The organism is Nocardia sp. NPDC052316, assembly GCF_044547795.1.
Taxonomy (GTDB): Bacteria; Actinomycetota; Actinomycetes; order Mycobacteriales; family Mycobacteriaceae; genus Nocardia.
Genome location: NZ_JBIUBB010000005.1, coordinates 1 through 226,516, shown reverse-complemented (window position 1 = coordinate 226,516; position 226,516 = coordinate 1). Strand labels below are relative to the sequence as shown.

The window sequence follows — 226,516 nt, the reverse complement described above, 5'->3', positions numbered from 1 at the left end:
GTACATCAAGTCCGGGCAGTACCGCTCGGCGACGGTGGAGAAGGTGGTCACCGAGAAGCGCTGGGGGCGCAAGGTGCAACGCACGGTGCAGGCGCCGGTCGCGGGGGTGACGGCGCGGCTGAATTTCCAGATGGCGTTCGCCGCGCGGATCGGGCAGCGGCTGGCCGCGGTGAAGGCGGAGGTCGAGGCCGAGGCGGTGCCCGCGGACGCCACGGCGGCGGGCACGGCGCTGGCGTTGCGCAACAAGGAGATCGAGCTCACCGATTTCTATGCCAGCACCTCCGAGGCGCGGGGCACCTGGCGTGGCCCGCAGGCCTCGACCGGGCATTCGGCGGCGGCACGGCGGGCGGGTGACCGCGCGGGTAAGGCGGCTCGGCTCGGTACCGCGCCGGAACTCGGGGCGGCGCGCGGGCAGTTGACGACGCGCCGGTCGCGCGGCTCGACCAATGGATCGGCGTGAGTTTCGCGCCCGGGCGCCCCGCGTGGCCGCGCGGGGGATCGGCGTGCGCTACGCGAACTTCGGGCCCGGCACGCGCCTTCGCGACTGGGGCGGCGTGAGCTTCGCGTACTGGTTGATCGGTGCGGGTCTCCGGGCGGACATGCGGTGGATCGACGACTGGGGTCGCGTCGGCGCGTGCGGGGGACGATGCTGGTGAGCGTGCGAGATACCCAGCGCGCCAAGGTGTACGACGCCGAGCAGTTGGTGCGCGGCATGTTCGATCGGGCCGACGAGCACGGCAGCCGGACCGTCGAGTTGTACGGGTCGCATCTCACGCTGCCGATCGAGCGGCGCTTCGCTTCGGTGGCCTCCGTGCAGAGTTACGCCGACAAGGTGCTCGCCCTCAATTGGGTTCGGGCGCAGTGGGACCGGGCGGGCACGGCGGTGCGGGTCCGGTCCCGTGCCGGTACGGCCGCCGCACACTACGAGGCCGCCGACGCCGTGCTCGCCGTGCCGTTGCACACCGGCGGGCGGGCGTGGGCGTTGCGCGAATTGGTGGTCCTGCACGAATTGGCGCACCATCTCGAATCCGCGCCCGGCTCGGTGGCTCCGCACGGCCCCGAATTCTGCGCCCGCTACCTCGAATTGGTCGACGGCGTCATCGGGCCGGAGGCGGCACTGGTGCTGCGCGCGACCATGCTGGGGTGCGGTGTGCGGCTCGGCTAGCCCCGGCTTGCGCGGACATTTTCGGGAAGTCAGGGCACATTTCGGTGCGGCAGACGCGAAAACTGTCCGCTCAGAACGGCTCCGGCGGTGACTCGACCAGTCGCAGCACTCGCTCGAGCCGCTGCTGCCACCACGCGGTGCGGTCCGGGTCCTGCTGCCGGTACTGCTCGACGAGGGCGGGGTCGGGCTGGGGTGGGGTTGTCGGCACCGGCAGATACCCGTCGACCTGACGCAGCGAATCGCGCACGACATCGCCGGTGAGCAGCGACAATGTCCCCAGCCCGCAGGCGAATCGGAGTTCGGGGAGCGCACCGGCGAGGGCGAGTTGGGCGGCGAGGCCGACGCTGGTCTCCAGTGCGGAAGAGACCACGCAGGGCAGGCCGGCCGCCTCGGCCACCCGCAGCGCGCGGCGAACCCCGCCAAGCGGAGTACATTTCAGGACCGCGATATCGGCGGCGCCCGCGACGGCGACCTGCAGCGGATCCTCGGCGCGACGGATGGACTCGTCGGCGGCGATGCGCACGTCCACCCGGCGGCGGACCGCGGCCAGTTCCTCGATGGTCCGGCAGGGCTGTTCGACATACTCCAGACCGCCTGCGGCCTTGTCGATCCGGGTGATGTGCGCGATCGCGGTGTCGACGTCCCAGACGGCGTTCGCGTCCACCCGTACGGCACCGTCCGGACCGAGCGCGTCGCGCACCGCCTCGACCCTGGCCAGGTCTTCGGCCAGCGAATCGGGGTGATCGGCGACCTTCACCTTCGCGGTGCCGCAGCCCGACCCCGCGACGATCGCGTGCGCGCGTTCCGGATCGACCGCGGGCACCGTGCAGTTGATCGGGATCCGGTCGCGCACCGGCTCCGGCCAGCCGACCGTCACCTGTTCGAGCGCGGTGGCCAGCCAGCCGGCCGCTTCCCGGTCGTCGTACTCGGGGAACGGGCAGAAGTCGCCCCACCCGAGCGGTCCCCGGATCAGCATGCCCTCGCGCACGGTGATGCCGCGGAAACGGGTGCGCATCGGGATCGCGTAGACGATGCTGTCGGCGGCGTAGTCGGTCATCGTTGCCAGCTTAACGGGCACCGTAGCGGCACGTCCGGGCTCGCCTGCCGGGCTGTTTCCGCTGTTCGTCGCGGATTTCCCTCATGCGGACTGAGTAGTTTTGCGGTGCCGAACGCGCCGGTCGGCGACGAGGCTGAATGCATGACCTACTACGGCACCACTCCCTACGGGCCTGCTCAGCCGGAAACCCGGCCGCAGACCCGGGCCTGGGATCTGGCGCTGGCGCTCACCCTGTACGCCGGTGCGGCGGCACTGGGTCTCGTCGCCGCCTACTTCACCGTCTTCTTCGCGTTCGCTACCGACTCGTGCGGCCCGAACAATTGCCGCGAGGGCTACCTGGGCGCCGCCTTCCTCGTCTCCTGGGGCGGGACCGCGCTCGCGCTGCTCATCGCGCTGATCATGATCATCGTGGCCGCGGTCAAGCGCTGGTACATGTGGTACTGGCCGGTGCTCGCCGCGCTGATGATCGTCGCCTCGTTTCTGGGCGGGGTCGCGCTGGCCTCGCAGGTGACCGCAGGCCGCTGAGCGTCCATTCGGGCGGCGGGAGACAGTGCGCGCGTCATGATGCGGCGCTGTTCCACGCGGGTCATCCTGGGAACATGGCGTGGGAACCACGGAACGGGGTGGCGGACCTTGCGCGCGCGGTGGCCGGTTCGCTGGTCACCGTCGGATGTGCCTGGGTGGTGGCGTCTTTCGTGCCGCTGTACGAGGTGGTTGCCCGCGACGACGAGGACGGGCTGGCGTGGCGGCATCTCGCGGTGGCACAGGTGATCGGGTGGGGCGGCATCGTGGCGTCGGTGCTCTGGGTGATCGTGCTGATGGCGCGGAAAGCGCGTGACCGCAGGCCGATCGGCTGGACGCCACTGATCGCGGTGCCGTTGATCATCGAATCCTGGGTGGCCGGATTCCTGACCGCACTGGTGCTCGTCTCGATCTGAGCCGGTGCCCGTTCGATCCGACGCGGCGCCCACCGCACGATGGGCGCCGAGTCGGCTCGGATCAGAGGCGTTCGAGAATCATCGCGTTCGACAAACCGCCTGCCTCGCACATGGTTTGCAGGCCGTAGCGGGCGCCGCGGTCCTGCATGGCGTGCACCAGCGTGGTGGCCAAGCGCGAGCCGGAGGCGCCGAGCGGGTGGCCGATGGCGATGGCGCCGCCGTTGACGTTCACCTTGCCGAGATCGGCGCCGGTCTCCTCGGCCCAGGCGAGCACCACCGGCGAGAAGGCCTCGTTGACCTCGAACAGATCGATGTCGGAGAGCTGGAGTCCGGCGCGCTGCAACACTTTTCGGGTCGCCGGGATCACCGCGGTGAGCATCAGCAGCGGGTCGTCGCCGACCACGGCGAAGCTGTGCAGCCGGGCCAGCGGCTTCAGCCCGAGCTCCTCGGCGCGCTCCCCGGTCATGATCAGCACCGCGGCACTGCCGTCGCTGACCTGGCTCGCGCTTGCCGCGGTGATCTCCCACCCGATCTGCGGAAAGCGGGCGGCCATCGCCTCGTCGTAGTAGGCGGGGCGCAGCTTGGCGAGAGTGTCGAGGGTGCTGCCGACCCGGATGCCCTCGTCGGCGCTCAGCCCGTTGATCGGTGCGAGCTCGCGGGCGAACAGGCCGTTCTTCGTTGCCAGCGCGGCCTTTTCGTGGCTGCCGAGCGCGAACTCGTCGAGCTGGCCGCGGGTCAAGCCCCACTTGGCGGCGATCAGTTCCGCGCTGATCCCTTGCGGCACCAAGCCCTCCGGGTAACGCTCGGCGAAGCCGACGCCGGAGAAGTCCGCGGAGCCGATCAGGTTGGCGCCCATGGGGATCCGCCCCATCGATTCGACACCGGCGGCCACGACGATGCCGTAGGCCCCCGAGATCACGCCCTGCGCGGCGAAGTGGATCGCCTGCTGGCTGCTGCCGCATTGCCGGTCCACCGTGGTCGCGGGGACGGATTCGGGATACCCGGCGGCCAGCGCCGCGCGCCGGGTCATGTTCGCGCCCTGCTCGCCGACCTGGGTGACGATGCCACCGATCACGTCGTCGATGAGCGCCGGATCGATGCCGCTGCGCGTCACCACCTCGCGCAGGCTGTGCGCGAGCAGGTCCACCGCGTTGACGTCGTGCAGTGCGCCATTCGGCTTGCCCTTGCCGATCGGGGTGCGGACCGCTTCGACAATTACCGCGTCTCTCATCGTGCTTCCTCTCGGACCGAGAGCCCGGCGGCCTTGCCTGGCTCTATCAACACATAGTCAGGTTACACCTGGCAATAGTTGAGGCAAGTCAGCTGGGCTATGATGTCCGTCATGGCAGCAGTGATGGAAGGACCCCTCGCCGATCTGAGCTCGTGGCAGCCCACGGACTGCTCGATCGCCAAGGCGATCGAGCTGGTCGGCACCCGCTCGGCCATCCTGATCCTGCGCGAGGCCTACTACGGCACCACCCGCTTCGACGGCTTCGCCCAGCGCATCGGCATCACCGACGCCGCGGCCGCAACCCAGCTCCGCAGACTCACCGAAGCGGGCCTGCTCGCCAAACAGCCCTACCGAGAAGAGGGCAAGCGCACCCGCCACGAATACGTGCTGACCCCCAAAGGCCGCGACCTACTCCCGGTTGTCCTCGCCCTCATGCAGTGGGGCGACACCTACCTCCAACCCGGGCCGCCCCCACTTCTGCTGGTCGAAGAATCCACCGGCGCCCCCGTCCGCGTCCAAGTCCGCAGCGACGACGGCAACGAAATCACCCTCGACCAATTGGGCGTCCGCCTCAACCCCGACTACCTCGCCACCATCCGCCCCCGCAAACGCGCCAAGCGCTGACCGCGCACTTCCGCGGCGGCGCTGTTCACTCGCGGCTCGCCGCAGGTCGGTGAGCCGTGACCAGCCCGAACGCCGTATCAGGCGGTATGTCAGGTCGGCGTCAGAGCGGTGTCAGCCGGGTTGGCGACAGTAGTCCCCATGAACAGCACAGCAGCTACCACCACCTCGACCGATTCGACCTGGACCGGCATGGTTCCGATCGACGACACCGCTTTGGCCGTCACCGACACCGGCGGGGCCGGCCAGCCGATCGTCTACCTGAACGGCGCCTACGCCGACCAGAAGCACTGGCGGCGGGTGATCGCCGAACTTGGCCCCGGCTTCCGGCACATCACCTTCGATGAGCGCGCCCGCGGTAAATCGAAGCAGTCGGCCGACTACACCTTCGAGGCCTCTCTGCGCGATGTCGACGCCGTCCTCGCGGCACGGGGCGTGGACCGGGCGATCCTGGTCGGCTGGTCCTACGGCGGGATCCTCGCCTGGAACTGGACCGACCGAAACCCCGATCGTGTCGTCGGCGCGGTGATAGTCGACTCCGCGCCGTACGGCTTGACCGGCGAGGCGGGCCGGGAGCGAATCCGAAAGTTGTTTCACCGGATGCGTTTTCTGCTTCCGCTGGCCCGCCCCTTCGGCATGGCCGCCCGGATGACCGCGGCCCAGCACGCCGAGGTCGGCATCGACGCCAACGAGTACGCCGCGGCAGGCGTCCCGGTCCTCAGCCGCCTGACCCGCCCCGTGCGGTTCGTCCTGGCGACCGGTGACAGCCTCGGCAGCGAGAAAGGGGAGATGGAGAAGGTGCGGGCCGCGCTGGACCCGGTGCTCGACGCCAACCCGAACGTCACGGTGAGCGCGAAGGTCGCCAGCAACCATTCGCACATCCTGCGCAAGGACTTCCGCGCCGTCGCCGCAGCGGTACGCGAGACGGCGGCCGACTAGGTCGGCGGTGCGGGGCGGAGCTCGCCGGGGTGGCTCTGGACGTGCAGTTCGTGCCAGTGGCCGGGGGCGTAGTAGCGGACGCCGTGCGGCCTCGAACCCGGTGGGCCGAAGCGGTTTTCGCTGGGCGCGCGCTCTGCCGGATGCCTGCCGTGCCGGAAGCGGCTCCACTGCGGGAGCCGCTTCCGGCAGCACTGTCGTTGCCGGCAGGCTCAGTTGAGGCGACGTCCGTCCGCGGCGGAGAAGAAGTAGGTGTGCTGCGGGTCGGTGGACAGGCGGACGCGGGTGCCCTTGGCGGGCGGGTTGCGCCAATCCGCCCGCGCCACAATGGTTTCGCCGACGGCGTTGCCCTCGGAGGTGGTGCGGCCGTAGATGTAGGCGTCGGAGCCGAGCTCCTCGACCACGTCGACCTCCATCTCGATGCCGGAGCCGGCGCCGTTGCCGAGCTCGAAGTGCTCGGGGCGGATGCCGACCGACACCGAACCCTCGGCCGCGTCGATCACCGAGCGCGGCAGCGGCACCATGTGGCCGCCGAGCGACACGCTTCCGTCGGACACCGGCAGCGTGAACAGATTCATCGCGGGCGAGCCCATGAAGCCTGCCACGAACACGTTGACCGGGTCCTGGTACAGGTCGCGCGGCGTCGCACACTGTTGCAGCAGACCGTCTTTGAGCACCGCGACGCGATCGCCCATGGTCATCGCCTCGACCTGGTCGTGCGTGACGTACACCGTGGTGGTGCCGAGCCTGCGCTGCAACTGCGCGATCTGGGTGCGGGTCTGCACCCGCAGCTTCGCATCCAGGTTGGACAGCGGCTCGTCCATCAGGAACACCTGCGGCTGGCGCACGATCGCGCGGCCCATCGCGACGCGCTGGCGCTGACCGCCCGACAGCGCCTTCGGCTTACGGTCCAGGTACGGCTCCAGGTCGAGCAGCTTGGCCGCCTCGAGCACCCGCTTCTGCGTCTCCGCCTTGGCGACCTTGGCCAATTTCAGTGCGAAGCCCATGTTCTCGGCGACGGTCATGTGCGGGTAGAGCGCGTAGTTCTGGAACACCATCGCGATGTCGCGTTCCTTGGGCTCGGCGTGCGTGACGTCGTTGGCGCCGATGAGGATGCGCCCGTCGCTGACGTCTTCCAGGCCGGCGAGCATGCGCAGCGAGGTCGACTTGCCGCAGCCCGACGGGCCGACCAGGACAAGGAATTCGCCGTCTTCGATCTCCAGATTCAACTGGTCGACAGCGGGTTTGGTGGATCCCGGGTAGAGCCGGGTAGCGCGGTCGAAGGTCACCGTGGCCATGACAAATCACATCCCATTCACCGGCAGGAACGTGCCGGACGATCCGAGTAAGGGTTGACCGGCGACATTACTATGTCTGCTCGATTTCCGCTCGAAATGCTCGAGTTCGCGCGCGACATGCGTAGTGCGCACCAGTTCCGGCCTGGCGCCGGATTGCCAAGTGTCCAGGCCGGTTACCGTCGACGCCGGTAGCCTCGACAGGGACCGACCCCGAAGCGACGAGGAGGCTTTCATGAGCGAGCGTAGCGAGGTGGCGCCATGACCCGCGCGGTGCGTATCGGCGTCCAGATCCAGCCCCAGCACGCACCCGACTACGGGCTGATCCGCGACGCGGTCCTGCGCGCCGAGGACGCGGGCGTCGACATCGTCTTCAACTGGGATCACTTCTACCCGCTCAGCGGCGACCCCGACGGCGCGCATTTCGAGTGCTGGACCATGCTCGGCGCGTGGGCCGAGCAGACCGAGCGGGTGGAGCTCGGCGCCCTGGTCACCGGTGGCGGCTACCGCAACCCGGACCTGCTCGCCGACATGGCGCGCACGGTGGACCACATCAGCGACGGCCGCCTCATCCTCGGCATCGGCGCGGGCTGGTTCGAGAAGGACTACGCCGAATACGGCTACGAGTTCGGCACCGCGGGCACCAGGCTCGCCCTGCTCAAAGAGAACATGGCCAGGATCAGTGCCCGCCTGAAGAAGTTGAACCCGCAGCCGACCCGCGAGATCCCGATCCTGATCGGCGGCGGTGGTGAGAAGAAGACCCTGCGCCTGGTCGCCGAGTACGCCGACGTGTGGCACAGCTTCGCCGACCTCGACTCGCTCGCGCACAAGAACAAGGTGCTCGCCGACCACTGCGCGGCGGTCGGCACCGACCAGTCGAAGATCGAACGGTCGGTGCAGTGGCCCGGTGCCGAGCAGGCGCGGTCCTTCGTCGACGCGGGCGTTTCGCTGTTCACCATCGGCGTCAGCGGTCCGAAGTACGACCTCAGCGAGGTAGAGCTGGCGATCCGCTGGCGCGACGAGGTGAATCCCGAGCAGGTGAGCGGACTCGCCTGAAAGTTCGACGCGCGGTTGACCGCGCCGAGTGGTCGGTGCTCGGCGCGATCATCATCACCGAGCTCATGGTGCTCGGCACCGACGGGTGTACCGAGCCGGGGGTGTGACGAGTGCACGACTATCTGATGCGCGTGCTGGAACCGGATTGCCCGGCGGCCGACGCCCTGCGAACGCCGAATTCGGATCACCGTGATCCGAACTCTGTCGCTCCTGGTCCGACTTGTCCGACTCCCGCAAGCGCCTCGTCCACGATGGGGTAGCTGCGGGTTAGCACTCGGACGCCGCTAGGGTTCTTCATCATGGCTGGTCTGCCCGCTGTGCGGTCTCGTGCGTTGATCGCCGTGATATTGCTTTCCGTCGGTCTCGCGGCCACGGCGTGCGGTTCCGGCTCCGATGACGCGCCCACCGCACGCAATCTGTGTTCACCGCCGGGGCTGAGTGCGGCCGCGGCCGCGCCGACGAACCTGGCGTCCGCGCAGGCCGCGGGCGCGGACAAATACACCACCGCGACCACCGCGCCGCTGACCTCGATCGACACCTCGAAGCTCGGTTTGATCGCACCGGGCAAGCTCAGCGTCGGCACGCTCTCGGACGCGCCGCCGAGCATCTGCGTGAACGGCCAGGGCTCGTTCACCGGCTTCGACAATGAACTGCTGAAGGCGATCGGCGCGAAACTCGGTCTGCAGGTGGAGTTCTCGGGTACCGACTTCTCCGGCCTGCTCGCCCAGGTCGCGGGCGGACGCTTCGACGCCGCGTCGTCGAACATCACCACCACCGACGCCCGCCGTCAGCTGGTCGGCTTCACCAACGGCTACGACTTCGGCTACTTCTCCCTCGTCACCCCGGTCGGCAGTGCCGTCAAAGGCTTCTCGGACCTCAACCGCGGCACCCGGATCGCGGTGGTGCAGGGCACGGTGCAGGACGAGTTCGTGGTGAACCAGCTGGGCCTGGACCCGGTGAAGTTCCCGGACTACAACACCGCCTACGCCAACCTGAAGTCCGGCCAGGTCGACGCCTGGGTGGCGCCGTCGGCGCAGGCCGAGGGCGCGATCCGGCCTGGCGACGGAACGACGGTGTCGCAGAACACCTTCAGCCTCGACAACTTCGTCGGCTACGCGGTCGCCAAGACCAACCAGCCGCTCATCGACGCGCTCAACAGCGGCCTCGACGCCGTCATCGCGGACGGTACCTACGCCAAGCTCTACCAGGACTGGGTGCCGCGACAGCTGCCGCCGGGCTGGAAGCCGGGCTCCAAGGCGGCGCCGCTGCCGCAACTGCCGGACTTCGCCGCCCTCGCCGCGGAACGCACCCCGGATGCGGCCGCGCAGAACGCGCCGAAATCCACGCTGCAGCAATTGAAGGACACCTTCTTCGATTGGTCGCTGTACCGCCAGGCCTTCCCCGATCTGTTCAAGACCGGCCTGCCGAACACCCTGATCCTCGCCGTGGTCTCGGGTGTACTCGGCACCGTGCTCGGCATGCTGCTCGCGGTGGCGGGCATCGCAAGGACCCGTTGGCTGCGCTGGCCTGCCCGGATCTACACCGACATCTTCCGCGGCCTGCCCGCGGTGGTGATCATCCTGCTGATCGGCCTCGGCATCGGCCCCGTGGCGCGCAATCTGACCGGCAACAATCCCTACTGGCTCGGCGCGGTTGCGCTGGCATTGCTGGCCTCGGCGTACATCGGCGAGATCTTCCGGTCGGGCATCCAGTCGGTCGAAGCCGGTCAGCTGGAAGCGGCCCGTGCCATCGGCTTCGGCTACCGGCAGGCAATGACGCTGGTGGTGATCCCGCAGGGTGTCCGGCGCGTGCTGCCCGCGCTGATGAACCAGTTCATCGCGTTGGTCAAGGACTCGTCGCTGATCTACTTCCTCGGCCTGCTCGCCACCCAGCGCGAACTGTTCGCGGTCGGGCGTGACCTCAACGCGCAGACCGGCAACCTCTCCCCGCTGGTCGCCGCCGGTCTGGTCTATCTGCTGCTGACCATCCCGCTCACCCACCTGGTGAACTACATCGACCGCCGCATGCGCACCGGCCGGCCGGACCGGCCGATCGATCCGGTGCAGGCCGCCACGATCACGGAAGGGCGGGGATAACGATGAGTGCTTCCCTCACCGGCACCGGACTGCACCTGACCCTCGGGCACAATCACGTGCTGCGCGGCATCGACATCCACGTCGACGCGGGCAAGACCACCACCGTCATCGGCCCGTCCGGCTCCGGCAAGTCGACGCTGCTTCGCGTGCTGAACCGGCTGTACGAGCCGGACCGGGGCGACGTGCTGCTCGACGGTAAGTCCGTGCTCACCGAGGACCCGGACAAGCTGCGCCAGCGCATCGGCATGGTGTTCCAGCATTTCAATCTGTTTCCGCACAAGAGCGTGGCCGACAATGTCGCGCTCGGCCCGCGCAAGCTGCGCGGACTGTCCAAGGACGAGGCGCGCGCGGTCGCGGTGGAGCAGCTGGAGATCGTCGGGCTGTCCGACAAGCTCGACACCCGGCCCGCGAATTTGTCCGGCGGCCAGCAGCAGCGGGTCGCCATCGCCCGCGCGCTGGCCATGAAGCCGGAGGTCATGTTCTTCGACGAGGCCACCTCGGCGCTGGACCCCGAGCTGGTCAAGGGCGTGCTCGCGCTCATGGCCGATCTCGCCTCGGGCGGCATGTCGATGATCGTGGTCACCCACGAGATGGGCTTCGCCAGGACGGTGTCCGACAGTGTCGTCTTCATGGACGAAGGGCAGGTCGTGGAGACCGGCACGCCGGACGCGCTGTTCGACAACGCCGAGACGCCGCGTCTGCAGCGGTTCCTTTCTCAGGTGCTGTAGCGCACCCCTGGCTAACTGCACTGATGCGCATCTGCTAATGTGTCTTCGCTCACATATCCATCTGTCCATGTTCGGAAAGAGGGAGATCTGATGACGACGGCACATATGCAGCACACCGAGCACGACCACGCGCACGGCCCCGATTGCGGGCACGCCGTGATCGAGCACGGCGACCACGTCGACTACGCGCACGACGGCCACCTGCACCGCGAACACGACGGCCACTACGACGAGTGCGAACCGCAGGGCCACACCGAGCACGCCGACCACACGCATCAGCACGGCGACGGTTGCGGCCACGACACCGTGCAGCACGGCGACCATGTCGACTACATCCACGACGGCCACCGCCACGCCGCACACGACGGGCACTACGACGAACACTGATCTCACCCCGCCCCTCCGCGTATTCAGGCCAGGCCTATGCGCGGTGGGCGGAGTGTTGGCGGCCGGGGGAGTGGGTGGACTGGTCAGCCCGTGCCCAGTGAGTTACCCATGTGCTCGCGAGATCAGTTGGCCCGCCCTGTGGGCGGATAGCCGATCACGGAAAAATCCAAGGGCTCTAGAGTCGACGCGTGATCGAGGCCATAGAGATCGCCACTGCTGCGGGAACGTTCGACGCGCTGTCGAGCGGGGCAGCCGGTGGGCGGGAAGTCATGCTGCTGCACGGTTTTCCGGAGGCGGCCATCGAGTGGGAATTCCAGCTCCATGCGCTCGGTGGCGGTGGGTGCCATGTGGTGGCGCCTGATCAGCGGGGATACTCGCCGGGTGTGCGGCCGGACACGGTGGCCGACTATCGACTCGAGGAATTGGTCGGCGATGTCATCGCGATCGCCGACCAATTGGGTTGGCGGCGCTTCGATCTGGTCGGGCACGACTGGGGGGCTTATGTCGGGTGGGCGGCAGCGGCGGATATCCCGGAACGGATCCGTAGTTTCACCGCGGTGTCGCTGCCGCATCCCGCCGCCTTCCTGCGGGCAATGACCGAGGACGAGGATCAAGCGCAACGGTCGCAATACTTTTCGCTGCTCCGGAAACCGCGGGTGGCCGAGCGGGCGCTCCTCATGGACGACGGGGCGGGTCTGCGCAAGATCTTCGAATGGAAGATTCCCGAGGAACGGATCGACGACTATGTACACCGGCTCGCGCAGCCGGAAGCGCTGACGGCGGCGCTGAATTGGTATCGCGCAATGCATCTGTCCGGCCCGACCGGCCCGGTAGCGGTGCCCACGCTCTACGTCTGGAGCACCGACGACAGCACCGTCGGCTCCACCGCGGCCCTGGCCACCGAGAAGTACGTGACCGGCCCGTATCGCTTCGAAATGCTCGAGGAAGTGTCGCACTGGATCCCTGAGCAGGCTCCCGAGGAATTGACCCGCCTGATCATGCAGCACCTCCTCGCGCACCGCACCTGACGCCAGGGTGTCGCATTTTCCGGACACGCCATTCGTTCGGGTGATCTGTGTACTACAAACCACCGGAGGCGAACCCATGGACTTCAAGGAAATCAACCGAGCAACCATCGCCCAATTCCGGGCGGGTGGCGAGATCGAGGGTATGCAGCGCGACAAACTCTTGCTGCTCACCACCACCGGCCGGGCCACCGGCCGGGCCCACACCACCCCGATGATGTTTCATGACGTCGGCGACCGCCTGCTCGTCATCGCCTCGAACCTGGGCGCCCCCGAACACCCGGACTGGTACCGGAATTTGGTGGCCGAACCGGCGGTGACGGTCGAAATCGGCGACGAAACCTACCCTGCTATCGCCGCCCCGTTCGAGGGCGAGGAATACGACCGCGTCTGGACCATGCTGAAGCAGGCCTACCCGTTTTTCGCCGAGCACGAAACCAAGACCGACCGCACAATTCCGGTCATCGCGCTAACAAGACGGTGACCCGCCGATCCAAAAGGGCGCGCGGCTCCGAATGCGGAGCATGCCCAACACGAACACACGCAATCTGCACGAGCTGTCCGCCGACATCGCCGCCGTCGTCCGCGACGTGGTGGCCACCGGGGAGGACGCGGTAATCACCGACAACGGAACCGAAGTCGCGGTCATCATGTCGATGGCCGACTACGATCGCCTGCACCTGTACGCCGAGCTGGCGGACGCGGCCCGGCCCGGCTACGCGGGCGCGACCGAGTTCCGGGCCATGTCCATCTCGGAGATGCTCGACGTCCTCGGTGTGCATCCGACGGTCGACCGCGGGCTCCGTGGCTGACTCAGGCGCCCAGCGTCATTCGCGTGCCCCGCGCCGTTCATGTGTCCTGCGCCGTTCATGTGCACAGCGTCGCGAACGCCGACCACAGCAGCGGCGAGTGCTCGATGGTGCGCTCGGTGCGCCAGGCCTGCAGTCGCTCGCGCTGCCAGTGCGCGAGCGCGGTCACCGGGTCCGGTTGTTCGTGCGCCGCGTCGATGGCGCAGATCGCGTCCTGCAGCGGGTGGGCGTGCGCGGGCGCGCCCGCGATGCGGTGGAAGGCGAGATCGGTGGGCAGCGGCCAGCGACTGGCCGTCACCAGCTCGGCGCCGTTGTTGATCATGGCCGCGGTCAGCCCGAGCGCCTCGGTGAAGCGCATGTCCCCGCCGCTCTCGCAGGCGATCAGCGCCACCCGGCTTGGAATGGGCCAAAGCTCGCGGCCGTCAGTGGGTTCCGCGAGGAGGGTGTGGGTGCCGAGCAGGAAGTCCTTGGCGGACAACGGTCGGTGAGTGCGGTTCGGCACGGCGAAGCCGAGAGTGTCGGCGGTGCACGGCAGATGGAGTTCGGCGTCCTCGCTCTGCCCGGACTCCGGCGGCGCGGCGGTGACGTGGCCGACGTAGATCAGTCGGCTCGCGCCGCCGCGTAGGGCCTTGCTCAGCCAGCTGCGGTCGATATCGGTCCGGCGGAAGACCTCCGTCGGGTCGACTACCGCGGGCAGTAAGCGGTCCTGTACGGCGTACTCGGCGAACCGCTCGGCCAGTGGGGCTTGCGCCGCCATGCGACCGAGCACCGAGCCGAGCGTCGAGTCGGCCCGGAAGCCGGGAATGCGCGGGTCCAGCAGCGCGACGACGGGTGCGTGCTGGGTCTCGGTCCACCTGCGGGCCGTGCGTTGCGGCGCGTGCACGAGGCCAGCCGGCGCCAGCAGGCTCACATCGGCGATGTCGATCAACCGGACCTCCGGGCCGGGGGCGATCAGCTCCCACGGCACCTGCGCCACCCGCGGCGACGGTTGCAGGCGAATGTGCGGACGGATCCCGCGCTGATACAGCTCGTACAGCTGGGCGGCCAGCCCCTGCGGCAGCAATGCTCGGGAAAGTGCCTGGGCGACAAGGTACTCGGTGTCGTGGGCGGCGAACGCTCCGGTGGTCATCGAGCGTTCGAGACCGCCCGGCTCGGCGGGGTGCGGCAGGGCATCGGCCAGTCGTCGCACGGCGTGCAGCACCGGCTCGCCCGGCAGCATGGCGGCCCCACGCGGCGCGCTGTCCCCGGCCCAGCGCCAGGACATGTACACATCGCCCGCGTCCGCCATGCGCACGATGACGGTCGGCTGGTCCGGCGTCATACCGTCAGCACCCGGCTGTCGCGGATCACCCGGCCGTAGCGTTGCTCGGCGGCGGCGATGTAGGGGGCCAATGCGATCCGGCCCTCCGCGGCCAGCGCGAGTCGGGGCGGCGGTGACACCGGCAGGCCCGCGCTCGCCGCGACTTCGGCCAGCGCGGCACCCAGTTGCAGCGCGGTCGTACCGGCTGGTCCGGCGGGATCGACCGGGGGATCGAGCGGTTCGAGCGGCAGCCGGGCGGCGCGACCGCCCTCGGATCTATCGATATTCAGCGTGGTACCCGCGCATTGTGTCTCGATCAGGTCGGCAAGGAGCAGCCCGTTGCCCGAGAGATAGGCGAAGCGGAAGGCCAAGCGCATGGCCGGGTCCGCGATCTGGCGGTGCCACTGGTCGCGCTGGTTGCCGTTGGGGAGGGTGTAGCGCACCGCATCGATGGCCAGCGCGGCGGGAACGGCGAGGTCGACCGCCTGGGCGAGCAGCTCTGGTGCGGGCGCATCCGCAGCGGCGACGGCCCCTTCGAGCAGCGTTGCATGCCAGAAATCCAGCTGGGCGCAGTGCAGGCCGAGGCCGCGCTCGGCATAAGCGTCGAACGCCTCGGCCAGCAACGCCTCGCACTCGGCGAACCTGCCGGTTTTGAATGCCACGGTGGACAGCCGCATGCGCAGGTCGGCGGCGTCGAGCACCGCGCCGGACTCGACGAAGTAGGCCAGGCTGCGGCGGTACAGCTGCTGCGCCTGGTCGAGGTCGTCGCGGCCCTCGGCGAGGAAAGCCAAGGTCTTGAGCCCGATTCCGGCGCGGTAGCCGAGACCGGCCTGCTCGAAATATCGCTGGCTGGCGCGCAGCGGCGCGTCCGCCTCATCGAAGCGTTCGACGCGGACGAGCATGGTGGCGAGGTTCTGCTGGGTCTCGGCGACGGCATTGCGGTCACCGGCCGCCTCGAACGCGGCGAGGGCCTGCTGGGCGAAGTCGACGGCCAGGTCACGGCGGCCGGTCTCGAAATACGTTGCGGCCAGGTTCATCAGCGGATGCCCCGCCAGGTGCGGCGCGAAACGCCATGCCGCGTCCAGGGATTCGGTGGCCAGTTCGGCGGCGGCGGCCCAGTGCTGGCGGTGCAGGGCGACGGCGGTCAAGGACAGCAGGCAGGAGACGCGCAGTACGCCCTGGTCAGTGGTGTCGGCGAGCAATTCGCGCGCCTGCTCCAACGCCGCCTGGGCTTCGTCGAGTTCGCCGAGGTGCTGCAACGCCTGCGACATGTTGACCAAGGCGGTCGGTCGCAACCGTGGCGCGTCCGCGGGCATCGCGGCGAGCGCTTCGCGGTACAGGCGCAGCGATCTGGCGTGGTCACCGAGCTCGTCCGCCATGCTCGCCGCGTTGACGATGGCGCCGAGGCGGACGTCGCCGGTGGTGGTCCGCGCGGCGCCCTCGAAGATGCGCAGGGCCGCGGCGGTGTCACCGCGGGTGTAGGCGTCAGCGCCCGCGACGAGGAGTTCGCGGCCGTCGTCAGGTGTTTCTTCGGTCATGTCAGAAATCCGAATCCGATTCGGCGGCAGCGATCTCCGCCAGGAGGGGCGGATCGGCGGAATTGCCGGCGGGGTCGGTCGCTCGACTCAGTCGCGACAGGGCGAGCTCACGCACGCGGCGGCGCATTTCTGGGCTGCCCGGCTCCGGGCCGCCGACACCTGGCACGTAGACCTGCACGGTCACCGTGGATTCCGCGCCTTCCGGTGCGGGCACCTCGGCAACCCACACGTCGCCGGCGAGTGACAGTGTCGCCACCGCCGTGCCCGAGGACGTGCGCACCAGCGCGTGCGGATGCAGATGCGACGGCACCTCGCCGCGCGCCGCGGCGACCACCCGCACCAGGACCGTCGTGCTGCCCGCCGCCCGCACCACCTCCCACGACACGGCTCGCTCCGAAGCGTCGAGCAGTCCGGGGGGACAGCGGTGCCAGTCCCATCCGCCGCTGCCTCTGGCCAGTACCAACGCACCGTTCGGCACAGCGGTCGCCGGACCTGCCGCGAGCGCGTAGTCCGCGGCCCGGCCGCGGGTATCGGCCACTTCGGCGGTGTGCTGTTCGGCCGCTTCGATGAACTCGTCCGCGCCGTCGACGATCAGCTCGCAGGCCTGCGACAGCGTCGCTATGTCATCGCGCAGTAGTCGCTCGTCCAGCGGTGCGATGCCGTCGATGATCGAGGCGGGCCACCACCGCGCCGCCCAGTGCGCGTACCCGAGGCGCCACGCATCGGTCACCAACTGCGGTATCTCCGGCGCGGCAGCCATCTCGCCGGATTCCCCGGCGTCGACCGCCAGCGCGACCCGCGCACCGAAGACCGCCCAGAGCCACTCTTGCGCGAGCCGCACATCATCGAGCACCGCGGCCGGAAGTGTCTGCCCGGCAAGCAGACTCCAGCTCAGGTGCCCGCCCGCGGCCTCGAGCACCAGCACGTCGATGCCCGCCGCCTCGTCGAGGACGGTCGGCGCGCCCGCAGGCCCGATGATCCACAGGCCGTCGGCGGCTTGCCGAACCCGCACCGTGCCGGTCATCAGCTCGCCCTCGCTTCCGTCGAATCCGCTTCGGCCGCAACGGCGCTCAAGGCCTGCTTGACCCGAGTCCGATGGTCGAGGACGACCGAACGAGCCACGCCGTCGAGCAGATCCCACAGCTCGTCCGGGTCGTACACCGCGAACTCGCGCACATCGCGCCCGTGCAGGCGAACCCACAGTCGCCGCAGATACGGACGCCACGGTGTGCACAACTCGGCGGCGATCGCCGCGAGCGGACCGGTCGGCGGCGACTCGGTGCCGACCCGCACCACCAGCCGTCGCGCCTGCAGCACGTAGGCCTCACGCTGCCAGCGGCCGTTGACGACCCGGTGCGCCGTGGTCTCCGTCGCATCCGGCCCTGCCACCTGGACACTGCCGACGTCCGAACGCCGACCACGAGCGGTGGGCCCGATCGGCGCGAGCCCGTTCGCCAGCGCGACCCCGGTCGTCGCGGCCACCCGCAGCGTCTCGTCCAACAGCGCCCACGGCGCGCAACTCCTGGCGATCTCGGCGGCCACCAACTCCGGAACGGTCGGCAGTTCAGCGCGTTCGGTGGAAGCTTGCAGTGCCGTGAATACCCGCTCGTAGACAGTGCGATCGAACGGCAGTCCGAGCGTGGCGGTCGAGGCGGACGCACCGACCGCGGGGGCCTGCGGCACGACATGCACGGTCAGGCCCAACTCGGCCGCCGAGTAGCCGGATTCGTTGCGCCACAGCCGTATTCCGGAATGCGTTCCCGCATGCCCGGCGATCAGCCGATCCCATGCCGCCTGCCCGTTGTCTCGCTGCTGCCCGAGCCGCGCCGCGGCACACGCGTCGAGTAGCGCCGTGCACGCCGCGGTGTGGTCACCGCCGGCCGGGCCCGCAACCGGCCGTCGGCGCCAAGCGACCTCGATCAGCCCCGCCAGCTCCGGAGTCCGTTCGGCGACATACTCTTTCAACGCCTGGGTGGTGCGGCCCGCCGCGTACTCGTGCACGTCGCGCAGGGCCGCTTCGGCTACCGCCCTGTCCCGCACCGCATCCGGCAGGCCGCGGGTCGTCGCCAGCTCGAAACAGCGCTGAAAGTACAGATCCTGCGGGTTGCCCTCGGTGATCCGCAATGCCCGCCGCACCTGCTTGAGCACCGTGAACCAGGCTGCCGTCGCGTGCAGCACGTCCGAGGCGGCGTGCACCCTGGCGGCGAGCAGCACCGCGCCGTCGGCCGTCACGATGGGTCCGGCGCACGCGGGATGCTGCACCGGCCGGATCACCAGCGGATCGAGGATCAGTTTCACCGTGCGGCGCAACGGCCCGCCGTGCGGACCGCTGAGCGGTTCGACGCCGTCGAGCTTGCGCCACACCTCATCGAGCACCATGGCGCGCGGTCGTCGCATTCGACCAGGTTAACGGACTTATGTCCGATTCGACCCCGGCAAACCTGGGATCGGTAGGCCGCGAACCGTTCCTACCTTTCTCGTATCGGCCCAGACGCCAAGGGCCGAACGAACTCAGGAGAAACCATGAACACCAAGTCCGTCACCGCAGCCCTCGTCGCCGCCGCCGCCGCTGCCGCCCTCTTCGTCACCGGTTGCAGCGACAACGCGAGCAGCACCCCGGCCAAGTCCTCGGCCGCCCCCGCCCCGCAGGCGACCTCCGCCCCGCAGGCCGCCCCCGCGCCGTCGGGCAAGTCCGCCGCCTCGGTCGACGGCAAGGCGTTCGACGCGACGTTCACCACCACCTGCGCCAAGCAGGGCGGCACCCTGGCCCTCGCGTTGACCGACGCCGCCAACGCCGCCTACGGCAACCTCTCGGTCAGCGCCACCATCACCGGCACCGACACCGTGCAGGCGGTGGGTATCGCGGGCAGCAAGGGCGGCGACGCGGGCCAGCCGTACGCGATCGGCTACGGCAACGGAATGCCGGGCGGCTCGGCCAAGCTCAGCAAGGACGGCAACACCTACAAGGTGACCGGTGAGGGCGTCAGCGCCGACCTGGCCAACCCGCTGGCCGGCCCGAAGACGTCGAAGTTCGACATCACCTTCGCCTGCTCGACCGTCGTCGGCGGCTGATTCACCGCGCTTGTGAGCGCGAAGGTCCCAGTTCGCAACCGTCCCCGGCCCGCTCGAGTTCTGCTCGAGCGGGCCGACATCGGCACCATCTTTTCGAATCATCGAGGAACATCATGAAAAACATCCGCTGGATCACCGTCGCACTGGCCGCACTGGCCGTCGGCTACTACCTCCTGCACGGCCTCACCTACACCAGTTCGTCGGCCTACGAGCCGGCCGGCCTCGGCTGGCTCGGCTGGCAGCTGGTGCTGCCGATCCTCGCGCTGACCCTGGTCCCCATGGTCTTCGCGTTCACCGGTGACGGCATCATGGCGGCCTTCACCGGTCGCAACAGCGCCGAGTTCCGCGACGGCCTGGTCGGGCTCGGCACCATCACCTCCTTCGCGCAGACCGGAGTGAGCGTCAACGACCAACCGCAGGTGCGTATCCAGTTCAGCGTCGAGGGCATCGACGGAAAGACCTTCCCCGCCACGGCGAAAATGATTGTGCCGCTGACGGAATTGGCGCTGCTGCAACCCGGCGTGGTGCTGCCGATACGCTACCTGCCCGGCCGGACCGACAAGGTCGAGGTGGATATGTCCGGCGACGCGTCCATGGCGCAGCAGGCGATGAACGAGTCGATGATCCGCAAGGGCATCACCACCCGGCACAAGCTCGACATCGCCGAGCGTGGCATCGCCACCCAGGCGGTGGTGCAGTCGCTGGCGGTCACCGGCGAGATCCGGGACGGGCACTCGAAGATCGCGCTCGGACTGGTCGTCACCCGGCCGGACGGGTCGAGCTTCGCCACCAGGGTGGAGAAGTTCCTGGCACCGAGCAGTGTCGGGCAGGTGCAGGTGGGCCGCATCCTGCGGGTGCACTACCTGCCGGAGAACGAGCAAGAGGTTGTCATCGCCCTTGCGGTGAATGCTTAGCCTCGACCGAATGCCGCGCTGCTTCGAGATTCTCGAACAGCGCGGCATTCGTGTGTGCGGAGTGGTTGCCAGCACAACTGAGGGTTCCCTAATTGGTCAGCTGTTCACCTTTACGTCGTTTCCGGATTGTCCGGGTCGTTTACGGTTCGGCCGTGAGCCTGATCCCCCTCGCCCTCTTCGTGAAGCACGACGGGCAATCCGCACGAGCAGCGGTGACCTGCGAATACAAATGCGCGAACGCCTGTTTCCACGAGGTGCCCAACACCTCGGGTGGTGCGTACTTCGGCGATATCGTCAGTTCGCTGAATCGGCGCGGACTGATCAAGGGTGGCGCGGCGGCCGTGCTCGCGGTCGGCGCGGGCAGTGTGCTCGCTGCTTGCGGGGATGATGTCGATAAGGCGGGCTCCGCGTCGCCGTCACCGAGTGGTCCGCCAGGCACGGGTACCGAGTTCGCCGCCGTCGCGCCGAACAAAGAGGACGCCATCGTGATCCCGGACGGCTACGACCAGTCCGTCGTGATCCGCTGGGGCGACCCGATCTTCGCCGACGCGCCCGCCTTCGACTTCGACAAGCAGTCGGCCGCCGCGCAGGCCAAGCAGTTCGGTTACAACAACGACTTCGCCGCGCTGCTGCCGATCGAGGGGCAGCCCCATGCCTTCCTGCTCGTGGTCAACCACGAATACACCACGGGCCCGCACATGTTCCGCGGCTACGACAAGGAAGCGCCGACCGACGAGCAGATCGCGATCACCCAGGCGGCGCACGGCCTGAGCGTCGTCGAGGTGCGCGGCGAGCCGGGCACAGGCAAGCTGGTCCCCGCCTTCGGCAAGTACAACCGCAGGATCACCGCGACCACCGAGTTCCAGCTCACCGGTCCTGCCGCGGGCAGCGACCTGGTCAAGACCGCCGCGGATCCGACCGGCACCAAGGTGCTCGGCACCATCGCCAACTGCGCGGGCGGCGTAACCCCCTGGGGCACCGTGCTTTCCGGTGAGGAGAACTTCAACGGCTACTTCGCCAACGGCGACAAGGCCAGCGAAGCCACCGCAGCGGCCCGGCTCAAGCGATACGGCTTCACCGCGGGCAAGACGCCCAACGGCTGGGAGCGCACCGACAAGCGCTTCGATCTCGCGCAGGAACCCAACGAGGCCAACCGATTCGGCTATGTCGTCGAGATCGACCCGTGGGACCCCACCTCGACGCCGATCAAGCACACCGCGATGGGCAGGCTCAAGCACGAGGGCGCCAGCATCTACGTCACCAAGAGCGGTGAGGTCGTCTCCTACACCGGTGACGACGAAAAGTTCGACTACATGTACAAATTCGTGTCCACGCGCAAGGTGCAGTCGGGCGGCGGTGCGTCGAGCATGCGGCACAACCTGACCATCCTGGACGCGGGCACGCTGTACGTGGCCAAGCTGACCGGCGACCACGCCGACAAGATCGACGGCACCGGCGCCAAGCCATCGGACCAGGGCTTCACCGGTACCGGCCAGTGGATTCCGCTGCTGGAGACCGGCGCGGACGGCAAGGGTAAGTCGCTGGTCGACGGCATGAGCGCGGCGGAGGTCGCGGTGTTCACCCGGCTGGCCGCGGACAAGGTCGGCGCCACCAAGATGGACCGCCCGGAGGACTTCGAGGCCAACCCGTACACCGGCAAGGTGTATGTGGCGCTGACCAACAATGACAACCGCGGCAAGGACGGCAAGCAGGGCCCGGACGAGGCGAACCCGCGCAACCTGAACAAGAACGGCCAGGTCCTCGAGCTCGACGACGACCACACGGGCACGACGTTCACCTGGTCGCTGCTGCTGGTCTGCGGCGATCCGAACGCCGCCGACACCTACTTCGCCGGCTTCGACAAGTCCAAGGTGAGCCCGATCTCCTGCCCCGACAATCTGGCCTTCGATCCCTACGGCAACCTGTGGATCTCCACCGACGGCAATGCCCTCAAGTCCAACGACGGCCTGTTCTCGGTGGTGCTCGACGGCCCGAATCGTGGTGCGACCAAACAGTTCCTGACCGTGCCGCGCGGCGCCGAGACGTGTGGCCCGGTGGTCACCGAGTCGCGCGTCCTGGTGTGTGTGCAGCACCCCGGTGAGGCCGACGACGCGACGCCGGAGAACCCGTTGTCGCACTGGCCCGATGGTGGCACCGCGCAGCCGCGCGCCTCGGTCGCGGTCGTCTGGAAGAAGAACGGCGGCCGGATCGGCGCGTAACGTCGCGCCCTTCCCCACGAAGCCGCCACTGAACCTACCTGCGGGAGTGGCGGTTTCGTGGTCTCGGCGGTCGCTACATGTTGGCGAAGCGCGCGAAATCGCCTTGCGCGCCGCTGTATACGTTCAAGTCGGTGCGGCCGGTGATGCCGTCGATGCCGCCGCTGTCGGTGGTCTGCCAGAACGTCCAGGTCGGCCAGCCACCCGGCACCTCGGGTGCTTCGTTGCCGCGATAGTCGGCGATCCACAGCGGGTACCGGGTGAACTCGTCGGTGTCGGCCATCGCCGTGCGCCAGAAGTTCGGATACGTGTAGACGATCGGGGTCCGTCCGGTCAGCGCCTGCACCGTGTTCAGGTAGCGGCGGGTCCAGTCGATCAGCGCGGCGGGTGCCAGCCCACCGGTGGTCTCCAGATCGAGGACCGGCGGCAGATCCAGTGCGCCGTTCTGGCCGAGCACCACCGTGGCGTAGAGCGCGGCCTGCGGTTCCGGCGGCAGGTTCGGCCTGGCGTAGTGGTAGGTCCCGCGCGCGACGCCCGCGGCCCGCATCAGCAGGCTGTCCGGCACGAAGTAGGGATTGATATAGCTCATACCCTCGGTGGCCTTGACCATGGCGAAGTCGTGCCCGGCGCGTTTCACCGCGAACCAGTCGATCAGCCTGCCGTCGATGTGCTGCCAGGACGAGACGTCCGGACCGGTCGGCGCGGCCGCCGCGGTCCCGGACAAGGTAGCCGTGAGGATGCCGGATAGCGCGATGAGGGACAGGGCCGTGCCGCGACGACGGATGGCCGAGCTCCAACGAGGGGTGTCCATGGCGTTCGACGATAGCTATTTGATCTACTTGTGACCAGTGTTACGGAAGGGGTAGTTGCGCAACGTTTACTTGAACAGCTCGCCGACCGCCCGCAAACTCCCGGTTTCCCGTACTCAGCCGAGCCAGTCGAGCACCGAAGCCGCCGTCCACGACTGCTGCATGCTGCCGAGCGGCTCCCCGGTGAACGGCTCGTAGTACTCGGCGAAGCTGCCGTCGCTGGCTTGGCGCAGACCCTCGGCGCGCAGCATGAACGAGCGCTCGGCCCAGCCGCGCCGGGCGAACACCCAGGAGAACAGCCAGCTCATCACCGGCCACACCGGGCCACGCCAGTACTCACGCGAACGGAAGTCGCGCGACACCGGCGAGGTCGACGGCGGCAGCGCGTAGCGCAGATCCGGATGCCCGCAGAACCGCGGCCCCTCGAACGTGCGCAGCAGGGCGCGTTCGGTGTCGCGCGGCAGCCCGCCGCACAGCAGCGGAGCGAACATCGACAGCGTCTCGGTGCCGATCCAGCGCTGCAACCGCACGTCGAAGTCCCTTGCCGCGCCGGTGCGGGCATCGGTGGTCGCGACAACGCCAGCCCGGAAGCGGTCGGCCCACGCGGACAACTCGCGCACGTCGGCGTGCGGCTGCTTGTACTCCTCGCCGATATCGGCGAGCACCTCGCAGGCCAGCGCGAAGATGCCGGTGACGAACACATCCTCGACCGCGAAGCTCATCGTCGAGGACAGCTGGTAATCGTCGTACCCCGCCCGGCGCATCTGCTCGACCAGCCACAGGTAGCGGTCGTATTCGCGGTCGCTCGGGCGCTGCGTCGGATCGGCGACCACCAGCACGTCCTCACGGTGGTACGGCGGCAGATCGCCGGGGACCACGTTGTCGTAGGCCCGGTCCCAGCGCGGCGAGTTGTCCATGCCGGATTCCCAGCCGTGATACAGCGTGATCCGGCCGGTGTCCTTGGGGTCACGGGCATGGGCCAGCCAGCGGTGCCAGCGCACCAGGTCCGGCCAGCGGCGGTTCAGGAACTCCTCGGCGACCGCACGGGTGCTGCGGCCGTGCCTGCGGGAATGGTCGAGGATGCGCTGCACCGCGATCGCGTGCACCGGCGGCTGGGTGATGCCCGAGGTGTCCGGGCCGTCGGGTGCGTTCGCGGCCAGCTTGCGGCACTCCCACCGGGACGGACCGGGGAAATAGCCGTCGACACCGTTGGCGAAGACGATGTGCGGGATCATGCCGTTGTGCCACTGCGCCGAGAGCAGCGTGTCCAGCTCGATGACCGCGCGTTCCACGCTCAGCGGCGCGAGCCCGACCGCGACGAAGGCGGCATCCCAGCTCCACATGTGCGGATACAGCCGCGGCGCCGCGCTGGTCATGGTGCCCAGGTCGTTACCGCGCAGCAGGTAGGCGGCGCGGGCCGCGAGCTGTGTCGGGGTGAAACCCGGGTGTGACATCCCCCTATTCTGCGGTGCCACCCGTAAGTACGCCCGTTCGGCGGTGTCCGACTCGGCCTGGTCCCACCCGTCGGCGGGCGGTTCGTGCTCGGCGGTTATCACCCTCGATTGCCCCGTCCGTAATTCGCTGCTCGAGATTCGGCTCTCGATGTATGCGTGCATCGCTCGGTTTTGCCGAGCCATTACGGTGGGGCGCATGACCTACGCCGTGACCAGCTCTCCGAAGCCGACCGCGCTGATCACCGGCGCCAGCCGTGGGCTCGGCGCCGCGATCGCCCGCGAGCTCGCGCCGTCGCACGAACTGCTGCTCGGCGCCAGGTCCGCCGACGCGCTGCGCGACATCCTGAAGGAGATCCCCGAGGCGACCGGCTGGCCGGTCGAGCTGACCGACTATGCGGCGGTGGCGTCGGCGGCCGCGCCGATCCGGCGGCTGGACGTGCTCGTGCACAACGCGGGCGTCCAGGATCTCGGCACGATCGCCGAGTCGACCGTGGATCAGTGGCGAAACACGTTGGAGGCCAACCTGATCGCGGTGGTCGAGCTGACCAGGGTGCTGCTGCCCGCGCTGCGGGCGGCGGACGGCCATGTGCTGCTGATCAATTCGGGCGCCGGGCTGCGCGCGAACGCGGGTTGGGCGTCCTATGCCGCGAGCAAGTTCGGGCTGCGCGCCTTCGCCGACGCGCTGCGGCTGGAGGAGCCGTCGCTGCGGGTGACCTCGATTCACCCCGGCCGCATCGACACCGACATGCAGCGCGAGATCATCGCGCACGAGGGCCGCGAGTACCGGCCGGAGCAGTTCCTGCGCGCCGAGACGGTCGCGGGTGCGGTGCGCAACGCGGTCGAGACATCGCGGGACGGGCACCCGACCGAGATCGTGCTGCGACCCGTGTCGAGCTAACGGAGTGCGCTGGGTGTCGAACGCTGGGTGTCGAAGACGGAACCTCGCCGGATGACGAGGTTCCGTCCGCTGCTTACGCGACGATGTTGATCAAGCGGCCGGGGACGACGATCAGCTTGCGCGGCGCCGCACCGTTCAACAGCGCGGCGATCTTCTCGTCGGCCAGCGCGGCCGCCTCGATGGCCGCGTTGTCCGCGTCCGCGGGCACTTGAATCCGGCTGCGCACCTTGCCGTTCACCTGAATCGGGTACTCGACCGACTCCTCGACGAGCAGCGCCGGATCGGCCACCGGGAACGGCCCGTGGGCCAGGGAGGTGGTGTGGCCCAGGCGATCCCACAGTTCCTCGGCGATGTGCGGTGACAGCGGCGCGAGCATCAGCACCAGCGACTCCACCACCGAGCGCGGTGCGCCATCGGGGTAGGTCTTGGTGAGGTGGTTGGTCAGCTCGATCAGCTTGGCGCCCGCGGTGTTGTCGCGCAGCGCGGCATAGTCCTCGTCGACCCCGGCGATCGTCTTGTGCAGCAGCCGCAAAGTCTCCGCCGACGGGGCGGTGTCGGCGACGCGCACCGCGCCGGTCTCCTCGTCCACCACCAGTCGCCACACCCGCTGCAGGAACCGGTGCGCGCCGACGACGTCCTTGGTCGCCCACGGTCGCGAGCTGTCCAGCGGACCCATCGACATCTCGTAGAAGCGGAAGGTGTCCGCGCCGTACAGGTCGTACATCTCGTCCGGCGAGACCGCGTTCTTCAGCGACTTGCCGATCTTGCCGTACTCCTGGAACACCTCGATCTCGGTGCCGGTGGCATCGGTCCAGTAGAACTTGCCGTCCCGCTCGACGATCTCGGCGGCGGGCACGTACGCGCCGCGCTCGTCGGTGTAAGCGTAGGCCTGGATGTAGCCCTGGTTGAACAGCTTCCGGTACGGCTCGCTGCCGCTGACGTCACCCAGATCGAACAGCACCTTCTGCCAGAACCGCGCGTACAGCAGATGCAGCACCGCGTGCTCCATGCCGCCGATGTAGAGGTCGACGCCGCCAGGGTCGTCCTGGCCGTGCTCGGCCGGGCGCGGGCCGAGCCAGTACTGCTCGTTCTCCTTGGCACAGAACGCCTCGGCGTTGGTCGGATCGGCGTAGCGCAGCTGATACCAGGAGCTGCCCGCCCAGTTCGGCATGACGTTGGTGTCGCGGCGGTACTTCTTGAGCCCGTCGCCGAGGTCCAGCTCGACGTTGACCCAGTCGGTGGCCTTGGCCAGCGGCGGGGACGGCTGGGAGTCGGCGTCGTTCGGGTCGAAGGTGACCGGCGCGAAATCGTCGAGCTCCGGAAGCTGCACCGGCAGCATCGATTCCGGCAACGCGTGCGGCCGGTCGTCCTCGTCGAAGACGATCGGGAACGGCTCGCCCCAGTAGCGCTGCCGCGCGAACAGCCAGTCGCGCAGCTTGTACTGGATGGTGCCGTTGCCGTGACCCTCGGTCTCCAGCCTGGCGATGATGGTCGCCTTGGCGTCCTCGACGGACAGGCCGTCGAGGTAGCCGGAGTTCACCAGCTCGCCGTCGCCGGAGTAGGCGGCCTCGGTGACATCGCCGCCGGTGATCACCTGCACGATCGGCAGGCCGAGCGCGGTGGCGAACTCCCAGTCGCGCTGGTCGTGACCGGGCACGGCCATGATCGCGCCGGTGCCGTAGCCGCTCAGCACGTAGTCGGCGACGAAGACGGGAACGGCCGCGCCGTTGGCCGGGTTGGTGGCGTGGACGCCGAGGAAGACGCCGGTCTTCTCCTTGTTCTCCTGCCGTTCCAGATCCGACTTGGCGGCGATCGACTTGCGGTAGGCCGCAACGGCTTCCGCGGGACTTGCGGCGTTGCCGTTGGTCCACCGCGGATCGGTGCCCGCGGGCCAGTCCGCCGCGGTCAGCTTGTCGACCAGCTCGTGTTCGGGCGCCAGCACGACGTAGGTCGCGCCGAACAGGGTGTCGGGGCGGGTGGTGAAGACCTCGATCTGCTCGCCCGCCACGTCGAACTTCACCTGCGCGCCGCGCGAACGCCCGATCCAGTTGCGCTGCATGGCTTTCACCTGATCCGACCAGTCCAGGTGGTCCAGGTCGTCGATCAGCCGGTCGGCGTAGGCGGTGATCCGCATCATCCACTGCCACAAACGCTTACGGAACACCGGGAAGTTGCCGCGCTCGCTGCGCCCGTCGGCGGTGACCTCCTCGTTGGACAGCACCGTGCCCAGGCCGGGGCACCAGTTGACCATCGAATCGGTCAGGTACACCAGGCGATAGGAGTCGAGCAGCGCGCCGCGCTCGGCGGTGCTCAGCTCGGCCCAGGACTTCCCGTCCGGGACCGGCCGTGCGCCGCTGGCGAACTGGTCGGCCAGCTCGGCGATCGGGCACGCCCGGTTCAGCTCCTGGTCGTACCAGGAGTTGTAGATGCGCAGGAAGATCCACTGGGTCCAGCGGTAGTACTCCGGATCGGTCGTCGCGAACGAGCGCCTGCTGTCGTGGCCGAGACCGAGCCTGCCGAGCTGGCGCTGCATGTTGGCGATATTCGACTCGGTGGTCACCCGCGGGTGCGCGCCGGTCTGCACCGCGTACTGCTCGGCGGGCAGGCCGAAGGCGTCGAAGCCGAGGGCGTGCAGCACATTGCGCCCGTGCATCCGGTGGTAGCGCGCGAAGACGTCGGTGGCGATGTAGCCGAGTGGATGCCCGACGTGCAGGCCCGCACCCGAGGGGTACGGGAACATGTCCTGGATGAACAGCTTGTCGGCCGGGGTGTCACCCGCGAGTGGGCCGACCGGGTTCGGCGCGTGGAAGGTGCCACGCTCCGCCCAAGTCCGCTGCCACCGCTGTTCGATGCGGCCGGCAAGCTCGGCGTTGTACCGATGCTCGGGTACATCGCTATCGGTTGCACGAGTGTCCTGCACGGTCCTGCCTTCTTGTGATCGCCGATCCCCGACAAACTTCGTCTATCAGGGTAGAACGTGCGGACCGCAGTACTGAAAATCGGGCTGTGCGGACTCCTTCGGCGCGTCCGCTTCCGCGCCGGGAACGAAGTTACCCGCCCGTCGGTATGCGACTGCGCCGCACCGCCTTCGCGTTACTCGCGAGTTGTCGTTCCCATCCGAGCGGACCCAACAATGCGTTTGGTTGCTACGTCGGCAACCTGCTGCGACGCAGTGTGGAAAGCGCTCGTCCGGGGTGGTGGACTATCGAGTGCTAGTCGGTTGCGGGGGAGCGCCCGGCGGGCCGATGGCACCGATGCGCTAGCCTGCATGGGTGTTCGTCGTCGCTCTCGTCTTGTTCGTGCTTGCCCTCGTGGCAGGCGCAACCGGCGCACTCGGGCTGATCGGCAAGCTGCCGCGCAACCGCTTCGTCGGAGTGCACACCGAGGCCGCGTTGTCCGACGACGAGACCTTCCGCATCGCGAATCGGGTCGCCGCCCCCACCTCGCTGGCGGCCGGGGCGCTGCTGTTCGCCGGTGGTCTCGTCGCGCTCGCCGCGAGCGGCCTGGTCGCGCTGCTCGTCGGCGTGGGCGCGGCCATCGTCGCCCTGTTCACCCTCGGCGCGGGCGCCAACGCCGCGGCCGCGACGGCCGCCGCCATCGCTCCGCCCGCCGAGGTCGGCGGCTGCGGCAGTGCCTGCGGCGCTTGTTCGCTGCGCGACGCCTGCCAGCCCGCGACCTGACCCGCTGGTCGGTACTCGCTAGTCGGCACAGTCCGGTGCGGGCACGCTGCGGGACAGCGGACTGCCGACCGGGTTGAGGTAGAGCACGCAGAGTTCGACGGCGACCGTTCCGCGATTGCGTGCGACGTGGGGATAGCGTGGGCCGCTCGGTTCGCGGAAGACCCGGCCGCGGCGATATGTCACCGGCGCGCAGTCCGCGCCGGGGTGATCGAGAACGCCCTTGGTGACCAGCACGAACAAGGTGCCGTCGTGATAGTGCCAGCCGCTGCTGCCGCCCGGCTCGATGATCGTCTGGCGCAGCACGAGCTCGCGCCTGCCGAGGGTGCGGCGGAACAACACGCGGCTCGCGGTGCCCCGTGCGGGTGCGGCGTTCACCTGATACTCGCGTCGCGTCACCACACCATCGAATCATCCCCAGCGATCCATCGGGCTTGCCGGAGCGCCGTCATGGCGACGGATGGACGAGTTACGTTTCGGGTCCAACCCTGTCGGCATCGTTACCGGCGGTCCATACTTGGGACGTTGCAGTACCGGCGTGATTTTCGGGGTAGAGATGACTGTGTTGGACCTGATGGCCGCGGGCGATACCTGGGGGATCTCCGGACCGGATTTCATGGCGTTGTACTGGCCGTGCGTGGCCATCGCGGTGCTGCTCGGAGTGTGGATGCGGCTGCGGGTGACCCACGGCGCCGTCGACACCCGCGGCATCGAGCGGCCGGGCACGGAGCTGTCGCTACCCGAGGTCGCCATGCTGTTCGATGACCGCAGGGCGGTGCTGACCGCGCTGGCCCGGCTGCGCAGCCACGACCTCATCGACTCCGCCGCGGCGCCCGCGCGGCCGTTGACCGCCGAGGACCGCAGGCACCTGGATCCGTTCACGCGGTCGATCTACGAGCGGATCGCCGCCGGGGCGAAGCCGACGGTGGCCGCGCTGACCGCGGGCTCGGCGGCGGCGCTCGGTCCGTTGCGCGACTCGATGATCAAGCGCGGTTACTTTCCCGACGCGGCGTTCCGGCGCAGCCTGTGGGACGCGGGGCTGCCGGTATTGATCGTCGGCGCGGTCGGCGTGGTGCGGTTGGTCGCAGGGGTGCTGAACGACAACCCGGTCGGGTACCTCGTGCTCGCCCTGGTGGTGCAGGCGTTCTGCTACTTCTTCTTGGTTGCCAAGCCACGGCTGACCCCGTTCGGCAGGCTGGCCCGCAAGAACGCCACCGGCAGCAACGCGCATCTGCGGCCGTCCAATTCGCCTGCCTACGCCACCTACGGCGCCGAGAGCGCCGCGCTTGCCGCGGCGATCTTCGGTGGCGCCGCGCTGATGTCGCTGGACCCCGGCCTCGCGAGCGCCGTCGAGCCACCGAGCTCGTCGAGCGGTGACGGCGGTAGCAGCGGCGGTGACGGCGGTGGCGGAGGCGGCGGCTGCGGGGGTGGTGGCGGCGGCTGTGGCGGCTGATCACGGCACGGGCCGGAGCCGCGGATGAGCGGACCCCTGCCCGACGGCGCCTTCGGGATCGGCTGGCGGCCGGAGATCTGTGGCGTGATGGGTGAGCTGGATGGACTCGGGTTCGCCGAGGTGATCGCGGAGTCGCTGCCGGTCCGTCGGCGGCTGCTCGGCAGCCAGGAGCTCACCATCCCCGCCGAACTGATGGAATTGCGCCTGGCCGGGACCGCGATTGTGCCGCACGGCATTTCGTTGTCGCTCGGTGGCGCCGAGCCGGTGCACGAGCGCCGCATCGAGCATCTCGCCGCGTGCGCCGAAGCGCTCGATGCGCCGCTGGTGAGTGAGCATATTGCCTTTGTGCGGGCGGGTGGTGTCGAAGCAGGCCATCTACTTCCGGTGCCCCGTTCCAGGGCGGCACTGGAAGTGTTGGCGCGCAACATTTCCCGCACCCAGGCGGTGCTCGACGTGCCGCTGGCGGTGGAGAACATCGCGGCACTGTTCGACTGGCCCGACGACGAGTACACCGAGTCGGAGTTCCTCGCCGAGCTGGTCGACCGGACCGGGGTATACCTGCTGCTCGACATCGCCAACGTTTACGCGAACGCCCGCAACCGTGCCCGCGATCCCGGCGCCGAATTACTGCGGCTGCCGACGGATCGCGTCGCCTACTGTCACGTGGCCGGCGGGCACGAATCCGACGGCCGCTACCACGACACGCACACCGATCCGATTCCTGCCGAAGTCCTCGCTCTGGTGGGTGCTTTCACCGACATTCATCCGGTGCCGTTGATGCTGGAACGCGACGGCAACTATCCGCCCGCCGCCGAGCTGCTCGACGAACTCGATGCGATCGCCGCGGCCGCGCACCGACCGGTGGTCACCGGACGCGCACGGATGGCGCGCACATGAATCGGCAGGCCGACACGGATCTCCTCGCCGAGCGGCAGGCGGCGCTGGTTCGGGCACTGGTGGCCGGGAGTCCGGTACCGGATGGTTTCGATTCCGCAGCCGTCGCCGCGGCGGCACGGGCGTTGCTGCGCAAGCGCGCAGGTGAGGTCGCGCGCCGTTTCCCGTTGCTGGCGCACGCCTGCGGTGCGGACTTCACCGCCCGCTTCGTCGCGTGGGCCGCGGACAAGCCCAAGACGTCGACCGCCTCGGACGCAACGGCTTTCGCCGCGTACGCGGGCATCGCGGTCAATGGCGTCCCCGCCGCTCGCGGCCGAAAGTTGTTGCGCCGCCGACGCCGATAGCCGGGGATCCACCGCGGCCAGGCATGCTCGCCGCCCCTTCGTCGCGCCGGCCTATCAGCTCCGGTTCGTCACCATCGCGCAGAGCTCGCGCGTTTCCCCCGGTGCCAGCACGGTGGTGTGCACGCCGAGATCGGCTGCGGCGGACTGAAACTCGGTCAGCGAGTCGTCGACCTCCACGTAGTACGGCGGACGGTCGAGGCCGAAGTGGATCGGGACAATGGTGCGCGCGCCGAGCAGATGTCCCGCCAGCACCGCCTGTTGCGGCGTGAGCACCGCGGGCAACGGACTGGCCGGCTGCAGGTGTGGAAAGTTCACCGCCGCGCCGTTTATCGGTAGGAACGCGACGTCGAACGGACCGCAGCGGCGGGCGATGAGCCACCACATGCCGTGGAAGAGCGTGTCGCCGCCGTGGAAGATCCGGTGCCCGCCCGCGCCGACGACCCAGTTCACCTGTGGATCGCCGAGTCCGTCGACGGCGGGTACCGCGGTCACCTCGAACGGGCCGATGGTGGTGGTCGTCCACTCTGCCATCACCCGGGTCGGCAGATCGTATGCGGCGAAGCCCTTTTCGGCCGCCGCGGTCCACGTGAGATCGTCGCCGGAGCCCACCATCGGCTCGGGACGCAGCACGATCGCGTCGGCCGCCAGGATGCGCCGCAGCCCGGATGGGTCGGCGTGGTCGAGGTGCAGGTGAGTCACCAGCGCGGCGTTCGCAGGTCGCGGAGTGGTCAATGTGCCGTCCGGCAGTGCGTCACGCAGCAGCTCGCTGTCTTGCACGGCGTCGATCACCAGTGTGCAGCCATCGAATTCGAGTTCCACACCTGCCCAGCCCAGTCGGCGGATCTTCATCGTCGTTCCTTCGTTCGTACCGCTTTCGGCAAGTGTACGGACGAACGTTCGTATTTTTCTAGTATGCGCAAACATCCCATGTTGTGACGAAATACGTACTTCTCGGTTCGATGCGAGCCCGGTCTCGGCGTTAGCGTGTGTTGTGCGATTCCTCAGCAAGTTCTATATCGACGGTTTCATCCTGTCGATCCTCGCTACGGTTGCCCTGGCCAGCGTTTTTCCCGCCCGGGGGACCGCTGCCGACGTAGTCGGCGTGCTGACGAAGATTGCCATCGCATTGCTCTTCCTGCTCTACGGCACTCGCCTCTCGCCGAAGGAGGCGTTGGCGGGGCTCACCCATTGGCGGCTGCACGTGGTCGTGCTGGCCAGCACCTTCGTCCTCTTCCCGCTGCTCGGGCTGGCGGCGCACCTGCTGGTGCCCGGCGTGCTGACCGACGATCTGTACACCGGGCTGCTGTTCCTGTGCCTGGTGCCGTCCACCGTGCAGTCCTCGATCGCGTTCACCTCGATCGCGAAGGGCAATGTGCCCGGCGCGATCGTGAGCGCGACGGCGTCGAACCTGTTGGGTGTCTTCGTCACCCCGCTGCTGGTCATCCTGTTGATGAACACCACGGGCCAGGCCAGCGTCGACTTCTCCTCGATCGGCGACATCGTGCTGCAGCTGCTGGTGCCCTTCTTCATCGGCCAGCTGATCCGGCCCAAGGTGCACCGCTGGCTCAGCCGGTACGCCGAGCCGACGAAGCTGGTGGACCGCGGCTCGATCCTGCTCGTCGTCTACAGCGCGTTCAGCGCGGGCATGGTGGAGGGCATCTGGCACATGCTCTCGCCGTGGCGGATCCTCGCGCTGGCGGGGGTGTGCTGCGTGCTGCTCGCGCTCGTCATCGCCGTCACAATGCTGATCGGCAAGGTCTTCGGCTTCGCGCGCGCGGACCGGATCGTGATCGTGTTCTGTGGCTCCAAAAAGAGCCTCGCCACCGGATTACCCATGGCTACGGTGCTTTTCGCGAGCCAGCCGGTCGGGCTGATCGTGCTGCCGCTGATGATGTTCCACCAGATCCAGCTGATCACCTGCGCCGCCTTGGCCCAACGCTGGGCCAAGCAGGCGGAGGAGCCCGACGCGGCAGTGGCCCACTGACGCGCGGGCTACTTGCGTAGCGTCTCGAGCGCCCGCAGCACGGCTTGTGCCGCTACCGGATCGCCGGTCGCGATGCGCGCGCTGCCATCCGGATACGCCTTGGCGGCGATGCCTGCCCGCCGCAGCGCGGTGGCCACGCCGGGCCCGGGCAGGTACAGGAAGTTCGCGTGACTGCGGGGCACCGCGATCCCGCAGCGCCGTAGCGCGTCACGCAGTGCGTCCCGCTCGGCGGTGATCCGCATGGTCCGCGCCGCGAGCTCGGGCTCGGCCGCGTAGGACGCGGAGACCGCCGCCACCGCCGCCGCGCTCATCCCGAACGGCAACTGCAGCTTGCGCACCCGGGCCACCAACTCGCGCCTGCCGAAGGCGTAGCCGATGCGCAGCCCGGCCAGGCCGTACGCTTTCGAGAAGGTGCGCAGCACAAGCAGATTGGGATGGCGGCGCAAGAGCATGAGCGGGTCGATGTACTCGGCCGCACCGAGGAACTCGACGTAGGCCTCGTCCAGGATCACCGGCACCCGCGCGGGCACCTCGCCCAAGAACGCCGTCAACTCGCGCGCCGAGGCCACCGTGCCCGTGGGATTGTGTGGCCGGCATACCGCCACCAGTCCGGTGCGTTTATCGATCGCCCTGGCCATCGCGGGTAGATCCTGATCGCCCGCCGAATCCAACGGCACCGCGATCGTCGCCAGTCCTGCCATCTCGGCCATGATCGGGTAGCCGTCGAATGTCGGTGTCGCATAGATCATCCCGGCACCGGGCGTGGTCAACGACTGCATGATCTGCAGCGCCACCCCGGTCGCACCAGAGCCGACCACAACCTGATCCGAATGCACACCCAGGTGTCGCGCGATCAACGTCGGTAGCTGTTGCGGTAGGAACTCCGGATACCGATTGGCCTGGGCCAGCGCACTGTTCACCGCACGCAGCACCGAGGGCAACGGCGGGAACGGGTTCTCGCTCAACGTCAGGTCGAACTCGGTCGCCGCCGAAGAGCTGCCGGGCCGCCGCGACGGCGTGGTCTCCGCGACGAGGTGCGGGCTCATCGCGCCGCGCCCCACCGGATGGCGGCGGCGCCCGCGAAGTCGCCCGCGTGCGCGAACGCCGACATCAGCACCACCGACCCGTTGCGCAGCCTGCCCGCCCGGTTCTCCATGTCCAGGGTCACCGGAATGCCCGCCGCGAACAGGTTTCCGCACTGGTCGAAAGTGTCCGGATGCCGTTCGGCGGGCAGCTCGAGCGCGTCGTGCCAGTTCCGCAGGAAGAGCCGGTTCGGTTGATTGGTGACGAACGTGTCGATGTCGCGACCCTTCACCCCGATCCGATCGCACACCGCCAGCGCCACTTCCGGCACCAGCCGGTTGCCGCGCGCGAACACCTTGGTGATCTTGGATTCGCTGAAGCTGACGCAGCCCTGGCCCTCGCCCGGCTCCCAGTACTTGCGGTCGCCGTTGGTGGAAAACTCCATGTCCCCGGCGAATTCGGGGTAGGTGCGGCACTCGATGTCGAGGATCGGCGCGCTGTCGTCCTTGACCAGCAGGCCCACCCCGCAGCCGTCGCCGGGCACGGGTGCCTGGGCGAGCTTGCGGATATCGGGTTGGGTGAACACCGGTCCCGCGCAGTTCTGTGTCGCCGCGATCAGCGCGGTACGGGCGCTGGTGGTCTGCAACACCATTCGGGCGATCGACATCATGTGCACGAAGGCGGCACAGCCGCCGTTGTGCACGTCGTAGACGAAGTAGGGGCGGGCGCCGAGCCGCCTGGCGACCTCGGGCCCGCACCCCATCACCGGGTTGGTCGGCAGCTGGGTGTGCGTGATCAGCACGTCGATCTCCGAGATGAACTGTGCGCCATGGCGTTCGATCAACGGCGCGACGGCGCGCTCGACCATGTCGACCGCCGTCTCGTCCCGGTCCACGTGGTGGCGGGCCTTGGGCGAGCGGAACATCACGTTCTTGGCCATCCGGTCCGAGCGGGAGAACTGCGTGAAGTACTCGGTGCCGACCGGTTCTCCCGGCAGGTAGCTGGCGACGTCGACCAGGCTGACCGCGGGCAGTCCCGGGGCATCCGGGTTGGTGGGGATCATGCGAATCTCACTTCATCCAGTCGGGTTTGATGGGCAGGCCGCGCGCTGCCCGGTACTCGCAGATCGCCTTGAGGTTGTCCATCTCCAGCTGATGGCCCGCGGAGAACATGTCCCAGAAGTCGCCGACCCAGACCGGCCGCTTCGGCGGCGCGGTCTCCGGATAGGGGTTCTCGTCGTAGAACGGGTGCTTGCAATTGACCCACAGCACCACCGAACCCGGCTTGTTGAAGACCGCCTGCGCGTCGACGACCCGCAGCAGGTAGATCATCCACAGGTGTTGTGACTGGTCCCAGGCACAGTGGTAGTCGACGGTCATCGCCTCGGGATGCGCTACGGTCCTGGTGAAGATCTCGGTCTCGTCGCCGAGCCGGTCGTAGGCCAGCCACAGGCCCGGCTCCCCGGTCGGGACGAACCCCCGCAGGCTGTAGGTCCACTCCTCCAGGGAACGGGTGTCGGCCAGGTACTCGTACACCTCGCGCGGCGGTGCGGCGATATAGGCCTGCACCGGGCAGTATTCGCCGAAGACCTGGTCGTGCGGGTACACCGACCGCAGCATGTCCATGATGATCGGCGTGGTCGCGTCCTTGTCGGAGTTCTCGATACGCAGGACACCGGGCGGTGCGTCGTCGTCGGGAATATCGCTGAGTGCTGGCAGGGCACTGGTGGTCATTGCTTACTCCTGGATGTGTTCGATGGCGGTCAAGAACGGCAGGAACGGCGGAATCTCGTCCGGGTCCACGTCGATCGAGAGAAACGACGGCCCGGGGGTGTACAGGCACTGCGGCAGAGCCGCGGCCAACTCGGCGGAGCTGCGCACCGAGCGGGTGGTCAGGCCGGGGAACATGGCGTCGACGCCCGCGCCGAGGTGTGCGGCCCGGAATCTGTTGAAGGAGTAGCGGTCTCGGTAGTACAGCCGCTCCCTGGCCACGCACATGGCGTGGGCGTTGTTGTTGAGCACGATGAAGGTGATCGGCAACTCGTGCTCGATCGCGGTGTGAATCTCCATGCCGTGCATGAAGAACGCGCCGTCGCCGGCCACGACCACGGTGCGGTGTCCGGCGCCGCGGGCGAACGCGGAGCCGATACCCGCGCCGAACGCGTAACCCATGCCGCCCATCCCGAGCGCGACGACGAACCGGCCGCCACGCGGCACCCGCAGGTGATGCACCACGGCCGCACCGGTATTGCCTGCGTCGGCGAAGACATCGGTGCCCTCGGGGAGCGCCGCCTCGATGGTCTCCACCAGCTGCCGATAGCGCAGTCCGGGGCCGGTCGATTCCGGGACGCGCAGGGGCGTCAGCGGAGTAGTCCGGCGTCGCTCGAATGTCGTTGGTGTAGCGGTGAATTCGGCGGCTAGTTCGCTCAAGGTGCGGGCCAGGTCGGTGCTGGTGGCGTGGACGGCGGGCAGGTGCGGCGGTGTCACGCCGATGCTGGCCACGGTGCTGCCGGTGAGTAGTTCGTCCAGTCCGGTGCGGGTCGTCATCGGCATCGGAGTGCCGACGAGCAGGCACAATGCCGCGGACCGGATCGCCGCGCCGAGTTCAGGATGCCCCATGCTGCCCGCGACGCCGCAGAAGCCGGGGTCGTGGTTGTCGTAGGTGTCCTTGGCGTCCGGGGCGACGCCCACCGAGGCGTCCAAGACGGTGGCCAAGCGAGCTAGTTCGTCTCGCGCGTCGTCGCGGGCGACCTGGTCACCGGCGATGATCACGACCTTTCCGGTCCGCCGCGCCGTCCGCAGCGCGGCACGCAACCGAACCAGGCCGGCCTCGTCGCGCCGATACACCTTGGCGGGCAGACGAATCGGCGAGACCTCAGCCATGCGCGCCTGTTGCACGTCCTTGGGCAGCAACAACACGGCAGGGCCGCCGCGCCGGGCGGCGCCGACCGCCCTGGTCAGTTGATCCGGCAGCTCGGCGACGGTCTCGACGCGGGCGCAGTACCGGCTGATCTCGCTGAACATCCGCGCGGCGTCGATGGTGCCCGCCTGGCCACTGGTGTCCTGAAAGGCACCGCTGCCCGCGTGCGCCGTCGGCGGCTGGCCGACCAGCGCGAGCACCGGCACCCGGGAGGCGAATGATTCGGCAAGTCCGGCAACGAGATTCATCGCACCGCCGCCGGAGGTCGCGGCGACGACACCGAGTCCGCCGGTGGCGCGGGCATAACCGTCGGCCATGGTCGCCGCGGCGAACTCGTGTTTGGCGATCACTCCGGTGAGGTCGTACGGCGCGTCGAAGACGGCGTCGTACAGGTCCTCGATATTCGCACCGTCCACCCCGAAGAGGTGCCGGACGCCGAGGGCCGACACCGCCTGCACCAGATAATCGACGACCCTGGTCGGCATCGGCACTCCTTCCCGCGGTGTCCACCTGTGCACCGGGCACACGCGAGATCACTTTCTGCGTACAGGAGTGATACGAGCCGGGGCGCCGGGCGGTTCAACGCTGAATTACCGGGGAGCGGCGAGGGCGTGTCGAACCGACGTGACTCGCTCCGGCGAAGGGGCCCGGAACGGGCAAATCCGCAGCACTACCGGGAACACTTGCGTGTACGTATACATCTACGTATAGTTGGCTCATGCCCAACAAGACGATCTATGTTGCCGATGACGATCTGCCGCTGTTCCAGCGGGCCCAAGAGCTGGTTGGCGGCAATCTCTCCGGGGCGGTGACCACGGCGCTGCGCCGGTTCATCGAATTGGAGGAGGGTCGACAAGAAGGGTACGACGAGGTCATCGTCCGGGTCGGCCACAACGGCGTCCGGCAGGTTCGGTTCTCCGGCGCGCTGCTCTTCGAGACCAACGAGGTCACCGATGAGCGGATGGAACACATCCGGGTGTTCCGCAGCCGCAAAGGCAAATTCGTACTGCACGCGCACTACTCCAACTGGGCCGACTACCCGCAGTCCGAGAACTGGATCAAGGATCTGACGAACTGGCGGCGCATGCTCGGCGTCGGTGAGCAGGACTGGGGCGACTTCATTTTGGAGATCGTCGACTCGGTCGAGGAGCTGCGGGACAAGCTGCCGGAGAAGTTGTACGAGCGGGTGGTCGATATCGCGAAACGCCCGCAGATCGAGGATCTCGACATCTAGTCGATCACCTACCCACAACTGAACAGCAACCACTGACGGCTCGAGCCGCACCGGGACACCGGGTGCGGTGTAACTCAGTCATGCATTCATGCGCATCAACTAATTCATAGTCTCGAAAGGACCGCCATGGTCAACGGCCATCGCGCACCCGCCATCTCGGCACTGGGCCTGCGCAAATCATTCGGCGAGCACGTGGTGCTCGACGGCATCGATATCACCGTCCCCGAGGGCACGGTCTACTCGCTGCTCGGTCCGAACGGTGCGGGCAAGACCACCACCGTGCAAATTCTGAGCACCCTTATCCACGCAGACGGGGGCGAGACCCGGGTCGGCGGCCACGATGTCGAGTCCGAACGCGACGCGGTGCGTAACGCCATCGGGGTCACCGGCCAGTTCGCCGCGGTCGACGAACTGCTCACCGGCCGGGAGAACCTGATCCTGATGGGCGACCTGCAGCATCTGCCGCGGCGCGAAAGCAGAAGGCTGGCAGCGGATCTGCTGGCCCGCTTCGACCTCGTCGAGGCGGGCGACAAGCCCGCGTCCACCTACTCCGGCGGCATGACCCGGCGGCTGGACCTGGCGATGACCCTGGTCGGCGATCCGCGCATCATCTTCCTCGACGAGCCGACCACCGGCCTCGACCCGCGCAGTCGCCGGGTCATCTGGGACCTCATCCGCGGGTTGGTCGACGACTACAACGTCACGGTCTTCCTCACCACGCAGTACCTGGAGGAGGCCGATCAGCTGGCCGACCGCATCGCCGTGCTCGACCACGGCCGGATCGTCGCGGAAGGCACTGCGGCGGAACTGAAGCGGCTGGTGCCGGGTGGGCATATCCGGTTGCAGTTCGCCGACCGCACCGCCTTGTTCGCCGCGTCCGCCGCGCTGGGTGTCGCCGCGCGGTTGGTCGATGACGGCGACGCCGACGACGCCGATCTGACCCTCGCGGTGCCGAGCGACGGCAGCGTCAAATCCCTACGGGCCCTGCTGGATCGGCTCGACTACGAACAGATCGAGGTCGAGGGCCTCGCCGTGCACACGCCCAACCTCGACGATGTCTTCCTCACCCTCACCGGCCAGCCGACCTCCGAAAAGGAAACCGTCGCATGAGCACCATGTCCTACGCCCTCGCCGACTCCGCAACGATGCTGCGGCGCAACCTGACCCACGCGAAGCGATATCCGAGCATGAGCATCGGGGTCGTCGTGATGCCGACGGTCCTGCTACTGGTCTTCAAGTTCGTTTTCGGCGGTGCGCTCGAAAAGTCCTCCGGCGGTAACTACATCGACTACCTCGCGCCCGGCATGCTGCTGATGGTCCCGGCCTACATCACGGCGTCGGTCGCGGTGTCCATCGCCTCCGATACCTCCAAGGGCATCGTCAATCGGTTCCGCACCATGGGCATCACGCAGTCGTCGATGCTGACCGGTCACGTGCTCGGTGCGCTGCTGCAGGCACTGGGCGGCATCGTGTTGATGGCCGCGGTCTCCCTGCTCATCGGGTGGCGCCCCGACGCCAACGTGGCCGAATGGATCGCCGCGTTCGCTCTGCTCAGCTCCACCATCTTCGGATTGAACTGGCTCGCAGTAGCCTTGGGTCTGCTGTCGTCGAACCCGGAGGGCGCGAGCAACGTCGTCTTCCCGATCATCATGCTGCCGTTCCTCGGCAGTGGCCTGGTCGGCACCGACACCATGCCCGTCGGGCTGCGCCAGTTCGCCGAGTATCAGCCGTTCACGCCGATCACCGAGACCGTGCGCGGCCTGCTGATGGGCAGCGAGATCGGAAACAACGGCATCCTCGCCCTCGCCTGGTGCGCAGGCCTGACCGCCGTCGGATTCTTTTGGGCCAACTCGATTTTCCGCCGTCAGACCCAGTGAGTACGACGACACGATGAGGGGTACCGAGCCCCCGCCAGACGGCGGGGGGCTCGGTCTGTCGTCAGACCGTGCCGGACAGCAGCGTTTTGCCAGTAGAGGCCAGCCGGATCTCCACGGCTCGGATCTGGTCCGGCGCCTTATCGATGGTTCGATCGATGGTCAGCTCGGTGCCTGGGCCGGCAGGCCACTGATCGAGTTCGGTCTGGCTGCCGTCGGTGCCGAGCACGAACAGCTTCAAGGTCCAGTTGTACTGCTGGTTACTCGGTCCGTAACTGCAGCTCATCACGATCCGCGTCCGGTTCTCGGCCCGCACGACCTTGAAACTCGCCGTCACCGGGCTCGGCTCGAGCGCCTGCATACTGCGTTCGGCGACAACCTGTTCGGTGCTCGGAGTGTCCGATGACGTGACGGTGGCGACCACGGGCACCGCGATGGCGACTGCGGCGGCGGCCGCCGCGACGGCGGCACCGACGGACACCCACCGGCTGCGTCGCCTGCGCTGTTCTGCTGCGGCGGCGAGCCTCGGCAGCAACTGCGGCACCGGGGGGCTCGGCTCGGGCGCAGGCGAGCCCGCGTCCGCCGCAACGGCTTCGGGCGGCTCGAGCAGCGCCAGCGCGGTCGCCGGATCGACCATGGCGAGCATGCCAGGCATCCCGGCCAGCTCGGCGACGGCGGCCCGGCAGGCGGGGCAGCCGGCCAAATGCTCCTCGTACTCCCGGCGTTCGGTCCGGGTCAGGGAGCCGAGTACGTACGGCGCGTCCCACGTGGCGTAGTCATCCGCGAGTTCGTTCATTGGTTCGTCACCCCCATCTCCTGTAATGCCAGCCGTAGTGCCCGCATGCCATAGTGCATTCGTGATTTCACCGTGCCCGGCGGAATGTCGAGCTCCGCGGCGATCTGATGGGTGGAAAGGCCCCGATAGTAGGCCCGCACGATCACCTCGCGGTGGTCGGGGCTGAGCCTGCCCAACGCGTCGGCGACCACCCAGCCGTCCAGCGCGCGGTCGGCTTGATCGGGTGTGGCCTGCTCGGGCGGTGCGTCGGTGCGGAACTCGCGCCGGTTGCGGGCGCTGCGATGTTCATCCACGGCGAGATTGCGGGCCACGGTGAACAACCACGCGCGCGCCGAGGTGTCGGACTGATCCAACACGTTCGGACGTTGCCACGCGCGCAGCAGCGTCTCCTGCACGATGTCCTCGGCACGTCCTGGGTCGCGCACCAAACCGAGCGTGTACCGCCACAGCGCGGCCGCGTGTTCGTCGTACAGGACCCGCAACAACTCGGTTCGGTTGTCGGGCATTGCTCACCTCCCGCTCATCCCACGAATCAGCAGGGGTGAACGGTTCAATCGGAGCGCACATCTCAATTTCGTTCGAGTTCGATCGGGTGTGTTGCCAGCAGCGAAAGGGGCAGGGGCTGGCGGCGCAGGACGTGCGCCCAGAGGTCGGCGCGGCCGGTGCTGATCGGGTCGGAGGGCAACGCGGACAGCACTATCCAGTCGTCGTTCTCCAGCTCGCCCTCGAGCTGCCCGAAGGTCCAGCCCGCGTATCCGGCGAACACCCGGACGCCCTCGACCAGCCTGCCGATCTCCTCCGGATCCGCGTCCAGGTCGACGAGCACCACCCGGCCGTCGATCCGGCGCAGGCCGGGAACGCCGTCGATGGTCGCGCCGACGCGCATCGTGCCGAGGCACAGTGCCGCGTCCCGCTTGACCGGGCCGCCGATGAACAGGGTGCGCGGCGCGGCCGCCACCTCTGTCCAGCGGGGGAGCACGTCGTGCACGGCCGTATCGCTCGGCCGGTTCAGCACGACGCCGAGGCTGCCCGCCTCGTTGTGCTCGATGATGTAGACAACAGTGCGCCGAAAGGTGGGTTCGGCCAGCTCGGTCGCCGACACCAGCAGCGTGCCGGCGCGCACCACCTGCTCGCCGTGCCGGAAATCGCGCCGCTTACGGTCGCCGTGCCCGCCGCGAGTTTTCCGATCATCCGGGTCGTCTGCGCGTGCCACTCGGACATCATCGCAGTTGTTGCGGGGATATGCGCTTCCGCAGACGAGTTAGGTGCCCGGAATTTTGCGTCGGGGGCCGGTGTCGGGCGAGTTCGGGCGTCGTAGAGTCCGTGTCATGGAACCGCCCGAGGTGCGCCTCGAGAACAGCGACACCGTGTACGACTTCTATCTCGACCATCGCCAGAATCGGCTGAAAGCCTGGGGTGCGTACGCCATTCTGGCCCGCCGCTACTATCCGCGCGTCGCTTATGCGGAGGGCGCGCGCGCCGGTTTGCGGGCCGCGATTCGGCAGGGCAGGCCGTTGTTGATCTCGATCAATCATCTTTCCGAGAACGATCCGTATACGGTCGCGGCGGCGGCGTGGCGCAGTGCCTTGCGACCGGTGATCGGGCGGGTGCGGGTGCTGGCCAAAGACGAGCTGTTCGAGGAGCCCGAGCAGCGGCGCAAGATCGACATGATGGGCGGGATACCGGTGTTCCGCGGCAAGGACCACGGGATCCGGGCGGTCAACGCGGCCGGTCAGCGGATGATGGATATCTGCGCGCAGCGGATCGCGCGCGGCGACGGGGTGGCGGTGTTCCCGGAGGGCACCTGCAACGAGGTCGACCCCACCCAGGTGCAGCCGGTCGGTAGCGGCATCGGGCACATCGCGTTTCGCGCGATGAAGCTCGGTGTGCAGCCGGTGCTGGTGTCCATGGGCCTGAGTTACGGGCCGCGCCTGGACCCTTCGGTGCAGCCGAACAAGGAGGAGGCCAAGGCGGCCAGCTTCTACTTTGGGGTGCCGATCACCGAATTGCCGAACAAGCCCGGCGATATCGCGCGGCTGGTGCGCGCCGATCTGCAACGGGCTCTCGACGGCGCGGTCGCCGCTTACTGAGGCAGATTCAGGCTGTCGCGCGCCCAGTGCGGCACCATCACCAGGTATTCGGGCCTGGTCTCGATGAAGTGGTGCACCATCGGGCACATGGGCAGTGCGCCCAGTTTGTCCTGGGCGGTGCTGTTCAACGCCGCCTCGACCAGTACCCGGCCGTAGCCCTGTCCCTCGTAACGGGGGTAGATCTCGGTGTGCACGAACGCGCGTTCGGCTTGGGTGTCTTGATACTCGACGTACCCGGCGTTCGCGTCGTCGACATAGAGCTCGAAGCGTTCCAGCGCGGTGTTGATACGGACCTCCGTCGACATGGCTCGACGCTACTCCCGTGCGACGTCATCCGCGCATTCCGCAACACCTACCGTGCGGTCGCTCGGTTCCCGACCGTTCGTGGCTGCCCGGCCGCCTGACCGGCGGAATCGGACGCTCGACTTGTCTGCCGCTGCCGACCTGCGCAGAATGCTCATGATCGGGGTCGCGCACGGGTGCGTGGTGGCGGCCCGTGGAGGTACGAAACATGATGAAGGTTCGGCTGTTCTCCGGTGCCGCGGCTGCCATGGCCGCGTGCCTGCTCGGTGGATCGATCATGTCCGGCCCGGCCGCGGCCGCGCCGGTGCCGTCCTTCGGCGACTGCCCGGCCGGCTCCGTGGCCGAGGGTCACGGCGTGCGGTGCGCCGTCGTCGAGGTGCCGATGAATTACGCGGAACCGGACGGGCCGAAGATTCAGGTGACCGTCAGCCGGATCGCGGCGACCGGCGATCGGCGCGGCGTCCTCTTCGCCAATCCGGGTGGGCCCGGCGCGGACGGGCTGGACTTCTGGGGCCAGCGGACCGACGTGTTTCCCGCCGAGCTGACCGCTCACTACGACCGGATCGCGGTGCAGCCGCGCGGATTGCGCTGGGCCACCCCGCTGGACTGTGCGACCGGGGACGGCGGGCAGGTGTCGCTCGGCGGCGGCGACCGCAACGCCATCAAGAAGGCCTGCGATGCCGCGTTGCCCGGTTACCTCGACACCATTACCACCGAGAACACCGCCCGCGATATGGACGCGGTGCGCGCGGCACTGGGTCTCGAGCGGATCAGTTATCTGGGTACCTCCTACGGCACCTACCTCGGCGCGGTGTATGCCTCGCTGTTCCCCGGCCGGGTCGAGCGAATGGTGTTGGACTCCAACGTCAATCCCGACTGGGTGTGGACCGAGGAGTTCGCGCAGCAGCAGATCGCGGGCAAGCAGCGGCTCGACGATCTGTTCGCCTGGATCGCCGAGCACAGTTCCGAGTATCACCTCGGCGACACCGCTTTGCAGGTCTATCAGAACTGGGTACGCCTCGCCGTCGACCAGGGCGGCGGCTGGTACGCCAACCTCACCCCGCCCCCGGCCAGCCTCGCCGACCTGCCCGGCTCGTTGCCCGAACCGCTGGCCGAGATCGCCCGCGACGGCTACACCGGCGGTCTGGAACAGACCGGCAAACTGCAGAACCTGTTGCGCACCTTGATCTCCCGCGGTGCCACCACGCAGGGGCCGCTGCTCGGCGCCACCTCGGTCGCCACCTACACCCGCACCTACTGGCCCACCTTCGCCCGCGCGATGGCCGACGCGCTCGCCAACCCGGCGAACGTGCAACGCCTGCGCACCATCGAGGGCGCCACCGCCACCGACACCACCGGGCGTTCCGTCTTCGCCGCGATCACCTGCAATGAGAACGCCATTCCCGGACGGCTGGACGTCATCGGCTCGGCGATAGCCACCATCGCCTCCGGCGGCAACGCGATGGACGCAAGGGCCGACCTGGTCCGCTCCGGAATGGCATGCGGGACATGGAAACCCGTAGTCACACCGGTCAAGATCAGCGGTGCCGGACTCGCCACCCCGCCCCTGGTTCTACAGAGCAAGCACGACGCCCTGACCAAATACGAAGGCGGACCGGCCATGTCGCGTGCGCTGAACGGATCACTCATCACCGTCGACGGTGGGGATCACGGGAACTTCGGTCGAGGCAACCCCGTCGTCGACGACGCCGTGCTGACCTATCTGCGCACCGGACAGGTGACGATCACGCACGCCGCACAGGCTCCTTTGCCCGTGCGCTGACGGGCGCGGCTCGGCCGTGCGTCAGACGATCTCACCGGTCTGCAGCGCGGCGAGGATGTTGAGCACCAGCGAGAGCGGACCGTACAGCGCGGTCGCCAACGGATCACCGCCGTTCTGGCCGGCCAGCACCCAATCGAAACTGAACGAACTCATAGCATTCCTCCATGTGTCGGCGTCGGGTCGCAAACGGCAAGCACCATATATTCGTGGCCGACCACGGCACGGATGGGCCGCGGTCTCGGCAGGGGTACGCGGGATGAGTGTCTGGCCGAGTGGACGATAAGTTCGTGGGAACGTTGCCTGTCCGGTGCGGGCGGATCACACTGCGGAACATGACCACGTGGACACCGCTGCACGGGCATCCGTATCAGCCGATTCCCTACCACCCCAACCGGATTCCCGTCGAGGAAGCACTGGCCACGTCGGCCGGGTTCCGTCGGCGGATGGACGAGCGTCGCACCGTGCGGATGTTCTCGACCGATCCGGTGCCGGAGCAATTGGTGCTCGACGCCATCGCCGTGGCGAACACCGCGCCGTCGGGAGCCCATCAACAACCGTGGACCTTCGTCCTGGTCGAAGATCCCGAGGTGCGCGCCAGGATTCGGGAGGCGGCCGAGGCGGAGGAGCGCATCTCCTACAACGGCCGCCTCGGCGAGGAATGGCTCTCGGCCCTGCGCCCCCTCGGCACCGACGAGCACAAGCCGCACCTCACCGAGGCCCCGTACCTGCTCGTCGTCTTCCAGCAGCGTTTCGGCCTGCGCCCCGACGGCACCACCTACAAGCACTACTACGGCGACGAATCGGTAGGCATCGCGGTGGGCATGCTCCTCACCGCCCTGCACCTCTCCGGCCTGGCCGCCCTCACCCACACCCCCAGCCCCATGAAGTTCCTTTCCGAGGTCCTCAACCGCCCCCGCAATGAAAAGGCCTTCGCGGTAATCCCCATCGGCTACCCCGCCGACCACGCCGTAGTCCCCGACCTGACCCGCAAAACCATGGATCAGGTCCTGGTCCGAATCTGAACGCCGTCAACCGTTACTCGGCGCCACTCTGCCCGGCAATCGGTGGGCCGCGAGCCGCAGCATGCGGTCCGAAAGATCTATGCCGACCACACGGTGCCCGAACGCCGCGAGTTCGGTGGCGACGATCCCGGTGCCGATCGCAAGGTCGAGTACCAGGCTGCGCGGGGGCAGCATGCTACTGAGTGCGGCGGCCGCGGCCACCGCTCGGGGCACGCCGCCCCGGGTCCGGTCGTAGTGGGTCGCTTCGTCGTCGTAGTCGAGCACCTCTCCATCATGCGTAATACGGTGCGCGATTGGTGGATCCGGTATGACGGTGCGCGTACGAATGACTATTCGTACGCCCATCACGGGAGTGTCAGGCAGCTCGACAGGGTGACTCGCCGGTAATAGCAATTTGATACATGTAGTCGGCGTTCGCGTGGATAGCCTGCTCCGCATGTCATCGAACGGGTCGCCCCCGCATGCCATCAGAGCGGTTGTCTTCGACTGGCGAGGCACGCTTGTTTCGGAACTCACGCCGCAAGGTTGGGCGCGCGAGGCGCTGCAGCGGGCAGGTCGTGAATCCAACGCCGATGCCGTGGGCAAGTTGTTGCTCGACATCGAACTGGCTGCGGGCCAACCGAATCGACTGCAATCGCCGCTCGGCAATATCAGCTACGAAGCTCACCGGGACACCTACTATGCGGTGTTCACGGATGCGAAGCTTCCCGGCAAGGTCGCTGAGGCGCTATTCGAGGTGGATTCCGACGCGAGCGTCAATAAGTTCGCCGTCGACGCCGCCGCCACGCTCATCGCACTCAAGCAGAGCGGCTATAAAATCTGCGTCCTCAGCAATATCCACTTCGACATTCGCCCCGTCTTCAAAGACGCGAACATGCTCGACTTGATCGACACCTTCGTCCTGTCCAGTGAGGAAGGTGTGCAGAAGCCCGACCCCGCCATTTTCGTGCGGGCGCTCGAAAAACTCGGCACCTGCGCCGCGGAAACGTTGATGGTCGGGGACCGCCCCTCCCGAGACGGCGTCGCCGTCGAGGTCGGCATGCCGACCCTGCTCGTCCCGGCCTTGACCGACCCGCAGCAACGCAGGCTGCACCTCGTCACGAGTGCGGTCGGTGTCGACCTCGGGATGCTCCCGCCGGTGCGGAACGACGCAACATCCAACACTTGCCAGGGAACAACCGATACCCGCAGGCAGGGCGCATTGACGTAAACGTCGCAACCGCAAAGGTTGAGTCCGTTTCCGTGCAGGGCCGGACTCGGCCAGTCAGGCGAGCCGCATCGCACGTTCGATCGCACCGAGCCCGGCGTCGACCGCGCTCGGCTGCGCCCGCCTGCTCAATTCATCGACCAGATCCCGCACGGTTGGATGGTTGTAGACATACTGCGGTGCCAGGCATATCGCGCGCTCGAGCTGCTCGACGGCGGCAGCATCGTGTTTGAGTCTGCCCTGGGCGCGGGCGACTTCGATGCGGTGCCGCGTGTGGCGTTCCTTGGACATCAGCCCCGCCAGATTGATGCTGGTGTGGTGCTTCAGGGCAATATCGGGCCGGTCGAGCGCGACGGCGATCTCGGTCGCGTGTATCCCGCAGTTGGTTGGTCCGAAGACTGTTTGAAAGTCGTTGCGGTCCTTACCGAGTCGAGCGGCGGCCGCCTCGGCCTCGGCCAGGTATGCCCATGCTGTGCTGCCGTCGTGCAGGCGGGCTGACGCGACCGCGCACCGCAGGTGCAGCGCTCCCCAGAGCGAAAGTACCTGCGGTGTAGGCGATGTCATGAGATCTTGCAGCTCTGTCAACGCGGCTTCGGCTACCGTAAGTGCTTCGTCCAGTGTGTCCGTGTGCAGCAGCACGCCGCAGCGATCCCACGCCGAGCAGGCACTCATCAGCGGGTCGCCGAGCCTGGCCGCGGCGGTGGCGGCGTTCTCGACGGCGGTCCAGGCCAGATCGTGGTACCCGAGCTGGTTGAGGACGGTGCGGGCGACATGTGAGTTCTCGATGATGAGGCCGTCGATCACGTCCCGCTCGGTGCCCGAGGCCAGTAAGGCGCCGGTGTTCAGCGCCTCGGTGAGGTCCGGCAATTGCCGCATTACTTCGAGCAGATTCGCGGCCTGCCTGCGCCTGGTGATCCGGTCGACATCGTCGCGCAGGTCGGCGAGCAGCGGCTGTGGTGTCACGGCCCGCAGGCCGGCGCGCCCGGACAGGCTGAGACTGGTGCGCCGCAACGCGGCGCGCAGTGCGGGTACCGCGTGGTGCCCGGTGTCCTGAGTGAGCTCGCACGGCTGACCCAGCAGCCACGCCACATCGACCTCGAGGACGTCGGCCAGCCGGTCGATCACCGAGTGCTTGTCCAGCTTGATCCGGCCTGCCTCGATGCCGCGCATCCACGACTCGGACCGATCGACGTGCGCGGCGAGCGTGGCCTGGCTCATCTTCTTGGTCCGCCGGGAGCGCCGGATGCGTGAGCCGATAGTTGATGCGGCGGTGTTACTTGTTGCCACTTACCGAGTGTATTGCAGATTCTTCCTGCGAAACCGTCAACTATTTGACGGTCTTCCGGTCGACGAGTTGTCAGGCTATAAGCAACTGACGTAACGACTTCGGCGACGAGGTATCGAAATGATCATGGCCGCCACAGCCGCACGCGGACCGCCATCGATCACCGGGCAATTATCCGAATCAACCTTGCATATGTAAACAACGGACTGCACATGACTATAGGTAAACCACCTGCCGAAGACGGCGATTCCCGCTTACCACCGAACAATCTCGGCCCGAGAACCGCTCCGATGACCGCGCTGATTCTGAGCACGGCGCTGACCGTGATCGCCGGGTTCCTTACCGACTGGCACACGGCCTCGTTGGTCTTTCTCTCCGCCACAGCGCTTTTCAGCAGCGCTGAGCGGGAGCCGTGATCGAACAGCGAAGTATCGGTGGTCCCGAATCCCCAGTGCGTTCGATGCCGACCAGCCCGGCGTCGAACGCACTGAGAGAGCCGGCGGGAGCGGGTCTAGCGGGGCACCGGGGGCAGGTCGGGTGTCTCGGCGACGAGTTCCTCGGGTGCGGACAGCCGCCACGCCTCGAAGACGAGTTCGGCCAGCTCGTCGGCGTCGATACCGGACAGGTGCACGACCACCCACCCGAAACCCCCGGCCGTGAACTGCTCCTCGAACACCTCGGGCCGCTCGGATACCAACGCCTTCTGCTCGGAGAGCGTTTGCTTCAAGCCGACCGTCTGGGTGCGTGGCCAGTAATAGCCGAACAGCTTGCCGCGCACCTTGTACGAGGTGTACTTCTCGCCTTTCGTGGGTCGCACATCGGCGAGGGTGCCCACAATCCGAAAGAACTCGTCACTCTGCACAGCCACCGTGGACTCCTCGAAAGTCAGAATCCGAAATATACCTGTGCCAATTCATTCCGCCGCATCGGTGGCGCGGGGAGCCCGGGTCAGCGGGTGACGGTGGCCGAGGTGAGCACGACCTGCTGGACGGGGACGTCCTGCGCGCCCGTCTTGACCTTCCCGATCTGGTCGACGACGTCCTGGCCGCGGCTGACCTTGCCGAATACCGCGTAACCCCAGCCGTCCTGGCCCGGGTAGTCGAGGAACGCGTTGTCGTTGGTGTTGATGAAGAATTGGGCCGACGCCGACTGTGGATCGGACGTGCGGGCCATCGCCACGCTGTAAGTGACATTCTTCAGCCCGTTCTTCGCCTCGTTCTCAACCTTGTTGGGCGCGGGCTTCTCGCGCATGGTGGTGTCGATGCCACCGCCCTGGATCATGAAACCGTCGATCACCCGGTGGAAAATCGTGCCGTCGTAGTGGCCGCTGTTGACGTAGGTCAGGAAATTCCGCACGGTCTTGGGTGCCTTCGCTTCATCGAGTTCGAGCTCGATGTCACCCATGGAGGTTTGCAGCAGGACCTTGATCATGATTTCCCCAATTTGTGCGACAGGCTCAGTCCCGCAGTCGCCCTGACGGACTCGTGCTCCAACCGAGCTGGACACGGACCAGTGCATCGTACCGGTGCGTGGTCAGGAGGAATCCGGTTCAGCGGGACTGCCAGCGCGCGAAGCGGATTCGTGGGTCGGCAGGGTCGATCCACTGACCGCGCGCGCCCTGCCGTTGCCGACGACGCGAGCTACCGAGTCGGTTCGGGCAGCTCCGCACCGGTCTCCAGCAAGGACTTCAGTCCGGACAAGATACTGGGCCAACCACCGCTGATCGTTTCCAGTAGCGCACTTCCCGGCTGGAAGCCGTCGTGCACCACGGTCAGCTTCACCACCTCGTCCCCGGCGGGCTCGAGTTCGAAAGTCACCTTCGAGCGCGGCTCGTCGGCCAAAGCGGCCACCTCACTCGCCTTCATGCCGAAAGCTTCCGCGAACGCGGGATCGAAGGTGTGCCAGGTGTAGGCGAGCTTGTGGTACGGGTCGGCTTCCAGCACAACCTGTTCCGGATCCTTGCTGGTCCAATTCTTCTGGTGCCACACCATTTCCGAGCCGGGCTGCCAATCGGTGTTGAAGCTCGCGCCCCAGTAGCGGTCGGTGAAGGCCGGGTCGGTGAGGGCTTGCCACAGCTTCTCCGGGGTGGTCTTGATGTAGGTCGTGTAGACGAATGCGTTGTCGCTCATGAGATTTGCCTCCAGTGCCTTCTTGAGATCGGCCAGCGCGTGCACGCGGGCACGGTGGTAATTGGTGATCCAGCGCTCGGTGATGGCGTTGATGGGTTCGGCGTTGAGGTAGTGCAGTTTTTCGCGTCCGCTGCGACGGGTGGTGATCAAGTTGGCCGCCTCCAGTACGGCCAGATGTTTGCTGACCGACTGCCGCGCCATCGCTAGCCCGGAGCACAACTCGCGCAGGGTTTGCCCGTTGCGCGCGTTGAGGCTGTCGAGCAGTCGCCGCCGATGGGGGTCGGCCAGCGCCTTGAATACCTCGTCCATGCCGCCTTCCAGATTTATGCAGCCGTCCGGCTGCGTGTTCAGAGATTAGGCAGCCGAAAGGCTGCATGTCAAGGGGGCCCGAGAAGTAAAGCATTGTCGCGGCGAAATGTAGTAGATATGCTACGAGTCGACGGTAACCCGCAACGGGGAGAGAACCATGACAGTGGGTCAGGGCGTCGCCATCGACGTCGAGAAACTGCGGATGCGATACGGCACCACCGACGTCTTGCACGACGTGACATTCCAAGCGCGGCACGGCGAGGTGCTGGTGCTGCTCGGCCCGAACGGTGCGGGCAAGACGACCACCATCGAGATCCTGGAGGGCTTCCGCATGCGGTCGGCCGGCCGCGCCGAAGTGCTCGGCACCGATCCGGCGCACGGCGGCGAGGCGTGGCGGGCGCGCATCGGCGTCGTCCTGCAGTCATGGCGCGATCACGGCAAGTGGCGGGTGCGTGAACTGCTCGACTACCTGGGTGCCTTCTACGCGCCCTACGGCACCGAGGGCATCCAACGCCCCTGGGACACAGACGAACTCATCAAAGCCGTGGGACTCACCGATCAGGCGTCGAGCAGAATCAAGGACCTGTCCGGCGGCCAGCGGCGCAGAATCGACGTGGCGATCGGCATCGTGGGCCGCCCCGAGGTGCTGTTCCTGGACGAGCCGACCGCGGGCTTCGACCCGGAGGCCCGGCGCGAGTTCCACGATCTGGTCCATCGCCTCGCCGACGACCAGCAGACCACCATCCTGCTCACCACCCATGATCTCGACGAGGCCGAGAAACTCGCCGACCGGATCCTGATCCTGGCCGGCGGGCGCATCATCGCCGACGGCTCGGCCGACGAACTCTCCCGCCGGATATCCGGTGCGGCCGAGGTGAGTTGGACCAATGGTGGGCAGCGATTCGTGCACTCGACCGCCGAGTCGACCGAGTTCGTGCACGAACTGTTCAAGCAACACGGCGAGGCCATCGGTGACCTGGAGGTCCGCCGCGCCTCACTGGAGGACACCTATATGACGCTGGTGCGCCGGTTCGAATCCGGGCAGGTCGAGTCCGAGGTGCACACGATCGAGGAGGTAAAGCGATGAATCCGATGGCGATCGCGGTTCGGCAGGGCTGGTCGCGCGGCATGATCGAGCTGAAACAGGGACTGACCAACGGCCAAGACCTGTTCGGGCTCCTGTTCTGGCCGGTCGCCATGCTGGTGGTGCTGTTCTTCATGCGCAACGCGTCGTTCCAGGGCAGCGGCCTGTTGCTCGGCGCGCTCGCGTTGCCGAGCACGATCGGCATGCTGGTCGCGGTCAACGGCATGATCGGCATGGGGCAGCAGCTCACCCTCGACCGGGAAGACGGCACGCTGTTGCGGGCCAAGGCGACCCCGAACGGCATGGTCGGCTACCTGATCGGCAAAATCATCCAGGTGTCCGGCTGGGTGCTCATTCCGTCTGCTCTGCTGCTGGTCGGCGGCGTGTTCATCGTCGACGGACTCGCGCTCGGCCACGTCGGGTCGTGGGCGACGTTGACCTGGGTGATGGTGCTGGGTCTGCTCGCCACGCTGCCGATCGGTGCCGTCTTCGGCTCGGTGTTCGCCGACCCGCGCAACTTCGCGCTGATGACCTTCCCGATCATGGCGCTCGTCGCGGTCTCCGGCATCTTCTACCCGATCACCTCGATGCCCGGTTGGGTGCAGGGTGCGGCCCAGGTGTTTCCGGTGTACTGGCTCGGGCTCGGCATGCGCTCGGCGTTGCTGCCGGACGAGGCGGCCGCCATCGAACTGGAGCAGTCGTGGCGGCACCTGGAAACCGTTGGTGTGCTGGGTATCTGGGCGGTAGCGGGCTTGCTCGTCGCGCCGGTGGTGCTGCGCAGGATGGCCCGCCGCGAGTCCGGCTCCAGCGTGGCCGTCCGCCGGGAGAAAGCGATGCAGCGTGCCTACTGAAGTCATCTACAACCGCATCGCGATGTTGCGCGCGGAACGCGGCATCTCGCGCCGCGAGTTGGCGGAGGCGCTCGGCGTGCACTATCAAACGATCGGCTACCTGGAGCGCGGCGAGTACAGCCCGAGCTTGCATCTGGCCCTGCGGATCGCGGCCTACTTCGAGGTGACCGTGGAGGTCGTCTTCTCCACCAGCCCCTTCCCGCGCCTCGGGTCCCGCGTCGAGACGGCTTGACCAGCAAGCCGACTCGACGCACGAACCGGCCGCACTACGCGTGGTCGCCGCGGAGCAACGCGTAGGTGGGCACGAGCTCGCCTCGCCGCTCGCTCTCGGCGATCGCCCTGTGCCAGTACGCCTGAACGGTCCGGGCCAGGGCGGTGTCGACCCCGACGGCTTCACTGGTCTCGATCACGTGCCGAGCCCCCGCCGCCATCATCTGGAGATTCGCGACGTCGCCGAGCCCGCCGGCCTGCGCCGACGCGGCCAGACCCGCGTACACCTCGTCGACCCGACCCAGCGAACGTTGTGCGTAAGGCAAGAAGTGATCGATCGGCTCGCCGGAACGATCGATCATCGCCAACGCCTGTTCGACGCCGAGCAGCAGCGGATTGAAGATGGCAAGTGCCGCTTGGTAATAGAGCTGGGCCAGGCCCTCGTCGGCACCGAGGTACTCCGGTGTGTTGAGCACGCTCAACAGGTCACGATGCGCTTCGAACACCGCGCGGCGACCGGCGTAGAACACGTAGGACTCAGGGTTGGTGAGACCGTCGCTCTGCGCCATGACGCCGCCGGCGAGGAAGTCCCCGCCGCGTGCGCGCACCCACGCTGCGGCCTCGCGAGTGTTGGCCGGCGAATCCGAGGACAGATTGGCAATCACCTTGCCCGCCAGGTGATCCGACGCCTGGCCGAGTACGTCGTACATCGCCGAGTAATGCGTGAGGCTCACCACGATCAGGTCGTTGGCGTCTAGTGCCTCGTGGACGTTCGCGGCACGCCGGGCACCGAGTTCGACCATGGCATCGGCCTTTTCGGTGCTGCGGTTCCACACCGTCACCGTGACACCGGCGTCCAGGAAGGCCCGGACCACAGCCTGCCCCATCGGCCCCAAGCCGACGACCGAGACCGAGCCGGCGGGCAGGTGCTCGGCCATGTCGCTACCCCTCGTCGCCGCGGAGCAGCGCGTAGGTCGAGACGGCCTCGCCCTTCTCCTCGCTGGCGGCGACGGCCTTGCGCCAGAAGGCCTGTGCGGTGTGCGAGAACGTCGCGTCGACGCCGACCTCCTCGCTGGCGTCGATGATGTGCTGTGCGCCTGCGTCCATCATCTTCAGGCTGGCCAGGGTGGCCCAGCCGCCGTTCTGGTTGGCCACCGAGAACTCCTCCATGAAATAGGGGAACGCGGCGGCGGAGCGCACGGCGAACGGGACGAACTGGGCGATGCTGTGGCCGGAGCGGTCGATCATCGCCGTCGCCTGGTCGAAGGCGAGGAGCCACGGATGGAAGATAGTCAGCAGCGCCTGGTAGAAGATCTGCGCGAGACCGTCGTCCGTGCCGAGGTATTCCTGCGGGCTCAGCGGGCGCAGCAGCTCGGCGTGCGCGTCGAAGACCTCGCGCGGGCCGCTGTAGAAGATGTACGACGCGGGATGGGCGATGTTGTCACCCGCCGACATGACGCCGCCGGACAGGAACTGCGCGCCGTGCCCGCGGACCCATTCCGCACCCTTGCGGGCCTTCTCCGGGGAATCGGAGGACAGGTTGGCGATCACCTTGCCCGCCAGATGGTCGGTGGCCTGGCCGAGCACGTCGTACATGGCGGCGTAGTGGGTGAGGCTCAGCACCGTCACCTCGTTGGCGTCCAACGCGTCGGCGACGGTCGCGGCGGGCTTGGCGCCGAGTTCGACCATCGCGTCGACCTTGTCGGTGCTGCGGTTCCACACGGTCACCTCGACGCCGGCGTCCAGGAAGGCCCGGACCATCGCCTGGCCCATCGGCCCGAGGCCGACGACGGAGACGGAACGGGGGCTGGTCTGTTCGGACATTGTGTGTCCCTTCGCTTCTGGTTCGGATGGTGTCGGCGCCGGGATCAATACTCGTTGCCGCAGGTAGAGTCGGGAAGACCGAACGTTCAGGTGGGGTTGCTTACCTAGAGGTTCGAAATATGGTCAGAAGGAGTGCGGTGGACATGAGCAGTGACGCGGATCACGACGTGTGTGGCATGTCCGTGGCGATCGATGTCGTCGGCGGCAAATGGAAGCTGCACCTGATGTGGGCGCTGAGTGAGCGCCCACAACGATTCGGCGAGATCCGCCGCCTGCTGACCGGCGTCAGCGAGAAGGTGCTCGCGGAGAACCTGCGCCACCTCGAGTCGAGCGGCGTCGTGCACCGCGAGGTATACCCCGAGGTTCCGCCCCGCGTCGAGTACTCCCTCACGACGCTCGGCGCGGAACTGGCCGTCGCCCTGCGCCCACTGGAAGAGTGGGGCGACAAGCACCGCCACGAGCTCCTCGGCAACCTGCTGGCTTCGGCGAGCTAGTCCGGCTCGTGGCGCAGCGACTGGGCTAGCGGGACGCTGTGATCGCTTGCGGTGCCGCCCTTATCGAGACAGGTGCTGCTCTGCTACCTGCGCGCCGACTTGCTGCAAGAGGTGGCTCGCTTGCGCGATCGAGCGGGCCGGGTCCGGCTCCAGATCGGTGAGGGCGTAGCAGGCATCGAAGCCCGCCGCGTGGATCTCTTGTGCGGCAAGAAGGTTGCGCCCTGCGACGGCGATGGCGGGAATCCCGGCCTTGCGCGCTGCTTCGCAGACACCGATGGGGGCTTTGCCGTGCAGGCTCTGCGCATCGAGCGAACCCTCGCCGGTGATGACGAGTTCGGCACCGTCGAGTAGGACGGGAAAGTCCAGCAGCTCGAGGATCACCTCGATGCCGCTACGCAGCCGCGCGCCGAGGACGGCGAGTGCGCCGAAACCCGTTCCGCCGGCGGCGCCGGCACCGGGCTGATCCGCGAAGGTGGGCCCGGCGAGGCGTGCCCAGTTCGTGAGTGCCGCTTCGAGCAGGCCGAAATCGGCGGTAGCAGCGCCTTTTTGGGGCGCGTATACCGCGACGGCACCTGTGCGGCCGAGTAGCGGGTTGTCCACATCGCAGGCCAGTGTGACGGTGCCCGCGGCGATTCCAGGATGGAGGCCGGACAGGTCCAACTGTGCGGCGCGGGTCAAAGCCGCACCGCCCTGGGGCAATTCGTGGCCTTCGGCATCCAGGATGCGGGCCCCGAGCGCCTGCAGCATGCCCGCACCGCCATCGGTGGAGGCGCTGCCGCCCAGACCGAGCACGATATCGGTAGCGCCGTGGTCGAGCGCGTGGGCGATGGCCACCCCCAGCCCGAAGGTGCTCGCACCGAGCGGATCCGGCCGTCCCGCAGGAAGTTTCGCGAGCCCGACCACCGCGGCCAACTCGAGGACGGCCGTTGCCGCCCGCACCGCGTACGACGTGCTGCCCGGCACGCCCGTAGGGCCGGGGGCGGACAACTCGACCCGCGTCCATCCGCTTGCCACGAACGCGTCGACGGTTCCGTCCCCGCCGTCGGCGACCGGCACCTGCCGGACCGCCACCGCGGGCGCGACTGCCGCGATGCCCTTCGCGAGCGCGGCCGCCACCTGCGGTGCGGTCAGCGAACCCTTGAATTTGTCCGGGGCGAGCACCACCCGGCGACCGGTCTCGCGCGTCATCCCCACATTGTCGGGTGCGCGCCGGAAAACCGCGCGCCACCCTGCTCAAGCAGAGCGGACCAGGAATTCGATCGCCGCCGCGTATCCCTGAATCCCCATTCCCGCGACCACCGCGGTCGCGATCGGGGAGATGTACGAGTGATGCCGGAACTCCTCGCGGGCGTGCACATTGCTGATATGCACCTCCACGATGGGGAGTTCCGGGATCACCAGCGCGTCCCGCAGCGCCACCGAGGTGTGGGTGAGCCCGCCGGGATTGATCACGATGCCCGACTCGACACCGCGCGCCCGGTGGATCCGGTCGATCAGCGCGCCTTCGGAGTTGGATTGGAAGGCGGCGATCTCGCGGCCGTAGCGTTGCGCGGTCTGCCTGCAGAGTTCGACGACATCGTCGAGCGTCGCCGACCCGTAGACCTCCGGCTGACGAGTGCCGAGCATGTTCAGGTTCGGGCCGTTGAGAACCAGGATCGGACCGGGTGCGGACATGCGAGCAACAGTAGTCGTAGGCCCTGGTCGAAGTCCCCGCCCGGTGCGTGGGCCTTAGAGTCCCTGCGGCCCTTCCGAGCGCAGGTCGTCTACTTTGCGCATGGCGTCGCGCAGTTCCGCCAGCCAGGATTCCGCATGCTGGCCGGCCAGTTTCACCGTCCAGGCCAGCGCGTCCGCCCGCGAGCGCGCCACGCCCGAGTCGACGAGCGTGTCGAGCACCTTGCGTTCGGGTTGACGCAGTCGGGTCATGACGGGGACCGCCAAGTGGGTGAACATGATCCGTTCCCCGTCCACCGACACGCCCCACGCCACGCTGCGGCCGTAGCGGCGCTGCGCCTCGTCGGCGATCTGCATGCGGGCCGGTCGGGTGGACTCGCGGAAGCGCGAGACGGCGCCCTCCTTGGTCGCCCGCGGGACTTCCTCGGTCGCCGCGCCCGCGGTGGCTGCCGCGTCGACGGGCTTCTTCTCGGGCTGGGAGAACGGCAGTTCGCCGATGACAACGATCTCGTCCCGGTCGATCTCGATCACGGGCGGACCGGCGAACCAGTCGTCGGGCAACCTGCCCGCGAACCAGTCCGGCGCGTCCGCGGGATCCGGTAGGTCGGCCTGCTGCCAGCCGCCCGGTCGTCCGAAACCCCGTCCCCGGTGTTGATGCCTCATGAGGGGATCACCTACTTACTCTTCAGTGTTTCTTACAGTGATTACAAGATTACGTCGCAATCCGCGCCAATGGTTCCGCTCTGTGCGAACAGAGTTCGCCGGTGGTTAACGGGGGTGATTCGCGGTTCGTAGACGCTCGCTCTGGGTACTCATTGATCCGAAACGCCGAGTAGGGCAGTAAGTGCACAACTTTGCGCGGGGCCCCGGTACGGTAGCGGCGCCGGTTGTCGCCGTAGCACTGGACAACGATCAGGATCGGTCCCCCGAGATGGGAGATTTCGGGCACAATTGAGATGCTGAGCATGGGTAACGTCCTTGTGGCGGAGGCACCGCAGACAGGTCTTTTTCAGGTACGGTGGTCTTGTTACTGGAGTGACAAGAGTGAAGAGTGGGCGACATGGATGTCTGGGGATCCCGCCGCTTTCGCGTCCGGGGCGCTATGGCACTCGCGGGGGTGGCGGCGCTCGCGATCGCGATGGGATCGTGCGGTGTAAGTGAGGGTAAGAACGAGGCGGAGGCCGTCGTCGAGCGCTTCACCGAACTGCTCGACAAGCAGGACTACACCAGGGCTTCCGAGCTCACCTCCTACCCGTCGGCGGCTTCGGCAACGCTGAAGCAAATGTTTGCTGGGCTGCAGCCGGGCAAGGTGGATTACAAGAAGACACAATTCATCGGCCTCGACTCCGAAGCGGCGATCTTCAGCATGGACGCCGCCTGGACCTTCGGCGACCGCAAAAACTGGAACTACAGCCTGCAGGGCAATGTCCGCAAGCTCGCCATCGGCTGGCGCATCTCCTGGGATCCGGCCGTCGTGATGCCCCAGCTCGACCACAATCGCACCGTGCGCCTGGTGCGCACCGAGCCGTCCCCGGCGCCGAAAGTCAACGACATCGCGGGACAGCCGTTGATGACCGAGCAGATCATCAACGTGATCAAGCTCGACCCCGCGAAGATGCCCGACCCGGTCGGCTCGACCAACGCACTGGCCAAGGCCATCGAGCCGGTCGCGCCGCTCATCACCGGACCGTCGCTGATGCAGCAGGTGGCCACCTCGCAGGGCAAGCCGGTGGTCGCGGTGAACCTGCGCGAGCCCGACTTCGCCATTCTGGAGAAGGACATGGCGCCGATCCCCGGTGTGGTGATGGAGAAGCAGCCGCGGCTCATCTCCGCCGACCGCCGGGTCTGGTCGCCCATGCTCGATGCCTTGCGCAAGGTGCAGCAGGAAAGCCAGGAGCAGCACTCCGGCTGGGGTGTCCAGGTTTTCGAGCAGGACGGTCGCTTCGTCGGCCAGCTCGCCGGTGTGCAGGGCCCGCCGGGGCCGGACATCGCGGGCACCATGGACCAGCGGCTGCAGCGCGCCGCCGAGGACGCGGTGGTCAGCTCCGCGACTCCGGCCGCGATCGTGGCGATCCAGCCCTCCAGCGGCGCGGTGGTCGCCGTCGCGCAGAACTCTCAGGCCAGCGAGCACGGGCCGGTGGCCTTCACTGGGCTCTATCCGGTCGGCGGCAATATCGAGCTGTTCCGCAATATCGCGGCCGTCACCAAAGGCAAGGCCCCGCACGAGATTCCGGTGCAGGAGGCGGCCGAGGCCGCGACGGCGCTCGGGGTCGGTATCGACTTCAAGGTGCCCGGACTCGACGAGGTGACCGGGCGGCTGGCCGTCGCGGGCCGCAGCGCCGAGCAGGTCCGCCAGGGCGGCGGCTCGGACGCGGTGCTGGCCAGCCCGTTCGGCATGGCGATCGCCGCCGCCGCGATCGCGCGCGGCGAGGTGCCGCGGCCGATGATCGAGGTCGCCCGGCCGAGCACCACCGACGCGCAGCTCGCGCCGCTGTCCAGGGAGGTCACCGACCGACTGCACACCATGCTGCGCGACTCGACCAACGCCCCTGAGTTCGCGAGCCTGCGAATGTACCGCGACGTCAACGGGTTCAGCGCGACCGCGGGACGGGACGGCTGGCTGATCGCGATCATGGGCGACCTGGCCTTCGCCATCCACATCAACGACGTGGACAGCGGGGACGCCACCGCGCGGATGGCGGTGCGGATGTTGCAGTCGCTGGCCGCGCCGGAGACTTAATTCAACGCCTTGATGGCCGCGCGCCAGCCGAGCAGGAACAGGGCGAGTACCACGGCCGCCACCAGGATGAAGCTGAACGCGGTGCCCTGACCGCCGACCACGCGCAGCAGCATGCCGCCGCCGAGGGTGCCGAGCCAGACCAGAATTCCGGTGGGCCACAAGGCGGTTCCGTCGAACCGCGCGTCGCGGCCCGCGGCACCGAACATCCGGCTCGCCGCGGCGACCGCCACGGTCCAGCCGATCGCCAGGCCGATTGCGAACGGCCACAGCGTGCGAAGTAGTCCGGTGAGCACGGCCTCGTCGTGACTACGCCTGCCGATCGCACAGAACAGGATCACCAGCAGCGCATCTACTACCAACGGCACCAGTTTCTTCACGCGGGCAAGCGTAGTTGGCCGGTCCTGGCCAAATGTGAAGCGCCTGCGGGGCTGCGTGTTATCGGGCTGGTGCCAAGTGTTTCCGGCTCAGAACCGGCGCTGGGAGAATTCCTTCTCGTACTCGGCGTCGTCGTCCTGCGGGGTGCGGAACAGGAACAGGAACACAATCCAGCCGACGATCGCGACCAGGATGAAGCTCACCAGCCGGTACACGAACGCCGCCGCGACCGCCTGCGCGGCGGGCAGTCCCGCGGCCGCGGTGAGGCCGTAGATGAGCGTCGCGTCGACGTAGACGATCCCGCCGGGCGCGAACGGAATCGAGCCGACCGCCTTGCCGACGGCGAACGCCAGCAGCAGCCCGGCCAGCCTGGGGTCCGCGCCGACGGCATAGCAGGCGGCGCCGAGACAGGCCACATCGGCGAACCGGTGCACCAGCGCCCACAGCCCCACCAGGGCACCGTCGCGCTTGCCGAGATCCACCGACTCCAACTGCGCCAGAACCTCGCCGACCTTGCCTGCGCCCTGCTCGGCAGGCCGCTTGCGTAGCCGATTGACCAGCGCGAGCGCCTTACGCAGCAGCGACTCCAGCGACCCTGGATTGCGCGAGACATAGTTGCCGACCCACACCACCGCGACCACCGCGGCCAGCGACAGGATCAGTTTGAACGGCCCGATGCTGCCACCGGACAGGAACGTGCCGCCCACCCCGAGCAACGCGAGCCCCGCCGCGGCGACCACCCCGGAGAACACCAACTGCCAGGACGCGACGATCGGGCTCGCGCCGAACCGCCTGGTCTGCCGGTAGGTGAAGGCGGTGGAGAACACCTGGCCCGCGGGCAATGTGACGGACATGGCGGTGGCGCCGTAGACCACCGCGACGGATTTACGCTGACTTACCTCGACACCCCCGGCGTGCAGCAGCTGTTTCTGTACCCGCCCGAATCCGCTCATCGACAACGCCTGCAACCAAATACAGGCGGCGACCCACCCCCAGTGAATGTCGCTGAGTTTGCGCCACGATTCATGTAATCGCGGCCATAGGTAGACGCCCTCGGCGATCAGTAATGCCAATAGTGCGACGCCGAGCACCCATTTGACCCACCAGAATTTGCCACGGCGGCCATCGGTCGTGGGAGGCGGCGCAGGATCTCCTGCCGGTTCCCCGTTGGCCGTCACCAGGTCAGCCTAACGAACGTACTGTTTCGGCGTCGGGAGGGTTCGGCGCGTCGAGCTCTGCTTTGGGGTAGGCGAGCAGCGTTTTTCGGCGCCGCCCGCGCAGCTGTACCTCGTCGCCGGTTTCCCACTTGTCCTGCTCGCTTTCCTCGGCGAAATACAGCGCGCTGCCGGAGGCCAAGGTGCGGCCGGGCTGGTCTTTGGCGAGCTCGGTCAGCCGGGATGCCTCGTTGACCGGATCACCGATCACCGTGTATTCGAAGCGATTCGCGGCCCCGATATTTCCGGCGACGGCCAGCCCGGCCGAGACGCCGATACCGATGTCGAGTCCGGGTACTTCGCGCAGCACCGCACGCAGCTCGCGGGCGGCGGCCAGCGCGGCGGTCGGCGCGTCCGGCCGGTCCAGCGGAGCGCCGAAGATGGCCAGCGCCGCGTCGCCGACGAACTTGTTCACAAAACCGTTGTGCCGGTCGATGACGTCGACCACGATTCGGAAGAACTCGTTGAGCAGGCTCACCACCTCGGTCGGCGGGCGTTCGGCGGCGGTCGCGGTGGAGCCGACCATGTCGACGAACAGCACGGCAACGAACCGGGTCTCACCGCCGAGCTCGGTGCCGTAGTCGAGCGCGCGCTGGGCGACCTCCTCGCCGACGTGCTGACCGAACAGTTCCTGCAGCTGGCGCCGCTTGGCCGCCTCTTCCATCATCCGGTTGAAGCCGACCTGCAGCAGCCCGATCTCGCTACCGTCGAACACCTCGACCTGGACGTCGCGCGCGCCCTCCTGCACCCGGTCGATGGCCTGGCTGAGCTGGCGCACCGGGTCGGAGATGCTGGAGCCGGTGAGCATGGACAGCGCCAGCGCCTGCAGGATCACCACGCCGCAGAGCAGCAGAATGGAGATGGCCAGCGACTGGGCGGAGAATTTCACGTCCGAGGAGATCTGCGTGATACACAGCAGCACGATGGCGATGGTGGGGGCGAAAGTGCCCATCCCCCAGGTCATCGCCATCCGGGTGCCGACGCCCGGGGTGAGGGTGTGGTCGAAGGTGCCTGCGGTCAGTGCCGCGGCGGCGACCGGGCGAAGGATGCGTTCGCCGAGCATGTAGGTGAAGCCGAACACGATGGTCGCGGCCATACACAGGGTGACGATGACGGCGCCCGCCAGCTTGGGCTCTTCGGAGATGATCAGCAGGGCGAGGATCGCGCCGCCGATCAGCCACAGCGCCAGGTGCAGAATGGCCTGCCGCAGCGGAGCGTGCAGCGCGGCCATCTGCTCTTGGCGGCTCGGTGGCCCACCGCGCATCTGCCAGCGCATCACCGGGCGCAGCATCAGCGCGGACGCGACCATGCTCAACAGGCCGCCTGCGACGAACACCAGGGCGGGCACGAGCAGGCCGGTGCTCCTGGCACCGTCGGGCGCGCCCTCGGGGACCGGCAGCCCGTATTGGATGAAGGCCCACACCAGCACCGCACCGAAGGCGTTGGCCAGCAGCATCGATGTCAGGTACAGCGGCCAGCGCGTTCGCATGGTCTGTTTGACCGCTTCCAAGGGCGCTGACACAACCAACAATCTAGCGTTTCGATCATGTGAGGTTCCCCGCGGCGCTGCTCGGCGGCCTGGCATTCGTCCGGCTCGGCACGCGCTGAGGACGGACAGCGGCCCGCTGCGCTGGTTATGCTCGGCCAGGTGACGGACCCCAAGGCAAGCCCGAAGCGGAAAGCCGCCATGACCCGGCCTGCCGCGGACTCGGTACACCCGATCGTGCGGGTGTCGGCGGAGTGGGGCTGGCGGCTGCTCGTCCTGTTCGCGGTGGTGCTCGCGTTCGCCGCGATCGTGCAGAAGCTGGCGACCGTGGTCATTCCGCTCGCCATCGCGCTGCTCGCGGCCGCGCTGCTCGCGCCGCTGGTGGACTGGCTGCAGCGGCTCGGGGTGCCGCGTTCGGTGGGTGTGTTCGTCGCCTTGGTCGGGTCGCTCGGCCTGGTGGCGGGCGTGATGACCTTCGTCGTCGAGCAGTTCGTGGCCGGCGTGCCGCAGCTGTCGGACGAGTTCACCAACAGCATTCACAAGATCCAGGATTGGCTGATCACCGGGCCGCCGCATCTGAGCAACGATCAGATCCGCAACGTCGGTGACCAGATCATCAAGACGATCCAGTCCAATCAGGACCGGCTCACCAGCGGGGCGCTGACCACCGCGACGGTGATCGCCGAGTTGCTCACCGGCCTGTTCCTGACCCTGTTCATTCTCATCTTCTTTCTCTACGGCGGCGATCAGATCTGGCGGTTCGTCACCAGGATCGTGCCGACCCCGCAGCGTGAGCGGGTGCGCACCGCCGGGCAGCTCGGGTTCGGCACGCTGGTCGGGTTCGTGCGCGCCACCGTGGCCGTCGCGGCGGTGGACGCCATCGGCATCGGCACCGGGCTCGGCATTCTCGGTGTGCCGCTGGCACTTCCGCTGGCCTCGCTGGTGTTCATCGGCGCGTTCATCCCGATCATCGGCGCGTTCGTGGCCGGGTTCGTCGCGGTGTTCATCGCGCTGGTGACCAAGGGACTGATCACCTCGCTGATCGTGCTCGGCATCATCATCGCGGTGATGCAGCTGGAAGGGCATGTGCTGCAACCACTGCTGCTCGGGCGGGCGGTGAGTATCCATCCGCTGGCGGTGGTGCTCGCCATCACGGCGGGCGTGGTGCTCGGCGGGATAGCGGGTGGTCTGCTCGCGGTGCCGCTGGTCGCGGTGATGAATACGGCTATCCGATCGCTGCTCTCGGACAGTCCGGAGGAGATGTTCGGGGAATTACAGACCGGCGAGGACCTCTACGACGCCGAGCCGGACGAGCCGGAGCCGGGACGATTCGATGTGGCGACGACCCTGGCGAAGGAAGAAGCCAAAGAATCCGGGATCGTGTATCCGGAACCCGATGAGCGCGCGCCGAAGGACTGAGTTCGATGGTGCGCCGAGGGGCTGAGCCGCACTCGTCCGACGTCGCGACGACCCCGCTGTGGCGGGCCGCGCAGGCGTTGCGGCTGGTGACGCTGCTCTACGCGGTGTTGCAGCAGATCGCGTCGGCGCCCTACTACCAGAATCAGCGGTTGAGCTGGGTGCTCATCGCCTTGATGGCGGTCTGGTCCGGTGCGTCGGCGATCATGTTGTCGCAGTGGCGGTTTCCCGAGGTGCGGCGGGTGCGCGCCTGGGTGGTGTTCGGTGACCACGTCGTGGTCATCGCGCTGATGGCGGCGACCCGGCTGGTCGCCGACTACGACTGGTACCACGGACATCAGACGCTGCCGACCACGTTGTGGGCCACCAACGCGGTGATCGGCGCGGCGATCCTGCGCGGACCGCTCGCGGGTGTGCTGTCCGGCGCGTTGATCGCCGCGGTCGCGCTGACCGTGCGCGACCAGTGGGGACAGGACGTGTGGACCGATGCGACGGTGCCGGTGCTCGTCTCTGTCGGCCTCGCGCTCGGTTTGGCGGCCAACACCGCGCGCCGCGCCCAGGCCCAGCTCGAACGCGCGGTCCGGCTGACCGCGGCCACCGAAGAGCGAGAACGGCTCTCCCGTGAGGTGCACGACGGGGTGCTGCAGGTGCTCAGCTACATCAAGCGGCGCGGCACCGAGATCGGCGGGCCCACCGAGGAATTGGCCCAGCGCGCCGCGGAACAGGAAGTGGCGCTGCGGGTTCTGATCACCGAAACGGCCGATCGGGGGGATTCCGGCGGTGCCGAGGTCGATCTGCGTCCGCTGCTGACCGTGCACGCGACGCCGTCGGTGTTCGTCTCGACGCCCGGCGATCCGGTGCTGGTCGGGCGGTGGGCCGGGACCGAGATCGCGGCGGCCGTCGCGACGGCGCTGTCCAACGTCGCGCTGCACGCCGGGCCCGACGCGAAAGCCTATGTGCTGCTGGAGGACACGGGCGACGAGCTGGTGATCAGCGTGCGCGACGACGGCGTCGGCATCCCGCCGGGCCGGCTGGCGGAGGCCGAAGCCGAAGGGCGGCTCGGAGTTTCGCGGTCCATCGTCGGCCGGATCGGCGCACTCGGCGGGACCGCGGATCTGCTCACCGAGATCGACGGCGGGGTCGGCTTCGGCACCGAGTGGGAGTTCCGGGTGCCGCGGACATGAGCTTCGACGAAACAGGAGGTGCGGCGTGACCGACGATGCTGCGGCCGAGGCGATCTCGGTGATGGTGGTGGACGACCACCCGATGTGGCGCGACGGCGTCTCGCGCGACCTCGCCGAGGCGGGCTTCGAGGTGGCCGCCACCGCGGACGGGGTCGGCAGCGCGACCAGACGGGCGGCGGCGGTGCGGCCCGCGGTGGTGCTGATGGACATGCAGTTGCCCGACGGGAACGGTGCGCAGGCGACCGCCGAGGTGCTGCGTGTCTCGCCGGACAGCCGGGTGCTCGTCCTCTCGGCCTCGGCCGAGCGCGACGACGTGCTCGACGCGATCAAGGCCGGAGCCTCGGGATACCTGGTGAAGAGCGCGTCGGTGGCGGAGCTGATCGAGGCGGTGCGCGCGACAGCGGCGGGCCAGCCGGTGTTCACGCCCGGACTCGCTGGTTTGGTCCTCGGCGAATACCGGCGCATGGCCACCACCCCGGCCGAGCCCGACGAGCCGCACCGCCCGGCCCTGACCGAGCGGGAGACCGAGGTGCTGCGGATGGTCGCGAAGGGCTTGTCCGCCAAGCAGATCGCGTCGCGGCTCGGGCTGAGCCATCGCACCGTGGAGAACCACGTCCAGGCGACGCTGCGCAAACTCCAGCTGGCCAACCGGGTCGAGCTCACCCGCTACGCGATCGAACAGGGGCTCGACGAGTAAAACGTGCTCGAAGTAGTACTCGGGCATCCGGGATCGCCCTGATACATCTCGGGGCCCGAATCGGTAATCTTGAAACATGGGCGGACCCGAATCGGTATCCAATGGCGTCGGCTCCGGAGACGCGATCGGCGACCGGGATCTACGCGTGTCCGACGCCGAGCGCGAGCACGTCGGTCAGCTGCTGCAGCGCGCCGTCGGACTCGGCATGCTCTCGCTCGGCGAGTTCACCGAACGGATGGATACGGCGCTGGCCGCGAAGACCCGCGGCGAACTGAACTCCGTGCTGATCGATCTGCCCGGCGTCCGGCTGGTCGGCCGGCCGAGCGCGCCGCCGTCGACCTTCGTGAACACCGCTCCCTCATTCGTCAAGCAGCACCGGCCGGTACCGCCACCGCTGAGTCCGGACGCCGTGCCGGGCGGCGTGATTCGCTCCCGCCTGTCCGGGGTGAGCAGGCGCGGGCCGTGGCATGTCGCGCCGTCGCTGCATCTGAACAGCTGGCTCTCCGGCGTGACCCTGGACTTCACCGAGGCGATCATGTCCACCCAGGTGGTCGAGCTGAACGTCGACGACTACTGCAGCTCGCTCACGCTGATCGTGCCCACCGAGGCCACCGTCGACCTCAACGAGGTCGACCTGATCGGGTCCAGCGTGACCAACAAGGTGCGCACCGGCCCGCCGCTCGGCCCGCTGCACCTGGTGGTGCGCGGCCGCGTCCGGTTCGGCTCGGTCACCGCCAAACACCCCTTCATGGCGCACTGGCGCCGCATGATGGGGCACTGACCGGATGCGCATCGGGGAACTGGCCAAGCGCACCGGCGTCAGCGAACGGTCGCTGCGCTACTACGAGGAGCAACTGCTGCTGGCGTCCGAGCGCACGCCCGGCGGGCACCGGGAGTACTCCGAGCGGGCGGTGGACCGGGTCATTCACATCCAGGAACTGTTCGCGGCCGGGCTGAACAGCAAGACCATCGGGCAGCTCCTGCCGTGCATGCGCGATGCGGACGGTGGACCGAACGAATCCGCGACGCCGGAGCTGGTCGCTCAGTTGACGATCCAGCGGCAGCGGATCGACCGCACCATCGACGAGCTGGTCCGCTCGCGCGAGATCCTGGACGAGGTGATCGACCGCGCCGCAGCGCCCTTCGCCGCAGGCTAGACCCCAAAGCCTAGGTGTTGACGCCGATCCGGCGGGCGAAGGCGCGCAACGGGACTCGGCGGTCGTGGTCGAGCAGCTCGGAAACGATGTGGCGGGGCAGGGACTGATATTTGAGCCAGTCGGGACCGCCGACCCGTTCGGCGGTGAGCAGCGTGTCGAGTGCGCGCCGGTGCTGGCCGGTGCGGGTCAGGGCGACGGCGGTGTCGGTGAGATGGCGGGCGCGGCAGGCCTGCGGAAGCCCGCTGTTGGCGGGCATGGCCTTCGCGGCGGCCAGCGCCTCCGAGTACCGCTCGGCGGAGACATTGACGTCGACCGTCTGCATGACGACTTGGGAAGGGCCGAAATAGGTTTCGTAGTCGCGCCGGTCCGTGCCGATCCGCAGTGCGACCTCGTTCGCCGCCTCGACCAGTGACAACGCCTCTGGTACCGCCTGCGCCCGGCCCGCGGCGGTCGCGCCGAGCAGAACCAGCGAGCCGTACGCGGACAGGTGCGCCGGGGTGACCTCGCCGGTCGGCTCCAGCCCGGTCGCCGCGCGCAACGCCACCCGGCGCGATTCGTCGTAGCGGCCCTGCACGAGCAGCTGCCAGGCGACCGAGCCACGGATGGTGCCGAGCAGCAGCGGGTCGTTGCCCGCCTCCGCCGCCGCGAGCGCGTGCCGGATCGCCAGGAACGCCGGATCGGTCTGGCCGAGGTGCACCAGGGTGCAACCGGTGACCCAATACATCCGGGCCAGCAACTCGTTGGCGACCGCGACCGAGCCGTTGCGCGCGGCGTGCACGGTGGCGCGCAATTGGGTCAGCCCCGACGGGAGGATCGAGGTGAGCAGCTCGTAACGGCCCACCCAGTAGGCGCCCCAGGCGTAATCGACCGCGCGGCGGCCGTCGTCGAGGCTGATCGCCGCCTCGTCGTTCGTCTCACCGAGCAGGTCGTCGACCGGGGTCAGTGCGCGCCGGATGGCGACGATGCCCGCATCGGGGTCGCTGGACGGCACGCCCGCGCGTTTACCGATGAGGTCGGCGATGTCCACATCCAGTGCGCGAGCCAGTTTCTGCAGGCTGGCGATCGAGGCGGTCTGGCGGCCACCCTGCTCGAGTTTGCGCACCAGGTCGACGCTGACCCCGGCCGTATCCGCGAGTTGGCGCTGGGTGAGCGCCTTGCCGCGAAACATTCGGATGCGCACGCCGATCGACGAATCGTCCATGTACCCAATTCCCTTTGTTACATCTGGGTTTCAGGGTACGACGCTAAGTCATCACAATCGACCGAAGTGGGACATTGCGTACGACTCGTCGGCCGCCGGATGGAATATCGTTGCCTTTCTGCAACTTTGATAGCAAAGGGCGGCGACCATGAATATGTTCGAGCGCTGTCGGACTCCCCTCGAAATCGCACACGAACTTCGGCATCTGTACGGCCTCCCGGTACAACTGCTGGCCGGCCGCCCGATGGTCACCACCGGCTCCGTCTTAGGCGCCATCGTGATGCCACCCGAGCTGGGCCGCAACGTCCTGGCCACCCTCGACCGCACCCACCCCGCCCCCGTGGTCGCCGACCCCGGCGCCCGCACCTGGACCTTCCTCGTCGCCCCACCGACCCCGGCGCGCCCCGTCGAGATCCCGGTCCGCCGCCGCCTGGCCGCCCATCAGGTCACCATCGTCCCCGGCGGCCACCACATCCCCCTCCCCACCACCGACTCCCCCCGCGGCTGGCACTGGGCCGCCGAACCACCCCCCGGCCCCCTCCACCTCCCCCCACGCACCACCGTCCTCACCACCATCCACCACATAACCACCCTCCAACCCACCACCCCCTGACCCGCGACTATTTCCGGGCTGCACGTGAATTCGATCCGGCCCCCTATGTAGCAACTGGCGGAGTCCGTTCTGGTACCGCGACCGGTGGGTAGGGCTGCCGCAGCGCGAGCGGAAACAGTTGATGGGCGAAGTCGGGTAGATATCTGGTGGGTATCGGGGGTTTCTACTCATGTTCGTTGGCGGTGGGGGGATCAGCATTGGGTTATGACCACATCTATCGATCCGGCGCTGATTTCGCGCATCTCGGGTGAGTTTTCTGCGCTGGGGGCGCAGATGGGTGTGCTCGGGCGGGACCTGGAGTTGTTGCGGACTCAGGTTGTCGGGGGTCCCGCTGGGGCGCAGGAGGTTTCGGGAGCGGGGGTGCCCGCGGCCGGGGCGGAGGAGCAAGGTCCCGCTGCGCCGAAGTCGGCTGCGGGGGATCAGGCTGCCGCTGCGCCGGGGTCGGATGCTTCGGCGGGAACAGGCGATCGGGCTCCCGATGCTCCGGCATCGGGTGTGCCTGGGTCGCCCGCACCGACGGAGTCGACATGGCCGCTGCATCCGATTCCCTCCGGTGTGGTTCCGCCGGGCTCGATGGTGCCGCCGGCTTATGTGCCGCGGTTCGCTCCGGCTCCGGCCGGGGCGGTATCCGGTTGGGTGGCGGGGCCGCAGGGCGCCGGGATGCCGAATGCGGCGGCTCAGCCGGCGGCGCGGGGGCCGATGCCGCCGCACGGGCCGGTACCGCCGATGGGCGCGCCGATGCCGCCGGGCATGCGGCCGCCGCCGCGTAGCGGTCCGCGGGTTCCACAGACACCGTGGTGGCAGCGGGATGGGGTGATCAGCAGGCTGCTTGCGGTGGCGGGCGTCGGTGTCACGTTGATCGGCGTGGTGATGCTGCTGGTGCTGGCCGCGCAGGCGGGGTTCTTCGGGCCGGTGCCGAGGGTTGTCGCGGGCGCGGCGTTCTCGGTGGGGCTGGTGGCTGCCGGGATGCGGGTGTTCGGGCGGGTCGGTGGCCAGGTCGGCGGGATCGCGTTGGCGGCCACCGGTTTCGCGGGCGCGTACCTGGATGTGGTGGCGGTGACGGCGATCTATCACTGGCTGCATCCGGTGATCGGGTTCGCGGTGGCGTTCGGTGTCGCTGCCGTCGGTGTGGCGCTGGCGATGCGGTGGCAGTCGCAGCCGCTTGCGGTGCTGGTGGTGGTCGGCGCGGCGGTGCTGTCGCCGATCCTGACGACGGAGCTGGCGTTGCTGGCGTTCCTGATCGTGTTGCAGTTCGCTTGTGTGCCGGTGCAATTGGTGCGGGACTGGCCGTATCTGCATGTGGTGCGCACCTTGCCCGCGGCGCTGGCTACCTTTTTGTTCGTCGCGGGTGCGATCTTCAGCGGGCCGGCGCCGGGCGAGCGACCGTTGTTGCTCCTCGCCGCTGTGGCGGTAGCGCTGGTCGGCTTGGTCGGGACCATCGTGGTGGTGCGGCGCAAGCCCACCGACCTCACCGCCTCGCTGATGTTCGCGCTGGCGACGGTGCCGATGCTGGTGGTGCCGGGGATGTACGAGGCCGAACGACCCATCGCGGCAGTGATCGCGGGCGTCTTCGCGGCGGTACTGCTCGCCGTGGCGGCAACCACGCTGATTCCGAAAGTGGCTGCGGTGGCGAAGGTTCCGGGTCACACCGCACTGGTGGCCGCGGTGGCCGGATCGATCGCGCTGCTCGAGACGTGCGTCTCGGTGACCGATCCGCGCACGCTGCCGACCGCGTGGTTCCTGGTGGCGTTGGCCTTCCTCGGCGTGGCCGGGCAACGCCGTTCCGGTGTCACCGCCGGTATCGGCGCGGCCTTCGCGACCCTCGGCGCGTTCGCCTTCCTGAACATCGCCGGACCGGAAGTCCTTGCCTCCCAGCATCGTTCGGAAGCGAACCTGAGCATTTCGACAGTGGTCGGCGCGGTACTCGCTCTCGCGGTGGTCGCCGTGGCGGTCTGGGGTGCACGCAAACTGCCGGGCTTGCAGGGCACCGCCGAACTGCAGTGGATCGCCGCGAGCATCGCCGGGCTGTATTCGGTGACGACCGCGACCGTCTCGATCGGCGTCGCCACCGGCGCGGAGGACGGTTTCCTCATTGGCCACAGCGCCGCAACCATCCTGTGGATGGCGGGCGCCACGGCCGCGCTGTTCTACGGTCTGCGCAATATCGGTAAGGCCACCGCGGTCGCCAAGCTCGCGCTCGGCTCCGGCTTGCTGGTCACCGCGGCGGCTCTGGCCAAACTGTTCCTGTTCGATCTGGCCACGCTGGGCGGTCTGCTTCGCGTCGCGGCCTTCCTGGCGGTCGGCGTCCTGCTCCTCGTCGTGGGCACCAGATATGCGCGCGCGTTCGCCGAGGCAGGTGCGAACTCACGCGAAACCGGCGAGGCGCCGACGCGCTGACCCGTGCCGGATCCCTGTCCGCCGCTGCGACCGATTACTCCCGGTCGCGGCGGCGGAGCAGTTCGTTGACGCTGACGGTGCGCCCGTCGCCACCGTGGTGACGGCCTTCTTCCGGCTTGCCGGAGCGACGCGACGAGCGAAGTTCGGCCATCCAGTTCTCGATGCTGTTGCGGTTCGGGTCGCCGACATCGGTGATCTCGGCCGGTCCCTCCGGCGGGACGGCGGGGGCGGCGTGGTGGGTCGGCCGCTCCGCAGGCGGATCCTGGGGTGGCGCAACGAACTCCGAGTACGCCGCCGGTGCCGGGCCCGCGGGCGAAACGGACGGGGTCGGCTGCGTCGGCTCGAACTTGGCCTCGGGACGCCGGGTGCTGTCGAAGGAGACCGCAGGCGTCGCAGGCGGCTCGAACGAGTTCGCCGCAGGAGACTCGAAGGCCGAGAACGACGTACCCGATGCTCCGTCGGGCCGAGCGTCACCATCGCGACCGCCGGCCTCGAAGGGCGGACCAGGCCGGGGCCCGGTGGGATCGTGCGGAATCGAGGGGAAAGGAATGTGGCGCTGCCCATTCGGATCCGCCGGGCCGGTCTGGCGCGGCATGCTCGGGTCCGATGCGAAGCCCGTCGGCGCTGCGGGTCGCTGACGCGTCGGGTCGAGCGGCGCGGGCGCGGGCGTCCCCGGCGGCTTGGGCGCGGCGGGCGGAACCTTGTCGAGCCTGCGCGTCGGCGCCTCGGCCTCGATCTCCTCCACCGTGCGCGGGCGGCGCGGCTTGCGCGGCCGATTGCCCTCGTTGATGGCGGGGATCTGCATGGTGACGGGGTCGGTGATGGGGGTGGTCTTGACCAGGTCGACGACCTCGCCGCCGCCGGGCCGCTCGTCGTCGAGGATGGGCTCGCCGAGGCCGATCTTCTGCTGGATCTTCTTCATCCAGGCCGGCGCCCACCAGCAGTCGTCACCGAGCAGCTTCATGGTCGCGGGCACCAGCAGCATGCGCAGAATGGTGGCGTCGATGAACAGCGCGGCGATCATGCCGTACGCGAGGTACTGCATCATCACCAGATCGGAGAACGCGAACGCGCCGGTGACCACGAGCAGGATGAGCGCGGCCGCGGTGATGATGCGCCCGGTCTGCGCGGTACCGATCCGCACCGCCTCGGTGGTGGACGCACCTTGCGTGCGCGCCTCGACCATCCGGGAGAGCAGGAAGACCTCGTAGTCGGTCGACAGACCGTAGATCACCGCGATGATCAGCACCAGCACCGGCGACATGATCGGCTGCGGGGTGAAGTTCAGCAGCCCGGCACCGTGCCCGTCGACGAAGATCCAGGTCAAAATGCCGAGCGTGGAACCCAATCCGAGCGCGCTCATCAGCGCGGCCTTGATCGGCAGCACCAGCGAGCCGAAGGTCAGGAACATCAGCAGCGTGGTGACCAGCAGCACGAGCCCGATCATCAACGGCATCCGGTCCAGCAGCGCGTCGATGCTGTCCTTCTGGATCACCGGTTGCCCGCCGACGTACATCTCCACGCCGTCGGGCACGTCGATCGAGCGCAGATAGTCGATCGTCGGGTCGGCGTCCTCGGAGTCGGCGAGGGTCGCGCTGGTGCGATAGACCTGATTGTCGGTGTTCGAGCGCGACGGGACGTCGAAGGTGCCTGCGAGCCCGGGCGCCTGCTTGGCCTGCGCCCACACCTTGCCGACGTCGTTGCTGTTTTGCGACACGAACACCAGTTGGATCGGGTCGGATTTGCGCAGCGGGAAGATCGAGTCGAACTTCGCCTGCGCGAGCCGCGTCGAATTGTCCGGCGGCAGGTACCGCTCGTTGATGCCGCCGAAGGCCAGATTCTTGACCGGAATGATCAACAGCAGCAACAGGATGCAGATCGGAATCGCGATCTTGAGTGGATGCTGCATCACCCAGCGGGTGGACTTGCCCCAGAAACCGTTCTCCACCTCGTCGGCGGTCTTGGTCTTGCGGAACTTCTTGAGCCCGAACATGTCCACCCGCGGGCCGAGCACGCCGAGCATCGCGGGCAGGATGGTGATCGAGGTCAGCGCCGCCAGCGAGACCGTGGCGATGGATCCGTAGGCAATCGACTTCAGGAAGCCCTGCGGAAACAGCAGCATGCCGCCGAGGCTGGCGATGATCATCGTGGCGGAGAACACGACGGTGCGGCCCGCGGTCATCACCGATCGGCGCACCGCGGCGGGGGTGCTGTAGCCCTCGGCGAGTTCCTCACGGAATCTGCTGACGATGAACAGGCCGTAGTCGATCGCCAAACCCAGGCCGATCATCGAGACGACCGGTGCGACGAACGAGTTGACCTCGGTGAATCGGGTAATGAACAGCACGATGCCCTGCGCGCCGATCACCGTGAGACCACCGACGATCAGCGGCAAGCCTGCCGCGACCAGGCCACCGAAGATGAAGAACAGCAACACCGCGACGGCGGGGATGGCCAGGATCTCCATCCGGTGCTGGTCCTCGGCCATGGTGTCGTTCAGCGTGCCCGCCACCGCTTGCAAGCCTGCCACCTGCACGTCCACTCCCGGAATGGTGAAGACGTTCTTCACCTTCCGGAAGTTGTTCAACATGTCGGTGTCGTTGTCGCCCTTGATGGCGATCGAGGCGAAGGTGTACTTCTTGTCCTTCGAACCGAAGGTCAGCGGCGAGGCCTGGCCGGTCTCGGTCGGCCAGTAGGCACCGTTGATCTTGCTGATCTCCGGGTACTCACGCGGCAGCCGGTTCAGGCTGTCGACGACCTTCTGCTTGAACTCCGGATCATCGATCGTCTTACCCTCGGGCGCGGTGTACAGCACGATGACGTCGCTGTTGTGGTCGCGTCCGAAGGCCGCGTCGGCGATCTGCGCGCCCCGCGAGGATTCCGAGGTCGGGTCGTCCCACCCGCTGGAGCTGAGGTGGTCTCCCAAACCGAGGCCGTATCCGCCCAGCGCCAACAGCGCGGCCGCGACGATACCGATGACGCCGAAGCGCAGCTTGTAGACCAGATCGCCCCAGCGTGTGAACACTTAAGCGACTCCTTGCGCTGGGCGAGAGGTGAGCAGCGCCGACAGCGGCCGGAACGGCTGCAGCCAAGCGCCCTCGTCGGGCAGCGAGTCGAGGCTGACCCTGGGCAGCGGTTCACGGAACACGCCCGGGATGTCCTCGAGATCGATGAATTCGAGGGTATCCGAAGTGACGGCCCAACTCGCGTGCTCGCGAAAGCCTAATACCTGACAAGGGATTCCGCTGGCGGCGAGCTCCTCGAGCGGCTCCCGGAACGCCTGGCCGTCGGCCGAGGCGACCATGATGCCCGCCAGCCCGGCGCCGCGGCTGCGCAGTTCGATGTGCGCGAGCATGTCGGCGTCGACGTCGGAGTCCTCGTCGATCTTGGGCTTGGCGAAGACCGCGTAACCGACATTGCGCAGTGCCTCGACCCACGGTCGCACCACATCGGCCGTGCCCGGCGCGATATTGGTGAAAACGGTGGCTTCCGGCTCGACCCGGTGCACGTTGCCGACCGACAATTCGGCCGTGCGCGCCAGCAGCCACCGGCCGAGCGCGTCGAATCTGGGGCGGTAGGCCGCCGTCGGCCGCCCGCCCAGGATGGCGCCGAGACCCATGTCGAGGTTCGGGGCGTCCCACACCAGCAGGACCCGGCGCACGTCCGGGGTGACCCCACCCAGACCTTCCGAACCGGTGCCCTGCACCTCCCCGGCAACATCGACCACCTCGTGGGCCATCTCAGAGACGCTCATGACTCCACCTCGCTGCGCTCGGTTCCGTCATGCGCGAACGCGCACTGTGCCTGTGATTCGCTCGCTGGCGCTCACTCATGACTCCACCTCGCTGCGCTCGGTTCCGTCATGACCGTCAGGACGGCTGAGCTAATCGTTCGCTCGCTACGCTCGCTCATTAATCAATCTTCCCCCATATGAGCTCCGTAATGGCGCTACCGGCACGATGCGCCTTGCCCTCGAATTTCGTGACGGGCCTTTCGAAACCGATGGGGGCGGTGTCCCGATGCTCCGCGCTGATACCGCCTGCGGCTTCGTTCATGCCTTTGAGCAGCGGCTCTTCCGCGCCGACCGCCGCAATATGTTCGGCATAGTCGGCGTGATCGGTAGCGACATGCAACACACCGCCGGGTTTTAGTCGATCGGCGATCAATGCGAATGTCGCGGGCTGCAGCAGGCGCCGTTTGTGGTGACGCGCCTTGGGCCACGGGTCGGGAAAGAAGACTCGGACGCCGGTCAGCGATCCGGCAGCAATCATATTTTCCAGCACGTCGACGGCGTCGCCGCGCAGCAATCGGATGTTGTCGATCTTTTCCCGCTCGATGCGCTGCACCAGTTGGGCGAGGCCGGGCCGGTACACCTCGATGCCGATCAGATTCAAGTGCGGCTCGGCCTGTGCCATCGCCGCGGTGGCGGTGCCGGTGCCGCAGCCGATCTCGATGACCAGCGGTGCTTCGCGGCCGAACCAGGCGGTGGCGTCCAGCGGTTCGTCGGCGACCTCGCGGCCGATCGTCGGCCACATCCTGGCCCACGATTGCTGCTGTGTCGCGGTCAGCGCGCCTCGGCGCGACCGGAAGCTGGTGACGCGGGGGTACAGGCGTGAGCCCGGGTTCTTCCTCAGCGCACGGTCGGTCGGGGCCGGGCCTGTGGACGGCGGGCCCGGAACTGACTCGGCAGTATGGTTCGCGGCGTCGTTCACGGCGTCCATTGTCCAGCATCGAAGGAGTGGGGCGGCAATCGACTGTGCGCTTGCCGTCCAGCGGGAGGTCAGGCGGCGCGTGCGCGGGCGATCGTGGCCACCGGCGCGCTCTCCTGTCGCAGCGGGCGGCCGAGCGCGACCTTGGCCGCGGTCACCATCATCTCGTACAGGCCGCGGGCGCCGGTCAACGACGCGGCGACCGACCACACGGTGCTGTCGCCCTCGTCGCTCACCGGTTGCCCGGCCAGCCGGTCGGCCAGCCATTCCAGGCTCAGCGGTGTGGACAGCGGCAGCAGCGAGAAATGCTCGCTGAGCCGGTCGCGCACGTAGCTCACCGCCGCGCCGCCGCGCCGGTAGCGCTCGACCTGGCCGTCGATGCCGTCCATGTGGATCACCTGGTCGTGCACCGGCTGCACCACGAGCAGCGGACAGGTCGGCGTCGAATTGCCAAGGCGCAGATCGTCGAACATGGCCTGGAACTCCGGCGTCGCGATCAGCTCGTCGAGCGGACGGCTCAGATAGTCGTTTATGCGCTTGTTGGCGAGGCCGAAGATGGCGCCGAACGGAGTTGCGGACTCCGCGCGGGCCACGAAACGGCGGCCGTCCAGGGTGAGTTCGTTCTGCAACATCGCGCCGAGCACCGGATACAGCCTGCGCAGCGCCGCGATCACGATCGCGGGCAGCCCGGCGTAGCTCGAGCCGTTCAGCCGGGCGAAGACCTGCCCCGGATCGCCGACGGGGGCACCGAGCACCGCGCCGACGATGTCGAGTTCGGGCGCGTAGGTCGGCGCCATCTCCACCATCCAGGCACTGGCCATGCCGCCACCGGAGTAACCCCACACCGCGACCGGCGTGTGCGCGCCGAGGCCGAGCGGGGCGAACCGCTGCGCCGCGCGCACACCGTCGAGCGAGCGATAGCCGGGTTCGCGTGGCGCGCCGAAGTTTCCGCGCGGGCCCTCGTGATCGGCGATGCTGACGGCCCAGCCGCGGCGCAGCGCGTTCGCGACGAGCAGCCACTCGAACTGGGTGACCGAGCCGAGCGCGCGGGCGCCGTAGCGCAAGGCGTAAGAAGGGGAGCACTTCTCGGTGACCGCGTCCATGGCGGTCTGAAAGGCCAACAGCGGCCGGTCTTCTTGTGGGTCCGCGTCCAGCGGCAGCAGCACCGTGGTGATCGCCGCCTCCGGCGTGCCGTGCATATCGCAGCTGCGGTAGAGCAGTTGCCAGGCCGAGACCCGCTGCGGCACAACACCGAACAGGGCCAGCTCGATCTTGCGGCTGCGCAGGATGGTGCCGGGCGGCTTGGCCGCGAAACCCTTGGGCGGGCGGTGGAACGGATCGTTACTCGGCAGCAGCGGTTTCCCGTCCGCTAGGGCGGGCTCCGTATCGGCAGTGCCGATGACATCTGCTGTCATCGCGACCTCCTCGTCGGTGAGGTCGGTTGCCGCTTGTCGAAAAGCGAAGTTGTGCACCAACACTGGCGCCGACCACGTCCAAGCAGGGTAAATGACCGACGGTGGGTCTGGGAAGCCCGGTCCGGTCTGCCCCGCCGCACTAGACTGCGCGGTATGGGCAGACCGTCAGTGTTCATCACCGGAGCAGCGGCCGGAATCGGACGCGCGACGGCTCTGCTTTTCGCTGCGCAGGGGTATCGGGTCGGCGCCTACGACATCGATGAGGTCGGGCTCGGCAGGCTCGCGGCCGACATCGCGAGCACCGGTGCCAGCGTGCACACTGGCGTTCTCGATGTGATGAACGCCACGCACTGGTCGGAACGGCTGGCCGAGTTCCACGCCGCCGCCGGGCAGCTGGACATTCTGATCAACAATGCGGGCATTCTGCGCGCCGGCCCGTTCGAAGACCTCGAGCTGGCCACCCATCAGGCGATCATCGACGTCAACCTCGGCGGCGTGCTCACCGGCACGCACACGGCGTTCGGCTACCTGCGGGATACACCGGGCGCGCAGGTGGTGAACCTGTGCTCGGCCTCGGCGATCTACGGCCAGCCCGAACTGGCCAGCTACGGCGCGAGCAAAGCGGCGGTCAAGAGCCTCACCGAGGCCCTCGATCTGGAATGGGAGCGTCACGATATCCGGGTGATCGCGATCTGGCCGCTGTTCGTGGACACCGCGATGGTCGACGGGGTGGAAACCGGGACCACGAAGTCGCTCGGCGTGCGGCTGACCGCCGAGGACGTCGCGGCGGGCATCTGGGAGGCCACCCGTAAGCGCAGCCGGCTGCCCCGGGTGCACTACGAGATCGGCGCGCAGGCAAAGGTACTGGCCGCCGCCGCGAAATACGCGCCGAACTGGGCGGTGCGCACCGTGAACAAATACTTCAGCGGCGCCTGAGGCGGTCGTCCCCGCCAACGGCTGCGTCTTCTGCAAGAATTGCGCACCGTAGAGGGGGTACGACATGCCGACAGCCACCGAGTCCGACGGGCCGTTGCGGGAACGCGGGGTACCCGAGCACGATCAGCTCGATCGGCTGCTCGCCGAACTGCGGTTCGGGACGGGGCGGGACAAGCAGATCGGTTATGCCGCGAGCGCCGCGGTCAGCGCCTGGCGCACACCACCGCGCATTCAGGTGCTCGGTCGTTCGCACGCGGGTCGCACCACGGTGTCGCACGCGCTCGCGCTGATGTCCGCCGTCGAGTCCGGCCCGGTCGACGAGCCGGACATGCCCGATCCGGTGCTCGACGCCGATATCGCCGTCTACGTGCTGTCGGCCGCACCATCGCCCGCGGATCGTCGCGTGCTCGCCACGCTGCCGCCCGAGCGCACCATCGTGGTGTTGAACAAGGCCGACGCGATCGGCGCGCGCTGGGCGGACGCGGTCGCCGCCGCCGAGCAGTACGGCAGGGAGCTCGGCCTCGCGGTGCTGCCGGTGGTCGCCTCGCTGGCCATGCGCACCAGGGCGGGCGCACTGACCGAGGCCGACCTGACCGCGTTTCGCAGGCTGGCCGCGAATGCCGATGCCGCACTGACGCTTTCCCCGGACCTGTTCGTCGCGCCCGGCCCGGACCTGGCCGAACGCGAGCAGCTGCTGCAACGCTGGGACCTGTACGGCGTGACCTGCGCACTCGCCGCGCTCGGCCACGACCCGCAGCTCGCGCCGCAGACGTTGCTGCAAATCCTGCACGCGGCAAGCGGAATCGACGCGGTGCACCAGTTGCTGCACCGCCGGTACGAGCAGGTCTCCGCGTTGCGCGGCGGAGAGCTCCTCGACGAACTGTCCCGGCTGGCTGCCCGGGCGGTGCCCGCGGAAGGTAGCACCGCCCGAGACATCTTGGAGGCGTACCTCTTCGGTGACGACGCCCGGTGGCTCGGTCTGTGCGCCGGCCTCGCCCATCCCTCGGTCGCGCACCTCGCCGCGGGTTATCGCGCCCCGGCGCCCGCGGACGCCGACGACGCGATGGCCCGTGCCGCCCGCTGGCGCGCCGTCGTCGCCAGCGATATGCCGCCCGCCGCTCGCCGCGCCGCCCTGCGTGTGCACAACGGCTACATCCGACTATGGGAACGGATGAGCAGTGCCGGACTCTGAACCGCCCGGTCCGCGCGGCGGTGACCGACCGCTCGAGTTGCCTGCCGACACGGCACCCTCGGCTGTCGCAGCCGCGCGGCCTGCCGCGGTCGAGCGACCGGCAGGCCCGCCCGCGGAGGTGGAAGCCGTTGTGGCGCGGTGGAATCCGCAGGGCGTAGCGCTACTGCGCGCGGTGCGCGGAACCGGTGCGGCGGGTGCCGTGACCTTGATCGGGCCCGCCGACGCCAACACCACGCTGCTGCGCACCGAACTGGCTCGGTTCGAGCCGCGCATCGAGCTGACCGACCCGGTGACCGACGCGAGCACGGCGGTGGAGACCACCTCGCCGTCGGGGACCGCGCCATCGCCGGTCGCGCTGATCCTGCTGGACGCCGGGACCACCCTCGGCGCCGACCTCCTGCGCATCGTGCATCGCCTCCGCTCGGACGGCACCCGAATTCTGCTCGCCATGAACGCCATTCACGCCTATCAGGATTGGCGCTCGGTCCGGGCGCGCGACCTGGAACTGCTGGCCGCACAGGGGGTCGCCGATCTGGACATCGTGCCGGTCTCGGCGCGGCTCGCCGCGGCGGCGCGCACCGCGGGCGACGCGGGGCTGCTCGACCGGTCCGGCCTCGGCGCCCTGCACGCGGCGCTGGCCGCGGCCGCGACCGGCGCGGAAGCCGAGGGCGGTGACCGGCTCGCGGCGGTGACCGCACGCGTGCTCGCCGATACCAGGCAGCGGGTTTTCGAGCAGGTCACGGCGCTACAGTCCGGCGCGGAGACGGCCAGGCTGCGTGAGGAGCGCGCGATCATGCTCGCAGGCCGCGACGGCGGCCGGGCTACCGCCATGTCCACGCTGCGCGGCCAGCTGCACCTGGCGCGGGTCGACCTGATGACGGAGGTGGGTGCCCGGATCCGGGCGCTGCACACCGCGACCCGCGCCGACCTGGACCGCATGCGCCGCAGCGAGCTCGGCGGCTACCCGGAGCGGTTGCAGCACGCCACCACCGAACTGACCGGCGCGCTCGACCTCGCCATCGACCAGCGCCTCGCCGAACTCACCGCGCACATCGACAGCAGCGTCGGGCCGGGACTGCTCGGCACCGGGCCGGGACTCCTCGGTGCCGCGCCGACGCAGTCCATGCCGTCGCGCCGCCGCGACCCCGCGCCGCGCGTCGGCCCCGACCCCGACCCGCGGCACCGTGGTGTCGAAGATCACCTAGTGATCGCGCTCGGCGCGTCGGCGGGTGTCGGCCTCGGCCGATTGTTGGTTTCGCCACTTTCGCTGGTCCCGGCGCTGGATTTCGCGAGCGTGCCGGTGACCCTGCTGCTCGGCGCGGGCGTGGCGGGCTGGGTGGTGCGCGCACGCGGGCAGCTGGCCGATCGCGCGCACGTCCGGCAGTGGGTCTCCGACGCGCTCATCAATGTAAAAGCCCAGCTCGAGCAGCGGATAGCGACCGCGCTGGTGGAAACCGAGACGGTGCTGGCCGATCGGGTGGTGCAGCTGAGCGCCGCCCGAATGGTGGAGACCGATCGGCGCGTCGCCGAAGTAGAGGCGCGTTTACGGCGCATGGTTGCCGAACAACCCGGCCAACTCGCGGCGTGTGAACGCGATATCACGATCCTCGACCGCTGGATCGCGGCGGGTTGATTAACTCTTAAGAATGGGTACATAGTGACGAACCCGATTCCGTTCCCGTCGTCACATCGCGTTAACCTCTAATCAGGAACTTGGGCGTCCGCTAAGTCCTCGTCCGCCGTCCAGCCGGGGCGTGCTTTCGACTGGTCGTAGCGGGTGCCTTCCCGCCAATGGTGGCGCTCGGTGTATTCGCGCTGGTCAAAAGGGCCTTGGGGCCAGGCGGCGATGCATTGTAGGGACCGCCCATCTCAGGAGAGTTTTCATGACCTCAGCGACCATTCCTGGTCTTCGTGGATCCGACGGCAAGCCGCCGACCGAGCACAGCGAACTACTCGCCTGGGTACAGGAAGTCGCAGAACTCACTCAGCCAGAGCGAGTGGTCTGGGCCGACGGTTCCGACGAAGAATGGGACCGCCTGACCACTCAGCTCGTCGAGGCGGGCACCTTCAAGCAGCTCGATCCGAAGAAGAAGCCGAATTCCTTCCTCGCGCTCTCCGATCCGTCGGACGTGGCCAGGGTCGAGTCGCGCACCTACATCTGTTCCAAGAGCGAAGCCGACGCCGGACCGACCAACAACTGGGTCGACCCCGCCGAGATGCGCGCCACCATGACCGAGCTGTACCGCGGCTCGATGAAGGGCCGCACCCTATATGTGGTGCCGTTCTGCATGGGCCCGCTCGGTGCCGAGGACCCCAAGCTCGGCGTGGAGATCACCGACTCCGAGTACGTCGTCGTCTCGATGCGGGTGATGACCAGGATGGGCAAGGCCGCGCTGGAGAAGCTCGGCACCGACCGTCCGTTCGTGAAGGCGCTGCACTCGGTCGGCGCCCCGCTCGCCGAGGGCCAGGCCGACGTGCCGTGGCCGTGCAACGACACCAAGTACATCACCCACTTCCCGGAGGACCGCGAGATCTGGAGCTACGGCTCCGGCTACGGCGGCAACGCGCTGCTCGGCAAGAAGTGCTACTCGCTGCGCATCGCCTCGGCGATGGCCCACGACGAGGGCTGGCTGGCCGAGCACATGCTGATCCTCAAGCTGATCTCCCCGGAGAACAAGGCCTACTACATCGCGGCGGCCTTCCCGAGCGCCTGCGGCAAGACCAACCTCGCGATGATCCAGCCCACCGTGCCAGGCTGGCGCGCCGAAACCCTCGGCGACGATATCGCCTGGATGCGCTTCGGCAAGGACGGCCGCCTCTACGCGGTGAACCCGGAGTACGGCTTCTTCGGCGTCGCGCCGGGCACCAACCGCAGCTCCAACCCGAATGCCATGGCCACCATGGAGGCGGGCAACACCGTCTACACCAACGTCGCGTTGACCGACAACAACGACGTGTGGTGGGAAGGTCTGGAGGGCGAGCCCGATCACCTGATCGACTGGAAGGGCAACGACTGGTACCTCCGGGAGACCGAAACCCTTGCCGCCCACCCGAATTCGCGCTACTGCACGCCGATGTCGCAGTGCCCGATCCTGGCGCCCGAGTGGGACGACCCGCAGGGCGTGCCGATCTCGGCGATCCTGTTCGGCGGCCGGCGCAAGACCACGGTCCCGCTGGTCACCGAGTCTTTCGACTGGCAGCACGGTGTTTTCATGGGCGCCACCCTGTCCTCGGAGCAGACCGCCGCGGCCGAGGGCAAGGTCGGCACCGTGCGCCGCGACCCGATGGCGATGATCCCGTTCATGGGCTACCACGTCGGTGACTACCTGAACCACTGGATCACCCTCGGCAAGAACGCCGACGCGAACAAGCTGCCGAAGATCTTCTACGTCAACTGGTTCCGTCGCGGCGCCGACGGCCGCTTCCTGTGGCCCGGTTTCGGCGAGAACTCCCGCGTGCTGGAGTGGATCGTCGGCCGCGTCGACGGCACGGCCGAGGCCGAAGCCACCGCCATCGGTCACGTCCCCGTCGCCGCCCACCTCGACCTCGACGGCCTGAAGGTCGACCCGGACGACGTCGACGAGGCGCTGAAGGTCGACGCCGACGAGTGGCGCAAAGAAATCCCGCTCATCGAGGAATGGTTCGAATTCGTCGGCGACAAGCTCCCCTCCGGAGTTCGCGACGAGTTCGAGGCATTGAAGGAACGCCTCGGCTGACCCCGCCCTGACGCCGACCGCCCGCACCATTTCCAATGGTGCGGGCGGTTTCGTTTGAGGGCGTTGCCGCTGAGCGGTGACCCTCTATCGCAAGTACTTAAAGTACTTGACGTACTCACGTGCTTCGGCGACCATGGTGGTATCGATCGGAAGGTGCCCCATGTCTGCAATCCACTACGACAGCTACACCGAGGCCCGCGCCCATTTGAAAGATCTGTTGGACGCCGCAGGCCAGGGGCGGGTGGCGACCGTCCGTCGTGATACGGAGTACGCCGCTGTCGTAGATGCGGAGCGGCTGCGCTATGCACTCGCCAAGCTGTGCCCGGCCACGGCCGAGGTGGTGGCCGAAGACGGTGGCTGGTCGGCGTTTCTGCCTGGCTTGCCCATCGCCGCTGACGGTGCCACGTTCGACGAGGCTGTCGACGAGATGATCGTTGCCCTGCGGGAATACGCTGACGACTGGCAGAGTCGGCTCAGGAACGCGCCCAACCATCGCGAAAACTGGGGCTTGGTTCAGCTGATTGCCCTCAGTAACGATGCCCAGCTTCGTGATTGGCTGGTCGGAGTGGCCAGGTGACGTGGCCGCAGCCGACCCGCGAGCGGCACGAGCAGTTCTGCAAGGTCGAGGGCTGGGCGAGGGTTCGAGACGCACGCGGCCGGACCGGAACCCACCATGTCACCTATGAACTCGGGCTACTGGACGGTCGGATTCTGCGCACTCGAATCTCGCATCCGGTGAATCGAACCACCTACGGTGCCACTTTGTGGGCACACATCCTGCGTGACCAGTTGGCGGTCGGCGAGGAGGCATTCTGGCATTGCGTGCTCGACGGCACGCTGCCCGAACGAGGCATTCCCCAGCCGCCGAGGGAATCGCTGCCCGCTGATCTGGTTCATCTGCTCATCAGCCGTGCAGGTCTTAAGGATAGTGAGATTGCGGCGATGACCAAAACTGAAGCTGTCGCCCGCCTCGAACGGTTCTGGACCGAAGGCACCTGATCTTCGGCCGACCCCGAATTGCCGAAACATATTCGCGTGGTGCGACTTCGGGTCCATTGATAATCGACCGCACCGAACAAGGAACCCGGCAACGGTGTGCTTGCGACAAACTTGGGTACTGAATAGGTGTCGAGTGGCACATGGTGATAGGGCTCCTCGGCGTTTGCCGACACCATGTGCCACTCGTCGTTCGGCGATGGGTGGGGATTGTTTTGTGGGGGAGGGTTATTCGGGGAATGGGGAGTAGTCGATGAGTTGGCGTAACGCCGTGCGGGTGTTGAGCCAGCGGGTGCGGCCGTGTGGCATTGCTGCTGCCTCGTTGGTGAGGGCCGTGATCATGTGCTTGCTGAAGTTGTGGCGGGGGTGGCGGTGCAGGAGTTCGTCGACCCAGGCGGGGTCGAGTTCGGCCAGGCGGCTGCCGATGACGTCCACGGAGGCGCCTGCGTAGATGAATCGGCCTGGGTCGCTGAGGTTTTTGCCGTCCCCCGGGGTGATGTGGGTGGCGATGGCGGCGCCGATTTCCTGGAGTTGGGCGGGGGTGGCGCCTGCCTCGGCGGCGAAGGCGACGGCGCGCTCGGCGCCGGTGACGGCGAAACAGCGGTTGGGCGTGGGGTGTTCGAGTTGGAGATCGTGCAGCAGGCACGACACGTAGACCACCTCGTCGTCGTAGCGGGCGCCGTCGAGGTCGGCGAGGACTCGGCCGAAGAAATAGGTGCGGTAGGAATGGCCGAGTACGTGCGGGGAGAGTGATTCGTGCGCTTCGGCTTCCGCTGCGCGGGCGAGGGCCGAATCGGGCAGGCGCAGGCCCGCGAAGTCGAGGCGGCCCGCGCCGCGACGGCCGAGGGCGAGGCGGGCGCGGTCGGCGAGCAGGGCAGGCAGTGCTCGGGTGACGGTGGCCATGAGTTGTCTGCGTTGTTTGCCGGACAGTGCGCCACCCGTGCGAACGGCCCATGCCCAGTCGATGCTGGTCGGCGTGGTCATCCAGGTTTCCTCTCGCTCGTGCATCGGATTCAGTGAAGCGTGTCCGAGCGGGGGACGGTGAGTGGCAGGGATGACACTGATGCTCTGATTTGTGCCAGACTGGCCGGGTGAAGCAGGTCGTCGCGCTCGTCCTGGACGGTGTCATGACCTACGACCTCGCGTGCGCCGTCCAGGTGTTCCGGCACGGACCGGGGAATTTCGGCGAACCGGCGGGGTTCCGGATGGAAACCTGTGGATTGCGCCCCGGTCCGGTGTGGACGCCGAACGGATTCGATCTGCGGGTCGAGCACGGGCTGGAAGCGCTGACGACCGCCGACATCGTGGTGGTGCCGGGGATCGGGCTGCCCACGCTGCCGCCGCCGGAGGAGGCGCTCGCGGCACTGCGTGCCGCGGCGGCCCGGGGCGCGACGATGGTGAGCATCTGCGTCGGCGCCTTTGTGCTCGCGCGGGCGGGGTTACTCGACGGCCGGCCCGCCACGACACACTGGGCCTATTGCGACGAATTCGCCGATCTTTTTCCCGCCGTCGAACTGGATCCGTCCGCGCTGTATGTGGACGACGGCGACGTGCTCACCTCCGCGGGCCTGTCGGCAGGCCTGGATTTGTGTCTGCACATCGCACGCCGAGAACTCGGCGCGAGCCGGGCGGCGGACTTGGCGCGATGGAACGTGACGCCACCGCACCGCGCGGGCGGTCAGGCGCAATACATTCCGGATGCGCTGGCGGACAACGGCTTCCACGGCGGTTTGGCGGCGACGATGGCCTGGGCGGCGCGGAACCCGATTGCCGCGCCGGATGTTTCGGCACTCGCCGCGCACGCGCTGATGAGCGAGCGCACCTTCATTCGCCGCTTCAAAGCCGAGGTCGGCACCACGCCGCGGCGCTGGCTCGATGCACAGCACACGATGCGGGCCCGCGAACTGCTCGAAACCACCGACCTGCCAGTCGAAGTGGTCGCCGCGCAGTCCGGCTTCGGCAGTGTGACCGCATTGCGTACGCATCTCCGGGCGGCGACGGGCACGACTCCGGCGGAGTACCGACGGTCATTGCGACAGTGATCGGTCGGTGCGTCGGCTTGGGATCGACAGCTCAGGCAATGCGGCGGGACAGTAGTTTTCACGACGAGCGCCGTGAATCATGCCGTCGCGCAAGCTGTCGCAGTTGCGGCAGTGGCCCACCACTGTCAGCATGACGGATCATCAGTCGCCGGTATGGCGTGTTTCCCGCCGCGCGGACCCGAAGTTGTGGTGCTATTGGTAATGGTCGGTGCGCACAGGTCACGAGCACCCAACGTTTGCCGCAGCTCGATATGGGGTAGTTGCCCGGTGTGTGAGGTTTGCGCACAAGTGGCTTATGCTTGCCGTGTTCTTGGTCTCATGACCTACCAGTCCGATTGCTAACTGTTAACTGATCGACTGAACTACTTCCCTATCGACATCGGTTCGCCGCGGCGAACGATGGGATCGACGCGCGAGAGGTGGTTGGAGCATGACCGATCTGGAGACCGGGGCGTCCATCGCCCCCCTGGTTGCCGGCTTCGAACTGGCGACCGCTAGCACGCCGCTACGCCGCGCTGCCGGGCGTTTGCAGGCCGTCCTGCCCCCGGGCTGGCGCGTCGAGATCGTCGACGCGCCGAGCCTCACGGGCCGCCACAGCGAGCCCGTCCTGCGGGTGGTCATGCCGACTGACTGATCAGCCCGTCCAGCCCATGGGCATGAGCAGCGACTTTTGTTCGCAGAATGCGTCCAAGCCCTCCGGCCCGTTCTCGCGCCCGAGTCCGGAGGCCTTGTAACCGCCGAACGGTGAGCTGGGATCGAACGCGTACCAGTTGATCGCGAACGTCCCGGTGCGCACCCGCGCGGCGAGCTCGGCGCCGTGCTCGACGTCCGCGGTCCACACCGAGCCGGCCAGGCCGTACACCGAGTCGTTGGCGATGGCCACGGCTTCGTCTTCGGTCTCGTAGGGAATCACCGACAGCACCGGGCCGAAGATCTCCTCCTGGGCGATGGTCGACTTGTTGTCCACGTCGGCGAAGATGGTCGGCTCGACGAACCAGCCGCGATCCAGCCCCTCGGGCCGCCCGCCGCCGAGCACCAGCCGCGCGCCCTCGGCCTTGCCCTTGGCGATGTAGCCCTCGACCCGCTCGCGCTGCCGCTCCGAAATCAGCGGGCCGAGCTGCACGGTCGGATCGTTGGGGTCGCCGACCTTCATGGTCTTCACGTGCTCGACCAGTGCGTCGAGAATCTCGTCGTACCTGCTGCGCGGGGCCAGGATTCGGGTCTGCGCGACGCAACCCTGTCCGCTGTTCATCAAACCGGAGAAGGCGAGCACCGGGATGCCCGCGATATCCATGTCCGGCAACAGGATTGCCGCGGACTTGCCGCCGAGCTCGAGCGAGACGCTCTTGAGCTGACCGGTGGCGATCGCCCCGATCTTCTTGCCCACCGCCGTGCTGCCGGTGAAGGTGACCTTGTCGACGCCGGGGTGCGAGACGAGGTATTCGGCCGCCTCGGCCTCGGCGGGCAGCACCGAGAGCACGCCGTCGGGCAGGCCGGCCTCAGTGCAGATGTCGGCCAGCATATTGGCGGTGATCGGCGTCAGCGGTGCGGGTTTGAGCACGACCGTACAACCCGCCAGCAACGCGGGCGCAAGTTTGTTGGCCGCGAGAAACAGCGGCACGTTCCACGCCGTGACGGCCGCGACGACACCGCGCGGCTCCCGGCTGACGCGCGAGGTGCCGAACATGCCGGTGCGGGTTTCGGTCCACGGGAACGACTTCGCGAGCCCGGCGTAGGCGTCGAGCGCGGCGACCGCGGGAATCTGGTTGAGCGTCATCGCGATCATCTGCGGCGCGCCCATCTCGGCGGTGAGCGCGGCCATCAGGTCGGCCGAGCGTTCCTCGATCAGTCGCGCGACGCGGGTGAGCACCTGAGCCCGTTCTTCGGGCGGTGTCGACGGCCATGGGCCGTGGTCGAAGGCGTGCCTTGCCGCGGCGACCGCGGCGTCGACGTCGGCGCGAGCGACCGCGGGGACACTGCCCACCGGCTCGACCGTGGCGGGCGAGATGACCTGAACGCGCTCGGTGGTGGCTGGCGCGGTCCAGCGGCCGCCGATGAACAAGCTGTCGTAATGCATGAGAACACGTTACAGTTTTGCCACTGCGTTGTCTGTAACATGTTTCAGTTCTGCGTCCGCGCTGTCTCGCTGAGCAGGACCAATCCCAACCCGTCGGTTCGCTTTTCGTAGAACGCACTATTGCGTTCTGTTGCTGGAAAGAGGATGCTGATAGCTACTGATCAGCTCGCTCGATTCCTGAACCGATACCACATTGGGGAGCCTGAGTCATGGCGGTGCAAGTGGTCGACCGGTCGCTGATGACCAGCGATCAAACCGAGCATCAAGCGAAGAGTGTTGGTGCGGGAGGATGGGTCGTCTCGTTCCTACCGGGCCGGACGCTGACCATCGAGCAAGCGACCGCGGCCATGCAGGCCGCCGAGGCCGTCGCCGTTGTCGGAGCATTAGCTGATCAGGTCGGATTGACGACGCTGGAGACCGTGGGGCTGGCCATCCAGGAATCCCCGTGGACGCGACCGGCGCACGAGCCGTGCGGCAGGCGCAACTGGCGTCGCGGCTGGCTCGAGCACTAGCGCTACTTCTTGGTCGCTACTACGACCAGATTGCTCACGAGTACTTCGCGCACCATCGGGATGCGGACCAGCCACCACGCCCAGCGCGGGTGATAGCGCGGAAAGATCGTGTGGATGTCGGCGGAAGTGCTTGCCGCCCAACGCACCCCATCCGACGCGCGCACTGCGAACAGTGAAGTGCCGAACCGGTTCTTGGGTTCCTTCCCATGCGTGCGGCGATACCGGCGCGCGGCGTACTCGCCGCCGAGGTAGTGCCACGGCCCCGTCTCGTGCCCGCCGAACGGACCGTGCCAGACCGTGTACGACAACACGATCAGCCCGCCCGGCCGGGTCACCCGCACCATCTCGTCCGCCATCAGCCACGGCTGGGCCACGTGCTCGGCGACATTCGACGAGAAACAGATGTCGACCGCGTCGTCGCGGAACGGCAACGCCATCCCCGAGCCGCGCACCGCGCCCGCCACCGACAGGCCGGCCGCGTGCATCTCCGACGGATCCGGCTCGACCGGGATATAGCGCGCACCCGTCTTGACGAACTCGTCGGCGAAATATCCCGGCCCGCCCCCGACATCCAGGATGGTCGCGCCGGCCAGCTCCGCACCGGTGAGATCGGTGTAGAAGTCGCCGAGCATCGCCGCGCTGTCCTCGGCCAAACCGCCGTAGAACACCGCCGGGTCGGTCTGCTCGAACCGGAAGCTACCGAGCAACCGCAGCGACCGGCGCAGCGTCGCCCGGCGCGCGAACCGGGGCGCGCGCGATCGCGCACCGTCGGCGGGCGTCTTTTCGGCTTTCAACACGGCGCCGAGTCTCGCATAACAGGGGTGAACCACCGTCGAACCGGCCCCGACGGACACTTTTCGCACCTACCCGCGCGTGGCGTGGTCCCACGGCTCGAAAGTGTCCGTCCAGGCCGAGAGCCAGCGGTAACAGGGTCGATGCGGGCACGGTTGCAGACAATGTGCCTGCGGACCGGTCGGTGATCAGCTGCCGGCGCGGAGCTCGGGTTAGGGTGTAGCGCGATATCCGATGTTCCCGACCGGGACCACCTGACCGAGAGAAGCTCGACCGTGCGCGAAGTCCTCCTGCTGTGCTGGCGTGACACCGGGCACCCGCAGGGCGGCGGCAGCGAGCGATACCTCGAACAGGTCGGCGCGCAGCTCGCCGCACGCGGAGTCAAGGTCACCCTGCGCACCGCCCGCTACCCCGGGGCGCCGAAGCGCGAACACGTCGACGGCATCGACATCAGCCGCGCGGGTGGGCGCTTCTCCGTCTATCCACGGGCACTGGCCGCGATGGCGCTCGGCAGGCTCGGCCTCGGACCGCTGCGCGGTCTGCGGCCCGACGCGGTCATCGACACCCAGAACGGCATCCCGTTCTTCGCCACCGCGGCCACCAAAGCGCCGTCCGTCGTGCTCGTGCACCACGGACATCGGGAACAGTGGCCGGTCGCCGGACGGCTGGTCGGCCGGGTCGGCTGGTGGATCGAGTCGCGCCTGTCACCCCGGGTGCATCGACGCAACCAGTACCTCACCGTCTCGCTGCCCTCGGCCGAAGAACTGGCCACCCTCGGCGTCGAGCAGTCCCGGATCGCGGTGGTGCGCAACGGCGCCGAACCGGTACCCGCCGACGCGCCGACCGGCGCCGCCGAAACCCGCACCGCGAACCCCCGGATCGTGGTGCTGTCGCGCCTGGTGCCGCACAAGCAGATCGAGGACGCGCTCGCCGTGGTCGCGCGACTACGCACCCGCATCCCCGGTCTGCACCTCGACGTGATCGGCGACGGCTGGTGGGCGGACAACCTGAAGGCCGACGCGCGCGAGCTCGCCATCGCCGACGCCGTCACCTTCCACGGCCACGTGGACGAGCGCCGCAAACACGAACTGCTTTCTCGCGCATGGGTGCACGTGCTGCCCTCGCGCAAGGAGGGGTGGGGCCTCGCGGTGATCGAGGCCGCCCAGCACGGCGTGCCGACCATCGGCTACCGCAGCTCGCGCGGGCTCACCGACTCCATCGTCGACGGCGTCACCGGTGTCCTGGTCGATGACGTCGCCCAATTGGCCGACGCGGTAGGCGAATTGCTCGACGAGCACGCCGCGCGCACCGTCATGGGAGAGAAGGCGCGGTCGCGAGCGCGTGAATTCTCCTGGGAGCAAACCGGAAACGGTGTGTACGATGTGCTGGCCGCTGTCGCGCGCGGGGAGCACACCTCGGGATTGATCGCTCCGCGCGCCGAAGACTGAAAAGCCTTTTGGCTGTCTGCCGCCCTGCCCGCCGGGCCGGTCGAACTGCAGGACATCGCCGAGGGGCGCGCGCAGGCTCGGTCAGCGTCTGCGATGAGCAGGGCGCGCCACTGTTGCGATGAGCGCGCCGCCGACCAGCAGTGTCAGCCAGAGTGCATGTGCCGCAATGACAAGGCCCCGATGCGTCGCTGAACCGGTGCGCTGGCGGATGGCGCCGGGTACTCGATACAGCGCGAGGTCGGCATCGCTGAACACCGGATCCAGCTGTTCAAGTGTTGTTTTCGAATCGCCGAGCGGGCCGGGGGTGCCGTGCTCGACGAGCACCCAGCCGATGCCGCTCGCCGCCAGCTCCTGGGCTGAACCGCCTTGCAACAGTAGTGCTTCCACAGCGCGGGCCCGGGCACCCTCGCCGGACACGGTGCGGCCGCGCACCGGGAGCTCCCCGGTTTGCAGCACGTCGTTGGGCAACATGCGCGGTGCGGGATCCAGCACCGGAGCTCTGCCGCTGTATCGGAACTTACGAAACATCCCGCCCGGCAGAACCGCGACATCGCCGGCCCCATCCAGCTTTTCGGCGACCTGCTGCCATCCGGCCGGGTAGTGCACCGGGCGCACTGCACCGCTGGCACCCCACGCGAGATCGAGGAGGGGCAGCATCAGGAGGGCAATGAAAACCGCTGCGACCGAATGGGGGACGATCGAACTCGTAACCGAGGCAGCGACACTCGGCGACGAGGCGCGACCGTCCGTGCCGCTCGCTGGCGCGGGGTTGGTCCCTTGTCGTGCGATGACTTCCGCGCTCTGTGGATGATTGGTCGGAGCAGCAGTCCCGGCCGCCGAGAATCGCTGGGCGATAACGCCGCAACCCGCCGCGGCACACAGCGCGTAGGCGGGCATCGCCAGCGCCACGTACTTCTGAGTGTCCCGCAGCAAACCCGCACCGGGCACGTGCGCGACAAGCCACTCCAGTACCTGCATGCCCCACGGTGTCGCACCGAGGGCGGGCAGCAGGACGGCGAGCGCAGCCAGCACGACGAGCGCGCGACGGAGGTGTCGCCGGTCCGGACCGGCGCCATCGGTGACGACCGCTCGCACCCCCGTCGCGACAACGACGAGCAGCAGTATGGTCCCGATCAACGCGAGAAGTGTGGTGCGGGAATCGGGTACCGCGTCACCGTTCCAGATCCCGCCGAGCCCGGCCAGACTGCCGAGCGTGCCGAGGCCCGGTTCGGCACGGGCGGCGAATGCGGCAATGCCCGCCGGATCGGAGGGTGAACCGCCCGCCCCGGACAGTGCGGTGGCGGCGAGCCAAGGCGCGGACGCCGCGATCAGCACGGCCAGTACGGCGGCGAGATGCCGCCGCCCGACCAGCGTCAGCGCGGTGATCCCGGCCAGTAGCGCACCGGTCGGTGTGAGTCCGGCTGCGGCAAGGCTCCCCACCAAGCCTGCCCATGCGCTGACGGAGCCGTCCCGTGCCGCGCCGCGAATCCGATACGCGGCCAGAGCAACCCACGGCAGCGCGGCATACCCGGCGAGCAGACTCCAATGGCCTTGCAGCAGACGTTCGGCCACATATGGATTCCACAGCGCCACCGTCGTCGCGACCAGCTGCGCACCGACGGGCACACCCAGCAATTCCCGCGCCAGCACGGCCGCCCCGTAACCCGCCGCCCACAGCGCGACGAGCAGGATCGCCTTGACGATCACCCCACCGTCGACGACCGGTGACAGCCACGCCAGCACCGCGTCCTGCGGCACCGCTCGCGGTGCGGCATCCCCGAGCCCCAGCGCCGAATCCGTCGGATAGGACCGCGGCGTACTCACCGCATCCCGCAGCAACAAGTACCCGGAACCGAGCAGCGGCCCGACAATGAGCAGCGCGAGCACCGCGCTGTACCCGGCGGGCACGAACCGCACCCACCGGTCTCGCTGCCCCGGACCGCGCGCACTCACGCTTGTGCACCCTACGGTCCGACCTCCCCGCGCCCGGTGCCGCCATGGTCGGAAAAGGATTCGGCAGCAGTCCGCACCGGCCATATCCTGACTCGGTGGTGAGGAGGTCTCCGCAGGAGAAGAAGCAGCTGAGCTACGCCAAGGACTGCCGCAACGTCTACGGCGAGAACGACAAAGCGTCGCGCAAGAACCTGCCGCGCAAGCGAGCCAGAGCGCACCGCGCCAACCGGCACCACGCACACCAGGATCTCCGCGGCGCGATCGGGCCGGTCGACGCCGAGATATCGGATGCCGCCGAAACCCGGATGCGCGCGCGTCGACCGAAAGCGTTCTGGAAGCGCCCGGACCTTCCGCTCGGCGAGTACGTCCCCTGGGCGCTCGCGCGGCGACGGCCCCGCTGACCTGTTCGCCCCGCGGCGGGGCGGGAGATCGGCGGCGATGGTCGGGTGGGACGATGGCGGGCGTGTCTGCGGTCCGTCAGTTTCCTGTGGTGGCGGATCTGACGTTGGTGACGGCGGGGGCGATGACCGCCAACGTGGCCGGGTATCTGTTGCAACTGCTGGCCGGACGATGGCTCGGGGTGTCCGGCTACAGCGAGTTCGCGAGTCTGCTCGCGGTGCAGTTGTTGTGTGCGGTGCCCGCGCTCGCGTTGCAGAACGTGGTGGCCAGGGAGCTGGTCCGGGGGGCGAGTGTCGCGGCGCTGCGCCGCCTGCAGTGGCGGTGCGCGGTGATCGTCGCGGTTGTTGTCGCGGTGCTGGTGCCGGTGGTGACCGCGGCGTTGAACGTCGGGGTCGCCGCGTGTGCCGCCGCGCTCGGTGCGGCGCCCGCGCTGGTGCTGCTGTCCGGTGAACAGGGAGTACTGCAGGGTGGCAGGCGGTTTCGGGCGTTGGGCGTTGTGCTCGGTGCCGCGGGCGTTCTTCGGGTCGCGCCCGCGCTCGTGCTGCTGGCCGCCGGCGGCGGGGCCGCACCGGCGTTGTGCGCGGCGGCGGTAGGCGTCGCGGCGGCCGCGGCGTTCGCCCGGTTCGTCGCGGGGTCGCCGCCGTCGCGACCGCGCGCCGGAACCGACGAGGACGAGGCCGTCGGGGTGCTGCCGGTGCTGCGGGCCGCGCAGGTGCAGGCGGCGTTGATGGCGTTGTCGTCCACGGATCTGATCGTGGTCCGCATGGTCCTCGACGACGCGGACGCCAGCCGGTACGCACTCGGCACCATCGCCGCGAAGATCGCGTTCTGGTTACCGCAGGCGGTCGGCGTCGTGCTGTACCCGCGGATGGCGCAGCCCACGCACTCGGCGCGGGCGATCAGGTCGGCGCTCGCGGTGCTGTCGGGCATCGGCATCGTGGCGGTGCTCGGCGCCGCGCTCGCCGCACCGCTGGCCCCGCTGTTGGCCGGCCAGGACTATGCCCCCATCCAAGGCTTGCTGTGGCTGTTCGCGTCGCACGGCGCCATCCTCGCGGTCCTGCAGGGCGCGATGCTCTCGGCGATCGCGGTGGACCGCACCGCGCTCGCCGCGCTCACCTGGCTCGGCCTGGCCGTCGAAGTGGCACTGATGGTTTCGTTCGCCCGCTCCATCCCGACGCTGATCACCACCGTCGCCTCCGTCGCGGCCGCCACCACCCTCGTGGTCGCCGTGATCGTCCTGCGCACCGCTGATCGGGGCAGCGGCGTGCGTCGGCACGAACCCCAGGTGTAACGAGCCCGAGAAAAGATTCGGCCCCCGAGTCCTGTGGACCGGGGGCCGAATGTTCAGCTACCTCAGGGTTGTTTCGTGACGTTGATCTGCTCGGTCGGCGGATCGTTGTCCGCGCGACGCGCGCCACCACCGGTAGGTGCCGGTCCGCCGCGCCCCTGGCTCAGCGGCCCACCGCCGCGCGCCGGAGCGGGCGTCGAACCGCCGCCACGGACGCCGAGGATGATGCCGACGATCAGTGCGATCACACCGAGCACGCCGAGCACGATCGGCATGATCCGCCCGTACAGCGACAGCTTGTCGATGTTCTCCTTGGCCACCGAGATCTGCGACTCGATGGTGTTCTCGTCGAACACGATGTGCGACTTCAGCGCGGTGACCTCGGGCTTGGAGTCACGGCCGTAGTACAGGTGGATCTGCTCGCCACCCTTGATCACGGTGCCGGTCTTCGGCTCGACCCACACGTCGCGGGTGTTGGTGTACCAGCGCGACATGGTGACGTCGCCGTCGCCGGGCACGCCCCACTTCGCGGCGGGGAAGGTGAGCCGGTTGGTCGGCGCCTTCACCACATCGTTCAGGTTGGTGGCCGGGATGGTCTGCTGGAAGTGGTAGACCTGCATGCTGTTGATCTCGGTCTCGCCGACGTAGTTGATGTCGAACGTCTTGCGCGCGTTGAGATCGAAGTACGGGTAGGTCTTCTGCTCGGTCCCGATCGGGAACCGGTACTGCAAACCGGTGTGCTGCACCGGATCCGCGACCGGCTTCATCTCCTTGTCCACGTTGACCGCGATGGAGCCGTTCGGCTCCTTCGAGACCGGCTCACCGGTCTTGCGGTCGATGGTGACCCGGTCGATGGTCGCGGTGAGCAGGCCGGTGTCGCCCTGCTTGTCGATGCGCCGCAGCGTCTGACCCGCCTGCACCGTCATCTCGGTGGCGTCGGAGGGCTCCTCGACGGTGAGGAAGCGCTGCGAGACCAGCGGCACGTTCGAGTCGATCTTCGCGGCACCCTCGGGCGCGGTGAGCGACTTGGAGTCCAGCACCAGGCTGTCCTCGCCCGGCACGTTGGTCGCGATCGTGGTGATCTCGAGATCGAGAGGAGTCTTCGCCAGTTTGCCGACGGTGTAAGTCGGGATCAGCAGCGCGGCGACAATCAGCAACGCGCCGAGACCCACGAGCAGGCAGGCCACCGTCCTTCTGGTTCCGGCACTCAGTGCCATGCAAACTCTCCTCGTCGTAGAACAGGGTCGTTCCGGCGAGTACGGCGGGCCTCCCGCGGCACTCGTGAGCCCCGACACTAACAGTCCGGTGACGTACCATGCGGCGCCGAGGCCGGAAACGGCCGAGAAATCGCCCGAGTTTAGCGCGAAATGTGAAACGTGGGGTTATCACCTGAGAATTGGCAAGGCAGACTGGAGTCCGATGACCGCATCCCCGTCCACTTCGGTTCCGGCGCGCGCCTTTCTGCCCGCGCTCGAAGGCATGCGCGGGCTCGCCGCGCTCGGTGTGCTGCTGACGCACGTCGCCTTCCAGACCGGCGCCGCGGGCACCCCGGTGCTCGGGCGGGTGTGGGGACGGTTCGACATGGCGGTCGCGGTGTTCTTCGCGCTCTCCGGTTTTCTGCTTTGGCGCCCGCATGCCGCCGCGGCCCGCGGCCTGGGTAGCGCGCCGTCGCTCGGCTACTACCTGCGGCATCGCGCCGCGCGCATCCTGCCCGCGTATTGGGTTGTGGTGTGCGCGGTTCTGGTGCTGCTGCCGAGCGCGGCAGGCACGGCGGGGCTGCGTGTCTGGGTGTCGAATCTGGCACTGCTGCAGGTATTCGTGCCGCTCACGCTGACCGACGGGCTGACCCAGATGTGGAGCCTCTCGGTCGAGGTGGCCTTCTATCTGGTGCTGCCGTTGCTGGCGTTCGCGGTGGTGTGGTTGCGCGGCAGCACCGCGCGGTGGCGAGTGCCGGTACTGCTCGGCCTGGCCGCGGTGTCGTTGAGTTGGAACTTCATTCCGGTGCCGACGCCGGACGCCATCCATTCCGACAATTGGCTGCCCGGATATCTGCCATGGTTCGCGATGGGAATGGTGCTCGCGGAACTTTCTTTTGGTAGCGAACGGCTATCGACATGGCGTCGGCTGGCCGGAAATCAACCACTGATGTGGGTCGTCGCGCTGGCTGCTTTCCTCGTCTCGGCCACCGATATCGGCGGCCCTGCCGGACTGACGCACGCCCAGCCGTGGCAGTACGCGGCGAAGATGGCGCTCGGGGCGATCATCGGCTTCGCGCTGCTCGCCCCGCTGGTGCTCGGTGCGCCGAGCAGTGGGCATCGATGGCTGACATCGCGGGTGGCGGCGACCGTCGGACGCTGGTCCTACGGGATCTTTCTCTGGCATCTCGCGGTGCTGTGGGTGGTGTTCCCGGTGTTCGGGATCCTGCCGTTCAGCGGCGACTTCGGCTACGTCCTCATCCTCACGATCGCGCTGACCCTGCCCGTCGCCGCGGCCAGCTACGCGTTGATCGAGGAGCCGGTGCGGCAGTGGGCGCGCAGCCGGGACCGGGCGAAGCCGGCCAGGGAGGTCGAATTGGAAGACCACCTCGCGGCACCGTGATCGCCCGGCGCGCTCAGGTATCCAGCTGCCGGTGCATGTCGAGCAGGTGATGCCGCAGTTCGTGCAGGGTGTGCAGCGCGAGCCAGCGCAGTGAACGTTCCTGCGGCTCGGGGTAGCTGTAGATCAGCGTCCGCTCCCAGTCGTCGCCGCTCAGTCGCTCCAGCACATTGGCGAACAGTTGCGCAGCGTCGCGCAACTGGCGGCCGACATCCGAGGGTTTCTGGTCGGCATACCCGTCGTGCTCGACGCGCTCGTCCCGGCCCATCGGCGTGGCATCGGGGGTCGTGCCGCGCCGGGCGGCCAGCGCGCGTTCCCGTTGCACGAGAAGCACATCCCGCATGTGGCAGGCGTACTCGAGCGGCGACCAGGTGTCGGGCTCGGGTCGTCGCCGTAGCTTCGGCGAGTCGGTGAGGAGCAGGTCCGCGTACTCCACGGCGTGCTCTCTGGCCAGTGGCGCGACATCGGTCGCGCGGGTCAGGTCGTAGACGAAACCGCATTCGGCACATTCACTCACGCGGCGTCACATTATCAACGAGGTCCGTTGCGGCGCAGCCCGAATGGCCGACCCGGCGGCAGCGCGGCGACGCCGACCGCGATCACCGCGAGGACGGCAGGGAGTTGCGCCCACAGCGAGCCACCCAGGTAACCGCCCGAAGCACGCCATGGGCCGGTCGACAGGGCTGCCGCGGACAGCGCCGTGCCGACTCCTGCGACGACGACGAGCGCTCGGGGTGCGACCTGTGGATAGAACCGGACGGCGGCGAGAACGACTGCGGTGACAATGGTTCCGACCGGGCCTGCGATGAGCGTCGCCGCAGCCGTGAGGCCCAGTGCGCCGAGCCAACGCGGACCCCAAGTACGTGGCGTGGAATCCGGCACGCGGGCATCGGCATCCGGGCTGATAGTGCGCGAGCCGGAGACGCCCGAAGCATCGTTGACAGGGCTGGCCGAGCCCGAGAAGGCTGCGGCATCCGTCGATGCGGTGTTGCGGCAGGGCGTGGTGTTCGCCGCGGCGTCGGAGATCTGGGGCGTGGTCTTCAGCTCGGCGCCAACCGGTTTCGCGGTGCGCGCCCGCCGCGGTACCGCCAGGGCGATCAGCGGCAGGAGCAGCAGGAGGCCGCCGAAGATGCCGAGGCGGTACCAGCGGTCGATGGGGAACGCCACGGTGACCGGACCGGTGGCACCGGGCGGCAGCAGCCAGGCTTGCTGCCAGCCGTCGATCACCACAGGCTCTAGGGCCTGCCCGTCGGAAGTTGTTGCCTGCCAGCCGATATTGGTGCTCAGCGGCAGCACGAGCACGCGGGCTCCGGACGACGGCGCGGCCGGTGCGACGAGCCCGGCGCGGTCGAGGCGGAGCCGGTCGACGAAGAACAGGTCGGTCGGCCCGACGGTGACGTCGGCGCGGCCCTTCGAGAGTGCGAGCGCAGCGGAATCCGGCTGCGGCGAAGCGTCATCCGCGCAGACGCGCGCGGGAACCGGAGCGCCGGAGCGGAGTTCCGCCGCGGTCGCGGTGACGGTGGTGCGCCGCAGTTGTCCATCGATGTTGATGGTCGGGCCGATTTCGCACGGGACGGTGATCTCCCGGTCGAGCGCCGCGGGCGCGGGGTAGTCCGGACCGAGCACCGACACCTCGGCCAGTCCCGCGGGCTGCGCGAGCGCGAAGCCGAGCGCCGTCCGGTCCAGGACCGGCTGCCAGTCCCGGATGCTCAGCTCGATGCGATCGGTCACGGTGGGGTGCAGCGAGATTCGGGCAGGCGCGCCCGCGGCGCCCTTGTCCAGCTCGCGCACCTGCGGGCCGTCACCGAGGTTGACCACCACCGAGGTGGGCGCGGCGGGCAGGCCGCCGAGCGACGGTGTCACCTCCAGCCCGGTGACCAGCGCGGGGGCGGGCAGCTCGATGGTCAGGGTGGGTTTGGCACCGGTCAGTACCCGCACCGAGTCCTCGGGGGCCGTCCAAGTGGTGCGCGGATCACCATCGGTGGCGGCGAACGCGGCGCCGCGCAGATCCCCGACATCGGCCTTGCCCCTGGCGATCGGGCGGTCGTGATCGGTGAGCAGCGCCTCCAGTGCGGGACCCTGTCGGGTGCGGACGGTCAGCTCGGGCGTGACGGACATGGCTTCGGGCACCGACAGCGTGCGCTGGAAGGTGCCGGGTTCCTCGGGCGCCAACGCGAGACCCTTGCTGCACCGCACCCGATCCGGCGAATCGAAACAGGCACTGCGTCCAGGGAATTCCTGCCCGAGATCCCAAGCCTTGATCGGCGCGCCCGCCGGGGTCGGCGGGAGCACCGTCCGGTGCCGGATGTCGACGGGGACCGGTTGATCGCGTACGGAGTAGTCGTCGAGCCCGATCTCGCTGATGCCGAACTGCCCACCGCGCTTGCCGTTCTCGGTGCGGATGGCGGTGATGGTGACCCACTGCGTCGTGCCCGCGGGCAGCGAAACCGACACGGGCGTGCCGGGCTCGGGGATGCGGGTGGTCACGGTGCCGTTGGCCGTGCGCACCTCGACCCATTTCACCGGGTCACCGATGGCGGCCGCGCTGGTGCGGAAGCTCAGTTGGCCGACCCGGATCGGCTGGTCCAGATCGAGTCGAAGCCATTGGCCGAGCGCGTGTTCGGAGCCGTTGCTGATCCACGCGGTCGCCGGATCACCGTCGACGACGGCCGCGGTGGAGCTGCCCGGCGCGGCACCGCCCAGCTGGGTGGCGTCGGCGGCCGAACTGGATGCGGTGACGGTCGCGCCCGACCATTCCCCGCGCACCAGTTCGGCGCCGGGCACCGGGTAGTCGGGCACCAGGTTGTGGGTGCGGCGGGCGTCATCGGGCGCGCGGAGGGCGGAGTTGTGGTTGTCGACGCGACCGAAGTCGGACTCCCGGTCCATCGGGGTATCGGTGACGGTCAACGGTCCGATCGGCAGGCCTGCGCGCGTCGCGTCGGCGGCGAGCACGGCGGGTGTCCCGGTGCTGCCCGGGTCGCGGTGCAGTCGTTCCAGTACTTCGGGCCCGCCCTGCACCACGGGTAGCGCGTCGAGCGGCACCGTGTACGCGCCGGGGAACGACGGCGGTGCCCCGGTTCCGCTGCGCACCTCGGTCGGTGTGCCCGGCGTCGGCGTCTGCACCCGGTAGATCTCGACCGCCGGATAGGCCGGCCGCAGATCGCCGTCCGCCACCAGATCCTCGGCGATGACCGCGGATTCGATCGGCGCGCCGAACTCCGCGACTTTGGCCAGCCCCGGCGAGCCGTCGAGCGCTCGGTGCGCCAGCATCGGCCGGGTCGATCGCGATGTCTCCGCATCGAGATCGTTGCGCAACACCAGGATTCCGATGCCCTGCCCGGCCAGGGTCGCCGCGAGTCCGGTCGACGGTCTGCCGTCGGCGATCAGCCGCTGCACCGAGTCCATCGCGCGAATGGTGCCCGGCGGGTTCAGCGGCACCGCGTCGCGAACCGCCCACGGCGTGCTCGCCAACGCCTGCAACGGTTCGTCGCGCGTCAGTCCCCAGACCTGACTACCGAACGGGGCGCCGGGCACGACCAGTGCCCTGGTATCGGAGGCGTTGTCGCGCAACCAGTCCGCCGTCTGCTGCCAATACGCGGGCACCTTGTCGTAGGCGCCGCGCGGAGCCAGCTTGCCGGTCCAGGCCAGCGAGGTGGACAGGGTCAGTGCGGTGAGGATCAGCGCGGCCACCGCGACGGTGCGATCCCGCTCCGGATGCGCGAACGCGCTGCGCCACACCGGCATCGGCACCGAGGCGGGCAGCGGGACCCTGGCCAGCAGCTGAGCGAGACCGAGCACCAACGGGATTCGGATCAGCGGTTCCAGCTTGTGCACGTTGCGCAGCGGCGCCCCACCGGAGTCCAGGAACAGCCGCACCGATTCCGCGAACGGCCCGCCCAGCTCGCCGACGTATCCGGCGCAGATGCCGACCAGCCCGACGCACAGGATCAGCGTCAGCCGACCGCGATACGGCATGGACCGCATCGCCAGTCCGGCCATGCCCGCCGCCGCGAGCAGCCCGGTGGCGAGCACCGCCGCGGGCTGGGTCACCAGCACCGCACCGGCGATGCGCTCGGGCGAGACGAACGGCGTCCAACTGTCCGTGCCGCGCAGCACCTCGGCGAGCGAGGCCCATTGCGTCGTCACACCCGAGGACTCGATGTAGTCCAGGAACGGCGGGCTCACCGTGCCGAGCAACAGCAGCGGCACCGCCCACCAGAACGTGGCGAGCACGAGCAGCGGGACCCAGGCCCTGGTGAACCGCCACCACTGCTTGTTCGGCCGATACGAGGCCCACCACAGCAGCGCGGGCAGGAACGCCGCGACGGTGGCGACGGCGTTGACCGACCCCATCAGCGCGAGTGCCAGCGCGCTGCCCGCGGCGGACTCCGCACCACCGCGCCGCTCGTTCCCCGGATCGACCGTGCGCCGTCGATTCCGATAGCGGACGCCGAGTGCGGCAGGCGCCAGCAACACCCACGGCGCCAGCATCATCGGCAGCGTCTCCGACGAGATGGAGCCGAGCGTGGTGAGCACCCGCGGGGACAGCGCGAACGCGGTCGCGGCGATGACGCGGGAGCCGCGGGTGCCGATGCCGAGGGTCTCGCAGAGCCGAATGATGCCCCAGAAGCCGGCGATCAGCAGCAGTGCCCACCAGATGCGCTGGGTGGCCCAGGCGGGCAGGCCGAGCACATGGCCGAGGGAGAAGAACGCGCCGTGCGGGAAGAAGTATCCGTAAGCCTGGTTCTGCACCTGACCCATCGGGGCCTGGCTGCTCCACAGGTGGCTGGCGCGTTCGAGGAAGCCGAGCGGGTTCTGCGCCAGGTCGTATTTGGTGTCGGCGGCAGTGCGCCCCGGCGCCTGCAGAAAGGTCAGCAGGAACGCCACGAGCACCGTCCCGGCGAACCAGCGTCTACCGAGCGGCGCGGTGTGGTGCCGCCGCGCCGCCGGTCCGAGCGAGTCGGTGGGTGAAGCGGGGGTCAGCGGCTCAGCGACTGCCGTACTCGACGTTGTTCAGCAACGAGGAGTCCTTGTCGCCGGAGCGGTCGATGTCCGGACGCGAGTTCTGCTGCACCGCCACCGTGACGAGGAGCACCGCGATCACGCCGAGTACGGCGCCGCCGACAGCACTCGCAACACCAGGAACAGCAAACTTCATTGCGGCACTCCAATACATCGATGCAGGCACATTCCCGGTCAACCTAGCAGCCCGCAACCGTACCCGGTGCGTTCAGCCCGCCGATTGTCGGTCAGCAGTCCGGTTGAGGCGGCGATCACCGAGGATTCCGGGCGCTATCAACGGAACCGCCGAGCGCGCCGGATCAGTGCGCGGGGATGGCGCAGTGCAGCCCGCCGAGCAGCGTGCGCAGCTTGGCGGTGGTTTCGTCGAGCTCGGCTTTCGGGTCCGAGGCGGCGACGATGCCGCCGCCCGCGTAGGCGTGCACGGTGCGTCCGTCGGCCGACAGTTCCGCGCAGCGGATGGCGACCACCCATGAGCCGTCACCCTGCGCGTCGCACCAGCCGACCGCGCCACCGTAGAAACCGCGGTCCTCCTCCAGATGGGCGATGGTGTCCAGCGCGAGGTCGGTCGGGGTGCCGCAGACGGCGGGCGTGGGGTGCAGCAGCAGCGCCAGTTCGAGCGCGGTGGTCGCTGGGTCGCGCAACCGCCCGGTGATGGGGGTGGCGAGGTGCCAGACCTCGTGCGTGCTGATCAGTTCCGGGCCGTCGGGGATGGACAGTTCGGCGCAGACCGGGCCGAGTTTGTCCCGGATCCATTCGATTACGAAGGCATGCTCGGCACGATTCTTGGTGCTGGACAACAGCTCTCGCGCCTGGACGGCGTCGGCCCCCGGGTCGGTGAGCCGGGGTAGGGTGCCCGCCAGCGGGCGCAGCGTGACCGTGTCGCCGTGCCGGGCGATCAGCACCTCGGGCGTGGCGCCGACCAGCGTCGCGCCCGCCCGCCCGGCTGGGGACAGGTCGACGGCGAACACGTTGGCGTGCGGGTGCCTGGTCAGCAGGTGGGCCGCGACGAGCTCGGGGTCCAACGCGTCGGTCGCCTCGGCAAGCACCGACCGAGCGGCGACCACCTTGCGCAGCGGCTGCGCCGGATCTTTCAGCTGCTCAACGAGTTTCGTCACCCGTGCGATATGTTCAGCGGCACTCGGGATTTCGGTGACGAACTGGACGGCGGGCAGGTCGGGGAGGGCGGCGGGCCGCCACGGCCCCGCGGTGTGCTTGACGTGTTCGGGCACCGTCAGCGCGGCGGGCCGACGCGGATCGAACGGCAACGCACCGACGATCAGCTCAGCGGTGCCGTCCCGCAGTGCGGCGATCGCGGGCTCCGCCTCGTCGAAGGCGACCCGGCTCCCGGACGTCCGGACCACCCCATCCGGCTGAGCAAGCAGGAATCCATCCATAGTCCCTCGACCCTAACCCCGCCCACACTCCCGGAACCCGCTCCGTGAGCGCCCTCACGAAGCGATCTCGCCGCGCCCGGCGGCCGGATCTTCGGTTCGCACATTCGGCGGACTCCCGTCGATGCAACCGCGCCGACGCTCGGCCGCGCCGTAACCGCACCTAGCCCGTCTTGGCGGCGGGTTCCTTGCCTGGCGGGACTATGAGAACCGGGCGGTGGCAGTGTTTGAGGACCGCGTCGGCGACGCTGCTGTGCATCAGCGCGCGAATGCCGGTGGCACCCCGGGTACCCGCGACGATGATGTCGACGTCCAGGTCGTCGGCGCATTCGACGATGGCGTTCCAGATGGTGGTCGTGCATTCGGCCGTGCGCGCCTCGGCGTTGAGCCCGGCGAGCTTGGCCAGCCGTACACCCTCGGTGTTGATGGTGCGGGCGTCGACGTAGGCGACGTCCTCGACCTCGTCGTCGGGCACCCATTCCGGCTGCATCACCCCGGACAGTCCGGACAGGCGAGCGGCTTGGCGCACCATCGGCTCCCATGCGGTGAGCACGATCGCTCTGTTCGCGCTGAGGAACCGCCCGGCGTATTCGATGGCCCGCTTGGCGTTCTCGGATCCATCGTAGGCAATGAGCATCAGATCGCAGGGCACGATGACCTCCTGGTGGGAGACTCACGGCTATTGAACAAGGCTACCCTGGCCGAGCCCGGCCTACTTGCTGGCGCGCGGGATCAGTACGGTTTACTTCCATGCGGAAGACGCCCCTGCTCGTGCTCGCCGTGCTGGCCGTTGTCGCGACCGCCTGCTCGTCCGGCGGTGGCGCCGACCCGTCGTCGTCGCAGGCGGCGGCGCCCGATTCGACGTCCGAATCATCAACGCGGGCAACGACATCCGCGAAGCCGGATTGCACCGCCGGATATCTGGGACAATTCACGCTGCGGCAGAAGTTGGCGCAGCTGTTGACCGTCGGCGTCACCGGCGCCGACGACGCCGCGAATGTGGTGGGCACCGAACAGGTCGGCGGGATTTTCGTCGGCGGCTGGACCGATCTCACGCTGCTGAGCGACGGCAGCCTCGAGCAGATCAAGCAGTCGGCCAAGGTGCCGCTCATGGTGACCATCGACGAAGAAGGCGGCCGCGTCTCCCGGGTGAAGAACCTGATCGGCGCCGCGCCCTCGGCCAGGGCCACCGTCGACGCGATGACCGCCGAACAGTTCCACGATGCCACCCTGACCAGGGGCCGCGCGCTCAAAGACCTCGGTGTGACGGTGAACTTCGCCCCCGATGTCGATGTGAGCGCCCAGCCCGCCGATTCCGTCATCGGCGACCGCTCGTTCTCCGACGATCCCGCAGTGGTCACCCGCTACGCCGACGCCTACATCCGTGCCATGCGGGAGGTCGGCGTGGGCACCGTGCTCAAGCACTTCCCCGGCCACGGGTCCGGCTCGGGCGATTCGCACCGCGGCGCGGTCCGCACGCCGCCGCTGGAGAGCATGCAGACCGTTGATCTCGTCCCGTTCCGTGCGCTGATCGGTTCCGGTGCGGGCGTGATGGTCGGCCACCTCGACGTCCCCGGTTTGACCACCCCTGACGTGCCCGCGAGCATCAGTCCGCAGGTGATGTCCTTGCTGCGGGAGGGGCGCGGTTACGGCGCCGCCCCGTTCCAGGGGCCGATCTTCACCGATGACCTCGGCGGCATGGCCGCGATCACCGATCGCCTGTCCATCGCGGACGCGGTGGAGGCCGCGCTGGTCGCCGGCGCGGACAACGCGCTCTGGATCACCACCGCCGCGGTCCCCAGCGTGCTCGATCAGCTCGAGCAAGCGGTCGCGACGGGCCGGTTGCCCGCCGCGCAGGTGGACGCGTCGGTGCTGCGGATGGCGGCGTTCAAGGGAGCGCTGCCGCGCTGCTGAGGCACTGTTCCGCGACTGATGAGCAAATGCGACCCGCGGAACTTACCTTGGAGTAATATATGAACTTCACCGTGCGGTAGGAGAGTGGATGGCGGGCGGAACGAAGCGACTTCCTCGAGCGGTTCGTGAGCAGCAGATGCTCGACGCCGCGGTCGAGGTGTTCTCGCGGAAAGGCTTCCACGATACGTCGATGGACGCCATCGCCGCCGAGGCCAAGATATCGAAGCCGATGCTGTACCTCTACTACGGCTCCAAGGACGAATTGTTCCGCGCGTGCATCCAGCGCGAGGGCCTGCGCTTCATCGAATCGGTGGTGCCCGCAGGAAACCCCCAGCTCACGCCGCACGAGCAGGTGCGGGTCGCGCTGGAGGGCTTCCTCGGGTTCGTTGACCGCAACCGGCGTTCCTGGCAGGTGCTCTACCGGCAGGCCATCGGCCAGCAGGCGTTCGCCTCGGAGATCGAGAACGCCCGCGAGCGCGTCATCGAATTGACCGCCAAGCTGCTGGAATCCAGCGCCAAACACCCCGAGCCCGGCACCAACTTCGACATCGTCGCGGCCGCCGTGATCGGCGCGGGCGAGGCCATCGCGGACCGGGTGGCCAGCGGCCGGATCGAGGTGGCCGAGGCGGTCGACCTGCTCGACGACCTCGCGTGGCGCGGTCTGGCCGGGCGCAAAAAGGCGGAGTAGCGCGGGCTCGCCACTGCGGAGGAAGTGGCGGGTACCGGTTGCCGTGCCGTTGACGGCCTGCCAGAGTGCGTTGATCAACAAAGTACAGACCGGCTTTGTGGAATGAGCCGGCGAGAACGGGGCGGAATTGTTCGGGTTGCTCAGGCCGTGTGCGCACGGCGCGGCGAAGTACGGCATCGATGCGGCCGAGTGGCGCACACATATGTGCGGGCTGTGTCTGGGGCTACGGGACCAGCACGGGCAATTGGCCCGTGCGACAACGAATGTCGATGCGATCGTGCTGAGCATGCTCACCGAGGCGCAGTCGGCGGGCGCGGTCGAGCGCACCACGGCGGGGCGATGTGCCCTGCGCGGGATGCAGCGCGCGTCGGTCGCGGCCGCGGATTCGCCCGGAGTGCGCCTGGCCACGACGGCGTCACTGCTGCTGGCGTCGGCCAAGGTCCGCGACCACGTCGACGATGGTGACGCGTCCGCGCTCGCCCGCACGCCGATGGCGAAGGCGGCGAGTCGCTGGGCTGGACAGGCGCGGCTGAGCGCACAGCGCATCGGGTTGGATGTCGAACCCCTCGTCGCCGCGTTGAGCGCGCAGACCGAGTTGGAGCAATCGGTGACCGCCGGCGGGACGGGTTCGTTGGCGCGACTGACCGAGCCCACCCAGCTCTGTGCGTCCGAGTTCTTCGCGCACACAGCCGTTTTGGCGAATCGTCCGGCCAACGTCGACGCATTGCGCGCCGCCGGTTGGCAATTCGGCCGGATCGCGCACCTGGCCGATGCCGTGCAGGACTACGAGCAGGACCTGGCCCGCGGCCGGTTCAATCCGCTCGCCGCCACCGGAACGTCCATGCCGCAGGCGTACGACCTACTGCGGGAATCGGATGCCCGGCTGCGCGAGGCGGTAGCCGAAGCCGAGTTGGCCGCCGTCCCCACGGTGCGCTGGATGCTGCTCGACCCGCTGGCCGGCGTGCTGCGTCGGCTCGGCCGCGGGATCGGCACGGTAGCCGGCCACGCCTGCGGGATCGCGCACGACAGCACCGACGTGCAGATGAGCTCGCGGCGCACCCGGCAGCGTCGTCCGGGTATCGGTGAGTCGCTTGCCCTCATCCTCGGTGGGTACTGCACCGGGTACGCCTGCTGTGCCGAGCACACCCAGCCGTGCACCGGCGATCGCAAGGATGCTTGGCTCAAGGACTGCAACGGCGATTGCGGCGATTGCTGTCATTGCGATTGCTGCGGCTGCGACTGCTGACGGCATAGCGTCGCTCGCCGTCGGGTCATTCGACGAGTGGAGCCGCGCCTCCCAGGAAAGAGGCGCGGCTCCATTGATTCTCGTATCTCAGCGCAGTGTCGCGGTGAGGTGCGGGAACCCCTTCTTCGGGTTCAGCACGGCCAGATCCCAGCCGCCCGCCACCTGATCCGCATACACGTTCACCGTCGACGGCAGGAAGATCGGCTTGCCGAACTTCACCGAGTAGGTGGTCTTGCCCGGTACCCGGCCCTCGATGGTGCCGAGCATGTGCGCGGCCGACCACATGCCGTGCGCGATCGGCTTCGGGAATCCGAAAGCCTTGGCGCCCAACGCCGAAGTGTGGATCGGGTTGTGATCACCCGAGGCTGCGGCGTACTGGTTGATCGTCTTCTGATCGACCCGCCAGGTGCGCAGCGGTGGCGGCGGGACCTCTTCCGGCTTGGGCTCCGGCTTCGGCCCGCCCGAGAGCGAGGTGCGCTGCTGGTGCAGGAAGGTGGTGACCTGCCGCCACACCTGCTCGCGGCCGACGCTGATCTCGGTGATCGCATCCACCAGCAGCCCCTTGGGGTGCTCGCGCAGATTCTCGATGTGCGCCTTGATATCCAGCGGCTCGCTCACCGAGATGTCGCGCGTCCGCTCGATCACGTTCTCCGCGTGCACCGCACCGACCGCGACGAACGGAAAGTCGCGCTGCACAACGAGTTGCATCACGATCGGGAAGGTGAGGATGAACGGGTAGGTCAGCGGCAGCGCATCGCCGAATCGCAGGCCGGTGGCCCGGCAGTACGCGGCCAGATGATCCGGATCGACCTGCAGGCCGTCGAGCTTGCTCGCCCGATCCGGCAGCGTCGGCTTACGTGCCGAAACCAGCGGCAGCGGAACCGCTCCCAGCGCGGCCTTCAGGTATAGCGGGCCGTTCTTGGGTGTTTCGGTGAGCGAGATGAGTTCGGTCATCATGCTCCGATCAGGCTCTGCCCGCAGACGCGAACGACGTTGCCGGTCACCGCGTTCGACGCCGGGCTGGCGAAGTAGGCGATGGTCTCGGCGACGTCGACGGTCTGCCCGCCCTGCAGCAGCGAGCTCATCAGGCGGCCCGCCTCGCGGGTGGCCAGCGGGATGGCGGCGGTCATCGCGGTCTCGATGAAGCCGGGCGCCACCGCGTTGATGGTGATGCCCTTCTCCGCCAGCTTCGGCGCCTCGGCGTCGACCATGCCGATGACACCGGCCTTGGAGGTGCCGTAGTTGGTCTGGCCGCGGTTGCCCGCGATGCCTGCGATCGAGGACACGTCGATCACCCGGCCGCCGTCCTTCAGCGCGCCACGGGCCACCAGGCCCTCGGTGATCCGGTGCGGCGCGGCGAGATTCACGTTGAGCACGGAGTTCCACCGGCCGTCGTCCATGTTGGCGAGCAGCTTGTCCCTGGTGATGCCCGCGTTGTGCACCACGATGTCGATGCCGCCGAAGCGCTCGGTGGCGAACTCGGCCAGCTTCTCCGCGGCGTCGGGCGCGGTCACGTCCAGCGCCAGCGCGGTGCCGCCGACCTTGTTCGCGGTCTGCGACAGCGCCTCACCGGCGGCCGGGATGTCGGCGACGATCACCGTCGCGCCGTCGCGGGCGAACACCTCGGCGATGGTCGCGCCGATGCCGCGCGCGGCGCCGGTGACCACGGCGACCTTGCCCTCCAGCGGGCGGTCCCAGCTGGTGGGCGGGGTGGCGTCGTCCTTGCCGACCCGGATGACCTGACCGTCGACGAAGGCCGACTTGGCCGAGAGCAGGAAGCGCAGCGTCGACTCCAGGCCGGACGCGCCGGCGGCGGCCTCCGGGTGCAGGTACACCAGCTGGGCGGTGGCGCCGCGCAGCAGCTCCTTGGCCACCGAGCGGGTGAAGCCCTCGAGCGCGCGCTGCGCGATCTGCTCGTCCACGCTCGCGGTCAGCTCGGGCGTGGTGCCGATCACGACGATGCGGCCGGACGCGGCGATGGTGCGCATGGCGGGCTGGAAGAACTCGTAGAGCTGGGACAGGTCTTCGATGGACCCGATGCCGGTCGCGTCGAACACCAGCGCGCCGAGCTTCGTTCCCGCGCTCGGCGCGTCGACGAAGGTGTAGTCCGACAGCAGGGCGCGCACCGGCTCGGCGACCCGGCCCTTACCGCCGAGCAGCACGGGGCCGGGCAGGGCGGGCTCGCCCTGCTTGTAGCGGCGCAGATTCTCCGGCTGCGGCAGTCCCAGCTTGCTCGCCAGGAACTGACCGGGGGCCGAGTGGACGAACGATCCGTAGAGGTTGGGAGCACCCTTACTCTTGCTGGCTGCCACTGTTCCTACCTTTTCTGTGTTGACAGGCGGCGTGCACGGTCCCTGGCGAGGTTACGCAAGCTTCCCCCGTCACCGACTCTCGCTCACGCCGCGATGTTCAGTTCTCGGGTCTGGTGGTACCCGGCAGTGGACCGCTGGCACACATTTGCGGGGTACGGTGTCGACAACAAACTTACTCCAGAGTAAGTTTAATGTAAACCAACCGCGACGGGGCGCCGATCTGTGGAGATTTCCACGCGGACTCCGGAGCGCCGAACATCCCCAACGAGACCTGGAGACTCGAGTGACAACCAAATCCCGTTCGGCGAAGAGCACCGCCAAGACCGGTAAGACCACCCGCCCGGTCGCCATCGTTGGCGGCAACCGGATCCCGTTCGCTCGCTCCGACAAGGCGTACGCGCACGCCTCCAACCAGGACATGTTCACCGCCGCGCTGGATGGCCTGGTCAGCCGCTTCGGCCTGCAGGGCGAGCGGCTCGGCATGGTGGTCGGCGGCGCGGTACTGAAGCGGGTCGGCGAGCACGGCATGATCCGCGAGAGCGTGCTCGGCAGCAAGCTCAGCCCGTACACCCCGGCGCACGACCTGCAGCTGGCCTGCGGCACCGGTCTCCAGGCCGTGGTCACCGTCGGTGACGCGATCGCCCAGGGCCGCATCGAGGCCGGCGTCGGCGGCGGCACCGACACCACTTCGGACGCCCCGATCGGGGTCAGCGAGGGCATGCGCGAATGGATGCTCGACGCGAACCGCGCCAAGACCAACAAGGACCGGCTCAAGCTGGTCGGCCAGCTGCGCCCCGGCATGCTCGGCATCGAGATCCCGCGCAACGCCGAGCCGCGCACCGGGCTGTCGATGGGGGAGCACGCCGCCATCACCGCCAAGGAGTTCGCCGTTCCGCGCGAGGCCCAGGACGAGCTGGCCTACCTGTCGCACAAGAACATGGCGGCCGCTTACGATCGCGGTTTCTTCGACGACCTGGTCACCCCGTTCCTCGGGCTGACCCGCGACGACAACCTGCGCCCCGGCTCCACCGTCGAGAAGCTGGCCACGCTGAAGCCGGTGTTCGGCGTCAAGGCCGGTGACGCCACCATGACCGCGGGCAACTCCACCCCGCTGACCGACGGCGCCTCCACGGTGCTGCTGTCCAGTGAGGAGTGGGCCACCGAGCGCAACCTGCCGGTGCTCGCCCACCTGGTCGACAGCGAGGTTGCGGCGGTCGACTACATCCACGGCCCGGACGGCCTGCTGATGGCGCCCACCTACGCGGTGCCGCGGCTGCTCGCCCGAAACGGCCTGACCCTGCAGGACTTCGACTTCTACGAGATCCACGAGGCGTTCGCCTCGGTGGTGCTCGCCACGCTGACCGCGTGGGAGTCCGACGCCTACTGCAAGGAGCGCCTCGGCCTGGACGGCGCGCTCGGCTCGATCGATCGCAGCAAGCTCAACGTCAACGGCTCGTCGCTGGCGGCGGGTCACCCGTTCGCGGCGACCGGCGGCCGCATCGTCGCCTCGACCGCGAAGATGTTGGCGGAGAAGGGATCCGGCCGCGCGCTGATCTCCATCTGTGCCGCCGGTGGACAGGGCGTCGTCGCCATCATCGAGCGGTAGCACCGGCAAACAACTGACAAAGGTGGCACCCGGTCCTCGGGTGCCACCTTTTCGATCAGCGCACCAAACTGCCGCGGGCAGCGGCGAATCGAACCACGCCCGGTGCTACACGCCCGAAGACGTACTGCAGTCTGGCCTCCGGGGTCACCGGGACGACGTCCTTGTTTTTCCGTACCGCCCGCAGGATCTGCTCCGCGACCTTCTCCGGCCCGTAACCGCGCAACCGGTACAGCCGGTCGTAGAGCTGCTGTCTGCGCTGCTCCTCTTCGGCCGAGACGCCGGACATGCGGGTGTTGCGGACGATGTCGGTGTGCACGATGCCGGGGCAGATGGTGCTGACACCGATTCCGCTGCTCGCCAATTCGGTGCGTAGGCAGTCGGAGAACATGAAGACCGCGGCTTTGCTGGTGGAGTACGCCGAGAAAGCCTGCTGCGGCGTGTAGGCGGCCATGCTGGACAGGTTGACGATGTGCCCGCCGAGTCCGCGCTCGACCATCGGACCCGCGAAGGCCCGGCAGCCGTTGACGACGCCGTGCAGGTTGACCGCGAGCACCCGGTCGAAATCGGCCGCGGGGGTGTCGAGGAATTTTCCGGCCTGCCCGATGCCCGCGTTGTTGATCAGGATGTCGGGCACGCCGTGCTCGCCGAGTACGCCGTCGGCGTGCTTGCGCACCGCCGACTCGTCGGAAACGTCGAGCTCGTAGGCGTAGCCGGTGCCACCCGCCTGCGCGATCAGCGCCACGGTCGCCTCCGCCGCGACTCCGTTGATGTCGGACACCACGACCTCGGCGCCCTCGCGCGCGAAGGCCAGCGCCGTCGCCCGGCCGATACCGCTGCCACCGCCGGTGATCACCACCAGTTGATGCTCGAATGACTTGCGCGGCAACCCCATCCGCGCCCGGCGCAGGGTGCGGGCCTGCGGCGCACCGGACACCGCGTCGATCAACTCCACGGCGGCCGAAGCGAGCAGTTGCGGGTGCGAGAAAGGCAGCCAGTGCCCGCCTTTCACCACACGCAGCCAGACCTGGTCGGCCCACCGGTCCTCGTCCGCGTAACTCGACTGCCGCACTGCGGGATCGCGGGTGCCGACGATGATCTGGGTAGGGACCGTGGTGAATTGGTCGCGATCACGCAGTGGATTCGCGGCCCAGGTAGAGCGGTAGATGCGTAGTCCGTTGGCCATGTCCTGCTTGAAGGTCGGCGCGAGGTGGATCCGCTCCGGCGGTGCGCCTTCGGTGGCGGAAAGCATGGCGCGCCAACGCTGTTCGCTCATCCCCGCCTTGATCGCGGCTCGCGGCAGTACCGGCAGCGCGAGGAAGGTCGAGTAGGCGAAGGAACCGAGCTGAGCCAGCGGCAGCGCGATATTGCGCGGGGTCGGCCGGGCGAGGCGGCTGCGCGCCCACTTGCTCACGTGCGCGATGCTCGGCCCGGATACCGAGGTGAACGAGGCGATCAGGCGTTGCGCGTCGGGGCGGCAGACGATTTCCCAGGTGGCGACGCTGCCCCAGTCGTGCGCGAGCACGTGCACCGGCTCGTCGCCGCCGAGTGCTTCGATCACCGCGACGTAGTCCGAGGCCAGCGTCGTGGTCGAGATGGCGGCTGTGCCCGGCGGGTTGGACGATTCGCCGTGTCCACGATTGTCCACGCGCAGCACCCGGAACCGGTCGGTGAGCTCGGGCACGACGTTGTCCCACAGGCGATGGGTGTCCGGCCAGCCGTGCAGCAACAGGATCGTCGGCCCGTCCGGATTGCCTTGTTCATAGACGGCGAGATCGACCTCGCCGTTGCGGACCACATGCTTTTCGGCCATGGATTCACCCCACTATCCGGGCCGCGCGGATCGCGGTCCGTGGACGTAGCTGTCTGCCTCATTCTGTCTGAGACGGTGGGTTCCGGGTAGTCCCCGCCTGGCGTCGGGCCTCGCCGGTCGTTGCTGTGAGTTATCTCATTCGCCGCGGATCGCGTTTTTGCTCGTATTTGCTGCGGCAAACGCCGGAGTTATTAGCTACTAGCTCGCAACTTTCGCGTTACAGGTCTTCTTCGGTTGCAGATCGTTTGTCATACCGCTTCTTGCGACGGGGCTGATCTCTGTGTTTACCTGCACGTCACCTACTGTGCTACCGGTGCTTGTTAATCGAGAAGGCGTTATACCACCGCCCGATCGACAGGCAGCTACCGGCAAGACATCTCTTCGGCTTAACGAATTACTCGAATCGAGCTAGCAGAGAGGAAGGCTGAACAGCTGATGCGAATCGGTATAGCGCTGCGCGCCACCGCACTGGCGCTGGCGGCCGCGGTCGGTCTCGGACTCGCGGCAACGGCCCCGGCCACCGCGGCAGGCGAGGTGGACCGCTACTTGGATCTGCCGCTGGTGAACCGCGATGCCGCGACGAGCCCCGGCGGCGTCAACCCCGAACTGCCCTACGACGCGGCCGAGCTGCGCGGGCTACTGGACGAGGCGCGCGGCCAAGGCGTTGCGCCCACCCGGTATGCCGCCCTGCTCTACCAGTACTGGCTCGTCACCGCGACGAACAAGGCGGGCATCGACCTGCGGTCCTGGGATCCGCGCGCGGGCGTCGAGGCCAACCGCACCAACCTCATCAGGTCTTACCGCTACTACGAAGACCTGCAGCTGAACCACCGCGAGCTGCAGTGGGCGGGGATGGGCGGGCAGGTCGGCGCCGACTTCGGCGGCGGGCTGCTCGATTTCGAGCTGATGGGCAACCTCTACGGCCTGCCCGGTCTCGCCGAGTCCGCGCGCGGCGTCGTCGCGGCGGTCGACCAGGCGGCCGGACCGCAAGCGGTGGCGCAACTTCCGCGCGGGCTGATGGCGCTGGCCGAGGCGGGCTCCCAGATCACGCCCGAGGACCTGCACTACCTCATCGGAATGATCCTGGTGATGCAGAAGAACATCTTCTCGGACCTGATGCCCATGCACGAGGCCTACGTCACCGAGGGTCTGCCCGCGCTGGAGGAGTTCCAGGCGGCCGGGTTGTTCGGCGATGACATCATGGAGGCTTGGCGCGGGGTGGCCTCCGGCGATTACGACCGGATCGCCTCGGGCAACGGGACTTTGCTTCGCCGGGAACAGGAGTGGGTGATCGGGGCGCAGTGGGACGCGGCACGCGGCTACAAGGGCAGCGTCGGCGAGGCGATCACCTACGCCAGCGGTGCCGCCGGTTCACCGTCGGTCGCGGGCGTGGCCCCGCCGCGGCAGTTCCATCCGGTGCGCATCCCGTTCACCATGGCCGACGGCAGGCCCGCCCTGCTGACCCTGCCACTGCCGGAATGGAATTGGTCGGAGTTCGGCCCGCGCTGGGACTACATCAACTCGGAGCTGCTGCCCAAATACAAGTTCCAGGTCGAGAACAACTGGCCCGCATTGGAAGCCGTGATGCGTACCCCCTATGAGATTCAGATGGAGTCGCATCGCCCGCTGTTGAACATTCCACAGCTGCTCGACTCCGCGGCCAGGCAGATTCAGGTAACCCCGATCGACACGATGGCGGTGCGCTAGATGAAACGCTTCACCGTGGCCGTTGCGACGGCCGCTTCGTTGGTACTCACCGCCGGAACCGCCGCGGCGCAGACGGAGATGCCGACGCCCGGACTGGACCGCGTCTTCAACGGCTTCGTGGTCGGCCAGATCCAAGGCGCGCAGCCGGTTCCGCCGGATCAGGCGTTCCAGGCCCTGCTCGCCAACGACCCGTTCTACGAAGAGCCGCCGCTGACCGGTGCCGAGCAGCCGGGAACGCTGTTGAAGGCCAAGAAGGTCGACGTGATGTTCCTCGGCATCACCCCGCCCGACGTCGAGGCCTACAAGCTGATGTACGTGACCACCGGCATCGACGGTGTCACCCCGATGATCAGCACCGGCATCCTGATGATCCCGAATCACGGTGCGCCGGTCGGCGAGAAGAAGGTGATCTCCTACCAGGAGGCCAACGACAGCGTCGGCTGGTCCTGTCACCCCAGCACCCAGTGGACCGGCGGCGACCCGCTGGACGGCTCGTCCTGGTCGGCGCTCGGCCCGCTGGCGCTGATGTTCGACAAGGGCTACGCGGTGATGATCTCCGATGTCGGCAACGACGGAGATCGCAAGCCGCACGGCGTCTTCGCGGGCAAGTTCGCCGCGCACGCCCAGCTCGACGGTGTCCGTGCGGCTTTGGCGCATCGCGAGGCCGGGCTCGATCCGCGGGCGCAGATCGCGTTGTTCGGCATCGCGGGCGGTGGGGTCGGCGCGGGCTTCTCGGCCGAGCTGCAGCCGACCTACGCGCCGGAGCTCGACGTGAAATCGGCCGTGCTGGAAGGGATGGTCGTCAACCCGCGCAACTTCATGCGGGTCGCCGACGGCTCGGTCGGCTCCGGCTTCGCCCTGGCCACCCTGCTCGGCCTGGAGCCCGCGTACCCGGAGATGGCGGTGAACGCGAAGCTCAACCCGGCGGGCGTCGGGCTGGCCAACGCCTTTCGTACCCAGTGCCAGACGCCCGCCTACTTCGGGCTGCCGTTCCTGCCGCTGCACACCCTGTTCAACTCCGGCCTCAGCCCCGCCGATGAGCCTGCGTTCCAGCGCGCGTTCGAGGACAACATCCTCGGCCGCTCCGGCACGCCGAAGGCCAAGGTGGCCATCACCTCCTGCGTCGCCGACGACTCGCCCATGTCGCTGGTGCCCGCCAAGGACTCCCGCGAGCTGGCCGACATCTATCGGGCAGGCGGCACCGAGGTGACCTACCAGCCGACCGACTGCAGCATGGTCCGCATGCTCACCGATATCTACGGCTGGGGCACCGACCTGTTCGGCATGCAGACGATCGACTGGATCGACCGCAACTTCGACTGAAAGGACTGCCGCTCATGGCATTTCTCTACGGCCTCAATTATTTGTTCTGGTTCGGCCCGCTCGCCGTGGCCAAGCTGCTGGCACAGGCGGCAGGCTTCTGATCCGCCGAGCGCGGCTCCCGCACACCGCGGGAGCCGCGCTCGTGCGTTACGCGCCGGGTAGCTCGTTGTGCCCGCCGAACGCTTTACGCATGGCCGAGAGCATCTTGTCCGCGTAGAGCGCCTCGCCGCGCGAGGAGAACCGCTGGAACAGGGCGGCCGCGAGCACCGGCACCGGTACGCCGGTGTCGATGGCGGCGTCGATCGTCCACCGGCCCTCGCCGGAGTCGGAGACCCGGCCGCTGTAGGAATCGAGGTTCGGATCGGCGTGCAGCGCGCTCGCGGTGAGGTCCAGCAACCAGGAGGCGACCACCGAGCCGCGCCGCCACACCTCCGTCACCTCGGGTACGTCGATGTCATAGCGGTAGTACTCCGGGTGCTCGAGCGGTGTCTCCTCGGCGGAGAACTCGCCGTCGTGCTCGGCGCCGTAGTTGGCCCGGTGCAGGATGTTCAGGCCTTCCGCGTAGGCGGCCATCGCGCCGTACTCGATGCCGTTGTGCACCATCTTGACGAAGTGTCCCGCGCCGGCCGGCCCGCAGTGCAGGTAGCCCTGCTCGGCCATCGACGGCTCGCCGGTGCGCCCCGGCGTCCGCTCGGCCGCCTCGACGCCGGGTGCGATGGATTTCAGCAGCGGGTCGAGATACTTCACCGGTTCGGCCTCGCCGCCGATCATCAGGCAGAAGCCGCGCTGCAGGCCGAAGACACCGCCCGAGGTGCCGATGTCCACATAGTGGATGCCCTTGGGCTGCAACTGCTCGGCCCGCTTGATGTCCTCGTGGTAGCGGCTGTTGCCGCCGTCGATGATGATGTCGCCGGGCTCGAGCAGCTCGGCCACCTGGTCGATGACGGCGCCGGTGGCGCCCGCCGGGATCATCACCCACACCACCCGAGGCGTCTGCAGCATGCCCACGAATTCGGCGAGGTCGGTGCTGCCCTGGAAATCGTCACCCAGCTCCTGGCGCAGCACGTCGATCTGGTGCGGACGACGTTCGTAGCCGACGGCGGTGTGCCCGTCCTTGACGATGCGGCGCACGATATTGGCGCCCATTCGTCCGAGGCCGATCATTCCCAGCTGCATGCCATCCCTCTCCTCGTGTGTGCGGTGGCCGGACACTCGTTCGTCCCCGATTGTCCCGCCTCGATCCGATCCTGGTTCGTCCGGCTGTGTAACACACGGTGCGTCGCTCCGATAATCAGATCGGCTCCGCGTAGTTGCCAGACCCCCGACCCGGCAACTGCGCGGGGCCCTTTGCGTGGCCCACCGGGTTCTTTGCAAGGAATTAGCTGTAGATCAGTGCTCACCTGACGTTGTCGCTGGGGCGCACTATCGTTGGCGGAGACTCGCACCCAGTGAGTCCCAACTCAACCGAACGGGGAGGACGGTTCGTGACGAGCCAGTCGAGCACCGGACGCCGCGGCCAACAACCGGCGGGCGAGGTCGGTTTACGCCAGCTGCTCGAGTCGGCCCAGGCCAACGGGGCGCAGCAGCCCCAGGAGTGGGGCGGCGATTCCGCACCCACCGAACCGCTACAGCTCACCCCGACCAGGCGCGCCACCCATCGGACGCAGCAGGGCGAGCGCCCGGCGCCGCCGACCCGGCGCCCCATCTCCGGGCCGCCGGCGCAGCGGCTGAATCGCACCGTGCTGAAGCGGGCAGGCCTCGCGGTGGGTGCGGTGCTCGCGGTGACCGGCCTCGCCTACGCGGTCGACCTGGTGCTGTCCTCGGGCGAGGTGCCGCGCGGCACCGTCGTCGCGGGCGTCGACGTCGGCGGCCTGGACACCGAGGCGGCGGACGCGCGGTTGCGCGCCGAGCTCACACCGCGCGCCGACCGGGAACTGCCGCTGCGCATCGGTGACGTGCAGACCAGGCTGGTCCCCGCCGCCGCGGGACTGACCGTCGACTGGGACGGCACCTGGGCGCGCATCGGCAAGCAGCCGCTAGACCCGATCACCCGGCTCACCTCGTTCTTCACCACCCGCGATGTCGCGGTGGCCAGCGCCGTGGACGACGCGGCGCTGGATCGCCAGCTGACGGCGCTACGCGTGCACGACAGACCCTCGGTCGAGGGCACCATCGCCTTCGACAAGGCGAGACCGGTCGCGGTCGCCCCCGTGCCCGGCCGCGTGCTCGACACCCCGGCCGCGCGCACCGACCTGATCGACAAGTGGATCACCGGTACCGCGCTCGACCTCCCGGTGCACCCCGCACCGCTCACCGTCCGCCCGGACGCGGTCGACCAAGCCCTGCGCGAGGTGGCCGAACCCGCGGTGCGCGCGCCGGTCGTCTTCGCGGGCAAGGGCGGTTCGGCCAAGCTCGATCCCGAGCAGATCGCGTCCGTGCTGTCCTTCGCCCCCGACGGTCAAGGCGGGCTGGCCATGGCCGTCGATCAAAACGTCGCGGTCGGTTTGCTGGCGCCGCAACTCGCGCCCTCGGAGATCGAGGCGAAGGACGCGACGTTCGCACTCACCGGCGGCAAGCCGACCGTGGTGCCCGCCGTCGTCGGCGACAAAATCAACTGGCCGAAGACGTTCGAGCAGTTCGCCGCGCTGCTCGCCGCGCCGCAGGAGCGGACCGGCCAGGCGATCTACGAAAAGGTGGAGCCGAAGCTGACCACCGAGGCGGCCCAGGGGCTCGGCGTGGTCGAGACCATGGGCACGTTCACCACCAACGGTTTCAGCGGCCCGTCCGGGGTGAACATCAAGGTGGTCGCCAGGAAGGTGAACGGCGCGGTCGTGAAGCCGGGAGATACCTTCTCGCTCAACGACTTCACCGGTCCGCGCGGTACCGCCGAGGGCTACGTGGAGTCCGGCATCATCGACCACGGCAGGCCGAGCACCGCCGTCGGCGGCGGCATCAGCCAGTTCGCCACCACGCTCTACAACGCCGCGTACTTCGCCGGGATGGAGGATGCGGGCCACACCGAGCACAGCTACTACATCTCCCGCTACCCGGCCGCACGCGAGGCGACCGTCTTCGACGGCGCCATCGATCTGCGCTTCCGCAACAACACCCCGCACGGCGTCTTCATCGAGGCCGTCACCACCGATTCCGAAGTGACCGTCCGGCTCTGGGGTACCAAGACCCTGAACGTCGAATCGGTGACCGGCGAGAAGACCAAGCCGACCGAGCCGACCACTATCAAGCTCCCGAAGGGCAAGGACTGCATCGCCTCCGAGGGCGCCCCCGGGTTCACCATCTCCGACACCCGCATCATCACCGACCGGCGCTCCGGCCGCGAGGTCTCCCGGACGACAAGGACGGTCAAATACGATCCGATCCCCGTCGTGAAATGTGAGTGACCGCAACAACTCCTGGGCAACGCCCGTCCCCGCCGACGAGCCGCACGCCGCCGCCTTCCGGCGCTGACTGCGGCTCGAGCCAACTTCCGGCTATCCCGCAGCGCGCCGCTGGTTAGCCCGCAGAGCAACGAATCATTCTGCGGCAGGGCGACTTTGGTGAGCGACCCCCCGGCGAATGGGATATAACTACGCCAGATTCCGGGACGCCAGTCCGGTTCTGTCTCGGAGTGGGGCTCAAGGTTGAGCGTAAGTGAAGGGGATAACAGTCGTGGACCAGATCGACTCAGTCAGACCGTTTGCGGCAGGGCGGGGAAACAACGCCGCAGTCACACTGGGTACGGCTATCGGGGATGAAGTCGCCCGGCGGGTTGTGCAGGGCAAGGGCACGTTGTGTGACGTCGTACTCGCGGCGTGGGTGATGGGCGTAGATCCGGTCGAGGCGGTGCTGCAGTACGCCGAGGCGGCCATCGGAGTGCTCGTCGACGACACCGTGGTTGTGGCCGACGGCGGTGCCGATCCGCGCTGCGCATAGGCGTTTTCGCCGCGCGGCAGTAGGGTGCCCGCGCGGTCTTTCACACGGCGTGCGCCGATGTCGGGGCGGTAGTGTCGCGCCGCATCAGTTCGCCGATCGTCTTTCGACTCACTGTTCCGCGCACTAGTTTTCGCAGCGCCGAGACCCGGTGGTGACGGCAGTGTGGGTGCTGTTCGATTGTGTGCGTTACTCCGCGGGGCGTTCGACGTCGCGCAGCGCGAGCGCCACGAACTCCCGCATCGGAATGCCCAGTGCGGTGCACAACGCGTGCAGCTGCTGCATGTCCGGCGACCTGTCGCCGTTCTCGAAGCGCTGAATCGTGCTGACCCCGAGGCCGGTCAGCGCCGCGAGTTGCGGACGCGTCAGCGCCCGCCGAGCCCGGGCTGCCCTGAGCTCCGCTCCCACTGCGCGATTGATGTCCGAAGGTACCTTTTCCACGCCCATATGGACCATTCTGAGGTCCGAACGGCTACCTGGCAAACGACATGCCGTAAAAACACCAAGGTTTCCCATAGTTATCAGACATTTCGCCCGAAAAGGTCATCTGAGAGTTGCAACAGGTCCGAACGGACCTTAATGTGCTCCGTATGGAACACCTAGACCAGATGGTTGCCGGGAAGGTGCGGCTCGCCATGTCCGATGCGGGACTCTGTCTCGAGGACTTGGCCGCGCGTTCCGGGCTACCGGCATCCGACCTGCGCAGCCTGCTCGCCGCGCACGGCTCGTTCACGCTGGACGAGCTCGTTCGGATCGCCGCGGTGCTGCGGCGCCGCGTTGTCGACCTGCTGCCCGACGAGGGGCGGCTGCGATGACCGTCACCGATGCCCGCCGGTCGCCCGGCGCGTCCCGCCGTCGACTTTCGGCGTGTCATACCAAACATTTTGTGACGCAAATCACTATCTGCCGGAAGGTGGACGAGCGGTGTTGAGCGATCGATCAGCTACCGCCGAGATGGCACTCGATCACGCCGTGCGAAGCGTGCCGAGGCTCGCCGGATTCGGCGCGTGGCGCCCGGGCCTCTCCGGCATTCCCTACCTCAGCGGCGACGAACCGCACGCCGTCGTCGTGGTCCTCATCCACGATCCGCGCGACCCTCGGGTGCGCAGCGCGACACTCGTCGCGACCCCGGACGCGACGGCACCGACCGACCCCGAACCGAGCCCGCGGTGAGCAAGCAGGCGCGCCGACGTCGCGCGGATCCCGCCCTCGAGATCTTCCGGCACCATATCGGTGCCCGCGTCACCTACACCGGAACAACCGCGGCGCGCGGTGCCGTCGAGCACGGCGTCATCGTCGATGTGGACCACCGGATGGTGTACGTCGACTACGGCTACCCCAATCCCGTCTGTGCCGAACTCGGCAATGCCATCGCCACCCATCCGGCGAATCTTCGACTGGAAACCGCTGTCGCACAGTCGGACACCTGCGACCACTGCGGCACCGCGGCCGAACGCCGCGACCCGATATTTCGCGCGCACCGCTGATCCGGCGCTCTCGTTTCTCATTCTTCGACCTGACCGAGTGGTTCCGTCATGCGCTCATCCGGTCGGTTCGTCCACGAAAGGACAGGACCCGTGGCCATTTTCGGCCGCCGTTTATTCGGCAAGTTGCTCGCCCCCGGCGAGGTCGTCGATGTCTTGATTGTCGGAGGCACCTGGAATCCGAATGGCGATCCGGTCACCGCCGCCTTCGCCGAAGCTCTCGACCCTCGGCGTTTCGTCGTGCGAATGGTGCCTTACCCGGCGGATTACGGGAGGCACGTCACCTTCGCTGACAGCGTGGCCGCGGGTAGGCGGGCTTTGATCGACGCGATCGAAGCGACGCCCAATCGTGTAGTGCTGGCCGGTTATTCACAGGGCGCGGGCATCGCCGGTGACCTGACCGCCGAGATCGGTGCCGGCCTGTTCCCCCGATTGGAGGTCATCGCCTGTGCCTTGATCGCGGACCCGCTGCGTCCGGCGGGCCGTTGCCTCGGCAAGGACCCCGGCGGCTTCGGCGTCGTCGGACAGCGGAATATCACCGGCCTTCCGACGTATTGGGTTGCCGCCGAGGGTGATCCGATCACGGCGCTGCCCGCGGGCAATCCGCTGCGCCTGATCGCCGACCTCAGTGCGTATTTCAGCTTGGCCGGCCCGGAAGCCATGGTGCGCTGGGGGCAGAGCATCATCGCGGTCGCCACCCGGCACCAGCTGCAACGCTGGTGGTCGCTGGAGAACTGGCGCTCCTGGGGTGGTGCCGTCGCCTATGCCCGCGGCTACCTTTTCGACGGGTGCCACACCGACGACTACATCCGGCACGGCCATGCCCGGCGGCTCGCCGAGGCGATCAACCGCGAGGTGGGCGAGGGGAACCGCTGATGCCGTGGTTCCAGGTCGACGACCAGCTCGGCTTCCATCCCAAGGCGGTCGCGGCGGGCAACGCCGCGATGGGGCTGTGGGTGCGGGCTGGTTCGTGGTCGATGCAGCAGCTCACCGAGGGTTTCGTGCCCGCCGCGATCGTGCGCGGCCTCGGGTCGGCGGCGCAGGCGAAGAAGCTGGTGGAGTCGGGCTTGTGGATGCCCGTCGATGGTGGTTACCGGTTCCACGACTGGGGCGAACGCCAGATGTCGAAGGCCGAAATCGAAGACCGCCGTCGCAAGCGGGCCGACGCGGGTCGCAAGGGCGGTCAGGTCTCCGGGCAGGCCAGACAGCTTCGCGCGCAAGCAAGTGCTGCACCATCTGCTCGAACATCCACTCCGGCAAGCGTTTCGGCAGAAGCTGAACCGGCTGTCGAACAATTGCCACAGCACATCTCAACCCCTGTCCCTGCCCATGACCCTGAAAAATCATCCAGGGCAGCGCGATCGGGTCCGCCCGCCCGGCAATGCTCGATGCACCGCAACCACCTCGCGCCGCCACCGTGCGGCGGCTGTGCCGACGCCAGGCGGGCCAGACAGCGGTGGGACGCGGCACACGGCGGCGACCTGCGCACCGATGCCGTGCAACGCCGCGAGGCCGCCCGCAACTGCGTGATGTGCGACGACGCAGGCTGGCGCCATCCACCCGCCGAGCTGCTCGCCGTGAATCCCGATCCGCCCGTGCTCCGCTGCGATCACCGCACGGTGACCTCGCTCGACCACTGGCATGCCACCGAAGAGGAAGCGACACCATGACCACCACCACCGCGCAATGGTCCGCCGAGGCGGGTTCCCGGTGACCGAGCACCCGAACCACCTGTACCTCGATCGCATCGAACTCCGCGCCCTCGCCGAACTTCTACGCGAAATCCCTGACCTCGCAGCAGATCTCAGCGTCTCGCTGACCAGGCAGTCCCGGCTGAGCACCCGCGGTGACTATCGGATGAACCGCAGGCCGAGCGAACAACCACTGCCCTATAACCCCGCCGCCTCCCGGGCCGCCGACGAATTGCACGCGGTACTCGTCTCATGGGTGCGGCTCGTGTGCGAGCAGCGCGGCCTCGATTACGCCGGATCGCCGAGCACGCCCGGCCTCGCCCGCTGGCTCGACCGAAACCTCATCGCGCTGGCCATGACGGAGGGCGCCGAGGGCGCGCCCGAGGAGATTCGCACGGTGGTGCAGGCCGCACTGTGGATCGTGTGCCCACCGGCCGCACCACTCGTGCTCGACGAGCAGAAACTCGAGCAGGCGCGGCGTCACCGGCTCAACGCGTCCGGGATCGCCACGCTGGCAAAGGAACTCGGCGTCGAGTATCAGGGGCTGACCGTGCGCCGTATCCAAACACTGCGGAACGCAGGGAAAATCGCACCGCTATCCGGCCCGTGGGCGCCGGGCTGGCCGGAGTTGTACACGGTGGGTGAGGTATTGGACGAACACCTGGCGCATCCGATGCGACGCCGCACGCCGAGTGCGGTGAATGACTCGAATTGAGCTGTTTCAAAACGTAATTCGGTGGTCGCTCGGCAAAAGCGCTCGGAAAGTTACAGTCGTTCCTTATGAAATGAATCACAGTATAACTCTCGAATTGCTGGGTATTGGTGACCGAGTGCGCTATTCGCAACGTTCACGCTCTGCGGTAGCTGTGTCAGTGTCTTGCGTCGGCTACCGCCCCAGTCGAGTGTCGACGCGTGGTGTGCCGAGATGCCGGTATGTGAACGAAGTTCGCGGAGCGCCTGAGGAACCGTAGAAGTCGCGGTCCGGCACCAGATTTGCAGGCATTGTTCCGAAGCACTCGCCGTGCATGACCCGTTATCGATCGGCAATTGATCTCCGGCGCCGCGCGTGTCCGGCGGCTCGCTGGTCGGGTAAACCCTGTGCTAGAAAACTCTCGACCGATAACCAGCAGGTTGTCGATTCGAAGGACAATTTTTCAAGGGGAAGATTCTCAGATGAGCAAGATTCGCGTGTTCGGCGTTGTGTTCGCGGCTACCGCAGGCATCATCCTCGCCGGTTCCGGCCTGGCCTCGGCGCAGACCAACGGCGGCGGTGGCACGGCGCCGGAAACCGGTTCGGCCGCCGCCATCACCGAGCTGGCCAAGCTGCTGGCCACCGGCTCGGCGGGCAAAGACGGCAAGTGAGCTGAAATCTCTATGCGCCCTGACTCCTAACGGAACGCACCCCGTTCGTTGGGCAGGCACGATTGCCCCAGCCTCATCAGAGGCTGGGGCAATCGTCGTTTCGAGCGCAATCGATGCCCCGCGGTGGACGCCCGAAAGTAGCCATCTACCTGCAATTTTCAGCAAGTTTCGTATGCAGGGGTTGACATCTTCCGCGCTTTAGGTGAAGCTTTGTGCAGCGCTAGAGCTGCGCCCTCATCCCGAACTTCTCCGGGAAACTCTCGCACTACCAATTACTTTCACCGTCCGCTCTTGTGGCCGGTGTAGCTGATACATGTGGCATGCCCCCGAAACCTCTTCGAGATCGACGACAAAGCGGGCAAGAGCCTGCCACATACCCGCCCCGGTTTCCGCTCCTGTCTCCCGCTGACCCCTTTCTCGCGGTTGCAGACGTGCAGATGCGACCGGGGCGTCTCGCCCCACCCCCGGTACACCCCCTGATCGGGGGTGGGGCTCAAACCTGCGACGTGGCACGGTAAACCCGCCGGTGCCCGTACCTTTCCGACAACCGAGGTCTGACATGGACAACACCGTCCTGAAGCTGCTCGACATGGCCGACCACGCCACCCCGGCAGCCCCGCTCACCATCGCCCAGGCCCACGAGTCGATGCGCGTCCATTGCGCCTGCTCCGTCGACCACTGCCGCCGAAAAGCATTGGCGTTCAACACCTTGGTCGAGGCAGGTCGTATCGTGCCGGACTCGTCCCGGCGTTATTGACCTCTCGAGAGGAGGTGAATCCATGCTCACCGTCATCCTCGACCTGATCACCCTGGCCTGCCACCTGGCGCCCCTGATCCGCCCGCTCCTGGGTCTGTAAACCCGAGCGCGGCGAGGTCCGCTTCACCGTCTATGCCCAAGCCCAATCCCTGGTCGGGACTGGGCTTTTTTCATGCCCAGCATCAACCGAGTTCAGATCAGGGGACGTAACACATTGTCTGACAGGGAAATAGTCGAATCCATCCAGTTCGCCAACCATCAGCCGCCACCGGAGTACGTGCGGACCGACGCCGGGCAGCTGGTGACACCGGAGTTCCTGGCGTTCATCCAGCAGGCCCTCAGCGGGAAACTCGCCGAGTCCGCGGACACCGCGGAGCTGGACCCACAGGTGAAAGCACTGGCCGAAGAACTGTCGGTGATCCACCTGCCCGAATGGCGGAGCAAGCAGTCGCCCAAGACGGCGGAGCCGACGGTGACCGGCATCAAGCAGGCGACACGCGTCGCCGAATATCTCGTAAAGCGCGGTGTGCGCGTGCATCCCGAACTGGAGGAGATCCGCTGGACCGCCACCCCCGGTGGCGCGCCCGGTGCGTTCGATACGGGCCTGCACGTCACCAAGGACGAGAACGGCGAATGGCCGGTGCCGGACCCCGAGTCGTTCTACGACCTCGACGACATCCAGGTCAACCAAACCGACGACGGCCGCTGGTACGCCGTCCATCCCCGCGGCCTGTCCTTCGACGCCGCGACCAAGACCGAAGCCTATGCGGGAGTCGTCGATCAATTGCGCCAGCGGATCGAGCAAGCCCGGCAAGAGCCATAGCCACGAAAGGGTGGTAGCGCGATGACCGAACGAATCGTGTACCCCGACATCGAGAAGACTCTGGTCGATTATCTGACCGCGCAACTCACCGCAGTTTCCGACACCGCGAAGGTGGTCACCCGGGTTCCGGAGCCACGGCCCGCGCGGATGGTGCGGGTCAAGCGGAACGATCGAATCCTGCGGCAGGACATCGAAGATCGAGAGGGTCGCCGCGGTCCGAACCTGATTCTGGATCGGCCACGAGTGGTCCTCGAATGCACCGATGATGCCGGTGCCGCAGCCGATTTGGCCGGTCGGGTCCGCGCCATCCTCTCGGCTGCCGCGCCGGGTTACCTCGGCACCGTGTGGTGCGAGTACATCGAAGACGTCGGCCTCGAGAACGACACCGATCCGGCGACCGCCGCGCCGCGGCACGCCATCATCGCCGATTTGATCGTGCGCGGCAAAGCGGACTGAACACCTTGCAAGCAAACACAACTGATCACCTCGACAAGGAGAGATAGCAGTGACGCAGCGTGAAATCAGCCTCAAGAAGGATGAAACCCTGCTGGTGCGGTGGATCGCGGAGCCGTTTCGGTATGCGCGGTTGGTCCGCGTCCCCGCCGGCTTCGGCCCCGTCACCTATGTTTTCGACATTCATCCGATCAAGCAAGTGGATACTGAGCAGTTTTCGCAGATCGAGGCTAGGTTTTACCATCCTGACGCATTGGTCAGTTACAACACCGGCGATTACATTCGCGGTACTCAACATGTCTACCGAAATACATGGGGTGAGAAGACCGTGAAGCAGCTGCTCGTGTCGATGCTCGCCGATTATGACCAGGGCTATGAGATTATCGATTGGGGCGGATTCGCGGTCTCCGATGATAGACCGGCTACTCAAGTCCACTGACCCGGAGTACCTGTTCGCTCGCTTTACCTAATTGTGTAAGCAGCGGTGCGGCTGCATCAAAACGTGCGGGGGCATAGCCCTCGCCTGACTCCCCCTCATGGGAGCCACAATTGAATACCGAAATCCCATGGGCCTGCGCAACAATCCCAAGGGAGAATCAAATGGCTGTGCCTTCTAGTAAGTACATCGGCACCGGCACTCCGGTGTCCGTCTCCGGCGGTGTGCTGGTCGCCAATGTCAGCGCCAAGCTGCCCGCCTCCGCAGCGGAAGTTCTGGACCCGACGATCTTCAAGCCGCTCGGCTACGTCTCCGAGGACGGCATCGAGTCCAAGGGCGAGCGCAAGATCGAGCAGGTCAAGGACTGGAACGCCGACATCATCGCCAACCTGCAGACCGAGCACTCGGTCCGTTTCGGCCTCACCCTGTACGCGGTGTGGGACGAGGACGTCCTCAACGAGGTGTTCGGTAAGGCCAATGTCACCGTCACTCCGGCCACCGCCACCAGCGGCAAGCTGTTCACGGTCAAGGAGACCGGTTCGGTCCTGGAGCGTCGCCTCTTCGTGTTCGACATGCTGAGCGAAAAGAAGAAGATGCGCATCGTGCTGCCGAACGCCTCGATTTCGCAGGTGCAGGAGCGCAAGTTCGTCTCGAAGGAACTGGCCGGCTTCAACATCACCATCGAGGCGTTCAAGGACGACTTGAACAACAAGGCTTACCGCTACCTCGACGACGGCGTCCTCAAGGTCGCCTGATAAAGCCCCCAGCGGTGGCGGGTTCAACACCTATGCGCAGGCCCGCCCGCCACCGTTGGGCCCTTATCTCCTATTTCCACAATTTCCCAATCACCTGCGCACAACCACGTCATGAAAGGGTCTGCGAACCAATGACTTCCCCGAAAGCCCCCATTACCCTCAACCGCCCGCTCCAGGTAAAGGACGACTTCGTCTACAAAGTCGACGGTGTCGAATTGCACCTCCCGTCCCTGTCGTACCTCAAGCCGGGCCTGATCCGCCGGATCCGCCGCCTCGGCGATGTCGACGCGATGTACACACTGCTGGAGCTGACTCTGTCCGCCGAGTCGCTCGCCGTGCTGGACGAGATGGATCCCGACGCCTACCACGAGCTGCTGGATGCCTGGCGCACCCACTCGGGAGTCAACCTGGGGGAATCCTAAGCCTCGATGCTCTTCTCGAAGAGCATTGCGAGGCTATCGAATACGACCTGATCACGCTCGGCCTGCGGTTGCGTCAGCTCGGCACCGAAGTGCTCGGCTGGCGTGAGCTGAAGGCGATCATCCGATGGCTGCCCGCCGATTCCGCGCTGTTTCGTGCGATGAACCCCGAGAGCTACCGGTGGCAACTCGACCAGTTCCTGCTCGCCGACATCACCGATTCCCTGCGTTGGCTGGTCTGGGCGAAGACCGACGACGCCAGGAACGGACGCAACCGTCCGGAACTGGTGCCTCGGCCCGGTGTGAAGTCCGGCGGCGAACGAATCGGCACGGCTACCGGCATCGACGAGATGAACGAGTTCCTCAACTGGGAGGAATAGCCGGCGGGCGTTGATCTGCGCAAACGGCCGAGAAAGTAGATGCGAATGTGGAGAAACAAATGAGCTCCGATGTGCGGACTCCGCCGGACTCGAGGCGCCCTTCGGCGCGTGATACCAATACTTCTCGGTCCGAGCAGACACGCCCGCCGGTGATGGCAATGCCGGACATTCTGGCGATGGCCAACAGCGGCCAGCCGGGCCCAGGGCAGAAGGTCTCGTTGCCGAGCGGGGCGGTCTGGGAGGGCGGGAAAGTCACCGGCACCTCGGTGATCACCCTGCCCGGCGACGATCCGATTCTGGTGGCAGGCGATTCGTCGGTGTCGGCGAACGGAATCACCGGTGATTCCGTCCAGATCGGTTCGCTGGCACAGGCTTTCCAGGAAATCCTGGGCGCGGTGCCGCGATTCTTCGCCAACTGGGTCGCGACCGGCGCGCTCAACCGCTACGACCCGGATGCCAAGGGGGCCAAGACGCGGACCCGGATCGTTCGGGTCAGCTCGAAGGCGACGCTGTCCGCGCCGGCTCGTAACGGCCACGGCGACAACGACTCCGACGAGTACATCGATGAATCGGGTGTGCCGGGTTCGGGAGTCGAAGGCCGCACGCCGCAGCGGTTCGCCAACGGCGGCATGGTGTACGGGCCGGGCGGGCCGCGGCAGGACCAGGTTCTTGCCCGGTTGTCGCCCGGTGAGTTCGTGGTCAATGCCGCGGCGACGTCGAATGCGTTGCCGCTGCTGGCCGCGATCAACGGCGGCTGGGTACCGTCGCCGGCATATCTGGGTGGCATGCTGCCCGGCTTCGCCGACGGCGGTCTGGTCGGCGCGGGTGGCTCGGCAGCCCAGTCGTGGCGCGATCTGCTGCGCAATCCCGTCGCGCCGACCAGCCCGGATGCCGCCTTCCGGCCACAGGATTTCGGCCTGTTCGGCATGGTGGCCGATGTCCTCGGCGGCATCGGGAATGCCGCCATCAATGCGGGCGGCGCCGCCGGTGCCGCGCTGGGTTCGATCGTCGCGCCCGCCTTCGGGCCGGGCGGCGTACTGAACTCGGTGCTCGGCCCCGGCGGTGCGGCAGGCGCCCCGACGCAGGGGGCGGTGACCCGCTCGGACTCGCCCGATCTCGGCGAACCCAATCCGTTGGGCGCCGCCATGCGGGTGCGATCCGAGGGCACACCAGGGGCGCTCGGCTTCGGTCGTGCGTACCAGGCGCCGATCGGGAACATGCCGACCGGCAACGAGGCAGGCCAGTCCACGGCTGTGCGCACCGGCGGCCGCAACCCGTTGGGGTCGTTGTCTGCCGCCCTGGCCAATGGCATCGTCGGTGCGGCGACCCAGGCCGGCAGTCAGGTCGGTGCTGCACTGGGCTCGGCCCTCGTGCCCGCACTCGGACCCGACGGCGCGTTGGCGCCGGTGATCGGTGCCCAGCTCGGCAGCTTGATCGGTGCCAAGTTCGGCGGCAGTCTGTCCGCGTCGATGACATTGTCCGGCGAATCCGGTCTCGGCACCGGCGGGCCGACCAGCGTCGGTACCGGCGAGAACGGCAGCGGTGACGGCGGGAATTCGTTTGTGCCGCAACAGACGGACGAGGGAGTCACCGGGGCACCCGGTGGCGGCTCCTCGTATTCCGGCGGCGGTTCGTACACCTACGGTGGCGTCCCGTCCGCGACTCCCTCGCCGACCGGTTCGTACCTGGTCCGCAACCGTCCGAGCAAGAACGGGCAGCCCGGCAACCCGGGCGACCCATCGAGTGTCGATGTGCCGCTGACCGATGCACCGACCGGCGGAACTCCCGCGGTCGGTGCGGCCGGATTCGGCGCGCAGTCGCTGGCCCTGAGCGACGAGATCTACGACCCCTACACGAGCAGCTTCAAAGATCTGCTCAATGTCGCCGGCGGCAAGCTCGGCGGCGACGCGGCCTCCGTGCTCGCACCGCTGCTGGGTCCGAACGGTAACTCGATCATCGAGGCCGGCGCCCAATTCGGCGCTGAGCAAGGTGACGCGCTCGGTGATCTCTACAAGAGCGTGGATCCGGAAGGCAAGTGGTCGTCGAGCATCGCCGCGGTCGTCAAGGAGTACACCGGTATCGACTGGAACCCCACCGGCACCCAGAGTGCGACACCACAAATGACCAGGGATCAGCAGGCCGGGCTCGCCGCTCTGCAAGGCGGCATCAGCGGCCTACAGCAGAACGGCTTGGTCGGCGGTATCACCGGCGCGATCAAGGGCGCGGCGTCCACCGTCGGCAGCACCATCGGTACCGCCGCCGGAACCTTGGTCGCCCCGTTCCTCGGCCCGCTGGGCGCGTTGGCTCCCGCGATCGGCTCGATGATCGGGTCGATGGTCGCGGGCACCGCCGCGGAGTTCATCACCAAGCCGATCGAGATCGTGGCCAGTGGCGTGAAAGAAGAGCTCGGATCCGGTTTCGGCCTGACCAATCTCGCCAAAGGTCCGGGCGGTCGCACCGCCCGGGGAGACATCTACAACTTCAACGGCATGGACCCCAAGAGCGCCGCCATCGCGGTGGAGCGGGTTCGCCGGCGCCGCACGGTGGCGCAACAACGCGGAGGAGGGCTCGGCCGATGACCCACCAACTTTTGGACAACAGCCATTACACGAAGATCGTCCTGTGGGACGTCAACGGCAGGGTCTGGCACCTGTCCGGCTCGAACGCCGGGCGCGAAGGTGTCCGGTTGTCGAACCAGACCGGATACATGTTCGCGCCGGTGCAACTGCTCGTCAACGAGGGTGCGCGCCAGGACGGCGCGACCTTCCAGCGTTCGATCCGCGCCAAGAAGGAGTGGGACTTCATCGCGGTGATCTCGCAGTCCGCGAAAAGCACCGGCGCTCATCCGGTCCGGGACTTCTACGCGGTGCACGACGCCTGGTTCCGCGGGTGGTCTACCGACAAGCCCTCCACCATCGGGTTTTTCACTCGGCATCAGGGCTGGCGGTTCCAGCAGGTGCAGCTCGACAGCGCACCTGAGGCCGTCGGCGAGATCGACCCGGCGCGCAATGCCTTTGCGCTGTACAAGATGTCGGCGACCGCGATGGATCCGCTGGAACGGCATTTCGACGAGACCGCGGTGTGGACCAACACCTCGGGCCTCAACGAGGGCAAGGTGCGGGCACGCAACGCCGCCGACCAGCCCGCCTGGCCGCGGTACACCATGAATGGCCCGGGGCGCTGGGCGATCCTGGATCCCACGGGTGGCGAGACCCCACGGCTGGTGCACACGCCTCGGCTCACCGCCGAACAGACGCTGCGCATCGATACGCATCCGCGACACCGCACCGCCCGCTTGTACTCCGGGAATGCGAAGCCGCCCCAGAATGTTTGGGGTCAGTTGGCCGGTCGCCGCTGGCTCGCGGCGCTGCCGCCATGGAGTGCCACCGACATCATCGTCCAGGTCGACGGCGGTAATCTGCAGTCCAGCCTGATCGTCTCGGTCACCCCGCGATCGTCGAGGCCGTTCTGATGAGCATGCCTGCCTGGGACCCGCAGGACGAAGCCCTGCGCATGGACAAGGCGTACAAGGACGAACAGGAGCAGCTGCGCGATCCTGATGTCCTGGTCCGCTATTGGGACAAGTTCATGCAGGAGGTCGGCGAGGAGCACAGCTACCTTTCGCTGGAGTTCACCTACCCCCGCAACGCGCCCGGCGGACTCAAGATGATCTGCCCGCGCGACATGGTCCACTTCGACCATCTCTTCAACAATAAAGACCACGAAGACGCCACCATCCCGATCACGGTGAACACCAAGGGGTTCCGTTGGGATGGCTATATCACCAAGGCGTCGATCGTCCGGGACGAGTACGGCGTCGAGACCGTCGACATCGAGGCCATCCACTGCTGGAACCACATCTCGACGATCTGTTGCTGGGCAAGCCCTTTCGCGCCGATCCTCGCGCAGTTCCCGCGGCACATGATCCAGTTCGGCCCGGTGCGCACCATCATCACCAACTACCTGACGACCAACCTGATGCGCCTGCAGGCGCCGGGCTGGGTGCCGCCGCAACACAAGGAGAAGCCGGAGTGGGGCGGCACCGGCAACCTGCTCTTCCCGATCGCTGTCGTCCCGGTCGATCCGCTGCACGACACCAGCAAATGGAGTGCGGCGTCGGCGCGCTTCGACATGGCGGACAAGCTGTTCGCTCCCATGCTCGAGGACTCCGGCGTGATGCTGACCGCGCGGTTCTTCCTGCCCGACGAGGATGAACAGCCCGCGCCGAGATGGTTCCACCTCGATCGACCGACCGTGGTGCTGGAGACGGTGGACAAGTCCGGTGTCACCGGCGCGACCGGCACGCTGATCGACGGAATCCGTTCTTGGATAGAGGAATTCACCGGCGACGGCACCACGCCGGTGCGCTATCCGAATCTGGACTCCGCCACCGAATACGAAGCGGTGTACGGAGAGCGCCTCAGCCAGGGCACCTTCCGGAACTACCCGTGGGTGTGGTACTTCGAAGGCGAGTACTCCGGTATCGGTAAGTCCGAGATCGCACTGCACAAGCCCACCGCCACCGACATCATCATCGGCGGCCGCTCGCCCGGCTGGGTGAATGCGGGCATCGAATTCGTGATCAAGGGTTTGTTGTCACTCATCGGGCTCGGCTGGCTGTACCGCGGTCAGCTCAACGACGTGTTCCTCGCATGGAACGTCTACCGCAATTTGGAGCGGGTAGACCGCGCCGGCCCGTATGCCTTCCGCGAGCTGTACATCTCGGGCAGCGACAAGGCCTTCAATCTGGACGGCTTGGTCGCCGCACGTCAGGGCATGCACCTGACCCGCGGCTACACCAGCAAGCGGGTGACCGTCGAAGACAACGCCCCGTACATCCTCGGTCAGGACTATGGGCTCGGCGACCAGATCGGCTTCGCACTCGACGGGCAGATCTTCACCGATTACGTGACCGAGCTGACCTTCACCGACGACCGCGAGACCGCCGCGAAGTGGCACATCGTGGTCGGTGACGGATCCGATGAAGAGGACTCGATCGTCAAGGCATGGCAGCGGCTCGGCCGCGTCGCCGCCGCGATCAAGGATCTGGCTACCGACGTCGGCGCCGATCTCGACCTGCTCATCTTCTGAGCCTTTTCGAAGAGGAGAAACCATGGCGGACATAACTTTTCCCGCCCACATCACCATCAGGCGGGTGCCCGACGTGGACGGGTTGCCCATGCTGACCGCGCAGACGACCGTCTCCGAAGGATCCGCCGACCTGGACCTTCCGCCTGGCCCACCCGGTGAGCCCGGCAGGCAGGGGCGACCGCGCACCACATTCCGGAAGATGGGTGAGATCGCCAACGCGGCGGCTCGCCCGACCGGGCTCGGGCCGGAGGATCGCGGCAGCTGGTGGCATCGGCTCGACGACAACGGGATGGATGTCTGGACCGGTACCGAGTGGCGCCATTCCCCGGATGCGGTCGGACCTCGTGGCCCGGTGGCCGCACCGACCACTATCACCGTTACCAAGACCGAGCGCGGGGAGAACTTCACCGTGCCCGCCGTCGAGTTCAGCGGGACAGGGGCGGACCAGAAGGTGAAGGTGACCGTCCCGGCCGGTCCGCGCGGTCCGAAGGGGCCGCCAGGTGCGTCCGGGCAGATCACCGAGTCCCCGGACTACGACAAGGTGCGCACCCCCGGTGTCGGCAGCGTGTTCGCCTACGACCGGTCCAGTAGGAAGTTCCGGTCGTCGGCCACGCCGCTGGGCCTCGGACCGTGGTCGTGGTACCAGGAAGATTTCGGCACCGAACGGCAAGAGAACGCCGGTCGGATCGAGGGCGGTACGTTCACCATCGCGCCACTGCCCTTCCGGTGGCGACCCGTCGTATACGGGCACATCTACAGTCGTGGCGATTCCGGGGTGAGCGCGGAAGCGACTGTGCGGCTGCACCATTCGCAGGGCGAGATCGTTGCGTCCTCCATCGCGACCTCCGGCGCATGGGTGTATATGCCGGTTGTTCCGTGCTATCGCGACGGCACCACGTCGAAAGTGCTGTCGCCGACGTCGGATTTCGCCACCGTCCCCGCCGGAGCACCCGCGAATCTGATCGTCGCGGTCGAGCGAGTCGGCGACGGCAGCGGCAATATCGGATTTTCGCCATCCCGAGCATCGGTCGTCGTCTTCGCAGAACCAATCGAGTGAGGTGAAATGTCTACGGTAAGACAGTATTTCGCGTCGACGGAGGTCCGCGGGATCGATGAGGGTGTCGGAGCGGCCGGCGTCGTGCAGTCTATGCACGGAACACCGCGCGACGGCTCCCTGGAATTGATGACCGGCACCCCCGGCGACCGGGGCGAGCCGGGAGAGCCCGCCCGGCCGTTCCGTTGGGAAGGTGACATCGCGGATCAGTCCGCGCTCGCGGCGCTCACGCCGAAGCTGACGATGGCGCATGCGGGCAAAGCATGGCGGATCTTGTCCACCGGTGCCCTGGTGTACTGGAACGGTGCCGGATTCGACGAGTTCACCGCGGCCTTCGGCGCCGCGGGGCCCGACGGGCAGCCGTGCACGATAACTATCGGTGCGGTCGATACCGGACCCATCGGGTCCGATCTCCAGGCGTCGGTGACCGGCACTCCACCCAATCTGACGCTCAACCTGACGGTTCCGCGCGGCGGCAAGGGCCGCAAAGGCGAAGACGGTGGTCCCGGGCCGATTCGCAACGCACCGGACTACGCGGACGGTCCGCATGTAGATCGCGCGGTGCCGACGTGGGACCCCGCGGCAGGGAAGTGGAAGCCGCGACCGTACCCCGGCCTACGCGGCCCATGGACCATCCTCGAGGGACGTTCCTGGGATAACGGTCCCGGCTTCGTCGCCTCGGAGACGGGAATCACCGCCGCTACGAAAAACATTGCCCAGCTGAATATTCCCGCGCAGGACACCGACTGGCGTCCGATCATCACCGGTGGCGTCGTCGTGCGCCCCGATGAGAGTTGGAATGAAGTCAGCACCCGCATCGATGCCGAAGTGCGCATCGGCTCGGTGACCGGCCAGCTCGTCGCGCTCGGCGTCGGTTTCGTGACCGGCGCAAGCACCCTCGCCCGATTCCAGCCGCACTACGGTGTGCGCACCATGACCCCGGCCAGCACGGTCGGTGTCGTACCCGCCGGTCAGCCGGTGACGCTGCATGTGCTGCTGCGCCGGTCGGGCACTGCCGACTACGACTATTCCATGGAGCGCGCGTCGATCGTGTGCTTCGCCCGACCCGTGGGGGCGCTGTGACCACCGACAACGCTGTGAACAGCGAACCGACCGTCGTCTACGAGGACGACATCATGATCACCATGCGTGGGGTTGCCGACTCGATCGGGCTGCCGTACACGGTGAACCCGTTCGAGCTGGTCGATCGGGAAGCCCTGATCGAACTCCGTGAAGGTAATCCGGGTGTGGTCGGGCCGGAAGGCGAAGCGGCATGGCCGTGGTCGTGGCAAGGCGACATCGCCGACGTGGCCGCGCTGAACCAACTGAAACTCACCACGGCGGACGCGCGCAAAGCGTGGCGAGTCGTCGCGGAGAACAGCATCTACTACTGGACCGGGATGGGGTTCATCGCTTTCCGCAAGGCCTTCCGCACGGCCGGCAGCCGGGGTGCGTCGAACCAGCTGACCGGAGTTGCCGTCGCGGGACCCACCGGGTCCGCCGCGGCCGCCAGGGTCATGGGTACCTCGCCCGCCCAGCAGGTGGAGATCACCTTCCCGCGTGGCGAGACCGGTGACGTCGGTGATCCGGGTGCGAAAGGGCGGATCCAGGATGCCTCCGATGTCCTGATCGACAGCGAACGCTCGCTCGGTCAGGACCACGTGCTCGCCTGGGACGCCGCCACCCAGAAGTTCCGGCCCATCCCCAGCCCGCGGCCGAGTGGGCCGTGGGTGATCGGACAGAAGCAGTTCACCACCGCCAAGAACGTCACGGACGAGACCAGGACGCTGGCCGCCATCACGATTCCGGCGCAGCCGACGGCATGGCGCCCGCTCGTGGAGGGCGGCGTGCAGGTGCAGACGGAACAACCGACGCGGTGCGATATCGAAGTGCGCATCAGCAGTCCCACCGGTGATCGCGTCGGATACGGCTGGAGCCACCGGGTCTCGCGCATCGCGTATGTGCTTGTCTCGCCGGGCTTTCAGTACCCGACAAAGCCCGGCGCGACCTACGGCATAGTTCCCGCGAACCAGACCATCACCCTGTACGTCGTGGCGCATCGGGTGGAGGGTACCGGCAGCTACAACATCGACTCCAACTACTCGCATATCCACGTTCGCGCGCTGCCTGTGTAGTCGGGACCGCTGCTCCATACCGGCTGACCAAACGGCCGCACTCATTTTCCGTATTCCGGTATGCCGTTTCCGGCTGCCTGCTGTCCGAAAGGCATTGATCCATGGCCGATCTGCCCCCGTTGAAGTACGGCAAAGTCGTCGGGCGCTTCCTCGCGAACGTCCTCGACGACGGCGACGTCGGTGACACCCCCGAATTCGAGCCGCTGACCGGCTCGCTCACCTTCACCGCCGACGCCCCCAAAGTGCTTGTCCCCGGCGCTCAGCTGGGCCCGGCGACCTATGTCCAGCTGCCGAGTCACTACGAATGTCAGTTGGACGAGTGGGGTTTCATCACCTGGCGCGGTCGGCGCGGCGTGCGCCTCGTCGCGCCGAGTGCGGCGACGAATCCCTCGCAGTGGACCTGGCGGGTGTCGTTCGACCTGTCCTATGACGGCGAACGGGTTCCGATGGAGTCCTTCAGTTTCGCTGTGCCCGAATATATTCCGGGCGCCGACCCGGAGAAGCCGGACATCGGTTCGACCGGGCTGGTCGACCTGACGCTGGTCTCGCCGGTGCCTGCCTCGGCCGGCAATGCCGTTGTCATGGGGCCGCGTGGTGAGGGCATCAAGATCGATGGGCAGGTCGGCACCTACGCCCAGCTGCCCGCCGCACCCGGCGAGGGTGCGCAGTATGTGGTGAAGGCGGATGGACTGCTGTACGTCTATCACGCGGCCCACGGTGGCTGGTTGCCGAACGGCCAGGGCGTGGTCATCCGTGGTCAGGCGGGCACCACCGATTGGGCGGGCATCACCGGCAAGCCCGCGGCGTTCCCGCCTGTCATCGGCGATACCGCGACCACCGCGGTCGCCGGTGACGACGCACGTCTGTCCAATCCGCGCACCCCGACCGCGCACACCCATCCGGCGAACCAAATCTCCGATTCGACCGCGCTCGGCCGGTCGGTGCTCACCGCGGCCACTGTGGCGGCCGCTCGCACCGCGCTCGACACGATCGCGAGCACCGACCCGCGGCTGACCGACGCCCGCCCGCCGACGCCGGTCGGGCAGATCTATGACATCGCGTTCAAGTCGCACAGCGGAACTCGCGCAGCAGGTCCGGGCAATGTGATGCCGGAGGGTCTGCGGATCGAGCGGAAGATCTCGGTCAGTTCGGTGACCTATCGCGGCGAAACCGCGGGCACCGGAAATCTTGTCGTCGAACTGAAGGTGAACGGTACTACGGCCGTGACGGGCTCGTCGGCGACCATCCTTCCGGCGAATCAGGCCGGGGATACCACGGTTCCGCTGACCTGGACCTTCAACCCGGGGGATCGGGTCACCGTCTCGATCACCACGCTGGATGCCGGCGCGGGCAAAGGGTTGCAGGCCAGCCTCAAGGGGGTGACCGTCGCATGACGTTGCATGTCGGCTGGCCGAGGTCTGCTACTCCGCCGGCTAATGAGCGGCCTGTTTCGCCAGGTCCCGGCACGGGGCCGCCGGCGGGGCTGCCCGTGGAGCCGCCGGTGGAGCCGCCTGTCGATCCGCCGGTGGAGCCGCCTGTTGAACCGCCGGTGGAGCCGCCCGTCGAGCCGCCTACGGAACAGCCCGTCGAACCTCCCACGGAACAGCCCGCCGATCCGTCCACGGCGCAGCCGGAGGGTTCCGCCGGAACAGGCACTGCCGCAGCCGAGAGTGCTACGGACACATCGTCTTCGGCTGGGGCGTAGCGGTGCCGTTCATCATTGCGGCCGGTATGGCCGAATCCGCGGTGCCGATGGGCATGAACAAGAACGGCAATCAGTCTGTCCCCGCCGACACCCCGAGGGTCAAACTCACGGGCTGGGTCGTCCGCAGTGGTTTCGGGGAGACCGTCATCAGCGCGAACGACGAACTGGTTTCCAGCGGCCCTGGCACGGTGACTGTGTATTGCGGGCTGGAGGTGTCCGGCAACCTAGGTGCCAGTGAGAAGCGAAGCTTCGAAGTCATGCACAACGACACTCCGGTCCAAACGTTCGCCACTGCCGCCGCGTCGGTTGTTATTCCGGCTAAGACGTTGACGCTGGCGCGTGGAGACCGGGTGTGGCTGCGAATGACCGGTTCGACGTTCCTCAATTGGAACACCACTGTCGCGGGCGGCGTGAACAGCTACCTCTACTTCAATCCGGTCTAATCGCTCATCGCTGTTCGGAGGATCTGATGCCATTCGTCATCGCCGCTGGAATACCAGCCTTTCTGCCGGTCCGGATGACGAAAACCGGCACCCAGCCGATGCCCGAGGCATGGGGCCTTATCAAGAATTGGACGGCCGACACCGGTGGATTTCCCGGCTCCGTCGTCGTCAACGACGGCCTGCGGGCGGTCGGCAACAAGAGTGCCGCGACGGTGACCGCCTCGATCCCGTTTACGGGCGCGACCACCGGGTTCGGCGGTCCCACCCGGCTACAGGCTCGGCTTCGCGTCAACTCGACGATCGTCGCGACCATAGATCCGCCGGTCGAAGGCCCGTCGGGCACCTTGACGGTCAACGCCACCGTCGACATCGCCGAAGGTGATCTGGTGACCGTGGAGGCGCTGGCGGCGCCTGCTTCGGGTGGGGCGGCGGGCACCGTCTCCGCAGGCGGGTACGTGCGGATTCTCTGATGCGAACGTATTGCCTTGCGGCCCAGTAACTTGCAGAAAGTAGGACATCTATGTCTTGGACCGGTGATCCGGTATGGCTCGCGGACGTGCTCCGCGAGGAGGGTCTGCGGGTCGTCGAATTCCCCGGGTGGCGCGAACGCGGCCACGGGGATTTCGGTGACATCTGGGGCATAGTCGCCCACCACACCGGTAGTTCACATTCGCCGGCGACCGAAATCGCCTACGGCATACCTTCTTTGGCAGGCCCACTGTCGCAGCTGCATCTGGCGCAGGACGGCACGGTGACCGTGGTGGCGGCCGGCGTCGCCTGGCATGCCGGCGCGGGTTCCTGGCCCGGCCTGCCGGAGGACAACGCCAACTTCCGCACCATCGGCATCGAGGCCGTCAACAACGGCACCGAAGGCTGGTCGGACGCGCAGTACGACGCCTACGTCGGCTGCTGCGCGGCGATCCTGCGCAAGCTCGGCCACGGCGCCGACCGCGTCATCGCCCACAAAGAGTGGGCCGGACCCAAGCAAGGCAAATGGGATCCCGGCTGCATGGACATGGACCAATTCCGCGCCGATATCGCGGACCGACTGAAAGGCAGTGCACTGATGGCACTTTCGGACTCCGAGCAGCGTGAACTGCTCGACAAGCTGCGTCGGGTGCACTTCGAGCTCACCTACGGCTTCCAATCCCGAGTCGCCGACTCGGAGTACCGCGACACCGTCGCGGGCTACGTACTCAACTCCGACGCCGCCGACTACCGCAACGAACAGCGCCTCAAGGCGCTCGAACTCAAGCTCGACCGGCTGCTCGCCGCGGCGGAAGGACGGATCTGATGAACCGGATTCCCGAACCCGCCCTGATCCGTTCGGTTCTCGTCGCCGTCACCGGAGTCGTCGCCTTCATCGTCGGCCACCAGATCGACGCCGCGTGGATCGAAGCGGTACTAGCCGTCTACGGCCTGCTCACCCCCGTGCTCGCCGGCCTGCTCATTCGACCGGCGGTGACCCCGGTCGACCGGCAGGAAGGCAGGCTATGAATGACCCAGCACTGGCTGAATCCCGAACTGGTGCAAGCCTTCGGCATCGCCGTCGCCACCGTCATCGGTGCGATCACCGCCTGGCAGGCGCGTGAGGTAAGCAAACTCCGCACCCGCGTCGAGATCCTGGAAACCCAAGCGGCAGACGACAAGAAACGCTTCCGCGAAGCGATCCGCCTGATCCGCGCCCTCCAGCAACACATCGACGAACTACGCGGCTTCCTCCGCCTGCACGTCCCGGGGCAAGAGCCACCCAAGGCCCGCTACAAAATCCCTTCCTCGCTACAAGAGGAAATCTGAAGCAGCACAACGTCGCTCACCACGGCGACAGCACAGAAAGCGATTTCCCATGCCCGAAACCTTCATGGTCGTAGAGGTCCAACCCACCGTCTACGGCGACACCATCCACATCCCCGGCTTCAAACGAATCCAGGAAGTCGAATGCGACGAGCGATCCAACACCGTCCGCCTCGTCATCCGCTACGACAACACCAGCGTCGAGGTCCACAAGCTCCGCATCGGCATGGGCGGCGACGAGTTCAACGGTTACTGGGAACTCGGCGTGAAGCGCCTCCGCGACGGCCACCAGATCCTGTACTACGAGCACAAGGTTTACCGCAATGGCACGTGGATGGCAGTCGACCCGCCCGCTGCGTAGGTAGCCGTCAACCCCCGGTCGACACTCCACCAAGACAGCTCAATATTCCCGAAACGATCAGCGGCCCGGACGGTTCTGGGCCGCTTTGTCGTCTTTGCGGACCGCCGCGCCGGCTGCCGCTTCTCACATCCTGATTGCGATCGAGGTCCGTTATGGCGAGTGATTCGGTGCGGCCGAAGCAGAACGAGGTGGCCCCGTGGGCGTCGGCTCGTATCTCACACTTGTCCTCGTTGTCGACAGGTGAGGCGACAGTTGATCGTACGGCATCGGTAGGTGCGGGCGGCGGTCGTGTCTACAACTTCCACGGCATGACCGCGACATCTTCCGGCCAGCAACTGGCACGAATATTCACGGGCAAGGATTTGGTCGAGTCGGCTCGCCCGATCGCGAATTCCATAGCTGCGGTGCCTGATTCTGTCCCGTTCCAGGCCCCAGAAGCGCAGCCCTCAGGCTCGGGACCGCCAAATGGACCAGTTGTCATCACTGGGGCAAAGCCCATCGGTTTCGATAAGGGACTGGGCTCACCTGGCCCCACCACCAAAGAAGAGTCGGACAGGCTACAGGCCGAGATCGACGCGAACGACCGACGGATCCGTGAGAACAACCAGCCGAAGGAGCCCCCCTCACAGGCGCCGGTGACCACCACGCCGCCCGCGGTGTCGGTTCCATCCTCACTTGAGGAGCTGGCGGTGCCCGGCTCCGGCGCGGCGTCGCCGCCGAGTCCACCGACACCTCACCAGGGGGGCCAACCCGTCCCGGGCGACGGCCAATCGAACCCCAGCCAGCCGGCGATGAAAGCCCCCTCGGTATTCGAGCAGATGTATGGGGGGATCGACGGAAGTGCGCCGGCTCCGGCCCCCACGTCGGTTCCGTCGCTAACCGAGTTGGCGGCACCCGGTTACCAGCCGCCCAGGGTGGTCGAGCACACAGCTACCGGTGAAATCGTCGTCGTGCAATCCGACGGTTCAACCGTCCGCGTAGATCCGAGAAATCCGATGTTCGGCTTGTTGTTCGGAGGACTGCTCAATCCGGACGGATCCGTGCCGACTCCCGAAAATGTGCCTTCTGATCAGCAGATGGCTGGTCCAGGGGCACTGGGTAAGGACTTCCTCGGTCTGATCATCGCCATCGGCAATGGTCGAGACGGCAGGTTCGCGTTACCCGGCGGCGGCGAGTTCACTCGATCGCTCGTCAACACACCTGCCGGGTGGAAGACGATGTATGACGTCACCTTCGCTGACGGCGACAAAATGAGTTGGGCGAATGACGGCATCCGAGTCGGCTGGCAGAACAACGAAGGCGACCACGTCACAAAAGCCCCGCTGGGTGACACCCAGCGGTCCGCGCTAGCTGAGGCGGTCCGGCTACGCGATGCCCAGTTGCAGGCAGAGGAAGCTTACAGCCGTGCTTATGGCGCGGACGCTTCGAAATCTCGAAATCCCGCAGACGTTGCCGCCCTCGCTGAGGCGCAGCGCCGGGTCGACATGCTGTCTTTGCTGCAAGGGGATCCCAATGCGCTGATCAAAATAACGACGCGCGACGACGGTACGTACCGTCAGATCAGTCTGACCGATGCCGAAGGTGTCGAACGAGTCATCACGGCGATCGACGACCTATTTGCTCCCGGCAAACTATTCGAATTCTACCGCCACCCTGACGGATCGCTGACCGATCGCGACGGGAATCAGTTGATATCCGTCGATGGCGCGCAGCTCCATATAGGTAAAGATGGTAAAGCAATCATTCCGCCTAATCCAGCTGCCGAGCATCCGGAATTTTACAACAGTGCGCAGCTGCCGAGAACCCATGGCGAGGTAAACGTCAGCGAAGTGCGCTACGCCGGCGGAAAGCGACCCCCGTTCAGTTCAGAGGGCACCGGAGAATTCGTGAAGCTCCCCCAATCCGAATTGTACGCGGAGCTCATCAAGATTCCCGTGCCGGAAGGCGTCTCCGCGACGGCCATGTACAAGGTCGAGGGCGGCGGAATTATCGTCGAAGACGAGAACGGCAAGCGCTGGGCAACCGATCCTGGTAAAGCGAAAACCGTCGGCGACGAACTGCTCGGCATGCTCATCGAGCTCGAACTCATGGCCGCGGGGGAAGGCGTCGGCTGGCTTGTCGGTAAGGGCATCGCCGCTGGCGTCCGGGTAGTGGGGCGGGCGGCCGCTCGCTCTGGTACCGGAGCGGCCGCGGAAACCGCTGCCTCGGCCACCAAGGTCGGCGACGAGATCGTCGGTACGGGCGGCACTCGAACCGGCACCGAAACAGCTGAGAGCGCAGCAACATCTCGTGCCCCCAAGGGCGAGCCCGCGAGTCCGCCTAGTCCGATACGTTCGGAGCGGCAAGGCGAACTAGTAATAGGAGCGCAGCTCGACGAGGCGTTAACTCCACCGCCGGTCGATCGGAGTGGGCAGTCCGTAGGAACGGCGCCGAATGCAGGGGGTCGGCCGGGAACTGACGTGCCGCACCCGACAAGCTTGGCACAGGGGGTTGATATCCCCGGCCCTGTGGGCCAATCAAGCAATGCCGCAGCGCGACACGACGGTGCGACCTTCAGCCGTCTAATCGAGGCCAATAAAGGGATTCGTAGCGAGCCTATAATCCGCGCTGATGTAGACCCGGTAAGTGGTGCAAACAAAAAGGCTCGAGCTGACTGGCCAAAACGTACACTGTCCAATAGTGAGACGACCGGTACGGTGAACGAAGTGCCTTATACTCAGAAGTCTGCCGCGTCGAGCGGCGAGCCGCCGGGACTCAAAGGAACGCCTGGGCAGAATCTTTCTCAGCTTCCTCCGCCGGGTCAGCGGATATTCAAAACTGAGATTGTTGAGCATGATCGCACCTTTGATTCCGAGCCGAAAATAGTAGAGAACTTGACACGGGATATCCTGCGATCGTCCTCCGGGAAAACAGCGGCTGAAGTCGAGGAAGCGATCGGCCTTGCGATCAACAGGGCAGTGAAGGACGGACGTGGCCAACCTGTCGACGCGAAGGCGGTTGTCGACGACGCGGCTCATCAGCTGGGGGCGGACCTATCGAAGATCGATCTTGAAGTGAAAATGGTGATCGACTTTCCGCGGGGCAGAACGAATATGCCTCCGCATGATCAAATTTGTCCATCATGCCAGAAAGTATTGAGAGACTTCAAGAACATATTTGGTGGTAGGGTGAAGGTCACTGCAAAGAATTTGGATAACGTGACGCTATGGGGTACTCATGAATGACGAGGCTGCTGCGGCAGGTGTGATTCGCGATCTGTTCGATCACGCCGTTTCCGAAGGGTTTCGCGCCGAGACGGTCGAAGGTGCCAGCGATGTGGAAATCAATGCGATGGCCGCAGCGCAGGGGGTCGACATGGTGCCGGCGGCGGTGCGTGAAGTGCTGCGAATCCTTGGTAGGAATGCGGGCTCCGTCCTGGCCGGAACTGTGTTCGGTGTGCGTGGCCCGGACGCGGACGACAAGCAGGGCGCGCTGTGGAGCCTCGAGGAGGCGGCCGAGCATGAGATCCGAGATCCAGCAGGCCTTCTGGTAGTTTCCGAGGCGGGAGGGTACAGCTATGTCGTTATCGACGGCAGCGATGTTGGCAAACCGAATCCGCCGCTGTGGGAGATCACAGAGTCTGGGGTCGTCACACGCCGCCGCGAATCAGTGACCGAATGGTTCAGCCTCCTCATGGACCGAGTGGTCCAGGAGAAACATCGCCTGGCAGAGGATCGTGCCAAAGGTTGGCCGGACCCCGCAGGCGAGAAGAACTACAGGTGGGATTAGATCTGTACGTCCATTCGAGTGGCCGATAACGGACCGCTCTTGGGGGCATTGTTCGCAGTGGTTCCACCTACCCATTCGAGACAGGTAGTCACACTGCCGGTGTCAAGGTTGCTCGCTGCGGCAGCGAGCAAACCTTGATACGCGACAGTTGCTCGCCCAGGTCGATTTGCGCAGGCACGGCCGAGGCGAACGCTATAGGCGCGCCAGCTTATATTCATGCCGCGCTGTGCGCTAGGGTTGGAGCACGAACGGCGACCCTGTCGGGGAATGCGTGAGTGGCGTCCCAGCGGCCAAATTCGTCGATGCCAGCGATTCGACGCCGGAAGGTCTTCGCTTTGGCAAGTTATTGGGACGAAAATGGAAATCTGATCTGGGACACAGGTGCCTGGGGATGTGTGCGTGGGATGCAAGCTGCGTACTCCTCGAAAATGTCCGGTGCGAGCATTTCTGAAATTTAGCAGCAGTCGCGGGAGGGCTGTCGCATCTCGGCGCGCTATCCCTGGTTCGAAATCTGCGGTACCAGGGTGTTGTCGAGTGATGCCGAAAATGCTCACCGCGGCCGATGCTGCGGGCACGCCGTAGGCACTTCTGCTCTGCAATACGTGCACAAGCAGAAAAGCCTGAGCAAAGAACAGAAAACCATCCTGGTCATTTGATTCGATCCACCGTGTCACATCTGCCTCCTTGCGGGTCGAGGATCTACGCCCTTTCTGGAATTAATCGGTGTATTGAGGTGCCGAAATGGCGAATCGTGATTCTGTCCGGCCATCGCCGGACGGTGTTCCTGGCTGTGCTGACAAAAAGCGTTGTGGCATAGGCTGATTCGCTTGAAGAGGGACTCGGCAGACGGTGTTCGACTTCTACCCGAATGATGCCGGCGAGTGCGGGCGATCCGGTTCCACCACAGGCTGATACCACGACGAACCGTCCGTAATCGGCGCCCAGAATGTGACTCGACTTCTCGCGCAGCTGTTTTTCCCTGCCCCAGTCCGCTTTTCGATATCATGCGAGGTGCTGCTATGTCGCGTACCGACATCATCAGACCGGCCACAAACAGTTCCCCGGCTTGGGTTGCTGGCCGTGCCGCGAACTTGTCGTCGCTGACTAACAGCTTTGCTGCATCGACTGATTCGTCTTCCGGTCAATCGAGTGGCCGGAGATTCGATTTTCATCGGATGACGCCGGCGTCGGCGGCTCGGAAGGTGGAGCGGATCGATCTCGGGCGTGAGCTTGTCACATCGGCGACCAAGATTGAAGAGACAAGCACCGTTCATGCCGCGCCTATCAGCAATGTTCAACTGATCAATGGACCGGCGCAACCGGGTGTGACGACACCGCCGAAGCTTCCGTCGCAGCCTGGTGTGACGACGCCTCCGTCGCAGCCTGGTGTGACGACGCCTCCGTCGCAGCCTGGTGTGACGACGCCTCCGTCGCAGCCTGGTGTGACGACGCCTCCGTCGCAACCGGGAGTGACGACGCCTCCGTCGCAGCCTGGTGTGACGACGCCTCCGTCGCAGCCTGGTGTGACGACGCCTCCGTCGCAACCGGGAGTGACAACGCGCCCGTCGCAGCCTGGTGTGACGACGCCTCCGTCGCAACCTGGTGTGACGACACCCCCGACGCAACCGGGAGTGACGTCGAATCCGAATCAAAACCAGCAGCCTGGTGCAGGGAATCAACAGCCTGCGCAACCAGAAGCTGCTCCTGCTCCGGACATCTTTGGCCTGCCGGACACCAAAGGCCGCAAGCCAGGCGACGAGTGGGACACGACGCTGCCTGACGGCCGGATCGTGCACAACCGAATTCCGTTCGGAAATGGGAACCAGACTGTCGATCAAACGATTCCCGACGGAAAAGGTGGTTTCACCACTTCCCGTGTAGCAGGTAATGGTCAAGGCGGTTGGCAGCGCTGGAATCTTAACGCCGACGGGACCGCCTTCTATGGTAGCAAGTACACGGCCGAGTCGGATGTGTACGGCCAGGATTACAATTCAGGCACCTCGACCTCGGGAAGGCCGGATCGGGCCTATGTGTCGACACCAGACTATAAGGGCATCAAGAATCCGTCCTACGACAAAGATGGAAACCTCGTTGGTATTGACGTCGCGGTACCCAATAAATACGGAATGTTCGACAACTATCATTATGACAACTACGGCAACCTCACTATATCGACTGCTAAACCAGACGGAAAAGGCGGCGTAGAAAGCACCTTCATCGGTCAGTTCGATACTAATGGCGAAGGGTGGCAGCTCGGCCCGGACGGCAAGCCGTGGGATGTTGGCAAGGATCTGCAAGGCCGCATCACCATGGGTCGGACCGAACAGACCAAAGAAGGCACCCATGTCTATTTTATCGATCACCGCGGTGTCATGTTCGATTCATTTTACGGCACGGGATCGAACAAGTCGTACACCGATATCTACAACGAGGTCGACAAAACAATCAACCGGAAGTTCCGTGACGGTGCATCGGCAGTGTACGACGCAACCGGCAAGCCCATATCGTTCGAACTTCCACCGGACCGGCGGGATTTTGTCGAAAAGGGTTGGGACTGGACTGCCGGTGTCGGCAATAGTCTGAAGGCCTGGGGTTCGGATCTAGTTTCCAACTTCAATTTCGCACCCGGGCTCCAGGCTGCGGCCAACCCGATGAACCCGGCCTATCAGGCCGCGGCCGCCACACATTATGAGCGGTCGATGAACGCTGTCGCTGCCCCTGGTCGTCTGCTGTGGGACGGCGTCGTGGCATCTGGCACGACTGTCGCCGACTGGTACCGCTACAAATTCGGCGGTGCCTTCTACGGCTTGAGTGGTGATCCCTACACCCCGTCCGGCCGGGCCCGGTTGCAGGTGGCACAGGCGCAGATGGACAAGGCCCCGGCCGACTGGGAGGCCGCCCTGGCCGCCACCACGTTCCTGCCCATCGGCGGCGCACCTGTTCGTGCTGGAACGACCGCATTGCGCGCTGGTGAAGTCGCAATCGCAGAAGCCGCCGCAGCGGCAGCGGCTAGACGGGTTCCGCCATCGATAGTTGGTCGGGCGCTGCCCAATTTGAGTGGGTACAACCCTTTGCGAAACATTCCAGATTTCGCGAAGAACAGTTTCGATTCCATACGCAATCTGCCAAGTTTCGCCGCCAACGGATTGCGAAGCGTACCTGGCGTGACCAACGCAGGCGAAGCGCTGCGTAACATCCCGGCCAACTTGGTGTCGAGCATCGAGCGATTCCGTACTGTTCCTGAAAGGTTCCAGGTCTGGCGCGATGCGAAGATCGAGGGGTCCATCGAATTGATGGCACGTCTCGAAACGACGGCTCGCGCCAGCGTTCACAATACGCGTTCCGGATTGCACGAATTACTGACTCTTGGTCCCCGCGTCGAACCACAGTTGGTCACCGGAGCCCGCCGCTTACCTGAGCTGGATAATCTTCTCGCTGACGTGCTGCGAGCCCGGTTTGCCGCGACCCACGGCCCGGGCGGTGGTTTCCTCCCACGATTCAGTGGCCCGGTGTCCATGCCGAACAACGCCTTCGGGCCCGTACGGCCGCGGGCAACACAGAAGCATACAGTGAATTTCAACCGAGGTAAGACCGACAATACTCGGCATAAGATTGGTGAGACTGCCAGGCAAATTGATGGGCAGATCGCTGGGGTCAACAAGATGACCGCCAATGAGCTGCTGCACAATATGAAGACGGTCTCGCGGAAAGGTAAGGCCCAAAAGGCGGCAAACAAAGAGTACAAAGCTGCGATTGAGGCCCTAGAGGAGAAGAATGCTCTTCGGCTGCTGTACGAAGATCCAGCAGCTCTAGGCGGTATGACGCCGGAACGCTATGCCAAGGAGCGGACGAAGAAACGTACGAAGGACTTGGCAGCGCTGCATGAACCGGACATCGTTGCCGGCGGGCTCGACGTCATCGGGCTCGACGTCATCGGGCTGCCCAAGATGGGAGACACTTTTGTGAACTCCTCGCTCGGCAGCCAGTGGGCACATCGTGGGTTGGCGGACGACCTGAGACGGTACGCTGAGGACTTGGTTCGGTCGGGCCAAGGCGACCATTTGTTGAATGTCGAGTGGAGTTTGAGGTAGCAGATGCCTTTTCCTGTCAAGGATATAACCCAGAAGTGGGGTCGTCCGAGTTTTTCGGTTCCTGCTCCCGAGGAACGGTTCGAGAAGTATGCGGGACAGGTTCCGAATTTTCTGCTCGACCTGTGGCGTGAGCTCGGATTCGCTGGCTTCCGGAAGGGGTTGATGTGGCTTTGCGATCCTGAGGAGTGGCAGACGACGGTGGACGAGTGGACGGCGGGTGTCGACCTGCCGTTCGGTGACGACAAATGGGTGGCGGTAACCAGATCGGCGTTCGGCAGGATGACACTCTGGGGGCAACGGACCGGATTGAGCCTGACGGTCATCCCTTACAGCGGTTGGTTATTGCCTATGGACATGACCAGCGACATGTCGGATGACTTCGGGCGCGATGTACAGATTTTCACCTCGTTGAGGGCGGCGAGCGGTGATCTCTTGGATCCGGATGGTGACGACGATAAACCGCTCTTCAAGCGGGTATTGAAGCGGTTGGGGCCGGTTGGTCCGGACACCATGTATGGGTTTGTTCCGGCTCAAGCGCTCGGTGGGCCGATGCTGCCCGACCACGTGCAGATTGTGGACGCGACGGTGCACATGCAGCTCCTCAGCCAGATCACACCGCGAACGACCATGATCAATCCGTACTAGGTCATGTCTCCCAATCCGATTCGCGGGGTCGGGCATCACGTTTGCCTTGGCGACGGTCGACGGTGATCGGTAGCAAGTTCCGACGGACAAGCAGTGGGAGTTGCTGGGGCTTTTGTTACAGAAATCCGATGTTCAGGTTGGCTGCAACTTCGCCAACAGTCGGCTGGTGATGGAGGGGTAGTTGTTTCTGTTGCGGACGGGATGCATCAACATGGCGCCAACGCATCCCGCAGTGACCTGGGCCCCGCCGACCCGGACAGTGAATTATGAGGTAGCCGATCACACCATCGGCCGGTCGCGGGGCGGGCTGACCAGCAAAGCGGTCCAGCAGAAAGCGCGCATCGTTGCCCCGCGAATCGTGAAGATGACGCCTGAGGTGTGCAGTCGGGGGTGCTGCACACGCCGAGGGGCGTGGCGGTTACCGACAAGGAGATCTGGGTAGCCGACTCGTACGGGCCCAACGGTTGGGCCTGTGATGCGGTCCCAGCGAAGTATCAGGCGCTATTCGGCGAATCCGCTTGTGGCGTTACGTTCATTCTGTATGCAATGAATCACAGCATAGCCGCTTGATTGCTGGTGGAAGAAAATATCATCAGTCGATGAATCGTCAATCAATTCAGGGTGTGCTGCTCGGTTGCTGTTGAGAGTATCGGTCATCTCTGGGACGTGATTCGACATAGCTATTGCGCCAGGAATGCACCGGTTTCGGACGTCTTTCAACCATGCCCCGAAATCAAATGCCGGTAGAAACATGGGCGCGAACTGGCAATGTATCAGCTTACAGTTTGCAAGTTGTGCACCCATCAATTTGCAACCTACCGGCAATCGCTGACCGAAATCCGCGATCACTGAACAGTCGCTGACCTCCGAATTACCGTGATAGAACTGGCTGCGGTCGATACCAAAGGGTTTCGGCCTGGATATTCGGTAAAGGAAGCAACTGAATGAAGAGAACGCGTGTATTCGGGATCGTGCTGGCGGCAGCTGCCGGCGTCCTCATCGCCGGGTCGGGCATGGCGACCGCTGACGCGGCACCGGGGCTGAAACTGGAGCCGGGCACCGTGGAGCCGGTGGTCGCGCCGGGTGAGCCGGATCCGACCGGCACGGGCTCGAGCAAGGCGATCGCCGACATCATCAAGCAGCTGTCGAGCGGCTCCGGCAAGGGCACGCCCGCTCCGTAATTCGCCGGAGCGTATCGGCCCCGCGTATGTGGGGATGGACGGCGGGGCGTCCAGGATTTCAGGGAAGCGGCCCGGAGTGATCCGGGCCGCTTTGCCGTGTCCGGGACCAGCCGGCAGTTGGATAGCTGAGTGCTGACTGGGCCAGGTTGGTGGTGCAGTGCTCTCCTCTTTCAGAAGAGATTTCCCAGGTCAAAGCGCTGTGCGCACCAACACATGCACCCTTGTCTACCTATCGCAATACACTTGACCAGTTAGCTGGTGGGATTCCAACGAGGGAAATCCCGCGCTCGGCGTACTGCGATGAAACATCCCTCTGCGCTTGGTGGTGGCTGTGGCCAATGGTCGCGTGATGCTCGCGGCTTGGTGGCACGACCCGGCCGATTATCACTGGCTGGCGCGTGCCCTCGACTCGCACGCGGCGGTGCGCTGGACGAAGGTGGTCGTCGGCACGGGCGGCGCGGTGCTGGCGGGCATTGCGATCCTGGTGCTGTCGTCGGAGACGGGACCGCCGAGCAGGTTCGGTCAAGCGCTCGACTGGCTCATTGTCGGGTTCGCGCTGTTCTGGGCGTTACGTTGGTGGCTGTTGCCGTGGCCGAGCCGGGGCGAATCCCTCGCGCTGTTCGCCGCCGCGGATCTGGCGATCACGCTGGCCTGCCTGCAGGAGGCGGACCGGGTTTACGGCGCGCTCGGGGTTATTTTGCTCGTCATCACCGGCGGCTATCTGGCGGTCATGCACAACGCCAAAGTGCTGGCGGTGCATGCGGGCTGGACCATTGTGTCGGTGCTGGCGCTGACCGCTCGGATGGTCGCGGTGGGCGGCGATCCGATGGTCGGATCCGCGATCGTGCTGATCTCGATGGCGGCGGGAGTCGTGCTGCTGCCCACGATGCAGTTCTGCTACTGGGTGCTGCGCCAGGACGCCGTCACCGATGCGTTGACCGCCCTGTTGAACCGTCGCGGGCTCGAACTGCACCTGTCCGCGTTGGCGGAGTCCGACCGCCCGGCTCCGGCCTGTGCGATCGCGATCGATCTCGATCGGTTCAAGGACGTCAACGACCGCTTCGGGCACGGCATGGGCGACGAAGTGCTGAGTTGTACTGCCAAGCGGCTGCGCCGGGCGGTGAGCCCGCGGCTGCTGCTGGCGCGGACGGGCGGCGAGGAGTTCGTGATCTTCGGGCCACTCGACGCAGCATCGGCGCGCGCGGTCGCGGAGCTGGTGCGGCGAGCGGTCGCCGAACCGACAGAGGTGGGGACGGCGACTGGTCGGGACCCGGAATCGGTCATGGTGACCGCCAGCATCGGCGTCGCGGTTTTCGACGGCGTCGGTGACGCGCCGAAGCCCGCCTACTTACTCGCGTGCGCCGACACCGCGATGTATCAAGCCAAGCAGTTGGGCGGCAATCTGGTCGTGGTGGACGACCTGATCCCCACGAACGCCACCTGACAACGAAAAACGGCCCGGAGCGATCCGGGCCGTTTTCGTCGTTGTCGAGATCAGAACGCTGCTTCGTCCAGCTCCATGATGTCGTTGTCCAGGTTCGACAGGATGGTGCGGACCGCGGTCAGCTCCGGCAGCATGTTGCGCGCGAAGAACTGCGCGACCGCGACCTTGCCCTGGTAGAACGCCTCGTCGGCACCGGTGGCGCCGTTGTCGAGCGCCTTGATGGCGATCTCGGCCTGACGCAGCAGCTGCCAGCCGATGAGCAGGTCGCCGACGGCGAGCAGGAAGCGCACCGAACCGAGGCCGACCTTGTACAGCTCGGACGGGTTCTCCTGGGCGCCCATCAGGTGCCCGGTGAGCGTGGCGGCCATGGCCTGCACGTCCTCGAGCGCGGTGGCGAGCAGCTTGCGCTCACCCTTCAGGCGGCCGTTGCCCGCCTCCGACTCGATGAACTTCTGCACCTGGCCTGCCACGTGCGCCAGCGCGACGCCGCGGTCACGCGCGATCTTGCGGAAGAAGAAGTCCTGCGCCTGGATCGCGGTGGTGCCCTCGTAGAGCGAGTCGATCTTCGCGTCGCGGATGTACTGCTCGATCGGGTAGTCCTGCAGGAAGCCGGAGCCGCCCAAGGTCTGCAGCGATTCGGTCAGGTACTGGTAGGCCCGCTCGGAGCCGACACCCTTGACGATCGGCAGCAGCAGGTCGTTGACCCGGTCCGCGAGATCGGCGTCGGCGCCGGAAACCTGCTGGGCGACATCGGGATCCTGGTGCGCGGCGGTGTAGAGGTAGATCGCGCGCAGGCCCTCGGCGTAGGCCTTCTGGCTGGCCAGCGAGCGCCGGACGTCGGGGTGATGGGTGATGGTCACGCGCGGCGCGGCCTTGTCGGTCATCTTGGTGAGATCCGCACCCTGGACCCGCTCCTTGGCGTAGTCGAGGGCGTTGAGGTAACCGGTCGACAGGGTGGCGATGGCCTTGGTGCCCACCATCATCCGCGCGTTCTCGATGACGTCGAACATCTGCGCGATGCCGTTGTGCACCTCGCCGACGAGCCAGCCCTTGGCCGGGATGCCGTTGCCGCCGAAGGTGACCTCGCAGGTGGCGGAGACCTTCAGGCCCATCTTGTGCTCGACGCCGGTGACGAAGACGCCGTTGCGGTCGCCGAGTTCACCGGTCTCGTGGTCGAAGTGGAACTTCGGCACGAAGAACAGCGACAGACCCTTGGTGCCGGGGCCCGCGCCCTCGGGGCGGGCCAGCACCAGGTGGACGGTGTTCTCGAACATGTCATCGGCGTCGGCGGAGGTGATGAAGCGCTTCACACCCTCGATGTGCCAGCTGCCGTCTTCCTGCTTGATCGCCTTGGTGCGACCCGCGCCGACGTCGGAGCCCGCGTCGGGCTCGGTGAGCACCATGGTGGCGCCCCAGTCGCGGTCGATCGCGATCTTGGCCCACTTCTTCTGCTCGTCGGTGCCGTTGTTGTGGAAGATGGTGTTGAAGCCGGGGCCTGCGGCGTACATGTACGCGGCGGGCTGTGCGCCGAGGATCAGCTCGCTGATGGCCCAGTGCACGGTGCGCGGGACGCCGAGTCCGCCGAGCTCCTCGGGGATGCCGAGCTTCTCCCAGCCGCCTTCCTGCAGTGCGCGGAAGGACTTCTTGAACGATTCGGGGATCGCGACGGTGTGCGTCTGCGGATCGAAGACCGGCGGGTTGCGGTCGGCGTCGGCGAACGACTCCGCGAGCGGACCCTCGGCCAGGCGACGCACCTCGTTGAGCATCTCCTTCACGGTGTCCGTGTCGAGGTCGCCGTAGGCGCCGCTGTCGAGGATCGAACCAAGGCCGAGGACCTCGAAGAGGTTGAACTCCAGGTCGCGGACGTTGCTCTTGTAGTGACCCATGTCAGTACTCACTCTCCGTTGAGTTGGTGCGGTCGGTTGGTTGACCGTTCCCGCCCGTGTTTCGCTCTACCGGTAGCCGGTGTTCCGCATGCTACTCGCGGGTAACTTACGCTCCATATTACCGACCGGTAATGGGCTGGCAAAGGCTCGAGCGGGAATGTGACGCGAAAAACAGCGCCGCGCGGGGCGTCGCGGGTCGACGCGCCGACGCGGTTACCGTGAGGTGTGCGCATCGAAACGAGTGCCGGACCGGCCGAAATCGAGCTTGACCAGCCACGCAAGCCCGCGTTCCTGCTGGTGCTCACGCACGGTTCGGGCGGCGGGGTCGACGCGAAGGACATCCTGACCGTTCGCGACGCGGCGGTCGAGCTGGGTGGCGCGGTTGCCAGAGTTGTGCAGCCTTATCGGCTGGCGGGCCGGCGGGCGCCGGGGTCGGCGGTGAAACAGGACGAGGCCTGGTTGGAGATCGTGGCGGCGCTGCGGGCCGAGGTGAAGAAGGTTCCGCTGATCCAAGGTGGGCGGAGCAACGGGGCGCGGGTTGCCTGTCGGACGGCGATTGCCGTCGAGGCGCGCGGGGTGATCGCACTGTCGTTCCCGCTGCATCCGCCGGGGAAGCCGGAGAAGTCGCGACGCGCTGAGCTGCTCGAGGCAGGTGAGGTCGAGGTGGTCGTCATCAACGGCGGTAGCGACCCGTTCGGCATTCCGGACGCTGCCGATGTGGCGGAGCTGCGAGTGATTCCGGGACAGCCGCACTCGTTCCGGACGGGATTCGACGTCATCGCCGACACGGTCACGCCGTGGTTGCAGCGCTGGAGCGAGTAGTCGGGGAGCTCGGTACGCGGCCTCAGGAGACCGATTCGATGTCGCCGGCTCCAGCCGCCGGACGTGTCGCGATGACCAGTGCATCGATGGCGTCACGACCCTCGGTGGGACGGAAGACGCGTTCGGCCAGCCTGACCCGAATACGGTCGTCGGCGACGGCGTCGCCCAGGTCGGCGACGATGTCGTCCGGCGTGAAAAGGACGGACGGGTCCTGCGGACCGCCGTAACCCTCGGTGAGGTTGGGGGAGTCATGGCCGAGCACGAGCAGGGTGCCCTCGGGAACCAACAGGTCGGCGGCCTGACGGACCACCTTGCGCCGCTGCTCGGCCGGTAGGTGCAGAAAGACCATCAGGACCAGCTCGAACGGACCGGTGAGCTCGGCGGCGGCGAAATCGGTGACGTCGGCGCACTGCCAGGTGATCCGGCTGCGCACCGAGCGGGACAGCCGGGTGGCGATGGTCCGCCCCTTGTCCACACCGACCTGCGAGTAGTCGACCGCGTGCACCTGCCAGCCGTGGGTGGCCAGCCAGAGTGCGTTGCGCCCTTCGCCGCAGGCCAGGTCGAGGGCGCGGGGAAGTTCGGGCGGGTCGCCGTCGGGCTGGTCGGGCTGCAGCGGTGTCCGCCGCTCCAGCCCGAAGACGTGCTCCACCACGGTGTTGTTCGGCGGTGCGCCCCAGACCAATTCAGTGTGCGCGTAGCGCTCGTCCCAATCGGTCGCATCCATGCCCGCGAGTCTATTGATTCTCGATCGGCAGCCAGTGCACCGGCGAGGTTTCCCGGACGTGCACCAGCACGTCGAAGGCGGCGGACAGTGAGTCCAGGCCGAGGTTGGCGGTGGCGTCCTCGGCCGGGTCGTAGACGCCGCTGATGATGCGGACCTTCGCCGGCCCGCGGAACCAGTCGCGCACCGCCTCCGGTGCGTCGTCGCGGAGGTCGACGAAGTAGGCGGGCAGATCGACCGAGCCGAGGACCGCGTCCAGCAGATCGGGCCGCGGGACGGGCGCTGTCGCCACGCCGAGGTCGCCGTGGTGGAAGCCGAGCGCCACCGATAGGTAGTCGGGGCCGAACTCGTAGTGCAGGTAAGTGCCGACACCCCGGAATTCCGCTGTCCCAATCCGTATCCCGAGATTCGTGGTGTGCGCGATGCCGTCCCAGTAGACGATCTTCACTCCGGTACGGCGCTGCCAATCGATGACCCGTTCGCCCGCAAGCCGCTCATCGCCGGCGAATCCACGTTGCCCGGCGACGCTGTTCTCGTGGAAGTCGAGTATCAACGTGGCCTGCGCGCGCACGTATTCCGTTGTGGTCGGCAATGTTTCGAGCAGCGCGACCGCCGCTCGCGCGTGCTCGGCGAACGGGCGGCCAGGGTGAATGCCCTGATGGCGCTGGACATGTTCGTCCACCTGATGCGCGGTACGAATCGGTGTGAGGTGAACCTCGAACTCGCCGAGTCGATCCGGTGCGACGCGGCGAACGTGATCGAGCACGACGTCGTAGTCCGCGGGTTCCGCACTCGGCGGCTGGACGCCGAATACCCGTACCGGATCGTCGGGGTGGTCCCGATTGAATGCGCGGATCCACTCCAGTGCCGCAATGGTTTCCGTCGTCCGCCACGGCCGCCACGAGCCCGCCAGCACCGTTTCGGGATCGCCGGCACCGGTGCGCACATACTGATCCCACCGCTCGCCGGAGCGGGCGCTGTCTTGAATGGCCAAGCCACGGAATCCGTGTCGCTCGACCAGCGCACGGAACACGCGCTCCTGTACCCCGTAGATCTGCCGGGAGAATCGCGTCGACTCACCGAGGCCGACCACGGTCGCCGAACCGAGACGGTCGATCAGCGGATCGAGGTCAGGACCGGTGTAGCCGGGTGCGGTGTCGGTGACCGGATGTGCGCTGGCGCTGAGCCATTCACGCACGAGTGCGACGGTTTCCATGGTTCCTCCTGCAGGCGACGATCCGACACCGCCGAGCCTCGTACGTGAAGTCGTGTTGAGGTCAAGGCCGTGCCGGATCGCGCGGAACCAGGTTCGGGGAACCCTTACAGCGTTGTGCGCATCAGCAGCACGTTGTACTGACTGTGCACGGTGGTGAGGTAGTAGAGATCACGTCCGGTCTGGTACGGGAAGATCGACGGCGCGTACGCGCTCGGCAGCTCCCTGGTGTCGATCAACACCTCGGGCTCACTCCACGGGCCGGTCGGCTCCGGCGCGCGGCGCATCACCACCGAGTTGAACGGGTCGGTGGTGAGCGAGATGTATTGGCCCAGATAGGCGTTGTACATCACCGACAGTTCGCCGACACCCCACATGATCGGCGCCGCGGCGTTGACGTCACCGCGTCGCCAGCCTTCGCCGTCCCAGTATTCGTAGGCCCCGAGGTCGGTGATCTCGGCCTCCGGCACCCGGGCGACGAACGCGGCCTGGTTGCGGCCGGACGGGGTGCCGTACTCGTAGACGTAGCCGCCGTCCTTGAGGAAGGCGTTCATCTGGAAATTGCTGTTGCCGCCCTCGTCCGGGCGCCGGGTGGCGGGCAATTCACCCCACGTCTCGCCGTTGTCGCCGGACGCGGCGAGCCCGGAGAAATTGGTGCTCCATTGCCCGACGTCGTCCCAGCTCCGCACGGACATGAGGCTCATGAATTGCACCCCGCCCACCGAGATGCCCGCGGTCGGGATACGGCTGATCTCCAGGAACGGGATTTTCGGGCTGGGGACGAGGTCGCGCGCCTGCCCGAATACATCCCGGACGACACTGTCGAAATAGATCCCGCCCGCCGGATTCTGGGTGTGGCTGCGCATCAGAATATTGGACCGCCACGACCACATACTGCCCGCCAGCAGATTCGGGAATCCGAGGCCCGCGGTGTCGCCGAACGCCGTCAGCAACTCGCCGTTGCCGTTGTCCCACATGATGCCGAGATCGGTGCCGAGCACGTTGTAGGCCTGGGTGTTGTTCGGGCTGGCCATGCCGGTCATCTGAAAAACGGCTTTGGTGCGGCCATGGAGGTGGGGCAGGCCGGTGCTGCCATTGAGTACCGGAATGGGATTGATGGTGTTGGGGTTCGCGGTGGCCGGGGTGGCAGCACTGATAAGCAAGGCCGAAGCACCCGCCAGCGCCGATAGCAAGATGGATGCCGTTCTGGTCAAGGTCTGTGAGCCCTCCGTATCACGCCGAGCGCGATGCGACACACAGACTTCCCGCGATACACAGACCCCTCGCGGTGTGTAACGCACCACAATTCGACTGGCTGGCAAATCCTTGGGAAATGCTAGCAGCGCGATCGACGACATTGGGGCGCGTAGCTCAAAAATAAGCCCTGAGCTCTAGCTTTTCTTTGATTTACTCCCCGCTGTGGCCAGCCGAATGATCAATGGCAGCTGCGTCGCGCGTTCCAGCGCGAACGTGCGGCGTGTCGAAGCCTCCCAGGCCTTGTCGAACAGCCGCTTGGCGCCCGCGACAGCATGCGGCGAGCGGGTCGCGATGCGCTCGGCGAGCTTGTCCGCGGCGGCGACCGGATCCGCGGTAACCTCGGTGACCAACCCGATGCGCTCGGCGTAGGCGGCGTCGACCGTGTCGGCGGTCATGGCGAGCAGCAGTGCCTTGTCGACGCCGATCAGCCGGGACAGGGTGGCCGCGCCGGTCATGTCGGGCACCAGGCCGTGCTTGACCTCCATCACGGAGAACTCCGAGTCGGGGGTGGCGAACCGGAAGTCGGCGGCCAGCGCGAGTTGCAGTCCGCCGCCGTAGCAGCGGCCGTGCACCGCGGCGATCACCGGCACCCGCAACCTGCGCCACGCCCAGCACGCCTCCTGGAAGGTGTTGGTGCCGCGCCATGGCAGTGGGAGGAAGCTGCGCACGATGGACAGTGGGTCACCGGTGGCCTTGGCGATGTCCAGGCCACTGCTGAAGCTCGGGCCGTTGCCGGACAGGATGACCGCGCGCACGTCGGCACGGCCCGCGATGGTGTGCGCGGTATCGATCAGGTCCCGCAGCATGTCGATGGTGAGGCCGTTGTGCTTGTCCGGCCGGTCGAGGGTGACGTAGGCGCGGTCGCCGTCGAAGCGCAGCGCGATGTTGGTGCCCATTCCCGGATCTTACCCGTGAGTCAGTTCAAGGGTAGGGGCCATTGCCCGGCCGTTCGGTCTCTGCTCTAATCGAACGCAAGTTACCGTCAATGCTGACGGTATCCGCGTCGATGGTGGCCTGTCGTGGCACGCTCGACGCCCCGCGAGATCATCGGAGGAACAATGCTGCCAGCGGGAATGGATCCCCGGACGCCGGTGCTGGTCGGTGCCGGGCAGGTCGTGCACCGGAGCGGCGAGCCGGGACTGCCGGGACCGGTCGAGCTCGCCGCCGAATCGCTGCGCCGCGCGGGTGCCGACAGCGGCACCGGCGATCGGCTGCTCCGCTCCGCCGACCTGATCGCGGCGGCGGCCCCGGTCAGCAGGCCGTACGCGGATCTCGGCGCCCTGGTCGCCACGGAACTCGGTGCGACACCGAAGCGGACCTGGCAGTCCGTGCGTTTCGGTGGCGACGCACCGCAGCGGCTGCTCAATACGGTCGCCCAGGCCATCGCCGACGGACAGTCCGACATCGCGCTGATCACCGGCGCCGAGGCGGTGGCCGCCTGGAACACCGCCACGCGCACGGGTGCCCCGCTGGATTGGCCGGATCAGCCCGACGACGCGCAACCGACCGAACTCGTCGGCGCGGACCGCGCGCCCAACTCCGATATGGAGACCGCGGCCGGGCTGTGGGGACCGGTGTACTTCTACGCACTGATGGAGACCGCGCTGCGCGGTCGGCTCGGCCTGAGCGAGGACGAGCATCGCGCGCGCATCGGCGGTCTGTGGTCGCGGCTGTCCGACGTCGCGGCGGGCAATCCTTATGCGTGGCAACCCACACCGCAGGCGGCCGTCGATCTGGTGACGCCGACGCCCGCGAATCGCATGGTGTCTACGCCGTATCCGAAGCTGCTCATCGCGAACCTTTCGGTGAATCAAGGTGCGGGGTTGATCGTGTGCAGCGCGGCCGCCGCGACCGCGGCCGGGGTGCCGCGGGACCGGTGGGTGTTCCCGCACGGCGGTGCCACCGCCACCGACGAATGGTTCGTCTCCGAACGCGCGGATCTGGCCGCCTCACCCGCCATCGCTGCCGCCGGGCAAGCCGCGTTGGGTGCCGCGGGCATTGGCATCGACGACGTCGCGCACATCGATCTGTATTCGTGCTTCCCGGTCGCGGTGCAGGTCGCCGCCGAGGCGCTCGGGCTGCCGATCGACGATCCGGCGCGGCCGCTGTCGGTCACCGGCGGGCTCACCTTCGGCGGCGGGCCCGGCAACAATTACGCCACCCACTCGATCGCGACGCTGGTCGGCCTGTTGCGCGAGGACAACCGTGCGTACGGCCTGGCGACCGCACTCGGCTGGTACATCACCAAGCACGGTGTCGGCGTGTACTCGGCCGAACCGCCTGCGCGGCTGTTCCGTTCGATCGAGGCGCAGGTGCCCGCCGCTCGGCGGGAGGCCGCGCCCGGCTACACCGGTCCGGCCACGGTCGAGTCGTACACCGTCGCCTATCGCAAGGGCCCCGCGCCGGACCACGCCGACGAGCCAGAGGCGGTAGTGGTCAGCGCTGTGACGCCGACCGGCGCCCGCATACTGATCCGGGCGTCCGACGCCGAGACCGCCGCGGCGTTCGACGAAGGCGACCCGCTCGGCGTTGCCGCCGATATCACCGCAGCAGACAAGCTCACGCTCACCGAGAGGACCGTCAAATGACCGCAGCATCGCAGGGCGACCCGACGCACGAGCTGATCCTGGTCGAACGGCGCGACGCCATCACCGTGCTGACCGTCAACCGTCCCCAGGCCCGCAACGCGATCAATTTGGCGACCGCGCAGGCCATCGAGCGCGCCGTCGACGAGTTCGAGGCCGACGGCGCGGCGCGGGTGCTGGTGCTCACCGGCGCGGGCGGCACCTTCAGCGCGGGCATGGACCTCGTCGCCGCGTCGAAGGGGGAGATGCCGATGACGCAGCGGCGTGGCCCGCTTGGCATCGCCGCGAAACCTCCGGTGAAGCCGATGATCTCGGCCGTCGAGGGCTTCGCGCTGGCCGGCGGTTTCGAGTTGGCGCTCTCCGGTGACCTCATCGTCGCCGCCAGTGACGCACAGTTCGGTATCCCGGAAGTGCGGCGCGGCCTGGTCGCCGCGGGTGGTGGGGTGCTGCGGCTGACCCAGCGGTTGCCGCGCAGCATGGCCGCCGAGCTCGCGCTCACCGGTGGGCGGATCGGCGCCGAACGGCTCTATCAGCTCGGGCTGGTCAATCGGATCGCCGAGCCAGGCGCCGCATTGGCCGTCGCGCTCGAGCTGGCGGCCGAAATCGCCGCCGCCGCACCGCTCGCCGTCGCCGCGAGCAAGCGGATCATCGACGAGTCGCCGGACTGGTCGGTGGCCGAAGCGTTCGCCAAGCAGGGCGAGATCGCCTTGCCCGCATTGTTTTCCAAGGACGCCGCCGAAGGCGCGCTCGCCTTCGCGCAGAAGCGCGAACCGCAATGGCAGGGACGCTGACCGCCTCGGGAGAACGCGTCAGGGAGACGCAGGCGCAGCGCCGCGCGCGCATGCGCACGCGGCTCCTGGACGCGGCGGTGGAGAGCCTGGTCGAGGTCGGTTACGCGGGCACCACCACGCTGGAGGTGCAGAAGCGGGCCGGCGTGCCGCGCGGCACGCTGCAGCATCATTTTCCGACCAAGGCCGATCTGCTCGCCGGTGCGGTCGAGCATCTCGCCGCCCGCCGATTCGACCAGCTGACACAGGAATTCGAGGACATTCCGGCGACGGCTGATCGTTTGGAGACGGCCGTCGAGCTGACCATGGGAATGCTCAGCGGGCCATCGTTCTGGGCCGCGTTGGAGATGTGGGTGGGCGCGCGCACCGATCCCGAGCTGCTCGCCGCCTTCCTCCCGTTGGAGCATCGGCTGTTCGAGTTGATGCACACCAGCATTCGCGATGTCTTCCGCGCGGAGTTCCCGGACGACCCACGGGTGCCGACGATCACCGAGTTCACCATCGAGATCATGACCGGTCTCGCGCTGCGTGTGCTGCTGACCGGCGAGGTGGACCGGAACCGAATCATCCAGCACCGCTGGCGAAATGCCGTACGCATCCTGCTCGGGACGGCGCATCCGGACACGTTGACCGAGCCGCGCCGGGAACGATGAGCAGCGGGCGTTACTGCCTGGCGATGGTGTCGAGCACCGCTCGCGCGCACGCGGCGGGATCGTCGTAGAACGGTGTGTGCCCGCTACCGTGCAACGTGACGTGCTCGGCATCCGGTAGCAGCGCGCGGGCGCGGCGGCTCTGGGTGCGATAGGTCAGCAGAATGTCCCGATTGCCCCACGCGACGGTGACGGGAATGTCGGCGAGACAGCCGATTTCGGGCGGCCGCACGTCGGCGAACGAGGCGAGCGCTGGTTCGAAGCCGGGCGCGTCGGCCGCACCGTTGGCCGTATCCACCGCCACTTGCGCGCCGACGGCCCACGGCTTGCCGAAGACCAAGCTCAAGAAGGCGGTACGGCCCGCGGCGGTACCGAGGATCGTCGGCAGTGCGGGCTTCAATCGGCCGGCGAGCATGCGTGACTTGCCCAGCGACTGCTGGCACCAGGCGCGACCGGCCCTGTCCCAGAACGCGATCGGTGAAAAAGCGGTGACGGAGCGGGCGAGCCCGCGGGCGCCGAGGTTCAGCGTGATCAACCCGCCCATCGAATTACCCGCCAGGTGCGGTCGCTCGATGCCCTGGGCGGCAAGGAATTCGGCGAGTGCCTCGGTGAGCGTGTCGACGGTGGTGGTAGCGAGCGGTGCCGAGCCGGCGAACCCGGGCAGATCGACGGCGATCACGTCGAACGACTCGGCGAGGGTGTCGATGATGGGTTCCCACACCTGCCAGCGGCTGCCGATGCCGTGCACCAGAACCAGGGGCTCACCCGAGCCGGTTCGATGATGGTTCAACATCGTCATGCTGTCCCGCCTCTCGGGTATGCAGGCCAGACTCGGGTGCGTCAGCGTGGCCACTGCGCCCCACAGTAACAGCAGTCGCGCGCCCTCAGTTGCCGGTCCGCTGCTGGGAACCGGACAATTTCCGCTGGCAGTGGCGCGAAAAGTCGGTACGATAATTGGTATGGCAACGCGTAAGGTCACCCTTTCGCTGGACGAGGCCGCCTGGTCCTTCGCCGAGCAGGCCGCGGCCCGCGCGGGCATGTCACCCTCGGCGTGGATCTCTAAGGCCGCGCGGCGTGAAGCCGTGCGCACCGGGTGCGGTCCGGTACCGGACGTGACGGCTCTGGCCGCCGCGGACGCGGCCGAAATGGCCGCCGCCGAGGAGGCGATGCGTGCGGCGGGGTGAACTGTGGATCTACAACCCGCATGGTTCGCCGCGTCGTCGTACGGTCGTGCTCATCAGCAGTGACGGCATCAACGAGTCGCCGAGGCCGTGGCTGATCGCCGCCGAGGTGGTCCAGGACGATCCCGGGGACATCCTCGCGGTGCCGGTGCGGCAGTACGGCTGGGTGCACGCCGGGAACATCGGCCGCATCTTCCGCGGCTGGCTCGCCGAACGCGTCGACGAGATGGAGTCGGAGACGCTGGAACGCCTGGATACCGCGCTGCGTGCCGCGATGGATCTCTGACGGCTCGGACACGGTCCCGCAACGCGTTGTGCACGTGGGGTTCTGGCCCGATCGGTACCATCGTGGCCGACGTCCCCACGGCGTCCATTCCACGACGGTGGCCATTTCGACAGATTGGGATTCAGGTGCGGATCTCCCTGATCGCCGCGGCGCTCATCGCGCTGCCGGTGCTCGCGGCATGCGGCAACGACAAGGCGGCGGCAGCGCCGGCGGTGACGCAGGCGGACCTCGCCAAGTCCCTGCAGGCCAAGGGCCTCAAGAGTCAGCAGCTCGCCGACTGCGCCGCGAAACTCTTTGTCGAGCAGGGCATCTCGCAGGACGGCCTGCGCGTGCTGATCAGCGACGAGTACGACACCAAGGCCGCCGATCAGGAAACGCTCGGCATGAACAAGGACGACGCCGAGAAGGCCCGCACCGCGCGGACCCGGATCGCCACCGAGTGCATGTCCGCCCCACGCTGAACCCCGGACGCGAGTCCGATCTCAGATCGCGACGACCAATTCGACCTGTGCCCGCGAGCCTGCGCTGAGATCCTCGGCGCTACGGACCGCCTTCTTCACCGGCAATACGTAGGTGGCGCGTGACTTGTCCGGGAACAGCGAGGTCGACCAGCGGCTGGCGCCTATGGTGACGTGCACCCGGACGGAGCCGAACCCGCCGACGCGATGGGCGTACCGCTCTTCGATCTCATCGGCGATCTCCGCGGGCAGCGAAACGAAATGCCAGGACCCCTGGCCTGCGTGTTCCCACACCTCTGCCGTGAACGAGTATTGCGAGCCAGCCACGTCGCGACTGTAGCGAGGCGCACCGACAACTACCGTCGTCCACCATTTCGGATCGTGGTGCGCGCAACCCGTGAGCCGCGCCCCCTGCTGCGCCATCGTGGGCTGATGACATCCATCGAGGCCGAATCCGCCACAGATACCGAACTGGATGCGGTCTTCGGACCGATCTTCGAGCGCATCGCGCAGGGCGCGGTGGCGCGGGAGGTCGATCGTCGGCTGCCGTTCGAGGAGGTCGGCTGGCTGCGTGCGGCGAAGTTCGGGGCGTTGCGGGTGCCGGTCGAGTTCGGCGGGTACGGCGTCAGCGTGCGGCAGCTGTTCCGGCTGCTGATCGAGCTGGCCGCGGCCGAGTCGAACCTGCCCCAGGCACTGCGCGTGCATTTCTCGTTCGTCGAGGATCACCTGCTTGCCGAGCCGGGGCCCGGCCGCGAGCAGTGGCTGCGGACGGCGACGAGCACCCTGGTCGGCAACGCCATCACCGAGCCGGGGGTCGGCGCGGTCGATCGCTACCGCACCCGCCTGACCCGGGATGGCGACCGCTGGTTGCTCAATGGTGTGAAGTACTACAGCACCGGCTCCCTGTACGCGGACTACATTCTGGTCGCGGCGGATCGCGACGGCGAACGGGTGGGTGTGCTCGTCGACGCGAACGCCGAGGGCGTGCGGCAGCACGACGACTGGGACGGCTTCGGCCAGCGGCTGACCGCCAGCGGCACCACGGAATTCACCGATGTCGTGGTAACCGAAGATCGTGTCCTCGGCCCCGGCTACGGCGCGCCCGGCCCCACCTACGCGACCTCCTATCTGCAACTGGTGCAGCTCGCGGTGCTCGCCGGTATCGCACAGCGCGCGGAGCTGGATGCCAGGGAGTGGGTGGCGGGCCGCACCCGCAGCTACTCGCACTCCGCCGCGGGTATTCCGCGCCAGGATCCCTTGGTGCAGCAGGTGATTGGGCGCCTGTCAGCCGCGGCGTTCGCCGCCAAGGCCAGTGTGCTCGCCGTTGCCGACATCCTCGACGAGGTGCTGGCGAGTGGCGCGCAGAACGAGAAGGCTTTGGAGGCAGCCGAACTCGCCGCCGCGCAGGCACAGCTCGCGGTGATCGATCTGGTACTTCCAGCCACCACGCTGCTCTTCGAGGTCGGCGGCGCCTCGGTGGTCTCGGAGCGGCAGCGGCTGGACCGGCACTGGCGCAACGCGCGCACCATCTCGGTGCACAACCCGGCGATCCAAAAAGCCAGGGCGATCGGCGACTACCTGCTGAACGGCGCCGACCTCCCCTTCGCTTGGAGTGCGGGCGAGCACAAGTCCACGACGGGAGCGGCGCAGTGACCCGCCGAATTCGCTTCAACGCCTTCGACATGAATTGCGTCGCCCATCAGTCTCCCGGCCTGTGGCGGCATCCGGACGACCAGTCGCACCGGTACAAGGAGCTGAGCTACTGGACCGACCTGGCGAAGCTGCTGGAGCAGGGGCGCTTCGACGGCATCTTCATCGCCGACGTACTCGGCACCTACGACGTCTACGGCGGCAACGACATCGCGGCGCTGCGGCAAGGCGCGCAGATCCCGGTGGCCGACCCGCTGCTGCTGGTCTCGGCCATGGCCGCGGTCACCGAGCACCTCGGGTTCGGCATCACCACCGGCACCGGCTTCGAGCATCCCTTTCCCTTCGCCCGCCGGCTCTCCACCCTCGACCACCTGACCAACGGGCGCATCGGCTGGAACGTGGTCACCGGCTACTTACCCTCGGCGGCACGGAATTTCGGCGCCGACGACCAACTCGACCACGACGAGCGCTACAACCAGGCCGACGAATACCTGGAGGTGCTCTACAAGCTGTGGGAAGGCTCGTGGGAGGACGACGCGGTGGTGCGCGACGCCGCGCAAGGCGTCTACGTCGATCCGGCGAAGGTGCACCACATCGGCCATCAGGGCAAACACTTCACCGTGCCGGGCATCCACCTTTCCGAGCCGTCACCGCAGCGCACGCCGGTGATCTACCAGGCGGGCGCCTCGACGCGCGGTGTGCGGTTCGCCGCGGAGAACGCCGAGGCCATCTTCATCGCCGCACCGTCGAAACGGCTACTCGCGCAGACGGTTTCCCGAATCCGCGCCGCGCTGCGGGAGGCGGGCCGCGATCCGTACTCCGCCAGGATCTACGCGCTGGCGACGATCATCACCGACGCCACCGACGAAGCGGCACAGCGCAAGCACGAGGAGTACCTGTCCTACGCCAGCATCGAGGGCGGCCTGGTCTTCATGTCCGGCTGGATGGGCATAGACCTGTCCGGCTACGACCTCGACGACCCCATCGGCCAGGTACAGAGCAACGCCATCCAGTCCGCCGTAGCCGCCTTCCAGGAGTTCGACGACGACGGCCGCGAGTGGACGGTGCGCGATATCGGACGGTGGGCGGGCATCGGCGGCATGGGGCCGGTGTTCGTCGGTTCCGGCGCCACGGTCGCCGACCGGCTCCAGGAGTGGGTCGCCGACACCGATCTCGACGGTTTCAACCTCGCGTACGCCATTACGCCGGGATCCTTCGAAGATGTTGTCCGCCATGTCGTTCCGGTGCTGACCGAACGTGGGGCGTACACCACCGAGTACGTCCGGGGAACTTTGCGCAACGCGTTGTTCGAGGCGGGCGACCGGCTGCCGGAATCGCATCGCGGCGCCCGATATCGGGTGGGCGCACCGGGCTCCACCGTGCTACCCGACGAGGTCGCGCGCCCTGGGGTGGCTGTCGCCGCACCGGCGTCGTAAATGCTCGCACCCGGCGAACACTCCGGTGTTCGCCGGGCGGACAACTACGCCGAGAGGGAATCGAGAAACGCCTGCGCGACGGATTCCAGCCCGTGTCGGTCGATGTCGTCGAACCGCTCCGGCTTCGGACTGTCGAGGTCGAAAACGCCGATGAGTTCGCCGTTGTGCACCAACGGAATAACGACCTCCGAACGCGTCTCGGCATCGCAGGCGATATGGCCGGGAAACGCGTGTACGTCCGGCACGACTTGCGTTTCCCTGGACTGTGCCGCGGTACCGCAGACGCCTTTCCCGAGTGGAATGCGGACGCAGGCGGGTTTGCCCTGGAACGGTCCGACGACGAGTTCGTTGCCGTCGTAGAAATAGAACCCGACCCAATTCAGTTCGGGCAGTGCGTGGAAAACCAGCGACGCGAGATTGGCGGCGTTGGCGACACGGTCGTGCTCGCCCGCCACCAGCGCTTCGGCCTGCGCGGCGAGCTGGCGGTACTGCTCGGTGCGGTCTCCGGTCAGGTCGGCAACGGTGAACGACATGGCCCGAATGGTACGCCAGGCAAAACCGCTGTCTGCTCATTGATTCTCGCTGATCGCAACACTCACGAGGGGCGCGTCACTGCCCGGATGATCCGAACATGACAACGCAGAATTCCGTTCCCCGTTCCACCCGTACGGCCGCGGTAATCGGTGCCGGACAAACCGGCGTCACTGCGGCATTGGGTCTACTCGACGCCGGATTCGACGTCACCCTCTACAGCGACCGCGATCAGCGCAGCCTGCGCGACGATGTCCCCGCCACCGGCACCGCGCTCGAATTCGGGGTGACCCAGCAGGCCGAATCCGCGCTCGGGCTGGACACCTACACCGGCCGGGCGCCGCGGCACACCGGGCTCAGTGTCCGAATCGCCGGGGGCGGTGCCGAACTGATCCAGTTCGACGGCAATTTCGACGGATACGTCGGCATCGCCGTCGACACCCGCTTGAAGGCCGACGAACGACTGACCGCCTTCCAGGAACGCGGCGGCCGCTTCGTCGTCGAGCAGGTGACTCCGGAAACCCTCGACACGATCGCCGCGGCCAACGCCCTGACCCTGGTCGCCACCGGCCGCGGCGGACTGTCCGACCTGTTCCCGATCGACCGGGCCCGAACCCCCTACGACGCCCCACAGCGCTCGCTGCTGACGGTCACCGTGACCGGAATCGGCCACGGCAAAGACGTTTTCGCGCACCGCAGCCCGGCGGGCGGCGCGCACAGCGGCTTCTCCATCCTGGCCGAGCAGGGCGAGGCCTGGTGGGGCCCCTACCTGCACAAGGATGCGGGCCCGAGCTGGGCGTTCCTCGGCTGGGCCAGTCCGGGTAGCGAGTGGGAAACCCGTTTCGCCGCAGCGGATTCCGCCGAGGCCGCGCACCGGATCGTGCAGGATCTGTACCGGGACTTCATCGATTGGGATCTGCCCGAGGTGCTGGCCACCCAGGTGATCGCCGAGGATCCGCATTCCTGGCTGAAAGGCGCGGTGCGGCCGGTGGTCCGGGCCGGCGTCGGGCACACCGCGGGCGGCCACGTGGTCGCCTCGCTCGGCGACACCTCGGCCGCGTACGACCCCATCGCAGGCCAAGGCGCGCAGAGCGGGCTCATCCAGGCGCAGCGGCTGGTCGCGGCCGCCGCGGTGCACGAGGGCCCGTTCGACGAGGCCTGGATCGCCGAGCAGTACGCGACGTTCCTCGCCGCGCGCGGCGACGCCGCCAACAAGGTCACCCGGCTGTTCCTGAGCGACCCGGAGCTCGCCGAGATCGGCAATCAGCTCTTCGCGGCGGCCGCCGTCGACCCGAAGTTCGCCGCCGCGTTCGTCGGCCTGCTGCATCACCCGCAGCCGTTCCTCGAGATCGACTCGCTCGACGCGGCCTACGCCTTCATCACCCGCGTCACCGGCGAAGACGCGACGGCGCTGCTCGGTCGCTTCACCCCGGCAGGCAAGTTCGCCAGATCCACCTTCGCCGGCGTCCTCGCCAACGCCTGAGACCCGCACTCCCCCGCAGCGCGATCCGATCGCACAGATTCAAACCCTCGTGCCGGTCGGGCCGCGCTGCTGGAGTGGGAGGAGCTCGACGGCTACCCCCCGACCCCTCTGGAGCAGCTATGACCACGGAGCAGATCGCCGAACAGATCAAATTCGCCTACTGGGTGCCCAACGTCAGCGGGGGACTGGTCACCAGCGACATCGAACAGCGCACCGGCTGGGACTTCGAGTACAACAAGAAGCTGGCCAGGACCGCCGAGAACAACGGTTTCGACTACGCGCTGTCCCAGGTGCGCTACACCGCCTCCTACGGGGCGGAGTTCCAGCACGAGTCGACCTCGTTCAGCCTGGCGCTGCTCGGCGCGACCGAGCGGCTGAAGGTCATCGCGGCCATCCACCCCGGGCTCTGGCATCCCGCGGTGCTCGCGAAGTTCGGCGCCACCGCCGACCACCTCTCCAACGGCCGTTTCGCCATCAATGTCGTATCCGGCTGGTTCGCCGGTGAATTCACCGCACTCGGCGAGCCCTGGCTCGAGCACGACGAAAGGTACCGGCGCAGCGCCGAATTCCTCGAGGTGATCCGCAAGATCTGGACCGAGGACAAGGTGAACTACGGCGGCGACTTCTACCGCATCCGTGACTTCACGCTGAAGCCGAAGCCGCTCAACACCCCCGAACGCTCGAATCCCGAACTGTTCCAGGGTGGTAACTCGACCGCGGCTCGCCGCAACGGCGGCCGCTACGCCGACTGGTACTTCTCCAACGGCAAGGATTTCGACGGCGTCACCGAGCAGCTCGACGACCTGCGTGCCGTCGCGCGGGACAACAACCGGGAAGTGAAGTTCGGCCTCAACGGCTTCATCATTGCCCGCGACACCGAGAAAGAGGCCCACGACACCCTGCGTGAGATCATCGAGAAGGCGAACAAGACTGCGGTGCAAGGGTTCCGGGACGCGGTGCAGCAAGCAGGCGCGTCCACCAAAGATGGCAAGGGCATGTGGGCGGACTCCTCCTTCGAGGACCTCGTGCAGTACAACGACGGCTTCCGTACGAAGCTGATCGGCACGCCGGAGCAGGTGGCCGAGCGGATCGTCGCCTACCGCGAGCTCGGTGTCGACCTGATCCTCGGCGGCTTCCTGCACTTTCAAGAGGAAGTCGAGTACTTCGGCGCGAAAGTCCTTCCGCTGGTTCGCGAACTGGAGGCCGCACGGCGTCCGGTCGCGGCGGTGGGCTGATGACCGTCTCCGATGGGCGGCGCTCCCGTACTGCCGCGTGGCCACCTTCGGCCGACAGCGGGGGCGTCGCTCTCGCGACCGATCGCATAACCTCGGCGGCGCAGGCGGTTTCGGTCGCCGAACGCCTCGCGGCGGACTTCGCGTCCGGTGCCGCCGCGCGCGACCGCGGCCGGATACTGCCGCATCCGGAGGTGCGGCGGCTCGCGGCCAGCGGGTTGCTCGCCATCACCGTGCCCGCCGAGTACGGCGGCGCGGATCTGCCGCCGAGCGCGGTGGCGGAGGTGGTGCGGATTCTCGCGACCGCCGATCCGAACATCGCGCAGATCCCGCACAGTCACTTCGTGTACGTGAATCTGGTGCGGCTGGCCGGTTCCCCGGCGCAGTGCCAGCGCTACTTCGCACAGGTGCTCGACGGTGCGCGGATCGCCAACGCGCAGTCCGAGCGCGGCGGTGCCACCATTGCCGACATCAGCACCACGCTGCGGCCCGCGGGCAGCGGGTTCCGGGTCGACGGGCGTAAGTTCTACTGCACCGGTTCACTTTTCGCGAATGTGCTCGCCGTGCTCACCAAGCTCGACGATGCCGAGGGGCGCAGCGGTTTAGCGCCGGGGGAGTACATCGCCTACCTGCCTGCCGATACGCCAGGCGTGCGAATCATCGACGACTGGAACGGTATCGGCCAGCGCACCACCGGCAGCGGAACGGTGTCGTTCGACGAGGTGCTGGTCGAGCGGGGCCAGCTCATCCGCCGCAGCGCCGCCGTGCAGGCACCCAACGGTTACGGTGCGTTCGCGCAACTACTGCACGCTGCCATCGATGCGGGAATCGCTCGTGGAGCGCTGACGGCCGCAACGGAATTCGTGCGCACCACGAGCCGTCCCTGGTTCGAAGCCGATGTCGCCCGCGCCGTCGACGATCCGCTCCTGATTCAGCGTTTCGGTGAGCTGTCGGTCGTGGTCACCGCGGCCGAGGCGACCCTGATCGCCGCAGGCAAGGCCGTCGACGCGGCCACCACGCAGCGCAGTGCGGTACCACCCGATGGGGGGATTGACGGCGTCGGATCGCGTGGCACAGTGGTAGATATCGAGCAAGAGGAGGGCGCCGCTCGCGCCTCGCTGGCGGTTGCCGCAGCGAAGGTGCTGGCCGATCGGGCGGCCAACGAGGTGTCGAGCGCGCTGTTCGAAGTGGGGGGAACCCGAAGTGCCGCTACCGATCTCAATCTGCATCACTTCTGGCGCAATGCGCGTACGCACACCCTGCACGATCCGATCCGCTGGAAGTACCAGCACCTCGGCCGTGCGCTGTTGCACGGTACCGCGCCACCGTTGCACGGCGTGATCTGACCGGCCCGCCGGTCGAACCAGCACGTGATCGAAAAGGATACGAAAAGTGACAGTGACGGTCGTAGTCGGCAATCCGAAGCCCGCCTCACGCACCCTGACGGCGGCCACACTGGTCGCGAAGGGGCTGCGTCCGGACGCGGAGCCCGCGGTAATCGACCTGGTCGATTTCGGCGCCGCCCTGCTCGGCTGGGGTGATCCCGGCGTCGCCGCGGCGGTCCGCACGGTCGCCGATTCGGAGCTGGTCGTTTTCGCGAGCCCGACGTTCAAGGCCACCTACACCGGCCTGTTGAAACTGTTCCTCGAGCAGTTCGACGGCGGCACCGGGCTGGCGGGTGTGCTGGCCGTTCCGGTGATGCTCGGTGCCGGCCCCGCCCACGCGCTGGCGCCGGACCTGCTGCTCAAGCCCGTACTCGTCGAACTCGGCGCCACCGCCGCGCTGCCCGGGCTGTACCTGTCGGATCGGACCTTCCGCGAGGACGGCGTGCTCGACGCCTACAGCGAGCGCTGGCGGCCGGTCGCCCGGGCGCTGGCCGTGGGCGCGGAGGTGCCCGATCATGCATGAGCTCTTCGAGTTTCCCGCCGACGGTGGCGGATTGCGCCGCGCCTTCGCCAACTTCCCCAGCGGCGTGGTCGCGGTGTGCGCCGAAATCGACGGCACCCCACACGGTCTCGCGGTGAGCACGTTCGTTCCGGTGTCGCTCGACCCGCCGTTGGTGTCGTTCTGTGTGCAGAATTCCTCGTCGACCTGGCCGAGACTGGCCGCCGCAGGCCATCTCGGCTTGAGCCTGCTCGGGACCGGTCAGCAGGACGCGGCCCGCACGCTCGGCGCCCGCAACGGTGACCGATTCCGCGGTACCGAACTGCATCGTGGCACCGGTGAGGCGATCTTCATCGACGGTGCGTCCGCGTGGATCGAGGGCGTGCCGGAGGCCCAGGTGCCCGCGGGCGATCATGCGGTCGTCATCCTGCGGATCCACCGGATCGCCACCCGCACCGACGTCGACCCGCTCGTCTTCCACGGCAGCAGATTCCGTCGACTGCACGCCGAGGCCAGCTAGGCAGCCGTCGCCGCGTCGATCAGCCCTGGTCACGTCGGTGCCGAGCGGGTATGGGAACATGAGTTGCATCTATTCGGAAGGGTCGACAACTCCTCGTCGCGGTGCACGCCGTGCCCTGCCTGTTCGACAACGAGGAGCCGCCGATGTCCACGATCACCTGGACCGAAGCCGATGCCGAACGATCCGCCCCTTGGCATTCCGAGAGCGCGGCGTCGGCCCCGACCCGGATCGTGGTGGCCGACGATCGGATGACCGCCGAGACCGCGTACCGCCTGGCCTGCGAGGGCACCGCGCTGCTGTGGCGCGGCGACTACCACAATGCCCGCCAGCTGCTCCAGGCGATGGGCCGTCGGGTCGACCGGAAAGCGCCCGGGCCGGCCGATAGTCCGGCCGAGGCGTTCCGGCTGCAGCGCAGGGCGCGCAACCATCGCGCGCGGGTGCTCGGCAAGCTACTCGTCCAGCTCGAGCAAGACCACACACTCGCGCTGCGCCGCGCTCCCGACGTGCGCAAGGCCTGCGACGACGTGTACGGGCCGGCGCAGGGGCCGATGCTCATCGCGCTCACCGAACTGCTCGGCGTGCTCGGTGCGGCCCAGTGGCGGGAGAAGGGGGTGCGGATTCCCGCGCTCGACGCCACCATCTACCCGCATTACGGCGTGTTCTCGCCGATCCGCGGTGAATACATCGAGCTGGTCGCGCAGGCCCCCCTCGCAGGCGACGTGCGCACCGCGTTCGACCTCGGCACCGGGACCGGGGTGCTGGCCGCCCTGTTGGCCCGTCGCGGTGTCGGCCACATCGTGGCCACCGACGACAGCCCGCGTGCGCTGGCCTGTGCCCGCGACAATATCGACCGGCTGGACCTCACCCGCTCGGTCTCGGTCGTCGGTCCCACGCTTTTTCCGGACGGTCGCGCCGACCTCATCGTCTGCAATCCGCCGTGGCTGCCTGCCCGGCCGACCTCCGCGATCGAGCACGGGGTGTACGACCAGGACAGTGCGATGCTTCGCGGTTTCCTGGCCGGCCTGGCCGCTCATCTCGAGCCGGGCGGCGAAGGGTGGCTCATTCTGTCCGACCTCGCCGAGCACCTCGGGTTGCGCACCCGCGACGATCTGCTGGCCCTGATCGAGGGTGCCGGTCTGCACGTCGTCGATAAGACCGACACCACTGCGCAGCATCCGCGCGCCAAGGACACCACCGACCCGCTGCATACTGCCCGCGCCGCGGAGGTCACCTCGCTCTGGCGGCTGACTGTCACGCCGTAGTGGCGGTCTCGCGCTCAATCAGGCTGCGGGACAGCGATTCTGCGGGATCGTCAAGTCGATGAGGTATCGGTCGGCGGCACCGGTGGTGCAAGGGGAGCGGTCGTACATGCCGTGACCCCAGCCTTCGTAGGTCAGCAGGGTGGCGTCCGGAGTGTGCTGCGCGACGCCCACTGCCCACTCGTGCGGAGTCGACGGGTCGTGGAGCGAGTTCATGATGAGAATCGGTGGGCCGTCCACGATCTGCGGGCGGTGCGCCGGGTTCGCCGGTGCGATAGGCCAGCCGGAGCACAAAGCGCCTGCGCCCCAAGCGAAGTGGGCCCGCAGCGGAGCGGCGTTCGCCGTCTGTTCCTGCCACAGCTGGTTCCACTGGCTCTGGTCGGCGATATCGAATCGCCAGTCGGAGCAGAGAATGACCTGCGGCATCGGAACCGCCTGGCCTTGCTGCCGCGGGGCCGCAGGCGGCAGTGGACCGGCCGTCGGCTGGTCGGCCAGTGCCCGCAGATCCGTTGCCAGCTTGGACCATTCGGGCCGATACAGCCGTTGGATGACCTGTGCGTTCAGGTCGAACGGGCCTAGCTGCTTGTTCGCGTCGGCCAGGTCGCGTAGCTCGCCGCGGGCCGACTTGGCGTATACCTCGCTGAAGATCTGACCGACGTCCGCACCGTGCAGGACACACTGGACGTCCTCGGCGCACCACGCCGCGAATTCACCGTAAGCATCCTTGGCCGCCCGTGCTTCACTGTTCATGAACGCTCGCCCGTCCAAACTGTGGTCGTCCACGCTGTCCATCAGCAAGGCGCGCAGGCGTTTCGGGAACAACTCCGCATACGACTGCGCGGGCATCGTCCCGTAAGACCTGCTGTAGATACTGATCTGGTCCGCACCGACCGCCACCCGCAGCGCCTCCACATCCCGCGCGACACTCGCCGCGTCGAGGTAATCCATCAACGCCCCGGTGTACTGCCGACAACTCGCCGCGAGATCCCTTGCATACGAATGCACTTCCTCGATCCGCCCACCCAGATCCGGCACAAAATTCGGCCGATACCCCGCCAGCCCCGCGTCACACCGCACCGGATGACTCCGCTTCACCCCTCGCGGATCAAGACTCACAATATCGAACCGCCCCCGCAACTCCGCCGAAAACTTGCCCCCCTTCAGGATCTCATCCACCCCTGACGTCCCGGGCCCACCCGGCAACGAAACCAACGTCCCCACCTTCTGCCCAGGCTCGTCGGCGCGATCCCGCACCACCGCGATCCCGATCTTCTCCCCCTCCGGCTTACCCCAATCAACCGGCACTGTGACTGTGCCACAGTCGAAATCACGATCCTCCGAACACGGCTCCCACCGCAACGCCGACACAGGCTCAGCATCCGACGTACAAGCGGTCACCGCCCCCGAACAAACCCCCACGGCCAGGCCGACGGCCAATACAGTGCGACGAATCAACATGCCCAGATGGTCGACCCCCCGATCCCCACCCCACATCACCCCAACGAGCCACCCCCACTACCCCTCCGGTACTGAGCCCGACCCCCAGGCAAAGAAAATGCCCCGCACCAGAACATCCGGCCAGGGCATTCACTGTTGGAGCCGATGACGGGAATCGAACCCGCGCTGTCTGCTTGGGAAGCAGAAGTTCTACCATTGAACTACATCGGCGAACCTTGGAAAGGTACTCCCGAGACTTTAGCAGAACCCTCCACAACCCGGGAAAAGTCCTGGCAGGAACCGCTGACCTGGGCCGATGCTACGGACTGGGTCGTTCGGCGACGTAGACGTGGAAGGCGCGGTCGGACTCGCCGACGCGCCGATGGTCACGCGTCGTGAAACCCGCTCCCTCGATGATCGCCTCCACCTCGGCTCGTGATCGCTTGATCAGGCCGTCCCGCCACGGCGTGCCTTCGATGTAGGACGAGTCGGCGGCACCGACGACCAGCCTGCCGCCGGGCCGCAGTACCCGGGCGACCTCGGCGAACGACTCCGCGAGTTCCTCGTCCTCGATGTAGTAGATGGTGTTGACGGTGACGACGCCATCGAAGGTGTCGTTCTCGACCGGCAGCTCACGCATTGGGGCCTCGATCAGACGGAGACGATCGTTCGTGAGGTAGTCCTCGAATCGCTTGTGCGCCTTGGCGATCATGGTGGGCGAGACGTCGATGCCGTAGACACGTCCGTGTGGTCCGACCTGATCGAGCAGGGCTTGCAGCCCGTATCCGCCGCCGAAACCGATATCGGCGACCTGCTCGCCGGGTCGGACCTCCAGTGCGGCGATCGAACCTGCCATAACCGCTTTGTTGAAAATGTTGAGCCCGTTGGTGATCAACCGTCCGAGCGGGCCCGAGGGGTGTCCGAGCTGGCGAGCGAAGGGGCCCATGAGCGGAAGCGAGAGACGCACGCTCGTCAGCATTCCATACGACACGACGGCGGCCAGCGCTCAGATGCTATGCGGGGCCGGATGTCTCAGCGTTGCCGCGTCAGGCAAGCGCCTCGTGCAGCGCCGCGATCCAGGGCAGCCAGCGGGGGTCGGGTCCGGCGACGTCGTCCCAGATCATGTGGGTGCAGGTGTAGGCGAGGGCGATGCCGGATTCGGGGTGGGCGAAGGCGATTCGGCCGCCGGTGCCGTTGTGGCCGAAGGAGCCGGGGCCGAGCATGGCGTGGGCGGGGCCGGGGATTTCATAGCCGTTGGCGAAGCGGTGGGTTACCGGCAGGACATCCAAGGGCGCCGGACCACGCAGGCCGTCGGTTTGCGGTTGCCGTGCTCGATCGACGGTCGCGGAGCTCAGCAGGCGGACACCATCGATCTCGCCGATGGTCGCCGCGTACATCCGCGCCAGCGAGCGGGCGTTGCCGATCGCGTTGCCCGCGGGTACCTCGGCCGCGTGCCCCGCGCGGGTGTTGAGCAGCGCGACGCCGTCCTCCCTGGTCGCGACGGCGGCGAGGAGTGTGCGGATCAAGCGCGCGTCGACGTCGATCCCCATCCCACGCAGAACCGCGGCGACCTGCGCGGCGTTCGGCTGTTCCTTGCGGGCGAACTGGGGAACGACCCGGTGCTCCTCGCTTTCGGGCAGCCCGATCCACAGGCTCAATCCGAGCGGTTCGGCGATCTCCGCGGCGAGAAAGTCGCCGACGCTCTTGCCGGTGACCCGCCGTACCAGCTCACCGGCCAGGTATCCCCAGGTGATGGAGTGGTAGTAGAACGCGGTTCCGGGCTGCCAGAGCGGGGTCATGGCGGCCAAGGCCGAGGTGCACAGCGACCAGTCGGTCAACTCCTGGGCACCGATGCCGGACTCCGGTTCGAACCCGGCCAGGCCCGCGCGGTGCGCCAGCAGTTCGGCGACGGTGATGTCTGTCTTCCCGCCGACGGCGAACTCCGGCCAGTACTCGCCGACGGGTGCTGACAAGTCGAGCTGTCCCCGTTCGACGAGCATGTGCACACAGGTTGCGGTCACCCCCTTCGACACCGACATGAGCACCGACAGCGAATCCGCGTCCCACCTCATACCGGAGATCGGGTCCTGCCCGGCCCAGAGATCGATGACAACGCGGCCGTTCCGATAGACGCAGAGCTGTGCCGCACCCTCGTCCTGGGACTGTGCGTGCGCGAACGCGTCGCGAACCGCCTCGAATCCGCGCTCGACCGATCCGTCCACCAGCACCACGACGCCTCCTCGACCCGCTCCGGCGGGGGCACGGCACAACGCGAAACCCCCTCGCCGCCAAGACCTTATTCGACCGGCCGGGGCCGTGCACCCGGCGGCGCGGGTCGGACGCTCGGCGAACTGTCGTCGAGGATGGGCGAATCAGCTTGCCGCACTTCGTCTCGTAGCCGCTTCAGCAGCGCTATGTCGGCGCCGGTGGTCGCGGTCTCGACCAGGATGGGGACGTCATGGAGTTGGGGGATGGTGAACAGCGCGCGAAAGGTGTCTTCGCCGAGGGTGCCTTTGCCGAGGGTTTCGTGGCGGTCGCGGTGTGAACCTGCCGGGTCGCGACTGTCGTTGGCGTGGATCAGGTCCAGTCGGTGCGGGCCGATCGCGTCCGTCAGCTTCGTGACTACGGCCTGCAAAGCGGTGGTGATGTCTTCGCCTGCCGCGTGCAGGTGACAGGTGTCGATGCACAGGCCGATCCGCTCGTCGTCGAGGGCGGCGAAGTACTCGACTGTGCTGTCGACGGTCGAGGCCAGCGCCGCGCCGCCGCCGCAGGTGGGTTCGATGAGTAGTCGCACGCCGGGTGGTGCGGCGTCGAGCAGCGGGGCGAAGAGTTCAGGCAGGCGACCCAGTGCGTGCGCGCGCAGTTCCTGGCGCACCGACGAGCCCGCGTGCACGATGACCGCCGCCGCCCCGACCAGGCCGGCGCGCCGCATGATGGTGGTCAGCGCCTGCGCGGAGTTCGCCAGCACGGCCGGGTCCGGCGAGCCGAAATTCAGCAGATACGGCGCGTGCACGAACACCGGCATGCCGGAGTCCGCGCAGGCGGCGCGGAACGCCGCCGCGTCGTGCGGGTCGCCGGCCGGCTGCCGCCAGCCCCTCGGGTTGCCCGCGAAGAACTGGATCGCCTCGGCGCCGATCTCCCGCGCCTCGCGCAGCCCTTTCTTGACCAGCCCACCGCCCACGAGGACATGCGCACCAATGGGTGAAGCCACGCCCTCGATCAACTCCCTCCGCTGTCGGCGCTACGCGGACCACGATAGCCAGCGCTCCCATCGCCGTGCCCGACCACTGGGCTCGCATCGATAGCCGGTCAGCCGGTGCGGCTTTCGGAGAGTGGCCGTACGGCCGCAACGTTCTGACGCCGTTCGAGCTGCCGATAACCGGCGAAGCAGACGGTGACCAGCAGCGCACCGAGCACCCAGCCGCCGAGCACGTCGGTCGGCCAGTGCACGCCGAGATAGATGCGGGAAAGTCCTACTGCCGCAATGAAGACTACGGCGGCGACACCGGCGACCCAGCGCATCGCGGGCCGGCGTACCTGCGGGATCAGCAGGACCGCGAGGACCCCGATGACAGCCATCGATCCGAGACTGTGACCGGAGGGATAGGCCAGGTTCGTCTTGACGATGACGTGGTTGACCGTGGGCGGGCGTTCCCGGCCGATGAGGTGTTTACCGCCGTCGACCAGCGCCCATGAGCCGAGACCGGTGCCGATCACCAGTGCGACCTCCCGCCACTGGCCGCGCCGGGCGTAGATGATGACGGCGAGCACCACCAGGATGGTCATCGCGACGGTGCCGCCGAGATAGCTGACGGTGATCGCGATCGGTGTGAGTGTGCCGTTGCGGTGGGCGACGGCCCAGTCCGAGATCGGCGAGTCGATCGCGGTGAGCCCGTTTTTCGCGAGGACATTGCTGGTCAGTCCGACGGCGAAAACGGCGAGAACCGCGGCGAGCACGGTGAGCGTCGGGACCATGTTCCAGCTCCGGCCCGGTGTGGAATTCGTGGTCACCCCTCCACGATCTCATCTCGAAGCTGTGGATCGGCTGAGGAACCGGGATCGACGGCGCGGTCGGCACCGACTGGCACCGCACTGCCACTGTGCGCCTGAAGAGCGCGGATCAGCAGGCGCTACGCTGCTCGGCGTGCTGCTTTCCGATCGCGACATCCGTGCGGAGATCGCCGCTGGGCGTCTCGGCGTCGAGCCGCTCCTGGCGAGCCTGATCCAGCCGTCGAGTATCGACGTGCGGTTGGACGGCATGTTCCGGGTGTTCGACAACTCCCGCTACACCCACATCGACCCCGCGCAACGCCAGGACGAGCTGACCAGCCTGGTCGAGCCCGCCCCCGGTGAGCCGTTCGTGCTGCACCCCGGCGAGTTCGTGCTTGGCTCCACGCTCGAGGTGTGCACGCTGCCGGACGATCTGGCGGGCAGGCTCGAGGGCAAGTCGAGTCTGGGCAGGCTCGGTCTGCTGACCCATTCGACCGCGGGTTTCATCGATCCCGGTTTCAGCGGCCACATCACCCTCGAACTCTCGAACGTGGCGAACCTGCCGATCACGCTGTGGCCCGGCATGAAGATCGGCCAGCTGTGCCTGCTCAGGCTGACCAGTCCGGCCGAACATCCTTACGGCAGCGCCACCGCGGGCTCGAAGTATCAGGGCCAGCGCGGTCCGACACCGTCGAAGTCCTACTTGAACTTCCCGCTGCCCGCCGCCGTGGTGGACGCCGCCGAATCGCGACCGAGCTAGACCCACTCAGTCGGTCACTTCCGCGACCGGCTGCGGCACCGCACGGTTCCGACGAAAATACCGTCGCGTCGAACCGGGCACCCACAGCAGCGTGAGCACCACCACCGACAGCGCCCACCCGCCGATCAACGCCAGGTGCGCGCCGGTACTGGGAAACATCACCCACACCACGAACCGCCCGAGGAACTGGCCGCCGAGCAGCACCGTGATGGTGATCCGCGCCCAGTTCTTGCCGCGCAGAATCGGCACAAGCAAGGCGGCGTAGAGCGGTCCGTGGGTGAGATGGAAAACGGTGCCGACGTTCCAGCTGAACGGCGAGAACAGTAGGACGAGTACATGGTTGATCGCGTGGATGCCGATGCCGAAGACGGCTATCCGCACGGTGATCGGTGAAGCTGACATCGCTGCTTGCCCTTCACGGTCGAGTCCCGTGCACGCTATGTCGCGCCGACCGCCGCGGTATTGGACGAATGGGTCACGCCGACCCGAGCAGGCGGCCCGGCGGTGCCCCGGCGAAGCGCTGGAAATCCCGGATCAGATGCGATTGGTCGTAGTAGCCGAAATCGCTCGCGAGCACGCTCATATCGCGCGCCGGTTCGTTCGTCAGCGCGGTGAGCGCGGCCGAGAAGCGCAGCAGCGAACCGTAGTCCTTCGGTGGCAGCCCGACCTGCTCGGCGAACCGGCGTCGGAAATGCCGTGCGCTCCAGCCGCTTTCGGTGACCAGGTCGGCTACCGGCAGCCTGCCCGCGGAACTCCGCAATTGCCGGACCGCATGGGTGACCGCCCGATCCGCCCTGTCGTCGGCTTCGCGCGACCGCGCGCGGAAATAGTCGGCGACCAACGCGAATCGATCCGGCCACGCGGCTGTCTCGGCAAGTCGCTCGGCCAGGTGCCGCACCGACCGCCCCTGCAACTCGGCGAGTTCGACCGCGCCATTACGTAACTCGTCCATCGGTACGCCGAGTAACCGGTGCGCCGTCAGCGGATCGAGTTGCACCTGCACGCTGCGCATCCGTCCGGCATGCCCGGCCGTTCCCGCCCGGTCGTGCAGGCCGATGACCAGTGCGGTCGGGTCGAGGTCGCGCCCCTCGAAGGTCCCCTCCAGCGCGAACACGATCTTCACCGTGCCGCCGGGGATCTTTCTGCGCCGCACCGGGTTCGGTTCCAGCACGTCGAAGCCGAAGCAGCGGATGACATCCAGGCCGACGAAGGCCGCGGCCGACGCGGGAACGATCTGGTGCGACCGCACCTGATACGTCCCGCGCAGGTCGCTCAGCCGATCACCACCCATCCCTCAACACTAAAGCGACTTCCTCGCCATGGCTCGCTTCAGCGCAGGGATGCGGTGGCACCGGCCCGAGTCCGCCCCGTCGACTGCCGAGAAAGGGGCGGATTCGGTCCGGTAAAGCGCCGGGCGGCAACGGGAACCGATCGCGGCGCGTGATCAGTCCCCGCCGCCCGCCCCCACCGCCAGCGCCGTCGTGATGATGACGGATAGCGGTGGCAGCGTGTCGCCGCGCCTCGGCGGGGATACCCAGAAGCACCCTTCCCGGGTCCACCGTCCGAGGCCGGTCGGCAACATCACGGCGCTGCCGATGGCGGGAATGCCGATGTCGAGGCGGTTGAGCACCTCTAACACCTGCGTTCCCGGCCGGCTGTCCGGTTCGGCCAGAAAGCTCCACCGGATCTGCCTGGCCAGCATGGGCCCCCTGGCCCCTTGCTGATCCAGTGCGGCCCGTACCTTTTCGGCACGGGCGGTAGGCAAGTGGACAACGCAAACGCGGCCGGTGATCGGCAGCATGACGAAGCCGCCACGCTCGGTCACCGGTAGCCCGAACTCGTGCCGATAGAACGCAACCCAATCGTCAACAGTCCTGAGTTTCTCCACATTCACGGCGAACTCCTTGCCTCCCTGCTCAAGGGTCCCGGTCGCGCCCCGGTTTCGGTATTGCCCGCACGCCCGCCTTCTGCTGCCTTTCCGCTGCCTCTGATACCAGCTCTGTTTCGTATGTAGCCGTGCTCACAAACCCCTCGTACCCTGGGAAAGAGTTCTTTCGGAAGGGATGACATCGTGGTCCGGCAATGGTCAGGTAAAGAGGCCCGTGCCCTTCGCGATGCCAAGCGCATGAGCATCAGGCAGTTCGCGGCACACCTCGGGGTGCACGAACGCCTGGTGTCGAAGTGGGAGGCCGGCGGCGTCCGCGTCCATCCACGTCCGATCAATCAAGCCGCTCTCGATACCTCCCTGGCCAGGTCGGACGACGTTGTGCGGGCACGGTTTGCGGCCATGATCGATCCATCGATGGCCGACCGCCCGACCCCGCCTGGAATCGATGCGTCCGCCGATACCTCGGCGCGCGTCCACTATTCGAGCGACGCGGAACTTTTGGCTCTCATAGACGCCGGTGCGATGAGAGGTGATGCGTTAGCAGCGATTTCGGAGAGGGATCTGATCATGGCGGCTGCCCATGAGGCCAGCGAGCACGCTGGCCACGCGGAGAGCACAAACTTGGGCGTTACCACCTTGGAGCAACTCGATGCCGACGTGACGCGCATCGCGAACGACTATGTGCACGTGCCCCCGGTGCCGATGATGGTCGAGATGCTCCGGGTCCGGCGGCGGGTGTACCGGCTGCTGGAGGGGCATCAACGGCCCGTCGACACCAGCCATCTGTACATGCTGGCGGGCACCCTGTCCGGGTTGCTCGCCAACGCCAGCACCGATCTCGGCTACTACGACTCGGCGGGCGAACAGATCAGAGCGGCCTGGGCCTACTCCGAACTGTGTGGCCACAACGGGTTGCGGGCCTGGACCCGCGGCATGCACGCGCTGATCGAGTACTGGTCGGAGCGGCCGCGCCGGGGCGTGCTGCTGGCGCAGAGCGGGCAGGAGTTCGCGGAGTCGGCGACGGCGAAGGTGCGCCTGCTCAATATCGAGGCCAGAATCTGGTCTCGGCTCGGCAGTCCCGCGGAGGCGGACCGCTGCATCCGCGCCGCCGACGATGCCCGCGAGGTGTCCGAAACCGACACCCTGCACGACGAGGTGGGTGGGGTGTTCGGCTTCAACGACGCCAAGGCGCAGTACTACGCGGGTGCCACCTACATCCATCTCGGGGAGGCCGAGCTCGCCTTGGCCGCCACCCAGCGGGCGATCGAGCTGTACGCGAGCGGGCCGTCGGAGCAACGGTCCTACGGTGCCGAATCGCTGGCCCGGGTCGACTGTGCCGCGGCGCATCTGATCAACGGCAGCCTCGACGGCGCCACCGAGGCACTGCGGCCGGTGCTCGGTCTGGCCGAGGACAAGCGCCTCGCGCAGTTGGAGGAGCGGCTGACCGGGGTACGCAGGCGGATCGCCGGCCCGGATTTCCGGGATGCGGTCGAGGCGCGGTTCCTGGACGAGCGGATCGAGGAATTCTGCGGCACGACGGCCGCGAAGGGGATACCTCCTGGCAACTCCCCTTCCTGAGGTACTGATCACATCGCCGCGCGCCGCTCATCGCTACCCAGTGAAATACGGGCAATTGACGGCGAGCGGCGGTTTATCCATTTGCCGCGGATGGCACCATGGGACGGGTGAGCCCAAGTCATCTACCGCATCGCCCGCCGCGCGTGCTGGAGCAGTCCACGAAGCTACAGAACGTCGTCTACGAGATTCGTGGACCGGTACATGCGCAGGCAGCACGGCTGGAGGCCGAGGGTCATCGCATCCTCAAGCTCAATATCGGCAACCCCGCGCCGTTCGGCTTCGAAGCCCCCGATGTGATCATGCGCGACATCATCGCTGCGCTGCCGTATGCCCAGGGCTACTCCGAATCCAAGGGCATCCTGTCGGCCAGGCGCGCCATCGTCACCCGGTACGAGCTGGTGCCCGGTTTCCCTGAGCTGGACGTGGACAGCGTCTACCTCGGCAACGGTGTCTCCGAGCTGATCACCATCACCATGCAGGCGCTGCTGGACAACGGTGACGAGGTACTGATTCCGGCGCCGGACTATCCGCTGTGGACCGCGATGACCAGCCTGGCCGGTGGCACGCCGGTGCATTACCTGTGCGACGAGTCCAGCGGCTGGCAGCCCGACATCGCCGATATCGAATCGAAGATCACCGACAAGACCAAGGCTTTGCTGGTGATCAATCCGAATAATCCGACCGGCGCCGTATATTCTGCGGAAATTCTTCAGCAACTCGTCGATATTGCGCGTAAGCATCAGTTGCTGCTGCTCGCCGACGAGATCTACGACAAGATCCTCTACGACGACGCCAAGCACATTTCGTTGGCCTCGGTGGCGCCCGATCTGCTGTGCCTGACCTTCAACGGCCTGTCCAAGGCGTACCGGGTGGCGGGCTACCGCGCCGGGTGGTTGGCCATCACCGGTCCGAAGGATCACGCGTCGGGTCTGCTGGAGGGCATCGACCTGCTCGCCTCGTCCAGACTGTGCCCGAATGTGCCTGCGCAGCATGCGATTCAGGTCGCGCTTGGCGGGCATCAGAGCATCGAGGACCTGATCCTGCCCGGCGGGCGACTGCTGGAGCAGCGCGACGTCGCCTGGGAGCGGCTGAACATGATTCCCGGTGTGTCGTGCGTGAAGCCGAAGGGCGCGCTGTACGCGTTCCCCCGGCTGGATCCGAATGTGCATGAGATCCATGACGATTCGAAGCTGATCCTGGATCTGCTGCTGCAGGAGAAGATCCTGATGGTGCAGGGGACCGGCTTCAACTGGCCCAACCACGATCACCTGCGGATCGTGACGCTGCCGTGGGCCAGGGATCTCGCGGTAGCTATCGAGCGCTTCGGCAACTTCTTGTCGAGCTATCGCCAATAGAGTTGCGACCGGCGCGGGCCGCCGCGCCGCCCCGCTTCTAGCGCATAAACCGACCGAATGTATGGATATATGCGAAGTTTGGAGACTAGCTAGCGCATTAGAAGTACTTTTGTGTACAGTAGGACTTGGCACTTTCGAGTGCCCGACCGGGTTGCCTACCCCCCTGGGTTAACCCGGTCTCGGGTTCGGCCGCCTACCCCCCTGGGCCGCCGGCCTGTGGGCGGCGGAGACATCCCCCTGCTCTCCGCCGCCCCCTCCGAACCCGCTCCCGGCTACCTCGCCGACTCCCGCCGCCCTTTCCGTTCGCCGCGGCGCTTTTGAAAATGAAATCCTTTAAGCTCGGCTGCGGGCAGCCGACTCGGGGCGCAACAGCCGTTCCTGCCCGCTGGGGAACGACCCCAGTGCAACGACGGACAGGGTAGGAGCCCCGCGCGGTCATGAGCGACCATCATCATCACCACGACCACTCCGGTCCGATCGCGATCGGTGACACCGCCGCACGCGTCGTCGTCGGCCTGCTCACCGTCATCGGTGCGATCGTGCTGCTCGGCACCGTCATGCTGTGGCCGGACAAACAGCACATCGACATCCCGCTGCCCATGCAGAACGCGGGCGGCGGTGCGGTGCAGACCGAGGCGGGCACGGTGGTCATGCAGGACGTCGGTCCGTGCGGCAGCACCTCCATCGGCAAGGTGTTCGTGGACAAGCCCGAGCCGCCGCGCACCAACGCCTACACCTGCCAGCGCAGCCTGATCACCATCGAGTCCGGGCCGCACCAGGGCAACAAGACGCTGTTCGAAATCCCGCCAGGCCCAGGACAACCCGATCTGCGCGCCGGCGACGAGATCAGGCTGGTACGGCAGACCGATCCCAGCGGCACCCCGATGTATTCGTTCGAGGATTACGCGCGCGGCCTGCCGTTGACGCTGATCTTCGTGGTCTTCGTCGTGGTGATCGTGGTGGTGGCGCGCTGGCGCGGCCTGCGCGCGCTGCTCGGGCTGGTGTTCGCCTTCGCCGTGCTGGTGATGTTCATGTTGCCCGCGCTGCTGGACGGCAAGCCCGCGATTCCGGTCGCGTTGGTGGCGGGCTCCCTGATCCTCTATGCCGTGCTGTATCTCGCGCACGGAGTGAATCTGCGCACCAGTTCGGCGCTGCTCGGCACGTTGACCTCGATGGTCGTCGCGGCGGTGCTGTCCTGGGTCGCCATCAAGATCACGCATCTGACGGGGCTTTCCGAGGAGCAGAACACCAACGTCGCCACCTACCTGGAGCACGTGAGCATCACCGGGCTGCTGCTGGCCGGGTTCATCATCGGCTCGCTCGGCGTGCTCAACGACGTGACCATCACGCAGGCCTCGGCCGCGTTCGAGCTGGCCGCGATCGACGAGTCCGCCAGCAGGCGAGAGGTTTTCACGGCCGCCATGCGAGTCGGGCGTGACCACATCGCCAGTACCGTGTACACCCTGGTGCTCGCCTACGCCGGTGGCGCGCTGCCGCTGTTGCTGCTGTTCAGCGTCGCCGGCCGCTCCATTCGTGATGTGCTGACCGGTGACGCGGTCGCCATCGAGATCGCCCGCTCGTCCGTCGGCGGCATCGCGCTGGCCCTGTCCGTCCCGCTGACCACGGGCATCGCTGTCATGCTCGCCCGCCCGTTCGGTACGCGGGGGAAGCCAGCCGCGCCGCCGCGTCGAGCTCGGCACGCGCGCAACTGATTCCACGCGTTGACCCCTGGCGCACGTGCTGCACGCCCACTGCGGTGCCGCACGCCCACTGCGGTGCCGCATGCACGTGGGGTGCCGCATGCACGTGGGGTGCCGCATGCACGTGGGGTGCCGCACGCACGTGGGGTGCCGCATGCACGCGGGGAGTCGTGCGCGTCGATGCTGCCGCACAGTGTTCGGTGCCGGCGGGCGGTCGTCGGACTGTCCTGGTCCGTATAGCGCGGGGGTGATCCGACTAGCGCGGGGGCGGTGGCGGGAAGGGGAAGACCTCGGGTGGGATCGTGGGGACCACGATCGGCGGAAGTCCGGGCACCACAATGGTGTTCGGGCCTGGCGCGGGCGGCGGCGGAGCCTCCGTGGTCGGGCGGCGCGGCGGTGGCGCGGCGATCGACTCCGCAGCGGTCTCCGTCGGCGTGGCGGGGGCGACCGCGATCTGCGGGTCGTGCGTGGTGGTGCGCGGCGCGCTGGTCGTCGGCGTCGACGGCGAGCCCTCGCTGTGGGAATCGCGTTGCAGCACTTGGGGACCGTAGCCGAGGCCGAGCCCGATGGCGGCGACCACCGCGAGCGCGCTGACGGTGAGCACGGCGCCGCTGATCTCGCGCTTGCGGCGTGCGGGCGGGGCCGATAACCAGGCGGGGGACAGCTCGGCATCCAGCGCCGCGGCACTGACCACGGGCTCGGGCACCACCGGCCTGGCCAGCAGCGCCGCGCCGCGGGCGATCACCGTCTCCGGGCTCTCCGGCACGATCACCGGAACACCCATCCACCGTTCGAGCACCCTGGCTACCAGGGGAATCCGCGCGCAGCCGCCGATCGCGAGCACGCCGTGTACCGGCCGATCGGAGCGGGTGATCACGTCGCGGGCCATCCGCGCCGAGGACTCGATCGCCAGCATGATCAGCGATTCGAAGTTCTCCTGCGCCAGCAGCACCAGGCCCTGTTCGCTGGGCAGCGCGACGGCCGTGTTGGAGGACAGTTGTTCCTTGGCTTCGCGGCACAGCCCGTCCAGGACGGCCAGGCCAGCCGCGTCCGGCGGGTGCGCGATGCGGCCGGAGGCGATCTGCTGTTCGCGGATCAGCGAGTCGAGGTAGTCGCCGCTGATATCGCTGGTGCGTTCGCTGTAGCGGACCTCACGCGACTGGGTGTCGACCACGCTCACGGTGAGCCCTGAGCTGCCGAGGTCGTAGACGACCAGGGAGGAGATACCGCGAATGTCGCCGGTGGACTGCGCGAATTCGAGCGCGGCGACGACCTCGGGGACGAGTTCGTAGTTGGTCAGCTGCTGGCGTGCCATAGCCGCGCGGAGCGCGCGGGCGTGCTGCTCGCTGCGGTAGGCGATGGCGGTCGCGATGATGTCCGGGGTGGTCTCCAGCGTGACGCCGACGGCCTCGGCGGCCAGCTCCTCCACGGTCTGCCCGGCCACCGGAACGGTCTGCAGATCGAACGAGTGCGCCTCGACGTGGCCGTGGGGATTCCCGGTGTGTGGCCGCGCCATACGGACAGCGCCGGCCCCCACCGAAACTCCCAGTACCGAACTCATCAGCTGCCCATCTCGTTCACACTTCACGACATGCGAGCCCGCGCGAAGGCCCGCTCCCCGGACCATACCGTCGAAGAGCGACCGTGCATACGGCAGGACTAATCGTCCGGCAGTAGTCCCCGCCTTCGCGACGCAACTCTACGGCGTACCGAGTCCCGCGTACACCCATCCGGCCGACCGCCAGTTGGCACGATTGAGACAATTCCGCCCGTCGATGATGGATTTTGTCCGAACTACCCTATTCAAATCCTCCGGGCGCAGCGACGTGAACTCGTCCCATTCGGTGAGCACCAACACAACGTCGGCTCGCTCACAGGCCTCCGCCACCGAGGTCGCGTAGTTCAGGGTCGGGAACACCCGGCGTGAATTCTCCAGCGCCTTAGGGTCATACACCGTCACCACCGCGCCGTGCAGCTGGATCATGCCCGCCACATTCAGCGCGGGCGAATCGCGAACATCGTCGGATTCCGGTTTGAACGCCGCGCCGAGCACCGCGACATTCGCGCCGAGCAGCGAGCCGCCGCAGGCGCGCGCCGCCATGTCCACCACCTTGGTGCGGCGGCGCATGTTGATGTTGTCCACCTCGCGCAGGAATGCCACCGCGTGGTCGGCGCCGAGTTCACCGGAGCGGGCCATGAAAGCCCGAATATCCTTGGGTAGGCAACCGCCGCCGAAACCCAGTCCGGCATTGAGGAATCGGCGTCCGATACGGGCGTCGTAACCGAGCGCGTCGGCCAGCATCGTCACGTCGGCGCCGGTCGCCTCGCACACTTCCGATACCGCGTTGATGAACGAAATCTTTGTTGCCAGAAAGGCATTCGCCGAAACTTTCACCAATTCGGCGGTGGCCAAATCGGTCAGCAGAAACGGCACCTCGGCGGCGATCAGCTCCGCGTAGATCTCGCGCACCATGTCCTCGACCCAGCCGGCGCCCGCCCGCTCCCGATCCACCCCGAGCACCAGGCGATCCGGGCGCAGCGTGTCCTTCACCGCGAAGCCCTCGCGCAGGAACTCCGGGTTCCAGGCCACCTCGACGTCGGTCGAGGTCAGCTGGCGCGCCCTGGTGCCGAGCGCGGCGGCCGTGCCGACCGGAACGGTCGACTTGCCGATGATCACCGACGGACGTTCCAGCAGTGGCGCGAGGGTATCGACCACCGCGTGCACGTACTTCAAGTCGGCGGCGTACTCGCCCTTCTTCTGCGGCGTCCCCACCCCAAGGAAATGCACGTCGGCGTGCGCCGCCGCCTCGGCGTAGGAGGTGGTGAAGCGCAGCCTGCCGGTGTCGAGGTTGCGCCGCAGCACGTCCTCGAGACCGGGTTCGTAGAACGGCACCACGCCATCGGACAGCTTCGCGACCTTGCCAGGATCGACATCCACCCCGATGACGTCATGCCCGAGCTCGGCCATGCACGCTGCGTGCGTGGCCCCGAGGTACCCGGTTCCGAAGACTGTGCATCGCATGATCGATTGATAAGCCCCGCCGGTGGCCGCACCACGTCACCGAGGCAAGGGTCACGGCAACGGTAGGTGTACATGTGGCGACAGATCCCATGCTGGCGGCCCTGACCTGCGTATATATGGCTAGCATTGATCGGATGCGACGTCGCCGATGGGTCAGGGCCTGCCTGGTCCTCGTCGTCGTGCTCGCCGTGGCCGGGGTTGCCCTCTGGCCCGTGTACGTCCGTCCCCGCACCGATCCTCCGACCCCGGCCGACGCCGTTCTCGTCCTCGGTGGCGCGCACGACGGGCGTGAACAGCTGGGCCTTCGACTGGCCGCCGAGGGGTTCGCCCCGCGAGTGCTGATCTCCGACCCGTACGAGAACAGCGTCATGATCAATCGAATCTGCCGCGGTAGTTACGGCTTCGAGGTGATCTGTTTCGATCCCTCGCCGAGGACCACCCGGGGCGAGGGGCGCGAACTCGCCCGCCTGGCGCGGGCGGGCGGTTGGCGGCGCGTCATCGTGGTCACCTTCACCCCGCACATTTCCCGCGCCCGATACATCCTCGGAAAGTGCTGGGCCGGTGAGCTTCTCTTCGTCGACCCCGCACCCCGGCTGTCGGTGCTGCGCTGGGCATACGACTACCTCTATCAGTCCGTCGGCTACGTCAAGGCCGCAGTCGAGGATTGCTAGCACCCGCTCGGTGCCGTGCTGCCCCGGTTCGACTGCTTCGGCGCAGGCGTGATTCGGCACTTGCCGAGCAGTCGGCGGTGCGAGCGACTCCTTGCCGTCAATACCGCTCGGCAAGTGCTGGCACCCGACATCAGTTTTGCTACAGTGCGGGAGACACGACTTCGCTCGGTCTCGCTTCGGCCGCCTGCCGGACGCGACGCACTGCGCACACCCTCCGGGAGGGCAGATGGATTACGACTGGTCAGCGGCGGATTTGGCATTTCGGGACGAGGTGCGCGAGTTTCTGGCGGCGAAGCTGACGCCGCAACTGCGCCGGGCGGGGCGGCTGGCGACCAGCGTGTACCCGGACCACGAGGCGAGCATGGAGTGGCAGCGGATTCTGCACGAGCGGGGCTGGGCGGCGCCCGCGTGGCCGGTGCAGTACGGCGGCTGCGATTGGAGTTTGACGCAGCACTACATCTTCACGCGGGAGTCGACGCTGGCGGGGGCGCCCGCGCTGTCGCCGATGGGGATCAAGATGGTGGCGCACGCGATCATCGCGTACGGGACGCCCGAACAGAAGGCGTTCTATCTGCCGCGGATCCTGACCGGCGAAGTCTTTTTCTGCCAGGGGTATTCGGAGCCGGAGGCCGGGTCCGATCTGGCGTCGCTGACGATGGCGGCCGTCGAGGACGGCGACGATCTCGTGTGCACGGGTAGCAAAATTTGGACTACCCATGCGACCGAGGCGAATTGGATCTTCTGCCTGGTGCGTACCTCGCGTACCGGCAAGAAGCAGCAGGGCATCACCTTCCTGCTGATCGATATGCGCACACCGGGCATCGAGATCAGGCCGCTGGTGATGACCTCCGGCGAGCAGGTGCAGAACCAGGTCTTCTTCGACAACGTCCGGGTGCCGAAGAGCAACGTGCTCGGCAAGATCGACGAGGGGTGGACGGTCGCGAAATACCTGCTCGTGCACGAGCGCGGTGGGGCGATGGCGCCGTACCTGCAGGCGATGGCGCAGGAGATCGCCGTCGCGGCGGCGGAGCAACCCGGCCCGGACGGTGCTTCGCTGATCGATGATCCGGCGTTCGCGGCGCGGCTCGCCGAGGCGCGTATTCGTACCGAGGTGCTCGAAATCCTGGAGTACCGCACGATTTCGGCGATGTCGCGCGGGGAGAATCCGGGGCCGGCCTCCTCGATGCTGAAGATCCTGGCCACCGAGCTGAGCCAGAAACTGACCGAGCTGGCCTTGACGGCCGCCGGCCCGCGCGGCCGGGTGTACCAGCCGCACGCCACCGCGCCCGGCGGGCCGATCGCGGAGTTCACCCCGCCCGCCGACGATTACCGCAGTGGCGCGGACTGGCAGGCCGTCGCGCCGCTGCGCTACTTCAACGACCGGGCAGGCTCGATCTACGCGGGCAGCAACGAAATTCAGCGAAACATCCTCGCCAAAGCAGCATTGGGGCTCTGATGGACTTCACCCTTACCCACGAGCAGGAACTGCTCCGCACCGCGATCGCCGGCTTCCTCGGCGCCCGATACGACCTGGCGAAGAGCCGTCATGCGGCCAAGGTGGGCGCGGGCTGGCAGCCCGCCGTGTGGCGCGGATTCGCCGACGAGCTCGGCATTCTGGGCGCGACCCTGCCCGAGCGGGTCGACGGAATGGGCGGCGGCCCGGTCGAATTGATGGTGATCGCCGAGGAACTCGGCCGGGCACTGGTCGTCGAGCCGTTCGTGGACACGGTCGTGATCGGGGCCGGGCTGTTGAACCGGTCCGGCGGTGAGCAGGCCGACGCACTGTTGCGGCAGATCGTGTCCGGCGATGTGCGCACCGCTTTCGCTGCCCTGGAACCGACTTCGGGGCACACCTTGCACGACGTGTCGACTACCGCACGGCGCGACGGTGATTCGTGGGTGCTCGACGGCACCAAGACCGTGGTGACCAGCGCGCCGCTGGCGACCCACCTGCTGATCACCGCGCGCACCGCGGGCAATCGCCGCGACCAGCACGGTATCTCGTTGTTCCACACCGCATTCGATGCGGACAACCCACCGGCCGGCCTCGAGGTGCACTCGTACCGCACCATCGACGACCGCGTCGCAGCCGACCTGATCTGCACCGGCCTCCGCCTGCCCGCCGACGCATTGCTCGGCGTCGAGGGCACCGCCTGGGTCGCCATCGAACCGACCGTGGACGAGGCCATCGCCGCCACCGCCGCCGAGGCCGTCGGCTGCCTGCGCACAGTGCTCGCCGACACCCTCGAATACGTCAAGCAGCGCAAGCAATTCGGCCAGCCCATCGGCGCCTTCCAGGTGCTGCAACACCGCATGGTCGACATGTACATGGAACTCGAACAAGCAATCGCCGCCGTCTACCTGGCGATCTACTCCCTGGACGCCGACACCCCCACCCGCGCCCGCGCCATCGCCGCCGCCAAGGTCACCATCGCCCGCGCCGCCCGCTTCATCGGCCAGAACGCCGTCCAACTACACGGCGCCATGGGCATGACCGAAGAACTCGCCATCGGCCACTACTTCAAACGCCTCACCGCCATCGAACACGAATTCGGCCCCACCGACCACCACCTGGCCCGCTACGCAGCCCTGACCCGACCGTAGTTCGATGTGCTGACCTGCGATAAGGAGTTTATTTCGACTTCAGAACTAGTTCTGACATAATGGGTAGATGAGTGCGACAGCTACCTGGTCGGAGTTCCTTCGCGACCCGAACCGGGTCATCGAGACGATGGAAGAGAACGGGGATGTGATCCTCGTTCGTCGCTCCGCGCCGCCGGTTCGACTGTCCGATGCGGCGGAGTCGGCGGCGACGGAGGAGACACTCGGTGCCCTGACCCAGTTGCTGGCGATCGCACTCGATGACGAAATCCTCGAACGGTTGGTCGGACGGTTGACGATCACCTTCCCCTGGATCGAGCTACTGCCCGAGTCGGAACGCCCCGAGTTCGTAGCCGACTTCCTCAACCATGCGCGGGGTGGGCTCGCTGTCGGGCAGCTCGCCGGGCTGACCGCCACCTTGGCGGCGTGGCGGGATACCGCTGCGGCACACGCCGACCCGAGGGTCCGGGTGGACGGCACGGACCTCACCTATCTCGATACACCGGTGGTGGTGCGTAACCCAAGGGGTGGTGAATGAGCAAGCGGCACGATGTGCCGCGACCGCTCAAACGAACCGAATATCAGATCGCCTTCATCACCAGCGAGGCCCAGAAGGGCTGGATCGACTGTCTCGCTGTGGCGCGAAACGCGATGGTCGACGCCTGGGACACGCTCACGCGTGCTCCAGACGTGCAGTCACCGAGGCTCTACCCGCTCAAGGGGCAATTGCGTTATGGCAGTTACCAAGGGCAGGCCTACGAGCGGTACCAGTACAAAATCACCGACGGCGGTCGGTTGTGGTACTTCATCGAACATGCGCCGAAGGGCAGCAAATATGCCGGCCGGGTACTACTGGAGCGATGCTTGGCCGGGCATCCGAAGGAAACCGAGTAGCCGCCGAAGCATGACCACCTCGCGTTCTGTGTGTGGCGCCGGGTAGGTCAACGGCAAGGGCAGGCGGTTGTCCCGGGCCTCGGCGTCGAGGTCCGGGACAGCTGCGTCAGGTCAGAGCTTTTGCCATAGGGCGGGGGTGTTCGGGGGTTCCCAGCCGGGGCTCGCGGTGTGTGCTTGGCGGCACAGGTAGCGGGCACCGTCGTAGGCGACTTCGTTGCCTGCTGCGTAGCTGGTGCCTACCGCCCACTGTCGGCCGGTGGGCGGGGTGGTGGTCGGCGGCACCGTGGTGGTCGGCGGTGTCGTCGTGGTGGTGGTCGGCGGCACCGTCGTGGTGGTCGGGTTCGAACCGCCGCCGATGTTCAGATCCACGCAGGCGTAGAAGGCGTTGGCGGTGTCGGCGATGTTCCAGATGGCCAGCATTTTCTGGCGTCCGGAGATGCCGCCGAAATTCACGTTGTGCGTGACGGTTTGACCCGGCTGCTGGTTGTTGCCGGGGAAGACACCCACCCGGGTGCCGCCGATGTAGTACTCCCAATTGGACGTGCTGTGCCGCGCGGTGTTCGTCCAGGTGAACGACGCCGACGAGCCGACGGAATGCACCTTCCACGGCTTGCTGTCGTCGTTGAGTTCGGCGAATTGGGCATTGTTTCCGTGACAGTTGCGCAAGCCTTTCGGCCCTTCGACGCTCTGCGGCTCGTACTTGATCGGACCGCAGGACACGCTGCCCGCCGCGCACTGCGCCTGCCTGCTGGCCGGCGACGAGATGTAGCCGTGCGCGCTGGCTGTTCCGGCCGGAAACAGAACCGCCAGCAGGGGTGCGATTGCTACCGCGGCCCCGAACATGGTGAGTCTTCTTTGATTCTTCATGGCGCTCCTCATAGCCTGAGCAGTAGGGGCCGGCGTACTGATCAGTGATCAAATGTGACGTAAATGGGGACATTTCGAGCTCTAATGTGCAAGAAACGATAAGTCGCCCATAGTCACGGAGCAAGGAATCAGGCGCGCTGTAGCAGCGAAGATGTTGACGTATCGTGGGCCGCAGCGCCGGGATCGATAGCGCCATAAGGGAACTGGTGAACCTGCACAATTCGGCGAGGTTGTCCCCAGTGCTTCCCCAGTCGCGCTACACGTAGAAAGTGCGATGCCGCACGCTGGCGCCGATCCGCCCCACCAGCACACCGGCGTGCAATACCCACAGCCCGGTGGGGATCCGCGTGCGCGTGAACGGAATCAGCGGATTGTGCCGCAGCACGATCAGCAGCGCCAACCAGGTCATCGAGAGTGGCAGTCGCCGGCAGCCGAGCGGGCGATGTTTGACGTAGACCTCGGTCGAGGTGCGCCCATAGCCGACCGCCTGGCGCCAGGTGGCGCGCAACGTCGTGCGCAGCCGGTAGGCGACCATCGCCTCGGGCACGTGTCCGAGGGTGAGTCCGGCCTGCTGGATGCGCCAGGAGATGTCGACGTCGTCGCCACCGCCGAGCATGGTCTCGTCGTAGCCGCCGAGTTTGTCGAAAGTACTGCGCCACATGCCGATGTTGTTGCCGTGGGCGAACGGCAGGTACTGCGTGGTGAACCGCTGCTCGGGTGCGGGGGTGGGTCGCCAGGCCGCCACCTTTGGACTGTTGAGCGTCTCGGTCTCGATCGGACCGCCGACGGCGTCGTACTCCGCTGCCGCGCCGACCAGTGCGCTCAACCACCCGGCGTGCACACGATCGTCTTGATCGGTGTAGGCGATGAAATCACCTGCCGCCGCGGCGGTCCCCGCGTTGCGGGCGTACGGACCGCCCGGACGCGCGGAACTGTCGATGTGGCGCAACCGAAGCCGGTTGGTCAGTGGATGCCCGTCGAGGTATGCGCGCAGGCCGTCGGTCGAGCCGTTGTCACTGATGATCACCTCGAACGGGCCCGAATAATCTTGCTGGGCAAGCCCTTCGAGCTGCTCGCCGAGATCGGGTAGCCCGTTGAACACCGGGATCACCACCGACACCAGCATCGGTCTGTCGGCTTCGGCGCCGTTCTCAGACGTCGACACACGCCCCCCTTATTCATCAGTCCATGGGAGAACTCCCGATCCCCCAAGATCACCCTTCGGGAGGAGCGTAATAGTAGGACGTATTTTTTCAAAGTGGTTGCTTGGTCAAGTTTTACGGCGTCGGACACAGATCGACCCGGGTGCGACGTGCGGACCCGGGTCGATCGGAAGGACTATTCAGTTAGGGCGGTCAGTTCTTACGGCCGGGAGCCTTCGCGCCGGACTTGAATCCGAGGCCGCCCGGCTTGGCCGCCGGGGGAGCGACCGCAGGGGAACCGTTGCCGTTCGCGGCCTGCTCCGGCTCCGAAGCCGTTTCCGCCGCGGTGGATTCCGCCGAAGCCGTTTCCGCCGCAGTGGATTCCGCGGCAGGCTCGGTGGCGGGTGCTGGGGCCGTTTCCGCCGTTTCCGCCGTCGGCGCACCTGGTGCCTTGGCCCCGGGCCGCTTGAAGCCGGACTTCATGGCCAGCCCCTTGGCGGGCACCGTCGGCTTGGTTTCGGTGGGCTGCGAAACCGGTTCGGCAGCAGCACTTTCCGAAGCAGCACTGGTCGACGCGGGTTCCGCCGAAGCAGGCGCTGCCGGTGCCTTCGCTCCGGGCGCCTTCGCACCCGGTGCTTTGGCTCCCGGCGCCTTCGCAGCCCCCTTCATCCCCAGACCCTTGACGGGCTTGGGAGCGGGCGCCTCAGCCGCGGATTCCGTTGCGGAAGACTCTGCCGCAGGCGAGGACTCGGCGGCCGGAGCCGATGCGGCCTTGGCCCCGGGCGCCTTGGCAGCACCCTTCATGCCGAGCCCGCCCGGCTTCTTCCCCGGACCCTTCATGGCCAGACCCTTGACCGGTGCGGCCGGTGCCTCCGGAGTCGACTCCGCTTCGGTAGCCGGGGATTCCGCCTTGGCTCCGGGCGCCTTGGCGGCCCCCTTCATACCGAGACCACCACCGGGCGCCTTCGCCGGACCCTTCATGGCCAGACCGCCACCGCCGGGCGCCTTGGCCGGGCCCTTCATACCGAGCCCACCGCCGGGTGCCTTCGCCGGACCCTTCATCGCGAGTCCACCACCGGCCGGCGCCGCCTTCGCGGCCGCCGGTGTCTCGACCTCGGGCTCCGGCTCCGGCTCGGCGACCTCTTCGACCGCAGGAGCTTTCGGCTGCTGCACGACGGTGAGGTTCTCGGTGAGCTTCGCCGCGTCGACCCGGTCGATGGCGTCGAGCATCAGCTGCGCGACATCGACGACCTCGACTCCTTCACCCGCGCCCTTCTCCTGCGCGGCGGTGACGCCGTCGTTGAGCATGACGCGGCAGAACGGGCAGCCGGTCGCGATCTTGCCTGGCGTGCTGCCCGGGTTCGCAGCGAGGGTGTTCAAGCCCTCGTCGACCCGGTCGACGTTGATCCGCTTACCGAGTTGCTCTTCCATCCACATGCGCGCCCCACCGGCGCCACAGCACATGGAACGTTCGCCGTGGCGCGGCATCTCGACCAGCGTGGAGCCCGAGGCCTCCATCAGCTCGCGCGGTGCGTTGTAGACCTTGTTGTGCCTGCCCAGGTAGCAGGGGTCGTGGTAGGTGACGTTCTGCGACACCGAGGCGACCGGGATCAGCTGCTTCTGGCGCACCAAGCGATTCAGCAGCTGCGTGTGGTGCACCACCTCGTAGGAGCCACCCACCTGCGGGTACTCGTTGTTGAGCGCGTTGAAGCAGTGCGCACAGGTGACGACGATCTTCTTTTTCTTGTCCTCGACACCCTCGAACACCGAGTTCAGCGTCTCGATGTTCTGTGCGGCGAGCTGCTGGAACAGGAACTCGTTGCCAGCGCGCCGCGCCGAGTCGCCGGTGCAGGTCTCCTCCGCGCCGAGCACCATGAACTTCACGCCCGCGGTGGCGAGCAGCTCGGCGACCGCCTTGGTGGTCTTCTTGGCACGGTCCTCGTAGGCGCCGGCGCAACCCACCCAGAACAGGTAGTCGTAGCCGTCGAAGCTATCGGCGTCCTTGCCGAAAACCGGGATCTGGAAGTCGACCTCGTTGATCCAGTTGAGCCGATCCTTGGCGTTCTGCCCCCACGGGTTGCCCTTGTTCTCCAGGTTCTTGAACAGGCCCGCGAGCTCGGACGGGAACTCCGACTCGATGAGCACCTGGTAGCGGCGCATGTCGATGATGTGGTCGACGTGCTCGATGTCGACCGGGCACTGCTCGACGCAGGCGCCACAGGTGGTGCACGACCACAGCACCTCCGGGTCGATGATGCCGTTGGCCTCGAGGTCGCCGACCAGCGGACGCTCGGCCTCGGCCTTGGCGGCGTCGGAGATCTTCGCCAGCGCGGCCTCGTTCGGCTTACCCTCGGCGTCGACCAGGCCGACCTCGTCGCCGCCCATGTCCTTACGGCCGCCGGCCAGCAGGTAGGGCGCCTTCGCGTTGCCGTGGTCGCGCAGCGACATGATCAGCAGCTTGGGCGAGAGCGGCTTGCCGGTGTTCCAGGCGGGGCACTGCGACTGGCACCGACCGCATTCGGTGCAGGTGGTGAAGTCGAGCCAGCCCTTCCAGGAGAAGTCCTCGATCCGGCCGGCGCCGAAGGTGTCGTTGTCCGGGTCGGCGGTCTCCATGTCGACCGGCTGACCTTTGGACATCATCGGCTTCGCGGCACCGAGCGCGACGCCGCCGTCGTCTTCCCGCTTGAAGTAGATGTTGAAGAAGGCCGAGAACCGGTGCCACGCCACGCCCCAGGTGATGTTGCGGCCGACCAGGTAGAGGAAGGCCATGCCGGACATCAGCTTCACGAAGGCGAACAGCGCCACCATGGTGGTGTTGGCGGGCAGCAACTTGGCCACCTGCATGGTGAAGAAGTCGGTCGCGGGGTTCGCGTGGCCGTAGGCGGCGATCTTGCCCGCCTTCACGAAGATCATGCCGAGGCCCTCGATCAGCACGATCAGCTCGATCACGTACGCGGGACCCAGCTTCGAGCCGCTGAAGCGGGACAGCCGCTCGGGCAGTCGCGGATGATTCAGCTGGCGAATGACGATCAGCGTGCCGATGCCGAGCACCGTGCCGATGCCGAGGATCTCGTCCCACAGGTGGTAGATCGCCCAGTCGCCGATGATCGGCCAGTGGAAGGCGGGGTCGAAGGTCTGACCGTAGGCCTCGAACCACAGGATGGCGCCGCCCATGAAGCCGATCATCACCAGCCAGTGCGCCCAGCCGACGGTGCGGAACTTGGCCATCCTGGTGTGCGCGAGGAACTCGATGACCATCTGCTTGAAGCGCGGGAAGAACGGTCGCCAGCGATCCGGTGCGGGCTGTCCGATCATGATGGCGCGGACGATGTCCCGGACGCCGCCGATGAACGACGCCCAACACAAGAGGCTGAGCGTCGCCCCAATCGTGCCCAGCGTCACTGTCAGGGCATTCATGTCGCGACCTTTCTCTAGAGGCAACACGAGCGCGGGCGGTTCGGCACCACCCGATTGGCTCGTATCCTAACCGGCAGTAAGTTACCCACCGGTAACATATGCTACTTGTCGTACGATCTGCACCTGAGCTATGCCCCCTCTTGCTGGGGCTTGACTCAAAATTTACCTGTGATGAACGTCACACAAGGTTTGCCGATCCGACGGTGAGTTCAGGTGATCACCACCGTAAACGTCGAGGCCCCGGGCCTACTCGGTAAGGACAGGCTTAGTCCTCAAGTCGCGTAATGCATCTCGCTTCTCGGTCGTGCTTGGATTACGCTCACGACGTTCTGTCTGCTGTGCCTGTCTTCACACTGCTCGGGGAGGATCCGGGGCGACCGCCCGGATTTGATTGAAGAGCTCTCGCGTGCTGGGGATCGGCCGGTGGGCGACCTGATGATGGATTGGAAACTGAATGAACCTCCGCAGAACCACCGCGGGTGCCGCGTTGGTCATCGGCGCGATGACCATCGGACTCGGAACCGCGCATGCCGAGCCTGTCGCCGCTCCGGCCGAGCCCGGCATCAACTACTCCGTCAAGTTGGTGGACAAGACGGTTGTCGCGTCGCTCAAGGGGGGCACCTTCTCGTTGACCGAGGAGGACGGCGCGACCCCGGAAAGTCCGAAGACCCAGATCGCCAACATCAAGAACGAGACGGGCGCCACCGTTATCTCGTTCCCGCTCGAGTTCAACGTCGGCGGCGAGAACGTGCCGGTCAAGGCGGTCGCCAAGAAGGACGACACCGTCCTCGAGATCACCCCGGAGAAGCCTGCCGACCTGGTCGTCGGCGATAAGCCGCTCGGCGTGCAGACGGTCGCCAAGGACATCGCGTCCCCGATCGAGAACCAGCGGGCGCAGAACGAATTCGCCAGCAAGTTCGGCATCGCCACCGCTATCGGCGGCTTCGTCGGTACCGCCATCGGCGCCGTCGTCGGGTTCTTCGTCGGCCTGCCGCTCTTCGGCGTCGGCGGCCTGCTCGGCATCCCGGTGGGCGCGGGCATCGGTGGCATCCTCGGCACCATCGCCGTCGGTGGCCCGGCGCTGCTCGCCGCGGGCATCGAGCTGCTCAACACCATCCAGGCGCCGGAAGGCACCACCCAGTGGGCGGACAAGCCGCTTCCGCCGAAGTAGCATCCACTTTTCTGAACGGGCCCGATTCTCCTCGGAGAAGCGGGCCCGTTTCGGCGTTTTCAGGCGGGCAGGTCCAGCGTGCCGTCGAACGACACCTCGCCCCGGCGCCTGCCGAACCGCCCGAAAGACCGCTCCGCCATGACGAACGAGCCGTCCTCGCGCACCAGCAGCACGGTGCTCGCGCGGGTGCCGTGCACGCCGTCGGCGATGAACCGCGACGACAGCCGCCGCTCCAGCAGCTGCGGTACCCCGGTGTTGGGCAGCTCCGCGTCCGGGGCCTTGGCGCGATCGGCCAGTACCGTGAAGTAACGGTCCACGGCGCCGGGATCGGACTCCACCACCGCCCGCAGCTCGGTCACGCCGCACCGTACTTTGGGCCAGATGGGCTGTGGGGCGGTTAAATCCGGGTTACCCGGACTCAGCCCTGCCGAGCTCACGAACGTGCCGTTGGAGAGGCCGTGGAAGCCGGGCGCCAGTTCCCGTGGCGGTGCGGCGCTGCGGTTGGAGTGCCACCACAGCGATTCAAGATCGGACACCACCAGGTTGTAACCGTTGTAGTCGTCGGGCGCCCCCGCGACGTCGAGCACGTACTTCTCCGGGCCGGGGAGGTCGCCGCCGGGATGGCGGTCGGCGGCTCCCCGCAGGAAATCCATCAGCAGTGCGCCGCGCGACCGGGCATCGGCGCGTTCACCCTTCGGGTCGCGCACATTGGTCACCGTGGCGAAACGGTTGCGGCCCTTGTCCTCTCGGGTCAACCCGAGCCAGGTGCCCGGCGGGTCACCCGCTGCCGTGTTCTTCGCGCCTTGATCACGCCCGGCGAGCAGGCCGGGCACCTCCGGCCACCATCGCATGGACTCGGTCGCCCTGGAGTAGAACTCGTCGCGGTTGGCCGCGACGATCAAGCGATACTCCGGATGAGCCCGCCACCCGATCAACACCAGACACATGCTGTCCAGGATGCCGCACCGATGCCGGGCACAGCACCGCATCGGTGGCGCAAAGGGCCGCGCAAGGCCAGTGGAAACGTGCACAGGACAGCGAAAAGGCCGACAGCGCAACGCTGCCGGCCTTGACGATGGTGCGAACTAGTTGGTGCGAATCCGCAGCCCCGGGTTGTCCGAGAGCACCACGCTGACCGGCTGTGCGAACAGCTGCGGCGTGTTGCCGGTGAGCGCACCGATCAGGTTGGGGATCTCGCAGATCGGGTAGTCGGCGACCGACGAGGCGCTGGAGATGCCGAGGGCCAGCCTGCCGGTGACGATCGGGCCGCCGCTGTCGCCGGGCAGCGCGCAGATGTTGGCCGAGAAGGCCTGGGTGAGCTCACGCTCGCCGACCTGCACGGTCTGGTCGACCGCGTTCACCACGCCGCAGCTGAAGCCGGTTCGCGAACCGGACTTGCAGACCGGGGCGCCGACGACCGGGGTGGCCACGCCGTCGATGCGCACCGACGCGGCACCGGGCACCCGGACCTCGTTGTTGCCGAAGCGATCCCGCGACTGGTCGGCGATCCGGACGATCGAGTAGTCCTGCGAGCCGAGCACCGACTTCTCGAAGCGGCCGAGCTCGTTGCCGAGCCGGTTGCCGTTCAGCTCGTGCACCCGGGCGGCGTTGTCGTTGCCCGCCGACGGGATGTCCGGATTGCAGTGGCCCGCCGTGACATTCACGATGTTGCCGCTGCGGTCGGTGCCGTTGAAGCCGAGCGAGCAACGCAGCGAGAGCCGTCCGGCGACCGAGGCGTAGCCGTCGCCGCCCGCCAGCGCGCCGTTGGCCGCGCCTGCGATCTCGCTCGCCTCCAGCGTCGCCTGCTCGCCGGCCACCGGCGGAGCCATCACGATGACCCTGGCCGGGTCGATGAAGTTCGGCATCGGCAGGCCGGGCTTGTCGACGCGCACCGCGATGCTGTTGTTGACCGTGTCGATCACCACGCCACGCACGAGGGCCGACACCGCCTCGGGCTGTCCGTCGAGCCAGCGCTGGAACGCGGTCTTCTCACCGCGCAGCGCGGACTCGCTCTTGGCCACGTTGCGAACCTCGAAACCCGCTGACTGCGCGGCCGTTCGGGCCTCGTCGGCGCCGGGACCCTGGGCCAGTGCGACGACCGCCTTGCCGTTGTCGTCGAGCCACGAACCGGCGAAGACCGCCGGGTACTGCCGCTGTGCGGTGGTGGCGAACGCGGCGACCTGCTGGGCCACGTCGGCGCGGTGCAGGTACTCCTCCGGGGAGATCTTCAGATCGCGGGCGACCGCGGCAACCAGTTCGGCGGGCAGACCAGGGGCCGGATCGGGTTGCGCTGTCGCCACTGCCGCCGTCGGCCCGAACAGCAGTATCGCCGCCGAAGCGGCGATAACTGATTTTCGGACCCGGGTCTGTCGCGCAGCTGATCGGAGATGACCTATACGTGGCAGGAGCATGCCCAGACTATATGGGCTCCAGCGCGGTATGCCTACTTATAACGACGCTCTGGTTCGTTTGGTGGTCGCTTTTTTCCGGCATACCGATCGTCACCGCGTCCTGGCCTGCCTCACCCGGCGCTCGGCCGGGTCCGGACCGTGATGCCGCTGCCGAGTCCGCCGCCCGAGGAAGCGTCGATATCGGCCAGGATCGGCCGGATCGGGATGCCGAGACTCGCGGTGCCGCCGTACTGCGCCAGCGCGATATTGGCCTCGTTGCAGTCCGGTGCCTCGGCCGCGTTGGAGCCACTGGTGATGCCGAGCGCGAGGGTGCCGGACACGATCGCACCGCCGCTGTCGCCGCCGAGCGTGCAGGCCGAGCTGGCGAAGCCGCGCACGATCTTGCTCTCGCCCTCGGAGGTGTACAGCTGGGTCTCCACCCGATCGGCCACCACGAAGCCACACGTGAAGGTGGACGACTGCCCGGACTTGCACACCGGCGCGCCGGTGATCGGGTCGGCGGTGCCGGTGATGGCGATGGTGGTGCCGTTGGCGCCGCGCACCGTCGGCTGATCCATGCCGGCGCGGATCGCGCGGTCGTTCAGCTTGATCACCGAGTAGTCCAGCGCGCTCTGCCCGCCCAGCTTGGCCTGGACGAAGCTGCCGAGCTCCGGGCTGTTCGGGATGTCCTTGACGTTGGGGTAATAGACGGTGGCCTCTTGGGAGTCCTTGCCGATGTTCGGATCGCAGTGGCCCGCACTGATATTCAGCGCGTTGCCGGCCGCATCGGTGCTGTTGAAGCCGAACGAGCAGACGTCGACGCCCTTGAGCGAGGCGTCGTGCAGCGAGATCGGCGCGCTGATGTAGGTGTCGCCACCCATCGGCCGCCGCTCGACCGCGCCACCGCTGCCGGGGGAGAGGATGACCTTGATGTTGGCGATCAGGGTCGGCAGGTTCAGCAGGTGGCCCGCCGGGGTGTTGGCGACGTTGAGCACCAGCTGGCTGTTGAGGAAGTCGATGGCCACGGAGTTGATCGCGGTGGAGATCTCGCGCGGCAGGCTGGTGATCCACTGATTCAGTTGCACCAGTGAGCCTTCCAGGCCGTCCGCGGACACCGGGGCGAGCCGGGTCTGGTACCCGTCGGCCGCGGCGATCTTGGCGGCGTCGAGCGAGGTGACCGCGACGACGGGCTTGCCGTCGGTGCCGATCCAGGCGCCTGCGTAGGAGTCGGGGCGTTCCGAGCGGAAATCGCGGGCGTAGTCGCGCAGCTGCTGGGCGCGGGCCGCACGGTCCAGGTATTCGGTCGGGGTCATCTTCAGGTCGCGCGCGATCGCCTGCACGAGTTCCTGCGGCAGCGCGTCGGCGGTCAGCTGCGCGGGTGTCTCCGGGGCCGCCGCGGCGGTGGTCGTGCAGAGCAAGGGTGCGAGGAAAACGGTCGAAGCGAGGGCGACAGCTTTGACCGTGGCGCGGCGCGCCACCAACTTGCGCATGAAATCCCTTCGTCGGCACGCACGTGCCAGCTCAATCCGCGGCAACGGCCCTGGAATCCGTTGGCTCACAGTCGTCCTCCAGCAACAGACCGGGCGCCTGCAATTCATCCGACAACACCGGTCAGCGCATCACTTTAGGGCACAAACCGGGGAAGGGCTCTCTTAATCACCGACTGCCCGGTATCTCCAGGCCGGGGATCGACGGAATCTGCGGTAGGGGCTGGAAAGGCGGCGTGGTGGTGGTCGGCCGCGGACGGACCGTCGAGCTCGGTGTCGTCGTCGGCGGCTCGGTGGTGGTCGGCGGCGGCGGGGTGGTCGTTTCCGGCGGCGGAGGCGGCGTGGTGGTGACAACCGGCGGCTCGGTGGTCGTCGGCGTGACCGGCACGGTCGGGAAGTTGATCGGTGGTGCGGGCGGTGGTGTCGGGCTCACCGACACCTGATCGGACTTGGCGTCGCGCATCGGCGGCACCGGCGTCTCGCTGTCCTCCCGGAACAGCACCGCCATCGCGAAGCCGCCGAGCACCAGCCCGATCAGCGCCGCGGCGCCGATCAGCAGCGGCAGCTGCTTGCGATCCCTCGCGGGCTCGGCCTGCGGCGCGGGCGCGCTCGGCGTCGCGGTCTGCTCGGTGGCCACGGGTTCGGCCATCGGGATGGCCGCCGAGTACGCCTGGGGCGTGGGCTCGGAGGCGGGCACGGCCGGGATGACGACGGTGTCCACCGTCGAATTCTCGGCGTGCGTCGGATCCGGCGGGGTGCTGCCCGCCGGGGTGGAGAGCACCGCGGCCAGTGCAGCACGGGCGGCGTCGTAGGCGAACGTGCTGCCCGTGGCGTCGGTCTCGGCACCGGGCAGCTCGGCCTCGCTGACCAGCAGCACCGAGCGCAGGCCCAGGTAGTCCAGCGCGTCGCGCAGCGCTTGCACGTACTCGCGCGGCCAGTCACCGGGGTGGGTCGCGTAGAACTCGGCCGGACCGTTGAGGTGGTCGGCGGTCAGGTTGATCAGGCAGAACAACGCGGTGGCGACCAGGTCCTCGGCGCGATAGGCCTCGCCGTCGTCGACGGAGATCCCCGCCGGGTCACCGACGGCCAGCGCGAAGCCGGTGATCGCATGCGCGTTCTCGTCCGGTGGCGGTCCGCCGAGCGTGGCGTCACCGTCGTCGGACATGTACAGCAGCGACTCACGGACGATGAACAACGGTTCTTCGTCGCCGTCGGTGACGATCGCCGCCGTGCAGTCGTCCTCGGCGACGCGCAGGCCCACCCCTGTGGCCATCTCAATACCTCGCTTCGGCGTCCCGGCTGACGAATCCGTACTCGCTGGTCACACCAGCAGGGAGCCATGTCCCATGGCACGGAGCATCGACAATAGCTCCGATCGGGACCGAGCACCGATCCGGCGCCGAATACGGGCGACATGATGCTCCACCGTCTTGGCGGAAATGTACAGGCGGGCGCCGATCTCGCGGTAGGTCAGCCCGAGCAGGACCAGCTCGGCCACTTCCCGTTCGCGTTCACTGAGGATGGCCGCCTGCTCGCCGACGGCCGGGTCGGGGGCGGGCTTGCTGCCGGGCTGCGGCGTCGGGTTCGCAGGCCGGATCGGGTCCTGCGGCCTGGCGTCGGCGCGGACCGTGCGGGCCAGCTTGAGCAGCGCGGTCGCGGTCGGCCCGTCGGTGGCGGCGAGGGCGGCCTCGCTGGCCAGCCGGGCCGCGTCCCAGGTCATGCCGATCTCGCGCAGGCCGGCCACGGCCGCCTCGACCGGCGTCGCCGAGACCTGGCCGCGCAGCACCAGCACCCAGGTGCGGCCCGCGTCGGCGAGGACCGCGGCGTGCCGGTCGCCCGCTTCGGCCGCGGCCTTGAGTGGCCGAGCATGCGGGAGCAACTCCTGCGGGCTCTCGTGCAGGATCGCGGCCTGCACGCCGTACCAGTGGAAGGCGTTGGCCCAGGCGGGCGGTTCGTGCAACCGGCGAAGCAGGGCCAGCGCGGAGTCGACCAGGGGCGCGATGCGACCTTCGTCACGCAGTCGGATACCGGCCAGCCACAGTTCGCCGATCGGGAGCAGCGCGAGCAGGTCGGCCTCCACGTCGTCGAACATCAGGTAGGCCGCCTGCCAGGCCTTGGCCAGCGCGGCATGGTCGCCGGTGCGCCTGGCCAGGCCGACCGTGACACCGTGCGCGAGCAGCCGGTCGCGCACGTCGAGCGAGTCGTGATCGAGCGCGGCGACCGTGGCGGCCGCGGCGCGTTCGTCACCGCTCAGCATGGCCACCCACGCCGCGAGCACCTCGAGCTGATGGCAGCGCAGGCCGCTGGCCGTCGCGCGGCGTAGCGCGTCGCCTGCGCGGCGCGGCTCGCCCGTACCGAGGCAGAGCAGGGTCGCGATGGAAACCGCTGTGCAGGGCAGGAATCGGTCGACGCCGGAGTCCGCGTGTGCGGCCTGGACGAGCGCGGAGACCGCCGCGCCCGTGCCGTTCGCGGACAGCCTCGGCACAGCGGGGCTTTCGCCGGTGTCGCCGCGCCCGTTCAGTGAACCGGCGAGTGCGGTGGCGATCAGCCTGGCATGGGCGTTCGCCTCGGTCGGCGGCCACTGCGCGGCCGAGCCGGACATCTCCACCGCGCCGGCCTGGTCGCCCGCCAACGAAAGGACGGTCGCCGCGATGGCCCAGTCCGCGCCGACACGCTGCGCGCCAAGCCACGAATACAGTTGCGCCGCACGGGCGACCAGGCCGCGCCGGGTCAGCGCCGCGGCACAGATCCGCACCGCGTCGGCGAGGTCCGCGCCGGATACCCCGGAGCGGGCCAGCACCGGCTCGGCCAGGCGCATGGCCGTTTCGCCGTCGCCGTTGCGCCCTGCCGCCTCGGCCCAGCGCAGCGCGATGAGATCGGGGTCGGCACCGGTCGCGGCGGCCGCCGCGTAGTAGCGCACCGCCTCGCGACCCGCCTTTTCCGCTGCGGCGGAGAGGAATTCGGCCAGCCGCGGGTCGCGGACGCCGGACTCGGCAAGCAGCAGCGCGGTGTGGTCGCGCAACAGTCCAGCGTCGAGTCGCGCGCCGAGCAGCTTGCGCTGGACCGCGACGAACCGGCGGTCGCCGAGCAGCGTGCGCAGCGGCGCGACGGCCGGAGTGAGCAGCAGATCGGCATCGGTGACCAGGGCGCTGGCCCTGGCCCGATCGATGAGCTGCTGTGCAGCACCGGGTTCCACGCCGAGCACCTCGGTGAGCTCGCTGGCGTCCAGGCCCGCGCCGGTGGTCGCGACGACGAGGGTCTCCAGCAGATCCGGCGCCAGGTTGTCCAGCAGCGAACGCGCCCACGCGGCGACGGCGGCGTCGACCGCGCCGATGCCCGCGTCGAGCCGGGCCGAGCAGGCGGCGGTCAGCGCGGCGACCACCCCGCCGCGGATACCGTCGGTCTGCCGGTGGATGTGCTGGGACACCGGACGCGGCACCATCATGCCCAGTTCCCTGGCGAACGGGGCGATGTCGGCCACACCGAGCGCGCGCAGGTCGACCACTCGGCCGCGGCGGGCAACGGTGTCGGCCAGCGCGCGCAGGTGCGGGTCGTGCGGGCGCGGCTGGGCCGCGATCACTACTGTGCGCTGCCCGGATTCCACAGTGCCACGCAGGTATTCGAGGTCTGCCTGGCTCAGGGTGTGGGCATTGTCGACGATCAGTGCTTGGCGAAGTCCAGGCGGGGGAGCAGATCCGTTGCGGGAGCTGACGGTCGGCTCGGCACCGTGGGTCGCCAGCACGTCCTGGAGGGGGATGCCGCGGGCCCGTAGGCGGGTGCGTACCTCGTTGAGCAGGGTGGATTTACCGGTTTGCGAGCGACCCCGGATGAGATAGACGACCGGTTCGTGGTCGGCGGAGTCCAGTTCCCGGAGGATCTCGCGTGCGGACGGCAGGGTGTCGAACGCGATGTCAGCCACCGTTTCCTCCGAGGATCTCGCCGGGTGCGCGCAGCACGGTGCCGACGGTGTTGCCGACGGAATCGATGGGGTCCTTCAGCACGCCGGTCGGCAGGCTCGGTGCCTGCGGCGGGGGCTGCGGTGCGGGGTGGTTACCGGGCGCGGGTGCGGGCGCGGGTTGCGGGGCCGGTTGCGGCACACCGGGTGTCGCGGGCGGCGCGGCGGGCTGGTCGGCGGCGGGCTGACTGTCCACCACGGCCACCGTTGTCGCGGTCGGTGCACCGGGCTGTCCCGCATCGGTTTTCGGACGGACCGCGGTGGACGCAGCCGAGTCCGTCGCGGCGACCGGTGTATTGGGGCCGGCCGGATCGGTGGCCTGCCCGCCGGTGGTCGCGGCGATCTCCGCTGCCCGGGCCGGGGACGAGTGCTCGGTCGAGGCCGGGCTCGGGCCGGACTGGATGCCCGTGCCGATCGCGACGGTGCCGGTCGCCAGCAGGCCGATGACGACCGCGGCGCCGGCGACGATCGCGGCGCGCTGCTTGCCGCGCAGCCGTGGCTTGCGCGGTGCCTCGGCGACCGGCAGCGGCGAAACGGCCACTGCGGGCAGTTCTTTGGTGGTCGGCGCGGGTACTGCGATCGGCGCGCGATCGTCGGTGACGGCCGCCAGCTCGGCGGCCAGCGCGGCGGCACCGCGGGCACTGGTGTGCGCGGGCTGGGCAGCGGCGACCACCGGAAGGCCGAACTCGGTCGAAATCAGTTCGGCGACCAAGGGGATCGCGCCGCCTCCACCGGTGAGCAGGACGCGGCTGATGTCGCAGACGTCGAGCCCGGCGCGGTGCACCGCGTCGCGGATCAGGTCGATCGAGCTCAGCAGCGGACCGCGCAGCAGGTCCTCCAGTTCGCCGCGCACCAGACGCACGTTGCTGGTATGTGCGTCCGCCGGATTCAAGCGGGCTCGCACGACGGTCGCGGTATTTATCGAGAGATCTTCTTTCGCCGTTCTGCAGCGCTCGCGCAATGCCGCCAATTCCCGTTCCACCACCGGGTCGAACGGGTCGAAATCATTTGCCGCCGCAACGTTTGCCAGAACGTAGCGCAGGGTGAGTAGATCGAATTCCGCGCCGGCGATGTCGGTGGTACGCAGCGGTGTGCCGAGCAGGCTCGCGTGATCGCCGGTACGCACCACCGAGACCGTCAGACCGGTGGCGCCGAGGTCGTACACGATGACCGCGCCGTCGCCGAGCGGGCCCTGCGTTGCTTCGAGCCAGCGGACGGCGGCGGTGGGTTCGGGCACCAGGGTCACCTCGCGCAGCCCCGCCCGGTCGAGGGCGGCGCGCTGGATGTCGACCGTGTGCCGCGACCACCACGCCGGGTAGCACGCCACGGTGACGCCGGATTCGCGTGCGCCGGTGCCGATCTCGTCGATCATGGCGCCGACGGCGGCGGCGACGAGGTCGGCAGCGGAATGTGCGGTGCCGTCCTCGGCGAGGATGTCCACCGGATCGCCGACCCTGGCGAGGAAGCCCTCGAGCAGCACGTCGCTGGAGTGCCGTCCGGTGGTTCGCGCGGCGGCGCCGAAGGTGGGCGGTGCGTCGGCCACCAGGCGCAGCACGCTGGGATGCGTGCGCACGCCGTCGCCGTCATCGCCCGCTGCCGCCGCGGCGACCGAATTCGACGCCCCGACAGTGATGCCGAGCGCCAGACGCTGTGTCATTCGTGAACCCCGTTCGAAAACTCTGTGGTCCGGTGTCGTGCGAGCACCCCGATGCACCTGTTGTTTCGGTTGCTGGCTGTCCGCCGTTACCGGTTCGGGGGAAGTTCCGGGGAAATTCCCCTAATGCCGCGGCGGCCCCTAAGGGCGGGCTCGGGTGAGTTGTGGGGGTCGGCCCCGTTATGCGTAACGCGTGGCGCCCCTAGCGTGAAATGCATTCCAACGATGCGGATCGCGGAGGTCCGCCGGCTCTCAGGAGATGTTTCTGATGACTCCCAACGCGATTCTCGAGTTCATCCTCAACCTGCTGCGCGACCACGAGGCGGCGGTCGGCTACTGCGCCAATCCGACGCAGGCGCTGGTGGCGGCGGGTTTGCCTGCGGTCACTCCGGAGGACATCGCCGCCGTCGCCCCGATGGTCGCCGAGTCGGCGCTGGTCGCGGGCGGCTCCCAACTGTCGGCGATCGTTGCCGCGGGTGCGCAGACCGGTGCCGCCGCCGTGCTCGGTGCGGCGGGCACCGTCGGTGCGGCCGCGGCGGCCGATGCCGGGCTGAACCTCGGCGCCGACCTCGGCCTCGACCTGGGTGGACAGGCCGGTGCGGGGATCGACCTCAACGCGGGACTGAACACCGCGATCGACACCGGACTCCAGGTCGGCGCTGATCTCGGTGCCGGTATCTCGGCCGGTGTGGGCACCGTCGCCGACATCGGCGCGGATCTGTCCGCCGCGGTCGGCGGTGCACTCGGTGTCGCCGGACAGGTGGTGACCGGCATCGGTGCCGATGTACAAGGGGCGGTGAATGCCGGACTGCAGGTGGGGACGGGGCTCGAAACGGGTTTGTCCGCAGGGCTCGGCGGTGCGCTCGGTGCGGTGGGGCAAGCAACGACCGGGCTCGATGCCGCGCTCAATGCAGGCGGCCAGGTGGGGGCCGACCTGTCCAGCGGGTTGCAGGGTGCGGTGCAGACGGGTGTGACGACCGGTCTCGACGCGGGCGCCGGTCTCGGTGCGGGAGTGAATGCCGGTCTGCAAGGTGCGGTGGATGCCGGGAACCAGCTCGCCGGTAGTTTGTCGACATCCATTGGTGGAGTGGTGAATTCGGCTGCCGGACTGGAGAGCGGACTGGCCGCCGGTCTCGAGGCGGCGGTCGGCGCAGGCACCGACATCGGTGGCGACCTGTCCACCGCGGCGGGCGGCGCGGTGAACGCGGGGGCACAGGTCGGTTCGGGTCTGGAGACCGGGCTGTCCGGCAGTGTCGGTACGGTGCTCGGTGCGGGTACGCAGGTGGGTGCCGATCTCGGCGCCGGGCTGGGGACGAGTGTGGATAGTTCGATCAACGCCGGTGCGCAGCTGGGTGCGGGGCTGGAGACCGGGTTGTCCACCGGTCTCGATGGTGTCCTCGATGCCGGTGCTCAGATCGGTGGTGCGGTTGATGCGGGCACGCAGGTCGTGACCGGTGTGGAGGCCGGGATCAACGGCGGGCTCGGCGCTGTGGCGGATGCCGGGGCCGGTCTGGGAGCTGGACTTTCGGCCGGTCTCGACGGCGCGGCCGGTGCCGGTGCGCAGCTGGGGACAGGTCTGGAGACGGGGCTGGGCGGTGTCGTCGACGCGGGTGGGCAGCTGGGGGCGGGTCTGGAGACGGGGCTGGGCGGTGTCGTCGACGCTGGTGGCCAGGTGGCGACCGGTCTGGAGACCGGGCTCGGTGCCGATTTGTCCACAGGTATCGGCGGCACGGTGGATGCCGCTGCCGACCTGGGCGGATCGCTGGCCGGTACCGGGCAAGGGGCTGTGGATGCCGGGCTCGGTGGTTCGTTGAGCGGGGCTACTCAGGGAGCTGTGGATACCGCTGCGGGGCTGGGTGGTTCGCTGGGCGGCACCGCTCAAGGAGCTGTGGATACGGCTGCGGGGATCGAAGGTTCACTCGGCGGTACCGCGCAGGGCGCGGTGGATACCGGCGCGACGCTCGGTGGCACGGCACATGGCGCCGTGGATACGACTGCGGGCCTCGGCGGTTCGGTCGGTAGCACCGCGCAGGGTGCGGTCGACACCGGTGCCGGACTGACCGGTGGTGTCGGGGCGAGCACGAACCCCTGGTCGTCACTTGATGTTTCGAGCGCGTTCGGGTCGGGGCTGGACAGTTCCGCTGGTCTGCACGGCGACACCGGACTGTTCGGCGACGCGGATGCGGAGCTGACCGGCAGCGCCGGTGCGGATCTCAGCGGCGACGCGATGCTGCACTGACGCCGCCGCACTGATCACGCCTGCGGCGGCGCACCTACCAGGCATGCGCCGCCGCACCGACATTGCTCGAGCCACTGGAAGAGGTCGATACCGCGATGGGGACGCCCGCACCGAACGCCACACCACCGGCGGTACCGCTGCTGTCGGTACTCGGCGAAACCATCGCGGCGGCGCGCGCCGCCGGGCGCACCGACCTGGTGGGCCGACTCGAGGTTGCCGCCGATCGGGTCCGCGACCCGCGGCGGCGCATCGTCATTGCGGGACAACTGGATCAGGGCAAGAGCCGCTTCGTCAACGCGCTGCTGAATCTGGAGATCTGTCCGGTCGGTGACGACGTGACCACCACGATCACCACGCTGCTCGCGCACGGCCCCGAGCCGAAGGCCGAGTTGGTGCTCACCGGCCCCGGCGGCGACTCCGGCGGTCCGGAGACGCGAGTGCTCGTGCCGTTCACCGAGATCGGCACGATCTCCGCCCGCTCACCGCTGGCCCAGGGGCGGCGAATCCTGCGGCTGGAAATCCAGGTGCCCAACCCACTGCTGGCCGATGGCATCGTGCTGGTCGACACGCCAGGTGTCGGTGGGCACGGAAGTGCTTATGCGGCAACCGTGCTCGGCATGGTGCCCGCGGCGGACGCGGTGCTGGTGCTCTCGGACGCGTCCACCGAACTCACCGAGCCGGAACTCGCGTTCCTGCGTCAGGTCCGCGAGCTGTGCCCCACCGTCGCGCTGCTGCTGACCAAGACCGACCTGTACCCGCACTGGCGTCAGGTGCACGAGGCCGACCGGCGTCACCTCGCCACGGCCGGTCTCGACGTGCCGATGATCGCGGTGTCCTCGCTGCTGCGCAGCCACGCGCTGCGCCTGCAGGATCAACAGCTCGGCCTCGAGTCGGGCTTCGGCGTGCTGTACCAGTTCCTGCGCGATCAGGTGGTGGCCCGCGACCAGCTCGCCACCCGCGCTGCGGTGGCCCGCGATATCCGCTCCGCCGCCGAACATCTCGCGCTGGCGCTGGGCAGCGAACTGGTCGCGGTCCGTGATCCGGCGCGTGGCGCGGCGGCGGTGCGCGAACTGCAAGCCGCCCGCACCTCGGCCGAGGAGCTGCACCGCCGCACCGCCGCCTGGCAGCAGACGCTGGCCGACGGCATCACCGACCTGGCGAGCGATGTCGACCATGATCTGCGAGATCGGTTGCGCGGCATCGCCAGAACCACCGAGGAGTGGATCGACGACCACGACCCCGGTAGGCACTGGGAGCGGATCGCCGAATACCTCACCGGCACCATCGATACGGCGATCGGCGACAATCTGCTCTGGACCCACTCGCGCGCCTTACAACTCGCACAACGGGTCGCCGAGCATTTCAGCGACGCGGGCACCACCGATCTCCCGGATGTCCGGTCCGACACCGCCGTCGCGGGCAGTCATGTCGGCGCGGGCACCCTCGCCGACCTGGAGCCCGACATCGGGTTCGGCAGCAAACTGCTCGTCGGCATGCGCGGCTCCTACGGCGGCGTGTTGATGGTCGGGCTGGCCAGCACCTTCGCCGGGCTCGCGCTGCTCAATCCGATCTCCCTCGGTGCCGGACTCGTGGTGGGCGGCAAGGCCTTCCGTGACGACAAGCAGGCCAGGCTGGCCCGGCGGCGCACCGAGGCGAAGGCAGCCGTCCGCCGGTTCGTCGACGATGTGGCGTTCCAGACGGGCAAGGAGTCCAAGGACCGGCTGCACCGCATCCATCGCGCGCTGCGCGACCACTACGCCGGTGTGGCCGAGCGGAGCCTGCGATCGATCGACGATTCGCTGCGGGCCGCGCAGGAGGCCGCGACGATGGCCAACGCCCGCAGGGCCGAGCGTGCCTCGATGCTGGAGCGGCAACTACGCGCGGTCGCTGAGCTGGGCAGATACGCCGAAGCCATGCAGGCCGCGCTGCCGAGCGCATCCGTCGGTACGGTTGCCCCGTGAACGAGCTCCACCGAGTGAACCGACGACCCAGCGTGCCTTCGCGAACGGCGCCGAGCGCACTCGAGGCGCAGTCATGAGACGTGCGGGTGGTGCCGCGCCAGGCATCGTTGCCGAGGCCCATCGACTGATCGGCGCGGCGCGCGCCGCGCTGGCGACCGAACCGCGACCACGGGCCATGCTCGCCGAGTGCGCGGGTCGGCTGGATCAGCCGTTGCGGGTCGCGCTCGCCGGCTCGTTGAAGGCAGGCAAATCCACACTGCTGAATTCCCTTGTCGGGCAGGATATCGCGCCGACCGATGCGACCGAGTGCACCAGGGTGGTCACCTGGTACCGCTACGGTTCCACCCCGAGCGTGACGGCGCACGCCGGCGACGGCGCCCGCGCGAACGTGGTGGTCCGCCGGGGTGGCGGTACGCACGGGCTGACCTTCGACCTGGACCGGCTGGCCTGGAACGCGCCCGCGCCGCGCGAGGTCGATCACCTCGAGGTCGAATGGCCGGCGGCGGCGCTGGCCGATACGACCATCATCGATACGCCGGGTACCTCCTCGCTGTCGCGGGAGGTGTCGCAGCGCACGGCCCGGCTGCTCACGCCGGAGGGCGAGCAGAGCATCGCGGTGCCTGGCGCCGACGCGGTGGTGTACCTGCTGCGCAGGCTCGATGCGGCCGACGTCCGGTTCCTCGAGCGGGTGGGCGCGGGAACTACTGCGAGGCAGGGTGTTTCCGAGGTGCCCGGCCCGCTCGGCGTCGTCGGCGTCGTGTCCAGGGCCGATGAGATCGGGGCGGGCCGGATCGACGCGCTGCACTCGGCTCGGGACGTCGCGACTCGATTCGCCGGGGAGCTGGAGCGGACAGGGCTGTGTCAGGCGGTGATTCCGGTGGCCGGGTTGCTCGCGTTCGCCGCTGCCACGCTGCGCCAGCAGGAGTACGCGGCGTTCGAGGCGCTGGCCGGTGTTCCGGTCGACGAACTGAGTGCGGCACTGCTGTCCGCGGATCGTTTCGCGCGCCCCGATGTCGCGTTGCCGGTGGTGCCGGAACTCAGAGCACAGCTGGCGGAACGGTTCGGCCTGTTCGGGATTCGCATGGCGGTCACGCTGATTCGGCTCGGCGTGCGCGACTCCGCAACGCTGGCCGCGGAATTGACCACGCGCAGCGGTGTGGACGAACTGCGCTCGGTGCTCGATGTCCAATTCGGCCAGCGCGCCGATCAACTCAAGGCGCACTCCGCCCTCACCGCGCTCGCGCGCGTGCTGACCGCGTACCCGGGCAGCGCGGCCGACGCCCTGCTGCCACGGGTGCGCACCCTGCTCGCCGATGTGCACGGCTTCGCCGAGCTCCGCCTGCTCGGTCGGCTCCGGACCGATGAATTGACCCTGCCGCCAGCGGATCTCGCTGAACTGCACCGACTCATCGGCGGTTCCGGCGTCGCCCCACACCTGCGCCTCGGGCTGCCCGTCGATGCCGCGCTCTCGGTGCAGCGTGATCAGGCTGTCGCCGCGGTGCGCAAATGGCGGGCCCGCGCCAGGCACCCGCTCGCCGACCAATTCACCAGCACCGCTTGCCTCACCGCCGCCCGCAGCGCGGAAGGCACACTGAGTCTGTTGCCCGGCTAGGTCGAGTCGCCGGTAACTCCGCGCAGCGCCTCCGCCAGGTCCTGCGCCGGTCGGGACACCGTGAACCACGGATAACGCACTTTCCTCGTAACTCGGACGACCGACATCGGATCGGTGTGAAGCCGACTCTGTCGGGTAGGCGACCGATATCCGAACAAGGAGGTCGCGATGAGTCAACAGAAGGTAGTGCACGCGCTGCTCGACCGCGCCGGAACCGGGTACGCCGCGGAAGCGGGCATCCACCTGGACGACAAACCCGCACCGCTGTTCCAGCTGCTCATGCTCGCGGAGCTGTTGAGCACCAGGATCTCCGCCGATATCGCGGTGGCCGCCGCCCGCGAACTGATCGCCACCGGTTATCGCACCCCGCAACGCGTCGCCGACGCCGAATGGCAGGAACTCGTCGACGCCCTCGGCCGCGCCCACTACCGCCGCTACGACGAGAGCACCGCCACCCGCCTCGGCGCCAACGCTGCCCAGGTCCTCGACCGCTACGACGGCGACCTGCGCAAACTCGCCGACGAAGCCGATCACGACGCCAAGCGCGCCGCCCAACTCCTGCAAGAGTTCCAGGGCATCGGCCCCACCGGCAGCGACATCTTCCTCCGCGAGATCCAAGACGTCTGGCCCTGGGCCGCCCCCCATTTCGACGAACGCGCCCTCCGCGGCGCCGACCGCATCAACCTCCCCGCCACCCCCGCGAAACTCGCCGCCCTGGCCCCCAAAGACCACACCGCCGACTTGGCCGCCGCCCTGGTCCGCATCACCCTGGACGACAAACTCGCCGAAGAAGTCCTCGACGCCGCCCACTGACCCACCGGATCAGGCAGCCGGACGGACATCTCGACATGCATCCCCCACAGTGCTCATGTCGTCCAGTGCCGTCGAGACTGAACGCGCGAGGTCAGGGCGTGGTGGGGTCGATCAGGATTTTGGCGTGGTGGTCGGGGGTGGCGAGGGTGGTGAAGGCGGATTCGATGCCGTTCAGGCCTACCGTGCCGGTGATCAAGGGGGCGGGGTCGACCTTGCCTTCGGCGAGGAGGTGGAGGGTGTCGCGGAATTCGCCGGGGTCGTAGCCGAAGACGAAGCGGAGTTCGATCTCCTTGTTGATGGCCATGGCGGGGCGGATGCGGTCGGCTTCCATGCAGACGCCGACGACGACCACGCGGGACAGCGGGGGTGCGGCGGTGATGATCTGGTCGAGAATGCCTGGGACGCCGACGCATTCGAAGATGACGGGACCGGACGGGCCCGCGTTGAGGGTGTGTGCGAGGCGGAAGACGTACCACCAGGGCAGGTTCGGGACGCGGCGCAGGCGGTCCATGGTGTCGAAGCCGAGCTCGAGGATGTCGGTGACGCCGTTGATCCGCCCGCGGGTGGGCGCGGCGGTCCAGGGGGAGTCGGTGGCGGGGTCGACGACGATGTCGGCGCCGCAGGCGGTCGCCAGCTCTCGGCGGCGCGGGGAGAAGTCGCTGGCCACCACCGTGCGCACGCCCGCGGCCTTCAGCATGCTGATCACCGCGAGGCCGATCGGCCCGCAACCGACCACGAAAGCGTGCTGTCGCTTACCGACTCGACCGCGGCGCACCGCGTGCCAGGCCACCGCCATGGGTTCGGTGAGCGCGGCATGCTCGGCGGACAGCCCGTTGGGCACCGGCATGGTCATCGACTCCTGGACGATCACCTGTTCGGCGTAGGCGCCGGGCGCCTCGACCGACAGACCGGTCAGGTGCGGCTTGGTGCCGTGCCGCACGATCGGCAGCGCAACCACCGGAGTGCCTGCCCGCCAACGCTTCCGGCACCCCGGCCCGTAATCGACGAGCTCGCCGCTGAATTCGTGCCCGAGCACCACGCTCTGGTCCGACCGCATGAACGAGTCGTACCCGGTGATCGTGCTCAGCTCGGCCACCTCGTCGGCATGGTTGCGCACGTGCAGGTCGGAACCGCAGATGCCGCAGCGCGATACGTTGATCAGCAGCTGCCCGCGCCCGGGTATCGGCGTCGGTAAGTCGGTGACCTCGAATTTCGAGTTGGTGACGACGGCAGCCCGCATGGTGAACTCCTCGAATCGGCGTCGCTGACCACGCTACTGCGCGATCAGCTACCCCTGCCGTTTTCCGGCGATCGAGATAACCCGTCGCGGGTCAGATGGGCGTGAGTTCGTCCTGGGCGGCGCGGCGATCGTAGGCATTGCGCGCGGCGGCGATCTCGTTCTGATGCCCTTCGGTCCAGGTGACCAACGCCTTGATGGTGGTGTGCAGACTGGCGCCGAGCGGGGTCAGCGCGTAGTCGACCCGCGGCGGCACGGTCGGATACACGGTGCGCTCGACCAGCCCGTCGCGTTCGAGATGCCGCAGTGTGCGGGTGAGCATCCGCTGACTGACGCCGTCGATCTTGCGCTTGAGTTCGGTGAACCGCAGACTCTGCTGATCCAGCAGGGCGATCACCAGCAGCGACCACTTGTCGGCGACCCGATCGAGGATCTGGCGTACCTCGCAGTCGACGCGGGTGTCCCACTGCAGAACGTCGAAGTCGGCGGCGGTATCCCCGCAGTGCCCCGGTGACTTCAAAGTGCCGTCTTCCATAGTCCTGGATTCTGCCCGAGACTTCTCCTCGGTATCAAGAGGTAACTGACCCCATTTCGGGGAACCTAGTCTGAGTGGGGAGTCGTGATGGTGAAATCCAGAGTCGCCGAGGTCTTTACGGAGATGTCCGGTCGCGCCTGGGCCGTGCTGGCGGTGCTGTGCGGCGCGATATTCATGGAGGGCATCGACGTCGGGATGCTGAGCGTGGCGCTGCCCTCGATCCGGGCCGAACTCGGCCTGTCCACCGGCATGCTCAGCGGTGTGGTGTCGGCGTATGTGCTCGGCTACGGCGGTTTCGTGCTGCTCGGTGGCCGCGCCGCCGACCTGCTCGGCCGCAGGCGGATGTTCCTGTTCTGGCTGACGGTCTTCTTGGTGTTCTCCGGACTCGGCGGGTTCGCCACCACCGGGTGGATGCTGTTGACGGCCCGGTTCGTAACCGGGGTGGCCGCGGCGTTCCTCGCACCGGCCGGTCTCTCGCTGATCACCACCAACTTCGCCGAGGGTCCGGTGCGTGACAAGGCACTGATGTTCTACGCGGGCGTCGGGGCGGGCGGGTTCTCGCTCGGCATGGTGGTCGGCGGGTTGTTGACGGCGTTCGGGTGGCGCTGGGTGTTCTTCGTTCCGGTGCTCGTCGCGGCCGTGCTCTTGGTGGCCGCCATCGCGCTGGTTCGGGATTCCGGTGTGCCGCAGCGGGTTCGGGGCGGCTTCGATCTGATCGGGGCATTGAGCGTGACCGGTGCGATGCTGCTGCTCGTCTACGGTGTCGTCCGGCTGGAGCATCCGGGGGACAATCCGGGGCTGACGGTGGTGTCCTTCGCCGCCGGGCTGGCAGCGCTCGGACTGTTCGTGGTGAACGAACGCCGCACCGCTACACCGCTGGTCCGGCTCGGCATCCTGCGTTCGGTCCCACTGGTGCGCACCAATCTGGTCGCGGTGCTGTTCATCGCCGCGTTCATGGGATTCCAATTCCTGGCGACGCTGTACTTCCAGGAGGTGCGCGGCTGGAGCACGGTGCAGACCGGCCTGGCGATGGCGGTGCTCGGCCTGGACGCGATCCTCGCGCCGCTGCTGACGCCGTGGTTCGTACGCAGGTTCGGCAATGTTCGGGTGATCTTCGGTGGCACCGTTCTCGCGGTGCTCGCCTACGTGCTGTTCCTGCCGACGGACCTGGACCGCGCCTATCTCGCCATGCTCCCCACGATGCTGCTGCTCGCCGTGGCCTTCGCGCTGGTCTACGGGCCGCTGACGATCGCGGGCACCGACGATATCGCGGCGGAAGAGCACGGCCTGGCGGGTGGATTGCTCTACACCGCAATCCAATTCGGTGCGGCGCTGGGCATCTCGGTGGTGACCGCGGTGAACGTCGCGGCGGTCACCGCGGGCAAGGTCGGCATGGAGGGACTGCGCACCGCGCTGATCGTTCCGGTGGTCGCGGCGGTCCTGGCCGGCGTGCTCGCCGCGACCGGCTTGCGCCGCAGCGCGATCGCCGACCCGGACGAAATGCCCGAGCGGCTCGTGCACGCCTGACGACGGTCCGATGGGTTGGAGCGCGAAACGCTCCCACCCACAGGCGGTTTCACTACCGGTCGCGTAGTACGGGGAACACCTCTTCCCGGAGGTAGGTTTCCAGGTCGCGACCGTTGCGTGCGGCTTCGAGCACCGGGACGCCGTGCTGTTCGGCTTTTTCTTTCAATGCCGTACTTGAAGTGGGTTCTACGCCACCGCCTATCAGCATCAGGCCGACCGGGCCGGCCGCGAGTGCAGCCAGCGCGTCCTCGTCGGCTGTCACGCCATGTGCGGTAAACCCCTGTGCGCGAATGAGTTCGAGGCCGGATGCCACCACGCTCGGACCGCGGCCGATGACGAGAATATCCATTGCTCTCATGCTCCTGGTCGGTAGAGGGCTGATATCAAAACTATGCACCTCTAGTGATTATCCTGCAATAGGGCAATCACTCTCTGTGCATATAGGTATGCTGACAGCGTGACCGAGACAAGGTTTCCGCCGCTGTCCGAGCAACCGGCCTTCCTGTTGGGCCAGCTCGGTGCCCACACCGGTGCCCGATTCAGCGAACTGCTCACTCCGATCGGCATCGGCCCCCGGCACTTCGGCATGTTGCGCCTACTGCGCGAACACGACGGGCAAACCCAGCAGCGGCTCGGCGAGACGCTGGGCATCCACCGCAATGTGATGGTCGGCCTCGTCGACGAACTGGAGCAGCGAAAGCTCGTCGAGCGGCGCAGGCACCCGACCGACCGCCGCGCGCACGCCGTCTATCTGCTGCCCGCCGCACACGACGTACTGGCCCGCGCACAACAGGTGGTGACCCGCCTCGACGCCGAACTGTTCGCCGACCTCGACGCCGAGGAACGAGCAACGCTGTTGCGGCTCTTACAGCGCACTGCCGCGAGCAATGGGCTACGCCCCGGGGTGCACCCGGGCCTCACCGGTGAACGGATGCCACGTTGACCGTGGCGCGGTAATTCACAGGAGCACACCGGGATTCAGGATGCCCGCCGGATCGAGGGCGGATTTGGCCGCCCGCAGCGCCAGCGCGAACGGCTCCGGGCGCTGCCTGTCGTACCAGGGCCGGTGATCCCGGCCCACCGCGTGGTGATGCGTGATCGTCCCGCCCGCGGCCGAGAGGGCCTCGGAGACCGCGGCTTTGATGTCGTCCCACTGCGCGACCGTGCTGCCCCAGCGACCTGCGGCGTAGATACCGAAGTACGGTGCGGGCCCGTCCGGGTAGACGTGGGTGAATCGACAGGTGACCACACCGGTCGCGCCGACCGCTCGGATCGCCTCGTTCGCGGCGGTGGTCACGGCGGCCTTCAGTTCCGCGAATCTGTCCCAGGTACAGGCGGTTTCGAACGTCTCGGTGATCATCGATTGGGCGGCGAGCGCGTCGCGCTGGTACGGCATGCGCAGGAAGGACGAGCGCCAGGTATCGGCGGTGCCACCGGTGTGGGCGTTCGTGTCCGAATCCACGTAGCGCGCCGGCTCGGGCAAGGTGCCGCCGTGCTCGACAGCGATCTCGACGACCCGTTCCAGCCACGGCCGCGTCGGGTGATCCGCCGACTCGAAGCCGAGGACCAGCACCCCACCCGCGGTCGCCGCACCGGCGTTGAGGAAGGCCTCGGCGGGATCGAGCAGCCTGCAGTTGGTCGGGTACAGCCCAGACCGGGCGATGGCGCGAGTGGCGGCCACCGCGCGGTCGTAATCGTCGAAATGCACCGAAGCCGTTGCCCGCCACCGCGGCCGGTCCTGTAGCCGCAGCCAGGCCTCGGTGATCACGCCGAGCGTGCCCTCGGAGCCGAGGAACATCCGGTCCGGCGCGGGCCCGGCACCGGAGCCGGGCAGCCGCCGGGATTCGCTGATCCCCGCGGGCGTCACCACCCGCATCGACTCGACCAGGTCATCGATGTGGGTATACAGCGTCGCGAAGTGCCCGCCTGCCCGGGTGGCCAGCCAGCCGCCGAGGGTGGAGAACTCGAACGACTGCGGGAAATGCCGCAGGGTCAGCTTCGCCTCGCGCAGTTGGTCTTCCAGCGCCGGGCCGAGCACGCCGGCCTGAATCCGCGCCGCGCGACTGATCGGATCGATCTCCAGGACGCGGTCGAGCGCGCCGAGGTCGAGGCTCACCGCGCCGGCGAAGGTGCCGTCGAGGCGCGGTTCTACCCCGCCGACCACGGAAGTGCCACCGCCGAAGGGGATTACGGCGATGTTCGTCCGGCAGGCCCAGTCGAGCACGTCGACGATGTCGGCTTCGGTGCGCGGTCGGATGACGAGGTCGGGCGGAGTCCGTACCTCGCCCAAGAGGTTTCGGACCACATCGCGGAACGCCTGCCCGTGTGCGTGCGCCGCGCGATCGGCGGGATCGACGGAGACGAGCTCGGCCAACGCCGCCGGTGCGGCGATCCGTGGTTCCGGCAGTGCCAAGGCTTCGATCGGCGGCGGCTCGTGTGCCGTCAGATCGGCGCCGGGCAGGATGGCCGCGACGCGCTCGGTCAGTGCCGCCCGCTCCGCGCCGACCACCGCGTCCTCGATGTTGCCCCAACCCCACCATGACCGCGTCTTCGTCGACACCGTGACTCCTTCCCGCCGGGCTCGCACCCGCCGCGGCTGCTATTGCACCACGGGGTAGTCGCGACCGGGTCGGGCGAGGACAATCGCGATCGGACGAAATCGATGTCGTCGTTCGGGAATGATCCGCGTCTGCTGTCCGTTGAGCTATTCGACAACATTGAGTGTGCCGGACTCAAGTTTGAGTTGACTCCCGATCATCGTTGGGGGCAGGATTGAGCCGACCACGCTCAGCGTTGCTGGGACCGTGCTCCGCCAGGTGCTTGGGGCGAGGTCTCGCGGCATAGGGAAAGACCAGGCCGCAGGGCGCAACCCGCCCAGGCACCGACACATGTAAGTACGTCAAATAGGAGGAACCACAATGGCTCGTGCGGTCGGAATCGACCTCGGGACCACGAACTCGGTCGTCGCCGTACTCGAAGGCGGAGAACCGGTCGTCGTGGCCAACTCGGAAGGATCGCGCACCACCCCGTCGATCGTCGCGTTCGCGAAGAACGGCGAGGTGCTGGTCGGCCAGCCGGCCAAGAACCAGGCCGTCACCAACGTCGACCGCACCATTCGCTCGGTCAAGCGCCACATCGGCACCGACTGGACCGTCGAGATCGATGGCAAGAAGTACACCCCGCAGGAAATCAGCGCGCGCACCCTGATGAAGCTGAAGCGCGACGCGGAGGCCTACCTCGGTGAGGAGATCACCGACGCGGTCATCACCGTGCCCGCGTACTTCGAGGACGCCCAGCGGCAGGCCACCAAGGAAGCAGGCCAGATCGCCGGCCTGAACGTGCTGCGCATCGTCAACGAGCCCACCGCGGCGGCGCTGGCGTACGGCCTGGACAAGGGCGACAAGGAACAGACCATCCTGGTCTTCGACCTCGGTGGCGGTACCTTCGACGTCTCGCTGCTGGAGATCGGCGAGGGCGTCGTCGAGGTCCGCGCCACCTCCGGTGACAACCACCTCGGTGGTGACGACTGGGACGAGCGCGTGGTCACCTGGCTGGTCGACAAGTTCAAGGCCAGCGCGGGCATCGACCTGACCAAGGACAAGATGGCGCTGCAGCGGCTGCGTGAGGCCGCCGAGAAGGCGAAGATCGAGCTGAGCTCCTCGCAGAGCACCTCGATCAACCTGCCCTACATCACCGTCGACGCGGACAAGAACCCGCTGTTCCTCGACGAGCAGCTGACCCGCGCCGAGTTCCAGAAGATCACCTCGGACCTGCTCGACCGCACCCGCGCGCCGTTCCAGTCCGTGATCAAGGACGCGGGCATCAACGTCGCCGACATCGACCACGTCGTGCTCGTCGGTGGCTCCACCCGGATGCCCGCGGTGTCCGAACTGGTCAAGGAGCTGACCGGCGGCCGCGAGCCGAACAAGGGCGTGAACCCGGACGAGGTCGTCGCCGTCGGCGCCGCACTGCAGGCCGGTGTGCTCAAGGGTGAGGTCAAGGACGTCCTGCTGCTCGATGTGACCCCGCTGTCGCTGGGCATCGAGACCAAGGGCGGCGTGATGACCAAGCTCATCGAGCGCAACACCACCATCCCGACCAAGCGCTCGGAGACCTTCACCACGGCCGACGACAACCAGCCGTCGGTGCAGATCCAGGTGTTCCAGGGTGAGCGCGAGATCGCCTCGCACAACAAGCTGCTCGGCTCCTTCGAGCTGACCGGCATCCCGCCGGCCCCGCGCGGCGTGCCGCAGATCGAGGTCACCTTCGACATCGACGCCAACGGCATCGTGCACGTGACCGCGAAGGACAAGGGCACGGGCAAGGAGAACACGATCAAGATCCAGGACGGCTCCGGCCTGTCCAAGGAAGAGATCGACCGGATGGTCAAGGACGCCGAGGCGCACGCCGCCGAGGACAAGGCCCGCCGCGAGGAGGCCGAGACCCGCAACCAGGCCGAGTCGCTGGTGCACCAGACCGAGAAGTTCATCAAGGACAACGAGGACAAGGTCCCGGCCGAGATCAAGACCAAGGTCGAGGCGGCCATCGCCGAGGCGAACGAGGCGCTCAAGGGCACCGACATCGCCGCGGTCAAGGCGGCGGTCGAGAAGCTGGCGACCGAGTCGCAGGCCCTGGGCCAGGCGATCTACGAATCGTCGGCCAACGACGCCGCGGCGTCCAGCAACGGGTCGTCGGCGTCGAACAACGCCGAGGACGAGGTCGTGGACGCTGAGGTTGTGGACGAGCCGGTTGACACGGAGAAGAAGTGACCGACGGCAACAATTCGGAGCGACGCGACTCCGAGCAAGAGCCGATCACCTTTGTGGACAATCGCAAGATTGACCCGGAGGAGCGGAACCTGAGCGGCGAGCAGTCGCAGCCGGGTGAGGTTCGGGAGCCGTGGGGGGGGGGGGCCCCCCCCCGGGGGGGGCCCCCCCCCCCCCCCCGCGCCGGGTGCGGCAGCCGATCCGGACGGGGGGGCGCCGAGGTGGGCGGAGG

At 67.6% G+C, this 226,516-nt stretch carries 213 protein-coding genes and 1 tRNA gene (1 of these 214 cut by a window edge); 128 read left to right on the top strand and 86 right to left on the bottom strand.

From position 1 onward, the window contains the following. Together ACIHA7_RS24665 and ACIHA7_RS24660 are read left to right on the top strand one after the other, a co-directional pair. Positions 1-460, top strand: partial view of a DUF2786 domain-containing protein gene (locus tag ACIHA7_RS24665; RefSeq protein WP_397293334.1) — the 3' portion only. It extends 407 nt beyond the left edge of the window; the window shows 460 of its 867 coding nt (coding positions 408-867); its start codon lies beyond the left edge, outside the window; it ends in the stop codon at positions 458-460. 186 nt (positions 461-646) lie between these two features. Continuing rightward, entirely contained in the window at positions 647-1,165 is a 519-nt protein-coding gene (locus ACIHA7_RS24660) for a TIGR04338 family metallohydrolase (RefSeq protein ID WP_397293840.1), read from the top strand. A gap of 70 nt (positions 1,166-1,235) precedes the next feature. Here ACIHA7_RS24660 and ACIHA7_RS24655 read toward each other — a convergent pair whose 3' ends face one another. Next, a complete protein-coding gene (locus tag ACIHA7_RS24655; RefSeq protein WP_397293333.1) occupies positions 1,236-2,222 on the bottom strand; it encodes an o-succinylbenzoate synthase in 987 nt (328 codons plus the stop codon). Positions 2,223-2,363: 141 nt separating this feature from the next. Here ACIHA7_RS24655 and ACIHA7_RS24650 point away from each other — a divergent pair, with 141 nt between their 5' ends. Both ACIHA7_RS24650 and ACIHA7_RS24645 read left to right on the top strand, forming a co-directional pair. Next, entirely contained in the window at positions 2,364-2,747 is a 384-nt protein-coding gene (locus ACIHA7_RS24650; RefSeq protein ID WP_397293332.1) for a hypothetical protein, read from the top strand. A 74-nt stretch (positions 2,748-2,821) separates the two neighbouring features. Further along, positions 2,822-3,160: a hypothetical protein gene (locus ACIHA7_RS24645; protein WP_397293331.1), complete on the top strand. Its 339-nt coding sequence runs from the start codon at positions 2,822-2,824 to the stop codon at positions 3,158-3,160. 61 nt (positions 3,161-3,221) lie between these two features. Here the strand turns inward: ACIHA7_RS24645 and ACIHA7_RS24640 are convergent, their stop codons facing one another. After that, complete coding sequence (locus ACIHA7_RS24640) at positions 3,222-4,391, bottom strand: thiolase family protein (protein WP_397293330.1); 1,170 nt, start codon at positions 4,389-4,391, stop codon at positions 3,222-3,224. 99 nt (positions 4,392-4,490) lie between these two features. Here ACIHA7_RS24640 and ACIHA7_RS24635 point away from each other — a divergent pair, with 99 nt between their 5' ends. Together ACIHA7_RS24635 and ACIHA7_RS24630 are read left to right on the top strand one after the other, a co-directional pair. After that, positions 4,491-5,015 (top strand): winged helix-turn-helix transcriptional regulator, encoded by a 525-nt coding sequence (locus ACIHA7_RS24635; RefSeq protein WP_397293329.1) that lies wholly within the window; start codon positions 4,491-4,493, stop codon positions 5,013-5,015. A 138-nt stretch (positions 5,016-5,153) separates the two neighbouring features. After that, positions 5,154-5,951 carry an alpha/beta fold hydrolase gene (locus tag ACIHA7_RS24630; RefSeq protein WP_397293328.1) on the top strand — a complete coding sequence of 266 codons (798 nt, stop codon included), beginning with the start codon at positions 5,154-5,156 and terminating at the stop codon, positions 5,949-5,951. Between the two features lie 209 nt (positions 5,952-6,160). Here ACIHA7_RS24630 and ACIHA7_RS24625 read toward each other — a convergent pair whose 3' ends face one another. Next, entirely contained in the window at positions 6,161-7,246 is a 1,086-nt protein-coding gene (locus tag ACIHA7_RS24625; RefSeq protein ID WP_397293327.1) for an ABC transporter ATP-binding protein, read from the bottom strand. A 258-nt stretch (positions 7,247-7,504) separates the two neighbouring features. Here ACIHA7_RS24625 and ACIHA7_RS24620 point away from each other — a divergent pair, with 258 nt between their 5' ends. From ACIHA7_RS24620 to ACIHA7_RS24590, 7 genes are all read left to right on the top strand, one after another. Next, on the top strand, positions 7,505-8,299 hold the full coding sequence (locus ACIHA7_RS24620; RefSeq protein ID WP_397293326.1) for an LLM class F420-dependent oxidoreductase: 795 nt from the start codon (positions 7,505-7,507) through the stop codon (positions 8,297-8,299). A gap of 299 nt (positions 8,300-8,598) precedes the next feature. Further along, entirely contained in the window at positions 8,599-10,395 is a 1,797-nt protein-coding gene (locus tag ACIHA7_RS24615) for an ABC transporter substrate-binding protein/permease (RefSeq protein ID WP_397293325.1), read from the top strand. 2 nt (positions 10,396-10,397) lie between these two features. Further along, entirely contained in the window at positions 10,398-11,123 is a 726-nt protein-coding gene (locus ACIHA7_RS24610; RefSeq protein WP_397293324.1) for an amino acid ABC transporter ATP-binding protein, read from the top strand. A gap of 90 nt (positions 11,124-11,213) precedes the next feature. Further along, positions 11,214-11,510, top strand: a complete 297-nt coding sequence (locus tag ACIHA7_RS24605; protein WP_397293323.1) for a hypothetical protein — start codon at positions 11,214-11,216, stop codon at positions 11,508-11,510. 188 nt (positions 11,511-11,698) lie between these two features. Then, positions 11,699-12,538 carry an alpha/beta fold hydrolase gene (locus ACIHA7_RS24600; protein ID WP_397293322.1) on the top strand — a complete coding sequence of 280 codons (840 nt, stop codon included), beginning with the start codon at positions 11,699-11,701 and terminating at the stop codon, positions 12,536-12,538. 76 nt (positions 12,539-12,614) lie between these two features. Then, positions 12,615-13,019: a nitroreductase family deazaflavin-dependent oxidoreductase gene (locus tag ACIHA7_RS24595; protein ID WP_397293321.1), complete on the top strand. Its 405-nt coding sequence runs from the start codon at positions 12,615-12,617 to the stop codon at positions 13,017-13,019. 40 nt (positions 13,020-13,059) lie between these two features. Next, the gene (locus ACIHA7_RS24590) at positions 13,060-13,347 is read left to right on the top strand and encodes a type II toxin-antitoxin system Phd/YefM family antitoxin (RefSeq protein WP_397293320.1); all 288 of its coding nucleotides are present in this window, start codon (positions 13,060-13,062) and stop codon (positions 13,345-13,347) included. A gap of 55 nt (positions 13,348-13,402) precedes the next feature. On the opposite strand, the gene ACIHA7_RS24585 is transcribed toward ACIHA7_RS24590, so the two are convergent. Genes ACIHA7_RS24585 through ACIHA7_RS24570 form a run of 4 tightly spaced genes read right to left on the bottom strand, consistent with a single transcriptional unit; the run spans position 13,403 to position 18,561 of the window. Further along, entirely contained in the window at positions 13,403-14,665 is a 1,263-nt protein-coding gene (locus ACIHA7_RS24585; protein ID WP_397293319.1) for a CHAT domain-containing protein, read from the bottom strand. Then, a complete protein-coding gene (locus ACIHA7_RS24580) occupies positions 14,662-16,182 on the bottom strand; it encodes a tetratricopeptide repeat protein (RefSeq protein WP_397293318.1) in 1,521 nt (506 codons plus the stop codon). Before ACIHA7_RS24580 ends, ACIHA7_RS24585 begins: the two co-directional genes overlap by 4 nt. Position 16,183: 1 nt before the next feature. Then, a complete protein-coding gene (locus ACIHA7_RS24575; RefSeq protein WP_397293317.1) occupies positions 16,184-17,206 on the bottom strand; it encodes a hypothetical protein in 1,023 nt (340 codons plus the stop codon). Further along, on the bottom strand, positions 17,206-18,561 hold the full coding sequence (locus ACIHA7_RS24570) for a hypothetical protein (protein WP_397293839.1): 1,356 nt from the start codon (positions 18,559-18,561) through the stop codon (positions 17,206-17,208). The genes ACIHA7_RS24575 and ACIHA7_RS24570 overlap by 1 nt, the downstream gene beginning before the upstream one ends. A gap of 144 nt (positions 18,562-18,705) precedes the next feature. Here ACIHA7_RS24570 and ACIHA7_RS24565 point away from each other — a divergent pair, with 144 nt between their 5' ends. The 3 genes from ACIHA7_RS24565 to ACIHA7_RS24555 all read left to right on the top strand — a co-directional run bounded on the left by ACIHA7_RS24565 (position 18,706) and on the right by ACIHA7_RS24555 (position 22,387). After that, positions 18,706-19,254 (top strand): lipoprotein LpqH, encoded by a 549-nt coding sequence (locus tag ACIHA7_RS24565; protein WP_397293316.1) that lies wholly within the window; start codon positions 18,706-18,708, stop codon positions 19,252-19,254. A 110-nt stretch (positions 19,255-19,364) separates the two neighbouring features. Then, a complete protein-coding gene (locus ACIHA7_RS24560; RefSeq protein ID WP_397293838.1) occupies positions 19,365-20,168 on the top strand; it encodes a hypothetical protein in 804 nt (267 codons plus the stop codon). A 152-nt stretch (positions 20,169-20,320) separates the two neighbouring features. Next, positions 20,321-22,387 carry a PhoX family protein gene (locus ACIHA7_RS24555; RefSeq protein ID WP_397293315.1) on the top strand — a complete coding sequence of 689 codons (2,067 nt, stop codon included), beginning with the start codon at positions 20,321-20,323 and terminating at the stop codon, positions 22,385-22,387. Positions 22,388-22,460: 73 nt separating this feature from the next. Here ACIHA7_RS24555 and ACIHA7_RS24550 read toward each other — a convergent pair whose 3' ends face one another. Together ACIHA7_RS24550 and ACIHA7_RS24545 are read right to left on the bottom strand one after the other, a co-directional pair. Next, positions 22,461-23,195, bottom strand: coding sequence for a glycoside hydrolase family 25 protein (locus ACIHA7_RS24550; protein WP_397293314.1), 735 nt, complete (start codon positions 23,193-23,195; stop codon positions 22,461-22,463). Between the two features lie 114 nt (positions 23,196-23,309). Continuing rightward, entirely contained in the window at positions 23,310-24,647 is a 1,338-nt protein-coding gene (locus ACIHA7_RS24545) for an MGH1-like glycoside hydrolase domain-containing protein (protein ID WP_397293313.1), read from the bottom strand. Between the two features lie 196 nt (positions 24,648-24,843). On the opposite strand from ACIHA7_RS24545, the gene ACIHA7_RS24540 reads away from it, so the two are divergent. Further along, on the top strand, positions 24,844-25,545 hold the full coding sequence (locus tag ACIHA7_RS24540; protein ID WP_397293312.1) for an SDR family oxidoreductase: 702 nt from the start codon (positions 24,844-24,846) through the stop codon (positions 25,543-25,545). Positions 25,546-25,618: 73 nt separating this feature from the next. Here the strand turns inward: ACIHA7_RS24540 and leuS are convergent, their stop codons facing one another. After that, a complete protein-coding gene (gene leuS, locus ACIHA7_RS24535; RefSeq protein ID WP_397293311.1) occupies positions 25,619-28,465 on the bottom strand; it encodes a leucine--tRNA ligase in 2,847 nt (948 codons plus the stop codon). 352 nt (positions 28,466-28,817) lie between these two features. Here leuS and ACIHA7_RS24530 point away from each other — a divergent pair, with 352 nt between their 5' ends. Beyond that, positions 28,818-29,225, top strand: coding sequence for an SdpI family protein (locus ACIHA7_RS24530; RefSeq protein WP_397293310.1), 408 nt, complete (start codon positions 28,818-28,820; stop codon positions 29,223-29,225). Positions 29,226-29,243: 18 nt separating this feature from the next. Here the strand turns inward: ACIHA7_RS24530 and ACIHA7_RS24525 are convergent, their stop codons facing one another. Beyond that, the gene (locus ACIHA7_RS24525; RefSeq protein ID WP_397293309.1) at positions 29,244-29,621 is read right to left on the bottom strand and encodes a cupin domain-containing protein; all 378 of its coding nucleotides are present in this window, start codon (positions 29,619-29,621) and stop codon (positions 29,244-29,246) included. A gap of 157 nt (positions 29,622-29,778) precedes the next feature. Here ACIHA7_RS24525 and ACIHA7_RS24520 point away from each other — a divergent pair, with 157 nt between their 5' ends. Genes ACIHA7_RS24520 through ACIHA7_RS24510 form a run of 3 tightly spaced genes read left to right on the top strand, consistent with a single transcriptional unit; the run spans position 29,779 to position 31,913 of the window. Continuing rightward, positions 29,779-30,675, top strand: coding sequence for a TIGR04222 domain-containing membrane protein (locus ACIHA7_RS24520; protein WP_397293308.1), 897 nt, complete (start codon positions 29,779-29,781; stop codon positions 30,673-30,675). Between the two features lie 24 nt (positions 30,676-30,699). Next, positions 30,700-31,572 (top strand): DUF692 domain-containing protein, encoded by an 873-nt coding sequence (locus ACIHA7_RS24515; RefSeq protein WP_397293307.1) that lies wholly within the window; start codon positions 30,700-30,702, stop codon positions 31,570-31,572. Beyond that, the gene (locus ACIHA7_RS24510; RefSeq protein WP_397293306.1) at positions 31,569-31,913 is read left to right on the top strand and encodes a hypothetical protein; all 345 of its coding nucleotides are present in this window, start codon (positions 31,569-31,571) and stop codon (positions 31,911-31,913) included. Before ACIHA7_RS24515 ends, ACIHA7_RS24510 begins: the two co-directional genes overlap by 4 nt. Before the next feature lie 54 nt (positions 31,914-31,967). Here ACIHA7_RS24510 and ACIHA7_RS24505 read toward each other — a convergent pair whose 3' ends face one another. Next, positions 31,968-32,762: an MBL fold metallo-hydrolase gene (locus ACIHA7_RS24505; protein WP_397293305.1), complete on the bottom strand. Its 795-nt coding sequence runs from the start codon at positions 32,760-32,762 to the stop codon at positions 31,968-31,970. Positions 32,763-32,904: 142 nt separating this feature from the next. On the opposite strand from ACIHA7_RS24505, the gene ACIHA7_RS24500 reads away from it, so the two are divergent. Then, the gene (locus ACIHA7_RS24500) at positions 32,905-33,897 is read left to right on the top strand and encodes a bile acid:sodium symporter family protein (RefSeq protein WP_397293304.1); all 993 of its coding nucleotides are present in this window, start codon (positions 32,905-32,907) and stop codon (positions 33,895-33,897) included. Between the two features lie 8 nt (positions 33,898-33,905). Here ACIHA7_RS24500 and ACIHA7_RS24495 read toward each other — a convergent pair whose 3' ends face one another. The 4 genes from ACIHA7_RS24495 to ACIHA7_RS24480 are packed head-to-tail and all read right to left on the bottom strand — an operon-like array spanning position 33,906 to position 38,324. Further along, entirely contained in the window at positions 33,906-34,943 is a 1,038-nt protein-coding gene (locus tag ACIHA7_RS24495; protein ID WP_397293303.1) for an aminotransferase class I/II-fold pyridoxal phosphate-dependent enzyme, read from the bottom strand. Further along, entirely contained in the window at positions 34,940-35,983 is a 1,044-nt protein-coding gene (locus tag ACIHA7_RS24490; RefSeq protein WP_397293302.1) for a 3-oxoacyl-ACP synthase III family protein, read from the bottom strand. Before ACIHA7_RS24490 ends, ACIHA7_RS24495 begins: the two co-directional genes overlap by 4 nt. A gap of 7 nt (positions 35,984-35,990) precedes the next feature. Next, positions 35,991-36,653, bottom strand: a complete 663-nt coding sequence (locus ACIHA7_RS24485; protein ID WP_397293301.1) for an SRPBCC family protein — start codon at positions 36,651-36,653, stop codon at positions 35,991-35,993. A gap of 3 nt (positions 36,654-36,656) precedes the next feature. After that, complete coding sequence (locus tag ACIHA7_RS24480; protein WP_397293300.1) at positions 36,657-38,324, bottom strand: thiamine pyrophosphate-binding protein; 1,668 nt, start codon at positions 38,322-38,324, stop codon at positions 36,657-36,659. 233 nt (positions 38,325-38,557) lie between these two features. Between ACIHA7_RS24480 and ACIHA7_RS24475 the strand changes: the two genes are divergently transcribed. From ACIHA7_RS24475 to ACIHA7_RS24465, 3 genes are all read left to right on the top strand, one after another. Further along, positions 38,558-39,073, top strand: coding sequence for an EXLDI protein (locus ACIHA7_RS24475; RefSeq protein WP_397293299.1), 516 nt, complete (start codon positions 38,558-38,560; stop codon positions 39,071-39,073). A 126-nt stretch (positions 39,074-39,199) separates the two neighbouring features. Beyond that, on the top strand, positions 39,200-40,183 hold the full coding sequence (locus ACIHA7_RS24470; RefSeq protein ID WP_397293298.1) for an ATP-binding cassette domain-containing protein: 984 nt from the start codon (positions 39,200-39,202) through the stop codon (positions 40,181-40,183). Further along, positions 40,180-40,950, top strand: a complete 771-nt coding sequence (locus ACIHA7_RS24465; protein ID WP_397293297.1) for an ABC transporter permease — start codon at positions 40,180-40,182, stop codon at positions 40,948-40,950. The genes ACIHA7_RS24470 and ACIHA7_RS24465 overlap by 4 nt, the downstream gene beginning before the upstream one ends. Positions 40,951-41,011: 61 nt before the next feature. On the opposite strand, the gene ACIHA7_RS24460 is transcribed toward ACIHA7_RS24465, so the two are convergent. From ACIHA7_RS24460 to ACIHA7_RS24450, 3 genes are all read right to left on the bottom strand, one after another. Then, positions 41,012-41,743, bottom strand: a complete 732-nt coding sequence (locus ACIHA7_RS24460; protein ID WP_397293296.1) for an anti-sigma factor family protein — start codon at positions 41,741-41,743, stop codon at positions 41,012-41,014. Next, complete coding sequence (locus ACIHA7_RS24455) at positions 41,740-42,249, bottom strand: sigma-70 family RNA polymerase sigma factor (RefSeq protein ID WP_107653329.1); 510 nt, start codon at positions 42,247-42,249, stop codon at positions 41,740-41,742. Before ACIHA7_RS24455 ends, ACIHA7_RS24460 begins: the two co-directional genes overlap by 4 nt. A 62-nt stretch (positions 42,250-42,311) precedes the next feature. Then, positions 42,312-42,956 carry a YqgE/AlgH family protein gene (locus ACIHA7_RS24450; protein ID WP_397293295.1) on the bottom strand — a complete coding sequence of 215 codons (645 nt, stop codon included), beginning with the start codon at positions 42,954-42,956 and terminating at the stop codon, positions 42,312-42,314. Between the two features lie 115 nt (positions 42,957-43,071). On the opposite strand from ACIHA7_RS24450, the gene ACIHA7_RS24445 reads away from it, so the two are divergent. Beyond that, positions 43,072-43,833, top strand: a complete 762-nt coding sequence (locus ACIHA7_RS24445) for a lysophospholipid acyltransferase family protein (protein WP_397293294.1) — start codon at positions 43,072-43,074, stop codon at positions 43,831-43,833. On the opposite strand, the gene ACIHA7_RS24440 is transcribed toward ACIHA7_RS24445, so the two are convergent. Further along, positions 43,827-44,138: a GNAT family N-acetyltransferase gene (locus ACIHA7_RS24440; protein ID WP_107653326.1), complete on the bottom strand. Its 312-nt coding sequence runs from the start codon at positions 44,136-44,138 to the stop codon at positions 43,827-43,829. The two genes, ACIHA7_RS24445 and ACIHA7_RS24440, sit on opposite strands and share 7 nt — an antisense overlap. A gap of 206 nt (positions 44,139-44,344) precedes the next feature. Here ACIHA7_RS24440 and ACIHA7_RS24435 point away from each other — a divergent pair, with 206 nt between their 5' ends. Further along, entirely contained in the window at positions 44,345-45,919 is a 1,575-nt protein-coding gene (locus ACIHA7_RS24435) for an alpha/beta hydrolase (protein ID WP_397293293.1), read from the top strand. A 21-nt stretch (positions 45,920-45,940) separates the two neighbouring features. Here the strand turns inward: ACIHA7_RS24435 and ACIHA7_RS24430 are convergent, their stop codons facing one another. Next, positions 45,941-46,072 (bottom strand): hypothetical protein, encoded by a 132-nt coding sequence (locus ACIHA7_RS24430; RefSeq protein ID WP_397293292.1) that lies wholly within the window; start codon positions 46,070-46,072, stop codon positions 45,941-45,943. Between the two features lie 179 nt (positions 46,073-46,251). On the opposite strand from ACIHA7_RS24430, the gene ACIHA7_RS24425 reads away from it, so the two are divergent. Continuing rightward, the gene (locus ACIHA7_RS24425) at positions 46,252-46,941 is read left to right on the top strand and encodes a nitroreductase family protein (RefSeq protein WP_397293291.1); all 690 of its coding nucleotides are present in this window, start codon (positions 46,252-46,254) and stop codon (positions 46,939-46,941) included. Between the two features lie 6 nt (positions 46,942-46,947). On the opposite strand, the gene ACIHA7_RS24420 is transcribed toward ACIHA7_RS24425, so the two are convergent. Continuing rightward, a complete protein-coding gene (locus tag ACIHA7_RS24420; RefSeq protein ID WP_397293290.1) occupies positions 46,948-47,205 on the bottom strand; it encodes a class I SAM-dependent methyltransferase in 258 nt (85 codons plus the stop codon). A gap of 172 nt (positions 47,206-47,377) precedes the next feature. Here ACIHA7_RS24420 and ACIHA7_RS24415 point away from each other — a divergent pair, with 172 nt between their 5' ends. After that, positions 47,378-48,151 carry an HAD family hydrolase gene (locus ACIHA7_RS24415; protein WP_397293289.1) on the top strand — a complete coding sequence of 258 codons (774 nt, stop codon included), beginning with the start codon at positions 47,378-47,380 and terminating at the stop codon, positions 48,149-48,151. 54 nt (positions 48,152-48,205) lie between these two features. On the opposite strand, the gene ACIHA7_RS24410 is transcribed toward ACIHA7_RS24415, so the two are convergent. Beyond that, on the bottom strand, positions 48,206-49,435 hold the full coding sequence (locus ACIHA7_RS24410) for a multiprotein-bridging factor 1 family protein (protein WP_397293288.1): 1,230 nt from the start codon (positions 49,433-49,435) through the stop codon (positions 48,206-48,208). Between the two features lie 288 nt (positions 49,436-49,723). Between ACIHA7_RS24410 and ACIHA7_RS24405 the strand changes: the two genes are divergently transcribed. Further along, complete coding sequence (locus ACIHA7_RS24405) at positions 49,724-49,849, top strand: hypothetical protein (protein WP_397293287.1); 126 nt, start codon at positions 49,724-49,726, stop codon at positions 49,847-49,849. Positions 49,850-49,944: 95 nt separating this feature from the next. Here ACIHA7_RS24405 and ACIHA7_RS24400 read toward each other — a convergent pair whose 3' ends face one another. The 3 genes from ACIHA7_RS24400 to ACIHA7_RS24390 form a co-directional block, all read right to left on the bottom strand. Then, a complete protein-coding gene (locus ACIHA7_RS24400; protein ID WP_397293286.1) occupies positions 49,945-50,301 on the bottom strand; it encodes an MmcQ/YjbR family DNA-binding protein in 357 nt (118 codons plus the stop codon). A gap of 80 nt (positions 50,302-50,381) precedes the next feature. Further along, positions 50,382-50,864: a peptidylprolyl isomerase gene (locus tag ACIHA7_RS24395; RefSeq protein ID WP_397293285.1), complete on the bottom strand. Its 483-nt coding sequence runs from the start codon at positions 50,862-50,864 to the stop codon at positions 50,382-50,384. Positions 50,865-51,073: 209 nt separating this feature from the next. Next, positions 51,074-51,871 (bottom strand): ArsR/SmtB family transcription factor, encoded by a 798-nt coding sequence (locus ACIHA7_RS24390; protein ID WP_397293284.1) that lies wholly within the window; start codon positions 51,869-51,871, stop codon positions 51,074-51,076. 157 nt (positions 51,872-52,028) lie between these two features. On the opposite strand from ACIHA7_RS24390, the gene ACIHA7_RS24385 reads away from it, so the two are divergent. From ACIHA7_RS24385 to ACIHA7_RS24375, 3 genes are read left to right on the top strand one after another with little or no spacing between them, the layout of a single operon-like run. Further along, positions 52,029-52,958, top strand: a complete 930-nt coding sequence (locus ACIHA7_RS24385; RefSeq protein ID WP_397293283.1) for an ABC transporter ATP-binding protein — start codon at positions 52,029-52,031, stop codon at positions 52,956-52,958. After that, entirely contained in the window at positions 52,955-53,806 is an 852-nt protein-coding gene (locus tag ACIHA7_RS24380; RefSeq protein WP_397293282.1) for an ABC transporter permease, read from the top strand. The genes ACIHA7_RS24385 and ACIHA7_RS24380 overlap by 4 nt, the downstream gene beginning before the upstream one ends. Further along, positions 53,796-54,038 (top strand): helix-turn-helix transcriptional regulator, encoded by a 243-nt coding sequence (locus tag ACIHA7_RS24375; protein WP_107653318.1) that lies wholly within the window; start codon positions 53,796-53,798, stop codon positions 54,036-54,038. Before ACIHA7_RS24380 ends, ACIHA7_RS24375 begins: the two co-directional genes overlap by 11 nt. A 34-nt stretch (positions 54,039-54,072) precedes the next feature. Here the strand turns inward: ACIHA7_RS24375 and ACIHA7_RS24370 are convergent, their stop codons facing one another. Both ACIHA7_RS24370 and ACIHA7_RS24365 read right to left on the bottom strand, forming a co-directional pair. Then, entirely contained in the window at positions 54,073-54,954 is an 882-nt protein-coding gene (locus ACIHA7_RS24370) for an NAD(P)-dependent oxidoreductase (protein ID WP_397293281.1), read from the bottom strand. Between the two features lie 4 nt (positions 54,955-54,958). Next, positions 54,959-55,840, bottom strand: coding sequence for an NAD(P)-dependent oxidoreductase (locus ACIHA7_RS24365; protein WP_397293280.1), 882 nt, complete (start codon positions 55,838-55,840; stop codon positions 54,959-54,961). 143 nt (positions 55,841-55,983) lie between these two features. Between ACIHA7_RS24365 and ACIHA7_RS24360 the strand changes: the two genes are divergently transcribed. Further along, a complete protein-coding gene (locus tag ACIHA7_RS24360; protein WP_397293279.1) occupies positions 55,984-56,334 on the top strand; it encodes a winged helix-turn-helix transcriptional regulator in 351 nt (116 codons plus the stop codon). Between the two features lie 60 nt (positions 56,335-56,394). Here the strand turns inward: ACIHA7_RS24360 and ACIHA7_RS24355 are convergent, their stop codons facing one another. Genes ACIHA7_RS24355 through ACIHA7_RS24345 form a run of 3 tightly spaced genes read right to left on the bottom strand, consistent with a single transcriptional unit; the run spans position 56,395 to position 58,668 of the window. Then, positions 56,395-57,522, bottom strand: coding sequence for a glycerate kinase (locus ACIHA7_RS24355; RefSeq protein ID WP_397293278.1), 1,128 nt, complete (start codon positions 57,520-57,522; stop codon positions 56,395-56,397). Positions 57,523-57,567: 45 nt separating this feature from the next. Next, complete coding sequence (aroQ, locus tag ACIHA7_RS24350; protein WP_107653312.1) at positions 57,568-58,008, bottom strand: type II 3-dehydroquinate dehydratase; 441 nt, start codon at positions 58,006-58,008, stop codon at positions 57,568-57,570. A gap of 54 nt (positions 58,009-58,062) precedes the next feature. Continuing rightward, positions 58,063-58,668, bottom strand: coding sequence for a hypothetical protein (locus ACIHA7_RS24345; RefSeq protein ID WP_397293277.1), 606 nt, complete (start codon positions 58,666-58,668; stop codon positions 58,063-58,065). A gap of 397 nt (positions 58,669-59,065) precedes the next feature. On the opposite strand from ACIHA7_RS24345, the gene ACIHA7_RS24340 reads away from it, so the two are divergent. After that, entirely contained in the window at positions 59,066-60,745 is a 1,680-nt protein-coding gene (locus ACIHA7_RS24340; RefSeq protein WP_397293276.1) for an NTF2-like N-terminal transpeptidase domain-containing protein, read from the top strand. Here the strand turns inward: ACIHA7_RS24340 and ACIHA7_RS24335 are convergent. The 3 genes from ACIHA7_RS24335 to ACIHA7_RS24325 all read right to left on the bottom strand — a co-directional run bounded on the left by ACIHA7_RS24335 (position 60,742) and on the right by ACIHA7_RS24325 (position 63,823). Continuing rightward, positions 60,742-61,122, bottom strand: coding sequence for a DUF3054 domain-containing protein (locus tag ACIHA7_RS24335; protein WP_397293275.1), 381 nt, complete (start codon positions 61,120-61,122; stop codon positions 60,742-60,744). The genes ACIHA7_RS24340 and ACIHA7_RS24335 overlap by 4 nt on opposite strands. An 87-nt stretch (positions 61,123-61,209) precedes the next feature. Beyond that, on the bottom strand, positions 61,210-62,298 hold the full coding sequence (locus ACIHA7_RS24330; RefSeq protein WP_397293274.1) for a YbhN family protein: 1,089 nt from the start codon (positions 62,296-62,298) through the stop codon (positions 61,210-61,212). Between the two features lie 4 nt (positions 62,299-62,302). Beyond that, positions 62,303-63,823 carry an adenylate/guanylate cyclase domain-containing protein gene (locus ACIHA7_RS24325; RefSeq protein WP_397293837.1) on the bottom strand — a complete coding sequence of 507 codons (1,521 nt, stop codon included), beginning with the start codon at positions 63,821-63,823 and terminating at the stop codon, positions 62,303-62,305. Between the two features lie 198 nt (positions 63,824-64,021). Between ACIHA7_RS24325 and ACIHA7_RS24320 the strand changes: the two genes are divergently transcribed. From ACIHA7_RS24320 to ACIHA7_RS24300, 5 genes are all read left to right on the top strand, one after another. Continuing rightward, on the top strand, positions 64,022-65,239 hold the full coding sequence (locus ACIHA7_RS24320; protein ID WP_397293836.1) for an AI-2E family transporter: 1,218 nt from the start codon (positions 64,022-64,024) through the stop codon (positions 65,237-65,239). A 5-nt stretch (positions 65,240-65,244) separates the two neighbouring features. Continuing rightward, positions 65,245-66,420 carry a MacS family sensor histidine kinase gene (macS, locus tag ACIHA7_RS24315; protein WP_397293273.1) on the top strand — a complete coding sequence of 392 codons (1,176 nt, stop codon included), beginning with the start codon at positions 65,245-65,247 and terminating at the stop codon, positions 66,418-66,420. A 61-nt stretch (positions 66,421-66,481) separates the two neighbouring features. Beyond that, positions 66,482-67,117 carry a response regulator transcription factor gene (locus ACIHA7_RS24310; protein ID WP_107659835.1) on the top strand — a complete coding sequence of 212 codons (636 nt, stop codon included), beginning with the start codon at positions 66,482-66,484 and terminating at the stop codon, positions 67,115-67,117. Between the two features lie 124 nt (positions 67,118-67,241). Continuing rightward, positions 67,242-67,898, top strand: a complete 657-nt coding sequence (locus ACIHA7_RS24305; RefSeq protein WP_397293835.1) for a DUF1707 domain-containing protein — start codon at positions 67,242-67,244, stop codon at positions 67,896-67,898. A 4-nt stretch (positions 67,899-67,902) separates the two neighbouring features. After that, complete coding sequence (locus tag ACIHA7_RS24300; RefSeq protein WP_397293272.1) at positions 67,903-68,274, top strand: MerR family transcriptional regulator; 372 nt, start codon at positions 67,903-67,905, stop codon at positions 68,272-68,274. A gap of 10 nt (positions 68,275-68,284) precedes the next feature. Here the strand turns inward: ACIHA7_RS24300 and ACIHA7_RS24295 are convergent, their stop codons facing one another. After that, the gene (locus ACIHA7_RS24295) at positions 68,285-69,475 is read right to left on the bottom strand and encodes a helix-turn-helix domain-containing protein (protein WP_135233985.1); all 1,191 of its coding nucleotides are present in this window, start codon (positions 69,473-69,475) and stop codon (positions 68,285-68,287) included. 148 nt (positions 69,476-69,623) lie between these two features. On the opposite strand from ACIHA7_RS24295, the gene ACIHA7_RS24290 reads away from it, so the two are divergent. After that, a complete protein-coding gene (locus tag ACIHA7_RS24290) occupies positions 69,624-70,088 on the top strand; it encodes a hypothetical protein (protein ID WP_397293271.1) in 465 nt (154 codons plus the stop codon). 204 nt (positions 70,089-70,292) lie between these two features. After that, entirely contained in the window at positions 70,293-72,485 is a 2,193-nt protein-coding gene (locus ACIHA7_RS24285) for a DUF2339 domain-containing protein (protein WP_397293270.1), read from the top strand. A gap of 34 nt (positions 72,486-72,519) precedes the next feature. Here ACIHA7_RS24285 and ACIHA7_RS24280 read toward each other — a convergent pair whose 3' ends face one another. The 4 genes from ACIHA7_RS24280 to ACIHA7_RS24265 form a co-directional block, all read right to left on the bottom strand. Beyond that, complete coding sequence (locus tag ACIHA7_RS24280) at positions 72,520-75,510, bottom strand: MMPL family transporter (protein WP_397293269.1); 2,991 nt, start codon at positions 75,508-75,510, stop codon at positions 72,520-72,522. Then, a complete protein-coding gene (locus ACIHA7_RS24275) occupies positions 75,511-76,239 on the bottom strand; it encodes an NYN domain-containing protein (RefSeq protein WP_397293268.1) in 729 nt (242 codons plus the stop codon). Positions 76,240-76,396: 157 nt separating this feature from the next. Continuing rightward, positions 76,397-77,206: a tRNA (guanosine(46)-N7)-methyltransferase TrmB gene (gene trmB, locus ACIHA7_RS24270; RefSeq protein ID WP_397293267.1), complete on the bottom strand. Its 810-nt coding sequence runs from the start codon at positions 77,204-77,206 to the stop codon at positions 76,397-76,399. Positions 77,207-77,265: 59 nt separating this feature from the next. Next, on the bottom strand, positions 77,266-78,609 hold the full coding sequence (locus tag ACIHA7_RS24265; RefSeq protein WP_397293266.1) for a lipase family protein: 1,344 nt from the start codon (positions 78,607-78,609) through the stop codon (positions 77,266-77,268). A gap of 153 nt (positions 78,610-78,762) precedes the next feature. On the opposite strand from ACIHA7_RS24265, the gene ACIHA7_RS24260 reads away from it, so the two are divergent. The 6 genes from ACIHA7_RS24260 (at position 78,763) to ACIHA7_RS24235 (ending at position 85,452) form a co-directional block, all read left to right on the top strand. Beyond that, on the top strand, positions 78,763-79,545 hold the full coding sequence (locus ACIHA7_RS24260) for an SDR family oxidoreductase (RefSeq protein ID WP_397293265.1): 783 nt from the start codon (positions 78,763-78,765) through the stop codon (positions 79,543-79,545). Positions 79,546-79,609: 64 nt separating this feature from the next. After that, on the top strand, positions 79,610-80,737 hold the full coding sequence (locus ACIHA7_RS24255; RefSeq protein ID WP_397293264.1) for a hypothetical protein: 1,128 nt from the start codon (positions 79,610-79,612) through the stop codon (positions 80,735-80,737). Then, entirely contained in the window at positions 80,724-82,370 is a 1,647-nt protein-coding gene (locus ACIHA7_RS24250; RefSeq protein ID WP_397293263.1) for a hypothetical protein, read from the top strand. The genes ACIHA7_RS24255 and ACIHA7_RS24250 overlap by 14 nt, the downstream gene beginning before the upstream one ends. 250 nt (positions 82,371-82,620) lie before the next feature. Beyond that, on the top strand, positions 82,621-84,453 hold the full coding sequence (locus tag ACIHA7_RS24245) for a phosphoenolpyruvate carboxykinase (GTP) (protein ID WP_397293262.1): 1,833 nt from the start codon (positions 82,621-82,623) through the stop codon (positions 84,451-84,453). 160 nt (positions 84,454-84,613) lie between these two features. After that, positions 84,614-85,030, top strand: a complete 417-nt coding sequence (locus ACIHA7_RS24240; RefSeq protein WP_397293261.1) for a prevent-host-death protein — start codon at positions 84,614-84,616, stop codon at positions 85,028-85,030. Further along, positions 85,027-85,452 (top strand): cytotoxic translational repressor of toxin-antitoxin stability system, encoded by a 426-nt coding sequence (locus ACIHA7_RS24235; protein WP_397293260.1) that lies wholly within the window; start codon positions 85,027-85,029, stop codon positions 85,450-85,452. The genes ACIHA7_RS24240 and ACIHA7_RS24235 overlap by 4 nt, the downstream gene beginning before the upstream one ends. Positions 85,453-85,677: 225 nt before the next feature. Here the strand turns inward: ACIHA7_RS24235 and ACIHA7_RS24230 are convergent, their stop codons facing one another. After that, on the bottom strand, positions 85,678-86,433 hold the full coding sequence (locus ACIHA7_RS24230) for a phosphohydrolase (protein WP_397293259.1): 756 nt from the start codon (positions 86,431-86,433) through the stop codon (positions 85,678-85,680). Between the two features lie 107 nt (positions 86,434-86,540). On the opposite strand from ACIHA7_RS24230, the gene ACIHA7_RS24225 reads away from it, so the two are divergent. Together ACIHA7_RS24225 and ACIHA7_RS24220 are read left to right on the top strand one after the other, a co-directional pair. Then, positions 86,541-87,491, top strand: coding sequence for a GlxA family transcriptional regulator (locus ACIHA7_RS24225; protein WP_397293258.1), 951 nt, complete (start codon positions 86,541-86,543; stop codon positions 87,489-87,491). A gap of 430 nt (positions 87,492-87,921) precedes the next feature. Further along, complete coding sequence (locus ACIHA7_RS24220; RefSeq protein WP_107653296.1) at positions 87,922-88,125, top strand: hypothetical protein; 204 nt, start codon at positions 87,922-87,924, stop codon at positions 88,123-88,125. Here the strand turns inward: ACIHA7_RS24220 and ACIHA7_RS24215 are convergent, their stop codons facing one another. Beyond that, positions 88,126-89,568 (bottom strand): aldehyde dehydrogenase, encoded by a 1,443-nt coding sequence (locus tag ACIHA7_RS24215; protein WP_397293257.1) that lies wholly within the window; start codon positions 89,566-89,568, stop codon positions 88,126-88,128. 209 nt (positions 89,569-89,777) lie between these two features. On the opposite strand from ACIHA7_RS24215, the gene ACIHA7_RS24210 reads away from it, so the two are divergent. Further along, positions 89,778-90,080, top strand: coding sequence for a hypothetical protein (locus ACIHA7_RS24210; RefSeq protein ID WP_147143860.1), 303 nt, complete (start codon positions 89,778-89,780; stop codon positions 90,078-90,080). Positions 90,081-90,082: 2 nt separating this feature from the next. On the opposite strand, the gene ACIHA7_RS24205 is transcribed toward ACIHA7_RS24210, so the two are convergent. Continuing rightward, positions 90,083-90,877: a class I SAM-dependent methyltransferase gene (locus tag ACIHA7_RS24205; RefSeq protein ID WP_397293256.1), complete on the bottom strand. Its 795-nt coding sequence runs from the start codon at positions 90,875-90,877 to the stop codon at positions 90,083-90,085. A gap of 270 nt (positions 90,878-91,147) precedes the next feature. Between ACIHA7_RS24205 and ACIHA7_RS24200 the strand changes: the two genes are divergently transcribed. Continuing rightward, positions 91,148-92,320 carry a glycosyltransferase family 4 protein gene (locus ACIHA7_RS24200; RefSeq protein WP_397293255.1) on the top strand — a complete coding sequence of 391 codons (1,173 nt, stop codon included), beginning with the start codon at positions 91,148-91,150 and terminating at the stop codon, positions 92,318-92,320. An 81-nt stretch (positions 92,321-92,401) separates the two neighbouring features. Here ACIHA7_RS24200 and ACIHA7_RS24195 read toward each other — a convergent pair whose 3' ends face one another. Next, the gene (locus ACIHA7_RS24195) at positions 92,402-94,357 is read right to left on the bottom strand and encodes a hypothetical protein (protein WP_397293254.1); all 1,956 of its coding nucleotides are present in this window, start codon (positions 94,355-94,357) and stop codon (positions 92,402-92,404) included. A gap of 11 nt (positions 94,358-94,368) precedes the next feature. Here ACIHA7_RS24195 and ACIHA7_RS24190 point away from each other — a divergent pair, with 11 nt between their 5' ends. Continuing rightward, positions 94,369-94,674 carry a hypothetical protein gene (locus ACIHA7_RS24190; RefSeq protein ID WP_397293253.1) on the top strand — a complete coding sequence of 102 codons (306 nt, stop codon included), beginning with the start codon at positions 94,369-94,371 and terminating at the stop codon, positions 94,672-94,674. 53 nt (positions 94,675-94,727) lie between these two features. Then, a complete protein-coding gene (locus ACIHA7_RS24185; protein WP_397293252.1) occupies positions 94,728-95,963 on the top strand; it encodes a polysaccharide biosynthesis protein in 1,236 nt (411 codons plus the stop codon). A gap of 62 nt (positions 95,964-96,025) precedes the next feature. Here ACIHA7_RS24185 and ACIHA7_RS24180 read toward each other — a convergent pair whose 3' ends face one another. Then, positions 96,026-97,177, bottom strand: a complete 1,152-nt coding sequence (locus ACIHA7_RS24180; protein WP_397293251.1) for a DUF3068 domain-containing protein — start codon at positions 97,175-97,177, stop codon at positions 96,026-96,028. Between the two features lie 202 nt (positions 97,178-97,379). On the opposite strand from ACIHA7_RS24180, the gene ACIHA7_RS24175 reads away from it, so the two are divergent. Beyond that, on the top strand, positions 97,380-98,558 hold the full coding sequence (locus ACIHA7_RS24175; RefSeq protein WP_397293250.1) for an acyltransferase family protein: 1,179 nt from the start codon (positions 97,380-97,382) through the stop codon (positions 98,556-98,558). A 13-nt stretch (positions 98,559-98,571) separates the two neighbouring features. On the opposite strand, the gene ACIHA7_RS24170 is transcribed toward ACIHA7_RS24175, so the two are convergent. The 5 genes from ACIHA7_RS24170 to ACIHA7_RS24150 all read right to left on the bottom strand — a co-directional run bounded on the left by ACIHA7_RS24170 (position 98,572) and on the right by ACIHA7_RS24150 (position 105,620). After that, positions 98,572-98,991, bottom strand: a complete 420-nt coding sequence (locus ACIHA7_RS24170) for a DinB family protein (protein ID WP_397293834.1) — start codon at positions 98,989-98,991, stop codon at positions 98,572-98,574. Between the two features lie 95 nt (positions 98,992-99,086). Continuing rightward, positions 99,087-103,538: an alpha-(1->3)-arabinofuranosyltransferase gene (locus ACIHA7_RS24165; protein ID WP_397293833.1), complete on the bottom strand. Its 4,452-nt coding sequence runs from the start codon at positions 103,536-103,538 to the stop codon at positions 99,087-99,089. Between the two features lie 4 nt (positions 103,539-103,542). After that, the gene (locus tag ACIHA7_RS24160; RefSeq protein ID WP_083894819.1) at positions 103,543-103,713 is read right to left on the bottom strand and encodes a DUF2613 domain-containing protein; all 171 of its coding nucleotides are present in this window, start codon (positions 103,711-103,713) and stop codon (positions 103,543-103,545) included. A gap of 163 nt (positions 103,714-103,876) precedes the next feature. Beyond that, positions 103,877-104,971: an isochorismate synthase MenF gene (locus ACIHA7_RS24155; RefSeq protein ID WP_397293249.1), complete on the bottom strand. Its 1,095-nt coding sequence runs from the start codon at positions 104,969-104,971 to the stop codon at positions 103,877-103,879. 160 nt (positions 104,972-105,131) lie between these two features. Beyond that, positions 105,132-105,620, bottom strand: a complete 489-nt coding sequence (locus tag ACIHA7_RS24150; protein ID WP_397293248.1) for a universal stress protein — start codon at positions 105,618-105,620, stop codon at positions 105,132-105,134. 98 nt (positions 105,621-105,718) lie between these two features. On the opposite strand from ACIHA7_RS24150, the gene ACIHA7_RS24145 reads away from it, so the two are divergent. The 3 genes from ACIHA7_RS24145 (at position 105,719) to ACIHA7_RS24135 (ending at position 108,816) form a co-directional block, all read left to right on the top strand. After that, positions 105,719-106,882: a glycoside hydrolase family 3 N-terminal domain-containing protein gene (locus ACIHA7_RS24145; RefSeq protein WP_397293247.1), complete on the top strand. Its 1,164-nt coding sequence runs from the start codon at positions 105,719-105,721 to the stop codon at positions 106,880-106,882. Positions 106,883-106,970: 88 nt separating this feature from the next. Then, positions 106,971-107,570 carry a TetR/AcrR family transcriptional regulator gene (locus ACIHA7_RS24140; protein ID WP_107653283.1) on the top strand — a complete coding sequence of 200 codons (600 nt, stop codon included), beginning with the start codon at positions 106,971-106,973 and terminating at the stop codon, positions 107,568-107,570. 127 nt (positions 107,571-107,697) lie between these two features. After that, positions 107,698-108,816, top strand: a complete 1,119-nt coding sequence (locus tag ACIHA7_RS24135; RefSeq protein ID WP_397293246.1) for a DUF5685 family protein — start codon at positions 107,698-107,700, stop codon at positions 108,814-108,816. Positions 108,817-108,903: 87 nt separating this feature from the next. On the opposite strand, the gene ACIHA7_RS24130 is transcribed toward ACIHA7_RS24135, so the two are convergent. Both ACIHA7_RS24130 and ACIHA7_RS24125 read right to left on the bottom strand, forming a co-directional pair. After that, positions 108,904-109,773 carry a MaoC family dehydratase gene (locus tag ACIHA7_RS24130; RefSeq protein ID WP_397293245.1) on the bottom strand — a complete coding sequence of 290 codons (870 nt, stop codon included), beginning with the start codon at positions 109,771-109,773 and terminating at the stop codon, positions 108,904-108,906. Beyond that, a complete protein-coding gene (locus ACIHA7_RS24125; protein ID WP_397293244.1) occupies positions 109,770-111,128 on the bottom strand; it encodes a 3-oxoacyl-ACP reductase in 1,359 nt (452 codons plus the stop codon). Before ACIHA7_RS24125 ends, ACIHA7_RS24130 begins: the two co-directional genes overlap by 4 nt. 283 nt (positions 111,129-111,411) lie before the next feature. On the opposite strand from ACIHA7_RS24125, the gene ACIHA7_RS24120 reads away from it, so the two are divergent. Next, positions 111,412-112,734: an acetyl-CoA C-acetyltransferase gene (locus ACIHA7_RS24120; protein WP_397293243.1), complete on the top strand. Its 1,323-nt coding sequence runs from the start codon at positions 111,412-111,414 to the stop codon at positions 112,732-112,734. A 55-nt stretch (positions 112,735-112,789) separates the two neighbouring features. Here ACIHA7_RS24120 and ACIHA7_RS24115 read toward each other — a convergent pair whose 3' ends face one another. Next, the gene (locus ACIHA7_RS24115; protein ID WP_397293242.1) at positions 112,790-114,544 is read right to left on the bottom strand and encodes an SDR family oxidoreductase; all 1,755 of its coding nucleotides are present in this window, start codon (positions 114,542-114,544) and stop codon (positions 112,790-112,792) included. A 435-nt stretch (positions 114,545-114,979) separates the two neighbouring features. Between ACIHA7_RS24115 and ACIHA7_RS24110 the strand changes: the two genes are divergently transcribed. Both ACIHA7_RS24110 and ACIHA7_RS24105 read left to right on the top strand, forming a co-directional pair. Further along, the gene (locus ACIHA7_RS24110; RefSeq protein WP_397293241.1) at positions 114,980-116,251 is read left to right on the top strand and encodes a hypothetical protein; all 1,272 of its coding nucleotides are present in this window, start codon (positions 114,980-114,982) and stop codon (positions 116,249-116,251) included. Continuing rightward, the gene (locus tag ACIHA7_RS24105) at positions 116,252-117,574 is read left to right on the top strand and encodes a lipase family protein (RefSeq protein WP_397293240.1); all 1,323 of its coding nucleotides are present in this window, start codon (positions 116,252-116,254) and stop codon (positions 117,572-117,574) included. A gap of 147 nt (positions 117,575-117,721) precedes the next feature. Here ACIHA7_RS24105 and gnd read toward each other — a convergent pair whose 3' ends face one another. Next, positions 117,722-118,750: a phosphogluconate dehydrogenase (NAD(+)-dependent, decarboxylating) gene (gnd, locus tag ACIHA7_RS24100; RefSeq protein ID WP_397293239.1), complete on the bottom strand. Its 1,029-nt coding sequence runs from the start codon at positions 118,748-118,750 to the stop codon at positions 117,722-117,724. A 308-nt stretch (positions 118,751-119,058) separates the two neighbouring features. Here gnd and ACIHA7_RS24095 point away from each other — a divergent pair, with 308 nt between their 5' ends. Together ACIHA7_RS24095 and ACIHA7_RS24090 are read left to right on the top strand one after the other, a co-directional pair. After that, positions 119,059-120,972: a VanW family protein gene (locus ACIHA7_RS24095; RefSeq protein WP_397293238.1), complete on the top strand. Its 1,914-nt coding sequence runs from the start codon at positions 119,059-119,061 to the stop codon at positions 120,970-120,972. 268 nt (positions 120,973-121,240) lie between these two features. Beyond that, positions 121,241-121,504, top strand: a complete 264-nt coding sequence (locus tag ACIHA7_RS24090) for a hypothetical protein (protein WP_397293237.1) — start codon at positions 121,241-121,243, stop codon at positions 121,502-121,504. A 186-nt stretch (positions 121,505-121,690) separates the two neighbouring features. Here the strand turns inward: ACIHA7_RS24090 and ACIHA7_RS24085 are convergent, their stop codons facing one another. Beyond that, positions 121,691-121,948, bottom strand: coding sequence for a helix-turn-helix domain-containing protein (locus ACIHA7_RS24085; RefSeq protein WP_397293236.1), 258 nt, complete (start codon positions 121,946-121,948; stop codon positions 121,691-121,693). A gap of 143 nt (positions 121,949-122,091) precedes the next feature. Here ACIHA7_RS24085 and ACIHA7_RS24080 point away from each other — a divergent pair, with 143 nt between their 5' ends. From ACIHA7_RS24080 to ACIHA7_RS23920, 33 genes are all read left to right on the top strand, one after another. Then, positions 122,092-122,316 (top strand): hypothetical protein, encoded by a 225-nt coding sequence (locus ACIHA7_RS24080; RefSeq protein ID WP_397293235.1) that lies wholly within the window; start codon positions 122,092-122,094, stop codon positions 122,314-122,316. Positions 122,317-122,428: 112 nt separating this feature from the next. Further along, the gene (locus ACIHA7_RS24075; RefSeq protein WP_397293234.1) at positions 122,429-122,674 is read left to right on the top strand and encodes a hypothetical protein; all 246 of its coding nucleotides are present in this window, start codon (positions 122,429-122,431) and stop codon (positions 122,672-122,674) included. After that, positions 122,671-122,988, top strand: coding sequence for a hypothetical protein (locus tag ACIHA7_RS24070; RefSeq protein WP_397293233.1), 318 nt, complete (start codon positions 122,671-122,673; stop codon positions 122,986-122,988). The genes ACIHA7_RS24075 and ACIHA7_RS24070 overlap by 4 nt, the downstream gene beginning before the upstream one ends. A gap of 90 nt (positions 122,989-123,078) precedes the next feature. After that, positions 123,079-123,861, top strand: coding sequence for an alpha/beta fold hydrolase (locus tag ACIHA7_RS24065; protein ID WP_397293232.1), 783 nt, complete (start codon positions 123,079-123,081; stop codon positions 123,859-123,861). Next, a complete protein-coding gene (locus tag ACIHA7_RS24060; RefSeq protein WP_397293231.1) occupies positions 123,861-124,655 on the top strand; it encodes a hypothetical protein in 795 nt (264 codons plus the stop codon). Before ACIHA7_RS24065 ends, ACIHA7_RS24060 begins: the two co-directional genes overlap by 1 nt. Positions 124,656-124,695: 40 nt before the next feature. Beyond that, a complete protein-coding gene (locus ACIHA7_RS24055; RefSeq protein ID WP_397293230.1) occupies positions 124,696-125,391 on the top strand; it encodes a hypothetical protein in 696 nt (231 codons plus the stop codon). A 458-nt stretch (positions 125,392-125,849) separates the two neighbouring features. Continuing rightward, positions 125,850-126,038 (top strand): hypothetical protein, encoded by a 189-nt coding sequence (locus ACIHA7_RS24050; protein ID WP_397293229.1) that lies wholly within the window; start codon positions 125,850-125,852, stop codon positions 126,036-126,038. A gap of 559 nt (positions 126,039-126,597) precedes the next feature. Continuing rightward, complete coding sequence (locus ACIHA7_RS24045; protein ID WP_397293228.1) at positions 126,598-126,795, top strand: hypothetical protein; 198 nt, start codon at positions 126,598-126,600, stop codon at positions 126,793-126,795. Positions 126,796-127,009: 214 nt separating this feature from the next. Next, entirely contained in the window at positions 127,010-127,618 is a 609-nt protein-coding gene (locus ACIHA7_RS24040; RefSeq protein ID WP_397293227.1) for a hypothetical protein, read from the top strand. A 21-nt stretch (positions 127,619-127,639) separates the two neighbouring features. Further along, entirely contained in the window at positions 127,640-128,074 is a 435-nt protein-coding gene (locus ACIHA7_RS24035) for a hypothetical protein (protein WP_397293226.1), read from the top strand. Between the two features lie 49 nt (positions 128,075-128,123). Further along, positions 128,124-128,510: a hypothetical protein gene (locus ACIHA7_RS24030; RefSeq protein ID WP_397293225.1), complete on the top strand. Its 387-nt coding sequence runs from the start codon at positions 128,124-128,126 to the stop codon at positions 128,508-128,510. A gap of 161 nt (positions 128,511-128,671) precedes the next feature. After that, positions 128,672-129,262, top strand: coding sequence for a hypothetical protein (locus ACIHA7_RS24025; protein ID WP_397293224.1), 591 nt, complete (start codon positions 128,672-128,674; stop codon positions 129,260-129,262). A gap of 131 nt (positions 129,263-129,393) precedes the next feature. Beyond that, positions 129,394-129,684, top strand: coding sequence for a hypothetical protein (locus ACIHA7_RS24020; RefSeq protein WP_378734702.1), 291 nt, complete (start codon positions 129,394-129,396; stop codon positions 129,682-129,684). 68 nt (positions 129,685-129,752) lie between these two features. Next, positions 129,753-130,061, top strand: a complete 309-nt coding sequence (locus ACIHA7_RS24015) for a DUF5361 domain-containing protein (protein WP_397293223.1) — start codon at positions 129,753-129,755, stop codon at positions 130,059-130,061. A gap of 158 nt (positions 130,062-130,219) precedes the next feature. Next, on the top strand, positions 130,220-132,640 hold the full coding sequence (locus tag ACIHA7_RS24010; RefSeq protein WP_397293222.1) for a hypothetical protein: 2,421 nt from the start codon (positions 130,220-130,222) through the stop codon (positions 132,638-132,640). Beyond that, positions 132,637-133,533 carry a phage tail protein gene (locus ACIHA7_RS24005; protein WP_397293221.1) on the top strand — a complete coding sequence of 299 codons (897 nt, stop codon included), beginning with the start codon at positions 132,637-132,639 and terminating at the stop codon, positions 133,531-133,533. The genes ACIHA7_RS24010 and ACIHA7_RS24005 overlap by 4 nt, the downstream gene beginning before the upstream one ends. Continuing rightward, on the top strand, positions 133,533-135,152 hold the full coding sequence (locus ACIHA7_RS24000; protein WP_397293220.1) for a phage tail protein: 1,620 nt from the start codon (positions 133,533-133,535) through the stop codon (positions 135,150-135,152). The genes ACIHA7_RS24005 and ACIHA7_RS24000 overlap by 1 nt, the downstream gene beginning before the upstream one ends. A gap of 22 nt (positions 135,153-135,174) precedes the next feature. Then, on the top strand, positions 135,175-136,209 hold the full coding sequence (locus ACIHA7_RS23995; RefSeq protein ID WP_397293219.1) for a hypothetical protein: 1,035 nt from the start codon (positions 135,175-135,177) through the stop codon (positions 136,207-136,209). Between the two features lie 6 nt (positions 136,210-136,215). Continuing rightward, entirely contained in the window at positions 136,216-137,289 is a 1,074-nt protein-coding gene (locus ACIHA7_RS23990; protein WP_397293218.1) for a hypothetical protein, read from the top strand. Then, positions 137,286-138,341: a hypothetical protein gene (locus ACIHA7_RS23985; protein WP_397293217.1), complete on the top strand. Its 1,056-nt coding sequence runs from the start codon at positions 137,286-137,288 to the stop codon at positions 138,339-138,341. The genes ACIHA7_RS23990 and ACIHA7_RS23985 overlap by 4 nt, the downstream gene beginning before the upstream one ends. Positions 138,342-138,442: 101 nt before the next feature. Continuing rightward, positions 138,443-139,735 (top strand): hypothetical protein, encoded by a 1,293-nt coding sequence (locus ACIHA7_RS23980; RefSeq protein WP_397293216.1) that lies wholly within the window; start codon positions 138,443-138,445, stop codon positions 139,733-139,735. A 337-nt stretch (positions 139,736-140,072) separates the two neighbouring features. Beyond that, complete coding sequence (locus tag ACIHA7_RS23975; RefSeq protein WP_397293215.1) at positions 140,073-140,489, top strand: hypothetical protein; 417 nt, start codon at positions 140,073-140,075, stop codon at positions 140,487-140,489. Between the two features lie 26 nt (positions 140,490-140,515). Next, entirely contained in the window at positions 140,516-140,959 is a 444-nt protein-coding gene (locus tag ACIHA7_RS23970; protein ID WP_397293214.1) for a hypothetical protein, read from the top strand. A 50-nt stretch (positions 140,960-141,009) separates the two neighbouring features. Further along, the gene (locus ACIHA7_RS23965; protein ID WP_397293213.1) at positions 141,010-141,783 is read left to right on the top strand and encodes an N-acetylmuramoyl-L-alanine amidase; all 774 of its coding nucleotides are present in this window, start codon (positions 141,010-141,012) and stop codon (positions 141,781-141,783) included. Next, a complete protein-coding gene (locus tag ACIHA7_RS23960; protein ID WP_397293212.1) occupies positions 141,783-141,986 on the top strand; it encodes a hypothetical protein in 204 nt (67 codons plus the stop codon). Before ACIHA7_RS23965 ends, ACIHA7_RS23960 begins: the two co-directional genes overlap by 1 nt. Beyond that, on the top strand, positions 141,987-142,286 hold the full coding sequence (locus ACIHA7_RS23955) for a hypothetical protein (RefSeq protein WP_397293211.1): 300 nt from the start codon (positions 141,987-141,989) through the stop codon (positions 142,284-142,286). Between the two features lie 49 nt (positions 142,287-142,335). After that, positions 142,336-142,644, top strand: coding sequence for a hypothetical protein (locus ACIHA7_RS23950; RefSeq protein ID WP_135233928.1), 309 nt, complete (start codon positions 142,336-142,338; stop codon positions 142,642-142,644). 230 nt (positions 142,645-142,874) lie between these two features. Then, complete coding sequence (locus ACIHA7_RS23945) at positions 142,875-145,868, top strand: hypothetical protein (RefSeq protein WP_397293210.1); 2,994 nt, start codon at positions 142,875-142,877, stop codon at positions 145,866-145,868. Beyond that, positions 145,861-146,412 carry a hypothetical protein gene (locus ACIHA7_RS23940; protein WP_397293209.1) on the top strand — a complete coding sequence of 184 codons (552 nt, stop codon included), beginning with the start codon at positions 145,861-145,863 and terminating at the stop codon, positions 146,410-146,412. Before ACIHA7_RS23945 ends, ACIHA7_RS23940 begins: the two co-directional genes overlap by 8 nt. A 1,019-nt stretch (positions 146,413-147,431) precedes the next feature. Then, a complete protein-coding gene (locus ACIHA7_RS23935) occupies positions 147,432-150,503 on the top strand; it encodes a polymorphic toxin type 15 domain-containing protein (protein ID WP_397293208.1) in 3,072 nt (1,023 codons plus the stop codon). 3 nt (positions 150,504-150,506) lie between these two features. Continuing rightward, entirely contained in the window at positions 150,507-151,148 is a 642-nt protein-coding gene (locus ACIHA7_RS23930) for a GAD-like domain-containing protein (RefSeq protein ID WP_397293207.1), read from the top strand. Between the two features lie 944 nt (positions 151,149-152,092). Further along, positions 152,093-152,329: a hypothetical protein gene (locus ACIHA7_RS23925; protein ID WP_397293206.1), complete on the top strand. Its 237-nt coding sequence runs from the start codon at positions 152,093-152,095 to the stop codon at positions 152,327-152,329. Between the two features lie 331 nt (positions 152,330-152,660). Continuing rightward, positions 152,661-153,773 carry a GGDEF domain-containing protein gene (locus tag ACIHA7_RS23920; protein ID WP_397293205.1) on the top strand — a complete coding sequence of 371 codons (1,113 nt, stop codon included), beginning with the start codon at positions 152,661-152,663 and terminating at the stop codon, positions 153,771-153,773. A 50-nt stretch (positions 153,774-153,823) separates the two neighbouring features. On the opposite strand, the gene ACIHA7_RS23915 is transcribed toward ACIHA7_RS23920, so the two are convergent. Next, the gene (locus ACIHA7_RS23915; RefSeq protein WP_397293832.1) at positions 153,824-155,659 is read right to left on the bottom strand and encodes an acyl-CoA dehydrogenase; all 1,836 of its coding nucleotides are present in this window, start codon (positions 155,657-155,659) and stop codon (positions 153,824-153,826) included. 225 nt (positions 155,660-155,884) lie between these two features. On the opposite strand from ACIHA7_RS23915, the gene ACIHA7_RS23910 reads away from it, so the two are divergent. After that, the gene (locus tag ACIHA7_RS23910) at positions 155,885-156,481 is read left to right on the top strand and encodes an alpha/beta family hydrolase (RefSeq protein ID WP_397293203.1); all 597 of its coding nucleotides are present in this window, start codon (positions 155,885-155,887) and stop codon (positions 156,479-156,481) included. A gap of 22 nt (positions 156,482-156,503) precedes the next feature. Here ACIHA7_RS23910 and ACIHA7_RS23905 read toward each other — a convergent pair whose 3' ends face one another. The 4 genes from ACIHA7_RS23905 to ACIHA7_RS23890 form a co-directional block, all read right to left on the bottom strand. Further along, complete coding sequence (locus ACIHA7_RS23905) at positions 156,504-157,205, bottom strand: class I SAM-dependent methyltransferase (protein WP_397293201.1); 702 nt, start codon at positions 157,203-157,205, stop codon at positions 156,504-156,506. A 10-nt stretch (positions 157,206-157,215) separates the two neighbouring features. Then, the gene (locus ACIHA7_RS23900; protein ID WP_397293199.1) at positions 157,216-158,418 is read right to left on the bottom strand and encodes an erythromycin esterase family protein; all 1,203 of its coding nucleotides are present in this window, start codon (positions 158,416-158,418) and stop codon (positions 157,216-157,218) included. A gap of 104 nt (positions 158,419-158,522) precedes the next feature. Then, positions 158,523-159,629, bottom strand: a complete 1,107-nt coding sequence (locus ACIHA7_RS23895) for a DUF4185 domain-containing protein (protein WP_397293198.1) — start codon at positions 159,627-159,629, stop codon at positions 158,523-158,525. Positions 159,630-159,806: 177 nt separating this feature from the next. Next, entirely contained in the window at positions 159,807-160,568 is a 762-nt protein-coding gene (locus ACIHA7_RS23890) for a crotonase/enoyl-CoA hydratase family protein (RefSeq protein WP_397293197.1), read from the bottom strand. A 162-nt stretch (positions 160,569-160,730) separates the two neighbouring features. Here ACIHA7_RS23890 and ACIHA7_RS23885 point away from each other — a divergent pair, with 162 nt between their 5' ends. Genes ACIHA7_RS23885 through ACIHA7_RS23875 form a run of 3 tightly spaced genes read left to right on the top strand, consistent with a single transcriptional unit; the run spans position 160,731 to position 163,698 of the window. Beyond that, positions 160,731-162,260 (top strand): thiolase C-terminal domain-containing protein, encoded by a 1,530-nt coding sequence (locus ACIHA7_RS23885; protein WP_397293196.1) that lies wholly within the window; start codon positions 160,731-160,733, stop codon positions 162,258-162,260. Next, entirely contained in the window at positions 162,257-163,048 is a 792-nt protein-coding gene (locus ACIHA7_RS23880; protein WP_397293195.1) for a crotonase/enoyl-CoA hydratase family protein, read from the top strand. Before ACIHA7_RS23885 ends, ACIHA7_RS23880 begins: the two co-directional genes overlap by 4 nt. Further along, entirely contained in the window at positions 163,033-163,698 is a 666-nt protein-coding gene (locus ACIHA7_RS23875) for a TetR/AcrR family transcriptional regulator (RefSeq protein WP_397293194.1), read from the top strand. Before ACIHA7_RS23880 ends, ACIHA7_RS23875 begins: the two co-directional genes overlap by 16 nt. 10 nt (positions 163,699-163,708) lie before the next feature. Here ACIHA7_RS23875 and ACIHA7_RS23870 read toward each other — a convergent pair whose 3' ends face one another. Next, positions 163,709-164,494 (bottom strand): alpha/beta fold hydrolase, encoded by a 786-nt coding sequence (locus ACIHA7_RS23870; RefSeq protein ID WP_397293193.1) that lies wholly within the window; start codon positions 164,492-164,494, stop codon positions 163,709-163,711. A 160-nt stretch (positions 164,495-164,654) separates the two neighbouring features. On the opposite strand from ACIHA7_RS23870, the gene ACIHA7_RS23865 reads away from it, so the two are divergent. From ACIHA7_RS23865 to ACIHA7_RS23855, 3 genes are all read left to right on the top strand, one after another. Continuing rightward, a complete protein-coding gene (locus ACIHA7_RS23865; RefSeq protein ID WP_397293192.1) occupies positions 164,655-164,879 on the top strand; it encodes a hypothetical protein in 225 nt (74 codons plus the stop codon). Beyond that, positions 164,866-165,162, top strand: a complete 297-nt coding sequence (locus ACIHA7_RS23860; protein WP_397293191.1) for a hypothetical protein — start codon at positions 164,866-164,868, stop codon at positions 165,160-165,162. The genes ACIHA7_RS23865 and ACIHA7_RS23860 overlap by 14 nt, the downstream gene beginning before the upstream one ends. Positions 165,163-165,287: 125 nt before the next feature. After that, positions 165,288-165,623, top strand: a complete 336-nt coding sequence (locus ACIHA7_RS23855) for a hypothetical protein (RefSeq protein WP_397293189.1) — start codon at positions 165,288-165,290, stop codon at positions 165,621-165,623. Positions 165,624-165,644: 21 nt separating this feature from the next. On the opposite strand, the gene ACIHA7_RS23850 is transcribed toward ACIHA7_RS23855, so the two are convergent. Next, positions 165,645-165,947: a DUF1905 domain-containing protein gene (locus ACIHA7_RS23850; RefSeq protein ID WP_397293188.1), complete on the bottom strand. Its 303-nt coding sequence runs from the start codon at positions 165,945-165,947 to the stop codon at positions 165,645-165,647. 105 nt (positions 165,948-166,052) lie between these two features. Between ACIHA7_RS23850 and ACIHA7_RS23845 the strand changes: the two genes are divergently transcribed. Both ACIHA7_RS23845 and ACIHA7_RS23840 read left to right on the top strand, forming a co-directional pair. Then, entirely contained in the window at positions 166,053-167,273 is a 1,221-nt protein-coding gene (locus ACIHA7_RS23845; RefSeq protein ID WP_397293187.1) for an acyl-CoA dehydrogenase family protein, read from the top strand. Continuing rightward, positions 167,270-168,706 carry an LLM class flavin-dependent oxidoreductase gene (locus ACIHA7_RS23840; RefSeq protein WP_397293186.1) on the top strand — a complete coding sequence of 479 codons (1,437 nt, stop codon included), beginning with the start codon at positions 167,270-167,272 and terminating at the stop codon, positions 168,704-168,706. The genes ACIHA7_RS23845 and ACIHA7_RS23840 overlap by 4 nt, the downstream gene beginning before the upstream one ends. A 44-nt stretch (positions 168,707-168,750) precedes the next feature. On the opposite strand, the gene ACIHA7_RS23835 is transcribed toward ACIHA7_RS23840, so the two are convergent. Beyond that, positions 168,751-169,239 carry a GAF domain-containing protein gene (locus ACIHA7_RS23835; RefSeq protein ID WP_397293184.1) on the bottom strand — a complete coding sequence of 163 codons (489 nt, stop codon included), beginning with the start codon at positions 169,237-169,239 and terminating at the stop codon, positions 168,751-168,753. Positions 169,240-169,337: 98 nt separating this feature from the next. Between ACIHA7_RS23835 and ACIHA7_RS23830 the strand changes: the two genes are divergently transcribed. From ACIHA7_RS23830 to ACIHA7_RS23805, 6 genes are all read left to right on the top strand, one after another. Beyond that, positions 169,338-170,720, top strand: a complete 1,383-nt coding sequence (locus tag ACIHA7_RS23830; RefSeq protein WP_397293183.1) for a styrene monooxygenase/indole monooxygenase family protein — start codon at positions 169,338-169,340, stop codon at positions 170,718-170,720. A 119-nt stretch (positions 170,721-170,839) separates the two neighbouring features. Further along, positions 170,840-171,955, top strand: coding sequence for a dimethylsulfone monooxygenase SfnG (gene sfnG / locus ACIHA7_RS23825; protein WP_397293181.1), 1,116 nt, complete (start codon positions 170,840-170,842; stop codon positions 171,953-171,955). Beyond that, positions 171,955-173,298, top strand: coding sequence for an acyl-CoA dehydrogenase family protein (locus ACIHA7_RS23820; protein WP_397293180.1), 1,344 nt, complete (start codon positions 171,955-171,957; stop codon positions 173,296-173,298). Before sfnG ends, ACIHA7_RS23820 begins: the two co-directional genes overlap by 1 nt. Positions 173,299-173,344: 46 nt before the next feature. Beyond that, complete coding sequence (locus tag ACIHA7_RS23815; protein WP_397293179.1) at positions 173,345-173,860, top strand: NADPH-dependent FMN reductase; 516 nt, start codon at positions 173,345-173,347, stop codon at positions 173,858-173,860. Beyond that, a complete protein-coding gene (locus ACIHA7_RS23810) occupies positions 173,853-174,356 on the top strand; it encodes a flavin reductase family protein (protein WP_397293178.1) in 504 nt (167 codons plus the stop codon). The genes ACIHA7_RS23815 and ACIHA7_RS23810 overlap by 8 nt, the downstream gene beginning before the upstream one ends. Before the next feature lie 143 nt (positions 174,357-174,499). Further along, positions 174,500-175,618 (top strand): methyltransferase, encoded by a 1,119-nt coding sequence (locus ACIHA7_RS23805; RefSeq protein ID WP_397293177.1) that lies wholly within the window; start codon positions 174,500-174,502, stop codon positions 175,616-175,618. A gap of 18 nt (positions 175,619-175,636) precedes the next feature. Here ACIHA7_RS23805 and ACIHA7_RS23800 read toward each other — a convergent pair whose 3' ends face one another. From ACIHA7_RS23800 to ACIHA7_RS23775, 6 genes are all read right to left on the bottom strand, one after another. Beyond that, complete coding sequence (locus ACIHA7_RS23800) at positions 175,637-177,073, bottom strand: alpha/beta hydrolase (RefSeq protein ID WP_397293176.1); 1,437 nt, start codon at positions 177,071-177,073, stop codon at positions 175,637-175,639. Between the two features lie 136 nt (positions 177,074-177,209). Continuing rightward, positions 177,210-177,283 (bottom strand) — tRNA-Gly (locus tag ACIHA7_RS23795). Positions 177,284-177,371: 88 nt separating this feature from the next. Continuing rightward, entirely contained in the window at positions 177,372-177,998 is a 627-nt protein-coding gene (locus tag ACIHA7_RS23790) for a class I SAM-dependent methyltransferase (RefSeq protein WP_397293831.1), read from the bottom strand. 100 nt (positions 177,999-178,098) lie between these two features. Beyond that, positions 178,099-179,283, bottom strand: a complete 1,185-nt coding sequence (locus ACIHA7_RS23785) for a serine hydrolase domain-containing protein (protein ID WP_397293175.1) — start codon at positions 179,281-179,283, stop codon at positions 178,099-178,101. 65 nt (positions 179,284-179,348) lie between these two features. Then, the gene (locus ACIHA7_RS23780) at positions 179,349-180,263 is read right to left on the bottom strand and encodes a deoxyribonuclease IV (RefSeq protein WP_397293174.1); all 915 of its coding nucleotides are present in this window, start codon (positions 180,261-180,263) and stop codon (positions 179,349-179,351) included. A 98-nt stretch (positions 180,264-180,361) separates the two neighbouring features. Next, entirely contained in the window at positions 180,362-181,063 is a 702-nt protein-coding gene (locus ACIHA7_RS23775; protein WP_397293173.1) for a phosphatase PAP2 family protein, read from the bottom strand. A 133-nt stretch (positions 181,064-181,196) separates the two neighbouring features. Here ACIHA7_RS23775 and dcd point away from each other — a divergent pair, with 133 nt between their 5' ends. Then, complete coding sequence (gene dcd / locus ACIHA7_RS23770) at positions 181,197-181,802, top strand: dCTP deaminase (RefSeq protein WP_397293172.1); 606 nt, start codon at positions 181,197-181,199, stop codon at positions 181,800-181,802. A 6-nt stretch (positions 181,803-181,808) separates the two neighbouring features. On the opposite strand, the gene ACIHA7_RS23765 is transcribed toward dcd, so the two are convergent. The 3 genes from ACIHA7_RS23765 to ACIHA7_RS23755 form a co-directional block, all read right to left on the bottom strand. Beyond that, the gene (locus tag ACIHA7_RS23765; protein ID WP_397293171.1) at positions 181,809-182,204 is read right to left on the bottom strand and encodes a hypothetical protein; all 396 of its coding nucleotides are present in this window, start codon (positions 182,202-182,204) and stop codon (positions 181,809-181,811) included. Positions 182,205-182,277: 73 nt separating this feature from the next. After that, entirely contained in the window at positions 182,278-183,093 is an 816-nt protein-coding gene (locus tag ACIHA7_RS23760) for a helix-turn-helix domain-containing protein (protein ID WP_397293170.1), read from the bottom strand. Between the two features lie 153 nt (positions 183,094-183,246). Then, positions 183,247-183,696 (bottom strand): hypothetical protein, encoded by a 450-nt coding sequence (locus ACIHA7_RS23755; protein WP_135233894.1) that lies wholly within the window; start codon positions 183,694-183,696, stop codon positions 183,247-183,249. Between the two features lie 231 nt (positions 183,697-183,927). On the opposite strand from ACIHA7_RS23755, the gene ACIHA7_RS23750 reads away from it, so the two are divergent. From ACIHA7_RS23750 to ACIHA7_RS23740, 3 genes are all read left to right on the top strand, one after another. After that, positions 183,928-185,268: a helix-turn-helix domain-containing protein gene (locus ACIHA7_RS23750; RefSeq protein WP_397293169.1), complete on the top strand. Its 1,341-nt coding sequence runs from the start codon at positions 183,928-183,930 to the stop codon at positions 185,266-185,268. A 98-nt stretch (positions 185,269-185,366) separates the two neighbouring features. Beyond that, complete coding sequence (locus ACIHA7_RS23745; RefSeq protein WP_135233893.1) at positions 185,367-186,623, top strand: pyridoxal phosphate-dependent aminotransferase; 1,257 nt, start codon at positions 185,367-185,369, stop codon at positions 186,621-186,623. 437 nt (positions 186,624-187,060) lie between these two features. Beyond that, positions 187,061-188,335 carry a YibE/F family protein gene (locus tag ACIHA7_RS23740; protein ID WP_397293168.1) on the top strand — a complete coding sequence of 425 codons (1,275 nt, stop codon included), beginning with the start codon at positions 187,061-187,063 and terminating at the stop codon, positions 188,333-188,335. A 244-nt stretch (positions 188,336-188,579) separates the two neighbouring features. On the opposite strand, the gene ACIHA7_RS23735 is transcribed toward ACIHA7_RS23740, so the two are convergent. Continuing rightward, entirely contained in the window at positions 188,580-189,884 is a 1,305-nt protein-coding gene (locus ACIHA7_RS23735) for an Hsp70 family protein (RefSeq protein WP_397293167.1), read from the bottom strand. A gap of 138 nt (positions 189,885-190,022) precedes the next feature. Then, on the bottom strand, positions 190,023-191,345 hold the full coding sequence (locus tag ACIHA7_RS23730) for a UDP-glucose dehydrogenase family protein (RefSeq protein WP_397293166.1): 1,323 nt from the start codon (positions 191,343-191,345) through the stop codon (positions 190,023-190,025). Between the two features lie 134 nt (positions 191,346-191,479). Between ACIHA7_RS23730 and ACIHA7_RS23725 the strand changes: the two genes are divergently transcribed. From ACIHA7_RS23725 to ACIHA7_RS23705, 5 genes are all read left to right on the top strand, one after another. After that, positions 191,480-192,016, top strand: a complete 537-nt coding sequence (locus ACIHA7_RS23725; RefSeq protein ID WP_397293165.1) for a YdcF family protein — start codon at positions 191,480-191,482, stop codon at positions 192,014-192,016. A 226-nt stretch (positions 192,017-192,242) separates the two neighbouring features. After that, positions 192,243-193,472 (top strand): acyl-CoA dehydrogenase family protein, encoded by a 1,230-nt coding sequence (locus ACIHA7_RS23720; protein WP_397293164.1) that lies wholly within the window; start codon positions 192,243-192,245, stop codon positions 193,470-193,472. Next, positions 193,472-194,620: an acyl-CoA dehydrogenase family protein gene (locus ACIHA7_RS23715; protein ID WP_397293163.1), complete on the top strand. Its 1,149-nt coding sequence runs from the start codon at positions 193,472-193,474 to the stop codon at positions 194,618-194,620. The genes ACIHA7_RS23720 and ACIHA7_RS23715 overlap by 1 nt, the downstream gene beginning before the upstream one ends. 67 nt (positions 194,621-194,687) lie before the next feature. Continuing rightward, entirely contained in the window at positions 194,688-195,155 is a 468-nt protein-coding gene (locus ACIHA7_RS23710) for a hypothetical protein (protein ID WP_397293162.1), read from the top strand. Continuing rightward, a complete protein-coding gene (locus ACIHA7_RS23705; RefSeq protein ID WP_397293160.1) occupies positions 195,152-195,511 on the top strand; it encodes a hypothetical protein in 360 nt (119 codons plus the stop codon). The genes ACIHA7_RS23710 and ACIHA7_RS23705 overlap by 4 nt, the downstream gene beginning before the upstream one ends. A gap of 111 nt (positions 195,512-195,622) precedes the next feature. Here the strand turns inward: ACIHA7_RS23705 and ACIHA7_RS23700 are convergent, their stop codons facing one another. From ACIHA7_RS23700 to ACIHA7_RS23690, 3 genes are all read right to left on the bottom strand, one after another. Continuing rightward, entirely contained in the window at positions 195,623-196,378 is a 756-nt protein-coding gene (locus tag ACIHA7_RS23700; RefSeq protein WP_135233886.1) for a lytic polysaccharide monooxygenase, read from the bottom strand. Positions 196,379-196,634: 256 nt separating this feature from the next. Beyond that, a complete protein-coding gene (locus ACIHA7_RS23695) occupies positions 196,635-197,543 on the bottom strand; it encodes a glycosyltransferase (RefSeq protein ID WP_397293159.1) in 909 nt (302 codons plus the stop codon). A gap of 190 nt (positions 197,544-197,733) precedes the next feature. Then, positions 197,734-200,937: a (Fe-S)-binding protein gene (locus ACIHA7_RS23690; protein WP_397293158.1), complete on the bottom strand. Its 3,204-nt coding sequence runs from the start codon at positions 200,935-200,937 to the stop codon at positions 197,734-197,736. Between the two features lie 454 nt (positions 200,938-201,391). Here ACIHA7_RS23690 and ACIHA7_RS23685 point away from each other — a divergent pair, with 454 nt between their 5' ends. Continuing rightward, positions 201,392-202,108 (top strand): hypothetical protein, encoded by a 717-nt coding sequence (locus ACIHA7_RS23685; protein ID WP_397293157.1) that lies wholly within the window; start codon positions 201,392-201,394, stop codon positions 202,106-202,108. Between the two features lie 59 nt (positions 202,109-202,167). Here the strand turns inward: ACIHA7_RS23685 and ACIHA7_RS23680 are convergent, their stop codons facing one another. The 6 genes from ACIHA7_RS23680 to ACIHA7_RS23655 form a co-directional block, all read right to left on the bottom strand. After that, positions 202,168-203,055, bottom strand: coding sequence for an NRDE family protein (locus ACIHA7_RS23680; protein WP_397293156.1), 888 nt, complete (start codon positions 203,053-203,055; stop codon positions 202,168-202,170). 138 nt (positions 203,056-203,193) lie between these two features. After that, positions 203,194-204,519 (bottom strand): S1 family peptidase, encoded by a 1,326-nt coding sequence (locus tag ACIHA7_RS23675; protein WP_397293155.1) that lies wholly within the window; start codon positions 204,517-204,519, stop codon positions 203,194-203,196. 110 nt (positions 204,520-204,629) lie between these two features. After that, positions 204,630-205,988: a S1 family peptidase gene (locus ACIHA7_RS23670; RefSeq protein WP_107653199.1), complete on the bottom strand. Its 1,359-nt coding sequence runs from the start codon at positions 205,986-205,988 to the stop codon at positions 204,630-204,632. 166 nt (positions 205,989-206,154) lie between these two features. After that, positions 206,155-207,258 carry a hypothetical protein gene (locus ACIHA7_RS23665; protein ID WP_397293154.1) on the bottom strand — a complete coding sequence of 368 codons (1,104 nt, stop codon included), beginning with the start codon at positions 207,256-207,258 and terminating at the stop codon, positions 206,155-206,157. A 48-nt stretch (positions 207,259-207,306) separates the two neighbouring features. Then, entirely contained in the window at positions 207,307-209,904 is a 2,598-nt protein-coding gene (locus tag ACIHA7_RS23660; protein ID WP_397293153.1) for a LuxR C-terminal-related transcriptional regulator, read from the bottom strand. Next, on the bottom strand, positions 209,897-211,597 hold the full coding sequence (locus ACIHA7_RS23655) for an Hsp70 family protein (protein WP_397293152.1): 1,701 nt from the start codon (positions 211,595-211,597) through the stop codon (positions 209,897-209,899). The genes ACIHA7_RS23660 and ACIHA7_RS23655 overlap by 8 nt, the downstream gene beginning before the upstream one ends. A 265-nt stretch (positions 211,598-211,862) precedes the next feature. On the opposite strand from ACIHA7_RS23655, the gene ACIHA7_RS23650 reads away from it, so the two are divergent. From ACIHA7_RS23650 to ACIHA7_RS23635, 4 genes are all read left to right on the top strand, one after another. Next, on the top strand, positions 211,863-213,833 hold the full coding sequence (locus ACIHA7_RS23650) for an IniB N-terminal domain-containing protein (RefSeq protein WP_397293151.1): 1,971 nt from the start codon (positions 211,863-211,865) through the stop codon (positions 213,831-213,833). 95 nt (positions 213,834-213,928) lie between these two features. Beyond that, positions 213,929-215,794, top strand: a complete 1,866-nt coding sequence (locus tag ACIHA7_RS23645) for a dynamin family protein (protein ID WP_397293150.1) — start codon at positions 213,929-213,931, stop codon at positions 215,792-215,794. Positions 215,795-215,867: 73 nt separating this feature from the next. Beyond that, entirely contained in the window at positions 215,868-217,406 is a 1,539-nt protein-coding gene (locus tag ACIHA7_RS23640) for a dynamin family protein (protein WP_397293149.1), read from the top strand. A 168-nt stretch (positions 217,407-217,574) separates the two neighbouring features. Next, on the top strand, positions 217,575-218,219 hold the full coding sequence (locus ACIHA7_RS23635; protein ID WP_397293148.1) for an endonuclease: 645 nt from the start codon (positions 217,575-217,577) through the stop codon (positions 218,217-218,219). A gap of 91 nt (positions 218,220-218,310) precedes the next feature. Here ACIHA7_RS23635 and ACIHA7_RS23630 read toward each other — a convergent pair whose 3' ends face one another. Both ACIHA7_RS23630 and ACIHA7_RS23625 read right to left on the bottom strand, forming a co-directional pair. Then, positions 218,311-219,459 carry a zinc-binding dehydrogenase gene (locus ACIHA7_RS23630; RefSeq protein ID WP_397293147.1) on the bottom strand — a complete coding sequence of 383 codons (1,149 nt, stop codon included), beginning with the start codon at positions 219,457-219,459 and terminating at the stop codon, positions 218,311-218,313. 91 nt (positions 219,460-219,550) lie between these two features. Next, positions 219,551-219,991, bottom strand: coding sequence for a winged helix-turn-helix transcriptional regulator (locus tag ACIHA7_RS23625; RefSeq protein ID WP_387713164.1), 441 nt, complete (start codon positions 219,989-219,991; stop codon positions 219,551-219,553). An 87-nt stretch (positions 219,992-220,078) separates the two neighbouring features. Between ACIHA7_RS23625 and ACIHA7_RS23620 the strand changes: the two genes are divergently transcribed. Continuing rightward, the gene (locus tag ACIHA7_RS23620; RefSeq protein ID WP_397293146.1) at positions 220,079-221,518 is read left to right on the top strand and encodes an MFS transporter; all 1,440 of its coding nucleotides are present in this window, start codon (positions 220,079-220,081) and stop codon (positions 221,516-221,518) included. A 52-nt stretch (positions 221,519-221,570) separates the two neighbouring features. Here the strand turns inward: ACIHA7_RS23620 and ACIHA7_RS23615 are convergent, their stop codons facing one another. Continuing rightward, the gene (locus ACIHA7_RS23615; protein ID WP_397293145.1) at positions 221,571-221,867 is read right to left on the bottom strand and encodes a hypothetical protein; all 297 of its coding nucleotides are present in this window, start codon (positions 221,865-221,867) and stop codon (positions 221,571-221,573) included. A 108-nt stretch (positions 221,868-221,975) separates the two neighbouring features. Here ACIHA7_RS23615 and ACIHA7_RS23610 point away from each other — a divergent pair, with 108 nt between their 5' ends. Then, complete coding sequence (locus ACIHA7_RS23610; RefSeq protein ID WP_397293144.1) at positions 221,976-222,461, top strand: MarR family winged helix-turn-helix transcriptional regulator; 486 nt, start codon at positions 221,976-221,978, stop codon at positions 222,459-222,461. 15 nt (positions 222,462-222,476) lie between these two features. Here ACIHA7_RS23610 and ACIHA7_RS23605 read toward each other — a convergent pair whose 3' ends face one another. Further along, on the bottom strand, positions 222,477-224,078 hold the full coding sequence (locus tag ACIHA7_RS23605; RefSeq protein ID WP_397293142.1) for an FAD-binding oxidoreductase: 1,602 nt from the start codon (positions 224,076-224,078) through the stop codon (positions 222,477-222,479). 358 nt (positions 224,079-224,436) lie between these two features. Between ACIHA7_RS23605 and dnaK the strand changes: the two genes are divergently transcribed. Then, the gene (gene dnaK, locus ACIHA7_RS23600) at positions 224,437-226,287 is read left to right on the top strand and encodes a molecular chaperone DnaK (RefSeq protein ID WP_107659809.1); all 1,851 of its coding nucleotides are present in this window, start codon (positions 224,437-224,439) and stop codon (positions 226,285-226,287) included. Positions 226,288-226,516 lie beyond the last annotated feature (229 nt).

Excerpts from the sequence above, each read along its gene's own strand:
- ACIHA7_RS24660 (WP_397293840.1), top strand. The coding sequence starts at position 647 with ATGCTGGTGAGCGTGCGAGATACCCAGCGCGCCAAGGTGTACGACGCC.
- ACIHA7_RS24655 (WP_397293333.1), bottom strand. The coding sequence starts at position 2,222 with ATGACCGACTACGCCGCCGACAGCATCGTCTACGCGATCCCGATGCGC.
- ACIHA7_RS24650 (WP_397293332.1), top strand. The coding sequence starts at position 2,364 with ATGACCTACTACGGCACCACTCCCTACGGGCCTGCTCAGCCGGAAACC.
- ACIHA7_RS24645 (WP_397293331.1), top strand. The coding sequence starts at position 2,822 with ATGGCGTGGGAACCACGGAACGGGGTGGCGGACCTTGCGCGCGCGGTG.
- ACIHA7_RS24640 (WP_397293330.1), bottom strand. The coding sequence starts at position 4,391 with ATGAGAGACGCGGTAATTGTCGAAGCGGTCCGCACCCCGATCGGCAAG.
- ACIHA7_RS24635 (WP_397293329.1), top strand. The coding sequence starts at position 4,491 with ATGATGTCCGTCATGGCAGCAGTGATGGAAGGACCCCTCGCCGATCTG.
- ACIHA7_RS24630 (WP_397293328.1), top strand. The coding sequence starts at position 5,154 with ATGAACAGCACAGCAGCTACCACCACCTCGACCGATTCGACCTGGACC.
- ACIHA7_RS24625 (WP_397293327.1), bottom strand. The coding sequence starts at position 7,246 with ATGGCCACGGTGACCTTCGACCGCGCTACCCGGCTCTACCCGGGATCC.
- ACIHA7_RS24620 (WP_397293326.1), top strand. The coding sequence starts at position 7,505 with ATGACCCGCGCGGTGCGTATCGGCGTCCAGATCCAGCCCCAGCACGCA.
- ACIHA7_RS24615 (WP_397293325.1), top strand. The coding sequence starts at position 8,599 with ATGGCTGGTCTGCCCGCTGTGCGGTCTCGTGCGTTGATCGCCGTGATA.
- ACIHA7_RS24610 (WP_397293324.1), top strand. The coding sequence starts at position 10,398 with ATGAGTGCTTCCCTCACCGGCACCGGACTGCACCTGACCCTCGGGCAC.
- ACIHA7_RS24605 (WP_397293323.1), top strand. The coding sequence starts at position 11,214 with ATGACGACGGCACATATGCAGCACACCGAGCACGACCACGCGCACGGC.
- ACIHA7_RS24595 (WP_397293321.1), top strand. The coding sequence starts at position 12,615 with ATGGACTTCAAGGAAATCAACCGAGCAACCATCGCCCAATTCCGGGCG.
- ACIHA7_RS24590 (WP_397293320.1), top strand. The coding sequence starts at position 13,060 with ATGCCCAACACGAACACACGCAATCTGCACGAGCTGTCCGCCGACATC.
- ACIHA7_RS24585 (WP_397293319.1), bottom strand. The coding sequence starts at position 14,665 with ATGACGCCGGACCAGCCGACCGTCATCGTGCGCATGGCGGACGCGGGC.
- ACIHA7_RS24580 (WP_397293318.1), bottom strand. The coding sequence starts at position 16,182 with ATGACCGAAGAAACACCTGACGACGGCCGCGAACTCCTCGTCGCGGGC.
- ACIHA7_RS24575 (WP_397293317.1), bottom strand. The coding sequence starts at position 17,206 with ATGACCGGCACGGTGCGGGTTCGGCAAGCCGCCGACGGCCTGTGGATC.
- ACIHA7_RS24570 (WP_397293839.1), bottom strand. The coding sequence starts at position 18,561 with ATGGTGCTCGATGAGGTGTGGCGCAAGCTCGACGGCGTCGAACCGCTC.
- ACIHA7_RS24565 (WP_397293316.1), top strand. The coding sequence starts at position 18,706 with ATGAACACCAAGTCCGTCACCGCAGCCCTCGTCGCCGCCGCCGCCGCT.
- ACIHA7_RS24550 (WP_397293314.1), bottom strand. The coding sequence starts at position 23,195 with ATGGACACCCCTCGTTGGAGCTCGGCCATCCGTCGTCGCGGCACGGCC.
- ACIHA7_RS24545 (WP_397293313.1), bottom strand. The coding sequence starts at position 24,647 with ATGTCACACCCGGGTTTCACCCCGACACAGCTCGCGGCCCGCGCCGCC.
- ACIHA7_RS24540 (WP_397293312.1), top strand. The coding sequence starts at position 24,844 with ATGACCTACGCCGTGACCAGCTCTCCGAAGCCGACCGCGCTGATCACC.
- ACIHA7_RS24520 (WP_397293308.1), top strand. The coding sequence starts at position 29,779 with ATGACTGTGTTGGACCTGATGGCCGCGGGCGATACCTGGGGGATCTCC.
- ACIHA7_RS24515 (WP_397293307.1), top strand. The coding sequence starts at position 30,700 with ATGAGCGGACCCCTGCCCGACGGCGCCTTCGGGATCGGCTGGCGGCCG.
- ACIHA7_RS24510 (WP_397293306.1), top strand. The coding sequence starts at position 31,569 with ATGAATCGGCAGGCCGACACGGATCTCCTCGCCGAGCGGCAGGCGGCG.
- ACIHA7_RS24505 (WP_397293305.1), bottom strand. The coding sequence starts at position 32,762 with ATGAAGATCCGCCGACTGGGCTGGGCAGGTGTGGAACTCGAATTCGAT.
- ACIHA7_RS24495 (WP_397293303.1), bottom strand. The coding sequence starts at position 34,943 with ATGAGCCCGCACCTCGTCGCGGAGACCACGCCGTCGCGGCGGCCCGGC.
- ACIHA7_RS24490 (WP_397293302.1), bottom strand. The coding sequence starts at position 35,983 with ATGATCCCCACCAACCCGGATGCCCCGGGACTGCCCGCGGTCAGCCTG.
- ACIHA7_RS24485 (WP_397293301.1), bottom strand. The coding sequence starts at position 36,653 with ATGACCACCAGTGCCCTGCCAGCACTCAGCGATATTCCCGACGACGAC.
- ACIHA7_RS24480 (WP_397293300.1), bottom strand. The coding sequence starts at position 38,324 with ATGCCGACCAGGGTCGTCGATTATCTGGTGCAGGCGGTGTCGGCCCTC.
- ACIHA7_RS24475 (WP_397293299.1), top strand. The coding sequence starts at position 38,558 with ATGCCCAACAAGACGATCTATGTTGCCGATGACGATCTGCCGCTGTTC.
- ACIHA7_RS24470 (WP_397293298.1), top strand. The coding sequence starts at position 39,200 with ATGGTCAACGGCCATCGCGCACCCGCCATCTCGGCACTGGGCCTGCGC.
- ACIHA7_RS24465 (WP_397293297.1), top strand. The coding sequence starts at position 40,180 with ATGAGCACCATGTCCTACGCCCTCGCCGACTCCGCAACGATGCTGCGG.
- ACIHA7_RS24460 (WP_397293296.1), bottom strand. The coding sequence starts at position 41,743 with ATGAACGAACTCGCGGATGACTACGCCACGTGGGACGCGCCGTACGTA.
- ACIHA7_RS24455 (WP_107653329.1), bottom strand. The coding sequence starts at position 42,249 with ATGCCCGACAACCGAACCGAGTTGTTGCGGGTCCTGTACGACGAACAC.
- ACIHA7_RS24445 (WP_397293294.1), top strand. The coding sequence starts at position 43,072 with ATGGAACCGCCCGAGGTGCGCCTCGAGAACAGCGACACCGTGTACGAC.
- ACIHA7_RS24440 (WP_107653326.1), bottom strand. The coding sequence starts at position 44,138 with ATGTCGACGGAGGTCCGTATCAACACCGCGCTGGAACGCTTCGAGCTC.
- ACIHA7_RS24435 (WP_397293293.1), top strand. The coding sequence starts at position 44,345 with ATGATGAAGGTTCGGCTGTTCTCCGGTGCCGCGGCTGCCATGGCCGCG.
- ACIHA7_RS24430 (WP_397293292.1), bottom strand. The coding sequence starts at position 46,072 with ATGAGTTCGTTCAGTTTCGATTGGGTGCTGGCCGGCCAGAACGGCGGT.
- ACIHA7_RS24425 (WP_397293291.1), top strand. The coding sequence starts at position 46,252 with ATGACCACGTGGACACCGCTGCACGGGCATCCGTATCAGCCGATTCCC.
- ACIHA7_RS24415 (WP_397293289.1), top strand. The coding sequence starts at position 47,378 with ATGTCATCGAACGGGTCGCCCCCGCATGCCATCAGAGCGGTTGTCTTC.
- ACIHA7_RS24405 (WP_397293287.1), top strand. The coding sequence starts at position 49,724 with ATGACCGCGCTGATTCTGAGCACGGCGCTGACCGTGATCGCCGGGTTC.
- ACIHA7_RS24395 (WP_397293285.1), bottom strand. The coding sequence starts at position 50,864 with ATGATCAAGGTCCTGCTGCAAACCTCCATGGGTGACATCGAGCTCGAA.
- ACIHA7_RS24390 (WP_397293284.1), bottom strand. The coding sequence starts at position 51,871 with ATGGACGAGGTATTCAAGGCGCTGGCCGACCCCCATCGGCGGCGACTG.
- ACIHA7_RS24385 (WP_397293283.1), top strand. The coding sequence starts at position 52,029 with ATGACAGTGGGTCAGGGCGTCGCCATCGACGTCGAGAAACTGCGGATG.
- ACIHA7_RS24380 (WP_397293282.1), top strand. The coding sequence starts at position 52,955 with ATGAATCCGATGGCGATCGCGGTTCGGCAGGGCTGGTCGCGCGGCATG.
- ACIHA7_RS24370 (WP_397293281.1), bottom strand. The coding sequence starts at position 54,954 with ATGGCCGAGCACCTGCCCGCCGGCTCGGTCTCGGTCGTCGGCTTGGGG.
- ACIHA7_RS24365 (WP_397293280.1), bottom strand. The coding sequence starts at position 55,840 with ATGTCCGAACAGACCAGCCCCCGTTCCGTCTCCGTCGTCGGCCTCGGG.
- ACIHA7_RS24360 (WP_397293279.1), top strand. The coding sequence starts at position 55,984 with ATGAGCAGTGACGCGGATCACGACGTGTGTGGCATGTCCGTGGCGATC.
- ACIHA7_RS24355 (WP_397293278.1), bottom strand. The coding sequence starts at position 57,522 with ATGACGCGCGAGACCGGTCGCCGGGTGGTGCTCGCCCCGGACAAATTC.
- aroQ (WP_107653312.1), bottom strand. The coding sequence starts at position 58,008 with ATGTCCGCACCCGGTCCGATCCTGGTTCTCAACGGCCCGAACCTGAAC.
- ACIHA7_RS24345 (WP_397293277.1), bottom strand. The coding sequence starts at position 58,668 with ATGAGGCATCAACACCGGGGACGGGGTTTCGGACGACCGGGCGGCTGG.
- ACIHA7_RS24340 (WP_397293276.1), top strand. The coding sequence starts at position 59,066 with ATGGATGTCTGGGGATCCCGCCGCTTTCGCGTCCGGGGCGCTATGGCA.
- ACIHA7_RS24325 (WP_397293837.1), bottom strand. The coding sequence starts at position 63,823 with ATGCGAACGCGCTGGCCGCTGTACCTGACATCGATGCTGCTGGCCAAC.
- ACIHA7_RS24320 (WP_397293836.1), top strand. The coding sequence starts at position 64,022 with ATGACCCGGCCTGCCGCGGACTCGGTACACCCGATCGTGCGGGTGTCG.
- macS (WP_397293273.1), top strand. The coding sequence starts at position 65,245 with ATGGTGCGCCGAGGGGCTGAGCCGCACTCGTCCGACGTCGCGACGACC.
- ACIHA7_RS24310 (WP_107659835.1), top strand. The coding sequence starts at position 66,482 with ATGGTGGTGGACGACCACCCGATGTGGCGCGACGGCGTCTCGCGCGAC.
- ACIHA7_RS24300 (WP_397293272.1), top strand. The coding sequence starts at position 67,903 with ATGCGCATCGGGGAACTGGCCAAGCGCACCGGCGTCAGCGAACGGTCG.
- ACIHA7_RS24295 (WP_135233985.1), bottom strand. The coding sequence starts at position 69,475 with ATGGACGATTCGTCGATCGGCGTGCGCATCCGAATGTTTCGCGGCAAG.
- ACIHA7_RS24290 (WP_397293271.1), top strand. The coding sequence starts at position 69,624 with ATGAATATGTTCGAGCGCTGTCGGACTCCCCTCGAAATCGCACACGAA.
- ACIHA7_RS24285 (WP_397293270.1), top strand. The coding sequence starts at position 70,293 with ATGACCACATCTATCGATCCGGCGCTGATTTCGCGCATCTCGGGTGAG.
- ACIHA7_RS24275 (WP_397293268.1), bottom strand. The coding sequence starts at position 76,239 with ATGAGCGTCTCTGAGATGGCCCACGAGGTGGTCGATGTTGCCGGGGAG.
- trmB (WP_397293267.1), bottom strand. The coding sequence starts at position 77,206 with ATGGACGCCGTGAACGACGCCGCGAACCATACTGCCGAGTCAGTTCCG.
- ACIHA7_RS24265 (WP_397293266.1), bottom strand. The coding sequence starts at position 78,609 with ATGACAGCAGATGTCATCGGCACTGCCGATACGGAGCCCGCCCTAGCG.
- ACIHA7_RS24260 (WP_397293265.1), top strand. The coding sequence starts at position 78,763 with ATGGGCAGACCGTCAGTGTTCATCACCGGAGCAGCGGCCGGAATCGGA.
- ACIHA7_RS24255 (WP_397293264.1), top strand. The coding sequence starts at position 79,610 with ATGCCGACAGCCACCGAGTCCGACGGGCCGTTGCGGGAACGCGGGGTA.
- ACIHA7_RS24245 (WP_397293262.1), top strand. The coding sequence starts at position 82,621 with ATGACCTCAGCGACCATTCCTGGTCTTCGTGGATCCGACGGCAAGCCG.
- ACIHA7_RS24240 (WP_397293261.1), top strand. The coding sequence starts at position 84,614 with ATGTCTGCAATCCACTACGACAGCTACACCGAGGCCCGCGCCCATTTG.
- ACIHA7_RS24230 (WP_397293259.1), bottom strand. The coding sequence starts at position 86,433 with ATGACCACGCCGACCAGCATCGACTGGGCATGGGCCGTTCGCACGGGT.
- ACIHA7_RS24220 (WP_107653296.1), top strand. The coding sequence starts at position 87,922 with ATGACCGATCTGGAGACCGGGGCGTCCATCGCCCCCCTGGTTGCCGGC.
- ACIHA7_RS24215 (WP_397293257.1), bottom strand. The coding sequence starts at position 89,568 with ATGCATTACGACAGCTTGTTCATCGGCGGCCGCTGGACCGCGCCAGCC.
- ACIHA7_RS24210 (WP_147143860.1), top strand. The coding sequence starts at position 89,778 with ATGGCGGTGCAAGTGGTCGACCGGTCGCTGATGACCAGCGATCAAACC.
- ACIHA7_RS24195 (WP_397293254.1), bottom strand. The coding sequence starts at position 94,357 with ATGGCCGGTGCGGACTGCTGCCGAATCCTTTTCCGACCATGGCGGCAC.
- ACIHA7_RS24185 (WP_397293252.1), top strand. The coding sequence starts at position 94,728 with ATGGCGGGCGTGTCTGCGGTCCGTCAGTTTCCTGTGGTGGCGGATCTG.
- ACIHA7_RS24180 (WP_397293251.1), bottom strand. The coding sequence starts at position 97,177 with ATGGCACTGAGTGCCGGAACCAGAAGGACGGTGGCCTGCCTGCTCGTG.
- ACIHA7_RS24175 (WP_397293250.1), top strand. The coding sequence starts at position 97,380 with ATGACCGCATCCCCGTCCACTTCGGTTCCGGCGCGCGCCTTTCTGCCC.
- ACIHA7_RS24160 (WP_083894819.1), bottom strand. The coding sequence starts at position 103,713 with ATGAAGTTTGCTGTTCCTGGTGTTGCGAGTGCTGTCGGCGGCGCCGTA.
- ACIHA7_RS24155 (WP_397293249.1), bottom strand. The coding sequence starts at position 104,971 with ATGGATGGATTCCTGCTTGCTCAGCCGGATGGGGTGGTCCGGACGTCC.
- ACIHA7_RS24145 (WP_397293247.1), top strand. The coding sequence starts at position 105,719 with ATGCGGAAGACGCCCCTGCTCGTGCTCGCCGTGCTGGCCGTTGTCGCG.
- ACIHA7_RS24140 (WP_107653283.1), top strand. The coding sequence starts at position 106,971 with ATGGCGGGCGGAACGAAGCGACTTCCTCGAGCGGTTCGTGAGCAGCAG.
- ACIHA7_RS24130 (WP_397293245.1), bottom strand. The coding sequence starts at position 109,773 with ATGATGACCGAACTCATCTCGCTCACCGAAACACCCAAGAACGGCCCG.
- ACIHA7_RS24115 (WP_397293242.1), bottom strand. The coding sequence starts at position 114,544 with ATGGCCGAAAAGCATGTGGTCCGCAACGGCGAGGTCGATCTCGCCGTC.
- ACIHA7_RS24110 (WP_397293241.1), top strand. The coding sequence starts at position 114,980 with ATGCGAATCGGTATAGCGCTGCGCGCCACCGCACTGGCGCTGGCGGCC.
- ACIHA7_RS24105 (WP_397293240.1), top strand. The coding sequence starts at position 116,252 with ATGAAACGCTTCACCGTGGCCGTTGCGACGGCCGCTTCGTTGGTACTC.
- gnd (WP_397293239.1), bottom strand. The coding sequence starts at position 118,750 with ATGCAGCTGGGAATGATCGGCCTCGGACGAATGGGCGCCAATATCGTG.
- ACIHA7_RS24085 (WP_397293236.1), bottom strand. The coding sequence starts at position 121,948 with ATGGGCGTGGAAAAGGTACCTTCGGACATCAATCGCGCAGTGGGAGCG.
- ACIHA7_RS24080 (WP_397293235.1), top strand. The coding sequence starts at position 122,092 with ATGGAACACCTAGACCAGATGGTTGCCGGGAAGGTGCGGCTCGCCATG.
- ACIHA7_RS24060 (WP_397293231.1), top strand. The coding sequence starts at position 123,861 with ATGCCGTGGTTCCAGGTCGACGACCAGCTCGGCTTCCATCCCAAGGCG.
- ACIHA7_RS24050 (WP_397293229.1), top strand. The coding sequence starts at position 125,850 with ATGAGCAAGATTCGCGTGTTCGGCGTTGTGTTCGCGGCTACCGCAGGC.
- ACIHA7_RS24045 (WP_397293228.1), top strand. The coding sequence starts at position 126,598 with ATGGACAACACCGTCCTGAAGCTGCTCGACATGGCCGACCACGCCACC.
- ACIHA7_RS24035 (WP_397293226.1), top strand. The coding sequence starts at position 127,640 with ATGACCGAACGAATCGTGTACCCCGACATCGAGAAGACTCTGGTCGAT.
- ACIHA7_RS24025 (WP_397293224.1), top strand. The coding sequence starts at position 128,672 with ATGGCTGTGCCTTCTAGTAAGTACATCGGCACCGGCACTCCGGTGTCC.
- ACIHA7_RS24020 (WP_378734702.1), top strand. The coding sequence starts at position 129,394 with ATGACTTCCCCGAAAGCCCCCATTACCCTCAACCGCCCGCTCCAGGTA.
- ACIHA7_RS24010 (WP_397293222.1), top strand. The coding sequence starts at position 130,220 with ATGCCGGACATTCTGGCGATGGCCAACAGCGGCCAGCCGGGCCCAGGG.
- ACIHA7_RS24005 (WP_397293221.1), top strand. The coding sequence starts at position 132,637 with ATGACCCACCAACTTTTGGACAACAGCCATTACACGAAGATCGTCCTG.
- ACIHA7_RS24000 (WP_397293220.1), top strand. The coding sequence starts at position 133,533 with ATGAGCATGCCTGCCTGGGACCCGCAGGACGAAGCCCTGCGCATGGAC.
- ACIHA7_RS23995 (WP_397293219.1), top strand. The coding sequence starts at position 135,175 with ATGGCGGACATAACTTTTCCCGCCCACATCACCATCAGGCGGGTGCCC.
- ACIHA7_RS23990 (WP_397293218.1), top strand. The coding sequence starts at position 136,216 with ATGTCTACGGTAAGACAGTATTTCGCGTCGACGGAGGTCCGCGGGATC.
- ACIHA7_RS23980 (WP_397293216.1), top strand. The coding sequence starts at position 138,443 with ATGGCCGATCTGCCCCCGTTGAAGTACGGCAAAGTCGTCGGGCGCTTC.
- ACIHA7_RS23975 (WP_397293215.1), top strand. The coding sequence starts at position 140,073 with ATGGCCGAATCCGCGGTGCCGATGGGCATGAACAAGAACGGCAATCAG.
- ACIHA7_RS23970 (WP_397293214.1), top strand. The coding sequence starts at position 140,516 with ATGCCATTCGTCATCGCCGCTGGAATACCAGCCTTTCTGCCGGTCCGG.
- ACIHA7_RS23965 (WP_397293213.1), top strand. The coding sequence starts at position 141,010 with ATGTCTTGGACCGGTGATCCGGTATGGCTCGCGGACGTGCTCCGCGAG.
- ACIHA7_RS23960 (WP_397293212.1), top strand. The coding sequence starts at position 141,783 with ATGAACCGGATTCCCGAACCCGCCCTGATCCGTTCGGTTCTCGTCGCC.
- ACIHA7_RS23955 (WP_397293211.1), top strand. The coding sequence starts at position 141,987 with ATGACCCAGCACTGGCTGAATCCCGAACTGGTGCAAGCCTTCGGCATC.
- ACIHA7_RS23950 (WP_135233928.1), top strand. The coding sequence starts at position 142,336 with ATGCCCGAAACCTTCATGGTCGTAGAGGTCCAACCCACCGTCTACGGC.
- ACIHA7_RS23940 (WP_397293209.1), top strand. The coding sequence starts at position 145,861 with ATGAATGACGAGGCTGCTGCGGCAGGTGTGATTCGCGATCTGTTCGAT.
- ACIHA7_RS23935 (WP_397293208.1), top strand. The coding sequence starts at position 147,432 with ATGTCGCGTACCGACATCATCAGACCGGCCACAAACAGTTCCCCGGCT.
- ACIHA7_RS23930 (WP_397293207.1), top strand. The coding sequence starts at position 150,507 with ATGCCTTTTCCTGTCAAGGATATAACCCAGAAGTGGGGTCGTCCGAGT.
- ACIHA7_RS23925 (WP_397293206.1), top strand. The coding sequence starts at position 152,093 with ATGAAGAGAACGCGTGTATTCGGGATCGTGCTGGCGGCAGCTGCCGGC.
- ACIHA7_RS23915 (WP_397293832.1), bottom strand. The coding sequence starts at position 155,659 with ATGGGTCACTACAAGAGCAACGTCCGCGACCTGGAGTTCAACCTCTTC.
- ACIHA7_RS23905 (WP_397293201.1), bottom strand. The coding sequence starts at position 157,205 with ATGGATGCGACCGATTGGGACGAGCGCTACGCGCACACTGAATTGGTC.
- ACIHA7_RS23900 (WP_397293199.1), bottom strand. The coding sequence starts at position 158,418 with ATGGAAACCGTCGCACTCGTGCGTGAATGGCTCAGCGCCAGCGCACAT.
- ACIHA7_RS23890 (WP_397293197.1), bottom strand. The coding sequence starts at position 160,568 with ATGGGCACCAACATCGCGCTGCGCTTCGACGGCGACCGCGCCTACGTC.
- ACIHA7_RS23885 (WP_397293196.1), top strand. The coding sequence starts at position 160,731 with ATGCTGCCAGCGGGAATGGATCCCCGGACGCCGGTGCTGGTCGGTGCC.
- ACIHA7_RS23880 (WP_397293195.1), top strand. The coding sequence starts at position 162,257 with ATGACCGCAGCATCGCAGGGCGACCCGACGCACGAGCTGATCCTGGTC.
- ACIHA7_RS23875 (WP_397293194.1), top strand. The coding sequence starts at position 163,033 with ATGGCAGGGACGCTGACCGCCTCGGGAGAACGCGTCAGGGAGACGCAG.
- ACIHA7_RS23870 (WP_397293193.1), bottom strand. The coding sequence starts at position 164,494 with ATGACGATGTTGAACCATCATCGAACCGGCTCGGGTGAGCCCCTGGTT.
- ACIHA7_RS23865 (WP_397293192.1), top strand. The coding sequence starts at position 164,655 with ATGGCAACGCGTAAGGTCACCCTTTCGCTGGACGAGGCCGCCTGGTCC.
- ACIHA7_RS23845 (WP_397293187.1), top strand. The coding sequence starts at position 166,053 with ATGACATCCATCGAGGCCGAATCCGCCACAGATACCGAACTGGATGCG.
- ACIHA7_RS23835 (WP_397293184.1), bottom strand. The coding sequence starts at position 169,239 with ATGTCGTTCACCGTTGCCGACCTGACCGGAGACCGCACCGAGCAGTAC.
- ACIHA7_RS23830 (WP_397293183.1), top strand. The coding sequence starts at position 169,338 with ATGACAACGCAGAATTCCGTTCCCCGTTCCACCCGTACGGCCGCGGTA.
- sfnG (WP_397293181.1), top strand. The coding sequence starts at position 170,840 with ATGACCACGGAGCAGATCGCCGAACAGATCAAATTCGCCTACTGGGTG.
- ACIHA7_RS23820 (WP_397293180.1), top strand. The coding sequence starts at position 171,955 with ATGACCGTCTCCGATGGGCGGCGCTCCCGTACTGCCGCGTGGCCACCT.
- ACIHA7_RS23810 (WP_397293178.1), top strand. The coding sequence starts at position 173,853 with ATGCATGAGCTCTTCGAGTTTCCCGCCGACGGTGGCGGATTGCGCCGC.
- ACIHA7_RS23805 (WP_397293177.1), top strand. The coding sequence starts at position 174,500 with ATGTCCACGATCACCTGGACCGAAGCCGATGCCGAACGATCCGCCCCT.
- ACIHA7_RS23800 (WP_397293176.1), bottom strand. The coding sequence starts at position 177,073 with ATGTTGATTCGTCGCACTGTATTGGCCGTCGGCCTGGCCGTGGGGGTT.
- ACIHA7_RS23790 (WP_397293831.1), bottom strand. The coding sequence starts at position 177,998 with ATGGGCCCCTTCGCTCGCCAGCTCGGACACCCCTCGGGCCCGCTCGGA.
- ACIHA7_RS23765 (WP_397293171.1), bottom strand. The coding sequence starts at position 182,204 with ATGTCAGCTTCACCGATCACCGTGCGGATAGCCGTCTTCGGCATCGGC.
- ACIHA7_RS23760 (WP_397293170.1), bottom strand. The coding sequence starts at position 183,093 with ATGGGTGGTGATCGGCTGAGCGACCTGCGCGGGACGTATCAGGTGCGG.
- ACIHA7_RS23750 (WP_397293169.1), top strand. The coding sequence starts at position 183,928 with ATGAGCATCAGGCAGTTCGCGGCACACCTCGGGGTGCACGAACGCCTG.
- ACIHA7_RS23745 (WP_135233893.1), top strand. The coding sequence starts at position 185,367 with ATGGGACGGGTGAGCCCAAGTCATCTACCGCATCGCCCGCCGCGCGTG.
- ACIHA7_RS23740 (WP_397293168.1), top strand. The coding sequence starts at position 187,061 with ATGAGCGACCATCATCATCACCACGACCACTCCGGTCCGATCGCGATC.
- ACIHA7_RS23735 (WP_397293167.1), bottom strand. The coding sequence starts at position 189,884 with ATGAGTTCGGTACTGGGAGTTTCGGTGGGGGCCGGCGCTGTCCGTATG.
- ACIHA7_RS23730 (WP_397293166.1), bottom strand. The coding sequence starts at position 191,345 with ATGCGATGCACAGTCTTCGGAACCGGGTACCTCGGGGCCACGCACGCA.
- ACIHA7_RS23725 (WP_397293165.1), top strand. The coding sequence starts at position 191,480 with ATGCGACGTCGCCGATGGGTCAGGGCCTGCCTGGTCCTCGTCGTCGTG.
- ACIHA7_RS23720 (WP_397293164.1), top strand. The coding sequence starts at position 192,243 with ATGGATTACGACTGGTCAGCGGCGGATTTGGCATTTCGGGACGAGGTG.
- ACIHA7_RS23715 (WP_397293163.1), top strand. The coding sequence starts at position 193,472 with ATGGACTTCACCCTTACCCACGAGCAGGAACTGCTCCGCACCGCGATC.
- ACIHA7_RS23710 (WP_397293162.1), top strand. The coding sequence starts at position 194,688 with ATGAGTGCGACAGCTACCTGGTCGGAGTTCCTTCGCGACCCGAACCGG.
- ACIHA7_RS23705 (WP_397293160.1), top strand. The coding sequence starts at position 195,152 with ATGAGCAAGCGGCACGATGTGCCGCGACCGCTCAAACGAACCGAATAT.
- ACIHA7_RS23700 (WP_135233886.1), bottom strand. The coding sequence starts at position 196,378 with ATGAAGAATCAAAGAAGACTCACCATGTTCGGGGCCGCGGTAGCAATC.
- ACIHA7_RS23690 (WP_397293158.1), bottom strand. The coding sequence starts at position 200,937 with ATGAATGCCCTGACAGTGACGCTGGGCACGATTGGGGCGACGCTCAGC.
- ACIHA7_RS23685 (WP_397293157.1), top strand. The coding sequence starts at position 201,392 with ATGAACCTCCGCAGAACCACCGCGGGTGCCGCGTTGGTCATCGGCGCG.
- ACIHA7_RS23680 (WP_397293156.1), bottom strand. The coding sequence starts at position 203,055 with ATGTGTCTGGTGTTGATCGGGTGGCGGGCTCATCCGGAGTATCGCTTG.
- ACIHA7_RS23675 (WP_397293155.1), bottom strand. The coding sequence starts at position 204,519 with ATGCTCCTGCCACGTATAGGTCATCTCCGATCAGCTGCGCGACAGACC.
- ACIHA7_RS23670 (WP_107653199.1), bottom strand. The coding sequence starts at position 205,988 with ATGCGCAAGTTGGTGGCGCGCCGCGCCACGGTCAAAGCTGTCGCCCTC.
- ACIHA7_RS23665 (WP_397293154.1), bottom strand. The coding sequence starts at position 207,258 with ATGGCCACAGGGGTGGGCCTGCGCGTCGCCGAGGACGACTGCACGGCG.
- ACIHA7_RS23655 (WP_397293152.1), bottom strand. The coding sequence starts at position 211,597 with ATGACACAGCGTCTGGCGCTCGGCATCACTGTCGGGGCGTCGAATTCG.
- ACIHA7_RS23650 (WP_397293151.1), top strand. The coding sequence starts at position 211,863 with ATGACTCCCAACGCGATTCTCGAGTTCATCCTCAACCTGCTGCGCGAC.
- ACIHA7_RS23645 (WP_397293150.1), top strand. The coding sequence starts at position 213,929 with ATGGGGACGCCCGCACCGAACGCCACACCACCGGCGGTACCGCTGCTG.
- ACIHA7_RS23640 (WP_397293149.1), top strand. The coding sequence starts at position 215,868 with ATGAGACGTGCGGGTGGTGCCGCGCCAGGCATCGTTGCCGAGGCCCAT.
- ACIHA7_RS23635 (WP_397293148.1), top strand. The coding sequence starts at position 217,575 with ATGAGTCAACAGAAGGTAGTGCACGCGCTGCTCGACCGCGCCGGAACC.
- ACIHA7_RS23630 (WP_397293147.1), bottom strand. The coding sequence starts at position 219,459 with ATGCGGGCTGCCGTCGTCACCAACTCGAAATTCGAGGTCACCGACTTA.
- ACIHA7_RS23625 (WP_387713164.1), bottom strand. The coding sequence starts at position 219,991 with ATGGAAGACGGCACTTTGAAGTCACCGGGGCACTGCGGGGATACCGCC.
- ACIHA7_RS23620 (WP_397293146.1), top strand. The coding sequence starts at position 220,079 with ATGGTGAAATCCAGAGTCGCCGAGGTCTTTACGGAGATGTCCGGTCGC.
- ACIHA7_RS23615 (WP_397293145.1), bottom strand. The coding sequence starts at position 221,867 with ATGGATATTCTCGTCATCGGCCGCGGTCCGAGCGTGGTGGCATCCGGC.
- dnaK (WP_107659809.1), top strand. The coding sequence starts at position 224,437 with ATGGCTCGTGCGGTCGGAATCGACCTCGGGACCACGAACTCGGTCGTC.